This window comes from Streptomyces sp. NPDC107538 (assembly GCF_055657445.1).
In genome coordinates this window covers 115,344-344,748 of record NZ_JBVKAY010000003.1, presented here as the reverse complement: position 1 = coordinate 344,748, position 229,405 = coordinate 115,344, and the positions used below count along the sequence as shown (strand labels likewise).

Annotated in this window: 198 protein-coding genes, 3 tRNA genes and 3 pseudogenes (2 of these 204 only partly in view); 96 read left to right on the top strand and 108 right to left on the bottom strand. The window is 70.2% G+C overall.

The window, feature by feature from the left end:
• Positions 1-459, bottom strand: the 5' portion of a protein-coding gene (locus ACZ7MG_RS12020) for an NADPH-dependent F420 reductase (protein WP_471382253.1). It extends 303 nt beyond the left edge of the window; only the first 459 of its 762 coding nucleotides appear in the window; it begins with the start codon at positions 457-459; its stop codon lies beyond the left edge, outside the window.
• A 202-nt stretch (positions 460-661) separates the two neighbouring features.
• Between ACZ7MG_RS12020 and ACZ7MG_RS12015 the strand changes: the two genes are divergently transcribed.
• Entirely contained in the window at positions 662-1,216 is a 555-nt protein-coding gene (locus tag ACZ7MG_RS12015; RefSeq protein ID WP_471382952.1) for a TetR family transcriptional regulator, read from the top strand.
• A 61-nt stretch (positions 1,217-1,277) separates the two neighbouring features.
• On the opposite strand, the gene ACZ7MG_RS12010 is transcribed toward ACZ7MG_RS12015, so the two are convergent.
• On the bottom strand, positions 1,278-1,898 hold the full coding sequence (locus ACZ7MG_RS12010) for a hypothetical protein (RefSeq protein ID WP_471382256.1): 621 nt from the start codon (positions 1,896-1,898) through the stop codon (positions 1,278-1,280).
• A 244-nt stretch (positions 1,899-2,142) separates the two neighbouring features.
• On the opposite strand from ACZ7MG_RS12010, the gene ACZ7MG_RS12005 reads away from it, so the two are divergent.
• The 5 genes and pseudogenes from ACZ7MG_RS12005 (at position 2,143) to ACZ7MG_RS11985 (ending at position 6,361) form a co-directional block, all read left to right on the top strand.
• A complete protein-coding gene (locus ACZ7MG_RS12005; protein WP_471382259.1) occupies positions 2,143-3,357 on the top strand; it encodes an IS110 family RNA-guided transposase in 1,215 nt (404 codons plus the stop codon).
• A 150-nt stretch (positions 3,358-3,507) separates the two neighbouring features.
• A complete protein-coding gene (locus ACZ7MG_RS12000) occupies positions 3,508-3,702 on the top strand; it encodes a hypothetical protein (protein WP_471382262.1) in 195 nt (64 codons plus the stop codon).
• Between the two features lie 25 nt (positions 3,703-3,727).
• Positions 3,728-4,049, top strand: a pseudogene (locus ACZ7MG_RS11995) (dihydrofolate reductase); the annotation flags it as partial.
• A 95-nt stretch (positions 4,050-4,144) separates the two neighbouring features.
• Complete coding sequence (locus ACZ7MG_RS11990; RefSeq protein WP_471382265.1) at positions 4,145-4,363, top strand: hypothetical protein; 219 nt, start codon at positions 4,145-4,147, stop codon at positions 4,361-4,363.
• A gap of 288 nt (positions 4,364-4,651) precedes the next feature.
• Positions 4,652-6,361 (top strand): HEAT repeat domain-containing protein, encoded by a 1,710-nt coding sequence (locus ACZ7MG_RS11985; RefSeq protein WP_471382268.1) that lies wholly within the window; start codon positions 4,652-4,654, stop codon positions 6,359-6,361.
• Positions 6,362-6,474: 113 nt separating this feature from the next.
• Here the strand turns inward: ACZ7MG_RS11985 and argG are convergent, their stop codons facing one another.
• Both argG and ACZ7MG_RS11975 read right to left on the bottom strand, forming a co-directional pair.
• Positions 6,475-7,926 (bottom strand): argininosuccinate synthase, encoded by a 1,452-nt coding sequence (gene argG, locus ACZ7MG_RS11980; RefSeq protein WP_471382270.1) that lies wholly within the window; start codon positions 7,924-7,926, stop codon positions 6,475-6,477.
• Between the two features lie 60 nt (positions 7,927-7,986).
• Entirely contained in the window at positions 7,987-8,424 is a 438-nt protein-coding gene (locus tag ACZ7MG_RS11975) for a VOC family protein (protein ID WP_471382272.1), read from the bottom strand.
• A 58-nt stretch (positions 8,425-8,482) separates the two neighbouring features.
• Between ACZ7MG_RS11975 and ACZ7MG_RS11970 the strand changes: the two genes are divergently transcribed.
• Entirely contained in the window at positions 8,483-8,968 is a 486-nt protein-coding gene (locus ACZ7MG_RS11970) for an HIT family protein (protein ID WP_471382274.1), read from the top strand.
• Between the two features lie 205 nt (positions 8,969-9,173).
• Here the strand turns inward: ACZ7MG_RS11970 and ACZ7MG_RS11965 are convergent, their stop codons facing one another.
• The 4 genes from ACZ7MG_RS11965 to ACZ7MG_RS11950 form a co-directional block, all read right to left on the bottom strand.
• Positions 9,174-9,770 carry an exonuclease domain-containing protein gene (locus ACZ7MG_RS11965; RefSeq protein WP_471382276.1) on the bottom strand — a complete coding sequence of 199 codons (597 nt, stop codon included), beginning with the start codon at positions 9,768-9,770 and terminating at the stop codon, positions 9,174-9,176.
• Between the two features lie 48 nt (positions 9,771-9,818).
• On the bottom strand, positions 9,819-11,135 hold the full coding sequence (locus tag ACZ7MG_RS11960; RefSeq protein ID WP_471382277.1) for a serine hydrolase domain-containing protein: 1,317 nt from the start codon (positions 11,133-11,135) through the stop codon (positions 9,819-9,821).
• A 197-nt stretch (positions 11,136-11,332) separates the two neighbouring features.
• Positions 11,333-12,367 carry a hypothetical protein gene (locus ACZ7MG_RS11955; protein ID WP_471382279.1) on the bottom strand — a complete coding sequence of 345 codons (1,035 nt, stop codon included), beginning with the start codon at positions 12,365-12,367 and terminating at the stop codon, positions 11,333-11,335.
• A 100-nt stretch (positions 12,368-12,467) separates the two neighbouring features.
• Entirely contained in the window at positions 12,468-13,352 is an 885-nt protein-coding gene (locus ACZ7MG_RS11950; protein WP_471382280.1) for a DMT family protein, read from the bottom strand.
• A 245-nt stretch (positions 13,353-13,597) separates the two neighbouring features.
• Between ACZ7MG_RS11950 and ACZ7MG_RS11945 the strand changes: the two genes are divergently transcribed.
• From ACZ7MG_RS11945 to ACZ7MG_RS11930, 4 genes are all read left to right on the top strand, one after another.
• Positions 13,598-17,563 carry a glycoside hydrolase family 2 TIM barrel-domain containing protein gene (locus tag ACZ7MG_RS11945; protein ID WP_471382281.1) on the top strand — a complete coding sequence of 1,322 codons (3,966 nt, stop codon included), beginning with the start codon at positions 13,598-13,600 and terminating at the stop codon, positions 17,561-17,563.
• A 536-nt stretch (positions 17,564-18,099) separates the two neighbouring features.
• Positions 18,100-19,719 (top strand): subtype B tannase, encoded by a 1,620-nt coding sequence (locus tag ACZ7MG_RS11940; protein ID WP_471382282.1) that lies wholly within the window; start codon positions 18,100-18,102, stop codon positions 19,717-19,719.
• A 277-nt stretch (positions 19,720-19,996) separates the two neighbouring features.
• Positions 19,997-21,997, top strand: coding sequence for an RICIN domain-containing protein (locus ACZ7MG_RS11935; protein WP_471382284.1), 2,001 nt, complete (start codon positions 19,997-19,999; stop codon positions 21,995-21,997).
• A gap of 5 nt (positions 21,998-22,002) precedes the next feature.
• The gene (locus tag ACZ7MG_RS11930) at positions 22,003-23,391 is read left to right on the top strand and encodes a glycoside hydrolase family 43 protein (protein ID WP_471382954.1); all 1,389 of its coding nucleotides are present in this window, start codon (positions 22,003-22,005) and stop codon (positions 23,389-23,391) included.
• A gap of 54 nt (positions 23,392-23,445) precedes the next feature.
• Here ACZ7MG_RS11930 and ACZ7MG_RS11925 read toward each other — a convergent pair whose 3' ends face one another.
• Complete coding sequence (locus tag ACZ7MG_RS11925) at positions 23,446-23,859, bottom strand: cupin domain-containing protein (protein ID WP_471382286.1); 414 nt, start codon at positions 23,857-23,859, stop codon at positions 23,446-23,448.
• Positions 23,860-24,024: 165 nt separating this feature from the next.
• Between ACZ7MG_RS11925 and ACZ7MG_RS11920 the strand changes: the two genes are divergently transcribed.
• Positions 24,025-24,636 carry a hypothetical protein gene (locus ACZ7MG_RS11920; RefSeq protein ID WP_471382288.1) on the top strand — a complete coding sequence of 204 codons (612 nt, stop codon included), beginning with the start codon at positions 24,025-24,027 and terminating at the stop codon, positions 24,634-24,636.
• Positions 24,637-24,947: 311 nt separating this feature from the next.
• On the opposite strand, the gene ACZ7MG_RS11915 is transcribed toward ACZ7MG_RS11920, so the two are convergent.
• Positions 24,948-25,319 carry a hypothetical protein gene (locus tag ACZ7MG_RS11915; RefSeq protein ID WP_471382956.1) on the bottom strand — a complete coding sequence of 124 codons (372 nt, stop codon included), beginning with the start codon at positions 25,317-25,319 and terminating at the stop codon, positions 24,948-24,950.
• Positions 25,320-25,434: 115 nt separating this feature from the next.
• Here ACZ7MG_RS11915 and ACZ7MG_RS11910 point away from each other — a divergent pair, with 115 nt between their 5' ends.
• Positions 25,435-25,917, top strand: coding sequence for a DUF6174 domain-containing protein (locus ACZ7MG_RS11910; protein ID WP_471382290.1), 483 nt, complete (start codon positions 25,435-25,437; stop codon positions 25,915-25,917).
• On the opposite strand, the gene ACZ7MG_RS11905 is transcribed toward ACZ7MG_RS11910, so the two are convergent.
• A complete protein-coding gene (locus ACZ7MG_RS11905) occupies positions 25,899-26,336 on the bottom strand; it encodes a hypothetical protein (RefSeq protein ID WP_471382291.1) in 438 nt (145 codons plus the stop codon). The two genes, ACZ7MG_RS11910 and ACZ7MG_RS11905, sit on opposite strands and share 19 nt — an antisense overlap.
• Before the next feature lie 32 nt (positions 26,337-26,368).
• Here ACZ7MG_RS11905 and ACZ7MG_RS11900 point away from each other — a divergent pair, with 32 nt between their 5' ends.
• A complete protein-coding gene (locus tag ACZ7MG_RS11900) occupies positions 26,369-26,881 on the top strand; it encodes a hypothetical protein (RefSeq protein ID WP_471383006.1) in 513 nt (170 codons plus the stop codon).
• Positions 26,882-26,949: 68 nt separating this feature from the next.
• On the opposite strand, the pseudogene ACZ7MG_RS11895 reads toward ACZ7MG_RS11900, so the two are convergent.
• Both ACZ7MG_RS11895 and ACZ7MG_RS11890 read right to left on the bottom strand, forming a co-directional pair.
• Positions 26,950-27,144, bottom strand: a pseudogene (locus ACZ7MG_RS11895) (Scr1 family TA system antitoxin-like transcriptional regulator); the annotation flags it as partial.
• A gap of 177 nt (positions 27,145-27,321) precedes the next feature.
• Positions 27,322-29,670, bottom strand: a complete 2,349-nt coding sequence (locus tag ACZ7MG_RS11890) for an ATP-binding protein (protein WP_471382292.1) — start codon at positions 29,668-29,670, stop codon at positions 27,322-27,324.
• Between the two features lie 1,111 nt (positions 29,671-30,781).
• Between ACZ7MG_RS11890 and ACZ7MG_RS11885 the strand changes: the two genes are divergently transcribed.
• Entirely contained in the window at positions 30,782-31,075 is a 294-nt protein-coding gene (locus ACZ7MG_RS11885) for a hypothetical protein (protein ID WP_471382294.1), read from the top strand.
• Positions 31,076-32,386: 1,311 nt separating this feature from the next.
• Here the strand turns inward: ACZ7MG_RS11885 and ACZ7MG_RS11880 are convergent.
• Both ACZ7MG_RS11880 and ACZ7MG_RS11875 read right to left on the bottom strand, forming a co-directional pair.
• Complete coding sequence (locus ACZ7MG_RS11880; RefSeq protein ID WP_471382296.1) at positions 32,387-32,857, bottom strand: NUDIX domain-containing protein; 471 nt, start codon at positions 32,855-32,857, stop codon at positions 32,387-32,389.
• A 2-nt stretch (positions 32,858-32,859) separates the two neighbouring features.
• On the bottom strand, positions 32,860-33,603 hold the full coding sequence (locus ACZ7MG_RS11875; protein WP_471382298.1) for an XRE family transcriptional regulator: 744 nt from the start codon (positions 33,601-33,603) through the stop codon (positions 32,860-32,862).
• A 117-nt stretch (positions 33,604-33,720) separates the two neighbouring features.
• On the opposite strand from ACZ7MG_RS11875, the gene ACZ7MG_RS11870 reads away from it, so the two are divergent.
• Positions 33,721-33,951 (top strand): hypothetical protein, encoded by a 231-nt coding sequence (locus ACZ7MG_RS11870; RefSeq protein ID WP_471382300.1) that lies wholly within the window; start codon positions 33,721-33,723, stop codon positions 33,949-33,951.
• Positions 33,952-34,058: 107 nt separating this feature from the next.
• Here the strand turns inward: ACZ7MG_RS11870 and ACZ7MG_RS11865 are convergent, their stop codons facing one another.
• Positions 34,059-34,364: a GntR family transcriptional regulator gene (locus ACZ7MG_RS11865; RefSeq protein WP_471382302.1), complete on the bottom strand. Its 306-nt coding sequence runs from the start codon at positions 34,362-34,364 to the stop codon at positions 34,059-34,061.
• A 167-nt stretch (positions 34,365-34,531) separates the two neighbouring features.
• Here ACZ7MG_RS11865 and ACZ7MG_RS11860 point away from each other — a divergent pair, with 167 nt between their 5' ends.
• Positions 34,532-34,849, top strand: a complete 318-nt coding sequence (locus ACZ7MG_RS11860; protein ID WP_471382304.1) for a hypothetical protein — start codon at positions 34,532-34,534, stop codon at positions 34,847-34,849.
• Positions 34,850-35,163: 314 nt separating this feature from the next.
• On the opposite strand, the gene ACZ7MG_RS11855 is transcribed toward ACZ7MG_RS11860, so the two are convergent.
• Positions 35,164-35,745, bottom strand: a complete 582-nt coding sequence (locus ACZ7MG_RS11855; protein WP_471382305.1) for a TetR/AcrR family transcriptional regulator — start codon at positions 35,743-35,745, stop codon at positions 35,164-35,166.
• 67 nt (positions 35,746-35,812) lie between these two features.
• On the opposite strand from ACZ7MG_RS11855, the gene ACZ7MG_RS11850 reads away from it, so the two are divergent.
• Positions 35,813-36,409: a dihydrofolate reductase family protein gene (locus tag ACZ7MG_RS11850; protein WP_471382307.1), complete on the top strand. Its 597-nt coding sequence runs from the start codon at positions 35,813-35,815 to the stop codon at positions 36,407-36,409.
• Positions 36,410-36,444: 35 nt separating this feature from the next.
• Positions 36,445-36,846 (top strand): hypothetical protein, encoded by a 402-nt coding sequence (locus ACZ7MG_RS11845; RefSeq protein ID WP_471382308.1) that lies wholly within the window; start codon positions 36,445-36,447, stop codon positions 36,844-36,846.
• Between the two features lie 83 nt (positions 36,847-36,929).
• Here ACZ7MG_RS11845 and ACZ7MG_RS11840 read toward each other — a convergent pair whose 3' ends face one another.
• On the bottom strand, positions 36,930-37,898 hold the full coding sequence (locus tag ACZ7MG_RS11840; protein ID WP_471382310.1) for a hypothetical protein: 969 nt from the start codon (positions 37,896-37,898) through the stop codon (positions 36,930-36,932).
• A 498-nt stretch (positions 37,899-38,396) separates the two neighbouring features.
• Here ACZ7MG_RS11840 and ACZ7MG_RS11835 point away from each other — a divergent pair, with 498 nt between their 5' ends.
• The 5 genes from ACZ7MG_RS11835 to ACZ7MG_RS11815 all read left to right on the top strand — a co-directional run bounded on the left by ACZ7MG_RS11835 (position 38,397) and on the right by ACZ7MG_RS11815 (position 47,396).
• Positions 38,397-39,395 (top strand): ATP-binding protein, encoded by a 999-nt coding sequence (locus tag ACZ7MG_RS11835; protein WP_471382312.1) that lies wholly within the window; start codon positions 38,397-38,399, stop codon positions 39,393-39,395.
• Between the two features lie 24 nt (positions 39,396-39,419).
• Entirely contained in the window at positions 39,420-39,812 is a 393-nt protein-coding gene (locus ACZ7MG_RS11830) for an SCO5389 family protein (RefSeq protein WP_471382314.1), read from the top strand.
• Between the two features lie 463 nt (positions 39,813-40,275).
• Complete coding sequence (locus ACZ7MG_RS11825; protein WP_471382315.1) at positions 40,276-43,512, top strand: SpoIIE family protein phosphatase; 3,237 nt, start codon at positions 40,276-40,278, stop codon at positions 43,510-43,512.
• A gap of 269 nt (positions 43,513-43,781) precedes the next feature.
• On the top strand, positions 43,782-46,547 hold the full coding sequence (locus ACZ7MG_RS11820; protein ID WP_471382317.1) for an SdrD B-like domain-containing protein: 2,766 nt from the start codon (positions 43,782-43,784) through the stop codon (positions 46,545-46,547).
• A 99-nt stretch (positions 46,548-46,646) separates the two neighbouring features.
• On the top strand, positions 46,647-47,396 hold the full coding sequence (locus ACZ7MG_RS11815) for a L,D-transpeptidase (RefSeq protein WP_471382319.1): 750 nt from the start codon (positions 46,647-46,649) through the stop codon (positions 47,394-47,396).
• 42 nt (positions 47,397-47,438) lie between these two features.
• On the opposite strand, the gene ACZ7MG_RS11810 is transcribed toward ACZ7MG_RS11815, so the two are convergent.
• The 4 genes from ACZ7MG_RS11810 to ACZ7MG_RS11795 all read right to left on the bottom strand — a co-directional run bounded on the left by ACZ7MG_RS11810 (position 47,439) and on the right by ACZ7MG_RS11795 (position 50,524).
• Complete coding sequence (locus tag ACZ7MG_RS11810) at positions 47,439-47,900, bottom strand: hypothetical protein (RefSeq protein ID WP_471382321.1); 462 nt, start codon at positions 47,898-47,900, stop codon at positions 47,439-47,441.
• A gap of 146 nt (positions 47,901-48,046) precedes the next feature.
• Complete coding sequence (locus tag ACZ7MG_RS11805; protein WP_471382322.1) at positions 48,047-49,036, bottom strand: hypothetical protein; 990 nt, start codon at positions 49,034-49,036, stop codon at positions 48,047-48,049.
• A gap of 143 nt (positions 49,037-49,179) precedes the next feature.
• Positions 49,180-50,031 carry a L,D-transpeptidase gene (locus tag ACZ7MG_RS11800; protein ID WP_471382324.1) on the bottom strand — a complete coding sequence of 284 codons (852 nt, stop codon included), beginning with the start codon at positions 50,029-50,031 and terminating at the stop codon, positions 49,180-49,182.
• A complete protein-coding gene (locus ACZ7MG_RS11795) occupies positions 50,021-50,524 on the bottom strand; it encodes a SigE family RNA polymerase sigma factor (protein ID WP_471382325.1) in 504 nt (167 codons plus the stop codon). Before ACZ7MG_RS11795 ends, ACZ7MG_RS11800 begins: the two co-directional genes overlap by 11 nt.
• Positions 50,525-50,660: 136 nt before the next feature.
• On the opposite strand from ACZ7MG_RS11795, the gene ACZ7MG_RS11790 reads away from it, so the two are divergent.
• The 4 genes from ACZ7MG_RS11790 to ACZ7MG_RS11775 all read left to right on the top strand — a co-directional run bounded on the left by ACZ7MG_RS11790 (position 50,661) and on the right by ACZ7MG_RS11775 (position 53,489).
• Complete coding sequence (locus tag ACZ7MG_RS11790) at positions 50,661-51,149, top strand: Ig-like domain-containing protein (RefSeq protein WP_471382327.1); 489 nt, start codon at positions 50,661-50,663, stop codon at positions 51,147-51,149.
• A gap of 110 nt (positions 51,150-51,259) precedes the next feature.
• Positions 51,260-51,841, top strand: a complete 582-nt coding sequence (locus tag ACZ7MG_RS11785) for a hypothetical protein (RefSeq protein ID WP_471382328.1) — start codon at positions 51,260-51,262, stop codon at positions 51,839-51,841.
• Positions 51,842-51,987: 146 nt separating this feature from the next.
• Positions 51,988-52,593 carry a SigE family RNA polymerase sigma factor gene (locus ACZ7MG_RS11780; RefSeq protein WP_471382330.1) on the top strand — a complete coding sequence of 202 codons (606 nt, stop codon included), beginning with the start codon at positions 51,988-51,990 and terminating at the stop codon, positions 52,591-52,593.
• Positions 52,590-53,489, top strand: coding sequence for a hypothetical protein (locus tag ACZ7MG_RS11775; protein ID WP_471382332.1), 900 nt, complete (start codon positions 52,590-52,592; stop codon positions 53,487-53,489). Before ACZ7MG_RS11780 ends, ACZ7MG_RS11775 begins: the two co-directional genes overlap by 4 nt.
• A gap of 4 nt (positions 53,490-53,493) precedes the next feature.
• On the opposite strand, the gene ACZ7MG_RS11770 is transcribed toward ACZ7MG_RS11775, so the two are convergent.
• The 5 genes from ACZ7MG_RS11770 to ACZ7MG_RS11750 form a co-directional block, all read right to left on the bottom strand.
• Positions 53,494-54,198 carry a TIGR03943 family putative permease subunit gene (locus ACZ7MG_RS11770; protein WP_471382958.1) on the bottom strand — a complete coding sequence of 235 codons (705 nt, stop codon included), beginning with the start codon at positions 54,196-54,198 and terminating at the stop codon, positions 53,494-53,496.
• Positions 54,195-55,151, bottom strand: coding sequence for a permease (locus tag ACZ7MG_RS11765; RefSeq protein WP_471382960.1), 957 nt, complete (start codon positions 55,149-55,151; stop codon positions 54,195-54,197). The genes ACZ7MG_RS11770 and ACZ7MG_RS11765 overlap by 4 nt, the downstream gene beginning before the upstream one ends.
• A 124-nt stretch (positions 55,152-55,275) precedes the next feature.
• A complete protein-coding gene (locus ACZ7MG_RS11760; protein WP_471382334.1) occupies positions 55,276-56,628 on the bottom strand; it encodes a tetratricopeptide repeat protein in 1,353 nt (450 codons plus the stop codon).
• 209 nt (positions 56,629-56,837) lie between these two features.
• On the bottom strand, positions 56,838-57,605 hold the full coding sequence (locus ACZ7MG_RS11755) for an alpha/beta fold hydrolase (RefSeq protein ID WP_471382335.1): 768 nt from the start codon (positions 57,603-57,605) through the stop codon (positions 56,838-56,840).
• 114 nt (positions 57,606-57,719) lie between these two features.
• Positions 57,720-61,601 (bottom strand): nSTAND1 domain-containing NTPase, encoded by a 3,882-nt coding sequence (locus ACZ7MG_RS11750; RefSeq protein ID WP_471946129.1) that lies wholly within the window; start codon positions 61,599-61,601, stop codon positions 57,720-57,722.
• A 241-nt stretch (positions 61,602-61,842) separates the two neighbouring features.
• On the opposite strand from ACZ7MG_RS11750, the gene ACZ7MG_RS11745 reads away from it, so the two are divergent.
• A complete protein-coding gene (locus tag ACZ7MG_RS11745) occupies positions 61,843-62,685 on the top strand; it encodes an NPP1 family protein (protein WP_471382338.1) in 843 nt (280 codons plus the stop codon).
• Between the two features lie 317 nt (positions 62,686-63,002).
• Here the strand turns inward: ACZ7MG_RS11745 and ACZ7MG_RS11740 are convergent, their stop codons facing one another.
• Positions 63,003-63,773, bottom strand: a complete 771-nt coding sequence (locus tag ACZ7MG_RS11740; RefSeq protein WP_471382340.1) for a mechanosensitive ion channel family protein — start codon at positions 63,771-63,773, stop codon at positions 63,003-63,005.
• Positions 63,774-64,184: 411 nt separating this feature from the next.
• Between ACZ7MG_RS11740 and ACZ7MG_RS11735 the strand changes: the two genes are divergently transcribed.
• The gene (locus ACZ7MG_RS11735; RefSeq protein WP_471382342.1) at positions 64,185-66,152 is read left to right on the top strand and encodes an Ig-like domain repeat protein; all 1,968 of its coding nucleotides are present in this window, start codon (positions 64,185-64,187) and stop codon (positions 66,150-66,152) included.
• A gap of 64 nt (positions 66,153-66,216) precedes the next feature.
• On the opposite strand, the gene ACZ7MG_RS11730 is transcribed toward ACZ7MG_RS11735, so the two are convergent.
• Complete coding sequence (locus ACZ7MG_RS11730; RefSeq protein ID WP_471382343.1) at positions 66,217-66,663, bottom strand: ATP-binding protein; 447 nt, start codon at positions 66,661-66,663, stop codon at positions 66,217-66,219.
• A 243-nt stretch (positions 66,664-66,906) separates the two neighbouring features.
• Between ACZ7MG_RS11730 and ACZ7MG_RS11725 the strand changes: the two genes are divergently transcribed.
• Positions 66,907-67,758 (top strand): helix-turn-helix domain-containing protein, encoded by an 852-nt coding sequence (locus ACZ7MG_RS11725; protein WP_471382345.1) that lies wholly within the window; start codon positions 66,907-66,909, stop codon positions 67,756-67,758.
• A 9-nt stretch (positions 67,759-67,767) separates the two neighbouring features.
• The gene (locus tag ACZ7MG_RS11720; RefSeq protein WP_471382346.1) at positions 67,768-67,965 is read left to right on the top strand and encodes a DUF397 domain-containing protein; all 198 of its coding nucleotides are present in this window, start codon (positions 67,768-67,770) and stop codon (positions 67,963-67,965) included.
• Here ACZ7MG_RS11720 and ACZ7MG_RS11715 read toward each other — a convergent pair.
• Positions 67,962-68,400 (bottom strand): annotated as a pseudogene (locus ACZ7MG_RS11715) (DUF6879 family protein). The gene ACZ7MG_RS11720 and the pseudogene ACZ7MG_RS11715 overlap by 4 nt on opposite strands.
• Before the next feature lie 230 nt (positions 68,401-68,630).
• On the opposite strand from ACZ7MG_RS11715, the gene ACZ7MG_RS11710 reads away from it, so the two are divergent.
• The 6 genes from ACZ7MG_RS11710 to ACZ7MG_RS11685 all read left to right on the top strand — a co-directional run bounded on the left by ACZ7MG_RS11710 (position 68,631) and on the right by ACZ7MG_RS11685 (position 73,335).
• Positions 68,631-68,840 carry a hypothetical protein gene (locus tag ACZ7MG_RS11710; RefSeq protein ID WP_471382348.1) on the top strand — a complete coding sequence of 70 codons (210 nt, stop codon included), beginning with the start codon at positions 68,631-68,633 and terminating at the stop codon, positions 68,838-68,840.
• Positions 68,824-69,345, top strand: a complete 522-nt coding sequence (locus ACZ7MG_RS11705) for a DUF6879 family protein (RefSeq protein ID WP_471382350.1) — start codon at positions 68,824-68,826, stop codon at positions 69,343-69,345. Before ACZ7MG_RS11710 ends, ACZ7MG_RS11705 begins: the two co-directional genes overlap by 17 nt.
• Complete coding sequence (locus ACZ7MG_RS11700; protein ID WP_471382352.1) at positions 69,342-70,178, top strand: helix-turn-helix domain-containing protein; 837 nt, start codon at positions 69,342-69,344, stop codon at positions 70,176-70,178. Before ACZ7MG_RS11705 ends, ACZ7MG_RS11700 begins: the two co-directional genes overlap by 4 nt.
• Before the next feature lie 549 nt (positions 70,179-70,727).
• Positions 70,728-70,886, top strand: coding sequence for a hypothetical protein (locus tag ACZ7MG_RS11695; protein WP_471382354.1), 159 nt, complete (start codon positions 70,728-70,730; stop codon positions 70,884-70,886).
• Between the two features lie 186 nt (positions 70,887-71,072).
• Complete coding sequence (locus ACZ7MG_RS11690; RefSeq protein ID WP_471382356.1) at positions 71,073-71,804, top strand: response regulator transcription factor; 732 nt, start codon at positions 71,073-71,075, stop codon at positions 71,802-71,804.
• Positions 71,805-71,907: 103 nt separating this feature from the next.
• Positions 71,908-73,335, top strand: coding sequence for a sensor histidine kinase (locus ACZ7MG_RS11685; protein ID WP_471382358.1), 1,428 nt, complete (start codon positions 71,908-71,910; stop codon positions 73,333-73,335).
• Between the two features lie 241 nt (positions 73,336-73,576).
• Here the strand turns inward: ACZ7MG_RS11685 and ACZ7MG_RS11680 are convergent, their stop codons facing one another.
• The gene (locus tag ACZ7MG_RS11680) at positions 73,577-74,947 is read right to left on the bottom strand and encodes a hypothetical protein (RefSeq protein WP_471382359.1); all 1,371 of its coding nucleotides are present in this window, start codon (positions 74,945-74,947) and stop codon (positions 73,577-73,579) included.
• A gap of 123 nt (positions 74,948-75,070) precedes the next feature.
• Positions 75,071-76,300, bottom strand: a complete 1,230-nt coding sequence (locus ACZ7MG_RS11675; RefSeq protein ID WP_471382361.1) for a PP2C family protein-serine/threonine phosphatase — start codon at positions 76,298-76,300, stop codon at positions 75,071-75,073.
• A 181-nt stretch (positions 76,301-76,481) separates the two neighbouring features.
• Here ACZ7MG_RS11675 and ACZ7MG_RS11670 point away from each other — a divergent pair, with 181 nt between their 5' ends.
• Together ACZ7MG_RS11670 and ACZ7MG_RS11665 are read left to right on the top strand one after the other, a co-directional pair.
• Positions 76,482-76,925 carry a hypothetical protein gene (locus tag ACZ7MG_RS11670; RefSeq protein ID WP_471382362.1) on the top strand — a complete coding sequence of 148 codons (444 nt, stop codon included), beginning with the start codon at positions 76,482-76,484 and terminating at the stop codon, positions 76,923-76,925.
• A 118-nt stretch (positions 76,926-77,043) separates the two neighbouring features.
• On the top strand, positions 77,044-77,973 hold the full coding sequence (locus ACZ7MG_RS11665) for a hypothetical protein (protein WP_471382364.1): 930 nt from the start codon (positions 77,044-77,046) through the stop codon (positions 77,971-77,973).
• Here the strand turns inward: ACZ7MG_RS11665 and ACZ7MG_RS11660 are convergent.
• Positions 77,888-79,327 carry an aminotransferase-like domain-containing protein gene (locus tag ACZ7MG_RS11660; protein ID WP_471382365.1) on the bottom strand — a complete coding sequence of 480 codons (1,440 nt, stop codon included), beginning with the start codon at positions 79,325-79,327 and terminating at the stop codon, positions 77,888-77,890. The genes ACZ7MG_RS11665 and ACZ7MG_RS11660 overlap by 86 nt on opposite strands.
• A gap of 136 nt (positions 79,328-79,463) precedes the next feature.
• Between ACZ7MG_RS11660 and ACZ7MG_RS11655 the strand changes: the two genes are divergently transcribed.
• The 5 genes from ACZ7MG_RS11655 (at position 79,464) to ACZ7MG_RS11635 (ending at position 84,727) form a co-directional block, all read left to right on the top strand.
• Complete coding sequence (locus tag ACZ7MG_RS11655; RefSeq protein ID WP_471382366.1) at positions 79,464-80,249, top strand: alpha/beta fold hydrolase; 786 nt, start codon at positions 79,464-79,466, stop codon at positions 80,247-80,249.
• Positions 80,250-80,433: 184 nt separating this feature from the next.
• Positions 80,434-80,883 carry a DUF7144 family membrane protein gene (locus tag ACZ7MG_RS11650; RefSeq protein WP_471382368.1) on the top strand — a complete coding sequence of 150 codons (450 nt, stop codon included), beginning with the start codon at positions 80,434-80,436 and terminating at the stop codon, positions 80,881-80,883.
• A gap of 358 nt (positions 80,884-81,241) precedes the next feature.
• On the top strand, positions 81,242-82,330 hold the full coding sequence (locus tag ACZ7MG_RS11645; protein WP_471382369.1) for an endonuclease/exonuclease/phosphatase family protein: 1,089 nt from the start codon (positions 81,242-81,244) through the stop codon (positions 82,328-82,330).
• A gap of 57 nt (positions 82,331-82,387) precedes the next feature.
• Positions 82,388-84,352: an FUSC family protein gene (locus ACZ7MG_RS11640; protein WP_471382370.1), complete on the top strand. Its 1,965-nt coding sequence runs from the start codon at positions 82,388-82,390 to the stop codon at positions 84,350-84,352.
• 159 nt (positions 84,353-84,511) lie between these two features.
• Positions 84,512-84,727, top strand: coding sequence for a hypothetical protein (locus ACZ7MG_RS11635; RefSeq protein WP_471382371.1), 216 nt, complete (start codon positions 84,512-84,514; stop codon positions 84,725-84,727).
• A gap of 94 nt (positions 84,728-84,821) precedes the next feature.
• On the opposite strand, the gene ACZ7MG_RS11630 is transcribed toward ACZ7MG_RS11635, so the two are convergent.
• Positions 84,822-86,912, bottom strand: a complete 2,091-nt coding sequence (locus ACZ7MG_RS11630; RefSeq protein ID WP_471382372.1) for a PhoX family protein — start codon at positions 86,910-86,912, stop codon at positions 84,822-84,824.
• 228 nt (positions 86,913-87,140) lie between these two features.
• On the bottom strand, positions 87,141-87,812 hold the full coding sequence (locus ACZ7MG_RS11625) for a hypothetical protein (RefSeq protein WP_471382374.1): 672 nt from the start codon (positions 87,810-87,812) through the stop codon (positions 87,141-87,143).
• On the opposite strand from ACZ7MG_RS11625, the gene ACZ7MG_RS11620 reads away from it, so the two are divergent.
• Positions 87,805-89,643 (top strand): VWA domain-containing protein, encoded by a 1,839-nt coding sequence (locus ACZ7MG_RS11620; protein WP_471382375.1) that lies wholly within the window; start codon positions 87,805-87,807, stop codon positions 89,641-89,643. The two genes, ACZ7MG_RS11625 and ACZ7MG_RS11620, sit on opposite strands and share 8 nt — an antisense overlap.
• A gap of 103 nt (positions 89,644-89,746) precedes the next feature.
• Positions 89,747-91,363, top strand: coding sequence for a methionine--tRNA ligase (gene metG / locus ACZ7MG_RS11615; RefSeq protein ID WP_471382377.1), 1,617 nt, complete (start codon positions 89,747-89,749; stop codon positions 91,361-91,363).
• Positions 91,364-91,399: 36 nt separating this feature from the next.
• On the opposite strand, the gene ACZ7MG_RS11610 is transcribed toward metG, so the two are convergent.
• Together ACZ7MG_RS11610 and ACZ7MG_RS11605 are read right to left on the bottom strand one after the other, a co-directional pair.
• The gene (locus tag ACZ7MG_RS11610) at positions 91,400-91,609 is read right to left on the bottom strand and encodes a DUF397 domain-containing protein (RefSeq protein WP_471382378.1); all 210 of its coding nucleotides are present in this window, start codon (positions 91,607-91,609) and stop codon (positions 91,400-91,402) included.
• A complete protein-coding gene (locus ACZ7MG_RS11605; protein ID WP_471382961.1) occupies positions 91,606-92,484 on the bottom strand; it encodes a helix-turn-helix domain-containing protein in 879 nt (292 codons plus the stop codon). The genes ACZ7MG_RS11610 and ACZ7MG_RS11605 overlap by 4 nt, the downstream gene beginning before the upstream one ends.
• Positions 92,485-92,942: 458 nt before the next feature.
• Here ACZ7MG_RS11605 and ACZ7MG_RS11600 point away from each other — a divergent pair, with 458 nt between their 5' ends.
• The 4 genes from ACZ7MG_RS11600 to ACZ7MG_RS11585 are packed head-to-tail and all read left to right on the top strand — an operon-like array spanning position 92,943 to position 95,831.
• Positions 92,943-93,887, top strand: a complete 945-nt coding sequence (locus ACZ7MG_RS11600; protein WP_471382380.1) for a helix-turn-helix domain-containing protein — start codon at positions 92,943-92,945, stop codon at positions 93,885-93,887.
• Positions 93,888-93,915: 28 nt separating this feature from the next.
• Positions 93,916-94,500, top strand: coding sequence for a DUF6932 family protein (locus ACZ7MG_RS11595; RefSeq protein WP_471382381.1), 585 nt, complete (start codon positions 93,916-93,918; stop codon positions 94,498-94,500).
• Complete coding sequence (locus ACZ7MG_RS11590) at positions 94,497-95,429, top strand: hypothetical protein (RefSeq protein ID WP_471382383.1); 933 nt, start codon at positions 94,497-94,499, stop codon at positions 95,427-95,429. The genes ACZ7MG_RS11595 and ACZ7MG_RS11590 overlap by 4 nt, the downstream gene beginning before the upstream one ends.
• Before the next feature lie 36 nt (positions 95,430-95,465).
• Positions 95,466-95,831, top strand: a complete 366-nt coding sequence (locus tag ACZ7MG_RS11585; protein WP_471382385.1) for a PH domain-containing protein — start codon at positions 95,466-95,468, stop codon at positions 95,829-95,831.
• A gap of 18 nt (positions 95,832-95,849) precedes the next feature.
• On the opposite strand, the gene ACZ7MG_RS11580 is transcribed toward ACZ7MG_RS11585, so the two are convergent.
• From ACZ7MG_RS11580 to ACZ7MG_RS11560, 5 genes are all read right to left on the bottom strand, one after another.
• Positions 95,850-96,275: a universal stress protein gene (locus ACZ7MG_RS11580; RefSeq protein WP_471382386.1), complete on the bottom strand. Its 426-nt coding sequence runs from the start codon at positions 96,273-96,275 to the stop codon at positions 95,850-95,852.
• 5 nt (positions 96,276-96,280) lie between these two features.
• Positions 96,281-97,801 carry an APC family permease gene (locus ACZ7MG_RS11575; protein ID WP_471382387.1) on the bottom strand — a complete coding sequence of 507 codons (1,521 nt, stop codon included), beginning with the start codon at positions 97,799-97,801 and terminating at the stop codon, positions 96,281-96,283.
• Between the two features lie 71 nt (positions 97,802-97,872).
• Positions 97,873-99,108, bottom strand: a complete 1,236-nt coding sequence (locus ACZ7MG_RS11570; protein WP_471382388.1) for a saccharopine dehydrogenase family protein — start codon at positions 99,106-99,108, stop codon at positions 97,873-97,875.
• A gap of 242 nt (positions 99,109-99,350) precedes the next feature.
• On the bottom strand, positions 99,351-100,703 hold the full coding sequence (locus ACZ7MG_RS11565) for a pectate lyase family protein (protein WP_471382389.1): 1,353 nt from the start codon (positions 100,701-100,703) through the stop codon (positions 99,351-99,353).
• A 150-nt stretch (positions 100,704-100,853) separates the two neighbouring features.
• A complete protein-coding gene (locus ACZ7MG_RS11560) occupies positions 100,854-101,207 on the bottom strand; it encodes a cupin domain-containing protein (RefSeq protein WP_471382390.1) in 354 nt (117 codons plus the stop codon).
• A gap of 495 nt (positions 101,208-101,702) precedes the next feature.
• Between ACZ7MG_RS11560 and ACZ7MG_RS11555 the strand changes: the two genes are divergently transcribed.
• Positions 101,703-102,614 (top strand): CAP domain-containing protein, encoded by a 912-nt coding sequence (locus ACZ7MG_RS11555; RefSeq protein WP_471382392.1) that lies wholly within the window; start codon positions 101,703-101,705, stop codon positions 102,612-102,614.
• Positions 102,615-102,790: 176 nt separating this feature from the next.
• Positions 102,791-102,964, top strand: coding sequence for a hypothetical protein (locus tag ACZ7MG_RS11550; RefSeq protein WP_471382394.1), 174 nt, complete (start codon positions 102,791-102,793; stop codon positions 102,962-102,964).
• Between the two features lie 30 nt (positions 102,965-102,994).
• On the opposite strand, the gene ACZ7MG_RS11545 is transcribed toward ACZ7MG_RS11550, so the two are convergent.
• From ACZ7MG_RS11545 to ACZ7MG_RS11535, 3 genes are read right to left on the bottom strand one after another with little or no spacing between them, the layout of a single operon-like run.
• Positions 102,995-104,902, bottom strand: a complete 1,908-nt coding sequence (locus ACZ7MG_RS11545) for a carbohydrate-binding domain-containing protein (RefSeq protein WP_471382396.1) — start codon at positions 104,900-104,902, stop codon at positions 102,995-102,997.
• Positions 104,899-105,699 carry a VTC domain-containing protein gene (locus tag ACZ7MG_RS11540; protein ID WP_471382397.1) on the bottom strand — a complete coding sequence of 267 codons (801 nt, stop codon included), beginning with the start codon at positions 105,697-105,699 and terminating at the stop codon, positions 104,899-104,901. The genes ACZ7MG_RS11545 and ACZ7MG_RS11540 overlap by 4 nt, the downstream gene beginning before the upstream one ends.
• Entirely contained in the window at positions 105,696-106,313 is a 618-nt protein-coding gene (locus ACZ7MG_RS11535; RefSeq protein ID WP_471382399.1) for a DUF4956 domain-containing protein, read from the bottom strand. Before ACZ7MG_RS11535 ends, ACZ7MG_RS11540 begins: the two co-directional genes overlap by 4 nt.
• Before the next feature lie 349 nt (positions 106,314-106,662).
• On the opposite strand from ACZ7MG_RS11535, the gene ACZ7MG_RS11530 reads away from it, so the two are divergent.
• Genes ACZ7MG_RS11530 through ACZ7MG_RS11520 form a run of 3 tightly spaced genes read left to right on the top strand, consistent with a single transcriptional unit; the run spans position 106,663 to position 108,221 of the window.
• Positions 106,663-107,271, top strand: coding sequence for a pathogenesis-related family 1 protein (locus ACZ7MG_RS11530; RefSeq protein ID WP_471382400.1), 609 nt, complete (start codon positions 106,663-106,665; stop codon positions 107,269-107,271).
• Between the two features lie 33 nt (positions 107,272-107,304).
• Positions 107,305-108,036 carry a hypothetical protein gene (locus ACZ7MG_RS11525; RefSeq protein ID WP_471382401.1) on the top strand — a complete coding sequence of 244 codons (732 nt, stop codon included), beginning with the start codon at positions 107,305-107,307 and terminating at the stop codon, positions 108,034-108,036.
• Positions 108,033-108,221, top strand: a complete 189-nt coding sequence (locus ACZ7MG_RS11520) for a hypothetical protein (RefSeq protein ID WP_471382403.1) — start codon at positions 108,033-108,035, stop codon at positions 108,219-108,221. The genes ACZ7MG_RS11525 and ACZ7MG_RS11520 overlap by 4 nt, the downstream gene beginning before the upstream one ends.
• A gap of 9 nt (positions 108,222-108,230) precedes the next feature.
• Here the strand turns inward: ACZ7MG_RS11520 and ACZ7MG_RS11515 are convergent, their stop codons facing one another.
• A complete protein-coding gene (locus ACZ7MG_RS11515) occupies positions 108,231-108,914 on the bottom strand; it encodes a GOLPH3/VPS74 family protein (protein WP_471382404.1) in 684 nt (227 codons plus the stop codon).
• A 99-nt stretch (positions 108,915-109,013) separates the two neighbouring features.
• On the opposite strand from ACZ7MG_RS11515, the gene ACZ7MG_RS11510 reads away from it, so the two are divergent.
• Entirely contained in the window at positions 109,014-109,622 is a 609-nt protein-coding gene (locus ACZ7MG_RS11510; protein ID WP_471382406.1) for an O-methyltransferase, read from the top strand.
• Positions 109,623-110,359: 737 nt separating this feature from the next.
• Here the strand turns inward: ACZ7MG_RS11510 and ACZ7MG_RS11505 are convergent.
• From ACZ7MG_RS11505 to aspS, 3 genes are all read right to left on the bottom strand, one after another.
• Complete coding sequence (locus ACZ7MG_RS11505) at positions 110,360-111,346, bottom strand: intradiol ring-cleavage dioxygenase (protein ID WP_471382408.1); 987 nt, start codon at positions 111,344-111,346, stop codon at positions 110,360-110,362.
• Between the two features lie 152 nt (positions 111,347-111,498).
• Entirely contained in the window at positions 111,499-112,464 is a 966-nt protein-coding gene (locus ACZ7MG_RS11500) for an intradiol ring-cleavage dioxygenase (RefSeq protein ID WP_471382409.1), read from the bottom strand.
• A 134-nt stretch (positions 112,465-112,598) separates the two neighbouring features.
• Entirely contained in the window at positions 112,599-114,362 is a 1,764-nt protein-coding gene (gene aspS, locus ACZ7MG_RS11495) for an aspartate--tRNA ligase (RefSeq protein ID WP_471382411.1), read from the bottom strand.
• 365 nt (positions 114,363-114,727) lie between these two features.
• Here aspS and ACZ7MG_RS11490 point away from each other — a divergent pair, with 365 nt between their 5' ends.
• Positions 114,728-117,880: a SpoIIE family protein phosphatase gene (locus tag ACZ7MG_RS11490; RefSeq protein WP_471382413.1), complete on the top strand. Its 3,153-nt coding sequence runs from the start codon at positions 114,728-114,730 to the stop codon at positions 117,878-117,880.
• Between the two features lie 111 nt (positions 117,881-117,991).
• Here ACZ7MG_RS11490 and ACZ7MG_RS11485 read toward each other — a convergent pair whose 3' ends face one another.
• The 3 genes from ACZ7MG_RS11485 to ACZ7MG_RS11475 form a co-directional block, all read right to left on the bottom strand.
• The gene (locus tag ACZ7MG_RS11485) at positions 117,992-119,047 is read right to left on the bottom strand and encodes an AI-2E family transporter (RefSeq protein ID WP_471382415.1); all 1,056 of its coding nucleotides are present in this window, start codon (positions 119,045-119,047) and stop codon (positions 117,992-117,994) included.
• Positions 119,048-119,224: 177 nt separating this feature from the next.
• Positions 119,225-120,196 carry a pirin family protein gene (locus ACZ7MG_RS11480; RefSeq protein WP_471382417.1) on the bottom strand — a complete coding sequence of 324 codons (972 nt, stop codon included), beginning with the start codon at positions 120,194-120,196 and terminating at the stop codon, positions 119,225-119,227.
• A gap of 313 nt (positions 120,197-120,509) precedes the next feature.
• Positions 120,510-121,004, bottom strand: coding sequence for an SseB family protein (locus ACZ7MG_RS11475; protein WP_471382419.1), 495 nt, complete (start codon positions 121,002-121,004; stop codon positions 120,510-120,512).
• Positions 121,005-121,165: 161 nt separating this feature from the next.
• Here ACZ7MG_RS11475 and ACZ7MG_RS11470 point away from each other — a divergent pair, with 161 nt between their 5' ends.
• The 3 genes from ACZ7MG_RS11470 to ACZ7MG_RS11460 all read left to right on the top strand — a co-directional run bounded on the left by ACZ7MG_RS11470 (position 121,166) and on the right by ACZ7MG_RS11460 (position 124,806).
• Positions 121,166-122,992, top strand: a complete 1,827-nt coding sequence (locus ACZ7MG_RS11470) for an acyl-CoA dehydrogenase (protein WP_471382420.1) — start codon at positions 121,166-121,168, stop codon at positions 122,990-122,992.
• Positions 122,993-123,148: 156 nt separating this feature from the next.
• Positions 123,149-124,447 carry a M18 family aminopeptidase gene (locus ACZ7MG_RS11465; protein ID WP_471382422.1) on the top strand — a complete coding sequence of 433 codons (1,299 nt, stop codon included), beginning with the start codon at positions 123,149-123,151 and terminating at the stop codon, positions 124,445-124,447.
• Positions 124,448-124,569: 122 nt separating this feature from the next.
• Positions 124,570-124,806, top strand: a complete 237-nt coding sequence (locus ACZ7MG_RS11460; protein ID WP_471382424.1) for a hypothetical protein — start codon at positions 124,570-124,572, stop codon at positions 124,804-124,806.
• On the opposite strand, the gene ACZ7MG_RS11455 is transcribed toward ACZ7MG_RS11460, so the two are convergent.
• Together ACZ7MG_RS11455 and ACZ7MG_RS11450 are read right to left on the bottom strand one after the other, a co-directional pair.
• Positions 124,803-126,647, bottom strand: coding sequence for a thioredoxin-like domain-containing protein (locus ACZ7MG_RS11455; protein ID WP_471382425.1), 1,845 nt, complete (start codon positions 126,645-126,647; stop codon positions 124,803-124,805). The genes ACZ7MG_RS11460 and ACZ7MG_RS11455 overlap by 4 nt on opposite strands.
• 82 nt (positions 126,648-126,729) lie before the next feature.
• Positions 126,730-127,125, bottom strand: coding sequence for a cupin domain-containing protein (locus ACZ7MG_RS11450; RefSeq protein WP_471382427.1), 396 nt, complete (start codon positions 127,123-127,125; stop codon positions 126,730-126,732).
• Positions 127,126-127,287: 162 nt separating this feature from the next.
• On the opposite strand from ACZ7MG_RS11450, the gene ACZ7MG_RS11445 reads away from it, so the two are divergent.
• Both ACZ7MG_RS11445 and ACZ7MG_RS11440 read left to right on the top strand, forming a co-directional pair.
• A complete protein-coding gene (locus ACZ7MG_RS11445) occupies positions 127,288-128,247 on the top strand; it encodes a helix-turn-helix domain-containing protein (protein ID WP_471382429.1) in 960 nt (319 codons plus the stop codon).
• Positions 128,244-128,738, top strand: a complete 495-nt coding sequence (locus tag ACZ7MG_RS11440; protein ID WP_471382430.1) for an LURP-one-related/scramblase family protein — start codon at positions 128,244-128,246, stop codon at positions 128,736-128,738. The genes ACZ7MG_RS11445 and ACZ7MG_RS11440 overlap by 4 nt, the downstream gene beginning before the upstream one ends.
• Before the next feature lie 77 nt (positions 128,739-128,815).
• On the opposite strand, the gene ACZ7MG_RS11435 is transcribed toward ACZ7MG_RS11440, so the two are convergent.
• The gene (locus ACZ7MG_RS11435; RefSeq protein WP_471382431.1) at positions 128,816-129,610 is read right to left on the bottom strand and encodes a carbon-nitrogen family hydrolase; all 795 of its coding nucleotides are present in this window, start codon (positions 129,608-129,610) and stop codon (positions 128,816-128,818) included.
• Positions 129,611-129,842: 232 nt separating this feature from the next.
• Between ACZ7MG_RS11435 and ACZ7MG_RS11430 the strand changes: the two genes are divergently transcribed.
• The gene (locus tag ACZ7MG_RS11430; protein WP_471382433.1) at positions 129,843-130,667 is read left to right on the top strand and encodes a maleylpyruvate isomerase family mycothiol-dependent enzyme; all 825 of its coding nucleotides are present in this window, start codon (positions 129,843-129,845) and stop codon (positions 130,665-130,667) included.
• Positions 130,668-130,745: 78 nt separating this feature from the next.
• Here ACZ7MG_RS11430 and ACZ7MG_RS11425 read toward each other — a convergent pair whose 3' ends face one another.
• Both ACZ7MG_RS11425 and ACZ7MG_RS11420 read right to left on the bottom strand, forming a co-directional pair.
• Positions 130,746-132,074: an MFS transporter gene (locus ACZ7MG_RS11425; protein WP_471382434.1), complete on the bottom strand. Its 1,329-nt coding sequence runs from the start codon at positions 132,072-132,074 to the stop codon at positions 130,746-130,748.
• A complete protein-coding gene (locus tag ACZ7MG_RS11420) occupies positions 132,071-132,769 on the bottom strand; it encodes a GntR family transcriptional regulator (protein ID WP_471382436.1) in 699 nt (232 codons plus the stop codon). Before ACZ7MG_RS11420 ends, ACZ7MG_RS11425 begins: the two co-directional genes overlap by 4 nt.
• Positions 132,770-133,079: 310 nt before the next feature.
• Here ACZ7MG_RS11420 and ACZ7MG_RS11415 point away from each other — a divergent pair, with 310 nt between their 5' ends.
• Together ACZ7MG_RS11415 and ACZ7MG_RS11410 are read left to right on the top strand one after the other, a co-directional pair.
• Positions 133,080-133,928 (top strand): D-alanyl-D-alanine carboxypeptidase family protein, encoded by an 849-nt coding sequence (locus tag ACZ7MG_RS11415; protein ID WP_471382438.1) that lies wholly within the window; start codon positions 133,080-133,082, stop codon positions 133,926-133,928.
• A gap of 183 nt (positions 133,929-134,111) precedes the next feature.
• On the top strand, positions 134,112-135,098 hold the full coding sequence (locus ACZ7MG_RS11410) for a BRO-N domain-containing protein (protein WP_471382440.1): 987 nt from the start codon (positions 134,112-134,114) through the stop codon (positions 135,096-135,098).
• Positions 135,099-135,187: 89 nt separating this feature from the next.
• Here the strand turns inward: ACZ7MG_RS11410 and ACZ7MG_RS11405 are convergent, their stop codons facing one another.
• From ACZ7MG_RS11405 to pdhA (ACZ7MG_RS11395), 3 genes are read right to left on the bottom strand one after another with little or no spacing between them, the layout of a single operon-like run.
• Complete coding sequence (locus tag ACZ7MG_RS11405; RefSeq protein WP_471382442.1) at positions 135,188-136,675, bottom strand: dihydrolipoamide acetyltransferase family protein; 1,488 nt, start codon at positions 136,673-136,675, stop codon at positions 135,188-135,190.
• A gap of 11 nt (positions 136,676-136,686) precedes the next feature.
• Positions 136,687-137,703 carry an alpha-ketoacid dehydrogenase subunit beta gene (locus ACZ7MG_RS11400; protein ID WP_471382444.1) on the bottom strand — a complete coding sequence of 339 codons (1,017 nt, stop codon included), beginning with the start codon at positions 137,701-137,703 and terminating at the stop codon, positions 136,687-136,689.
• On the bottom strand, positions 137,700-138,923 hold the full coding sequence (pdhA, locus tag ACZ7MG_RS11395; protein ID WP_471382446.1) for a pyruvate dehydrogenase (acetyl-transferring) E1 component subunit alpha: 1,224 nt from the start codon (positions 138,921-138,923) through the stop codon (positions 137,700-137,702). The genes ACZ7MG_RS11400 and pdhA (ACZ7MG_RS11395) overlap by 4 nt, the downstream gene beginning before the upstream one ends.
• Before the next feature lie 526 nt (positions 138,924-139,449).
• Here pdhA (ACZ7MG_RS11395) and ACZ7MG_RS11390 point away from each other — a divergent pair.
• A complete protein-coding gene (locus ACZ7MG_RS11390) occupies positions 139,450-140,580 on the top strand; it encodes a phosphotransferase (protein WP_471946128.1) in 1,131 nt (376 codons plus the stop codon).
• A gap of 89 nt (positions 140,581-140,669) precedes the next feature.
• Here ACZ7MG_RS11390 and ACZ7MG_RS11385 read toward each other — a convergent pair whose 3' ends face one another.
• Positions 140,670-142,241 carry a protein kinase domain-containing protein gene (locus ACZ7MG_RS11385; protein WP_471382449.1) on the bottom strand — a complete coding sequence of 524 codons (1,572 nt, stop codon included), beginning with the start codon at positions 142,239-142,241 and terminating at the stop codon, positions 140,670-140,672.
• Positions 142,242-142,631: 390 nt separating this feature from the next.
• On the opposite strand from ACZ7MG_RS11385, the gene ACZ7MG_RS11380 reads away from it, so the two are divergent.
• The gene (locus ACZ7MG_RS11380; protein ID WP_471382451.1) at positions 142,632-144,287 is read left to right on the top strand and encodes a protein kinase domain-containing protein; all 1,656 of its coding nucleotides are present in this window, start codon (positions 142,632-142,634) and stop codon (positions 144,285-144,287) included.
• Positions 144,288-144,441: 154 nt separating this feature from the next.
• Here ACZ7MG_RS11380 and ACZ7MG_RS11375 read toward each other — a convergent pair whose 3' ends face one another.
• Complete coding sequence (locus ACZ7MG_RS11375; RefSeq protein ID WP_471382452.1) at positions 144,442-144,984, bottom strand: bacterial proteasome activator family protein; 543 nt, start codon at positions 144,982-144,984, stop codon at positions 144,442-144,444.
• 194 nt (positions 144,985-145,178) lie between these two features.
• Between ACZ7MG_RS11375 and ACZ7MG_RS11370 the strand changes: the two genes are divergently transcribed.
• Positions 145,179-145,613: a hypothetical protein gene (locus ACZ7MG_RS11370; protein ID WP_471382453.1), complete on the top strand. Its 435-nt coding sequence runs from the start codon at positions 145,179-145,181 to the stop codon at positions 145,611-145,613.
• Positions 145,614-145,702: 89 nt separating this feature from the next.
• Here ACZ7MG_RS11370 and ACZ7MG_RS11365 read toward each other — a convergent pair whose 3' ends face one another.
• Entirely contained in the window at positions 145,703-146,683 is a 981-nt protein-coding gene (locus ACZ7MG_RS11365) for an NAD(P)H-quinone oxidoreductase (protein WP_471382455.1), read from the bottom strand.
• A gap of 356 nt (positions 146,684-147,039) precedes the next feature.
• Between ACZ7MG_RS11365 and ACZ7MG_RS11360 the strand changes: the two genes are divergently transcribed.
• Positions 147,040-148,071 carry an ATP-binding cassette domain-containing protein gene (locus ACZ7MG_RS11360; RefSeq protein ID WP_471382457.1) on the top strand — a complete coding sequence of 344 codons (1,032 nt, stop codon included), beginning with the start codon at positions 147,040-147,042 and terminating at the stop codon, positions 148,069-148,071.
• Positions 148,068-148,916 carry an ABC transporter permease gene (locus tag ACZ7MG_RS11355; protein WP_471382458.1) on the top strand — a complete coding sequence of 283 codons (849 nt, stop codon included), beginning with the start codon at positions 148,068-148,070 and terminating at the stop codon, positions 148,914-148,916. Before ACZ7MG_RS11360 ends, ACZ7MG_RS11355 begins: the two co-directional genes overlap by 4 nt.
• A gap of 83 nt (positions 148,917-148,999) precedes the next feature.
• On the opposite strand, the gene ACZ7MG_RS11350 is transcribed toward ACZ7MG_RS11355, so the two are convergent.
• From ACZ7MG_RS11350 to pdhA (ACZ7MG_RS11325), 6 genes are all read right to left on the bottom strand, one after another.
• The gene (locus tag ACZ7MG_RS11350; RefSeq protein ID WP_471382460.1) at positions 149,000-150,091 is read right to left on the bottom strand and encodes a potassium channel family protein; all 1,092 of its coding nucleotides are present in this window, start codon (positions 150,089-150,091) and stop codon (positions 149,000-149,002) included.
• A gap of 112 nt (positions 150,092-150,203) precedes the next feature.
• Positions 150,204-151,583 (bottom strand): molybdopterin molybdotransferase MoeA, encoded by a 1,380-nt coding sequence (locus ACZ7MG_RS11345; protein ID WP_471382461.1) that lies wholly within the window; start codon positions 151,581-151,583, stop codon positions 150,204-150,206.
• Positions 151,580-152,551 carry an NTP transferase domain-containing protein gene (locus ACZ7MG_RS11340; RefSeq protein WP_471382463.1) on the bottom strand — a complete coding sequence of 324 codons (972 nt, stop codon included), beginning with the start codon at positions 152,549-152,551 and terminating at the stop codon, positions 151,580-151,582. The genes ACZ7MG_RS11345 and ACZ7MG_RS11340 overlap by 4 nt, the downstream gene beginning before the upstream one ends.
• Positions 152,552-152,632: 81 nt before the next feature.
• Positions 152,633-154,033 (bottom strand): dihydrolipoamide acetyltransferase family protein, encoded by a 1,401-nt coding sequence (locus ACZ7MG_RS11335; protein WP_471382465.1) that lies wholly within the window; start codon positions 154,031-154,033, stop codon positions 152,633-152,635.
• Complete coding sequence (locus tag ACZ7MG_RS11330) at positions 154,033-155,037, bottom strand: alpha-ketoacid dehydrogenase subunit beta (RefSeq protein ID WP_471382466.1); 1,005 nt, start codon at positions 155,035-155,037, stop codon at positions 154,033-154,035. The genes ACZ7MG_RS11335 and ACZ7MG_RS11330 overlap by 1 nt, the downstream gene beginning before the upstream one ends.
• Positions 155,034-156,170, bottom strand: a complete 1,137-nt coding sequence (gene pdhA / locus ACZ7MG_RS11325) for a pyruvate dehydrogenase (acetyl-transferring) E1 component subunit alpha (protein ID WP_471382467.1) — start codon at positions 156,168-156,170, stop codon at positions 155,034-155,036. Before pdhA (ACZ7MG_RS11325) ends, ACZ7MG_RS11330 begins: the two co-directional genes overlap by 4 nt.
• A gap of 189 nt (positions 156,171-156,359) precedes the next feature.
• On the opposite strand from pdhA (ACZ7MG_RS11325), the gene ACZ7MG_RS11320 reads away from it, so the two are divergent.
• Complete coding sequence (locus ACZ7MG_RS11320) at positions 156,360-156,845, top strand: Lrp/AsnC family transcriptional regulator (protein WP_013002201.1); 486 nt, start codon at positions 156,360-156,362, stop codon at positions 156,843-156,845.
• 65 nt (positions 156,846-156,910) lie between these two features.
• Here ACZ7MG_RS11320 and ACZ7MG_RS11315 read toward each other — a convergent pair whose 3' ends face one another.
• Positions 156,911-157,501 carry a TetR/AcrR family transcriptional regulator gene (locus ACZ7MG_RS11315; protein WP_471382468.1) on the bottom strand — a complete coding sequence of 197 codons (591 nt, stop codon included), beginning with the start codon at positions 157,499-157,501 and terminating at the stop codon, positions 156,911-156,913.
• The gene (locus ACZ7MG_RS11310; RefSeq protein WP_471382470.1) at positions 157,498-159,015 is read right to left on the bottom strand and encodes a 3-hydroxyacyl-CoA dehydrogenase; all 1,518 of its coding nucleotides are present in this window, start codon (positions 159,013-159,015) and stop codon (positions 157,498-157,500) included. The genes ACZ7MG_RS11315 and ACZ7MG_RS11310 overlap by 4 nt, the downstream gene beginning before the upstream one ends.
• A gap of 201 nt (positions 159,016-159,216) precedes the next feature.
• On the opposite strand from ACZ7MG_RS11310, the gene paaN reads away from it, so the two are divergent.
• Positions 159,217-160,923 (top strand): phenylacetic acid degradation protein PaaN, encoded by a 1,707-nt coding sequence (gene paaN / locus ACZ7MG_RS11305; RefSeq protein ID WP_471382472.1) that lies wholly within the window; start codon positions 159,217-159,219, stop codon positions 160,921-160,923.
• A gap of 21 nt (positions 160,924-160,944) precedes the next feature.
• Here paaN and ACZ7MG_RS11300 read toward each other — a convergent pair whose 3' ends face one another.
• The 3 genes from ACZ7MG_RS11300 to ACZ7MG_RS11290 form a co-directional block, all read right to left on the bottom strand.
• Positions 160,945-161,745 (bottom strand): TrmH family RNA methyltransferase, encoded by an 801-nt coding sequence (locus tag ACZ7MG_RS11300; protein ID WP_471382473.1) that lies wholly within the window; start codon positions 161,743-161,745, stop codon positions 160,945-160,947.
• The gene (locus ACZ7MG_RS11295; protein WP_471382963.1) at positions 161,742-163,046 is read right to left on the bottom strand and encodes an HTTM domain-containing protein; all 1,305 of its coding nucleotides are present in this window, start codon (positions 163,044-163,046) and stop codon (positions 161,742-161,744) included. The genes ACZ7MG_RS11300 and ACZ7MG_RS11295 overlap by 4 nt, the downstream gene beginning before the upstream one ends.
• 101 nt (positions 163,047-163,147) lie before the next feature.
• Positions 163,148-164,128, bottom strand: a complete 981-nt coding sequence (locus ACZ7MG_RS11290) for a DUF5819 family protein (RefSeq protein WP_471382474.1) — start codon at positions 164,126-164,128, stop codon at positions 163,148-163,150.
• A 261-nt stretch (positions 164,129-164,389) separates the two neighbouring features.
• Here ACZ7MG_RS11290 and ACZ7MG_RS11285 point away from each other — a divergent pair, with 261 nt between their 5' ends.
• Entirely contained in the window at positions 164,390-165,586 is a 1,197-nt protein-coding gene (locus ACZ7MG_RS11285; protein WP_471382476.1) for an acyl-CoA dehydrogenase family protein, read from the top strand.
• Positions 165,587-165,627: 41 nt separating this feature from the next.
• On the opposite strand, the gene ACZ7MG_RS11280 is transcribed toward ACZ7MG_RS11285, so the two are convergent.
• From ACZ7MG_RS11280 to ACZ7MG_RS11265, 4 genes are all read right to left on the bottom strand, one after another.
• A complete protein-coding gene (locus ACZ7MG_RS11280; protein WP_471382965.1) occupies positions 165,628-165,957 on the bottom strand; it encodes a rhodanese-like domain-containing protein in 330 nt (109 codons plus the stop codon).
• A gap of 117 nt (positions 165,958-166,074) precedes the next feature.
• Positions 166,075-167,142 carry a J domain-containing protein gene (locus ACZ7MG_RS11275; protein ID WP_471382478.1) on the bottom strand — a complete coding sequence of 356 codons (1,068 nt, stop codon included), beginning with the start codon at positions 167,140-167,142 and terminating at the stop codon, positions 166,075-166,077.
• Between the two features lie 234 nt (positions 167,143-167,376).
• Positions 167,377-168,858 (bottom strand): DUF2252 domain-containing protein, encoded by a 1,482-nt coding sequence (locus tag ACZ7MG_RS11270; protein WP_471382480.1) that lies wholly within the window; start codon positions 168,856-168,858, stop codon positions 167,377-167,379.
• Between the two features lie 310 nt (positions 168,859-169,168).
• On the bottom strand, positions 169,169-169,543 hold the full coding sequence (locus tag ACZ7MG_RS11265; protein ID WP_471382481.1) for a winged helix-turn-helix transcriptional regulator: 375 nt from the start codon (positions 169,541-169,543) through the stop codon (positions 169,169-169,171).
• A gap of 102 nt (positions 169,544-169,645) precedes the next feature.
• Between ACZ7MG_RS11265 and ACZ7MG_RS11260 the strand changes: the two genes are divergently transcribed.
• Positions 169,646-170,302, top strand: a complete 657-nt coding sequence (locus tag ACZ7MG_RS11260; protein ID WP_471382482.1) for an FMN-dependent NADH-azoreductase — start codon at positions 169,646-169,648, stop codon at positions 170,300-170,302.
• Positions 170,303-170,380: 78 nt separating this feature from the next.
• Here the strand turns inward: ACZ7MG_RS11260 and ACZ7MG_RS11255 are convergent, their stop codons facing one another.
• The gene (locus ACZ7MG_RS11255; RefSeq protein WP_471382484.1) at positions 170,381-173,191 is read right to left on the bottom strand and encodes a beta-L-arabinofuranosidase domain-containing protein; all 2,811 of its coding nucleotides are present in this window, start codon (positions 173,189-173,191) and stop codon (positions 170,381-170,383) included.
• A 445-nt stretch (positions 173,192-173,636) separates the two neighbouring features.
• Positions 173,637-173,720 (bottom strand) — tRNA-Leu (locus ACZ7MG_RS11250).
• A gap of 485 nt (positions 173,721-174,205) precedes the next feature.
• On the opposite strand from ACZ7MG_RS11250, the gene ACZ7MG_RS11245 reads away from it, so the two are divergent.
• From ACZ7MG_RS11245 to pknB, 6 genes are all read left to right on the top strand, one after another.
• Positions 174,206-175,051, top strand: coding sequence for an FhaA domain-containing protein (locus ACZ7MG_RS11245; protein WP_471382485.1), 846 nt, complete (start codon positions 174,206-174,208; stop codon positions 175,049-175,051).
• A 10-nt stretch (positions 175,052-175,061) separates the two neighbouring features.
• Positions 175,062-175,589: an FHA domain-containing protein FhaB/FipA gene (locus ACZ7MG_RS11240; protein ID WP_471382486.1), complete on the top strand. Its 528-nt coding sequence runs from the start codon at positions 175,062-175,064 to the stop codon at positions 175,587-175,589.
• Positions 175,590-175,717: 128 nt separating this feature from the next.
• Positions 175,718-177,253, top strand: a complete 1,536-nt coding sequence (locus tag ACZ7MG_RS11235) for a Stp1/IreP family PP2C-type Ser/Thr phosphatase (RefSeq protein ID WP_471382487.1) — start codon at positions 175,718-175,720, stop codon at positions 177,251-177,253.
• Between the two features lie 27 nt (positions 177,254-177,280).
• Positions 177,281-178,720 (top strand): FtsW/RodA/SpoVE family cell cycle protein, encoded by a 1,440-nt coding sequence (locus tag ACZ7MG_RS11230; RefSeq protein ID WP_471382488.1) that lies wholly within the window; start codon positions 177,281-177,283, stop codon positions 178,718-178,720.
• Positions 178,717-180,177 (top strand): peptidoglycan D,D-transpeptidase FtsI family protein, encoded by a 1,461-nt coding sequence (locus tag ACZ7MG_RS11225; RefSeq protein WP_471382489.1) that lies wholly within the window; start codon positions 178,717-178,719, stop codon positions 180,175-180,177. Before ACZ7MG_RS11230 ends, ACZ7MG_RS11225 begins: the two co-directional genes overlap by 4 nt.
• Before the next feature lie 170 nt (positions 180,178-180,347).
• Positions 180,348-182,348 carry a Stk1 family PASTA domain-containing Ser/Thr kinase gene (pknB, locus tag ACZ7MG_RS11220; protein ID WP_471382491.1) on the top strand — a complete coding sequence of 667 codons (2,001 nt, stop codon included), beginning with the start codon at positions 180,348-180,350 and terminating at the stop codon, positions 182,346-182,348.
• A gap of 129 nt (positions 182,349-182,477) precedes the next feature.
• Here pknB and ACZ7MG_RS11215 read toward each other — a convergent pair whose 3' ends face one another.
• The 6 genes from ACZ7MG_RS11215 to ACZ7MG_RS11190 are packed head-to-tail and all read right to left on the bottom strand — an operon-like array spanning position 182,478 to position 186,872.
• Positions 182,478-183,215: a class E sortase gene (locus ACZ7MG_RS11215; RefSeq protein WP_471382493.1), complete on the bottom strand. Its 738-nt coding sequence runs from the start codon at positions 183,213-183,215 to the stop codon at positions 182,478-182,480.
• Positions 183,216-183,240: 25 nt separating this feature from the next.
• Positions 183,241-184,500, bottom strand: coding sequence for a class E sortase (locus ACZ7MG_RS11210; RefSeq protein WP_471382494.1), 1,260 nt, complete (start codon positions 184,498-184,500; stop codon positions 183,241-183,243).
• Positions 184,497-185,147 carry an aminodeoxychorismate/anthranilate synthase component II gene (locus tag ACZ7MG_RS11205; RefSeq protein ID WP_471382496.1) on the bottom strand — a complete coding sequence of 217 codons (651 nt, stop codon included), beginning with the start codon at positions 185,145-185,147 and terminating at the stop codon, positions 184,497-184,499. The genes ACZ7MG_RS11210 and ACZ7MG_RS11205 overlap by 4 nt, the downstream gene beginning before the upstream one ends.
• Positions 185,144-185,305 (bottom strand): hypothetical protein, encoded by a 162-nt coding sequence (locus ACZ7MG_RS11200; protein WP_020113582.1) that lies wholly within the window; start codon positions 185,303-185,305, stop codon positions 185,144-185,146. Before ACZ7MG_RS11200 ends, ACZ7MG_RS11205 begins: the two co-directional genes overlap by 4 nt.
• Before the next feature lie 53 nt (positions 185,306-185,358).
• Positions 185,359-186,051 carry a class E sortase gene (locus ACZ7MG_RS11195; RefSeq protein WP_471382497.1) on the bottom strand — a complete coding sequence of 231 codons (693 nt, stop codon included), beginning with the start codon at positions 186,049-186,051 and terminating at the stop codon, positions 185,359-185,361.
• A 17-nt stretch (positions 186,052-186,068) separates the two neighbouring features.
• A complete protein-coding gene (locus ACZ7MG_RS11190; protein WP_471382499.1) occupies positions 186,069-186,872 on the bottom strand; it encodes a DUF881 domain-containing protein in 804 nt (267 codons plus the stop codon).
• 142 nt (positions 186,873-187,014) lie between these two features.
• Between ACZ7MG_RS11190 and crgA the strand changes: the two genes are divergently transcribed.
• A complete protein-coding gene (crgA, locus tag ACZ7MG_RS11185) occupies positions 187,015-187,269 on the top strand; it encodes a cell division protein CrgA (protein ID WP_045558527.1) in 255 nt (84 codons plus the stop codon).
• A 303-nt stretch (positions 187,270-187,572) separates the two neighbouring features.
• Here crgA and ACZ7MG_RS11180 read toward each other — a convergent pair whose 3' ends face one another.
• Entirely contained in the window at positions 187,573-188,463 is an 891-nt protein-coding gene (locus ACZ7MG_RS11180; RefSeq protein WP_471382501.1) for a rhomboid family intramembrane serine protease, read from the bottom strand.
• Between the two features lie 157 nt (positions 188,464-188,620).
• Positions 188,621-189,154, bottom strand: coding sequence for a peptidylprolyl isomerase (locus ACZ7MG_RS11175; RefSeq protein ID WP_471382502.1), 534 nt, complete (start codon positions 189,152-189,154; stop codon positions 188,621-188,623).
• Between the two features lie 360 nt (positions 189,155-189,514).
• On the opposite strand from ACZ7MG_RS11175, the gene ACZ7MG_RS11170 reads away from it, so the two are divergent.
• Positions 189,515-190,216, top strand: coding sequence for a DUF5324 family protein (locus ACZ7MG_RS11170; RefSeq protein ID WP_471382967.1), 702 nt, complete (start codon positions 189,515-189,517; stop codon positions 190,214-190,216).
• A gap of 451 nt (positions 190,217-190,667) precedes the next feature.
• Here the strand turns inward: ACZ7MG_RS11170 and ACZ7MG_RS11165 are convergent.
• Positions 190,668-190,740, bottom strand: a tRNA-Ala gene (locus ACZ7MG_RS11165).
• Positions 190,741-190,922: 182 nt separating this feature from the next.
• Between ACZ7MG_RS11165 and ACZ7MG_RS11160 the strand changes: the two genes are divergently transcribed.
• Together ACZ7MG_RS11160 and ACZ7MG_RS11155 are read left to right on the top strand one after the other, a co-directional pair.
• Positions 190,923-191,471 carry a helix-turn-helix domain-containing protein gene (locus tag ACZ7MG_RS11160; protein WP_033530590.1) on the top strand — a complete coding sequence of 183 codons (549 nt, stop codon included), beginning with the start codon at positions 190,923-190,925 and terminating at the stop codon, positions 191,469-191,471.
• 286 nt (positions 191,472-191,757) lie between these two features.
• Positions 191,758-193,740, top strand: a complete 1,983-nt coding sequence (locus tag ACZ7MG_RS11155) for a serine/threonine-protein kinase (RefSeq protein WP_471382504.1) — start codon at positions 191,758-191,760, stop codon at positions 193,738-193,740.
• 166 nt (positions 193,741-193,906) lie between these two features.
• Here ACZ7MG_RS11155 and ACZ7MG_RS11150 read toward each other — a convergent pair whose 3' ends face one another.
• Positions 193,907-195,454 carry a hypothetical protein gene (locus ACZ7MG_RS11150; protein WP_471382506.1) on the bottom strand — a complete coding sequence of 516 codons (1,548 nt, stop codon included), beginning with the start codon at positions 195,452-195,454 and terminating at the stop codon, positions 193,907-193,909.
• A gap of 405 nt (positions 195,455-195,859) precedes the next feature.
• Positions 195,860-195,988, bottom strand: a complete 129-nt coding sequence (locus tag ACZ7MG_RS11145) for a DLW-39 family protein (protein WP_003999697.1) — start codon at positions 195,986-195,988, stop codon at positions 195,860-195,862.
• A 418-nt stretch (positions 195,989-196,406) separates the two neighbouring features.
• Here ACZ7MG_RS11145 and ACZ7MG_RS11140 point away from each other — a divergent pair, with 418 nt between their 5' ends.
• The gene (locus ACZ7MG_RS11140; RefSeq protein WP_471382508.1) at positions 196,407-196,754 is read left to right on the top strand and encodes a DUF6344 domain-containing protein; all 348 of its coding nucleotides are present in this window, start codon (positions 196,407-196,409) and stop codon (positions 196,752-196,754) included.
• A gap of 201 nt (positions 196,755-196,955) precedes the next feature.
• Here ACZ7MG_RS11140 and ACZ7MG_RS11135 read toward each other — a convergent pair.
• The 9 genes from ACZ7MG_RS11135 to dnaA all read right to left on the bottom strand — a co-directional run bounded on the left by ACZ7MG_RS11135 (position 196,956) and on the right by dnaA (position 210,122).
• Positions 196,956-197,032, bottom strand: a tRNA-Ile gene (locus ACZ7MG_RS11135).
• Between the two features lie 188 nt (positions 197,033-197,220).
• On the bottom strand, positions 197,221-198,042 hold the full coding sequence (locus ACZ7MG_RS11130; protein ID WP_471382509.1) for a DUF3566 domain-containing protein: 822 nt from the start codon (positions 198,040-198,042) through the stop codon (positions 197,221-197,223).
• A gap of 18 nt (positions 198,043-198,060) precedes the next feature.
• Positions 198,061-200,670: a DNA gyrase subunit A gene (gene gyrA, locus ACZ7MG_RS11125; RefSeq protein ID WP_471382510.1), complete on the bottom strand. Its 2,610-nt coding sequence runs from the start codon at positions 200,668-200,670 to the stop codon at positions 198,061-198,063.
• A 42-nt stretch (positions 200,671-200,712) separates the two neighbouring features.
• Positions 200,713-202,776, bottom strand: coding sequence for a DNA topoisomerase (ATP-hydrolyzing) subunit B (gene gyrB / locus ACZ7MG_RS11120; RefSeq protein ID WP_471382512.1), 2,064 nt, complete (start codon positions 202,774-202,776; stop codon positions 200,713-200,715).
• Between the two features lie 395 nt (positions 202,777-203,171).
• On the bottom strand, positions 203,172-203,705 hold the full coding sequence (locus tag ACZ7MG_RS11115; RefSeq protein ID WP_471382514.1) for a DciA family protein: 534 nt from the start codon (positions 203,703-203,705) through the stop codon (positions 203,172-203,174).
• A complete protein-coding gene (gene recF, locus ACZ7MG_RS11110) occupies positions 203,702-204,826 on the bottom strand; it encodes a DNA replication/repair protein RecF (RefSeq protein WP_471382516.1) in 1,125 nt (374 codons plus the stop codon). Before recF ends, ACZ7MG_RS11115 begins: the two co-directional genes overlap by 4 nt.
• Positions 204,827-204,928: 102 nt before the next feature.
• Entirely contained in the window at positions 204,929-205,804 is an 876-nt protein-coding gene (gnd, locus tag ACZ7MG_RS11105; RefSeq protein WP_471382517.1) for a phosphogluconate dehydrogenase (NAD(+)-dependent, decarboxylating), read from the bottom strand.
• 209 nt (positions 205,805-206,013) lie between these two features.
• On the bottom strand, positions 206,014-207,144 hold the full coding sequence (dnaN, locus tag ACZ7MG_RS11100; protein ID WP_037689673.1) for a DNA polymerase III subunit beta: 1,131 nt from the start codon (positions 207,142-207,144) through the stop codon (positions 206,014-206,016).
• 947 nt (positions 207,145-208,091) lie between these two features.
• The gene (gene dnaA, locus ACZ7MG_RS11095) at positions 208,092-210,122 is read right to left on the bottom strand and encodes a chromosomal replication initiator protein DnaA (RefSeq protein ID WP_471382518.1); all 2,031 of its coding nucleotides are present in this window, start codon (positions 210,120-210,122) and stop codon (positions 208,092-208,094) included.
• A 417-nt stretch (positions 210,123-210,539) separates the two neighbouring features.
• Here dnaA and rpmH point away from each other — a divergent pair, with 417 nt between their 5' ends.
• The 9 genes from rpmH to ACZ7MG_RS11050 all read left to right on the top strand — a co-directional run bounded on the left by rpmH (position 210,540) and on the right by ACZ7MG_RS11050 (position 217,460).
• Positions 210,540-210,677, top strand: a complete 138-nt coding sequence (rpmH, locus tag ACZ7MG_RS11090; RefSeq protein WP_005482975.1) for a 50S ribosomal protein L34 — start codon at positions 210,540-210,542, stop codon at positions 210,675-210,677.
• A gap of 21 nt (positions 210,678-210,698) precedes the next feature.
• Complete coding sequence (rnpA, locus tag ACZ7MG_RS11085; RefSeq protein ID WP_078937372.1) at positions 210,699-211,070, top strand: ribonuclease P protein component; 372 nt, start codon at positions 210,699-210,701, stop codon at positions 211,068-211,070.
• A complete protein-coding gene (gene yidD, locus ACZ7MG_RS11080) occupies positions 211,067-211,420 on the top strand; it encodes a membrane protein insertion efficiency factor YidD (RefSeq protein ID WP_471382520.1) in 354 nt (117 codons plus the stop codon). The genes rnpA and yidD overlap by 4 nt, the downstream gene beginning before the upstream one ends.
• A gap of 3 nt (positions 211,421-211,423) precedes the next feature.
• A complete protein-coding gene (gene yidC, locus ACZ7MG_RS11075; protein ID WP_471382522.1) occupies positions 211,424-212,704 on the top strand; it encodes a membrane protein insertase YidC in 1,281 nt (426 codons plus the stop codon).
• Positions 212,705-212,719: 15 nt separating this feature from the next.
• Complete coding sequence (locus ACZ7MG_RS11070) at positions 212,720-213,232, top strand: Jag family protein (RefSeq protein ID WP_471382523.1); 513 nt, start codon at positions 212,720-212,722, stop codon at positions 213,230-213,232.
• Between the two features lie 115 nt (positions 213,233-213,347).
• Positions 213,348-214,064 (top strand): 16S rRNA (guanine(527)-N(7))-methyltransferase RsmG, encoded by a 717-nt coding sequence (gene rsmG / locus ACZ7MG_RS11065; RefSeq protein ID WP_471382524.1) that lies wholly within the window; start codon positions 213,348-213,350, stop codon positions 214,062-214,064.
• Between the two features lie 289 nt (positions 214,065-214,353).
• Entirely contained in the window at positions 214,354-215,427 is a 1,074-nt protein-coding gene (locus tag ACZ7MG_RS11060) for a ParA family protein (RefSeq protein ID WP_471382969.1), read from the top strand.
• On the top strand, positions 215,424-216,521 hold the full coding sequence (locus ACZ7MG_RS11055; protein ID WP_471382525.1) for a ParB/RepB/Spo0J family partition protein: 1,098 nt from the start codon (positions 215,424-215,426) through the stop codon (positions 216,519-216,521). The genes ACZ7MG_RS11060 and ACZ7MG_RS11055 overlap by 4 nt, the downstream gene beginning before the upstream one ends.
• A gap of 321 nt (positions 216,522-216,842) precedes the next feature.
• Entirely contained in the window at positions 216,843-217,460 is a 618-nt protein-coding gene (locus ACZ7MG_RS11050; RefSeq protein ID WP_471382526.1) for a GNAT family N-acetyltransferase, read from the top strand.
• 65 nt (positions 217,461-217,525) lie between these two features.
• Here the strand turns inward: ACZ7MG_RS11050 and trxA are convergent, their stop codons facing one another.
• The 7 genes from trxA to ACZ7MG_RS11015 form a co-directional block, all read right to left on the bottom strand.
• Positions 217,526-217,858: a thioredoxin gene (trxA, locus tag ACZ7MG_RS11045; protein WP_045558506.1), complete on the bottom strand. Its 333-nt coding sequence runs from the start codon at positions 217,856-217,858 to the stop codon at positions 217,526-217,528.
• A gap of 41 nt (positions 217,859-217,899) precedes the next feature.
• Complete coding sequence (gene trxB / locus ACZ7MG_RS11040; protein WP_471382528.1) at positions 217,900-218,871, bottom strand: thioredoxin-disulfide reductase; 972 nt, start codon at positions 218,869-218,871, stop codon at positions 217,900-217,902.
• A gap of 173 nt (positions 218,872-219,044) precedes the next feature.
• Complete coding sequence (locus tag ACZ7MG_RS11035; RefSeq protein WP_471382529.1) at positions 219,045-219,941, bottom strand: anti-sigma factor family protein; 897 nt, start codon at positions 219,939-219,941, stop codon at positions 219,045-219,047.
• Entirely contained in the window at positions 219,938-220,651 is a 714-nt protein-coding gene (gene sigM / locus ACZ7MG_RS11030; protein WP_471382530.1) for an RNA polymerase sigma factor SigM, read from the bottom strand. The genes ACZ7MG_RS11035 and sigM overlap by 4 nt, the downstream gene beginning before the upstream one ends.
• A gap of 24 nt (positions 220,652-220,675) precedes the next feature.
• The gene (locus ACZ7MG_RS11025; RefSeq protein ID WP_471382531.1) at positions 220,676-222,403 is read right to left on the bottom strand and encodes a protein kinase family protein; all 1,728 of its coding nucleotides are present in this window, start codon (positions 222,401-222,403) and stop codon (positions 220,676-220,678) included.
• 118 nt (positions 222,404-222,521) lie between these two features.
• A complete protein-coding gene (murJ, locus tag ACZ7MG_RS11020) occupies positions 222,522-224,756 on the bottom strand; it encodes a murein biosynthesis integral membrane protein MurJ (protein WP_471382532.1) in 2,235 nt (744 codons plus the stop codon).
• Positions 224,757-224,802: 46 nt separating this feature from the next.
• Positions 224,803-227,211, bottom strand: coding sequence for a DUF6049 family protein (locus tag ACZ7MG_RS11015; RefSeq protein WP_471382534.1), 2,409 nt, complete (start codon positions 227,209-227,211; stop codon positions 224,803-224,805).
• Between the two features lie 234 nt (positions 227,212-227,445).
• Here ACZ7MG_RS11015 and ACZ7MG_RS11010 point away from each other — a divergent pair, with 234 nt between their 5' ends.
• Positions 227,446-228,894, top strand: a complete 1,449-nt coding sequence (locus ACZ7MG_RS11010; RefSeq protein WP_471382535.1) for a CCA tRNA nucleotidyltransferase — start codon at positions 227,446-227,448, stop codon at positions 228,892-228,894.
• Positions 228,895-229,067: 173 nt separating this feature from the next.
• On the opposite strand, the gene ACZ7MG_RS11005 is transcribed toward ACZ7MG_RS11010, so the two are convergent.
• Positions 229,068-229,405 carry the final stretch of an MFS transporter gene (locus ACZ7MG_RS11005; RefSeq protein WP_471382536.1) on the bottom strand. The gene runs 952 nt beyond the window's last position, so only the last 338 of its 1,290 coding nucleotides appear in the window; the start codon falls outside the window, past its right edge; it ends in the stop codon at positions 229,068-229,070.

The following is a 229,405-nucleotide window of genomic DNA, read 5'->3' as shown; positions in this document are numbered from 1 at the left end:
AGCACTGCGGTCGGCGGCGCCGGCGGGCCGGGCGCTCGTGAGCAGCCGCCGGAAGTCGATGGTGTTGAACGCCTTGACCACGGACGAGTCGGCCAGATGCCGCTGCACCAGGGCGCTGGAGGTCGGCGGGGTCCCGTCCGGCCCGGCCTCGTGCAGTTCGGCGAGGCGGCCGTCGCGCTCCGGGTAGTAGTTCATGGTGTCGATCACGGTCCGACCGGCCAGATCGGCGGCGGAGAGCCGCGTGTGGGCGTGCAGCGGGATCGTGGCCACGACCAGGTCACCGGCGCGCGCGGCCTCGGCGGGGGTGGCGGCGCGGGCGCCGAGTTCGCCGGCCAGGTCGGCGAGGGTCTCGGGACCGCGCGAGTTGCTGAGGACGACGTCCAGACCGGCGGCGACGGCCAGCCTGGCCAGAGCCCCGCCGATCATGCCGCTGCCGATGAGTCCGAGGGTCTTGGTCATGGCGACACGTCTCCGGTCCACGGCGGGGTTGGATACCAAGGTCAAGGGTGAAACTGAGTGTCACGCTAGCCACTGAGGCGCACACCTGCAAGCGAGGGTCGTCCGGCGTTAACATCAGGGAGTGAGCGAAGTGAACGGAGCGGCACCCGAGCCCCGCTCGAACCCCGGCCCCGGGGGGACCTCGCGGGCGAACACCAGGGACATCGCCCGGGCCGCCGTACGGGCCGAACTGGCCCAGGTGGCCTTCGAGTTGTTCCTGCGCGACGGCTTCGACAAGGTGACGCTCGACGATCTGGCGACGGCGGCGGGAGTGTCCCGGAGCACGTTCCTGCGCTACTTCGGCACCAAGGAGGACGCCGTGCTGGGCGCCTTCGACGCGCACGGCACCTGGGTCGCCGACGCGCTGCGCGCCCGCCCCGCCGACGAGGACGACTGGACCGCGCTGCGGCGGGCGCTGGACACGGTCATCCGGCGGTACCACCAGGACCCGGCCGGTTCGCTGGCCACCGCCCAGCTGGTCCGGGACACGCCCGCGCTCTGCGCCCGTCAGCTGGAGAAACAGCACGGCTGGCGGCCCGCGCTGGCCCGGGCCCTCGCCGAACGCCACGGCTCCTCTGGGCCCCCGGCCCTCGCCGAGACCGTACGGGCCGCCGCCGCCCTCGACTGCCTCGGCATCGCCCTCGACCACTGGACCGCGTCGGACGGCGCCCTCGACCTGGTCGCCCTCCTGGACGAGGCGTTCGCGACGCTGGCGTGACGGGCGAAGCCTGCGGAGGCGGAGGCGTAGGCGTAGCCGTGATCGTGATCGTGATCGTCGGTCAGACGTAGACGACCGGGCAGCCGCGGCGGAGCGAGTGCTGTGCGGCGCGCAGGTAGAGGGCGACGTAGAAGGCCGTGTCGAGGTCGTCGGCCCATGGGCCCTGGCGGGTCGCCGCCAGTCGCTTCGCGGCTCCGTCCAGGAACCACATGGTCAGGTCGAGGTTGTCGCACATCTCCGGGGTCTCGGGCGGCAGTTCGACGGCCGCCGCGAGCCGCTCGGCGAGCGCCAGCACCTGGGGAGCGCCGGCGACCACGGTCGAGTCCGTGTAGCCGGTCTCGACATCCAGCTCGATGTCCTCGTCCAGCGGCAATGGCACCAGCACCGACCAGCCGCAGAGCCGCTCCGCTTCCTCGGACGTGAGGTGGGTGTCGCACAGCCGGACGAAGCCGTCCATCGGCGGGACCAGCTTCTCCTCGAAGGCCGGCCCGGAGCCCCGGACGAACTCCGTCTCCTCGGGCACCGAGTCGTAGGGCGGCAGCCCCCGCCGCCGCAGCTCCTCGTTCAACGCCGAGGCGACCCGCCCCCACCTCAGCTCGTCCTCGTCGTCCTCGTCGTCCTCCTCGCTCTCCTCCGCACCGAACCACTCCGCCGCGTCGACGCTCACCAGGTAGATGCCCATGCCCGGAACGTACCGCCCGCCACTGACATTGATAGTGGTAGCGGGTTCCGGTGGTCGTGGCTCTGCCACTGACTGACACCCTGCTGGGTTGTCTTCCGGGTGTACCGTCCGGCTGCCGGGGCCCGTTCTTCATGGCTCCGGCCAGGTGGAACATGACCTGATAGGAGCTTGGTCAGAAGCCCCCTCAATGTCCTGTCTGCCCCACCCGGCCGGTGCCGCCTCCGGCTAGGAAGGCATCTCCAGCATGACATCAGCGGGCACAGCGGACACGGTCGGCCAGTGGGTGTTCGGCGGGGTGGATTCCCATGCCGACACCCTTCATGTCGCGGTCGTCACGGGCAACGGCGGCCATCTCGCCGACGCCGAGTTCCCCACCACCACTGCCGGATACACAGCGGCCCTCGCGTTCCTGGGCGCCCACGGAGACGTGGCCGCCATCGGCGTCGAAGGCACCGCGTCCTACGGGACCGGGTTCACCCGCGCCGCCCGCGCCGACGGTCTGAGCGTGGTCGAGGTCAACCGCCCCGACCGCGCCGAGCGCCGCCGCAGCGGCAAGTCCGACCCCATCGACGCCTACGCCGCAGCCCGCGCCGCACTCTCCGGACGCGCCTCCAACGCGCCCAAGGACGAGAGCGTCACAGGCATACGCGCCCTTCACAACGCCGCCCGGTCCACCGTCAAAGCCCGCACCGCCGCCATGAACCAGATCGGGCACATCCTCATCGGCGCCCCCGATGCGATCCGCGCGCGCTACCGGACCCTTGACGGCAAGCAGCTGACCGACGCCCTGGCGCGCCTGCGTCCCACGGGAGACGCCGTCCACACCGCCGTCCTGACCGCCCTGAAGAGCCTCGCCCGACGCGTGAAGGCCCTGGCCGCCGAGCACGACGAACTCACCGCCGCACTCGACGACATCGTCGCCGGACACAATCCGGGCCTGCGAGCCGCCTACGGCGTCGGCCCCGACACCGCGGCCCAGCTGCTGATCACCGCCGGCGGCAACCGGGACCGCCTGCGCACCGAGGCGTCCTTCGCAGCTCTGTGCGGTGTCGCCCCCGTGCCTGCCTCCAGCGGCAAAACCACCCGTCATCGCCTCTCACGAGGCGGCGACCGGGCCGCGAACGCAGCCCTCTACCGGACAGCCCTGGTCCGCATGTCCAGCGACCGCCGCACCCGCGACTACGTGACCCGCCAAACCACAGCAGGCCGCACCAAGAAGGAGATCATCCGGCTCCTCAAACGGGCCATCGCCCGTGAAGTGTTCCGCTACCTCACCACCACCGTCGCGGTCCCGGACGTCGCGGACCTGCGACCGACACGGCAGGCCAAGAACATCACCCTCACCGCTGTCGCCCATCACTTCGGCGTCTGGCCCGCAGTCATCTCCTGCATCGAACGCGGCACCCGCCGCGACGACGACCTCACCAACGCCTACCGCGACTGGCTCACCACTGCTTGACAGCCAATAGGAGCATCATCGGGACCGGGGGTGTAGCGGGCTACACCCCCGGTCCGGGAGCGCACTCCCTCGTGGCACGGGCCGCCGGACGGGATCGTTGAAGCACGAGGTCAGGCGGATCTCGTGGCTCCTCCCTGGAAGGAAAATCCCATGAAGGCCCTGCTCGGCTCGAAGCCCGTCCTGTGGTTCCTGTTCCTGTTCAACCTCGTCGTCGCGGCGGCCGCCCCCTTCGTCGTCGACGGCGCGCAGGGCGTGGCGACCGCCGTGGGCATGGGCGTCGTCTCGCTCGGCGCGGGCGTCAGCCTGCTGCGCGGCCGGGGGCAGGGCGGGCGGCAGCCGGCCTGAGTGAAGGACACCTCCCGCGGAAGAGCACATCGTCGTCGCGTCGCACCGGCCGAGGCCGGACGGATGGCACCCGGAAGCGCCGTTCCCCTTCGTCGACGGGGTCGCCGAGGCGATCACGAAGGCCCAGGAACTCGCCGGGGACCGCAACGTGGGGGTGGCGGCGGGCGACGTCCGCGGCCAGGCCTTCGCGCTCGGCCTGATCGACGAGGTGGCGATGGACGCCGCTCCCGTCGTATTCGGCTCCGGCAAGCGGTACTTACGGCTCGACCGGCGCCCGGCGCCTCCTGGAGGGCCCCCACACGGTGAGGTGGGGCGACCGGGTTCTCCGCCTCCGGTACCGGGTCCGTCACGGGAGTGTCTGGATGAGGAACGACCGGATGAGCCCAGCTCTTGCCTGGATAGGGTCGGTCTCTGTCCGTCTTGGCCCGCCGGAGAGCGAGAAATGACCGTGCTGGTACTCCTCTTGTCCGTCCTCATCCTCTTCGCGCTCGGCGGCTGCGTCTGTATCTACTGGACGGCCCGAGGCGACGCCCCCACCTGGGCGCGCGGCGTGGCCCGCACGACGGAGGTGGCGAGCAAGGTGCTGCCCCGCGCGAACGTCTCGTCCAACAACCGGAACACCGGGGACAACGACTTAACGACCGGCTGTACCGAACCGTGAGGTGGGGGCAGCGTCAGCTCGCGTGCCGCGCCGCCGAGTGCCGGCAGCCGCCCCGGCCACACTTCGCCGCGTCGCCCACGCACTCCGCGCAGCCGCACGTCCGGCGCATGGCGGCGGCTTCATGGCGTCCGCTCGGCTCCTGCACACGGTGCCGTCCGGGGCGTGCTCCTCCTCCGGACAGGACGCCTCCCATTCCTCCGACCGGCTGCACGGACCTGCCACCGGGAAGCCGCACAACTCCCGGGCCGCCCGAGGAGTCCTTCTCCAAGAGAGGCGAAGGGGGAGCGCATGGGCGGGGTCCGGGGTGTTCGGGGTGGTGGGGCGCGCGGGGCAGCGCACCAGATCGCCTATTTCATGCGGGAGTTGGCGTCGGGGGAGGCGGGGCGGCGGGCCGCCTCCGTCAAGGGGCTGGGGCGGGTGGGGAGTTGGGCCGCCGGCCACGGTGATGTCGTGGCCGGGGTGGGTCCGGCCGTCGTCGGGACGGCCGGGGACCCCGATGCCTCGGTGCGGGCCGCCGCGGCGGACGCGCTGGGCCGGCTGGGGCCGCTCGGCGGGGACGAGACCGGCCCGGTGGTCGTCGGGCTGATGGGGGACGCCGACGCACGCGTACGACGCCGGGCCTCCCTCGCCGCCGAACGGCTGGCGCTGACCGGGCCGGCCGTCACGGAGGCGTTCCGGCGGCTGCTGGAGGACCCCGACCGGCATCTTCGGCTCAACGGGCTGCTCGGCCTGGACAGCCGGGGCGGGACGGCCGAACCGGCCGTGCTCGTACGGCTGTTGGGCGACGCCGAACCGTATGTGTGGGGGCCCGCGCGGACCGCCCTCTACCGCTCCCTGGACGAGCGGCCCGTCCTGGACGAGCTGATCCGGACCGCCCGGCACGGTCACGGGCGCTCCCGCGCGCGAGCGCTGGAGATGCTGCCCGCACGGCACACCCACACCCTGCGCGACACGTTCCTCGACGGTCTGCGCGACGAGTGCCCCGAGGTACGGCAGGTGATGACCCGGCTCGTCGCCGGCGATCCGCGGCACGGCCCGGCCGACGCGCTGCTGTCGTCGCTGGGGCTGTCCGGCGCGGTCGACGGTCTCTTCTCCGCGCTGCGCCGGGCAGGCGCGCCCGAGTCGCTCCTGCCGCTGCTCCGGCCCTCGGCGACGGCCGACGCACTCCTCGCCGCGCTGGAGGCCGAGACCGACGCCGACACCGCCGCCCTGCTGCTGCGCACCCTCGGCGACCGGGGAGACGTACGGGCCGTGCCCGCCGCCGTACGGTGGCTGGACCATCCGAACGCGGGCGCCAGTGCCGTACTGGCGCTGGCCGGTATCGGTACGTCGACGGCGGTCCGGTGGATCGCGTCCACGGCCTCCGCCGCCCCCGGGCCCGACCTGGGCCCCGGCCTCGGCCACCCCTACACCCGGGCGACCGCCGCCACCGCCCTCGGCGAACTCGCGCCCCCCGACGCCACGGAGACCCTGCTGCCACTGCTGACCGACCCCAACGCGGAGGTACGGGCCGGGGCCCTGAGAGGACTGGGGCACCTGGGCCACCACGGACTGCCGGGCCCGCGCCGGCACACGGTCGCCGAGGCCCTGCTCGCCCAGCTGACGGCCGACGAACCGAACCTCTGGCACACCGGCAACGCGCTCGCCGCGTTCCCCGAGACCCTCCCCGCCGTACGACGGCTGATCGACCACCCGTCCGAGGAGGTCAGGGCGACCGTCCTCCGTCTCCTGGACGAGGACGACGAGAACGACCTCGCCGTCCTCCTCGCCCACCTCGACGACCCCTCCGACCTCGTCCGCCACGAGGCCCTGCGGGGCATCGGCCGCTACGTCGACGGATACGGCGAGCTACCCGAGGCACCGACCCCCGCCCCCTCCACGCCTTCCGACGCCACGCTGCTCGACGTGATCACCGCGCTCGCGGAACCCCCGTCGCCCCGGCAGATCCGCTACACGGCACGCCTCATCCTCGACCAGCTGAAGGGAACGACAGGCTGAAGGGAACGGCGGGCTGAAGGAGCCCAGACGCGAAGAGGCCGACCCGACGATGTCACCGTCGAGCCGGCCTCTCCCCATGTCTCTGCCCGCATGCGTCCCTGTCCGCCGGGCGGTCAGTCCGTGCCGAACTCCATCGCCGCGCGGTCCAGCAGCTCGTCGTCGTCGGAGCCGGTGGTCGCGCCGCGGGAGGCGATGGCCTCGGCGCCGCCCTCCGGGAGCTGCCCGATGAGACCGGTCGCGGCGGCCTGGGCCGCGCCGATCGCGGGGCTGCCGGTGCCGAGGAGACCGAGCACCGAGTACTGCTCCAGCTTGGCGCGGGAGTCGGCGATGTCGAGGTTGCGCATGGTCAGCTGGCCGATGCGGTCGACGGGGCCGAACGCGGCGTCCTCGGTGCGCTCCATGGAGAGCTTGTCCGGGTGGTAGCTGAAGTGCGGGCCGGTGGTGTCGAGGATCGAGTAGTCCTCGCCGCGCCGCAGCCGCAGGGTGACCTCGCCGGTGACCGCGGAGCCGACCCAGCGCTGCAGGGACTCCCGGATCATCAGGGCCTGCGGGTCCAGCCAGCGGCCCTCGTACATCAGCCGGCCGAGGCGACGGCCCTCGGAGTGGTACTGCGCGAGGGTGTCCTCGTTGTGGATGGCGTTGACGAGACGCTCGTACGCGGCGTGGAGGAGGGCCATGCCGGGGGCCTCGTAGATGCCGCGGCTCTTGGCCTCGATGATGCGGTTCTCGATCTGGTCGGACATGCCGAGACCGTGCCGGCCGCCGATCGCGTTGGCCTCCATGACGAGGTCGACGGCGGAGGCGAACTCCTTGCCGTTGATCGTCACCGGGCGGCCCTGGTCGAAGCCGATCGTGACGTCCTCGGTGGCGATCTCGACCGCCGGGTCCCAGAACCGGACACCCATGATCGGCTCGACGGTCTCCAGACCGGTGTCCAGGTGCTCCAGCGTCTTGGCCTCGTGGGTGGCACCCCAGATGTTGGCGTCGGTGGAGTACGCCTTCTCCGTGGAGTCCCGGTACGGCAGCTGGTGCGCGACCAGCCACTCGGACATCTCCTTGCGGCCGCCCAGCTCGGTGACGAAGTCGGCGTCCAGCCACGGCTTGTAGATGCGCAGGTGCGGGTTGGCGAGCAGGCCGTAGCGGTAGAACCGCTCGATGTCGTTGCCCTTGAAGGTCGAGCCGTCGCCCCAGATCTGGACGTCGTCCTCCAGCATCGCCCGGACCAGCAGCGTGCCGGTGACGGCACGGCCGAGGGGGGTGGTGTTGAAGTACGCCCGCCCGCCGGAGCGGATGTGGAACGCGCCGCAGGTCAGCGCGGCGAGGCCCTCCTCGACCAGCGCGGCCCGGCAGTCGACCAGGCGCGCGATCTCGGCACCGTAGGTCTTCGCGCGGCCGGGCACCGAGGCGATGTCGGGCTCGTCGTACTGGCCGATGTCAGCCGTGTAGGTGCACGGGACAGCACCCTTGTCGCGCATCCACGCGACGGCGACCGAGGTGTCGAGCCCGCCCGAGAAGGCGATGCCGACGCGCTCGCCGGCCGGAAGAGAGGTGAGGACCTTGGACATGGAAATATTATGCATGCCAATGCATGATCATGCAAAGTCCCCTCGGTCGCGTCTGCGTGGTCAGGCGTCGCCGAGTTCCGTGCCGAGTTCTGTGAACAGGGTCAGCTGGAGGTCGCCGGGGGCTTCGAGGCGGGCGTTGAGCGAGTTCCAGGGCGTGCGGGTCGGCTCGGCGATCACCTCGGCGCCGGCCGCGGCCAGCTTCGCCGTGGTCGCGGCCGAGTCGTCCACCTCGAAGGCGACCCGGAGGTGCCCGGCCACGCGGCGGCCGACCTCCACCTCGTCGATGAACTCCGCGTGGGTCGGATCGGTGATCTCCAGCGTCGCCCGCCCCGCCTCCAGGATCGACACCCGCCCACCCTCGGACGAGAACGCCGCCCGCTCGGGAAGGCCCAGCACATCCCGGTAGAAGTGCAGCGCGGCGTCGTAGTCGGCGGCCGTGACGACCAGCCGGAGCTCACGGACGGCGGGTACGGGTGCGGGTGCGGGTGCTTCGGACACAACTGCTCCTGGATGACTGGGTGTTGGACGGCGAAACAGCGATTGTAAAGTCACGCCCATGAGCGAGGAGTGGCGCGAGTCGTGGCGCGACGACCGGATCGGCAGCGCGCTGCGGGGGACGAACCCGACCGTACTGCGCAGGCTCACGGCCGGGTTCGCGGTGATCGGGGACACGCAGTTCCTGCCCGGGTACTGCGTCCTGCTGGTGGACGACCCGGCGGTGGGCCGGCTGTCGGAGCTGCCGGGAGCCCGGCGGGCGGCGTTCCTCGCGGACATGGACCGGCTGGGCGAGGCCGTCGAGCGAGCCTGCGGGCGGCTGGACCCGGCGTTCCGGCGGGTGAACCTGGAGATCCTCGGCAACACGGACCCGTTTCTGCACGCACACGTCTGGCCGAGATACGCATGGGAACCGGCGGACCTGGTCGGCAGGCCGGTGTGGCTGTATTCCCGGGACCGGTGGAGCGATGGCCGGCACGCGCTCGGCCCGCACCACGACACCTTGCGCGAGGCGATCGCCGGGGAGCTGGACCGCCTCGCGGGGTGAGCGGGTGGAGCAGTAGTCCGGGTGCGGGCCCGGTGGGGGCTGGTCGCGCAGTTCCCCGCGCCCCTGAAGGGCCTGCGGCCCCTGCGGGCCGAAAAGCACGGGGCGCAGCCCCTGCTTTTCAGGGGCGCGGGGAACTGCGCGAGAAGCCCCACCGGACCCGCACCCGACAGACCGCCCCGCCCGCCACCCCTCCCGCGCCCACCCCTCAGACCACCCCCCGCGGCAAGGTAACCCCCGCCCCCGCCAGGCACCGCAGCGCCGCCGCGATGGAGTGGCAGTCGAAGAGGGCGGAGTGTTCGTCGCCCGGGGCGGGCCGGGGCAGGCCCAGGGTCTGCCAGAGGCGGCCCGAGTTGACGGCCACCGTGGCCGGGGCGACGGCGTTGAGCCACGGGCGGATGTTCACGAACCCCGGGGTGAGCGCGTTGTGCTTGATCTCCTCGCCCCGGGCCCGCGCCCAGCCGATGTTCTCGCCGAGGACGAGCATGTCGTTGCCGTAGGAGAGGACGGACCGCCCCTGACAGAACGCGAGGAACTCGCTCAGGGCCCGGGCCGGCGGCAGCCCGTCCCGGTCCACGGCCCGCTGCCCGATCCCGGTGAGGCGGGTGAAGAACGGCGAGAGCACCGGATTCACCACCGGCCGCACCAGCGCCTCGTACTCCTCGACGACCGCGTACTCCTCACTCACCCGCAACGCGCCGATCTGCACGATCTCCCGCAACTGGCCGGGTGCCGACCAGTCCCCTTCCATGGCCCCCGGCCAGGTCGTGAACTCCAGGTCGAAGATGACGAAGGTGGTGGCCAAGAGGCTGCGCTCCTGCGGTGCGAGGCGGCCGAAGCCGCCGGCGGACGCTTACGGGAACGTCCTACCCAGCAGACCGTCCGGCAGGACCCGCCCGGCGTCCGCCGCCGCGATCCCGGACTTCAGCTCCGCCCCGGCGGCCTCCGGAACACCCTCCGGGCACAGCCCCTCGGCGAGATGGACGTTGAGCGCCTCGTCGATCGGGCTCGGCTCCAGCGCCGTACCGTCCTCGTTCAGCCGCTGGTACTTCATCAGGTTCCAGCCCATGGAGAACTGGCGCTTCCCGTCCGCCCTGGTGAGGCTGATCGTGCCGGCGCCGAAGACCCCGCCGTCGTGGCCCCAGAACCGCCCGCAGCCGGGCAGTTCGAGGGTGTAGATGCCGAGGCCGTAGTCGATGGTGGCGGCCGGGTCGCCCCCCAGCGACACCGGGACCGTGCGCCGCATCTCGGCGAGGGACGCCCGGTTCACGAGGCCGCCGGTGAGCAGCTCGCGGTAGAAGCGGTTCAGGTCGTCGGTGGTGGAGACGATCGCGCCCGCGGTGTAGGCCCAGGACATGTCGTAGACGCTGTAGTCGCGGGGCGGATCGATCAGCCCGTAGAACGACTCGTACATCTTGGGGTGCGGGCCCTTGATGTACGGGGTGCGCGGGAACGAGGTGTCGTCCAGCCCGGCGCGGTCGATGACATGGCGGGTGATGTACGTGGACGCCTTCTGACCGGTGACCTTCTCCAGGATCAGCCCGGCGACGACGTAGTTGGTGTTGGAGTACGAGCCGGGCTGCGCGCCGGGGCTGCCGGTGGCGTCGGCGGCGAGGCCCAGCCGGACCAGCTCCCGGGGCGCGATCGAGCGGAAGCGGTGGTCGTCGAGGCTGGCGGTGGAGCCCTGCGCGAGGGAGGGGAAGGCGCCGACGACGTAGTCCCCGATGTGGCTGGTGTGGTTGAGGAGCATGCGTACGGTGATGGCGTCGCCGCGCTCCCGGCCGGCGCCCGTACCGCCGTCGAACAGCTCGGGGACGTACCGCGTGACCGGGGCGTCGAGGCTGATCCGGCCCCGCTCCACCTGCTGCATGACCGCCACCGCCGTGAACGTCTTGCTGATGCTCCCCACGCGGTGCCGCATGTCCGGGGTGACCTTCCGCCCGGTGTCCACGTCGGCCAGTCCGGCCGCGCCGGTCCAGCGCTCCCGGCCGTCGCGCACGGAGGAGTACGCGCCGTACATCCCCGCCTCGTGCAGCGCGCCGAGCGTGGCGCGCAGTTCCGCCCGGTCCAGGCCGGCCGGTGGGGCCGGGGCGGCCCCGGCGCCGGGCGCCGCCGTGACGAGCAGAAGTGTGGTGCCCAGAGCGGTGCCGACGAGATGCTTGATACGCACGGCTGGTTCCCCCTCGATCCTGATGTTCCCGATGGCCCCGGACGGTCAACTCCCGGGCCTTGTCAGGCGATTGTCACGAACGACGGGTGCGCCCTACATCCTTCCCGCGGACGATCACCATCACAGCGGGGCCATGACATCTGTCACGGCCCCGCGCACGGTGGTGACGGGTGGGGGAGTGTGGTGCGGAGTGGGTGTCAGAGACCGTAGCGGTACTTCATGTGCCGCCAGAAGTCCCGGAACATCCACTTGTCGAACTCGGTGATCTGCGCCGCGCTGCCCGCCTTCATCAGGAAGCAGCACTGGCCGGTCGGGGACCAGTCGTAGAAGTCGTCCAGGCCGAAGGTGTGGCCGACCTCGTGCAGGTAGATGTGAATGTTCTCCTGGCCCAGGGCGCCGGTGAAGTAGGAGCGGCCCATCCGCTGCCCCCAGTCGCCGCCGGCGCCGCCGCCGAAGCCCTCGGTGAGCCAGAGGGACTGGTCGTAGTGGCGGGCGGCGCCCCCGGGACAGCGGGAGTAGTTGCCGTCCTGGTGGAAGAAGCGCCCGCAGTCGGGGTTGCACTGCGGGGCTCCGGCGCCGTCGAGCATGTTGGTGTAGATGTCGACGGAGTTGTCGCTCCACTGGAGGGTGGAGCGGTTCTTGACCGCCCAGCCGACGATGTTGACGGGGACATTGGTGTACGGCCAGGCGTCGGTGCCCGTGCCGTTGTCGAGCATGGCGGCCATCCACTTGCCGAACTGCTTCTTCAGCGCGGCGTGGATCTGGTCGCGCAGGGCGGTGCTGACCGGCTGGTCCGACTCCCAGCGGACGCAGTAGTTGACGCTTCCGCGGTTGGCCATGATCTGGTCCCAGCCGTAGTTGCGGAAGCCGTAGAGGTTGCCGTAGGTGGACTCGACGTGGTTCCAGACCTCGTTGAGGGGCTGGACCAGGTTCGCGGGCGGGTTCCAGGCGGTCGGCGCGGCGGCCACGGACTCGGCCCCGGTCAGCGATTTCGCCTCAGTCAGCGATTTCGCCTCGGTCAGCGATGTCGCCTCGGTCAGCGATTTCGCCTCGGCCACCGCCCTGGCCACCGTCGCGGCGTCGGCCCGCGCCTGGGCGGCCCGGTCGTTCGCCGCCTGGGCGACGGACGGGGTGCTCAGACCGGGGGCGAGCAGTACGGCCAGGACGGCACCGAGGACGGTGAGCAGTCTCGCGATGCGGATGCGCTGGTTGCGGGTGCGCTTGTTGTGCATGGTGAACTCCCTTTGTGGGGGCGGGATTTCACGTGCTCTCACTTCACCTCTCCGTCGCCGCCGACCCCACCGAAGGTTGCCTCGACGGACCAACGGCCTCCTACTCGGCCTCCCCGAACCGCGCCAGCGCCACCCCACCCCCCACGCACCCCACGAACCCCACCACCGCCAGCCACCCGTACCCGTCCCGCGTCGAGTCGCCCAGCCAGGCCACGCCGAAGACGCCCGGCCAGACGGTCTCGCAGATCACCATCGCCGCCGTGGCCGCCGTCACCGAGCCGGACTGGAGGGCCTGGACGAGCAGGAGATAGCCGCCGAGACCGGAGACCACGACGGCGTACGCGGCCGGCTGGGCCGGGATGCCGAGCACGGTCACGCCCTCCGGCAGCAGCCGTACGGCGATCGCGGTGAGGCCGAAGCTCAGGCCCGCCGCCGCGCCCAGCACCACGGCCCGGCCCCGCCGCAACCGCCCGCCCACGACCCACCCGGCCGCCACCACCAGCACCGACGCGACCAGCACCGCCACCCGCAGCCCGAGGTCGCCGTGTCCGTCACCGGCGCGCCCGGCGGCCACCGCGAGCGTCGCGAGGCCCAGGCAGACGACGGCGACCGCGCTCCACTCGGCCCGCCGCAGCCGCAGCCCCAGGACGGCCGTACCGACCACCGCCGTGACCGCCAGCGACGAGGCCACCGCCGCCTCCACCAGGAACAGCGGCACCAGCCGCAGCGCCACCACCTGGGCGCCGAACCCGAGCGTGTCCAGTCCCGCCCCGGCGAGGAACGGCCAGCCGCGCAGCACCTCCACCACGGTCCGCCCCCGGCCGCGCGCGTCCCCGGCGGCCACGGCGCTCTCGGCTCCCCCGGCTCCCTCGGCTCCCTCGGCTCCCTCGGCGGCAGCCGTCCGCCGCGCGCCCAGCGCCTGCAGCACGGTCGCCGTCCCCATGCACACCGCCGCGCACAACGCCCACGCCACACCCGCCACCATGGGGTGCACCGTAGGGTGCCCGCCGGGCGGGATCACGCTCCGACCCACACGACCGCACAAAGTCCGACAGAGTTATTGATCCGGTTCTGTTCGAAGTCCTAGGGTGAGCCCGGATTTCAAGAGCCCGGATTTCAACAACATCGGACAACAACCGGACAGCAACCGGACAGCAACCGGACACCATCCGACGCTCCTCAGTGCCTGCACCCCCTGTCGTCCCTGTCATCGCGAGGAAGGCCCCGGCAATGCAGCACCCGCACCCGCACCCGCACCCGCACCCGCACCCGCACCCGCACCCGCCGCATGCGTACCCCGTAAGCCGCCGCCGTCTGCTGGAGGGCGGCGCCGCCCTCCTCGGCACCCTGGCCCTCACCGGCGGCGACGCCTTCGCGGCCCCCCGAAGCGAGACGGCCGCCGACGCCGGCCCCGAGTGGTCCGGCAACATGGCGCTCTTCCAGGTCGGCGCGGAGCCCCCGCACACCACCCTCATGCCGTACGCGGACGTCAGACAGGCCCTCACCGCCGACCGCACCCGCTCCCCGTACCGGCTGAGCCTCGACGGCAAGTGGAAGTTCGCTTACGTGGACCGGCCGGGCGACCGGGACGAGGACTTCTACAGGACGGACGTCGACGACAGCGACTGGGACACCATCCCGGTGCCGTCCAACTGGCAGCTGCACGGCTACGACTTCCCCATCTACATCAACATCACCTACCCGTGGTGGGGCCCCAACGGCCTCGGCGAGGAGGCCCAGCCGCCGACCGCGCCGACCCGCTACAACCCCGTCGGCCAGTACCGGCGCACCTTCCACCTCCCGAAGGACTGGACGGCCGGCGACCGCCGTACCTTCCTGCACTTCGAAGGCGTCAAGTCGGCCCACTACGTGTGGATCAACGGCACCCTCGTCGGCTACCACGAGGACTCGTACGACCCGGCCGAGTACGACATCACGGAGCACCTCAAGCCGGGCAGGAACCAGATCGCCGTCGAGGTCTACCGCTACTCGGACGGCGACTGGCTGGAGGACCAGGACATGATCCGGCTGAGCGGCATCTTCCGCTCGGTCTACCTCTACTCCACGCCCGCCGTGCACCTGCGCGACTTCAAGCTGGACACCCCGCTCGGCGACGACTACACGACCGCCGAGCTGTCGGTCACCGCGAGCGTGCGGGCGTACGCCGCCGGGCACGAGGGGTCGTACTCCGTCGAGACACAGCTCTACGACGCCAAGGGCCACGCCGTCTGGTCACGCCCCCTCGTCCAGTCCGTCGCCGTCGCCGCCTCCTCGACGGGCGAGGACGTGACCGTCCAGGCCGCCAAGTCCGTGCCCTCGCCCGAACTCTGGTCGGCCGAACACCCCACCCTCTACACGGCCGTGCTCCTGCTGCGCGACCCGCGCGGCAAGGTCGTCGAAACCCTCTCCCACCGCGTCGGCCTGCGCGAATTCGCCCTGCGGGACGGGCTGATGCGGATCAACGGGCAGCCGGTCTCCCTCCGCGGCACCAACCGGCACGAGATGCACCCCGACCGGGGCATGGCGCTCACCCGCGCCGACCTGGTCGAGGACATGGGGATCATCAAGCGCCTCAACATGAACTCCGTCCGCACCTCGCACTACCCCAACAACCCGCTCTGGTACGAACTGGCGGACGAGTACGGCCTCTACCTCGTCGACGAGACGAACCTCGAAACCCACGGCATCCGTGACCGCTACCCCGGGAACGCCCCCGACTGGACGAAGGCCTGTGTGGCCCGCGCCCAGGCCATGGTCCACCGCGACAAGAACCACGCCTCCGTCGTCCTGTGGTCCCTCGGCAACGAGGCCGGCGGCGGCTCCACCTTCGTCGCCATGCGCGACTGGATCGAGTCGTACGACCCGACCCGCGTCATCCAGTACGAGGGCGACGACCGGCCGACGATCAGCCAGATCCGCTCGGAGATGTACGACAGCCCGCAGCGGGTCGAGCAGCGGGCGAAGGACACCGCCGACACCCGGCCGTACGTGATGATCGAGTACTCGCACTCGATGGGGAACTCGACCGGCAACTTCAAGAAGTACTGGGACCTCATACGCCGCTATCCCGTCCTCCAGGGCGGCTGGATCTGGGACTTCGTCGACCAGTCGCTGACCTGGCCGGTGCCGAAGCTGAGGGTGTTCACGGACGGCGGCCCGAGCGGGCTGAAGGGCCAGCTCCTCACCGCCGCAGGAACGTTCAGCCGCGACAAGGGCCTCTCCGGCGCCACCGGCTTCACCCGCGACCCGGCGCTCGACCTCACCGGCTCGCTGACCCTGGAGGCCTGGGTCACCCCGCACGTCACCGGCGGCCACCAGCCACTCGTCGCCAAGGGCGACACGCAGTACGCGCTGAAGCAGACCGACCGGAGCGTCGAGTTCTTCATCTACGGCGGCGGCCAGTGGGTCAGCGTCAGCTGGGGCGTCCCGGCAGACGGCTGGACCGGCCGCGAACACCATGTCGCCGGTGTCTTCGACGCGGCGGCCGGCTCCCTCACCCTCTACGTCGACGGCGAGGTGAAGGCGACCCGCACGACCACCCGGCGCCCGTCCGTCAACACCGCGCCCCTCTCCCTCGGTACCGACACGGACAACCCGACGCGGGAGTTCAGCGGCACGATCCGGCGGGCCGGCGTGTACGCGCGCGCCCTGAGCGGGGCGGAGCTGGCCTCCGGGGGGCGCGGGCCCGGCGACGAGGGTGTGCGGTTCTGGTTCGACGCGGCGACGGTGGAGGTGGGGGAGAGGAAGCGGCAGGGCTTCGCGAAGGAACGTTCGTTTTTCGCGTACGGCGGTGACTGGGGCGACAACCCCAACGACGGCGCCTTCGTCGCGGACGGCATCGTCAAGGCCGACCGAGGCCACACCGGCAAGGCGGCCGAGGTCAAGCGCATCTACCAGGCGGTCCACGCGAAGCCGGCCACCGGGAACACCCTGACCTCCACGACGGTCACCCTCACCAACGAAAACCTCTTCACCAACCTCCGTGAATTCGACGGCAGTTGGACCCTGGTGGCGGACGGCAAGAAGATCCAGCAGGGCCGCCTCACCCGCGCCCAACTGGACGTCGGCCCCCTCTCCACCAAGGACATCACCGTCCCCTTCCGCCTCCCCTCCTCCCCCGCGCCCGGCACCGAGTACTTCCTCGAACTCTCCTTCACCACCAAGGACTCCACCCCCTGGGCGAAGTCCGGCTTCGAGGTGGCCCGGGAGCAGCTGCCGGTCGAGGCGGGCAGCCCGGCGGTGGGCCCCGTCCCCCTGGCGGACGTCCCGGAGCTGAAGTACGAGGAGAGCGACGACGCCGTCACGGTCACCGGCAAGGGCTACCCGGGCCGCTTCTCCGTGACCGTCGACAAGGCGAGCGGCACGATCACCTCGTACAAGGCGGGCGGCACCCGGCTGATCGACTCCGGCCCGGTGCCCAACTTCTGGCGGGCCCCCACCGACAACGACCACGGCAACGGACAGCACACCCGCAACCAGACCTGGCGGGACGCCGGTGCGAACCGCAAGGTCACGGGTGTGACCGTGCGGGCCCTCGGGGACCGTGCCGTGGAGGTCAAGGTCAGCGGCACGCTCCCGACGACCACCGAGTCCACCTACACGACCACCTACACGGTGTTCGGCAACGCCGAGATCAAGGTCGACAACACCCTGCACCCAGGTGCCTCCTCCCTTCCGTACATCCCGGAGGTGGGCACCCTGTTCCTGCTCAACCGCCGTCTGGAGCGCCTTCACTACTACGGACGCGGCCCCGAGGAGAACCACTGGGACCGCAACAACGGCACCGACGTGGGTCTCTACTCCGGTGACATCGCCGACCAGTGGTCCGGCTACATCCGCCCCCAGGAGAACGGCAACAAGACCGACGTCCGCTGGGCCGCCGTCACCGACCGCGACGGGGAGGGCCTGCTGGTCTCGGGCGACGGCCTGATCGAGATCAACGCCTCGTACTTCACCCCGGAGGACCTGTCGACGGGCCTCCGCCACGACTACCACCTCACCCCCCGCGACACCCCCGTGCTGCGCGTCAACCACCGCCAGATGGGCGTCGGCGGCGACAACAGCTGGGGCGCCCACACCCACGACGAGTACAAACTCTTCGCCAACCGCGACTACACATACACGTACCGCCTGCGCCCCCTGACGGACGTGGCCGACGCGACGGCGGCATCGCGCCGCCCGACGGCGACGGAGTAGCCGCACCCTGGAGGCCACGCCCGATCAGTGGTCTCGAAGCGTTGAGCAGGGCGTTCGGGGAGGCCGCACGGTGCTGCCTCCCCGAACGGGCGCCGGTCGAACGACGGTTGCGGTCCGCCGGACGTCAGCCGGGCGAGGACGGCCGACGCCATGCACGGACCCACAGGATGCTCGACGGGCCCGTCGTCCTCGAACCTCGTGTTCACCCCGTCCGCCCAGGAGAATCCCAGACGTCGGCGTCATCCAGATAGGGCAGCCGGAACTCCGCCGACCCGGTCACTTTCGCCTGCGACGGACTACCCGGTGCCGTGACGACGGCCTCACAGGCCGCCCTGCGGGTCGAGAAGCGGGTCGAGCTGAGTGAGCCCCCTACGTTGTGCGTCTCCTGTGACCACCTATGCGTCAACGATGAATCAAACAGAATTGTTGACGATTTTGCGAGCACCGCCGTACGTTCGCAAGCAGAAACGGGCAGACGACGCGAGCGAGGGAGTGGCACCGTGAAGCACAGGGCGGTCAGGCGCAGGAACGTGATCATGGGGCTCGGTGCCACCGCGGGAGTCGCGGCGGTCGGCGGCTTCGCCCTCAGCGCGCAGGCCTCCGGCAGCGGCTCCGCGAAGTCCTCGGGGTCCTCGAAGTCCGCTTCCGGCGCCCTCGCCTTCGACAAGGACGCCTACACCGAGCTGACGACGACGATCACGACCGACGACGGCGACGTGGAGGTGACGTACCACTTCTACAAGGCGATCACCTACGTCACGAAGCCGGTCGACGAGACGTACCAGTCGCTGAACGTGAGCGTGCCGGTCGAGATCGACGGGAAGACCGTCGACGCCACGAACGCGCCGATTCTCTTCGCGAATTCGGTCGGCGGCTACATGCCGTCGTCCGTGGCCGAGGCCACCGGCGTGGGCGGCGGCGGCATGACCGGGATGCCCGGCGGCGGGACCGGCGGCAGTACCGGCGGCGCCTCCCCGAGCGCCTCCGCCTCCGCCTCCGCCTCCGAAGGAACGGGCACCGGCGAGGTCGAGTCCGGCGGCAACGGCCAGCTCGACCAGCGCGGCCAGTCCGTCAGCAACGCGCAGCTCGCCCTGGCCGCCGGGTACGTCGTGGTCGAGCCGGGCGCGCGCGGCCGTACGCTCGTCGACGCGGACGGGACGTACTACGGCGTCGCGCCCGCCGCCATCGTGGACCTCAAGGCGGCCGTGCGGTACGTACGGTTCAACAAGGGCCGCATCCCCGGGAACACCGACCGCATCGTGTCGTCCGGCACGAGCGCCGGCGGCGCCCTGTCCGCGCTGCTCGGCGCCTCCGGCGACAGCCCGCTGTACGACCCGTACCTGAAGGAGATCGGCGCGGCCGACGCCTCCGACGCGATCTTCGCCAGCGGCGACTGGTGCCCGATCACCGATCTGGAGCACGCGGACATGGCGTACGAGTGGAACTGGGGCGCCAACAAGCTCAGTTCGGGCTCGCTCGTCGACCGTACGGTGTCCAAGGAGCTGACAGCGGCCTTCGCCGACTACCTGGCCTCGCTGAAGCTGAGGGCCAAGGGGCTGGGCGCGCTGACCGTACGCAACCTCGACGAGTACCTGGTGAAGACCTTCCTGGAGCCGTCCGCCACCAAGTACCTCGCCGCGCTCTCGGACGCGGACCGGACGGCGTACCTCGCGAGCAACACCTTCCTCACCTGGTCCGGCGGGAAGGCGACCCTGACCTGGGCGGACTTCCTCACCCACGTGGGCGCCCGCAAGAAGGACGCGCCCGCCTTCGACGCGTTCGACCTGTCCGCCGGTGAGAACAACCTGTTCGGCAAGGGCACCACCGAGGCCCGCCACTTCACCCTCTACAGCCTCCGCCACGAGGGCAGCGCGAGCGCGCGCCTCGACAGCGATCTGCCCGAGACGCTGAAGCTGATGAACCCGATGCCGTTCCTCGCCAAGGCCAACCCCGGGCGGGCCAGGCACTGGTGGATCCGCGTCGGCACCAAGGACAGCGACACCTCGCTCACCGTCGTCGGCAACCTCGCCGCGAAGCTGGAGAACCTCGGCGACGACGTCAACGCCTTCATGTACTGGGACGGCGGCCACGGTGCCAATGAGGACGCGGCCGATTTCATCCGGTGGATCGCGAAGGTGACCGGTCACAAGCGCTGACCTGGCCGTTCCCCTCGACTCGGCGCGTCTGTGTTCCCGTCATAAAACCTGACCGCCGTAGCGCGACGCCGAGCCCCACGCGGGCTCGGCGTCGTCGCTGTGTGACCGGTTCAAAAACCACCTCTGTCACACCCGTTGACTTCCGTCCCTCCCGGCTCTACTTTCGGCCAGCCGATACGTTCGGCGAGCCGATCCTTGTTCGAGATATCGACACCGGTCTTCAGATCTCCGGATCCCCGGATTCCCGGATCCCCCAGATATCCATCGTAGGAGCCGCATGTACCCCCCTCCCCGCGCCAACTCCCGCACTCTCAGGAGTCGTTGCAGATCCGCCGCCGTACGCGCCCTCGCCCTCGCGACGACCGCGACGGCCGCGCTGCTGTTCGCCCAGCCGACCACCGGGCCGGCCGCACCCGCCACCGAGATCGACGCCGCGCCGGTGGCCGTGACGGACCGTCAAATACTCGTCCCCGAGGCCCCGATGGGCTGGGCCTCCTGGAACGCGTTCGCCGCGAAGGTCGACTACAACGTCATCAAGAAGCAGGTGGACGCGTTCGTCGCGGCCGGGCTGCCCGAGGCCGGCTACGAGTACATCAACATCGACGAGGGCTGGTGGCAGGGCACCCGCGACAGCGCGGGCAACATCACCATCGACGAGGCCGAGTGGCCCGGCGGCATGAAGGCCATCGCCGACTACATCCACAGCAAGGGCCTGAAGGCGGGCATCTACACCGACGCCGGCAAGGACGGCTGCGGCTACTACTTCCCCACCGGCCGCCCCGCCGCGCCCGGCAGTGGCAGTGAGGGCCACTACGTCCAGGACATGACCCAGTTCTCGAAGTGGGGCTTCGACTTCGTGAAGGTCGACTGGTGCGGCGGCGACGCCGAGGGCCTCGACCCGAAGACGACCTACCAGGCGGTCAGCGACGCCGTGGCCACCGCGAGCGCCACCACCGGCCGCCCCCTCGCCCTCTCCCTGTGCAACTGGGGCTACTCCAACCCCTGGAACTGGGCACCGGGCATGGGCCCGATGTGGCGGACGAACACGGACATCTTCTACCACGGCCAGACCTTCACGTACGGCAACGTACTGACGGCCCACGACCGGAACCTGCACCCCACGGCCCAGCACACCGGCTACGTCAACGACCCCGACATGCTGATGGTCGGCATGGGTCTCACCGCCGCCCAGGACCGCACCCACATGAACCTGTGGGCGATCTCCGGCGCCCCGCTGCTCGCCGGCAACGACCTCACCACCATGACCACGGACACGGCGAACATCCTCAAGAACCCCGAGGTCATCGCCGTCGACCAGGACCCGCGCGGCCTCCAGGGCGTCAAGGTCGCCGAGGACGCCACCGGCCTCCAGGTGTACGGCAAGGTCCTCTCCGGCAGCGGCAACCGCGCGGTCGTCCTGCTCAACCGCAGCTCCACCACGCAGAACATGACGGTCCGCTGGTCCGACCTCGGCCTGACGAACGCGGCGGCGACGGTCCGGGACCTCTGGACCCGCACGAACGTCGGTACACCCGGCACGAGTTACACCACCAGCGTCCCGGCGGGCACCTCGGTCATGCTCACCGTCAAGGGCGGCACCGAGCAGACGGCGAGCACCTACAACGGCACCGCGAGCTTCTCCGGCGTCGTCGCCGGCAGCACCGGCCTGAAGACGGTCGACGTCTCCTACACCAACAACACCTCCACGGCCCGCGTCGGCACCCTCACCGTCAACGGCCAGACCTCGACGAAGGTCTCCTTCCCGCCGACCGGCTCCTCCCCCGGCAACATCTCCGTGGCCGTGTCCCTGACCAAGGGCAGCGCCAACACGATCGCGTTCACCGGCGCCCCCACCCTCGAAGGCATCGTCGTACGCCCCCTCCCCGGCACCAACGGCACACTGATCACCGGCACGGGCTCCGGCCGCTGCGCCGACATCAACGACAACACCATCACCAACGGCACCGACGCCCAGCTGTGGGACTGCTCCGGCGGCCAGAACCAGTCCTGGACGGCCACCGCCCGCAAGGAACTCGTCGTCTACGGCAACAAGTGCCTGGACGCCTGGGACCGCGGCACCTCCAACGGCACCCGCGTCGTCATCTGGGACTGCCACGGCGGCACCAACCAGCAGTGGAACGTGAACAGCGACGGCACGATCGTCAACGTCAACTCCGGTCTCTGCCTGGACGCTTACGGCGCCGCCACCGCCAACGGCACCAAGCTCGTCCTGTGGTCCTGCAACGGCCAGAACAACCAGAAGTGGAGCCTGACGTGAGCGACATGACCAGCAGACCCGGCCTCTCCCGCCGCATGTTCCTCGGCACGGCCGCGACCGTACCGCTGGCCGCGACCGGCGTGCTCACCCTGGGCGCCGGCACCGCCCACGCCGCCGACTCGGCGTACGCGATGGTCTACTTCACCGAGTCGAACACCATGCTGGAGGCGAACTACGGCCTCCACCTGGCCATCAGCCAGGACGGCCTCAACTGGACCCCGCTGAACCAGAACGCCCCCCTGGTCACCCCGACCCAGGGCGCCGGCGGCCTCCGCGACCCGTTCCTGATGCGCAAGCAGGACGGCACGTTCGTCGTCCTGGCGACGGACCTCAAGGGCACCGACTGGACGTACAACAGCACGTACATCCACGTCTGGGACTCCACCGACCTGCGGACCTTCACCGGCTACCGGCGGCTGAAGCTGCACGACATGACCAGCACCCACAGCTGGGCGCCGGAGGCCTACTGGGACGCCTCGCGCGGCCAGTACGGCATCCTCTACTCCTCGGTGAACAGCAGCGGCCACAACGTCATCATGGTCAGCTACACCACCGACTTCGTGACGTCGTCCAACCCCCAGGTCTTCTTCGACCCCGGCTACGACATCATCGACGGCAACCTCACCATCGGCGTCAACGGGTTCAACTACCTCTACTACAAGGTCAACCAGACCCTGGTGGGCGCCCGCTCGACGACCCTCAACCCCGGCAGCTTCACCCCGTTCAGCACGGCGGCGTCGCACGGAGGCACGGAGGCGCCGACGGTGGTGAAGTCCCTGACGTCCAGCTCCTGGTACCTCTGGGGAGACACCTACACCCCGAACGGCGTCTTCTACGTCTGGCAGTCCAGCGACCTGGCCGCCGGCACCTGGACCGCCCTCGACCAGAAGCTCTACACCCAGCCGCTCAACTCCAAGCACTGCGGCATCCACCCGATCACGTCGACCGAGTACAGCAACCTGCTGGCCAAGTGGGGCGCGCCGGCCTGGAACCGCCTCAAGTCGTACAACTACCCGGCCCGTTACGTCCGCCACAGCGGTTACGTCGGCCGGATCGACGAGTACCCCTTCGACCCGTACCCCGACTCCCAGTGGAAGCTGGTCCCGGGCCTCGCGGACTCCTCGGCGGTGTCCTTCCAGTCGGTGAACTACCCGACCCGCTACCTCCGCCACTACAACTACGCGCTCCGCCTGGACGAGAACGACGGCACGTCGACGTACGCCGCCGACGCCACGTTCACCCGGGTCGCCGGTCTCGCCGACTCCACGTGGTCGTCCTTCCGCTCGTACAACAACCCGACCCGCTACATCCGCCACAGCGGGTTCGCGCTGCGGATCGACCCGATCTCGACGGCGACGGAGCGGGCGGACGCGACGTTCCGGGTGGGGTACTGAGGCTCGCTACTAAGGTCGGGGCCCCGTTGCTCGGGGCCCCGACCCATGCCCATGTCATGCCTGCGGAACGGCCCGCAGGTGGCGCCGCTCGGCGATCTCCTCCGCGCTGAGCACGGTCAGCAGCGGGGTACCGGGCGGCGCGAACATGGTCACCACCAGCTCCGACCGCGCGTCCGCGAGATTGTTGGCGCCCTGGTAGTGGACGACGTCACCCCCGGGCTCGAACACGGCGTCCCCGGCCTTGAGCACCCGCGGCAGCTGCCCCTCCAGCTCGAACAGGATCTCGCCCTCGGTCACGTACCCGAAGAGCGGCCCGGGGTGCCGGTGGGGCGGCGCGCCCGGGTCCCCCGGCGGCAGCGTGACCCGAACACACCTGGCCTCGGAGTCGGCGGGAATCAGCGCGGAGGCCTCCGGCAGGGTCGTGATCACCTCGATGCCGGGCGGCAGGTGTGCGTGCTGAGCGTTCATGTGTTTCTCCCACTTGTCCGAACAGGAACTGTCCGCAGGGAAGACAGAGCGGTCGCCCCTTCTGTGACAGCCGAACCTTTCGGCGCCCTCCCACGTCTCAGTACCGATCGCACGGCGAACGGGAACAGACGTGCCGAGACGACCGGAGGAGAACCGGAGGAGCGCATGAAGAGCCGAACGCGAGCCAGGGCCGGTACGGCATCGGCGGCGGTGGGAGCCCTGCTCACACTCGTCGGCGTGCAGGGATCGGCGGCGGACGCCCAGACCGTGGAGGCCGTCTCGACCCCGTCGAGGACCTGCCACGGCACCCAGCCGCAGGGCAGCCTCGCCGGAACCGCCCGGGACGGCTTCCCGGAGGAGACCCCACTCGACCGCACCCTCGCCTACGCGGACAGCCTGGCCACCGGCCGTTACGCCACCATCTACACGGGCATGGTCCTGGACGACGAGACGGCCACCCTCGACGTCTACCGCATCCCCTCCGCCCCCTTCGACAAGACCGTCTGCGAGTCCGCCGAGAAGGGCGTGACCGTACGCCTCCACGACCGCGACATCAACGAGAAGGACCTCAACACCCTCCTCGACCTCATCAGCGAGGACATGCACCGCTGGGACGGCACCTTCGACATGCGCGAGGCCGGCCTGGACGGCACCGGCTTCCTCCACATCGGCGTCGACGACCCCGCCACCGCCGAACCCATCCTCCGCGAGGCCCTGGGCGCCCGAAACGCGAAGTACCTCCGCGTCGAGTACGCACCCCAGGCCCACTTGCTCTGAGCCTGGATGCAACACCCCTGAAGATCCGCTATAGTTGATCACGAGCCGCTCACCGGAGAATCAAACCCCCGGAAGCCCTCAATGCGTTGGTGGTCCAAGGAAAGACGCCCCGCTTCCTGCGGGGAAATGCAGGTGCAAGGCCTGCCCGGCGCTCCAACAAACACGAGCCCCGCTTCGCGTCACGCGAAGCGGGGCTCGTGCGTTGCCTGAGACGCACTCGATTCATTCGAACAGATTCGAACAAGATGGTATCGCCAGAGATACTATCTCCAGCGATACCACCTCTGGCGATACCATCCGCCGGGCCAGGCCTAGACCGTGTGCCGCTGCCGAGCCAGCAGCAGAGCACCTCCGGCCACCACCGCTCCTGCGGCCAGGAAGCCGCCGTTGGAACGCCATGACAGCACGGACCACCGTGACTGGGCGGAGAACAGGGACCCCGTACTCAGCCAGGACCCGGTCGAGATCAGGGACAGGGACGAGCCGATCGATCCCACCGACAGGGCACTCCCGATCGACCCAATCGACAGGGCGGACCCCACGGACCCGATGGACAGCACCGAACCGACCGACCCGATCGACAACACGGAGTCCTGCGACCACAACGACAGCGCCGAACCGGAGGAATCGGAGGAACCGCAGGAAGAGGCACGACGCACGGACAGTAAGGACGGCTTCGTCATCGCCTTCGTCTTCGTCATGAGGCCATCCTGCCCACAATCCCCCGTGCCGTGCTCCCCGAACGTTCCCGGCCCGCCCGGCGTCTCAGGGAGACCATCCCGGAAGGGGGCCACCACCATGCCGACAACCGCGACCGTACGACTCCGTCACCGTCACCGCGCTCTGGGCGCCGCCGCAACCACGATCACCGGGACGTTGATGTGGGCGCTCGCCGGATGCGGGGAGGAGTCGGCGGCAACGGCCACGAACCCGTCCCCCGCCTGGCAAGAACCCTCCGCCTACACCTACGCCCTCAACTCAAGCGAAGGTGAGCGCTCCCTGATCGGCACCTTCGAGGTGACGGTCCGGGACGGAAAGGTCGTGAAGGCAACCGGGCTCGACGAGAGCGGACGCCGGGCGGTGGAGCGGGGCTCGACCGAAGTCCCCACGATCGCGGAGCTGTTGAAGCAGGCGGAGTCGGCCCAGAAGGAGGGCGCGGATGTGGTGGATGTCGAGTACGCGAACGACGGCCGCCCGACCCACATCTCCATCGACTGGGAGCAGAACGCGATCGACGACGAGGAGGCGTACGCCCTCAGCGACTACGAGGAACTCGGCTGACTCAGATCCCGGATCGTCCCGCCCACCTTGACCTTCAGCTTCTTCAGCACGTCCGGCTTGGCGGAGACGGCCCAGCGCGGCCCGACCAGATACTTGCCGCCATACATGGAGGCGGACTCCAGCCAGACTTCCTTCAACTCGTCCTTGGGGAAGGTCGTGATGAGGTAATCCCCGTCCCCGGTCTGACACACCCCCTCGCGCAACTCCTCCGCCTCGGTCCGAATCTTCACCTCGCACCCGGTGAGTTCGGCGATCACCTCGACCTTGGCCGGCGCGACGACAGCGGAGACGGGGCTGGACTCATCACTCGCCTTGCCCGATGCCTTGGCGTCCTCACCGCCCCCACTGCACGCCGCCATCAGGGGCAGGACAGCCAGGCTCACGACCAGCGCGACGCCACGCGACAGCTTCCTCACCATGCCCTGATCTCCGTCCGCGTTCTCCGTACCGAGTGCACTCGACAAGAGATACGCACAACGACGGCGGAACACTCAATCCGGACGCCACGGCAACACCTGCCCGCCGTCTGCTGCGAAATACCCAGCCGGGCGGCAACCTCCGCCACCGCCGCACCCGTCGGCACCGCAAACACAGCCCGGTATCTCTGCTCGACAACCGACAACTCCATCAGCGCCAATCACGGCCGCTGTCAACCATCAGCTGGGACATCTGTCCGTCGCAGCTGTGGTTGACAGCGGTCAGCGGTGGGTTCTGTGCAAATGCGGCGTTGACCTGTCACGATCAAGCCGTGGTCAACCTGTCGAAGATCGCAGATCGCCTGGACTTCATCATGGACCTGATGGGTCCGGTGATCGGCGTCCTAATGCTGGCAGTGGGCATCCAGACCTACCGCGACGGTGGATCTGTGGGTTGGCCCCTGGCGGGAGCGGCGCTACTCGTGATCAATCTCTTGGTGGCTTGGCGCCGACTCTCCGGGCGCAGGCGCCCGGATGCCTCGCCGTAGCGACGCTACCCGGCCGCCCTGCTCGCTCAAGCATGACCCACAGCCACCCGACGCCCCCGAGGCAGACCCGTGCTCAGGCTCTCCACGGCCAGGAGCCGGTCGAGCTGGGCGAGCATGAGCGCCGGGGTCCCCGGCCAGGTCCGCAACACGGCTTCCGTCAACACGAACGCCGACTCCCGCCCCGGCTCGTACAACACGCTCTGCCGCTCGACACGGGCAGCAACAGCCTTACCAACAGCCTCAGGTGCCGAGTTCGGCGCACTTTCTCTACTGGTTCAAGGCGGCTCGCTCCGCTCCCCGCGCGCGCGACCCGGCCCCCGGCCGGGCCTGCACTCCAGTCTCCGCCCCGCTCCAGCCCGGCCGGCGCCCGTGCCGCGCGCACAGCAATCAGCCGCTTGCCGTTAGAAACGGGGTACATCGTGGCTGGGGCGGTCGACCCTCTAATTAGGATCAGGCACTGCGAATGACAACACGGAAATCAGCCGCTTAACGGTAAGGAGATCACCTTCCGCTTGACATTGGGAAAATACGACGGACGCCTTCTCTAGACTATCAATCGCCTCCACAGGGCGCTCATGAATTCCGTAAAGCCTGCCGAGATTAGCATAGGCGTAGCCAGCGTCAATCATAGAACCAAAGGCGGATAGGACATCCAAGGACTCGCGAAAGTCAGCAGCGGCTCGTTCAAAGTCTCCAAGATCCGTATAGAGCAGGCCGCGCTGGTTGAGTGCCCGAGCCGTACCGACGGCATCATCGACAGATTCATGGATAGCCAGAGAATCGTTGATTGCATCGAGAGCTTCGCCCAAATCACCGTTGGCTCGAAGAGCGTTTGACAGATTAATCAGAGTATGTCCCGCTACGCCTAGCAAATTGAGCTCTCTCAAAAGCCCGGAAGCCCTCTTTTGAGCTGCCACAGCCTCGCCAAAGCGCCCCATTTCCAGGAGTGTACTGCCCATATGCGAAAGGGCGCGAGCTTCACTCTCGGTTGCGTCGAATTCCCTGAAAAGACGAACAGATTCCCGGTGCAACTGAATTGCTTCCTCTGCATTTCCCAACTCGCGAAGTGCACTAGCGGAATTATCCGAAGCTCTGGCAAAACCTAGACTGTCTCGCCGCTCAGCAAATAGCGCCGCCGCCTCCGAGTGAGCATCCAAGGCGCCCTGAAAATCGCGGCCCTGGAAAAGCGCATTGCCCATATTGTCAAGGTACCGGGCCAGCCTATCCCTGTCTCCCATTTCTCGCGCGATACTCACAGCCTCACGATGATATGAGATAGCGGAGGGAATCTGATGAAGTTCTCGACACGCCATTCCAAGGCTATTTAGGGCATTAGCCTCAAAATCTAAATTTCCGATACCTCTGAGGATGGTGAGTGACGCCTCCATGGCGTCTTTCCAATCATTAAACAAACGTCGAATATCCAAGTACCTTGCAAGCCTATGCGGAATCTCGGCAGCGTACCAAAATAGTCCAGGCTGATTGGCGCTCACGCGCACGGTGGCAATCAAGTTTCGATACTCTGAGTCAAACCACTCAAGAGCATCTTCACGAGATGCGAATAAGCCTCCGCCTCCTTTCACTGCGCCTCCAAGTACGCCGGTGGCCTCTCGTGAACATTTCAGGTAAAAATCGAAAAGGCGCAAAACGGCGTCCTCTTGTCCTGGAATTTCTTCCCCCTCTTCGAGGGCATAGAGCCTGACAAGATCGTGTAGCCGCCAGCGGCCCCAAGTAGGCCCCTGCACAACCAAGTGGGCCCGACTAAGGCCCAGTAGAATCTCCTCCACCTCACGCTCTGATGTGTCTGTCAAACGGGCGGCTGCCGCCGTTGATATATCAACGCCCGGGCTAAAAGAAATGAACCCGAGTGCTCGCTTTTCGGGTTCGGTCAGGAGCGCATACGACAAGTCGAAGGCGGCTCGGACGGCCTTTTCTTCTCGATGCAAAGCGTCTATTCGACTGTGGGCGCTCTTTAAAGAGTCCACGAGAGAGATGATTGGACGCATGGGAGAGTCTGCGAGTATGGCCGCGCATATTTGCAAGGCAAGCGGCAAATATCCGCATAGCCGCGACAACTCGTGCGCGCTCTGTATCTCCCGATCAATCCTCGTGTCCTCTACGCCCCGCGCGACCCCCAATGCATTCCGCAGCAAATCGACAGAGGAGTCAGAGTCGAGCTCTTGCAGTTCGTGTATGCGAGCGCCGATATTTAGCGTGTGGCGGGATGTAACAAGGGTTACATTGACACTATCTGAAGGAAGCAAGGGGCTAACCTGATCAACGGAGGAAGCATTGTCAATCAAGACGAGTATAGGACATGCTGCTTCAGCGTAGGCCGCCAGAATTGACCGGTAGAGTCTAATTCTGTTCTGGAGATCTCCTGGAATAACTTCTTCAGGTACACCTATAGCCTGCAGGAGGCTAACCAGTGCTTGCTCCTGGGAAAGGCGACGCTGTTCGTCATATCCAAACAGGTCTATGAATAGAACACCGCCAGGAAAGCAGCCTCTGCGTAGAACCTGATATGCGACTTGGCTAATAAGCTCTGTCTTGCCGACACCTCCCAATCCAGACACTAGATGAACCACGCTTCTTGTAGCGCATTCACTAGCGGGTTCAATCTCGCCCAATAGGGCATCGACATGCTCGTCCCTGCCAGTAAATACAGGGGATCTACCAGGCAGGCCAGCAAGAGCTGGCTGAATCGCCCTGGGCAATTGTAGAGTGATGTCTCGACCTTGAATCACCGCATGGAAAAATAGCCCATCACGGATTTCATTAGAGGTCATGCCGGAATCCCCTGTACCCACTCCTTGACGACCCGTTACCGCCCGCTAGTTTTGACTTGGCCCATTGAAGTTGATTCCAGAGAAATCGCGCCCCTGCAAGACCGGGCCATTCTGGGATCCGCCGCTGATGGTGTTGTTTGTTTCTCCGTCGCCCGTGCGCAAGGCTTGGGCTTGTTGATGCCATTGCAGCAAGCCAGCACGGAAAGACTCGTCGCGTTCAGCTCGTCGTGTCAGGGCTTCGCTGAGGGTTTGCGCCCGGTCCAAATCATTTGGCGATTCCGTAAAGAGGGCGAGCTCAGATTCTCCATGATTTGAGGATATGGCGTCCGGTTGAGCTGTCGCGTCTCCGGGCCTGCTCCGCACTAGCCCGGTCAATCCTGCCCAAAGTTGCCTCCCTGCCTCTCCTGCGGCCCCAGTCGCGATTGCTACGAGGAGCCCCGCCGAGATCGGATCCATGTGCTTCCTCCTGTCGAAGACGGAAATGTCATGGTCCCAGAACACCCAGCTCGATGGAGCGAAACCCTCAGAACGGTGTGGTGCACATGGTTACAGTAGGTAGCAACAGGCCGGGGCACAGGGGGACCAGAACCCGCACCACAAGCGCACCAGATCGAGCGGGGAACCACGGTAGAGGCATTAGCGCCACATGAGTCCGCAACACCACCGTTCGCCCAGGTCAGCCCCCGAACCAGCCGCAAATGCCCACAGCTTCCCAAGCTGAGGGCTCAGACACCGTCGTTACGGGACGGCCGTCTCCGCTTGCTCTGGTCGACGGCAGCGGCAGCGTGGCGGAGGCCGGTGGGGGTACGGCGAGGCACACGCGCGCCTGGTCGGCCGACGCGCCCGCCGTCGTGGCTGACTGTCGTCGGCTCAGCTTCGTGCCAACTGTCGTGCCAGATGCAGCGGTCAGCCACGGTCAACGAGGGTGTCTGAAGGTCGAGTTGCTGGCCATCTCGCCAGGCATCGAAGCCCCAGGTCACCGGCCTTAGGTGCGCCACGGGCGAGCCCGTTTCTGTCCTGGCCGGCAGCGGGCGAATGGCAAGGCAGAGACCCTTGCGGCAGCATGGAAAGAGGACGCCTCTTCAGCTCAGGACGATGTCAGGAGCTACGCATGACCACAAACGACCGAGTCCAGCACAAGGATGACGCCGCATTCTTCGACGAGGTGAAGGCGGTCTCGGAACGGTACCCAGAAGCCAAACTCAGGTATGCCATCGCGAACCTGGCGCTTGAGAACGAGATGGGGATCGATTACGACCGGCAGGTCGGGGTCTCCCGCATCGAGGATGGTCGGATCATCAAACGTTTCGTGGACCGTGACGACCCGATTCTGGCGAGAATGCGGCTCTGCACCTTGCGTGACATACACGGCAAGTGCCTCGACTGGATAGAAGCCCCGGAATGATGGGGTAGTTCGCTGCCTCCGCGTGCACGACCACCGCCGAGAGCGGCGAGCCACACCGGCAGACGCCGGGTTCTGTGGAACCCGCCCGGCCGTGAGCCTTGCCACGGTGCTGGACTATTCGTGGACTGAGCTGGCTCGGTCCACCGTGCGCAGCGAGGTCACCCCAACGACCCGACCTGTCAGTACACCGGAAGATCAATGGAGTGCTGGTGAGCCAGGCGCTCCTGCGCAGGGGGAGCGTTGTTGTCGTATGGTCAGCGGTCTGTGAGTACTTGCACTACAACGGTGACTACTGAGGTCAGCAATCCCAAGACCGCCACTGCAACCTGCCTTCGGCGCTCGGATTGATCTGCGCCTGCAGCATGACGCTGCTGAAAGTCGCCGTTGCTTAGAGATGCCACAGCAACAATGGTCGGATCGGCGCCATCAACGAGAGCCGTGTACGTGACTGTTTGGCGTCTGTGCAACGTCCCGGGAGTAAGGATGAGCTTTGTTCCGCTGGCTGTTGCAGGGACGACGCGTTGCGACGAAGGGGAGGATGACTGAGCGAGCACGTCGACGAACGTGGCACTGGATGTGAACTCGATGGGCTGGCCGCCAAAGTGGGGAGCTTCAAGATCGCGGTTGCCAGCGTTCGTCAGCTTCAGTTCTAGTACGTGCGGACGACTCAGGGTAGTTCCACCGTGACTGACCGCTAGCGCACCGTGGCCAACGCCGTGCAGAAGAGGCTTCACTTCGGCCTCCCACCGCACCCTACGCCTAGGCACTGCAGTTCGCCATGCGAGCCAGCCTACGTAAAGCGTGGCCAGCACTCCCAGAGCGGCCGCAACAGAGCCCAGTGCAGTCCAGAAGGTCTCACTCGGTGCAGCGGTGGTCATCATGAATCGCGTTTATAGCAGGAGCAGCGCCGCGTATGCAGTCATCTGGCAGTGCAACTCGGCTGGTGATGGGGGTCATTGCTCAACGGCTTCTCCCCCCTGGAGTGAGCCGACCAGACCAGGTGGTGACTGCCATCCTGGTCGGCGGCCGAGTACTGCATGCTGGAAGGGCCGCCCGTCGTCTCAGTCTCCGTCTCATTCAGCGCGGTTCACGGCCGTTCACCCCGGACCCACAGCCGCCCAGGCGCCGACGGGCAGCCCTTGATGAACGCAGGTGAACGCCCCGGCACCCAATCCAACACCCCACCACCACAGTTGGAAAGCCTGCTTTGAGGGAACTCTGCCTTCCTCAGGCTGATCGGTGATGGTCGTGATCAACGCCTATGCGTACCGTCGTCGCGATCAGGGGCACCGTCACAGCCGCCTGGAGAGGTCAGCCGAGGTAGGGGTGATCACGGTGCTCCAGGAAGTGGCGGATTCGGAGGCGCTGTGTGTGGTGCATCGGTAGTTGAGCGATCTCTTCCGGCTGGACGAAGGCCAGCTCCGTGGACTCGTCCGAGATCGTCAGGCGGCCGCCGATCACACCGGCGGTGAAGCAGATGTTGAACTGTCTGCGGACCTCGCCGTCCGAGTAGGCGATCACGTGGCGCGGGTCGGTGTACGTGCCTACGAGTCCGGTGATTTCTACGTCCAGACCCGTTTCTTCCTTGACCTCGCGGATGGCTGTTCCGGGGAGTGAGTCGGTCATCTCCATGCCGCCGCCAGGGAGTGCCCAGAGGTCGTTGTCCCGTCGGCGCTGGAGGAGGATGCGTCCTTCGTCGTCGGTGACCACCGCGGATGCGGCGACGACCAAGCTGTTGGGCTTGGGGGCGTCTGGATCGTCGTAGTACTCGGTCCGTGCCATGGTCACCCTTCTCGGACCGGTGTCGCGGTCGCCCACACCGCGGCGAAGCTGTCAGCGTACGTGTCGAACATGCCGCCTGCCTCAGTTCGGCGTAGGTGCCAGACAGGGGCAGCGTAGGCGTTCACGCCCCAGACGTGGGCGTTGACCAGTGCATGATCATCGGCTCGGTAGATGGAGTTGTAGAGCGTGGTGGCGTGAGTCCGTACCTCGATGCCAGGTACCCCGGCCAGGGGGCGGTAGTGCATGAGGGCGAGTCGGCAGCGGGACTCGATGCCGTGACCGAACTTCTCTTCCGTGCCGCGCTGTTGGACATTCGCGCTGTCTGGGTCACCGATCGCGATACGGACCGCGCAACCGTCGGCAGCTCGCTCTCGCAGCAGGTCGTTGAGTCGCGGGTACGCCTCGTGCAAGAAGACGGCGGCGTACACCAGCACGTCGATCTGCTCGCGAGCCTGGGTCAACATGTCCACGAAGGTGGAGACGGGGATGTCCGCCCGCTGGTCGTAGAGAGCCACGAGTTCCGGGCTGATGGCGCGGGCGGGGCGGGCCTGCCGGAGCGCGGGCCATAGCGCGTGCACGTCCTCTCCCAGCGTTTCCGCTGCCAGCATGGCCGTGGCACGACGCGGGGTACGGCCCAGGTTGACCCATCGTTCGACGGACTTGGGATCGACTTCGGCCTTGTCCGCGAGGGCGCTGTACGTCCAACCGCCGGCCGCCATAGCAGCACGTAGCCTCTCGTTCGGCATCCCAATCTCCCCTACCCGCGAGGACGGCACTAGGGACGTTCTACCCGACGCGGGACGTCCCGAAGTGGGGTTTGGCGGTGGTTCCCACGTCCTGATGAGCGGCGGGATGCTCAGTGCATGGCGAGCAACCAGCAGGCCAGACCGGGCATCGGTGAACTGGCCAAGGACAGTGCCAGGGACCGCATCGGCATCGTCATGGGTGAGGTCGGCGGCCGGGTGCAGATACGGCCGGTCGGTGGGGGCACGGAGTGGGATGCCCTGCCGAAGAACGTGACGGCACCGAGTGCGCGGGAGGAACTGAGCGCACGCCTCGCCATCAAGAACGGCAACAGCCGGTATGGGCTGTGATTCGCGCCATCTGCCGATGCGAGGCACTCGGCTGAGGCACGAGACCAAGTCCCGCCAAGTTTCCTCGTAAACGGTCGAACATCAGGCGTACCGCTCCCGGAGAACGCTCACTCGTCGACGCTGTCGTCGCCTTCCGCAGACGGCGGCGTGGGCGGCTGTTCGACGACGAAGGAGCCCTTCCCGCGCACGGTCACCACGAGGCCGCGTTCGCGGAGTTCCTGGGTGGCGCGGCGGGCGGTGAGGCGGGCGACGCCGTATTCGTCGGCGAGGTGGTTCTCGGAGGGGATGGGTCGATCGGGGGCGAGTTCTCCCGACGCGATCTTGCGCTCGACGATGTCGGCCAGCTGGACGTAGAGCGGTCGCGCGCTCATGGGGTCCAGGGGCTTCTGCTCAGACTCCTCTGTATCGCTCATATGTCCAACGTAGAGAGTCGCTGCCGTACCCATTCGGGTGGATCCCTCTCCACTTGTATACAGAGGGCTGCATCCCTGCGTACCTTCGAGTCGGAGAAAGTGAGAGCCCCGGCGAGGTGGTCGAGACCTCCCGGAGCGTGGCCGACGCTGCCCAAGGAGCGCTGACAATGCATGACTTTATCGGCCGTATCACGGCACGGGTGCGGCTTCTGTTCATTCCCGGTACCGGGAGACGGCGAGCCGGTTGTGATCGTCTCGTCGTCGTACCGGAGTCGACCGAGTGGGCCGCACCGCCCTCGCCCCCTCTCCCCGCGCACCGATCCCCGTACGGGCTCGACGAGCGCTTCGACGGCGCCCAAACCGTCGCCGTACGCCCCTACCTCGCCGCCCACGAACAGCGGATGCGGCGGCGGGAGTTGGCCATGGCGGGGATGGGCCTGGACATGCCTGGGCCGTGTTGGATTCATGGGGTGGAGGTCGCGTAATGGCGGAGGAGGTGCGGTTGTTGCCCTGGGTCGGGGACGGAGGGAAAGCCTGCTACCTGGTCTCCGACAGTGCGGGTGGGCCCGTTTCGCGGCTGGCCGATGACACTGAGGTCATCCAGTTGGAGATGGGGAAGGAGTTGCTCTCCCATGCCCGCGAGATGTTGGCGGACGGACCCTCGGGCGGTGAAATCCGGTTTCTCGCGGCGCGGTTGAGCGAGGCCCTCGGGGACGCGCTTCGGGTGGCCGAGAGTCGGGGCCAGCGGTTGCGGACGCGGTCCGGATGGGGGCGTGGCGACACGTAGCCGCAAGGTCGTCTAGTCCGCCACCGTCACGATGCGTTCCACCGCGGCCGTCACCAGTTGTTCGCGCTCCGCCTCCGTGAAGACGTCCGGGAGGGTGAGCTGTTCGACGATGAGCCAGTTCAGGGTGAGCATGAGCAGTTTGACGGCCGTGGCGTCGCCGGGGAGGCCGGAGGCCTCGTGATAGGCGACGTTGGCGGCCACGTCGGCCCGGACGCGTTCCGTGAGGACCTTGCGCAGTTCGGGGCGCCGGGTGGCTTCGAGGCGGAGTTCCAGCAGGGCGAGGTAGCCGGTGCGGAAGGAGGCGACGCGGCCGACTAGTTCGCGCATCAGTTCGGCGTAGGTCTCCCGGTCGCGGTCGGCCGCCCGATGGCGGGCGATCGTGGCCTCGTCGGGCTGGAGTCGCTCGTAGACCCGGGCGCCGGCCTGGGTGAAGAGGTCGTCGCGGCTGGCGAAGTAGTTGGACGCCGTGCCGGCGGGAACGGCCGCCTCGGCGTCCACGGCCCGGAACGTCAGGCCGCGTGCGCCTTCTCGGGCCAGCACCTCGATCGCCGCGTCGACCAGGGCCGCACGCCGCTGGTCGTTCCGTCTCACCATTGACACCACTCCAGGCGTAGTACTACGTTCAAACCACTTCAGCTAGAGTACTACGTGGGGGAGCACCATGCGAAAGCTCGTGTACTACGTCGGCGTCTCGCTCGACGGCCGTATCGCCGGTCCCGGCGGCGAGTTCGACTTCTTTCCGCAGGGCGACGAGCAGCAGGCCGCCGCCTACGCGACCTGGACGAACGCGCTGTACCCGGAGACCGTCCCGACCGCCTACCGCACGGCCGTCGGTGTCGCCGACGCGCCCAACCGGCGTTTCGACACCGTCGTCATGGGCCTCGGTACCTATCGGCCCGCCCTCGACAACGGGATCACCAGCCCGTACACGCACCTGCGCCAGTACGTGGTGTCCAGCACGCTCAAGCCGGACACCGACCCGGCCGTCACCGTCGTGCCGGGCGACCCGCTCGCCCTCGTCCGCGAGCTCAAGAGCGAGGCGAGCGCCAACGGCCTGGACATCTGGCTCTGCGGGGGCGGCCGGCTCGCGGGCGCCCTGCTGCCCGAGATCGACGAGCTGCTGATCAAGACCTATCCGGTCGTCGCCGGTACCGGAATCCCGGTGGTCGACGGCGCCTTCGACCCCACCGTCTTCGACGTCGCCGAACGCACCGCCTTCCCCAACGGGGTCACCCTCACCCGCCTCACCCGCCGCTGAGTCGTCACCTCGCATCCGCCGGGCAGACTGCGGGCATGCAGCTCCCCGCACCGGCCGTCGCCGTCACCGCGCTGATCGAAGTCGTACGGATCTCCGGGCTGCCGGGGAGGAGGGGCGGCCCGTATCCCGGCGAGGTGGTCGGCCACTGGGCGGGGGACGAGGTCGAGGGCGTACTGGCGCTGGTCCAGAACCTGCCCGGGAGTGTGCGGCATCGGTGTGGGTTCTCGCCCGGGTGGGGGATCCGGGCGTACGGCGATGACCTCGGCCTCGTGTTGTTCGAGGCGGCGTTCTGCTTTTCCTGCGACGAGGTGCGGATGCAGGGGGAGGCGGTGCCGGCTGGGCTGGCCACGCAGTTCTTCGACGCGGGGGGCGAGGAGGGTCAGGCCCTCCTCGGCCGGTTTCGCGAAGCCGGCGGTGGCCCCGGCGACGGGCGCTGACACCTCACCGGGGCGCACTACTGCGGCGCCCGGACCTCGGGAGAGGTCGGGCGCCGCAGAGGTTCACGCGCTTTCGCGCCGCGTCACGACGCCGCGCGGCCCGCGCCCTTGCGGCGGGTGACGGCGAAGATGACGCCGCCCGCGGCGACGAGGCCCGCCGCGCCGAGGGCGATCGGGATGGCGTTGCCGCCGCCGGTCTCGGCGAGGTCGCCGGGCTCACCGCCGTTGGGGGAAGGGGCGACCGGGGTGGAGTCGGAGGGGGACGGGGAGGGGGAGGAGTCGGTCTTCGGGGTGTCGCCGGCCGGCGGGGTGGCGTCCGCCGGGGGGTTCTCGTCGGCGGGCGGCTGCTCGTCCGCCGGGGGGTTCTCCTCGGCCGGCGGCTGGTCGTCGGCCGGGGGCTGCTCTTCCGCCGGGGGGTTCTCCTCGGCCGGCGGCTGCTCCTCGGACGTGCAGTCCTTCGTGCCGCCGTTCCAGGCCGCGATCAGCTTGTCCTTGATGACAGGGCGGTCGGGGCCCTTGGGGACGTCGCCGTGCTCGAAGCCGTCGTTCGCGTCGAGCTTGCCGTCGAACTTCACGGCGCCCCGGTAGAGGTCGATCTGCGCGTAGCAGCCCGCGTCCGGGACGGAGATGTCGAGGGAGTCCGTCGCGCCCTTCTTGACCGTGACCGTGTCGAAGTCGACGAAGACCTGCTCGCCGGAGGTGCCGAAGGTCGGTCCGTGGGCGAGGTAGGACGCGAGGGAGACCGTGCAGGTCGTGGCGTCGGCGGCGGCGCGGACCTTGATGTGGACCTTGCCGTCGTCGGTGGGCTTGAGGTTCTGGTCGTCGAGCTTGACCCAGTCGGCGAACTTCACGCCGTCCAGCGAGAACTCGCAGCGGTCGGTCTCGGTGGGCGTGCCCGCGCCCTGGCCGGGGGCGTAGCTCTTCTTGCCCCAGCCGTCGCCGCCGGGTGTGTCGTGGGCGAAGGCCGGACCGGAGACCGCCGCGCTCAGCGCGAGGGCGGCGATGCCCGTCCCCACCAGGCGGCCGACGATGACACGTCTCGCTATGGACATGCAGATCCCATTCTCGAACTCGGAACGTCGCAACGTACGAGAACCCCGGGCGCGGCGGCAGCACGGCAGCGCGAAGCCGCCGGAGGCCGCGCCGGGGGTGTGAGTGGTCGAAGAAAACACCGGGCTCAGGGGTCACTTGAGCCACAGGGTGTGCACATCGTTTACCAAGGGGTAGGGGCTGTCAACCTCGGGAAACGCCGGTCGGATCCAGGCCCTCGACGGTCCCTCGGGCCCCTCCCCTCCATGCGCGCGCCACACCTGCGGCACATATGGGGCACAAAGGGAATCAGTGACTCCGGACGTCCATGAGGGCCTCATGGGCACCCCAAGGCCAGGGCGTCGGACCGCAAAGGGTTCGCCAACTCGCCCTGGCGGCAAGGTGAGTTGATATGGGACGGATTTGACAATCACATCCCCCGCTCCCGACTCTACGTTCATGACATCCATTTTCATTATCGGCGTCAAGGGTGCCGCCGAGAGCGAGCGGGGTGACGGTCCGTGCGTGTGGCGTTCGTAGGCAAGGGCGGCAGCGGCAAGACGACGCTCTCGGCCCTCTTCGCCCGGCATCTCGCCCGCTCGGGCGCGCCGCTCGTGGCGATCGACGGGGACATCAACCAGCATCTGGCGCACGCGCTCGGCCTGGACGAGGACGAGACCTTCGATGCGCCGCCGCTGAGTGCGCGTACCGGTGAGATCAAGGACCTTCTCCGGGGGACCAATCCGCGGATCGTCTCGCGGGCGGCCATGGTCAAGACGACTCCGCCGGGGCGGGGTTCTCGGCTGCTGCGGCTCCTCGGCGACGACGAGATCCACGGGCGGCACGTCCGGCGGGTCGACGGGGTGCCGCTCATGGTCACCGGCGCCTTCGACGAGAGCGATCTCGGGGTGGCCTGCTACCACTCCAAGCTCGGCGCGGTGGAGCTGTATCTCAACCATCTCGTCGACGGGCCCGGTGAGTACGTCGTCGTCGACATGACCGCCGGCGCGGACGCCTTCGCCTCCGGGCTGTTCACCCGGTTCGACATGACCTTCCTGGTGGTCGAGCCGACGCGGAAGAGCGTGTCGGTGTACCGGCAGTACCAGGAGCACGCGGCCGAGTTCGGGGTCCCGGTCGCCGTCGTCGGCAACAAGGTCACCGGCGAGGACGACCTGCTCTTCCTCAAGGAGCACGTCGGGGACGACCTGTTGGCGTACTGCGTGCAGTCGTCGTACGTCCGCGCGCAGGAACAGGGGCGTGAGCGCGGGGAGTTGGAGGGGCACAATCTGCATGCGCTGGCGCAGCTGAAGGACGCGGTCGACGCCCGTACGAAGGACTGGGGCGCCTTCCAGCGCCATGCCGTCGAGTTCCATCTCCGCAACGCCGCCGCCTGGGCCAACGACGCCACCGGGCACGATCTGGCCGCCCAGGTGGATCCCGGGTTCCGGCACGGTCCGGAGGCGCTCGCCGCCGAGACCACCAGCGCCCCCTCGTCCATCCCCTCCATAGTCTCCTTCTGATCAGCACAGGAACAGGACCCAGCCATGTCGCTCGACGTCTCTCCGCAGTTGCTCGCCGATGCCGAGAAGGGTGAGGTGCGGGAGGAGGAGTTCGTGGAAACGGTGCGTACGTCGCTGCCGTACGCGTACGGCCTGATCGCCTCCCTGGTGGGTCAACTGCGCGCGGGCACCCGCGAGTTCGCCGACAACCAGACCCCGCCGCCGTCGGAGCGGGAGCGCGGGCAGCTGCTGCGGGCGCTGTCCAGCGACGCGATCCGGGGGAGTCTGGAGCGGCACTTCGGGGTGGCGCTCGCCTTCCAGAACTGCCACCGGGTGGCGGTCTTCCCGGTGGAGGCGCGCGGCGGTGAGACGTATGCCCGGTTCACGTCGCTGCGGTCGCAGATCCTCAACCAGTCGCCGGAGTTCCGGGACTGCTGAGGCCCCCGCCGCCCCCGTCCCCGTCCCTGTCCCCGTCCCCGCCCTCGTCTGCGCCTGCGCCTCTGCCGCCGACCCGTCCGTTTCGGCCATCGGCCGCCCCCTCCGCACCCCTCCCGCGGAGGGGGGCGGTCGATGGGACACGCCGGAGCTTGGGGGGCGTACGGGGGCGCATTACCGGCGTACGGCTGCATGGGTGGGCGGGGGTGGGGGCGTCCGTGTGTGCGGCTTCGGGCTGTTCGTGCGGGCGGCTTCGTCCCGATCCGGACCGATCGCGCCCGATCGGGTCCGGCGCCCGCGGGCTCGTGTGCGGCGCGGTCGGGTGGCTGGTGGGGGCCGGGTGCGTGCCGGTCCGTGCGCCACGGCGTGCGGCCGTGTGATGTGCGCCGTCACTAGTGGGGCTGCCTGCGATCACACAAGGTGAATAATGGGGTCTGAGGGCGTCTCAGCGACAGAGAGGGTCGCCGTGGGGACCGACAGGGACAGTGCCGTTTCCCGTCAGCGCTTCGACGTGGCCGACGCCGCGCCGTTGCTGATCGACGCGGACGGGTTCGTGACGAGTTGGACCCGGGACGCCGAGCGGCTCTTCGGGTATCCGGCGGCCGAGATCCTGGGCCGCAGCGTCCGTACGCTCCTGGTCGACGAGGACGGCGAGCGCATCGGCCGCCTGGCCGAAACCCACCGCGCCCTCGGCGGCTGGTCCGGCCTCCTCACCGCCCGCCACCGCGACGGCCACCGCCTGCGCGTCATGGTCCGCGTCGTCCCCATGCGAGAGACACCGACGCCTCCGGCCGGAACGGGGTCGGTACCCGCGGCCGAGTCGGCTCCCTCGACCGGGGCGACCCCTTGGGGCGAGACCGCCGGGTCGGCTCGTTCGACGCCGCCGACGCCCACGGCCGGACCGGGGCCCACGACGGGGCCGACGCCCACGGCCGGATCGGCGCCCTCGGCGGGTTCAGGCCCTTCGGCCGGGTCGGCGCCCATGACCGGAGTGGGCGGCCCCGCCGGTTCCGCCGGATCCACCCGCGCGGCTCCCCCGGCCGTTCCCGGCGACACCACGACGCCGTCGGCCGGTGCCGTCTGGCCCGCGCCGCGCCCGGGGTACCCCGACGTGCCTGGGGACGCCACACCACCCTCGTCGGCCCCGGACCCGGCTGCGGCCCGGGAGGCCGTGACCCGGTCGGGCGCCGGGGACATCGGGAGCCCGCCTCGGAGGGGGGCGCCGCAGCCCAAGCCCGCGCCGCCACGGACGGCGTCCGCGCAGTCGGCGGCGCTGGGGACTGCGGCCCCACAATCCCCGGCACCCCACTCCTCGCCGCCCCAGCCCGCGGACCCGGCGGCCCAGGCACCCCGTCGGACGCCGGCGGACCCGACCGGGCGGGCCCCGGCCCGGGAGCGTGGTTCCTGGCCTGCTGCCCAACACCCCGGCCGCCCGTCGGTCCGGCAGGCCACCCCCACCCCCGACTCCCCGCCCTCGTCCTCGCCCCAATCCCCGTCCGCGCGCCTACCCTTCTCCGCCCACCCGCGCCCCTCTGCCCCGGCCCACGCCGCTCCCTCCCCGGCCCAACCTCTGCCCCTCTCCCCCCACACCCCCACCACCCACTGGATCGCGCTCGTCTCCGATGCCACCGAGGCGCCCGGGTGGGACATGAGTCGGAATGTGTTGGAGCGGATGACGACGTGGTCGCCGGTGGGGATCGCGATAGTGGATACGGAGCTGCGGTTCGTGTGGTCGAACGCGGCGTTGGAGCGGTTCGGGGGTGGGCAGGCGTACGAGCGGGTGGGGCTGCGGCTGGCGGAGGTGCAGCCGGGGCTGGACGCCGAGCGCATCGAGGCGCAGATGCGGCGGGTCCTGGAGACGGGCGTCCCCGTGCTGGACTACGAGCACGTGGGCCGGGTCCGGTCCGCGCCGTACCGCGAGACCGCGCACGCGATGTCGTTCACCCGGCTTGAGGACGACCTCGGGCGCCCCATCGGCGTCTACTACACCGTGATCGACGTGTCGGAGCGGCACCGCGCCCGCACCCGCCTCGCCCTGCTGGACCGGGCCGGTGAGCAGATCGGCCGCACCCTCGACGTACGGCGGACCGCGCAGGAGCTGGCGGACGTCGTCGTACCGGCGCTCGCCGACTTCGTGACCGTGGACCTGCTGGACTCCGTCCTGCGCGGTGCCGAACCGGGCCCCCTCGACGACGGTTCCGTGCCGCTGCGGCGGATCGCGCAGCAGTCCGTGCACGCCGGGGTGCCCGAGGCGGTCCTGGAGGTCGGCGCGCTCGCCGCGTACGCCGCCGGATCGCCCCCGGTACGGGCCCTGGTCGACGGCCGGTCGTGGTCGGAGCCACGGCTCGACCCGCTGTCGGCGGAGTGGGCCGCGGCGATCCCGGGCGGCGGCCGGGCCGTGCCCGTGGAGGCACTCGGACTGCACAGTGTGATGATCGTGCCGGTGCGGGCGCGGGGGATCACGCTCGGCATCACCACGTTCTTCCGGCGCGACCGTCTCGACCCCTTCGACGCGGTCGACCTCGGTCTCGCCGAGGAGTTGGTGAGCCGGGCCGCCGTCTGCGTCGACAACGCGCGCCGGTACACGCGCGAGCGCGACGCCGCCCTCGTCCTGCAGCGCAGCCTCCTGCCGCGCCGGCTGCCCGAGCAGGACGCGGCCGAGGTCGCCGTCCGCTACCGGCCCGCCGACGAACTGACCGGCCTCGGCGGCGACTGGTACGACGTCATCCCGCTCTCCGGCGCCCGCGTCGCCCTCGTCGTCGGCGAGGTCGCGGGCCACGGCATCGACGGCGCCGCCGCGATGGGGCGGCTGCGGACGGCCGTACGGACGCTCGCCGACCTCGATCTGCCGCCGGACGAACTGCTCGCCCACCTCGACGACATGGTCGCCAAGTCGGCGCGGCAGGAGGGCGCCGAGCCGGGCGGGGGCAGCGGCCAGACGGTCGGGGCGCGCTGTCTCTACGTCGTCCACGACCCGGTGTCGGGCAGGTGCGCCATGGCCGCGGCCGGGCCGTTCGCCCCGGCCCTGGTCGCCCCGGACGGCACGGTCAGCTTCCCCGAGCTGCCCGGGGGGCCCGCGCTCGGCGTCGACCAACAGCCCTTCGAGGCACTGGAGTTGGACCTCGCCGAGGGCACGGTCGTCGCCCTGCACACGGACGGGCTGCTCGCCGGGGCCTCCCGGGACGCGCTGTGCCGTGCCCTCGCCCGGCCCGAGCCCTCCCTCGAACGGCACGCCCAGCGCGTCCTCGACTCCCTCGCCCCGGCCCGCCCCACCGACGACGTCGCCCTCCTCCTGGCCCGCACCCGGCGGCTGCCCGCGCACCGGGTCGCGTCCTGGGAGCTGCCGGCCGACCCGGCGCTGGTGGCGGAGGCCCGCAAGACCACCGCGCGGCAGCTCGGGCTGTGGGGGCTGGACGAGCTGGCGTTCACCACCGAGCTGGTCGTCAGCGAGCTGGTCACCAACGCGATCCGGCACGCCGCCGGGCCCATCCGGCTGCGGCTCGTCCTCGAACGCACCCTCATCTGCGAGGTGTTCGACGGCGGCGCCACCGCGCCCCACCTCCGCCACCCCCGCACCACCGACGAGGGCGGCCGCGGCCTCTTCCTCATCTCCCAGTTCACCCAACGCTGGGGCACCCGCTTCCTCCCCGAGGGCAAGGTGATCTGGGCGGAACAGTCACTGGACGAGCAGTCGCCGACGTGACCCTCGGCCCGGCCCACCCCCGATCACCGCCGGCCTACCCCCGATCGCCGCGGTACGCCATGCGGGGACGCCCTCCTTGGCCCGACCGGATGAACTCGCCGTCACCGGCCGTCCTCTCCCACTCCCCCACCTCCCCCGAATCTCCACATTTCCGGCATCACGCCACCCTCTCCGGCCCTCCCATGCCCCGTTCAGCCTGATTACTGACGGTTGCCACTTCATATGAATGCAGGGGTCGGCTTCGGACATCAGGAGAAGAGGGACGTGGCGTGAAGCGAAGAACTCCGGGGGGTGTGGGTCTGGCCCTGGCCGTCTCGGCGGCGTTGGTGGTCGGGCTGGCCGGCGAGGCGGTCCCCGCCGCCCCCGGCGCCAGGAGCACGGTGGACGGCAAGGCACCCGGTGACGGCAACGTGACCGTACGCGTCGTCAACGAGGTGGACGCCGACGGGACGTACGACCACGGTCTGGAGAAGGGCTGGCAGGATGTGCGGGTCACGCTCACCGACGACCGCGGGGCCGTGGTGACCCGGACGACCAACGCGTACGGCATCGCCTGGTTCCAGCCGTCGGCCACCCCGCTGCGCGGCGGCAAGTACCGCGTCCAGGTCCACAACCCCGACCCCCGCACCCTGCAGCCCGCGCTCGCGGGTCTCGGCGACGGCCCCTCCGTCATGCGCAGCGGCGTCGGCTTCGTGGACGTCGCCGGGGGCCGGAGCACCACGTACACCACCGGTTTCTGGGAGCCCGGGGTCTACTGCCAGGAGAACCCCGACCTGGTGACCTGCAATCTCACCAAGGGCGACGCACCCGACACCCACAAGGGCCTGGTGCGGTTCTCGGGGAACTTCTCCGCCACCCACCCCGGCGGCACGGTCGAGCAACTGACCAACAACACGCAGCAGGGGGCCGTGTTCGGCATCGGCAACGACCGGACCGGCAACACGTACATGGGCACCCTGGTCAAGCGGCACGCGGCGTACGGCCCCGCGGGCGCGACCAACACCATCTACCGCCGCAACAGCGCCTCCGGGGTCACCACCTTCGTCACCCTGCCGGGACTGCTGACCGAGCACGACGAAGCCGACGACTGGCTCCGCGACAACCCGGTCTACAGCCGGGTCGGCCGGGAGGGCATCGGCGACGTCGACGTCTCCGGTGACGGCCGGACCCTCTACGCGGTCAGCCTCAACGACTCCCGGCTGTACGCCGTACCGATCCAGGGCAACGGCGACGGGGTCTACCCGGGCCGCTACCGGTCGCACGTCATCCCCAGGCCCGAGGAGTGCGCGGGCCACTGGCACCCGTACGGCATCGGGGTGCGCGGCGGGCGCGTGCTCGTCGGCGGGGTGTGCGGCGCGGAGAACACGGTCACCAGGAAGGTGCCGTGGGGCGACCCGTCGCAGGTCACCTCGCATGTCTACGAGTTCGCCAAGGGGTCGTTCCGCCCGCTGTTCCACACGGCGATGAACTACCCGCGCGGCTGCGCCTACCGGACCGACGCGGCCCACACCGGGTCACACAACGGGTCACACAACGGATCGCAGACGGGGCCGGGCACCGGGTCCCACACGGCCCCCGCGCCGCACACGAGCACGGTCCCCGCACCGCGTACAGGCCCCGCCGCGGGCACCCGCGGCTGCGCCAAGCCCTCCGCCGTCGGCCGGCCGCTGAGCGCGATGTGGGAGGCGTGGAACCAGCGGGTCCCCGAGCCCGGCCCGCTGTCGTTCGTCTCCGCGCCGCAGCCGATCCTGTCCAACATCGAGATCGCCGACAACGGCGACCTGATCCTCGGCTTCCGCGACCGCTTCGCCGACATGCAGGGCACGGCGACGTACCCCTTCAACGCCCGCAAGCACACCCTGGTCAGGGCCATCGCCGCCGGTGACGTGCTGCGGGTGTGCACCTCGAAGACGACGTACACGCTGGAGAACAACGCCCGCTGCGACGCGCTCTACGGCGCGCTGCCGAACAACGACGAGGGCCCGGGCCACGGCGAGTTCTACGCCGACTCGACCAGGCTCGCGAGCGCCCACGAGGACCAGGTCACCCAGGGCGGTACAGCCCTCCTGCCGTACCGGAACAAGCTGTGGAGCACGGTCTACGACCCGTTCGACGAGCACCCCTGGGAGCAGGGCGTACGCCGCTGGAACGCCGACAAGGGCCGTACGGAGGGCAACCTCACGATCCAGCGGACCTGGAGCGACAAGGCCGCGGGCCGCGCCCTGCTCTTCGGCAAGGGCAACGGCCTCGCCGACCTGGAGCTGGTCTGCGACCGGGCGCCCGTCCAGATCGGCAACCGCGTCTGGTACGACATCAACGGCAACGGAGTCCAGGACCCGTCCGAACCGCCGGTCAAGGGCGTGAAGGTCACGCTCGACACGACGTCGTCCCTGTCGGACCGCGGTCTGACCACGTCCACCGACGCCAACGGTGAGTACTACCTCGGCAGCGCCCAGGGCCTGAAGCCGAACACCACCTACCGGGTCTCCTTCGACTACAGCGGGGTCGACACCAACGCGCTGCCGGGCCGGCCGAGCCGCGCCTCCCTCAAGTGGACGGTGAAGAACGCCGGTTCGAACCGCGCGATCGACTCCGACGTCGACGGGTACGGCCGGACCACGGTCCGGGTCGGCGACCCCGGCCATGTGAACCACACGGTCGACGCCGGCCTCACCAAGTCGGTACGGCTGACGCTCGTGAAGCAGGACAAGAAGAGCGGCAAGCCGCTGGCGGGCGCGGTGTTCGAGCTGTGGCAGGACACCAACGGGGTGCGCGGACTGCAGCGGTACGGCCTGAACAAGGACCGCTTCGTCAACGACTGCGCCACCTCCCACACCGGCCGCTGCTCCTTCGGCTCGCTCCTGCCCGGCACGTACCACCTGGTGGAGACCGATGTCCCCGAGGGCTATCTCAAGCCGAAGCAGCCGGTCACCGGCCCGTACGTCCTCACCCCGAGGAACGCCTCGGCCGGCGGCGGACTGACCGTCAAGCTCTTCAACGTGCGCGGCGAGCCGTGCAAGGGCAAGAAGTGCTGACGCCGGTTCCCGTTCGGCCCAGCACGAGGTCTCCGGGGCGCGTGGGATGCCGTATCTCTGGGAGGGGGTACGGCGAGTGAGCGAGTCCCGGAGGCCGCGTTGACGAGACGAAGGACACGGAAGACCCGGATACGTACGGGTGTGGTCGCGGTGCTGTCGTCCGCCCTGGTGGGCTGGACGGCGGCACCCGCCGCAGCGTCGGGACCAGCCGACGTGTCGGCGTCCGCGCCGGTGTGCGCCTCCCGTACCGGCCCCTATCAGTGGGACCTGGAGCGCCATCTCAAGCTCCTCCCCGTGGACGGCCGGCAGTCCACCGCCGACTGTGTGGCGATCCGCGCGTTCCAGCAGCGCACCGGCGTGAAGCCGGCCGACGGGTACGCGGGCCTCCCCACCTACCGCACGATGCTGGTGGTGCAGGCCCGCGCCAACCCGAACGCCGCCGGGAAGTGCCCGGTACGGACGTACCAGGTGACCTGCGTCGACCTCGACCGACAGCTGGTGTGGGTGCAGCAGGGGAGCCGGATCATCTACGCGCCGGTGCCCGCGCGCACCGGCAGGGACGGCCAGGAGACCCGTACCGGCTGGCACAAGGTCTACTGGAAGAACCGCGACCACTTCTCCGACCTGTACGACAACGCCCCCATGCCGTTCGCCCAGTTCTTCAACGACGGCCAGGCCTTCCACGGCGTCCTCGACGACCTCTTCCGCGGCGGCTCCCACGGCTGCGTGAACCTCCGCTACGCCGACGCGGAACGCCTGTGGCGCGTCATGCACGAGGACGACTCGGTGTACGTGTGGGGCGTGAAGCCGGGGACGGGGCGGTCGATGCGGCCGGCGGTGGGTCCGTAGGAGGAAACCGGTACCCGGAGCCCGGAGCTTGGAATTTCGGCCTCAGGCCGCGCGGGGGCCGCCGCTGAGGCGGCCCGAGGGGGCCGTGGGGACGAGGCGGTCGTAGCGCCAGGCGCACAGGCCCAGGGCCATCAGGAACTGCAGGTCGAGCAGGCCCACGGTCATCATCACGAAGGCCCAGTCCACCGACTCGGCGGGACCGGACCCGCTCGCCACCATGGTCGCCACCAGGCACAGCAGATACAGCACCGTGTACACCGACACGTCGATGGTCGCGGTGCGCCAGCGCGACAGGGCCGGGAGCGCCTTCCGCACCACCGTCAGCACGAGGACGGCCACCGGTGGGAAGAGCAGTCCCCCTCCGCTGATCATGTCCAGGCCCACGTCACCGGCCGAGGCCTCCCCGCCGAGCGTGCCGACGCTCAGCACGGCCACGCCCCACAGCCATGAGGGAAGGGTGACCGTCACCGCGTACTCGACCGCCCTGCGCCAAGGCGTGATCATCTGCGCTCCTCGCATCCCCGTGAGTCACCGGCGGTCAACCGATGACCACAGCAGTCTCCCAGCCGCCTTCGGGAGCGCGATCGGCAGCCTCCGCAGGGGAGTTGTGGGAGGCGTGGGGGCGTGGGGGGCGTCGTGCGGGAGTGTCGTCACGCCGCCGAGGGGACGAGGGTGCCGGCGGGGCCACGGGCCTCGGAGGAGTCGCCGCCGTCGGAAGACGTCTCGTCGGGGGACGCCTCGTCGGGGGACCGGCCGTCCGGGGCCCGCTCTCCCTCGGCGGCCCCCTCCTCCGACGGCTTCTTGCTCTCGCCCTTCTCCGGCTCGCCCTTCTTCGGCTTCGGCTTCGGCTTCTTCTTGTCCTTCTTCTCCTGTTGTTCCTTCTTCAGGAGGTCCTTCAGGCGTTGGGTGCCGGCTTGGGCGGCGTCGCGGGTGGCGGTGTCGTCGATGCCGTAGAGGCCGCCGTGGGTGAGGAGGGCGGCCGTGTCGCCGACGCGCACGGTGGCGAGGTCGAGGGTGAGGGCGCTGTCCTCGTCCTCCACGGCACCGCTGACGATCAGCCGCAGGCCCTGCCGGGCATCGCCCAGGTCACGGGGGAGTTCGACGGGGACGACCTCGGCGCCGTACTCCCGCCCTTGGACCCCGGTGATGGTGAACTCACCGCAGCTGTCGACGAGTTGGCGGAGCCGGCCGAGGCGGGCGTCGACGTCGGCGCGGTCGTACTCGCCGACCTGGTAGCGCAGTTGGGCGCCGTACTCGTAGTCGTCGAAGCCGGTGACGGCCGTGCCGCCCTTGGGTTTGCCGAGGACGTCCTCGGCGTACACCGCGTCGAGGAGCTGCTGGCACTCGGGGCGGTCGGTGCGGCCCTTGAGGAGGCCGTCCCGCCAGGTCGCCGCGCCCTGGGTGCCGGTCCAGGCGTCGCCGAGATCGTCCTGGCGGAGCAGCGCGCTGCGGGCACGGGCGTCGGTGAGAGTGGGCGTCGGCCGGGCGGAGGGCGAGGCGGTGGCCGGGTCGTCGACGACGGCGGCCTCGGGGAAGCCGCGCGGATGCCCCGGGTCGTTCGCGACGCAGGCCGTCGCCCCCGCGAGCAACCCGAGGGCCAGGGCCCGGGCGAGAACACGGTACGGACGACGACGGCGCATGGCGGAGCCTTCCGGGAGCACGACGATTCCGCTCCTACGCCAGCACCGCTCGGGCCCGCCCACCAGCGCACGAGGGCGTACGGGTGAGCGACTCCCTCGTACGGCTCACTCGTACGGCGGCCTCGTACGGCCCTCTGCGTCGGCTACCCGGTGGTCGGGGAGGGGGTCGGGGCGAAGACCGTGGCGGGCGTGGACGGGGCCGTGCCCCGGATCTCCACGAGGGCGCCCGTCGACAGCCGCTGGTAGAGCCACTGCGCGTCGGTGGTGCGCAGGCCGATCCAGCCGGAGGTGGTGTCGTAGACGCCGGGGGCCTTCTCGTCCTGGGTGAGGGCCGCGATCCAGATCGCGTCGCCGACCGGGCTCCGGGGCGGGCTGGGTTCAGGGGTCGCCTGCTGGTCCGCGCCGGGGTCGGTGGGGGTGACGGTGCCGGTGTCGGGGTCGGGGTCCGGGTCGGCCCTTTCCGCCGCCTCTGTCCCGCCGGCCCCGCCGGTCCCGTCGGTCGCCTCGATCGCGCCCGGCCTCCCCGTCGCGTCGGCCGGGGCCAGTTCCAGGACCCACGCCAGCTTGGCCTCGTACGCGTCGCCGAGGCCGGCGGCCGTGGCGGGGACGACCTTGACGCTGCGCTTGGCGGTGACGGTCATCAGGCCGGTCGGGGTCGGCGTCCGGACCGTGCCGGTGGAGACGGGCAGGTCGCGGCCGGCGACGGTGAGGACGCGGCGGGAGAGGTCCACCGTGGCGTCGGGCACCGCCCGCGTGGCGCTCGGCTCGCCGCTCGACGCCGTCGCCGGGCGCTGTTCGCTGCCGTGGGAGGCGACGTTCAGGGTGAGGACGGCGGCCAGACCCGCCGCCGCGCAGCCGCCCGCGACGGCGGCGGTCGTACGGCGGCGACGCCGACGGCGGACGGCGGTGGCCCGGACCTCGGCGCCGGAGCCGGGCGGCGGGGTCTCGGCGGACTCGGCCAACTCGCGCAGCCGGAGGGTCAGTTCATCGGACACGGCCGTCCTCCTTCGCACCCTCGCCGGGGGCCAGTTCGCGCGCCAGCGCCGCCCGGCCACGGGACAGCCGGGCCTTGACCGTGCCCACGGGGGCGCCGGTCTCGGAGGCTACCTGTTCCACACTCAAGTCGCACAGATGGTGCAGAACCACCGCCATCCGCTGGGCCTCCGGAATCCTGCGCAACGCCTCGACCAGCACCGCCCGTTCGGGATCGGGGCCCGGGACGTGTTCCGGGGGCGGGTTGCGGCGCACCAGCTCCAGCCAGCGGCGCGCCCGGCGCCACCGGCTCACCGCGAGCCGTATCGCCACGGTCCGGATCCATGCCTCGGGCGCGCCCTCCGCGAGGAAGTGCCGCCGCCGGTCCCAGGCCCGGACGAAGGCCTCCTGCACGACGTCCTGCGCCTCGCCGTGGTCCCCGGTGAAGGCGTAGAGCTGGCCGGTCAGCCGGGGGAACGCGGTGGCGTAGAACGCGTCGAACTCTTCCTCGGTCATGCCCCCGCCGTTGTCCGAAGTCCCGTGTATCGCCGTGCATCGCCGTGCAACCCGGTCGCCCCCGTCGTGCGTACAGGTCCCGTACGTACGCCGCTCATCGAAACACATCACGGAAACGGACCGCTGGGGGGAGACCATGACCACGAGCGCCAGGGACAAGGACAGGGGCATCGGGGGCAGGCTGGTGCGGGCGCTCGCCGCGGTGGCCGTGTGCGCGGTCGCGGTCACCGTCGCGGGCTGTTCGGCCGGCGGGGAGGGCGTACGGGTCGAGGGGCCGAGCGGGATTCCGGCGGACCAGGCCCGCGTGGACGCCGAGAGCGCCACCGGGACCCTCGACGGGGCCCGCGTGAACATCACCGAGGGGCAGGCCGTGGACGTCGGCAGGCCGATATCCGTCACCTTCGACCAGCCAGTCCCCAAGGCCGAACGGGCGCAAACGGAAAGGCAGTTGAAGGTTGCGGCGGACCCGGGCAACGGCGGCTCCTGGAGCTGGGTGCGGGACCGGAACCTCGCCGACGGGCAGCGCGTCGACTTCCGGCCCCGCGCCCGCTGGAAGCCCGGGACGAAGGTCACCGTGTGGGTCGGCGCCGGCCTCACCCGGCACTTCACGGTCGGCGGACGGTGACTCGTAGACACAGGTGAATTCAGAAAGTCGTACGCCTGTGTCATCCGTCCCGTGGGTCCCGTGCGTTTGCAGGGGTGTCAGACCAACACACCTATGGGGGTTGCCCGTTCATGACCAGGACACGGATGCAGCAATACGTCGCCGTCGCAGCGCTGACCACGCTGCTGGCGGGGGCGCCGACGATGTCGTACGCCGTCTCGCAGGGGAAGACGGCGCACGGCACCGGCGCGGCGGTGACGGCGGCCGTGGCCGCCAAGAAGGCGCCGACCGCGCGGATCGTCGCGCCGGGGGAGCACGTCGTCGCCGCGCCCGGCTTCGAACTGTGGCTGACGGCCGAGGGCAAGCACTGGACCGACCCGGACATGCCCGACGACCCGCAGTTCCGCAGCGTCGTCGACGGCAACATCGACCCGAGCACGCCCGGGGCGACGCTCCAGGGCAGCGGCTTCGAGGGGCGCTACTACCTCTCCGGCCTCTACTACGGCGGCAAGGGCACGGCCTCCCGCGTGGAGGTCGCGACCAGCGAGGGCAAGGTCCACGGCAAGCTGATCGAGCTGGCCGGGAAGCCGGGCTGGGGCGTCTGGTACGCCGTCGCGGACCTGCCCTCGGACGGCGGCGCGGAGGACTTCCTCCGCAAGGTCACCGTCCACGACACCAAGGGCCGCGTCTACGCCCAGCTGCCGCTGATCTGACCTGACCTGACCTGGTCTGAGCTGAGCTGATCTGACCTGACGGCAGCACGTACCGCAGCTCGAAGTGACCGTGCGGGCGGGGGACTTGACCAACCCTCCGTCCGCACGGCACGCTCCCCCACTCCCGACTTCGAGGACCGTCGTCCGTGCCGCACGAGAACCCCGGACCGCCCGAGGGCGGCGACTTCGCCGCGTACGCCACGGCGGCCTGGCCGCGCCTGGTGCGTACCGCGCACATGCTGACCGGCGACTTCCACGAGGCCGAGGATCTCGTGCAGACCACGCTGGCGAAGGTGTACGCCCGCTGGCGGCGCATCCCGCGCGACGACGTCGACTTCTACGTACGGCGTTCGCTGGTCAACAACAACATCAGCCGCGTACGGAAGAGACGCGTGGCCCATCTGCTGACCCCGTTCCTGCCGGAACGGGTGCACGAGCGGCACGCCGGGCACGCCGATTCCATCGCCCAACGGGCCGCCGTCACCCAGGCGTTGGCCGAACTGTCGGCCCGTCAGCGATCCGTGCTGGTGCTCCGCTTCTGGGAGGACCTCAGTGAGAGCGAGATCGCCCAGCTGCTCGGCTGCTCGCTCGGCACGGTGAAGACCCATGTGCGGCGCGGTCTGCAGGCCCTGCGCGCCCACCCGTCGTTCGCCGCTCCCCACCCGGACGGCGCACGGGATTCGCACACCGCCGCCTCCCCTCCCCCGTTCACCCAGGCGCCCCCCTCGCCCGTCCCCGGAGCCCGCCCATGAACCACCCGACCCCCGGGACCGGGACCGGGACCGAGACAGAATCAGAGACGGGCGTGGGCATGGACGACGCGGCCGACGTGCATGACGCGGCCGATGCAGCCAATGCTGCCGATGCGCACGGCGCCGGGACCGGGCAGTTGCTGCGGGAGGTGTTCGCGGAGGTCGCGTACGAGTTCACGCCGCCGCCGGTACCGCTGGAGGCGATCGAGCGGGACGGCCGCAGACGCCGTCGGCGGCGCCGGGCCGCCGCGCTGAGCACGGGCTGCGGGCTGCTGCTGATCCCGCTCGTGGTGCTGGCCCTGCGCCCCGACGATCCCTCCTCCACCGTCCAGCCGATGGCCCCGCCGCACGCGAGCGCCGACCGTTCGCCCTCGCCCACCCCGACACCCACCCCGACGCCCACCGGGCCCCCGCGGGCCACCGCGCCGGCCGCCGGGCAGGTGCGGGTCGTCGCACTCGACGAGCGGGTGACCACCGAGCAGGGGACGCAACTGTGGCTGACCGAGGACGGCAAGCACTGGCGGGATCCGGACCCGGAGACGGGGGCGTTCGGCCCGGACGAGTTCCGCAGCGTGGTCGACGGCAACCTCGACACCAGCGAACCCGGCATCAGCATGCAGGGCTCGGGCACCGCCACCAGCGGCTACACGGTCCACGGCCTCTTCTACGGCGTCCGGACCGCGGCCGCCGGTGTCAGGCTCACCGCCTACGACGGCACGGTCATCGACGGGACGGTACTGCGCCTGAAGGGCAACACCAGCTGGGGTGTCTACTCCGGCCATGTGAAGGTCCCCGAGGAACTCGCGCGCTCCCTCGACTTCGAGGACCCCGTGCACAAGGTCGAGATCTACGACACCGGCGGCGACGTGATCGCGGAGATGGACTTCGGCCCCTGAGCAGTCAGCGCTTCTCGTACGGGTTGTCCGGCTCGGCCACCCGTTTCACCGACTCGGCGTCCAGGACGGGGGGCCAGGCCTGCTCCGAGCCGAGGCTTCCCTCGGGGTGCCAGGTGCCGGTGACGGTGACCCAGGTGTCGGTGGTGGGGGCGTCGGCGTCCCGGATCTCGACCTTGTACGGGCTGGCGTCGGCGGCACAGCAGGAGACCAGGAGGCGGGTGAGGTACCAGGTGCCGCCGTCCCCGTGCGTGACGAAGCCGGTCATCCGGACCGTACGGCCCTTCAGGGACCGCTTGCTGTCGTAGATCGCCCGGGACGAGAACGCACCGAGGGTCAGCTCGACCGGCTCCCCCTCCGGCAGTGCGGGGAACGTCCCGACCCCCCGCGCCGCGTACTCGGCGGCCTCCCGGTCCGCGCTGTACGAGCCGAGCGCCGGGGGCGGGAAGAGGAGCAGCACGAGCGCGGGCACGGCGAGCAACCAGGCGACACGGGGGCCGTGTTCATGTGCGTGGCCATGGTCCTGGTCGGTCGCGCGCAGGGTTCTCGCCCCGGCCGTGAGGCCCAGCGCCACCAGCAGGACCCCGGAGACGATCAGGAACGGCCTCAGCCCCGGCTGTACGTACCGCAGATACAGCTCGGTGAAGAGGGAGACGCGGAGGATCGCCGCGCCGGAGAGCAGGAGGAGGGCGGCCTGGCCGTAGCGCTTCACAGCAGCCACCACCCGACCAGCGCGCTGCTCGCCACGGCCACCACCCAGGTCACGGCGGAGAAGCGGACCGCGAACGCGCGGCCGAAGGTCCCCGCCTGGAGTGCGATGAGTTTCAGGTCGACCATCGGGCCGACCACCATGAACGCCAGCCGCGCGGTCGGGGAGAAGCCGCTGAGCGACGCGGCGACGAACGCGTCCGCCTCGCTGCACACGCACAGCACGACGGCGAGGGCGGCGAGCAGGAGGACGGACAACCAGACGGAGCCGGTGAAGACCTCCAGGAGGGACCTCGGCACGACGATGTTGAAGGTGGCGGCCGCCGCCGCGCCGACGACGAGGAAGCCGCCCGCGTGCAGGAAGTCGTGCTGGAGCCCGGCGGTGAAGGCGCCCAGGCGGGAGCCGCCCGTGGCCCTCTCGCCCCGCTGCGGAAGCCGCAGCCACTCGTCCCTCCCGAACCGCGCCCACAGCCAGCCCATCACCACGGCCGTGGCGAGGGAGGCGACCAGGCGGCCGAGGACCATCAGGGGCTGGCCGGGGAAGGCGACGGAGGTGGCGACGAGGACGACCGGGTTGATCGCGGGGGCGGAGAGGAGGAAGGCGAGGGCGGCGGCGGGCGCGACACCGCGCCGCATCAGGGATCCGGCCACCGGGACGGACGCGCACTCGCAGCCGGGCAGTACGGCTCCGGCGGCGCCCGCGACGGGGACGGCGAGCGCGGGGTTGCGGGGGAGCAGCCGGCTGAAGACCCGCTCGGGGACGAACGCGCCGATCGCCGCCGAGACGAGGGTGCCGAGCAGGAGGAAGGGCACTCCCTGCACGACGACCGCCGTGAACACGGTCCACCAGGCGGCCATCGCGGGCGTCGCGAGGTCGAGCGCGAGCACCGGGCCGAGAACGGAGGCGACGGTCGCGATGGCGAGGAGCGCGAGGCCGCCGGGGACGGCGTAGAGCAGGACGCGCGCGAAGAGCCGTACGACGGCGAGGGCGCTCCTCGGCTGCCCCGCCTTCCGGTGCTGCTCCTCCGCGGTCTCCACATGAGGAAGTTATGGAGCGGGGCTGTGTGCCGGCCCGGAATTCTCAGAGAGGGGGCTGTGCGGGGGCCGGGCCGAGGGTGGTGGTGCCGGGGGCGGTGCGGTGGCCGAGACCGGTGCGGTAGGCGTCGAGGGCGGCCTCGACGCGGCCGGAGCGGCGGTACAGGTCGCCCAGCAGACGGCACAGGTCGGCAAGGTCACCGGCGGCGCCCGCGCGTTCCAGCAGGCTCAGCGCGCGGACGTAGTGCTCCTCGGCGGCGTCCGCGTTCCGCGCGTCCTCGGCGATGATGCCGAGGAGGCGGTGCGCGGCGGCGGAGTGCAGGGCGCCGCGTTCGGAGCTGAGGTCGCTGAGGACCTCGCGGAGCAGTTCGGCGGCCTCCTCGGACTTGCCGCGGCGGTGCAGGACGTCGGCGAGTTCGACGGCGACCTGGCTGGTGTAGAGCGCGGCGCGCTTGGCGGAGAGCATGCGGCGGGCCTCACGCAGCTCCTCTTCGGCGCGGGCGTAGTCGCCGTTCTGGGCGTGCAGATAGCCGCGCATCCAGTGGCAGTTGGCCAGTTCGGTGCGGATCTGGAGCTGCCGGTACAGCTCGGAGGCCTTGGCGAGGGAGGCGTCGGCCTCGGCGATCCGGCCCTCGGCGATCATCGTGCGGGCGACCGAGCGGTGCATGCGGGCGACGAGGGCGGGGTCGCCGGACTGCGGGGCGAGGGCGAGGGCCAGTTCGGCGGCCTGGGCGGCGCGGGCGTGGGCGCCCATGTCCATGTAGGGGGCGATGACGCCGGTGTAGAGGAGGAGTAACGCGTCGGGGTCGTGCAGGCCGTTGCGGTTCAGCTCGTCGAGGGTGGACTCGTAGAGGTAGCAGGAGTAGCGGAGTTCACCGGCGAGGTAGTGGGCGGTGGCCCGGCCGCGCAGGGCGGGGACGCGGGCCGGGAGCGGGGCGTCGCCGAGCCGCTGTTCGGCCTGCTCGAACCGGAGCTGGGCGGTCTCCAGGTCGCCGGTCTCCAGGGCGCATTCGCCGAGGCCGAGCAGGGCGTCGGCTTGTTCGGGGACGAGCCCGTACTCCTCCGCCTCCGCGAGGACGGCCGTGAACCCCTCGGCGGCGGCCTCGGTGGCGCCGCCGGCGAGGGTGCGCTGGGCGCCGGTCAGCCGCAGCCGCAGCTCGGTGGCGAAGCCGGCGGGGCGGCCGGTGGCCAGCTCCTCGTAGCCGACGCCGAGCCGTTCGGCGATGTGCCGCAGCGCGGGTTCGGAGGCGCGGACGCGGCCGGCCTCCAGGGTCGAGATGTACGCCGGGGTGTACGCCGGTTCCGCCAACTGACGCTGTGTGAGGCCCCGTTCCGTCCGCAGTTGCTGCACTCTGCGCCCGATGACCTCGGGATCGTCACGCTCGGCCGTACCTGCCATGACGTAAGCATGCCAGTAACCCCGGTTACACCGGCCGCTTTACCCCAACTCCCCATCGTCCTCTTGCCGTTGGCAGACCAAAGCCTTACGTCGAGCGACATCAGAACTCGGCGGTGTCCGGCTCGCCTTCTTCCCCCGGTCACGAGCGGCCGTGCTGCCGGAGGTGACTTCCGCGACGGGCGTGCCGATCCATGGCTTCGGTCAACGGGTCAGTCGGCGAGCGCCGCCGCCGTCGCGCGTACGAAGCCCTCCGGGTTGTCGAGCATGACGTTGTGGCCGCAGTCGGGGACGGGGACGACGGACACCCCGGCGGCGCTGAGGGCGGCGGTGCCGGGAAAGGGGCCGTCGGCCGACGGGTGGAGGTAGGTGCGGGGGATGTCGAGGTCGAGGAGGAGTTCGCGCATGGTGGGGCGGGTGCCGTGGGCGAGTCGGGTGGCGCTGCGGTGCAGGGCCTCGGGGCCGACCAGCCGCATGGTCGACCACCACTGCTCCCCGGCCAGCGCGGCGAACTCCTCCCGGCCGCCCGCGAGGAACTCCTCCTCGGAGTACGCCGCGATGCCGTTGCTCCCGACGACACCGTGCGTGGGCGTCAGCGGATCGAGGTTGGAGTCGATCATCACCAGCCTCCGCACCAGCCCCGGGTGGCGCGACGCCAGCACGATCCCCACCGAGCCGCCCATGCTGTGCGCGACCAGTTCGGCGCCGGTGACGCCCGCCGCCGTCAGGGCACGGGCGAGCGCGTCCGCGTGGGACTCCAGGCTGTAGTCGAAGTCGGTGGGCCGGTCGCTGATGCCGTGCCCGAGCAGGTCGACGAGCAGCGAGCGGCGCCCCGCGAGCAGGGGGTGCGCCGCCACCTCCGTGAAGTACGCGGCCGACGTGGCGCCGAGCCCGTGCACATACACCCGGCTGGGCTCCTCCCCCGGCAGCTCGACCCACCGGATCCGGTCCCCGGCGTCCGTCACGACGGCATCCCGCATGTGCCTGCCTCCCCCTGGCTCCGTAGCTCCGTGATTCCGTAGCTCCGTAATTCCGTAGCTCTCATTCTCGCCCGGCCCCGTCCTGCATCTCGCCGAGGCCGGACGCCCTTCAGGTCAGTCGCACACCCTCCGGTACGGCGCGTCCGGTACGTACGTGTCCCACTCGGCCCTGGTCAGGTTCTCGTTCCCGGCGCGGGCGCAGACGTGGGCGAGGGTGCGGCTGGGGACGATGGTGTGGCGGTGGAGGGGGACGTGGGCGCCGGCGGCGTAGAGCGTGGCGCTGTCGGGGCTGAAGGCGAGGGAGGCGATGCGTTCGCCGGGGGAGGGGAGCGGGCCGCCGAGGGGCTGTTGGGTGAGGGTGTCCCAGAGCTGGATGGTGCCGGCGTCGCCGCCGACGGCCAGGGTCTGGCCGTCGGGGCTGAGGGCCAGGGCGCTGACCGCCTCCGCGGTGCCGCCGAGCGGGGCCGGGAAGACGTTGCGCAGGACACCGGCCCGGCGGCTCAGTTCCCCGTCCCACAGGGCGACCCGGCCGGTGCGGTCGCCCGCGGCCAGACGGCTCCCGTCGGGGCTGAACGCCAGCGCGCTGATGTGGTCGCCCTGGACCAGGTCCAGCGCGAAGCTGTGCCCGGTGACGCGACGGGCCACGCGGTTGTCGCCGACGACCAGTTCGGCGCGGGGACTGTGCGCGAGGCGGGAGCTGGCCAGGTTCGGTCCGGTGAGGGAGGCCGTCCGGCGGCGGGTCACGGTGTTCCACCGCTCGTTGCTCTGTTCACCGGCGGCCGGGGTCCGGGTGGTGAGGAGGGTGCTGCCGTCGGGGTTCAGGGCCAGGGCCGTCACCGCCGTGCCGGACTGGGTCCGCCCCAGGTCCAGCGCGCTCTGCTCCCGGTCCCGGTCCAGGTTCCAGACGGTGAACCGCTGCGGTGCGGACTGTCTGCCGGGTGCGGTGACCCCGTAGACGAAGCGGCTGCCGTCGGGGCTGAACGCCATCTGCGGGGCGACGTCCTCCGGGGCGAGCGGCGGGGGCGGCGGCGCCTTGTCGTGCGGGCCGTGGGCGTGGGGGGCGCCGGGGCCGGCGGAGGCGGGGACCGCGGCGGGCCGGGGCGGCGGGGGCAGGGCGCGGACGAGGCGACCGTCGCCGGTGGCCCGCAGTTCGAAGGAGAAGCCGGTGCCGGTGGTGGTGCCGGTGGTGGTGTCTGTGCCGGTGGTGGTGCCTGTGCCGGTGCGTTCGGCGGTGGCGTAGAACCGGCCGTCGGGGCTGATCAGTACGCCGGCCACGGGGCGGTCGCGCCAGGCGGCGGTGACGGTGGCCGTCAGGTCGAGGGTGTGGGCGGTGCTGCCCTCCGTGTAGCGCAGCACGGGGGCGCCGGGGTCCCAGGCGGGACGGCCGTGCAGATTCTGGTTGTTGAGGGGGTGGCGCAGGACGGGGGCGGCCGGGGCGGACAGCCGCCACACCCTGATCTCGTCGGCGGAGCCGAACGTCGCGAGGAACCGCCCGTCCGCGCTGAACGACGCGCCCAGCACACCCGGGTCGCGCACCTCGGCGACCCGGTCACCGGTACGGACGTCCCACACCCGCGCCCGGCCCCCGCCGACGAGGGCGAACCGTCCGTCGGCGCCGAACTCCAGCGCCGAGTCGGTACGGCAGACCCCTTGGGCCCGCTCCCACGTCCCGTGCACCACCCGCCCCCCGGCGACCTCCCGGACCTGCGGCGCCTCCCCAGCCGGACACACCGCGACCAGCCGGTCGTCCCCGCTCACCGCCACGTTCGCCCTCGTGACCCCCCGCGCCTCGAACAGCACCGCGCCGCCCGCGACCGCCCGCACCCGTACGACGTCGACAGCCGAACCCGCACCCCCATCCTCACCCGGCTCCGCCAGTACGAAGCTGTGGCCGCTCGCCCCGAAAGCGATCCCGTCCTGCCCCGCCACCCGCAGGGAACCGCCGGTCCAGCGGGCGGCGCGCAGGTCCCACAGGCGTACGCCCCCCTCCTCCGTCTCGATGGCCAGGACGCGGGCGTCGGGGCCGGCGGCCAGGACCTCGCCCTCGGGGAGGACGCCGGAGGCGGTGGTGCGGCGGGTGCCGAGGTTCCAGGTCTGCCAGGTGCGGTCGTCGACGCTGAGCAGGACGCGGCCGGAGTCGGCGAGGAACCGCCGGGAGCGGAAGCCGGACGCGGGGTCGGAGAAGGCGTCCACCTCCGGCTGGGCGAGGGAGCCGAGGAGGGCGCGGCGGGTCTCCGGGAGCGGGGCCATGCGCCAGGCGGCGACCCCGAGGAGGAGCGCGGAGCGGGGGTCGGTGGTGCGCAGTCCGTCCGCGACTGCGGCCACCCGGCGCGCGGTGTTCTGCGTCCGCTGGAGCAGGTTGTCGTCGTGCTGCCGCCAGGCCGCGAGCCCCGCGACGAGCGCCACCGCGAGGACCGCCGAGAGCGCGCCCACCAGGGTCCGGGCGCGCCGCGTGGAGCGGACGGCCGTCCGGCGCTCCGCCGCGCGGGCGTCGAAGGCGGCGGTGAGGAAGGCCCGTTCCCCCTCGGTGAGCCCGGGGTCGCGGACATGGTCGGGGAACACCTCCTCCGTACGGGCCAGCCGGGTGCCCCGGTAGAGGGTGCCGGGGTCGCGGTCGTGCTCCCGCCACGCGCGGGCGGCCTCGGTGAGCTGCCGGAGGTGCCGCAGCCGTTCGCGGTCCCGGTCGATCCAGCGGTGCAGCCGGGGCCAGCAGCCGATCAGCGACTCGTGGGCGAGCCGTACGCCCTCCTCGTCGACGGTCAGCAGCCGGGCGCGGGCGAGCCGTTCCAGCACCGCGGGGATGTCGGGGTGGGCGCACTCCAGGAGTTCGTCCCGGGTGAGCGGGCGCCCGGTGTCGACGGTGCCCCGGCCCGGTTCCACCAGCCGCAGCAGCAGCTGCCGGGCGGCGACGGCCTGGGGCGCGGACAGCTGCCCGTACACCGCCTCGGCGCTCGCCGCGATCGCGCCGTCGATGCCGCCGGCCGCCTCGTACGCGGCGGTCGTCAGCATGCGGCCCTTGCGGCGGCGCCAGGTCTCCAGCAGGGCGTGCGACAGCATGGGCAGGGCGCCGGGCCGGTCGAGGACCTCCTCGACGACGGTCGCGGCGAGCGAGCGTTCGACCAGGAGTCCGGCCGCCTGCGCGGGCCGTACCACCGCCTCGCGCAGTTCGTCCGCGGTCATCGGGCCGACCGTGAGGCATGCGTCGCGCAGCGCGTCGGCGAGGCCCGGGTGTTCGGCGCAGCCGGCGTGGAAGTCGGCGCGGACGGCGATGAGGACGCGCAGCCGGGAGTCCGGGTCGCGGGCGGTCAGCAGCAGGTCGAGGAAGCGGGCCCGTTCCGTCTCGTCCCGGCAGAGGGTGAACACCTCCTCGAACTGGTCCACCACGACCCAGCTCTCCGGCTCGTCCTCGCCCACGGTCAGCAGATGCCCGTACGTCTCCGCCGGCCGGACGCCCGGGGTGAACACCCGCAGCACCGCCTCGCACCCCCGGCCGGCGATCTCCTCGCGGACCCGGGGGAGGAACCCGGCCCGCAGCAGCGAGGACTTGCCGCTGCCGGAGGAGCCGAACACGGCCGCGAAGGGGTGCGCGACGACCAGGCCGCACAGTTCCTCCACCAGCCGGTCGCGGCCGAAGAACAGCGCCTGGTCGCCGGGTTCGAAGCGGGCGAGGCCCCGGTACGGCGCCGGGGCGTCCCCACCGTCGTCCACGGCCGCCGCGCCGGCCGCCGCCTCGGCCTCCTTCCAGCGCGCCTCCCACTCACCGGGGTCGCCGCCGCAGGCCCGTACGTATCCGAGGACGACGGCGAGGGAGGGCAGCCGTTCGCCGGCCGCCGCCTGGGAGAGCGTCGTCGCGGAGAAACCGGCGGCGCCCTCCGCCATCGCCCGGTAGGACGGGCCGCCGGCGGCGCGGCGCAGCTCGCGCAGGTCGTGGGCGAGCCGCTGCACGGGTCCGGCCGCCGGATCCAGTGGTCTTTCGGGACGTCCCAATGCGTTCACCCCTCTTCCCGCTCCAGGCGGCGCCAACATACGCATCCCGTTGAACCCGCGTCACCCCTGTCCAGGCGAAATGTGGTGTTGCCGACAGCGCCGTAGCCCCCTGCGCATCAACTCGGAACCGGCACCGGAATTGATTGCCGGGGTGAAAACAGGTGCCGATCAATGTCCTGGTTGTCAGCCTCCCTGTGCGCAGAGCCGAATCACCGGCGCCCCCACCTCACACACGAGTGGAGAACCGCTGATGTCCAATCCACCCAAGAAGTCGACCCGGCAGTCACTGAGGTCACGCCTCGGACGGCTCGGCAGAGCCGTGCTCGTCGGGTCGACCGCCGCGGCACTGACCGTCGCTCTGAGCGGCAGCGCCCACGCCGCCGTGCTGACACCGCTGAACGAGGGCGCGACCTCGTTCCAGAAGACGTTCCAACCACTCTTCGACTACGACACCAACGGTTGCTTTCCCGCAGCGGCGATCGACAAGACCGGCAGGCTGAACGGCGGCCTCGACGACAGCGGATCGATCACCGGCGAGTGCCGCTCGGGACATCTCGGCAAGGCCAACACCTACTCGCGGGCGAGATGCAACAACGGCTGGTGCGGCATCATCTACACGCTGTACTTCGAGAAGGACATGAGCTGCGACGGCTGCACCCCGACCTCGCACCGCCATGACTGGGAGGCGGCGGTCATCTGGGTGCGGCAGGGTGCCGCGACACCGTCGTACGCGTCCGTCTCCGCCCACGGCGAGTACACGACCTTGCCGTGGAGCGGCCTCGAGAAGAGCGGCGTCCGCCTCAAGGTCGTGTACCACAAGGGCAGCAACCTGTGGGACACCCACTCCTTCCGCTTCGCCAAGACGGGTGAGACCGCGGAGGCCTGGAGCGACGGCGGCTGGGACCACCCGGGGCTGATCAGCTGGGACGTCTACCCGGGCGGCGACAACCGCTGGACGCCGACCCTCCAGAGCCGTATGGAAAGCGCCACCTGGGGCGACGCCAACTTCCCCCTGAAGGGGAGCCGCTACGCCACCGAACTGGGCCGTGCCAAGCCCGAAGGGATCCCCTTCAACCCGGAGGTCGCGGGCTGATCCCGCGCACGCACGGAGCCCCGCGTCCCTCAAAGGCATCCCCTGAAAGGGCGCGGGGCTCCGCGCGAGCCGGCACGAGCCGCCCGCGCTCACGGGCCACCCCGCGGCACGGTGAACCTCGTCAACCGGCGGTCACCGGGCGGCGGGCGCCGAAGCCGCGATCACCGACCGGCGAAACGCCGGGCGGCAGAGCGGCGGGCGGCAGAGCGCCGGAGCGGCGGGCGCCGAAGCCGCGATCACCGACCGGCGAAACGCCAGGCGCCGGAGCGCCGGGCGCCGGAGCCGGGGTCACCGACCGGCGGAGTGCCGGGCGGCGGTCACACGTCCGCGGTCGACCGGCTCGCCGGCACGCTCTCGCGCTCCGCCCGGTACGCGGCCACGCTGCCGCGTGCGTGCACGGTCTCCCGCTCCACCGTCGTCAGCATCCGCTCCCACCGCTGCCGCATCGGGCCGATCAGGCCCCCGCCGACTCCGACGACGAGAATCCCGGCGACCGTGCCGAGCGCGGCGTAGAGCACCGGCCGGGTGACGTCCTGGGCGATCCCGGCCTGGCCGAGCGCCGCGATGACGCCGAGGCCGACGACGCAGGCCCAGACGGCGGTCGCGAGGGTCCGGCCGTAGGAGAGGGAGGCGAGCGCGCCCCCGACGACCCCGCGCACCGCGCCCCCGACGGCCATCGCCACGACCACCAGCACCACGGCGACGACCGCGCGCGGCAGCCAGGCCACGATGTCGTTGAGCAGCGCGCTGACCGGGTTGGCGCCGAAGACCCCGAGCGCGAACTGGAGGGTCATCAGCATCAGCGCGTAGTACACGATTCCGCGGAGGATGCCGGTCAGGTCGTACGAGGAGTCCTGGAGCAGGCGTGACGTTCCGGCACGTTCCGACAGGCGTTCGGAGCCGAGCCTGCGCAGCAGGCGGTCGAGGACGCGGGCGACCAGTTTCGCGACGAGCCAGCCGACGACCAGGACGACGAGGAAGGCGGCGAGTTTCGGCGCGAACTGCGCGACCTTGGACCAGGCGTCGTTCAGGCCCTGGGTGAAGTCGACGGACACGTCGACGGACATGGCGGCGGACAGGCTGACCATGGGTGGGTTCTTCCCTTCACGGGTACGTCGGGTCCGTCCGCTCGGTACGTCCGCTCGGTACGTTCCCTCCCCTTGTGGATAGCAGTGGGCCGACCGGGTGACGGCGCAGCTCAGGGCCGTTCGGGTGACCGCGCGCGAGGTGCGCGGACGGCGCGTGCGCCCGCGTGAAGGTCCGTCCCGTAAACCCGTTGAGTTCTCCACCACCCCCTGTGACCCTCTTGTCAGAGCCATGACTTAGTCTTCGCACACGCTTCACGCGCTCCACACGCTCCACATGTTTCGCGTGCTTCACACGCGTCGAAGGTGTCCCACGCGCGCCACAGGCCGAACACACCGGCCCCGCGCGACGGCACACCGGGACGCGCGAGGCCGCGCCCACTTCTTTCGTCCCGGGGGTTCGAAACCGTGCGTATGCGCACTCTTCCGGCTGCCACAGCCCTGGCGGTCCTCTTCAGCTCGGCCGCGCTCACGGTCGGCACGGCCGCGCCAGCGGCGGCCGACACCACCAAGATCCTGCCGGTCGCGTCGAGCGCCGACCTCGTGGTGGACGGCGTCCACCGGCGGGTCTTCATCAGCGACCCGAGCAACGGCAAGATCGTCGTCACCGACTACTACGGCATCGTCCAGAAGCAGCTGACGAACCTGCCGGGCGTCGTGGGCCTGAAGCTGTCGGCCGACTCCGGCACGCTGTACGCGGCCGTACGGGACGCCGACGCGATCGTGGCCGTCGACACGGCGACGTACGCCGAGACCGCCCGCTACCCGGTGGGCGACAACCCCCTGAGCGTCGCGCCGGTCGGCGACAAGGTCTGGTTCGGCTACGGCGACTCGGCCGACGGCAACCTCGGCTCGCTGGACCTCTCCGGCGAGGAGCCCGTGGTCACCCTCGACCAGGACACCACCCACCTCTGGTACAACGCGCCGATCCTGGACGTCGCCCCCGGCTCCACCACCCTGGTGGCGGGTGACCCCGGCGGCGGCAAGCTGGCCGTGTACGACGTCTCCTCGGGCACCGCGACCCGTACGGCGGCCGTGGGCACGGACGGCGGCAACGTGCGCGACCTCGCGGTCACCCCGGACGGGCAGCGGGTCGTCGTCGCCAGCGGCTACCCGTACCACCACCAGGTGTTCAAGACCTCCGACCTGACAGCGGACGGCACCTACGCCAGCGACTCCTACCCGAACTCGGTCGCCATCGCGCCGGACGGCACGGTCGCGGCGGGCATCGACGGCATCTACGAACCGGACGTCTACATCTACAAGCCGGGCGGCACCACCTCGGTCCGGGAGTACGACTTCCCCAACACCGGCGGCAGCAGCGGCGGCGACGAGCTGCCCGCCTCGGGCCTGGCCTGGGCACCGGACGCCGGACGCCTCTTCGCGGTGACGTACAACGACGAGGGCGTGTACTCGCTGCGGGTGCTGGAGGCTCCGACCAGGGCCGTCACCCAGATCACCGTGAACGCCCCGGCCACGGCCACCCGCGCCAAGAAGCTCACGGTCAAGGGCAAGGTCACCTCGAAGGCGGCGCTCCCGGCCGGGGTGAAGCTGACGGTCACCCGCACCGACCTGGAGTCCACCTCCGGCAAGGCCCTCGCCCCGGTGACCGTGGCGGCCGACGGCAGCTACTCCTTCTCCGACACCCCGACGGTCGGCGGCAAGGTCAAGTACACGGTGCGCTACGCGGGCGACGCCGACCACGCGGCCGGCTCCGCCTCCGACACCGTGGAGGTCTCCCGCGCCACGCCGACGCTGTCGCTGGACAAGAACCGCAAGACCTACGCGTACGGCGCGGACGTGAAGTTCACCGCGCACCTCGGCAAGACGTACAAGAACCGCAAGGTCGAGATCTGGGCCGACCCGTACGGCGCCGACAAGCCGAACAAGCTGGTGAAGTCGGGGACGGTGAACTCCCAGGGCAACCTGTCGGTCACCGTCGACCTCAGGCGCGACACCAAGCTCTCGGCGAAGTTCGCGGGCGACGCGCGCTACAAGGCGAAGACGGTCACCAACACCGTCTACACCAAGGTCGCCATCTCGTCGTCGATCTCGGGCCACTACAAGACAAAAACGGTCTGGGGCCAGAAGTACCACTACGTCCGCAAGTCCAAGGACCCCGTCCTGAAGACCTCGATGACGTACTACGAGGGCCGCAAGCACCGCCTGAAGCTGGAGTACCACTACAACGGCACCTGGTACGACGCGGGTTCCGAGTACTTCCCCCTCGGCACCTCCGGCAAGTCGAACGTCACCCTCACCGGCACCCCGACCACGGACATCCGCTTCCGCTTCCGCTCCGAGTACCACGACACGACCTCCGGCGACAACGTCAACACCACGACGTACGGCCCCTGGAAGTACTTCATCTTCACCAAGTAGAGCGAGGACAACGCTCCCTGGGCCGTGGCCCGTGACGCCGATCGTTGATCACTGATTCACTGGATCAACGGCCGTCGCGGGCCACGGTGCTGTCCGGCCGGTCCACGACCGCGAGCAACACCCACACGACCTTGCCGGTCCCGTCCCGCGGCACCACGCCCCAGTCGTCCGCCAACGCGTCGACCAGGAACAGCCCCCGCCCGCACACGTCGTCGTCCCCGGCCCGCCTCAACTCCGGCTCACCGCCGCCTGAGTCGGCCACCTCAAGCCGCAGCCCCTCCCCACTCAGCTCGAACCGCACCCCGATGTCCCCGCCATCACCCCCGTACGCCGTCTCCGCCCGAACCGCGTTCGTGAGCAGCTCGGAGGTCAGCAGCGCGGCGGTCGGGGCGAGTTCGGCGAGGTCATGGGGTCCGAGAACGGCCCGGAGGGCGGCACGGGCGACACCGGGTGAGCGGGGGTCTCCGGGAAGGCGGAGGGTGCAGGTCCAGGGCGGGGATACGGTGGTCACGGAAGTCTCCGGTCACTGAGGGGAGTTGGGTGGTGGCGTTGCGGTGTCGTCGTCGCCGGGAACGGGATGCGTACGGATGCCCAGTGGCCGTCGCCGCTCCGTCGAGCGGGGCGCTTCTGGGCGGGGCGCCTGGGTCAGTAAGCTAGCGGCTCGCCACGTAATACATTTCCCATTTTGGCAATCGCATGAGATATACCCTCGTGTGGGTTACCCAACGCGCTGCTTTCCAAGGAGAGTTGGCTCATGGCTCCCAAGGCCGCCACGACCGCCCGCCGTATCCGCCTGGGCACTGAGCTGCGCAGACTTCGGGAACGGGCGGGAATGTCCGTCACCGAAGGTGCCCGTCAACTCGGCGTCAGCCAGGCGCAGCTCAGCAACATCGAGGCCGCCCGGTTCGGCGTGAGCGTGGATCGTCTGCACGCCATGGCTCGCATCTACCGATGCTCCGATGCGGAGCACGTCAACGGCCTTGTCGAGCTGGCCACCGAGCGAAAGGGCGGCTGGTGGGAGACGTTCCGTGAAGTACTCCCCGCACGCTTGCTGGACCTTGCGGAGATCGAGCACCACGCCGTCCGGCTCCAGGCAGCGAACACCGCGCACATCCCGGGCCTGCTTCAACTCGGCGATCACGCGCGCGCCATCTACGAACAGGGAGTGCCCAAGTTCAGCCGGCGCGACATCGAACTCCGGGTGAGCCACCGGCTTCAGCGCCAAGGGCTTCTGGAGCGGGACACCCCCGTGCCGTACCAGGCGATCATCCACGAGGCCGCCCTGCGCGTACCCGTGGGCGGTCCGTCCGTGGCGAAGCGGCAACTGAAGCACCTGCTGACCCAGAGCGAACGGGACAGCGTCACCATCCAGGTGATCCCCTTCGCCGTTGGCGCCCACCCGGGCTCAGGCCAGACATTTCTCTACATCCACAGCTCCGTCCCACGGCTGGGCACCATCTCCCTGGACCAGTCACACGGCCCGGTCCTGGTCGACGCCGAAGCCGAACTGGACACCTACCGAAGCCTCCTGCACCGCATGGAGTCCGTAGCGCTCACCCAGGAGAAGACCCGGGACTTCATCCACAACCTGTCCACCGAACTCTGAAGGAGCCCCATGACTGCCCACGGCTGGCAGCGATCGTCCTACTGCTCCCAGGGCGAATCCTGCGTCCACATATCCGCCAACACCGAAACGATCCACATCACCGAAAGCGCCGACCCCACCCAAGCCGTACTCACCGCCGGCCCCGCCGCCTTCGGTGCCCTTCTCCACACGCTGAGGGGACAGCGCGCCGCTGCCACCCGGACTTAGTTGATCCTGTACTCCTCGTGCGGCACCGCCCCCGCCCACACCGCTTCGAAGGCGTCGGCGCACAGCTTCGCCGCGGCCGGATCCTCGCTGATCTCGCCGCCGCCCGAGGCACCGTCGCCGGTGAAGTGGTTCCAGCGGATGAGCCTGTCGTCGATCAGCCAGAAGTCGTTGCCGGGCACCGCGATGTCGGAGGCGCGCCGACGCGGCAGCCATCGCACCAGCTCGCCCGCCTCCAGGTTGACGACGGTACCCGGGTGTTCGAACCGGACGTAGTCACTGACCGGTTGGGTCGTTGTCCCGCTCGCCGGTGCTCTTCCAACGGGCGAAGTCATCGGCTTCGTTGTCGACTTCGTACGAGTCACGCATCTGCAGGTGGACGGCGGAGCGCCGAGCGCCGTTCAGCAGTTCGTCGAAGCTGGGCACCTGCTGCGACATCGGGGGCTCCTCGGGCGCGGGTGTGGGTGTGGGCCACCCTTGAATGACCGGCTCGTTGCTACCTCGTCGACCCAGACCGCGGGCTCCCGCCCGTTTGGGTATTCGGGTCGATGCCGGGACCGTTTATGCCGGCACGGGAATATTCCTGAGTCGGCGTGGACGAGGAGCGGTCCTGTCCGTAGCGTCCTCCTGCAGGGGCCCCTGACCAGGGGCCACGAGAGGGGAGCGCTATGGCGCGCGAGGAACTGCAACGGCTCACGGGCACGCCCGGTGGGCCCGACTGTGATGACGACGACTGTCCGAACGTCTACCGCACGGCAAGCGGCTCCTTCGTGGTCCAAGGGCCCGTGTCAGCAGCCTTCCAGCCGCCGGAGGGCGAGTCTCTGGTCGAGATCCCGGAGGCGGTGCTCAAGGAGGCCCTGCGTGCTCTTGGATGGTGACGCGTGGCGAACGTTGTTCGACACATATGAGCGTGACGCGTGGCGATTCGAGGCCCAACCCACGTACACGATGCCAAAGGAATCGGAGAACGTCGCCCGCTTCCTTCGGGGAGAGCCGAAGCCGCTGGAGCACAATGCACGGTGGCATGAACGGGTGCACGGGTATGTGGCGTCCGGACGCACTGTCGGGCGGGTTCGAGTTGTACGACAGCCGCTAACGCCATATCAGCGTTACCAGTTCGCCTGGGGAATTCCCGGTAACCTCAAGGCAGGAGAGGAAATCCGCATCCTGGATGCCACCCAGGATGACTACGGTCTGCCCCTCTCCGAAACTGACTGGTGGATGTTCGATACGACACGCATCGTGCATCTGAACTTCCGGCCGGACGGGACGCAGATCAACCGAGAGTTGTTCACGGGTGACGTATCCCCATACCTGGAGTGGCAGCACATTGCCATAGCCAACTCCGTACCGTTTGCCGAGTACGTGAGAAAGTTCGCGTGACGTTTGAGCCCGGGCAGCTGGGCCAGTCCAGGACTGATCTAGCGGAAAGGCTCCGAGAGTTGCGCAAGCGAGCCGGTCTCACAGGTGACCGGCTCGCTCGGCGTTGCAACATGTCCCAGAGCCAGATCAGCAAGTTCGAGACCGGTAGGAAAACACCGAAGCTCGTGGATGTCGAGCGAATCCTTCGCGCACTCGAAGCTGATCCCGAAACCGTGGCCGAGATCACGACTCTCGCACGCATCGCGAACACCGAATGGCAGGACAAGCGCTCTTCATGGCGTCGCGGAATGGAGAAACGTCAGGCCGAACTCGCCGCACTGGAGTCCGAAGCCACCACGCTGAGGTATTTCCTGCCCGCCATGATCACCGGCCTGTTGGCCACACCCGAATACATTCGGGCCAGCATGAGCCATACTCCAGGTGACCCAACGAAGACGGTGGCGCGCAAATTGGAACGCCAGGATGTACTCCACGACTCGTCGAAGAGTTTCACATTTCTCCTTACGGAGCAGGCGGCAAGGTGGGCGATCATTCCCCCTCGGGCCATGGCTGTACAGCTCGACCACCTCGTCTCACTTTCCCTCCTCTCAAATATCCGTGTCGGCGTCATCCCTCTGGGCGCCGATTTGCCGCGGGGCCCGATGAACACCTTCACGGTTTACGACAGTCGCCTGGCCACAGTGGAGAACTTTACCGGCCGTATGGTCTTTCGGGACTCCCGAGATGTTTCCGAACACCTCTCCGTGTTCTCGCTGTTCGAGCTGTGCGCCCGCTTCGACGACGAGGCCAGATCACTTCTTCAGCAGTGGGCCAAAGCCTGCCGACTCCTTTAGTTCAGAACGGGAATAAACGCGGCCACACCCTACGGATGGGGGACTATTCAAGGAGCGAATCCGGGGAGGATTTATGGCAGCCACGCAGAAGCCTCAGAACTACGGATTGACCGAACTGCCGCCGGAGCCAAGAGCGGTAGCGGGCTGCGAAACGTGTCTCGGCATGTGTGTACGGCGCGACAATGCCCGCTCCAGGCAGGATTACAGCGCGGTGTCCGACTGCAATGTGCTTCTGCGTCGGCATCACGCAGACGCGCACGGCGCATGAGTGAGGGAGAGGAAGGCGGGGCGGAGGAGCCCGGGCTCTTCTCCGACCGGCCGCTCATGACCATGCGGGTGTCCCAGGACTCCGGGCGGACCTGGAGACCGGAGCGGGCTGTGTTCAGCACGGATCATCTGGCGCCCCTTGTCACCGCGGAATGGCCCCCGTGCCGGTGCCCGCGTTGCGTCAAGTCCCGTAAGCCCGATCGCCGCTGAGGCGTTCGCCTCCCACCCCATGAGCTCCCGCCCGGACCGGGTGGCGGCGCGGTCGGCCATGGCCGCGATCAGTTGAGAGCAGAAGCAGCGGCCCGGCTCGGCGGGCAACTGGCCGCGTACGCACCCCGGTTCGCGGCTGGTCACGACCGCGACTCCGCCCGTCCGGCGGCACTCGTCGCCTCCGCCGCCGTACGCCTGGCATCCGGAACGGACCTGGCGTTCGGCTTCTGACCTGCTCCCCGAACAACTCCCTGCCCCACCTGGGATGCCCCACCAGGGACGCCCCACAGGAATGAGTCGTTCCGAATGAAGCGGAATCCGCTCTCCCTTACCTGCCGGTATGTGTGACGATATGGCCCTGTTCGAAACGTGAGGCCTCGATTCCGATTCGAGGTCACGGTCGCAAAGGAACAGGACATGACCACGCCTGTGCCCTCCGCTCCCTCAACCACCCCACCAGCGTCTTCGGCCGGACGGTTGCTCGTCGTGGACGACGAGGAGGGGATCCGCTCCATGCTGACGATGGCGCTGGAGTTCCTCGGCTACCAGGTGACCGCCGCCGCCACCGGCCGTCAGGCCCTCCAGGCCGTCACCCGGTACGGCCCCGATCTGATCCTCCTCGACGTCAACCTCCCCGACCTCAGTGGCTTCGAGGTCTGCCGGACCCTGCGCGAGAGGGGCAACGCCGTCCCCGTCCTCTTCCTCACCGGGCTCGGCGGCGTCGACGACCGGGTGCGCGGGCTCGACATGGGCGGCGACGACTTCGTCACCAAGCCGTTCGAGCTGAAGGAGGTCGCCGCCCGCGTCCGCGCCCTGCTGCGCCGGGCCGGCGGCGGCCGGCCCGCGCCCGACCGCGACCGCCTGCGCGCCGGCGCGGTCCAACTGGACGCCGACGCCCACCAGGTGTGGGCCGCCGGACGCCCCGTCGAACTCACCACCACCGAGTTCGCCCTGCTGCGCTACCTCATGGAGAACCCGGGCCGGGTGCTGTCCCGGGGCCAGATCCAGGAACGCGTCTGGAACCACCGCGACGAGGGATCCGGGGTGGTCGACACCTACATCTACTACCTGCGCCGCAAACTGGGGGAGCCCGGCCAGTCGTTGATACGGACGGTCCGGGGCGTGGGCTACCAGCTCTGCGCGAACTGAGCGCGAGGCAGGGGGAGTTGGCGTCACGCGGCAGAATGGGCGGGCGGGCGAAGGAAGAGACGGGGCGAAGGAAGAGACGGGGCCGAGTGGACGGGCTGGACGGATGAGCGGGTTCACCGCGCTGGGCGAGACCATCAGGGCGGCCGGACTGCTCGCGCCGAGTGACACGTGCACCCGCCCCCACCCCGGGCGCCCCGCGCACCCCGTGGCCCCCGTGGCCCCCGTCGAGCAGCCGATCCACCCCCACCGCACCGGTCGACGCACCGTCGGCTTCTGGCTGATCGCCACCCTCGCCACGCTGGGCGCGGTCGCCGCCCTCTCCGCGCACACCCTGGCCCAGCACCTGGCCGCCCGCACCGACCAGGAGATCGCCGCGCTCAGCGCCATCGGCGGCCTCGGTGCCACGACGACCGGTGCCACGACGACCGGTGCCACACCACCGGCACCGGGGCCCGCCCTCGCCGGCACCCCGCTCCCCGACGACCACTTCCTGATCCTCGTCCTCGACGCCCGGGGCGAGGTCGTGGCGCGCCACCCGGCCGCAGACCGCCACCCGGGCGCCGACCGCCTCCCACCCTTCCCGGCGCTCACACCCGCCCGGCTGAAGGCGTACGCGGAGCGGGCCGACCCGGTGGCGTTCGGGGAGAGTTACCGGGCGAAGGTGGTGCGCACGCCGGGGGCGGGCCGGGGTCAGGAGGGCGGCTATGTCGTCACGGCCCGGTCCACCGCCGACGACCGGCTGGCGGTCCAGCGCCTCCTGCAGTTCGAGACGGCCGCCGCGCTCCCCCTGCTCGCCGGCGTCCTGGTCGGCGCCCGCCGCCTCGGCCGCCGCGAGGTCAGGGAACGACGGGACTCCGAGCGGCGGCTGCGCGAGTTCATGGCCGCCGCCGGGCACGAACTGCGCAACCCGCTGACCACGATCTCCGGTTACGCCGAACTCGCCCGGGTCGGCGACCCCGCGTACGAGCCCATGCGGCAGGAGGCGCTCGGCCGGATCGCCACCGAGGTCGGCCGGATGAGCACCCTCATCGACGAACTCGTGCTGCTGACCCGACTCGATCTCGGCCAGCCCCTCCAGCTCACCTGTGTGGACCTGGCCCAACTGTGCCGCGACGCGGCCTCCGCCGCCCGCGACTGCCACCCCGGGCACCCCGTACGGCTGCTGCTCGCCCCCGGCGACCACACGGTCACCGGCGACCCGCTGCGGCTGCACCAGCTGGTCGCCAACCTGCTGACCAACGTCCGCGCGCACACCCCACCGGGGACGACGACCACACTCGGGCTCGGTACGGAGGACGGCTACCGGGTCGTCGAGGTCCTGGACGACGGCCCCGGCATCCCGGACGAACTCCGCGCCCGGCTCTTCGACCCCTTCGTACGCGGTGAGGAGACACGGGCCGCCGGCAGCGGGCTCGGGCTCAGCATCGTCACGGCGATCGCGACGGCCCACGGCGGCACGGTCACCCTGGAGGCGTCCCATCCGTCCCACCGGGGCGCCTGGTTCAGGGTGCGGATCCCGGCGTCGTCCTGACACACGCGGGTGTGTACGCGGGGTGGACTTTGCCAACGGCTGGGGAGTTTCTGATCATTCTCTGATCGAACTCCGATCGGTTCCGGAACCGTGCCCGCTTAAGTGATCCACGTGTGGTGTCCACCGTGTGTACACACGGTGGCCTCGCACAACTCCCCCTCCGAGGTCGGCCCGGTATGCGCCCAGATCGACGGCTCATCGATCTACGACGAACGGAACGACGGCTCATCGACCGGCTCGGCTAACCGGGCACGTGCTGGGCCGACCTCAACTCCGATGAACCTCCCCCGAGTTCGGCCAGACGCTGCCGGGCGTGCTCCAGGGCACCGGCCCGCCGCCCCGGGACCCGGCCGCGCAACTCCACGAACTCGACGCCGAGTTCCCGTGCGCGCGCCGCGTCCGTGACCAGCCCCCACTGATGGTGCGCCCGGTCGACGGCCGCCTCGACCGCCGGGTCCCGCTCCGGCCGCCCCGCCGCGAGCCGCGCCCGGGCGACCCCCATCCACACCGCACAACTCCCCGCCGCGTCCCCCGCGAACATCGCCAGATCGGCGCGCACCTCCCGCCAGTGCAACACCTCCTCCGACCCGTCCCCGAACTCCCGCAACGCCCCCGCCTCCCACCGAGCCGCCAACTCCGCAGCCTCCCCATGCCGCCCCGCCTCGACGGCGAGGGTGATCGCCCCGTGGGGGTCGGTGGGGGGCGAGGGAACGGCCGACCCCGCCACCACAGCCGAGCCGGACGGACCGGGCACGGCAGGCAGGGCAGGTTCGGTGGATGGGCCCGGCGTGGCGGGCGTGGTGGCCCCGCTCATCTCAGCCCGTCCGGCGTCTGAGGACGAGCCCGCAGGGCGATGGCGGGGGTCTGGGGGCGCAGCCCCCAGGGGACGGGAATGGGTAGGGGCGGCGGGGGCGAAACCACCCACGGAACCCCCAGGCACCTGAACCGCACCCGGCACGGAACGCGCCCCGGAGCCCGTCGCGTCGTACGCCAGAATCAGATCCCCGTGGAACCCGAACCCCGCCCGCGCCAGCACCTGCTCATGCAGCGCCGCCGCCCCCGGCCGCTGCCCACTCCGCAGTATCGTCGCCAAGGCCTTCATATACCCCGGCACACCCACCCCCCGCCGTATCCCCGCCACCGGCCCCGCGACCCGCCCGTACACACTCACCCCGGGCCCACCCCCGAGCGGCTGCCCCGCCAACCGCCCCCACACCTCCGCGTCGGCATGCAGATCGACGAACAGGGTCGTACTCCCCGGCGCCCGCAACCGCAGCTCCTCCACGATCCAGTGCCACGGAAAGGCCGTGTACCGCACGGTCGCCGGCGTCGTACGCGCCAACGCCAGATGCACCAGCCGCTGCTTACGGTCGAGTTGGAGCTGCCCCGCGAGATACACGGTCAGCGGGCCGGGCGCGGTCGCCGCCGCCCGCAGCCGGGTCAGCACGGCCTGCGGCTCCAGTGGATCGGCCAGCTCGACGACGTTCGCCGTACCCGTGCCGGACAGCACCTCGGGCGTGACGGCCGCCAGTACGGGAAGCACGGAGGCCGCGTCCACCAGGCACCCCTTGCCCATGGGCGAGGCCGCGAGCAGCAGCACTGTTCCGGGCATCGTTCCCTCCCCTCGCTTCCCGTCGGCTCCCGCCGACCCCCCGTCGATCACGTACGCCAGCCAGCACGGTAACCGCTGCGCGTGCAAAGGGGGAAAGGAGCACGGGAGCAGGGGGCCGGGCGCTCAGTCCGGCGCGCCCGGCCCCCGCCGGATCGGCTCCCTCGCCCGCCGTACCGCGAAGATCGTCGTGTCGTCGTCGAGGCCGCCGCCGGTGTGGGCGAGGACGCCGTCGCGGACGAGCCGGACCAGCGACTCGGGGTCGAGGGCGGGCGGCCCGGCGGCGAGGGCGCGGGTCAGATACGCGCGGAGCGGGAAGAAGGCGCCCCGCCCGTCCCGCGCCTCCGTCACCCCGTCCGTGACCAGCAGCAACGTCTCGTCGGCGGCGAGCCGGACCCGGGCCGTCACGGGCGCCCGGGGCACCAACTCGCCGAGTCCCAGCGGAAGTCCCTCCCGCATCGGCAGGGGCCGTACGCCACCGGGCCGGACCAGCAGCGGAGGCTCGTGGCCGAAGTTGACGACGTCCACGGTGACCGCGTCGAGCCCGGTGAGGTCCGGGCCCCAGTCGGTCCGGGCGCTGCGCAGGTCGGGGAAGTCGAGCAGCACGGCGGTCGCGAAGCGCTCGGCGTCGTCGCGGCCGACGTGCGCGCAGTACCGCACATGCCGCACCATCCGGGTCTCCAGCCGCTCGGCCACGGTGACGGGGTCGGACTCGTAGTAGGCGGCCTCGCGGAACGTGCCGAGCAGCACGGACGCCGCCTCCACCGCCGCGAGCCCCTTGCCCTGGACGTCGCCGATGACGACGCGGGTGCCGTGCGGGCTGGGCTGGATGTCGTAGAAGTCGCCGCCGACCCGGGCCTGGCTGTCGGCGGCGAGGTAGATCTCCGCGTGGTCGAGGCCGCCGACGTCCGGCGGCAGCTGGCGCAGCAGGATACGGCGGGTGGTGTCGACGACGGCCCGCATGTGCAGCATCCGCTCCTGCCCGCGCAGCCGGACCGCGCAGGCCAGCACGGAGAGGATGCCGCCGAGGGCGACGAGGATGAAGTCGGGGAGGCCGGTGCGTTCCTGGTGGGTCCAGGAGTTGTCGCCCGCGACGTACGTGATCATCGCGAGCCCCGCGAACACCGCCGTCGTCCGCACGCCGCAGACGGCGGCGGCCGTGCCCGGTACGAGCACCAGCCAGGAGAGGACCCGGAAGTCGCCGCCGGTGAACCAGTCGAGGACCGGTACGGCGAGCAGCACCACCAGCGGCGGCAGCCAGGCGATGTTCCGCCCGCGGACCCGCAGCAGCAGCTGCTGCCGCTCGGCGGGGTCCGGCTCCCGGCGCCCGCGCGGCACCGGCATCCGCATCCGCATGCCCCACAGCGAAACACGCCCCCGGCCCCGCCGCATCCCGGCCCCCCTCTGTCACAACCTCCGCGTCCCGACTTGCCCGCGGCCCTCCCCAGGTGTGCTCTGGTAGACGGGGCGGAGAGTCACGGGGGACGGCGGGGGAACCGTGGGGGAACCGCGGGGGAGGGAAGAGAGGAGTGCTCCGATGGCTCAAGCGGCACCCACTCCGGGCCGGCCGGTCCCGCACAGGGCCACGCCCGATGTCTTCAGCGAGCGCACGCACGCGCTCGCGAACCTGCTCGTGCCGGTGACCCTCGGCCTGGTCTACGGCTACTGGGCGGCGGCCATGAACCGCGACGCCGGCCCCATCACCGGCTGGAACCTGCTCTTCGGCTTCGTGACGGCGTTCGTGTTCGCGGCGGTCCACATCGCCGTGCTGACGTTCGCGCCGCGCCTGCGCCGGGAGTTCCACGCCCTCCTCTGGGCCGTCTTCGCGGGCTGCGCCTTCGGCTTCCTCTACAGCCAGGCCTCCCAGCACACCGTCCTGCGCTCCACGGTCATGTCCCTCGCCATCGCGGCCCCGGTCTTCGCCGTGAACTTCTACCGCTACTACACCCACGAGGACGCGACGGGCCACCGCCTGGCCTGACCCTCCCCGTGAGCCGTGGCCGCCGGTGGGCCCCGTACGGCTTGTCCTGCGGGGCCATTCGCAGTCACGCGGGGCGCGAGCGCTCGCGCGGTGGGGGGCGGGGGTCTTGCCTGGAGGGGTGCCCCACCGTGCCCGCGGCGCCCTGTCGGCCGTGCTGACCGTCCTCGCCTGCCTGCTCGCCCCGCTGGGCGCGCTGGCCGCGTGGGCGACGTACGAGATCGCGGACCGGACCCGGTACGAGGCGGTCATGGCACCCCTGGCCGCCGACCCCGCCGTACGGGAGGCGCTCGCGAACGCGGTCGCCACCGGGATTCTGCGCGAGGTCCGGGTGGGCCCGCGCCTACGACGGCCGGTCCGTGACTTCACCCATGACGCGGCGCGCTCCTTCACCCGGACCGAGGCGTTCCGCACGGCCTGGCACACGGCGAACCGCGCGGCGCACGACGCGGTACTGAAGGCGGTGCGCGAGGAGGGCGCGTACGGCGGCGGGGCGGGGGGCGGCGAGGCGCGCGCCGTGACGATCGACCTCGCGCCGGTCGGCGAGCGCGTCAAACGTCAACTCGTCCGCGACCACGTGCCGTTCGCCCATCGCATCCCGGTCGCGCACACCGAGGTCGAGGTGTTGTCGGCCGCGGAACTGGTTCAGCTCAGGAAGGGATATCGCGTGCTCGAAATCGCCGCGTTCTGGCTCCCGGTCGGCGCGCTCGCCCTGGCCGCCGGTGGCATTCTCGTCGCGACGCAACGCCGCCGGGCCGTCTGCGCGACGGGCCTCGGCACGGCGCTCGGCGGCGCGCTGCTGGGTGTCGCGGTGGCCCTCGGCCGCCATCTCACCCTCGCGGACCTGCCCCCGGACGTCTCCCCGGCGGCCGTCGGCGCCGTCTACGACGCCCTCACCGCCACGCTCCGCACGGTGACCTGGGGCCTGCTGATCCTCGGCACGACCGTCGCCACCACGGCCTGGCTCACGGGCCGGCTCGCGCGACTTCGCCGAGCACCCGCAACGCCCCCACCAGCACCGGCAGAGAAACCGACCCAAGCCCAAGCCTGACGCAGTCGGCAGCGGCCACCCGCTCCCCCTCGCTCCGCGACCGCGGGCCGTCCTGTCGCCGGGGCACCGGGGGCCCCGGCGGCAGGACGGCCCGAGCGAGGCCGAGAGCGGGCACGCTGAACGCCACCCCCGGGGTCACCGCCACCCCCCGCTCCGCCGCGGCCGCGCAGAACGTGTCCGCGCGCCACCCCTCCGGCAACTCCCACCACGCGTAGTACGCCCGCGCGTCCCCCCGTACCGAGAACCCCGCGAGATGCTCGGCCACCAGCCGCTGCCGCACCCCCGCGTCCGCCCGTTTCGCCGCGACCAGCCGCCCGACCGTCCCGTCCCCGATCCACCGCACCCCCGCCTCCAGCGCGAACCGCCCCGCCGCCCAGCCCCCCGACCGCACCGCGTCCGCCACGCCCTCGGCCCGCCCCTCCGGCACCACCAGGAACCCGACCGTCAGCCCGGGAGCCACCCGCTTGGACAGCCCGTCCACGACGAACACCCGCTCCGGCGCGTACGCGGCCAACGGCGGCACCCCCGCCTGCGCCGACTCCCCGTCGGCCAGGAACGACCAGATCCGGTCCTCGATCACCGGCAGGTCCAACTCCCGTACCACCCGCGCGAGTTCGGCCCGCCGTCCGGCCCCCGTCGTCACGGACGTCGGATTGTGCAGGGTCGGCTGCGCATACACCGCCGACAGCGGCGCCGCCCGGTGCGCGGCGGCCACGGCCTCCGGCCGCACCCCCTCCCCGTCCGTGGCCAGCGGCACCAGCGTCACACCCAGCCGCCCGGCGATCTCCTTGACCAGCGGATACGTGAGCGACTCCACCCCGACCCGGCCCCCCGGCCGGACGAGGTGAGCGAGGGCCGCGGCGATGGCCTGACGGGCGTTCCCGGTGAAGAGAAACCGCTCCGGGTCCGGCCGCCAGCCGGCCGTGGCGAGCAGTCCGGCCGCCGCCTCCCGCGCGGCGGCCGTCCCGGTGGCCGGTGCCGTACGCAACGCGTCGGCCAGCACATCCGGCCGCAGCAGCGGCGCGATCCCGGCGGCCACCAGCTCCGACTGACCGGGCACGGAAGGGTAGTTGAGCTCCAGGTTCACGGGCGCGGACCCGGCCGGCTCGGCGAGCGCCCGCCCCGCCGATCCGGCCGGTCCCGCGGGCGCCGCCCGTACGAACGTCCCGCGCCCGACCTCGCCCACCACCAGCCCGCGCCGCACCAGCTCCGTGTACACCCGCCCGGCGGTCGATCCGGCGATCCCCCGCCGCCGCGCGAACACCCGCTGCGGCGGCAGCCGGTCACCGGGCTTCAGCCGCCCGACGGCGATGTCGTCCGCGATGCGATCGGCGATCCGCCGGTAGTCGGCCACGACCCTTCCCCCTCCACCCACCGTCCCCGCCCTCGTTCCCGTCCCCGTCTTCTGCCCCTGCCCCGGCGCCCACGACATTGCACCGAGGGCAAAGATCTTATTGCACCGAGGAGTTGAGGAACCCTAGGGTCGTTCCATGACCACCACCTTCCTCGCATATGAGGACAAAGGGGGCCCGGACTCTTCCCCCGCGCTCCCCCTCGTCCTCATCCACGGCCACCCCTTCGACCGCACGATGTGGCACCCGCAGATCACCGAGTTCGCCGCGACCCGCCGGGTCATCGCCCCGGACCTGCGCGGCTACGGCCGCTCCCCGGTCGTCCCGGGCATCACCCCGCTGTCGACGTTCGCCGAGGACATCGCGGCGCTGCTCGACGGCCTCGGGGTGGCCGAGTTCGTCCTCGGGGGCCTCTCCATGGGCGGCCAGATCGCGATGGAGTGCGTAAGCCGGTACCCGCACCGCGTCCGCGGCCTCCTCCTCGCCGACACGTTCCCGGCCGCCGAGACCGAGGAGGGCAGACGCACCCGGAACGCCATGGCCGACCGGCTGCTGCGCGAGGGCATGACGGGGTACGCCGACGAGGTGCTGTTCAAGATGGTCGCGCCGTACGCGGACGCGGAGGTCGCGGCGCATGTGCGCGGCATGATGACGGCCACCGACCCCGAGGGCGCCGCGGCGGCCCTGCGCGGCCGGGCCGAGCGCCCCGACTACCGCGAGCTGCTCACCCGTGTCACCGTCCCGGCGCTGGTCGTCGTCGGCGCCGACGACGAGTACACCCCCGTCTCCGACGCCGAGGCGATGCACGCCGCGCTCCCCGACTCCACCCTCCACATCGTCGAGGGCGCCGCGCACCTCCCGAACCTGGAGCGCCCGGACGACTTCAACAAGGTCCTGACGGCCTTCCTGGCCCGCGTGGACTGAGCCGCCCACGGAGGACGGGGCCGGGGCCGGGGCCGGGGCCGGGCCCTCTTCCCCCCACCCACCAAACTATCCCACTTACCCCCATTTTCACCCATTCGGCCTACAGCACATGCGCCCCTCCTCCTCCCGCGTGACCATGCGGGTGAGCGGTCCACCCGCTGTCCATCCGTCGGAGGAGGCCCTCATGGCCCAGCACAGCACGGCACCACGTACGAACCCCACGTCGCAGGAGACCCGGACACACCACGGCGAGACCCGCTCGGAGTGGGCCCTCGGCGGGATGGTCTTCGCCGGTGTCCTGATGATGGTCATCGGCGTCATGGGCATCCTCAACGGCATCGCCGGGATCGCCACGGACGACGTGTACACGAACATCGGCAACTACGTCTTCGAGTTCAGCCTCACCGCGTGGGGCTGGATCCACCTGGCGTTCGGGGTCGCCGTCCTCGCCACCGGCTGGGGCGTCATCCAGGGCCGTGAGTGGGCTCGCGCGGCCGGTATCGCCCTGACCTCCCTCTTCGCCATCGAGTACTTCATGTTCCTCCCGTACGCCCCCGTCTGGTCCGTCGTCTGCATCGCCATCGCGGTCTTCGTGATCTGGTCCCTGGCGACGTCCCCGGACCCGACGCCGTAGCCCGAACGCGGGCCGCCTGAGAACTCGGGGGTACGGGTCGCTTTGGCGGGTGCGGGTCCGTGGGACTTCTCGCGCAGTTCCCCGCGCCCCTGAAAAGCAGGGGCCACGCCCCCTGCTTTTCAGCCCCGCAGCCCCGCCGTCCTTCCAGGCCCCAGCCCCGCCGTCTTTCCAGCCCCGCAGCCCGCCGCCCTTCCAGCCCCGGGGGCCGACGTCTTTCCAGGCCCGGAGGGCCTGGTCTTTTAGGGGCGCGGGGAACTGCGCGAGAAGCCCCACCGGACCCGCACCCGACCACGCAACCTTCCCCCCACCCCACCCGTCCTTACTAGGACCCACCAACAAAAACCGAAGGGCACCGGCCGTGGAGAGCGCGACCATCGAACGGCCGGACCCCCTGCCCGAACCACCCCCAACACCCCGCCGAAAGTCGCACCGCGGCAAGACCTTCCTCGCCACCCTGCTCCTCCTCGGCACCACCCTCGTCGTCACCTCCCGCGCGGCCGACATCGACGCCTTCACCCCGGTCCCCCAACTCCTCGCGTTCCTGCCATGGCTGCTCGCCCCCACCGCCCTCGCACTGCTGCTCGCCCTGCTGGCCCGCTGGTGGATCGGCCTGACCTGGGGCGTCGTCGTGCTCGGCGCCCTGGCCTGGTACATCGAGCCGTACGGGAAGGCGAGCGAGCCGACCGGGGAGGTGGTGGCGAAGGTACGGGTGATGACGTCGAACGTGCAGTTCGGGCAGGGCACGGACGCCCTGGTCAAGGTCCTGCTCCGGGACCGCCCCGACATCGTCTTCGTCGAGGAGTGCGAGGTCACCTGCTCGGCCACCCTCCGCGACACCGTCGGCGACCTGAGCGCGAAGGCCCCGGCCAATGAGAGCGAGAAGGACGGGAAGGGTGACAAGGGCGGGAAAGGCGGGACGTCCCCGGTCTACCCGTACCGGCAGTCCGTCGAGGGCTACGGCTCCACCGGCTCCGTCATCCTCAGCCGCTACCCCCTGAAGGCCGCCGACCCGATCCCCGGCTCCATGGGCATGCCCGGCGCGATCGCCGACGTCGAGGGCACCCCCGTACGGCTCCAGCTGGCGCACCCCATGCCGCCGCTGCCGGGGCAGCTGGACACCTGGCGGCGGGAGCTGGACGCGCTGCGGGCGTACGCGGCGAAGGACACGCGGACGGCGACCATCCTGGCCGGGGACTTCAACGCCTCCCAGGACCACGCGGCCTTCCGCGCGATCCTCGACACGGGCCTGAGCGACGCCGCCCGGCTGGCCGGACAGGACCGGCGGCCGACGTGGCCGTCCCGGACGGTCCCGAGGTTCGGCGCCCAGATCGACCACGTCCTGGTCTCCGACAAGGACTTCTCCGCCCGCGAGGTCCGCTTCCGGGCACTGTCCGGCACCGACCACAACGCCGTCACCGTGGATCTCGCCCTGCACCGGCGCGGATGAACCGGGGGGCCACCGACGCCCCCGGGAGTCTCGATCACCCGTGCCCATAATGGGCGCATGGCCCGCCCGTTCCCCAGCCGTCTCGCGCCGCCCGACTGGCTGGTGCGGAACCTCCAGCCGCAGCCGGCCCCGGTCAACCGGCCGGCCGTCGCGCGCGCGGCGATCGCGCTGACCCTGCCGCTCGTCCTCGGGCTCGCCGCCGGGCGGCCCGAGTACGGCGCGCTCGCCTCCATGGGGGCCCTGTCGGGCGTCATCAGCGACACGGCGGACGCGTACCGGATGCGGCTGCTGAAGATCGCGATCCCGCAGCTGTTCGCCGCCGCGGGCATCACCCTCGGCTCGCTGGTGTACGGGCAGGGCTGGGTCACCGTCGCCGCGCTCACCGGGGTCGCGCTCGTCTCCGGGATGATCTCGTCGATCGGCGCCGTGGCCTCCGTGTCGGGGCTGCTCCTGCTGCTCAACTCGGTGATCGGCGCGGGCCTGCCCCTGCCGGGCCAGTGGTGGCTGGCCCCGCTGCTGATGACCGGCGGCGGCTTCCTCGTCCTCGCCCTGGCCCTCCTCGCCTGGCCGCTGCGCGCGGGCGTCCCGGAACGGACCGCCGTCGCCGACACCTACCGCAAGGTCGCCGACCTCCTCGCGACGATGACGGCGGACGTCCCGGACGGCGCCGCGGACGCGTACGGCCCCGCCCGCCACCTCGTCACCCAGTCCCTCAACCAGTCCTACGACCTGGTCCTCGCCCGCCGCGCCCGCCACCACGGCCGCAGCCCCGAACTGGTGCGGCTGCTGGCCCAGTTGAACGCGATCACCCCGCTCGTGGAGGCCGCCCCGGCGGTACGGCTCTCCGGCCGTCCGCTGCCGGCCGAGATCCCGGTGGCCGTACGGCATCTCGCCGAGGCCGTCGAGACGGGGTACTCGGGGCCGCTCGGGCTGCGCTTGCCGGAGCCTGAAAGCGCGATCGGCAAGGCGGTCGACCAGGCGCTGCGGCACGCCGCCGACGTCGCCACCGAGAAGTCGCCGGACGCGCTGAAGAAGGCCGGCGACCGGGCGGGCCGCCCCGCCCCGCTGGGCGTGCGCGCCGCCCGCGTCGCGCGCAACGTCGCCCTCTCCGGCACCTCCTGGCGCTACGGCCTGCGCCTCGCCCTGTGCATCGGCATCGCCCAGGCCCTGGTGTCGCTGGTGCCGGTGCCGCGCTCGTACTGGGTGGCGCTGACCATCACGTTCGTACTGAAGCCGGACTTCGGGTCGGTGTTCTCCCGGGCGCTGCTGCGGGCGCTCGGCACGGTCGTGGGGCTGGTGGTCGCCGCCGGGATCCTCGCCGAGGTGCCGCGCGGCTGGTGGGACGTGCCGGTGATGCTGCTGCTCGCACCGCTCATCCCGGTGCTCACGCCCCGCGGCTACGGCTACCAGACGGCCGCCATCACCCCGGTGATCCTGCTGCTCTCCGACACCCTCAACCACCAGGGCACCGAACTGCTCCTCCCCCGCCTCGTCGACTCCCTCATGGGCTGCGCCATCGCGCTCGTCGCGGGCTATCTGCTCTGGCCGGAGAGCTGGCACGCCCGGGTCGGCGCCCGGCTCGCCGACGCCGTCGCCGACACGGCCTCGTACGTGGAACGCGCATTCGGGAAGACCCCGGCCGACCCCGCCGAGCGCACGCGCATGCGCCGCCGCCTCTACCGCGACCTGTCCGCCGTCCGTACGGAGTTCCAGCGGGCCCTGACCGAACCGCCGCCGGTGGGCCGACGGGCCGCCGCCTGGTGGCCGCTGGTGGTGGCGGTCGAGCGGATCGTCGACGCGACGACGGCCGCGCGGGTCCGGGTCAAACAGGGCGCCGAACCGCCGTCCACCGGCGAGGTCGATCAACTCACCTTGCAGCTGAGGGAGTTGGCGGAGGGGCTACGGAGGACGGAGACCCTCTACGAGGTCCGCACCGACCTCAGCGGACCGCCGGGGAGCGTGCTGGAGCCGCTGCGCCAGGAAGTGGCGGCGGCGCGGACGATCACGTCACCGTCCCGCTGAGGCCAAGTGCTCGCCCCCTCTCCGGGTCAACGCGGCGCAGAGCGCTGAATCGTTACGTCATCCCCGCACGGGTGACGGAGGGCGAATTCGCAGCCGAAAAGCCGACATGATCAATCCAGTTCAACCGCCCTACCTATAAGACCAATAAGGGGATTTTTCATGCGTCGCACCGCGACCGTCCTGCTCGGAACCCTCGCCCTGGCCGGTGCCATGGCACCGGCCGCCCACGCCATCCCGGACCCGGTTGCCACGATCACCTGTGTCGCCGAGACCCCGGCCGCCGTGGCGGAACTCGCCGACCCCGCCGCGCTCCTCGACCCGGCCGCCCTGCTGGACCCGACCGCCGCCCCGGGCGTCAGCTGCCTGGCCCCCTGAGCCGCGCGCCGGCGCGAAAACGTGCGGGCCGCCCTCTCCGACAGGAGGGCGGCCCGCATTCTCGTTTCGGAACGGAAGGTCAGACGCCGATCACTCAGACGCCGATGTCGCGGCCGTCCGCGCGCCACACCGCGACGACCGCCGGGCGGACGTACTTGCCCGGTCCGTCGGGCCAGGCGCTCTTCGGGTTCTCGACGGTGGCGCCGTCCAGCTCGCCCGGGTGCTGCACGGCGACCAGGACCCGGCGGTCCTGGATGATCGGGCCGCAGGTCTCGGCACCGCTCGGCACGGTGAGGAACTGCTTCAGCTCACCGCGCCGCTCACCGCGGGTCGCGACACCGAACAGACCGTCGTGCGAGCCGAGCTGGGCACCGTCGGTGGAGATCCACAGGTTGCCGTACGAGTCGAAGGCGACGTTGTCCGGGCAGGAGATCGGGGAGACGTCGTCCTTGGGGAAGCCGGCGAAGTAGGTCGCGGGGTCGTTCGGGTCGCCCGCGACGAGGAAGAGCAGCCAGCCGAACCTGGTGCTCTCGGGCCGGTTGCGGTGCTCGGTCAGCTCCAGCACCTGGCCGTGCTTGTTGGCGTTGCGCGGGTTGGCCTCGTCCGCCTTGGCGTTGGAGCCGACACCGCGGTTGGTGTTGTTGGTGAGGGCGACGTAGACCTTGCCGGTGACCGGGTTGGGCTCGATGTCCTCGGGGCGGTCCATCTTCGTCGCGCCGACCTTGTCACCGGCGAGCCGCGTGAAGACGAAGACCTCCTCGGCCGTCATCCCGTCCACGTGCGAGACGGCGCCCTTGGCGGTGGCGGTGGCCAGCGGAATCCACTCGCCGGAGCCATCGAACTCGCCATCGGCCGGCAGCTTGCTCGTGCCGTCGATCTCGATGGCCGGGGAGTCGCCGGTGAGCTTGGCGACGTAGAGCGTGCCCTCGTCGAGGAGCGAGAGGTTGTGCTCGCGGACCGCGCGGCCCGACCCCTTCTTCATCCGCTTGCTGCTGATGAACTTGTAGAAGTAGTCGAAGCGCTCGTCGTCACCGGAGTAGACGACCGGACGCCCGTCCGAGGTCAGCCGGATGGTCGCGGCCTCGTGCTTGAACCGCCCGAGCGCGGTGTGCTTGCGCGGCGTGGACGTCGGGTCGTACGGGTCGAACTCCACCACATACCCGAAGCGGTGCACCTCGTTGGGCTCCTGGGCGACGTCGAACCGCTTGTCGAAACGCTCCCACTTGCGCTCGGTGGCGCCGGTGCCGATGCCGTACCGCTTGTCGGTGGCACGGCTGCTGTTGGCGAAGTACTGGTTGAAGTTCTCCTCGCCGTGCAGCGTGGTGCCCCAGGGGGTGGTGCCACCGGAGCAGTTGTTGAGCGTGCCGAGGACCTTGCGGCCGGTCGGGTCGGCGGAGGTCTTCAGGAGGTCGGAGCCGGCGGCGGGGCCGGTCACCCGGAACTCGGTGGTGGCGGTGACCCGGCGGTTGAGGTGGTGGCGGGGCACGGCGGTGAGCTTGCCGGTGCGCTTGTCCTCCTCCACGACCACGGCGGCGAGGCCGTGCGCGGCCCAGGCGACCTCGACCTGGTCGCGGGTCGGGTTGGCGGCGTCGTAGCCGCGGAACATCAGGATCTCGTCGGTGTACTCGTGGTTCGCGACGAGCAGCTGGCGTCCGCGCTCACCCGGGAGCGGGAGCAGGGCGAGGAAGTCGCAGTTGTACCCGAACTGGCCGGCCTGGGCCTTGGCCGTCTGGTTCTCCGGGTCGAAGGCGGGGGCGCCGCGCAGGATCGGCTCGCCCCAGCGGATGACGACGTTCTGCTTGTACCCGTCGGGGACGGTCACGGCGTCGGCGGTGTTGGGCTCGACGGCGGTGAACCGCAGACCGCGGGGGCCCTTGGGCCGGAACTTCGCCTTGGCGTCCGCGGCGGCCTTCGCGGCCTTCTCGGCGTCCGTCGGGGTGGCCGCGGCGGCGGACGGGGCGGTGCCGAGCGATACGGCCGTACCGGCGGCGCCGGCCACGGAGACGACGGCGGCGGCTCTCATCACCGAGCGGCGGCTGAGCGCGCTCGCGATGACGTCGCCGACGTATTCGTTGGTGCTGGTGTTCGGTACCTCGTGGAAGCAGGCGTCACCACAGCGGAACCGACAGGTCAGGGCGGAACGGCCGCCGGGATGCGAGCCGATCATGGGCAGCAGCTTGCGCACAGCGCGCTCCTCGATGCTCTTATGTGCATTTTTGGTGTGAGCGCGACGCTAGGGGGGTGTGTGTTCGAGAACGGGGACGGAAGGTGAACAGGGGGTGAACCTGCGGCAGTTGAGGCGGTGTTGACAGCGCGGGATGGCGGGGATAGTGAAAGGCCCCCGCCCCACCCCAAGATCGCCACGCCCGGCCGCTAACCTTACGTGTCCGTCCTGGCCAGGGATTGACGGGCTTCAACTCACCCGAAGGGTTGCGCACATGGGCATTCTCTCCATCCTGCGGAATGCGTTCAGCCGCTCACGCAAGGGGCGCGACACGGTTCCTTCGCAGGAGGCGGAGCGGGTTTCCTCGACGGAGGACGCCTCCGCTTCCCAGGGGGAGGTGTCCTCCACCGAGCCCAGGGTCCCGGCCCCGTCCCCCGAGCCCGCCCCCACCTCGGCCTCCGTCTCCGTCGCCGACGAACTCGTCTCGGCGGCCTTCGACAACGTGACGGTCCCGAAGCCGCGGGACGGCGAGGGGTCGGCTTCGCCTTCGGAGTCGGGGTCGGCGTCGGCTTCGCCTTCGGGGTCGGGGTCGGGGTCGGCTTCGCCTTCGGGGTCGGGGTCGGGGTCGGCTTCGCCTTCGGAGTCGGGGTCGGGGTCGGGGTCGGCTTCGACGCCGGGTGCGGGTACGGATTCGGCGCCCGCGTCGGCGACGGTTTCGGCTGAGGCTTCGGCGGCGGCTTCGGCTGAGGCCGAGCCTGAGGAGCCGACTGCGGCTGAGGCCGAGCCCGCGGCCGAGGCGGGTGCCCCGGCTGGGGAGGCCGAGCGCGAGGGGTCGGCTGCGGCCGAGGTGAAGGCCGCAGCGCCGGTCGCCGAGCCCGAGCCCGAGGTGAGTGCTGCCGCCGAGGCGGAGCCGGTGGCCAAGGCCGAGACGGAAGCTGCGGCTCAGCCTGTGGCGCCGGAGGCCGAGGCGGAGGCGACCGCGGACGCCGAGACCGTGGTACCGGCCGCCGAGGCGGAGCCGGAGGCCGAGCCCGAGACGGAAGCTGCGGCTCAGCGTGTGGCGCCGGAGGCCGAGGCGAAGCCCAAGGCCGTCGCGGAAGCCGAGACGGAGGCGACCGCCAAGGCCGAGGTCGAGGCCCCCAGCGACGACACGCGGCAGCCCACTGCCGTGGCCGAGCCGGAGCCGGTCGTCGAGGCCGAGACGGAGCCCGCGCCCGCCCCGAAGCCCGAGGCCGAGCCCGAGCCGAAGGCGAAGCCGGAAGCGGTGACGGCACCCGAGCCCACCGCTGCCGACGCCCAGGAATCCACCACCGAGCCCGTGGTCGAGGCGACGCCCGCACCGGAAGCAGCGCCGGAAGGCGATGCCACCCCGGAGCCCGAGGCAGCTCCCGAGCCGACGGCTGTCACCGAGCCCGAGACCACCCCGGAGCCGACGGCTGTCACCGAGCCCGAGACCACCCCGGAGCCGGAAGCCGCAGCGGCTGCGGAATCCGCGCCGGAGGCCCAGACCGCCCCCGAGGCCAAGCCGGAAGCCACGGACGAGACCGCAGCCACCCCCGCACCGGAAGCCGAAGCGGCACCGGAACCCGAGGCCACCCCCGAACCCGAGGCCACCCCCGCGCCGGAAGCCGCAGCGGCTCCGGAATCCGAAGCCGCCCCCGAGCCCGAGGCCGCCCCGGAACCCAAGGTTGCCGTCGCCACGGAACCCGCCGACGCTCCCGCACCCGAGGCCGCCCCCGAGCCCGAGGCTGCCACCGCCGCCCCGGAACCCGCAGCTGCCACCGCCGCCCCGGAGCCCGCCGACGGACCCGAGCCGGAAGCCGCCCCGGAAACGGCCGTAGCCCCCGAAGAGGAATCCACCCCCGAACCGTCCGAGGCATCTGACCCGGAGCCGGCCCCCGAGCCGGTGGCCGCCCCCGAGCCCACGGCAGTGCCCGTGCCCGCGGCCGCAGCCGCAGCCGCAGCCGCGACCGCCCCCGAAGACGCCCCCACCCCCGAACCCGCGGTCGCCGACGGTGGAGGCGCCCCGCAGGTGGCACCCGAGGACGACGACGCAAGCCGCACGGGTGGTGCGGGTGGGAAAACAAATGGAGGCGAAGGCGAAGCCGAGGCGGACGTACCCGCAACCCTCCGCACCGCGTACCACGCAGCACAGGACGCCCTCGCGAAGCACAACCTCACCGACACCCGCGCCAAGGTCTACCTCGTCCTGGACCGCTCCGCGTCGATGCGGGCGTACTACAAGGACGGCTCCGCCCAGGCCCTCGGCGAGCAGACCCTCGCCCTCGCCGCCCACCTGGACCCCGACACACCCCCCACCGTCCCCGTCGTCTTCTTCTCCACGGAACTGGACGGCACCGGCGAGCTGACCCTCGACGCGTTCGACAACAAGGTCGACGACCTGCACGCCGGCCTCGGCCGCATGGGCCGTACCAGCTACCACGTGGCCGTGGAAGAGGTCCTCACCCAGCACCGCAAGGCACCCGACGGCACCCCCGCCCTCGTCGTCTTCCAGACCGACGGCGCCCCGGACGCCAAGACCCCCGCCAACCAGGCCCTCGCGGACGCCGCCAAGAACCACCCGTCCGTCCACTTCGCCTTCGTCGCGTTCGGCGACCCGGAGAACAAGGCCTTCGACTACCTCCGCAAGCTCAAGACGCCCAACACCTCCCACTTCCTCGCAGGCGAGACCCCCCGCGAGCTGACGGACGCCGAGGTCTACGAGGGCATCCTGGCCGGCTGGCGCCCGTAGCCACCGCACCACCACCCACGGACGGGCCCCGGCGGACACCGGGGCCCGTCCGCGTCCCGAAACGCGTGTGAGTCGATCTCCCCAGGCCCAGTAGGATTTCGGCATGGCGGCCACTGGAACCGAGAAGCAGGGTGGCAAGGCGTTCTACGTCTCCACCCCCATCTATTACGTCAACGACGCTCCTCACCTGGGCCACGCCTATACGACCGTCGCAGGCGACGTGCTCTCCCGCTGGCACCGTCAGCGCGGCGAGAAGGTGTGGTACCTCACCGGCACGGACGAGCACGGTCAGAAGATCATGCGCACCGCCGACGCCAACGGAGTGACTCCGCAGGAGTGGTGCGACAAGCTCGTCGAGGAGGCGTGGAAGCCCCTCTGGGAGCACCTGGAGATCGCGAACGACGACTTCATCCGCACCACGCAGCAGCGGCACACCGACCGCGTCCAGGAGTTCGTGCAGGACCTGTACGACAAGGGCGAGATCTACAAGGGCGGCTACGAGGGCCCGTACTGCGTCGGCTGCGAGGAGTACAAGCTCCCCGGCGAGCTGCTCGACGGCGAGGGCGATTTCGCCGGCCAGAAGCTCTGCCCGATCCACAAGAAGCCGGTGGAGATCCTCAGCGAGGAGAACTACTTCTTCAAGCTGAGCGAGTACGGCGACAAGCTCCTCGCCCACTACGAGGCGAACCCCGGCTTCATCCAGCCAGAGTCCGCGCGCAACGAGGTCGTGAACTTCGTCCGCCAGGGCCTGCAGGACCTGTCGGTCTCCCGCTCGACCTTCGACTGGGGCATCCCGATCCCGTGGGACCAGAAGCACGTGATCTACGTGTGGGTCGACGCGCTGCTCAACTACGCCACGGCGGTCGGCTACAACGAAAACCTGGAGAAGTTCGAGGCCACCTTCCCCGCGGACGTCCACCTCGTCGGCAAGGACATCCTCCGCTTCCACGCGGTGATCTGGCCGGCGATGCTGATGGCGCAGGGCCTCCCCCTGCCCGGGAAGATCGCGGCGAACGGCTGGCTGATGGTCGGCGGCGAGAAGATGTCGAAGTCGAACCTGACCGGCATCAAGCCGCAGGACCTGACCTCGCACTTCGGTGTCGACGCCTACCGCTGGTACTTCCTGCGCGCGATCGCCTTCGGCCAGGACGGCTCGTTTTCCTGGGAGGACTTCTCCGCCCGCTACACGAGCGAGCTGGCGAACGACTACGGCAACCTCGCCTCCCGCGTCGCGGCCATGGTCGGCAAGTACTTCGGCGGCACCCTGCCGGAGGCCACGGCCGACGGCGAGGCCGAGAAGGCGCTGCACGAGGGCCTGGCCAAGGCGGTCGCCGAGGCCGACCGGAAGATCGGCGACGAGCTGGACTTCCAGGGCGGCATCCTCGCCGTCTTCGACTTCGTCAAGCAGGTCAACGGCTACATCACGGAGCAGGAGCCGTGGAAGGTCGCCAAGGACACGACCGACGAGGGCAAGGCCCGCCTCGCCACGATCCTCTACACGGCCGCCGAGTCCCTGCGCGCCGTCGCCGTCCTCCTCAACCCGATCATGCCGGACACCTCCGCCCAGCTCTGGGACTCCCTGGGCGCGGAGCCCACCCTCGGAACCCTCGCGGACCAGAAGGTCCAGAAGGCGGGCGAGTGGGGCATCCTCCCGCCCGGCTCGACGATCACGAAGGGCGCGATCCTCTTCCCGCGCCTGGAGGAGAAGCCGAAGGCGTAACGCGGCGGAAGCCCGGGAACGCCTGTCGTTCCCGGGTCAGCTCCCCGAGGCGTACCGCACAAAAGCCACCCACACGCCGGGCGTCAGGGCGAGCCGGGGGCCTCCGGCGTTCTTGGAGTCCCGGACGTGAACCACTTCGGGGACGAGAGCGACCTCGACGCAGGAGTCACCTTCACTGCCACTGCTGTAGCTGCTCTTGAACCACGCCAGGTCGGGGGCGTCCCCAGCCGTGGTGTTGCGGATCATGTCTCCCCCAGCAATTGCTCAATGAAGGCGGTTGACTCACGGGGCGTGAAGGCCTGAGCCCGGATGATGCCATAGCGCAGTTCAAGGATACGGAGCTGCCTCGGGTCGGTCACCGGACGGCCGTTGGCCACTACCGGCGAGCGCCCCACAGCCGAGCCGTCGGCGAACTTCAGCACGTCGATCCCACCATCCACTCCGGCGTGCTCCTCACGATCCATGGGCATCACCTGAAGTTCCACGCTCCGCATCTGCCCGATCTCCAGCAGGTGCTCAAGCTGGCCACGCACCGTCGCCTTCCCTCCGAGCGGTCGTCGGAGCGTCCACTCCTCCAGGACGAAGCTGAGTTCAGGCGCCGGTTCCTTCCCGAACACCGACTTGCGAGCCACGCGCGCGGCGACGAACTGCTCCACCTCGTCCTCGGTGTATGCCGGGCGCCGCATCAGGAGCAGCCCGCGTGCGTAGTCGGGCGTCTGCAACAGCCCGTGAATGTTCAGCGGATCGTAGAGCTGAAGCTCAACCGCCTGTGCCTCCAACTTGGCCAGTTCCCGCACCTTCTTCGGGTACCGGACCTTGGCCACGTCCTCCTTCATCGCCGAGATCAGCCCACCCGCCCCCAACACCTCATCCGCCTGGTCCAGATACTCGGGCCGGGGAATCCGCTTACCCCCCTCGATCTTGTAGACAAGGTCCTCCCCGTACCCCACCGCCTCCCCGAACTCCGCGGCCCGCATCCCCACGGCCTCCCGCCGCAGCTTCAACTGCCGCCCCACGGTGGCGATCACCGCCACACCCCAGTCGTCGTCCGGGTCCACCTCCCAACCCGGCTCGTCCGCCTCGGTCTTGAGCCGCCCCTCGTCACCGTCAACCCGCCGCATCCCCGCACCCTCCGTCGTGCCGCTGTGCCGCAACGCCCCTACCCGTACGCCCGCCGCCGACAGCCCGGACACCACCGGACAGACTCCGGACAGTCACCTCACGGATCGCCACAGTCACCCTTCACGGTAGGCGCACACGGATGCGCACGACGACGCCCCGCCCGCCCCACCGCAGGTGACACCGCAACCCAGCGCTCCGGGCTTCGGTGCCCTCGGCGCTCTTTCCCAAGGACCACGGGAGAGAAAGAACCCCACCAAGCCCCACCCCTCCCGCCCGCGGCGCAAACTCACTCCCGCGAGTGAACATCGGCAACTCGGCTGGATTCGGGAGGGGTTGTCTGGCTTACGCTCAGCGCGGCACACACCACAGACAACTGACACCAGACATGCGACGGCCCCCGCCGGGACGGCAATCCCAAGGGCGAGGGCCTGACCACCGAGGAAGTAGGAGCTTCCCGATGGATACCCAAGACCCTAGCGCGCCCCCGCGCGCCCAGGCCCGTACAGCGGGCAAAAACCACCCCGGCCGCGGAGTCGTCCACGACAACGCCCGCCACACCACCCGCTTCACGGTGATCGGCAACCACCTCGCCCAGCACCCGGAGCTGTCGCTGCTGGCGATCGGGCTGGCCACGCACATCCAGTCGCTTCCCGCGGGCGCGCGGATCGACATCAAATCCCTCGCCGACCGCTTCCCCGAGAGCCCGGCCCGCATCGCCGCCGGCCTGCGCGAACTCGAAGCCCACGGCTACCTCCGCCGCACCCGCGAACGCGCCCCCGGCGGCCGGATCGTCACCCGCACGGTCTCCTGCAACAAGCCCGGCCACCACGACACGGCCCACGACACGGCCCACGACGCGACCCACGGCTCGACGACGGCCGAGACGCCACGGAAGCCCGCCCGCCGCGCCGCACCCGACGAACGCCCGCCCCGCAAGCGCCTGCCCGCCGTCCCCCAGCCCGCCTACAGCTCCCCCACCCTGCTCCGCACGGCCACCGACCTCCTCGCCGGTCTCCGCCGCCACGACCCCCGCCTCCTCCTCTCCGAGACCGACGCGGAGCACCTCGCACCGGGCGTCGTCGCCTGGCTGGTACGCGACATCGCCCCCACCGCCGTACGCCACGCCCTGACCGCGGACCTCCCCGACGAACCCCTGTACCGCCCCGCGGCCCTCCTGGCCCACCGCCTGACCGCGCAACTCCCACCCCTGCCACCGTTCCACGCCCCGCCGTCACCACCAGCAGTCCTGTACCCGGTCCGAAACTGCCGCGCCTGCGACCGCGGCTACCGCGGCCCCGATCCCCTCCGTTGCGACGAGTGCTCGACCAGCGGCAGGGCGGACCCAGTGACAGGCCGACTCCCCGAAACCACCAACACCCCCGAAGCCGATCCGACAGGATGAATCCCCCTTTCACCTGACAGGACCTCATGTGCCGCCTTCCTTCGCCGCTAACGGATTCCTTCCGCTGGGCCGGTACTCCGTCTCCTTCGACGAGGCGGAGGAAATGCTGGTCAGCGCCCCGGAGTTCGAGGATTCCCAGACCCGCACAGAGCTGTGGGACGGCCTCCACAACTATCTCGATCCCTTCCTCACCCTGGAGGACACCTACGCGGGTGCCCTCGCCGGCCTTCCGCTCATCCACAGGCTGTGGCTCGGTGGCAGCTTCGTGAGCACCAAGCTCGATCCCGGGAATATCGACGCCACGCTCCTGATCGACACGCGTGCCGAGCGTGCCGTACGCGGTAAGCGGGGAGCGAAGTGGCTGACCACCGCTTTTCAGAGCCGCGCCAGGATGAGGGAGAAGTACGGCGTCTCACCGCTCCGCATCGGGTACCAACCCGTGGCGCATATCTTCGAGCCGGAACGCTTCACCCCCGAGGAACGGACATACTTCACGCAGCGGGGTGTGTGGGACGACTGGTGGCAGCGCTGCCGACTGCCTGACCAGAACGACCGCTCACCATCCGAAGAGAGTGCCGCCCCGGCACGCGGCTATCTGGAGGTGCGACTGTGACCGGCGACAGCTGGCGCGAGCGCAGGCGCGCGCTCCTGCGGGACGACCCCGCCGAGGCCGAGCGTGCCGAACGGCTCCTCGACGCGCTGGGCACCGACGACCGGGACGACGAGGAGATCGAGGCGGAACACCGGGCGAGCCGTCTGGCCGCAGCACGCGAATACGCGCCCGACGCTCGGCTGGACGAGGAACTCCAGCTCCGGCTGACCGGACCGGAGACCGACGGTGGTGCGCTCCGCTTCCAGTGGGGCGACGCACTGCTCGAACCCGTGGAGCACATGGTCTCCGTCGCGGCGGGTACACCTGTGCAACTGGAACTCACCGGGATCTCCACCGGCAGCACCATCGTGCACGCCCGGCCCGTCCCCACCCGCACCGAGTCCCCGGATCCCGATGCCATGGATGCTCCCCCGACATCCGCCGCCTCAACGGGGCTCGGCACCCTCACCGCACTGCTTGACGCCCTGGAGGCCGAGCACGACATCCGCGAATGGGCGCGGCTCTTCGACTCAGTCGAGGCGGTATCACGCGCGCTGAGCCGATACGAGCTGGACCTGGGCGTGACCTGGTACGACGCCGAAGGACGGATGCGCCGCGCCCGGCTGACGGAGCGGGGCAGGCTCTATGTGAAGCGACTCCGGGAGACCAAGGACCGCGACCAGGAGATCACCATCTCCGGCCGTATCACGGAGCTGCGTGAAAGCGGCATCGTGAAGGTCAAGACAGGTACGGCCAAGAACGCGCCCGCCTTCGAGGTCCGCTTCGAGGCACCGGAGGAACTGCTGCGTATGCGCCCCGGCCTCGGAGACAACGTCCACTTCCGGGTCCGCTTCCGGCAGCAGTTGGACTCCATGGGCATCGCTCGGTCCACGGAGTACACCTACCTGGGACCGGCTGCCGAACAGACCTCGCTGCCGCTTGGGCTATAGGCAACCCCGTGCGCCCGGCCGCGCGTCTCCCCAGGCATGGCACTGTTCGGAAACGCGCATACCGTCAGTCCTGGCAAGGCGCAGCAGGACTATGGACGGCTGTTGGGGCACGGGGAGCAGGTTCAGGCGGCGTTCCTGTTGATACGGGACACGATGCTGTTCACCGACCGGCGGCTCATCCTGATCGACAAGCAGGGGCTGACCGGCAAGAAGGTGGAGTACCACTCGGTCCCGTACCGCAGCATCACGCACTTCTCCGTCGAGACAGCCGGGCACTTCGACCTCGACGCCGAGCTGAAGATCTGGCTGTCGGGCACGCATGAACCGATCGAGAAGACGTTCACCAAGGGTGTCGACATCTACGAGGTGCAGGCGATCCTCACGCAGTTCGTGGCCCGATGACGCGAACGACCGCTGCCCTCACGCCTCCTCGTCCTCGTCCGGCACGCAGAGGACCGGGATGCGGGAGAGGTGGAGGAGCTTGTGCGGGGTCGAGCCGAGGAGGGCGCCGCGCATCGGGCTCTCGCCCCACGTGCCGACCACGATGAGCCGCCCGTCGTGGCGCGCGGCGGCGTCCAGCAGGGCCTTCGCCGGCTTCTCGTCGACCAGGTCGACGAGGGTCGGTACGCCCGCCGCGTCCGCCGCCGCCACCGCGTGGTCGAGTGCGACCCGTCCGGCCTGGTGGAGGGCCTCGCGATGGGTCCGGTACTCCTCGCCCACGCCGCCGGGGGCCGCCGCGCCGTAGACCAGGACGAGGGGTTCGCCGTACACGGCCGCCACCTCGATCGCGACCCGTAGCGCACGCATCGCGCCCGGCGACTCGTCGTATCCGAGAACGATCGCCATGTCTCTCAGGACTCCTTGCCGCGGACGCCGTGGACGAGGTCGGGGTCGGGCACGCTCGGGCGTTCCGACCAGAACGCGGGGGTCATCAGGCGCAGTACGACCATGATGACCACCCCCGTGAGCGCGATGCCGATACCGATGACCAGCGGCGGTCCGAGGCCGAACCAGGAGACGCCGCTGTAGGAGTTGGCGGGGTCGGACATGTCGGAGACCGACTCCACCAGCAGCCAGGCCAGCAGCCCCGCGCCGATCAGCGGGCCGAGGCCGATGAGCAGGAAGTGGTGGACGCTCTCGGTGAGATGGCGGCGGTAGTAGACCGCGCAGGCGAGGCCGGTCAGCGCGTAGTAGAAGGCGATCAGCAGGGACAGCGCGGTGAGCGAGTCGAAGAGCGCGTTCTCGCTGATGAGGTTGACGACGACGTACCAGGCGATGGCGATGCCCGCGACCCACCAGGTGCTGACGTCGGGGGTGCGGAACCGTGGGCTGATGTGCGCGAAGTGCCGGGGCAGCGCGTGCCGGCGGGCCATGGACAGCGCGGTGCGGGACGCCGGGATGATCGTCGTCTGGGTGGAGGCCAGCGCGGACGTGGAGACGGCCAGCAGGACGACCCAGTCCCAGCCGCCCATCACCTCACCGGCGAGCAGCGCGAAGATGTACTCCTCGTCGTCGGCGTTCTCGGTGAGGTATGCGGTGCCGGCGTAGGCGACGACCGCGTAGCCGACCGACACGTACGTCACCAGCAGGATGACCGTGGACCACAGGCCCGCCTTGCCGGGGGCGGTCGCCGAGTCCTCGACCTCCTCGGTGAGGTTGACCGCCGATTCCCAGCCCCAGTAGATGAACACACCCAGCAGAAGCGCGCTGGTCAGGGAGGCGCCGCCGGGGCCGAAGGGGTCCAGCCAGCTGATCGACGGGTCGATGGAGTCGAGGGTGCCGGTGTCGGCGTAGACGCGGTAGAGCGCGACGACCGCGAAGGCGAGCAGACAGACGACCTGGGCGAGGATGAGGACGTTCTGCACCCTGGCCGACAGTTCGGTGCCGATGACGCAGACCGCCGTCATCACGAGGATGAGCAGCACGGTGAGCAACTGGCGTACGGCGTCGTTGTCGACCCAGCTGTCCAGGCCGAAGGCGAGGAGGGCGAAGCTCACGGCGACGTCCGCGAGCGAGCCGACGACGAGGACGCCGGTCATCGCGATGGCCCAGCCGCCGAGCCAGCCGACCCACGGGCCCATCGCGCGGGTGACCCACGAGAAGGTGGTGCCGCAGTCCTGGTCGACCTTGTTGAGGTAGTAGAACGCGGACGCGATCAGCAGCATCGGCACGAAGGACGCCACCATCACGCCGGGCGCGTAGATGCCGACGAGCGCGACGACCGGGCCGATGACCGCCGCCAACGAGTAGGCGGGGGAGGTGGAGTTGAGCCCGATGACGAGCGCGTCGACGAACCCGATCGCGTTCGGCTTCAGCCCTTCCCCATCGGGTGGGCGGGGGTCGGCGGTGTCATCGGCGGTCGGGTCGGCCATGGTCCCTCGCTCCGGTGGTGGGTGAATCCAGACAACAGAGGGCTCAAAAGGGAGCCAAGGGACTTTCTACGCTATTCAGCTCCGCTTGTGAGGTCCTCGCGCATGCCCCACGGCGAGCCGTACTCCGTCAGCAGATCGAGGAAGGGGCGGGGAGGCAGTGCCTCGGGGCCGAGGACACCGGTGCCGTGCCACGCTCCGGAGGCGATGAGTTCGAGGGCGACGACGGGGTTGACGGCGGTCTGCCAGACGACGGCCTGGGAGCCGTACTCCCGCATCGACCACTGGTTGTCGACCACGTGGTACAGGTACACCTCGCGCGGTCGCCCGTCCTTGACGCCCTTGACCCAGGTGCCCGCGCAGGTCCGGCCGTGCATACGGTCCCCGAGGCCGGCCGGGTCGGGCAGACAGGCGGCGACGACGTCCCGCGGGGCGACCGCGACCCCGCCGACGCTCACCGGGGCCGTACGGTCGAGCCCCAGCTTGTGCAGGGTCTTGAGCACGCCGATGAACTCGTCGCCCAGGCCGTACTTGAAGGTGACCCGCTTGGCCTTCAACCACCGGGGGACCAGCAGCACTTCCTCGTGTTCGACGTTGACGCACTCCACCGGCCCGATGCCCTCGGGGAAGTCGAAGACCTCCGGCTCGCTGAACGGCGGTGTGGTGAACCAGCCCCGGCCCTCCTCGTAGACGACCGGCGGGTTGAGGCACTCCTCGATGGTGGTCCAGATGCTGAAGGAGGGGGCGAAGTCGTAGCCGTCGACGACCAGATCGGCGCCGTCGCGGATGCCGATCTCCTCGATGCCGTCCTCGTCGAAGAGTTCGTCGGCGGCGTAACGGGCGAAGACGTCCGAAAGCCCCGGCTCCACACCCATGCCGACCAGCGCGAGCCGGCCCGCCCTCTCCCACTCGGCGGCCCGTTCGAACTGCGCGTCGCCCAGCTTGACCCCGCACTCCTCGTAGGGGCGGGTCGGGTGCGGCCGGGACAGGGACATCGCCATGTCCAGGTAGTGGGCGCCGTGGGCGAGCGCCGCGTCGAACAGCGGCAGCACGAACCGGGGATCGGTGGCGTTGAGCAGCACATCGCAGCGGTGCGCGGCCAGTGCGGCCCGTACGGCGTCGGCGTCCGAGGCGTCGAGCCGGACCGCCGTGAACCGCTCCCCGCCGTCCGGACCGAGGGCCGCTACCGCCGCCTCCGCCCGCGTCACGTCGTAGTCGGCGACCACCATGTGTTCGAAGAACGCCCGCCGGGCCGCGATCCTGACGACCGCGCCGCCCACGCCTCCCGCCCCGACCATGAGAACTCGCACAGCGCAGCACCCCTTCGTCCGGTTCGCCCGGTCGGACCGTCCGGTCGATCCGTCCGGTTCGGCCCGCCGTCCACAGAGGACACATCCCCGTCGATGTGGCGGGCCGGACGATATCAGCCGAAACCGGTTCGCGGAGCCGGTGGATCCCGCCCGCGCACCCCCGTGGCGCGGGCGGGGTGACGCCGTCCGGCCGTCGGAGAAGGACAGCCGGGCGGCGTCACGTACTCGGAGGGGGCGGGCGGCTAGGAGAGGGTGCCCGCGCCCGTCGAGCCGGTCAGGTCGGTGAGGAGGCCGGTGACCGTGGTCTGGAGGCCGGCGGTGAGGGCCGGGGTCCAGTTGACGGTCGTCTTCAGCTTCTTCGAGTTCGCGGCGTTGTACGCGGCGACGACGTCCGTGGCCTTGCCGTTGACGAGGTTGCCGGTGCCGGCGACCGAGCCGGTGCCGTCGCCGCTGAGCAGCTTGGCGACCTTCGCGTCGGCGGGGATCTTCCAGACGTTGCGCTCGGCGACGACCTGGGCCTTGGCGCGGGAGTCGAGGCTGTACTTCGGGGCGTAGCCGTTGGCCGTCGTCGTGTCGTAGACGTTGTTGTAGAGGTGGATCTGGCCGATGCGGGCCAGCGGCGCCCGCTGCACGATGCCCTTCCACAGGTTGTGGTGGATCGTCACGCGCAGCTTGCCGGTGGAGTCGGTGTCGCTGGAGCCGATCAGCATCGTCTTGTCGTGATTGAGGAACTGGTTGCGCTCGACGGTCACCAGGTCCGAGCCGTTGGTGATGTCCAACGCCCCGTCGTGGACCTGGTACTTGCGGCCGAAGTGCGTCGCCTCGGTCTTGTCGAAGGTCGGCGCGTCGGTGAACGTGTTGTGGTCCGCCCAGACGTTGGTCGCGCCGCGCAGCGTGACGGAGTCGTAGTTGGAGTTCCACTCACCTGACGAGCCGTCGGTGGGGTCCCACTGCGGGAAGCAGTCCTGGGTGTCCGCGAAGGTCAGGTTGCGGACGATGACGTTCTTGACGTTCTGCACCTGGAGGCTGCCGCCGAGGATGCCCGCCTTGGTGCCGGGGACGCCCACGATGGTGGTGTTGGCCGGGACGCGGAAGACGATGTTCTTCTTCTGCTTGTCCTGGGCCGCCTTGCGGGCGGTCTCCTGGGTGCCCTTCGGCGCCTTCTTGCCGTACGTCGACGGGTCGAAGGCCTTGAGGTAGGCGGAGAGCGAGTAGCCGGTGCCGGAGGCGTAGTCCGCGCAGGTCAGCTTCTTGCCGGAGTCGTTGGTGTTGGCCTCGATCGTGCCCTTGACCTTGATGATCCGGGGCGTGGTGTCGGTGACGGAGCCCAGCGCCTTCACGAGCTGCGCCCGGGTCGACACCGTGAAGGTGTGCGCCGCGTCGGCCTTCGTACCGCCGGTCGTACCGGAACCGGACGCCGCCCAGCCGTCCTTGGCGGGCAGCACCTGGTGGTACAGGTCCACCGGGGCGGCACTGGCGTTCATCACGAGGACGCCGGCGCCGACGGCGGCGGCCACGGCCGCGGCGGAGACCACGAGGGTCCGGCGCTTGCGGAGGGACCGGCGGTGGGACGGGCGCGGGGAGGCAGAGGCCACGGATGAGTCCTTACGTAACGTACGTGGTTCGGGAGAACACGTGGTTCGGGAGAACACGTGGTTCGTGTGGAGCCCCCGTGAAGGGAGTTCCGACTCATGTGTGGTCGCGGGTCCGGGATAGGTTGCCGCCGAACTGAACTTCTTCGGTTGTCACTTGATGTGGTCCAGGACCTCCTGGAACTCCTTCGTCGGGGAGAACTCGACGAGTTCGACGTCCTCCAGGGCCTCCGGGGAGTGACCGGGGCTCCAGTAGTAGGCGTCACCCTTCTCGTAGAAGTCCTCGCCGTCCCTGGTGCGCATCCGCAGCCGGCCACTGAGGACGAGCCCCCAGTGGGGGCACTGGCACAGGTCGTCGGGAAGGCCCTTGAGGGCGGGGGCCATGTCCAGGCCCTTGGGGAGCTTGAGGAAGGCGACGCTCATACCGCCGCCCATCTCCTGGATGCGCACCTCAAGGCCGTCGCCCTCGATCTCGACGGGGGCTTGCGTCCGCGTGACTGCCGTCATGATTCCTCCACGACCGGATCACTGCGGGGTCAGTGCGATCTCCGCTTCTCCATCCAGTCTGCGCCCCTCACGCACACACCTCGAATCGGGGTGACATGCGTCACGACCGAATTGCACACGATGGAACCGATCGATCCGTTTCAGCAAAACGACAAATGCCGCTCCTCGCTCACCGATCCGGCATTTGCCGCGCAGACGGCGAATCCAACAGGGCCTCCGGACCGGCGCATCCCGCTCCGACGGCGTCGGGAGGGCCGCTTTCTGCCTGGTCCCAGGGCGGGTTCGGCGCTCGGGAGCACACGGCGACCCGCCGGACGCGTACGCGCCGAACCCCTCGGGAGGCCTCGTCGACGCGGTCCGGGGGCAGCACACGTGTTCGTTGCCCGGTGCGGCGAGGGGTCCCCATAATGACCGGGCTCGCCAGGGCCGCGGCCGAGCAGGGGGTCATTCAGGCCGAAGTCGTACCGAAGCCGGACCACTCAGGTGAGGCCACACATGTCACGCAGCAACAGTCACCGCCGCAAGACGAAACGCTCGGAGGCGACCGGCACGGGGGCGACCCGCACGGGAGCGACCCGCACGGAGGCGGGGCGCTCGGAGGCGGGGCGTCCGCGCACGAGGCGCCGGAAGGCGGCCGTCGCCGCCGCCGTCGTGCTGGTGGTGGGCGCCGTGGGCATACCCACGGCCGCGCTGGCCGGTGGTGGCGGGCTGGGCGGCCTGAGCAGCGTGGCGTCGTCCTGGTGGGGAGGCGAGAAGTCGGACACGGCCGCCCCGGAGCCCGCGCGCACCCCCACCCCGTCCGCGACGGAAGCCTCCGAGAGCGCCTCCCCCACGCCCTCGCGCAAGAAGCGCCCGTCGCGCTCCGCGAGCCCGAGCGCGTCGCCCTCGAAGTCCGCGAGCCCGGCCGCAAAGTCCACGCCCGACAAGGCGGACGCCCCCGCCAGGACGACCTCGCCTCCGGCCGCCCCGAAGTCCACCACGGCCGCGAAGGCCGACAGCACGCCCCGGGCCACCGCCGACGACTCGGACTCCGGACCCACGGCCCGGGTGCTGACCCTGGTCAACGCCGAGCGGCAGAAGGCGGGTTGCTCGCCGGTCACCGTGGACAGCAAGCTCACCAAGGCCGCGCAGGACCACAGCCAGGACATGGCCGACCACCAGAACATGTCCCACACCGGCTCCGACGGCTCCTCCATGACCGACCGCCTCGCCCGCGTCGGCTACAGGTTCAGCACGGCCGGCGAGAACGTCGCCGCCGGCTACGGCACCGCCGACAGCGTCATGGACGGCTGGATGAACAGCCCCGGCCACAAGGCGAACATCCTCAACTGCGGCTTCAAGGAGATCGGCATCGGCCTGGCGGGCCCCGGCAACTACTGGACCCAGAACTTCGGCACGGAGGCGTAGCTTCTGGGTGCCGATGAACGCGGTCGCCAGAGGGCTGCCACCCCTGCGGTGTGAACGTTTCTTCCTCGCTCGAAAGGGTGATCGCGCCCAAGTAGCCTCATAACGGCGCGAGATGGCCCGTAGGTTCCACCCATGGTCACTTAGGAGAGGCCAAGGGACTCCTGCGCGTCCTGGAGGTGCGCGGCATTGCCGTCACCGACGACATCCGCGAACGCATCACCACCTGCACCGACCTCGACCGGCTCGACACATGGCTGACCCGGTCCGTCACGGTCGAGCGCGCGGAGGAGCTCTTCGCGGAGGACCCGGAGGAGTCGGAGGGCCCGGAGGACTCAGGCGTCGGCGCCTGAGTCCTGGCGCGGGTGGCAGCGCGGCTGTTCTCAGCCCCGGTCCCCACCCCCACCCCCCGGCCCGCCCCCGAAGCCGCCGCCCTCCGGGGCCTCGCCCGCTGTGGTCGTGGTGAGCTTCTTCGCGGAGCCGAGCTTGCCGGAGGCGGCGAGGCCGCCGGTGTCGGAACCGGAGGTGGTGCCGCCGGAGTAGATCGTGTACTCCTCGCCGGACTTCACCTCCGCGCCCGAGTAGACGACGTTCTGGATGGTCTTCGAGGTGACGTACGACGCCACGACCTCGCCGTCCGCGTCGACGACGTGCAGGATCGTGCCCGCCTCGACCGACGCGTCCAGGGTCGCCGACAACCACCCCTGCTCCGACTCCTCGTCCGGGGCGACGACCATGCCCGCGCTGCCGGAGGCGAGGAGCGTGCCGCCGCTGACGGTGAAGCTGCCGTTGACGTCGAGCGCCCCGTTGCCGCCCATCTCGGGCCCGTTGACGACGATCGTGCCGCCGGTGATCTCGGCCGTGCCGTTGGAGTCGAAGCCGTCGCCCTGGGAGTTGAGGACCAGCGTGCCGCCGGTGACCTTGGCGGAGTAGTCGCCGACCCCCATGCCACCGCCGCCACCCCCACCGCCACCGCCGGGACCCCGCCCCTGCGCGTCCTCCTCGGACTCCTCCGAAGTCGCCTCGCTGCCGGACGCGTTGACCCCGTCGTCGTTGGACGTGACGTTCGACGTACCGCCCCTGACCAGGATGTCCTTGCCCTCCAAGCCCTCGTTGGAGCCGGTGATCTCCAGGGTGCCCTTGCTGATGACGAGGTCGCCCTCGGCGTGGATGCCGTCGTCACCGGCCGCGAGGGTGACGTCGGCGCCGTTGAGGTGGACGGCCGCGTCGCCGTGCAGCGCGTCGGCGGAGGCGTTCACCTCGACCGTGCCGCCCTCCAGCACGGTGATCACGCCCGACTTGAGACCGTGAGCGGAGGTGTCGTCGGCGGCCTCGGACTTCACCGTCAGCTTCCCGCCGGTGACGACGAGGTCGGTGGCCGCGTCCACGGCGTCCCCGGCGGCCGTGACGGAGAGCGTGCCGCCCGAGACGGCGACGTACCCCGCGTCCTCCTCGTCCGCGTTGTCGGACTTCAGCCCGTCGCCCTTCGCCGTCACGGTGACCGTGCCGCCCGTCACCACCAGGTAGTCCTTGCCGCGGATGCCGTCGTCGGCGGCCTCGACGGTGAGGGTCCCGCCCTCGACGACCAGCCCGTCCTTCCCGGCGATCGCGTCGTTGCCGTTCCCCTTCACCGTCAGCGAGCCGCTGCCGCCGATCGTCAGATCGCCCGCGCTGTACAGCGCGGCGTTCGCCTCCGCGTCCTCGGCGTAGGAGTCCGTGTCGCTCAGCGTGTTCTCGCTGCCGTCCGCGAGGACCACCACCAGCCGCTCGGCCTCGGTCGCGGCGATCGCCGACCCGGACGAGCTGGAGATGTCGACCCCGTCGAGGACCAGCTTCACGGTCGCCTCGGGGGCGGTGATCACGATCTGCCCGTCGTCGAGGGTCCCGCTGAGGACGTAGGTCCCGCCGGCGGTGATGGTGACGGTGGACCCGTCGACGTCCACCCCCTTGCCGTCCGCCGAGGCCGAGTCGCCCTTCAGCTCGATGGCCACGGCCTCCGACGCCTCGTACTTCAGGTCGCCGTTTTCGGCGTGCGTCTCCTCGTTGTCGGCGAGGACCGCCGCCGCGTCCCGCGTCCCGTCCACGGCCGCCGCCGCGCTCGCGCTCGACGAGGAGTCGGACGACGCCGACTCCGAGTCGCTCCCGGAGGAGCACCCGGCCAGCGCGGCGGTCGCGAGGACGACGGAGGCGAGGGCCGCGGCGGCCTTCGTACGGAAGGCCACGGCGGCCTGCGTACGGAAGCCACGGGCCCGGCCCCTCCACCCCTTGCCGGAATTCCTACGGATGTTCATGCGGGGCTCCCGTTCAGTGCCGGTGCGGTGGGGAAGTGGCGCCGCAGAACGGGCAGCCAGCGGTTGGCGGGCAGGTCGGGCCGCAGCGCGGCGAGCCCGGTGCCGTACTTGGAGACCGGGCAGGGCCGGTGCCGGAGCGACCACAGCAGCCGGTCGGCGCCGCAGCCCGCTCGCCCGGCCTTGGTCTCGACGATGGTCCGCTCGGGGGTACGCAGTGCCGTGCCGTCCGGCAGCGCCCAGGTCAGGTCCGTGTCGACGGTGACCCGGCTGCCGCTGCCCGGCAGGAAGAGGGTGGTGCGCAGATAGCGGGTGGTGAGCGCGGGCACCAGCCGGAAGTCATGGGCGTCGATGCCCGCCTCGCGCAGGACCCCGTCGGCGTACGCGCGCGCCTCGGGGCCCAGCCGGTCCGGCTCCCCGTCGTACGGGACGCGCTGCTTGACGGTCGTACCGCGCGGGCCTCGGGTCTTGACCTCCAGGAAGTGCTGCCCGGAGGCCAGATACGTCCGGATCCGCAGCTTGAAGCGCCGCCGACGGCGCCGGGCCGCGCCGAGATAGCCGTCCATGTCCGGGGTGTCGAAGTACACGGACCGGTACGCGAACTGCCGCTCGCCGTCGACCTCCAGCACCCGCACGTCCTCATCCATGTCCATCCCACCGACCACCAGGGGCAGATCGGTGAGCGGCAGCATGTACTTGCGGTCCAGGCGGGTCAGCAGCTCGGCCCGGTCGACGAGTTCGTCGAGGCCGATGGGGCGCAGCGCCCCGACCACGGGGGCGACGGAGTCCAGCGCCGTCACGCCCGGACCCCGCGCTCGTGCTCGACGCGGTGCCCGGCGGTCTCCTGCGGCGCGCGCGTGCCCGCGCCGGAGCCGGTGACGACATACCGGACGTCGACCAAGGTCATATCATTCACCAGGTCCACGCTCTGCACGGACAGGTTCACCACCCGGCCGCCGAGCAGCACTTCGAGGTGGGCGCGCAGGGCGTCCTCGTCGGTGTAGGCGGCGTCGAGGCGCAGGCTGCGCTGCCGGTAGCGGCCGAAGAGCCTCGGGTGGTCGCCGACGTACATCGTGGCGACGATCAGTGCCATGAGGAGGGTCGACAGCAGGTTGACCTCCTCCGGCAGCCCGGCCAGCAGACCGAGGGCGAGCGCGGAGAAGTAGTACGCGATCTCGTGCTGGGCGATCTCGTTGGACCGCAGCCGGATGATCGACAACACGCCGAACAGGCCCATCCCGAGTCCGATGCCGACCGAGGAGGAGCTGAGCGTCATCGCGACCGCGAGGACACCGACGTTGACGCCGAGGAAGGCGGCGATGAGATCCCGGCGGTGGTGGCGCGGGAAGTAGACCGCGAAGGTCAGCACGGAGATGGCGGCCAGATCGGCGACCACGAGAAGGGTCTGGTCCATGTCAGAAGACAATCGGGGGTGAACCTTTGAACTTGCTTTGCCTCCCCTTAACTGAACTTGAGAAGTGCTGAACACCAACGCCAGGTGAACCACGGTCACCGGCGTCCACCCCGACCGGACAGACCGTCTCGGCGGGCGGCCATCGGCGCGTCGTGGTGGAGTGACCGTGAGGGCGCACCCCCGCGGAGCGCCCGGCGCGAAACCTGGAACCGCTCCGATTCCCCCGATGGGGTGGCAGCTGCTTCCGCCACCCCCGGCCCGCACCCTCGCTGCCCTACAAGTAGCAGCGCCGGTAAGGAAGTTGGAGCAGAAGGAGGCACGAGTGGTGCGACGGGACAGGGCGCGAACGATGGCCGCGGCGACCGCGGCGGCGACGTTGGCGCTCGCTCCGGGGGCGGCACAGGCGGCCGGTCCCCGGCCCATGGTCGTGGATACGGTCACGGCGACGGCGACGGCAACCGGGATGGCGCCCGGAACGGCAACAGCAACCGGAACGGCGGCCGGGGTGCCCGGCGCCGGGCCGGTGACGCAGAGTCTGCGGAGGCCGGAGATCAGCGGTTTTCTGACGGTCGTCAACAAGGCGCGGGCCGACGTCGGTGTCCCCCCGCTGGTCTGGGACGAGTCCATCGCCTCGCACGCCCGGTCCTGGGCGCGGGTGCGGGTCGCCGACTGTGAACTCGTCCACTCGAACAGCCGGTACGGCGAGAACCTGGCCAAGGGGTCGAACCCTCGCTACTCCCTCGCGGACGCGGCCCGCCTCTGGCTCGACGAGAAGTCCGACTACGACCGCCCCTCCAACGCCTGTGTGAACGGCCGGGAGTGCCTGCACTACACCCAGTTGGTCTGGCGCTCCTCGACCCGCGTCGGCGCGGCGAAGGCCAGATGCGGGGACGGCTGGACGTACGTCGTGGCCAACTTCGACCCGCCGGGGAACTGGCTGGGCCGACGGCCGTACTGACCGGTGACCCGCCGGGGCCTGGATAATCCGTCCATGAGCGACCTCCCGGACCAGCTCCGCCGGCTCCTCCCCGACCAGCTCCGTCACCTCCTCGCCGACGTACTGACCGTCGGCGCCCCGTACGGCCTCGCCCTCACCGGCGACCACGCGGCGCAGGCGCACGGACTGGTCGAGGCGAGGCCGCCCGGCCGGGACCTGGAGGTGGCGACGGAGCACGCGGCCCCGATGGAGACGATCGCCGCCACGGTCCGGGCCGGTCTGACGGAACGCGGCTGGCTGGTGCGCCCGGTGGAGACCGCCCCGCTCTCCGCCCGTCTCCTCGTCACCGACCCCACCACGGCCGAGGAACGCGTCCTCGACCTCCTGAAGGAGACCCTCTGGCACCCGCCGGTGGACACCCCGCTCGGCCCCACGCTCCCCCTGGAGGACGTGGTGGGCACCAAGGTCCGGGCGGTGGCCGACCGGGGCGCGGCCCGCGATCTGATCGCCGTGCACGCGGCCGGCGCCCACTGGACGGTGGCCGAGCTGGAGGAACTGGCCCGCCGTCACACCGCCGCCACGTCCGGCACCTTCGACCTGACCGACCTCCAGTCCCGGCTGGAGGGCACGGAGTGGCTCGACGACCGGGAATTCGTTCGCCACGGCCTGGACGCCGAGGCCATCCTTGAACTCCGCCGATGGGCCCAGACCTGGGCCGACGACATCGCCGAACGCCTCCTGGAAGAGGAGGCCCTGGCAGCACCGCCGGAGGAGGACACCGAGTGAGCAGACGACGGTACGTCGCCCGGGGCGTCCCCGGCGGCTACCGCATCTACGACCACCGCCGCCAGGGCTGGTGGGGCGACCTCTACGAACTCTGCCCGGACGACCTCCTGACCGAACTGAACGGCAAGAAGGACCCACAACGACTGGGCGCCCTCCTGAAGCGGTACCGGTCGCTCAGGCGCTAGGCACCGTCTTCAGGTCACCGCGGTGATGACGACCACCGTCGTCGCCATCGACGCCGCCGCCGTCACGGCCACCGCCGTGGCCGCCGCGGTCTCGGCCATGCGGCGCAGGGCGGGTTCGGCCCAGTGGTGCCCGGCGATCTCGGCCGTCCGCCGCTTGACCGGGGAGTCGTCCGCGTCGGCGTCCGGGAAGGCGAGGGTGTGCAGGTCGCCGTGGTGGAGGAGGGAGATCAGGGCGGCGGTGCGGGGGTCGGGTTCGGCGCCCTGCAGCACCACCTCCGCCAGACGCCCGCGCAGCGCGGACTCCACCGTGCCGTCGGCCTCCGGATAGCGGGTCGTCCGGAAGACCAGCAGAACCCGGCGCTTCTCCTCCCGGATCAGACCCTTGTCCAGCACACCCCGCAGAGCGGCCTCGTACTCCCGAGTGCAGTGCGCGTGGATCCACGCGCCGACGTCCTCGGGAAGCCCCGCGTCACCAGCGCCGCCCGTGCCGTCCGCGTCGTCCGTGCCGCCGGACAGGCATCGCTCCAGCAGGGTCGCCGCCGCGATCGCGTACGGCGTCCGCATCGGGAGCCGGGCCTCACCCGTGGCGTCGTCGAGGGAGAGCAGCAGGATCTCCTCGCCGAGGGTCGTGGGGGCGGGGACGGGATGGGGGGCGGGGTCGGGGGAGGGCGTGGGGGCGGCCGACGTGGTCATGATCAGTACGACGTGTGGGGGAAGCCGTCAGTTCCGACGCCACCCGGCGGCCCCGGAAATCGGGTTGAGGCTCCCGCCCGGCCCTCCCAGAATCCCCTCATGGACGACTTCCCCAGGCTCAGCCAACTCCCCACCCTCCTCACCGAGTTGCAGGAGGCGGCCCGTGCAGCCGGGTTCACCATGTCCTGCGAACCCCGCACCGGCAGCCTGCTCGCCACCCTCGCCGCCACCCGCCCCGGCGGCCGGATCCTCGAACTCGGCACCGGCGTCGGCGAGGGCACCGCCTGGCTCCTCAGCGGCATGGACGCGACGGCGGCACTGGTCACCGTCGAGCTGGACGACTCCGTACAGGCCGTCGCCCGCAAGCAGTTCGGCGACGACGAGCGGGTCACCTTCGCCACCGGGGACGGCGGAGCCTGGCTGGAGGGATACGACGGCGCCCCCTTCGACCTGGTCTTCGCGGACACCTGGCCCGGCAAGTTCAACCATCTCGACGCCGCCCTGGACCTGGTGGCACCCGGCGGCGCGTATGTCGTCGACGACCTGATGCCCGTGCCGGGCTGGCCGGAGGGTCACGAGGCGGCGGTGACCGACCTGCTCGCCGTTCTGGAGGGGCGCTCGGACTTCCGGACGACCCGGCTGGCCTGGTCGAGCGGCCTGCTGATCGCCGTACGGACCGGCGGCACCACCACCGGCACCTCGATCTGACCACCCGTACCCGGGCCCGGACCCGTACCCGGGCCCGGACCCGGACCCGCCGGGCCCGCGCCACCACCCGGCCCCCCGCCCCGCTCCGGCCCCGGCTCCAGACCCAGGGCCGTACGGGCCGCCCGCACATGGTGCAGCCCCTCGACCGCGGTCCGCGTGACCTGGGCGTACTCGTCGGGTGTGCGGGCCCGGGTGAGCTGGGCGCGGGCGGCGCGGAGGTGTTCGGTGGCGTCGGTCAGGGACTCGGCCGCGCTGCCGCCGGCCCCGGCCTGCGCCCGTACGTCGATCCCGGCCAGACTGCCGCCCAGCCGCACCACCCAGCGGTTGGCGTCGGCCTCCGCGTCCAGGTCGGACGACGGACCGGGGTCGTCCACGGACCGCCGCTGCGCGACGACCGCGACCACGGCCCCGACGATCAGCAGCACTGCCACCAGCACGGCCAGCTTCATGGCCTCCTCCAGCATTCCGACGTTCCGTCCTCGTACACGCCCTACGCGTCGTACGCGTCGTACGCGCCATACGGGTCGTACGACTCGTACAACCCGTACGACCCGTACGGGTTCCTCACCCTGTACGTCCCATCACACCCCCTCCCGCTGTGATCGTCCGACGAGAAACCTGTGCGTCCCCTGATGACTTCCCCAGCGGGTACCCGGCCCGGGACGGGCGCACGCAGGAGGCCCGGAACCCTGGGGGAGGGATTCCGGGCCTCGTCTCGGACCGCGTACGGCCGTCCGTCAGCTCGCCGAGGCCGACGTGCTCGGCTGAGCCGCGTCGTCCGTACCGGTGTTCGTGGCGTCCGGGTCGACGCCGACGGTGAGGGAGCCGACGACGCCCTTGGCGATGTCGTTCTTCTTGTACTTCAGCTTGAGCAGCCCGCCCTGGGCGCCGCTCTGGTCGTAGATCGTGTCCTCGTCGAGGGTGGTGCGCTCGGTCGTGGAGGTCGAGTACGGCTCGACCTCGGCGGACGCGAGGACGGACTCCTCGTCGAAGAAGAACTGACCGGTGTGGCAGGTGGTGCCGCCCTCGTAACCGGCGTCCGTCCACTCCCCGTCGACGTGCACCTTCACATGGATGTGGACGCAGCGGCCCTGGTACCAGCCGGGGAAGATCGTCTTGAAGGTGACGAAGCCCTGCTTGTCGGTCTTCCAGGTGCCGCGCAGATAGCGGGTGTCGCTGGTCGGCTCCTCGTGCCCGCCGCCACCGCCGCCACCGGCCGGGGGTTCACCGGTCGGGGTGCCGGACGGCACGTCGGTGGGGGTGCCCGAGGGGGCGTCGGTGGGGGGAGTGCCGCCACCGCCCTGGGAGAAGCTCTCGTAGCCCGAGTAGAGGCCGAGCGCGTCGCAGTGCCAGACGTCGACGGCGGCGTCGCGGACCGGCTTGCAGGTCTCGTTGTCGATCACCTTGAGGCGCAGGGTGAGGGGGATGCCCTCCTTGTCCTCGGTGATGTCCTGGCGGAGCTTGTCCGCGTCGATGTAGTACGGGCCCTCGGTGGTCTCCGAGGTCAGCTTGTAGCAGTCCTCGCCGGCGCTCGTGGAGGCGAGAGGCTTCGCGCCGCCCTTCTTGTTCGTACCCGCGCTCGCGGTCGCGACGACCGCTCCGCCCACGCCCACCGCGGCCACGGCGCCCGCGCCCGCCACGACGACCTTGCGGCGCGTCAGATCCCGCTTGTGCTTCGGCCCCTGGGGCCTCTCGTGCTCGTTTCCGGTCTGGTTTCCCGTCATGAGCGGGAAATTAGGGAGCCAGACTGTCAAAGCCGTAGGAAAGCACTGTGGTTTGACCCGCATTCCCGTGGAGATTCCCAAGCGGAGGGAAAAAGGGTCCGAAATCGCCGTCCATTTCGGACCCCTTTTCGGCAAACTCTGGTTAGCCTGACCTAACTTGTGCTCTCACTCGTGCTCGACGCCGAGGGGCTCGGCTGCGGCGGTGTCCCCGTCCCGTCGTTGGTCGCCTCCGGGTCCACGCCGACCGTGAGCGCGGCCCGGACGCCCTTGGCGATGTGCCGCCTGTCGTAGCGGAGCTTCAGCAGACCGCCCTGCGTGCCGCTGCCGTCGTAGATCGTGTCCTCGTCGAGCGTCGTCCGCTCGTCGGTGTTGGAGACGTACGGCTCCACGACCGCGGAGGCGAGCACGGACTCCTCGTCGAAGAAGAACTGGCCGGTGTGGCAGGTGGTGCCGCCCTCGTAACCGGCGTCGGTCCACTCCCCGTTGACGTGCACCTTGGTGTGGATGTGGACGCAGCGGCCCCGGTACCAGCCCGGGAAGACGGTCCTGAAGGTGACGAAGCCCCGCCGGTCGGTGCGCCAGGTGCCGCGCAGATAGCGGGTGTCGTCCGTCGGCTCCTGGTGGCCGCCGCCCGGGGGCGGGCCGGAGGGGTCACCGCTCGGGGGCTCGCCCGTCGGGGGTTCGCCTGTGGGGGCGGGGCCGCCACCACCGTTGCCCATGTCCTCGTAGCCGGAGTACACGCCGACCGCGTCGCAGTGCCAGATGTCCACGGCCGCGTTGCGGATCGGCCGGCAGGTCTCGTTGTCGATCACCTTGAGACGGAGCAGGAGGGGGATGCCCTCGCGGTCCTCGGTGACGTCCCGGCGGAGCTTGTCCGCGTCGATGTAGTACGGGCCCTCGGTGGTCTCGGAGGTCAGCAGATAGCACTCCTCCGGGGCGGGGGCGGGGCCACCGGGTTCTCTCCCCTGTTCCCCCGCGAAGGCGTTCGCCGCCATCGCACCGCCCAGACCCACCGCCGCGACGGTGCCCGCACCGGCCACGACGACCTTCCGACGCGTCACATCCCGCTGATCCCGCTGCTCCCGCTGCTTCTCTTGATCCTGTTCATTGGCTGTCATGCGCCGGGAAGTTAGATAGGAAGCCTGTCAACGAGCTGAGAAAAGGTCCTCTTTTCCCCGCACACACGAAAGGGACCTGAAATCGACGGACGATTTCAGGTCCCTCACCGGGAAGGCGCGTATAAAGGCTTGCCTTACTTCGGCTGCGGCTTCCGCACCGACAGGTGCAGCTCGCGCAGCCGCGCCTCCTCCAGCTCCGTCGGCGCGCCCATCATCAGGTCCTGGGCGTTGCCGTTGAGCGGGAAGGCGATGGTCTCGCGGATGTTGGGCTCGTCGGCGAGCAGCATGACGATGCGGTCGACGCCGGGGGCGATACCGCCGTGCGGCGGGGCGCCGAAGCGGAACGCGCGCAGCATGCCCGCGAACTGCTCCTCGACGGTGTCCCGCTCGTAGCCCGCGATCTCGAAGGCCTTCAGCATGATCTCGGGCTCGTGGTTCCGGATCGCGCCGGAGGACAGCTCGACGCCGTTGCAGACGATGTCGTACTGCCAGCCGAGGATGTCCAGCGGGTCCTGGGTCTCCAGGGCCTCCAGACCGCCCTGCGGCATGGAGAACGGGTTGTGCGAGAAGTCGATCTTGCCGGTCTCCTCGTCCTTCTCGTACATCGGGAAGTCGACGATCCAGCAGAAGCGGAAGACGCCCTCCTCGAAGTGCCCGGCACGCTTGGCGGCCTCGACCCGCACCGCGCCCATGATCTTCGAGACCTCTTCGAACTCGCCCGCGCCGAAGAAGACCGCGTGACCGGCGGCCAGCGACAGCCGCTTGGTCAGCTCGGCGACGTTCTCCTCGGTGAGGAACTTGGCGATCGGGCCGGACAGCGAACCGTCCTCGGCGACCCGCACCCAGGCCAGGCCCTTCGCGCCCTGCTCGATCGCGTACTCGCCGAGCTGGTCGAAGAACTTGCGGGGCTGGGCCGAGACGTCCGGCACGGCGAGCGCGCGGACGTGCTTGCCGGCGAACGCCTTGAACTCCGAGCCCTCGAAGACATCGGTGATGTCCACCAGCTCCAGCTGGGCGCGCAGGTCCGGCTTGTCGGAGCCGTACTTGAGCATCGCCTCGCGGAACGGGATGCGCGGGAAGGGCGAGGTGACGTGCCGTCCGTTGCCGAACTCCTCGAACAGCTCGGTCATGAGCTTCTCGATGGGCTGGAAGACGTCCTCCTGCTCGACGAAGGACATCTCCACGTCGAGCTGGTAGAACTCGCCCGGCGAACGGTCCGCGCGCGCGTCCTCGTCACGGAAGCAGGGCGCGATCTGGAAGTACCGGTCGAAGCCCGAGATCATCAGCAGCTGCTTGAACTGCTGCGGGGCCTGGGGGAGCGCGTAGAACTTGCCCGGGTTGAGGCGCGAGGGCACGACGAAGTCGCGGGCGCCCTCGGGGGAGGTCGCGGACAGGATCGGGGTCGCCATCTCGTTGAACCCGAGCGCCGTCATCTTGTGACGGATGGCGCTGATCACGGCCGTACGCAGCATGATGTTGCGGTGCATGCGCTCACGGCGCAGGTCGAGGAAGCGGTACTCCAGGCGCCGCTCCTCGTTGACCCCGTCCTCGGTGTTGATGGTGAAGGGGAGCGGGGCGGCCGCGCCGAGCAGCTCGACCTCGCCGACCTCGACCTCGATCTCGCCGGAGGGCAGGTCAGGGTTGATGTTCTCGGTGCCGCGCGAGACGACCTTGCCGTCGACGCGGACGGTCGACTCCTTGGAGATCTTGTCCAGCGCCTCGTAGGCCGGGGTGCCCGGACGGGCCACCAGCTGCGTGATGCCGTAGTGATCGCGGAGATCGATGAAGAGGATGCCGCCCAGGTCGCGCCGATTGTGCAGCCAGCCGCTCAGCCGGACGTCGGTGCCGACGTCAGAGGCGCGGAGCTCGCCGCAGGTGTGGGACCTGTACCGATGCATCGTCGTTCATCCAGCCTTCGCTGATCGGGGATGTGGGAGGGGATCCCGGGGGGATCCGGGTGGGATCCGGTGGGATCTGGCCGATGTTTCACGTGAAACAACGCCAAGGGTACCGGGCACCCCGAGATCACCACCCCACCATTTCCCACTGGCGGACCGGCCCTCTCCCCAGCGACGGACGCAACCCTGACCGGATACGCACGGTCATAGCCATGGGCAGGACCGTAAGCGGTTACTGTCGCTAGCGTCGATTGTCGTCACCTCCGTAGCCACCGGTCGTGGGCGCTTGTCATGGCTTCCGGCCCGCTCGGGGCCCGTCTCGGCTTCGGTGGCACGGTCCGATCAGCTGTTCATAGAGTGGGTCAATGCGCACTGGTGAGCCCCCGCCCACTGTGGGGCACGTCCTGTCCGCCCTCGCGACGGGACTGTGGACCTGGGACAGCGCTGCCGGAACCGTCACCCTGGACGCCGAAGCCGCCCGGCTCATGGGGCTGCCCGCGGAGCCGACGACGCTCACCCAGGCCGGGGCGCGGTCCCGGCTGCACCCCGTCGACTGGAACGAGATCGTCTCGGTCGTGCAGCTCGCCGTCGCCGAGGACACCCTGGCCGAGGTACGGATCCGGGTCATGGACGACCGGGGCCGGGTGCTCCGCACGATCCGCAGCCGTTCCAAGCCCACCTTCGACCCGATCCGCAAGTCCTTCGAGCTGATCGGCACCATCCAGGAGGTCACCGAGCCCTCACCGGCGACCGCCGCCCGCGCCCCGTCCGTCACCGGCGACTGGCGGCGCTCCCGCGAGGCGTTCCTGCTGGACGCGGGCCGGGCGCTGGCCGAGGCACGCTCCACGGCGGAGGTGCTGCGGGTCGCGGCGGGCCTGGCGATGCCGGGCTTCTCGCCGGACGGCCTCGCGGTCTTCGGTGTGGAGGCCGACCGCCTCACCGTCATCGGGCACCACGGCCACAACCAGGGCGCCGAGGGCCCCTTCACCCATATGCCGCTGGAGACGGACTACCCGGCCGCCGAGGTGGTCCGCACCGGCCGGGCCGTCTACCTCTCCTCCCCCGAGGACTACAAGGCGCGCTACCCCACGGCCTGGCCGCTCGCGGAACAGTTCAACCGCCAGTCCTGGGCGTTCCTGCCGCTGACCGTCGCCGGCCGCACGATGGGCGCGTGGATGGCGGGCTTCACCCACACCGTCACCTTCACCCCCGACGAGCGCTCGGTGCTGACCACCGTGGCCCGCATGCTCGCCCAGGCCCTCTCCCGCGCGGGCGCCGCCGAGACCGAACGCGAGCTGACGGACGGCCTCCAGCGCACGATGCTGCCCACGCTGGGTCCCGAGATACCGGGCATGAGCGTCGCCGCCCGCTATGTCCCCACCGGGGGCGGACTCCAGGTCGGCGGCGACTGGTACGACATGATCGCCCTGCCGAGCGGGCGGTTCGCCCTGGTCATCGGCGACGTCCAGGGCCACGACGTGCGCGCCGCCGGCCTCATGGGCCAGCTCCGCATCGCCCTGCGCGCGTACGCCTCCGAGGGGCACCCCCCGGACGCGGTCCTCTCCCGCGCCTCCCGCTTCCTGCACGGCATCACGGACTCCGCCTCCGACACCTACACCGACCTGCGCTTCGCGACCTGCCTCTACGTCGAGGTCGACCCGGTGTCCGGCGTGCTCGACATCGCCCGCGCCGGGCATCCCGACCCGGTGATCCGCATGGCCGACGGCACGGTCCTCGTCCGCCCCACCCCGGGCGGCCTCCCCCTCGGCATCGACCCCGACGCCGACTACCCCACCACCCGCCTGGTCCTCGAACCCGGCGAAACCATGCTCCTCTGCACCGACGGCCTCATCGAAACCGGCGGCCACGACCTCGACACGGGCTGGCGCCGCATCCGCACCATCCTGGAATCCTTCGACACGCCCCCTGCCGGCGACGCCACCACGGGGGCGGGTCCGGATGCCACGGGCATGAGCGGAGAGGGGGAGCACGCTCCCGGGGTGAGGGTCGGTGCGGCGGGCGCCGGGGAGCTGGGGCTTGGTGCGGCGACTGTCGGACCGGGTGCCGGTGGCCCGGGTGCGGGTGAGCCGGGTGTTGATGAACCCGGTGTCGGTGGGCGGGCTGCCGACGGGCGAAGCGCCGAAGGACTGAACACCGACGGGCGGGATGCCGAAGAGCCGGAAGCCGACGCACGAAACGCCGAGCGCCGAAACGCCGACGAGCCGCCTGCCGACGGACTCACCGCCGGTGGGTCGAGGATCGCGGGCCCGTCCGCCGACGGGCGCTCTTCCGGTGGCCCGGCCGTCGAGGCTCGGAGGCCGGGTCGGCGGGAAGCGGGCAGTGACGAAGCCCGCGCCCCCGAGCCGGGGCACGTTGAAACGAGTCGCCCGGAGACGGGTGCGTCCACGGCGGGCGGCCCGCAGCGTGGTGATGTCCGGCAGCGCGATGAGGTCCCGCGGAGCCACCCGGAACCCGATGCCCGCACACCGGGCACCCCGAAGTCAGGGGACCGCCCGCCGAACCACCTGAACTCCAGCGGCCCCACGGCGAGCCACCCGCACCCCAGCGGTCCTACGCCGAGCCGCCCGGACCACAGCGCCCCCACGCCGACCCCCCCGAACCCCAGCCCCGTCACCACCAGCCGCCCCAGCCTCGGCGAGGGCGCGCCGAACCACCCGCACCCCCACGGCCCCACACCGGACCACCCGCACCCCAGCCCCGTCACCACCAGCCCCGCCGACCATGGCGAGGGTGCGCCCGGCCAGCCGGACCCCGGCCATGCCGCACCCCATCACCCCGGCCCCGACGACCCCGCGCCCAGCCACCCGACCCCCGGCGGCATCGCGCACGGCAGCGTCGCGCCCGGCACCCCCCGGCCGACCCCCCTCCCTCCACCCCGCCCGCAGCCCACCGGTCTCGCGCCAGGGCGGCTGGAGGCGTTGGCGGATGCGCTGGTCCAAGGGGTGCACGGTCCCTCGTCGCATCACACGCCCGGCCCGCTCGCCGACCGGCGGGAGGACGACATAGCGATGCTGCTGCTGTCCCGGGAGAGCGAGGGCGGCGGCCGCGGCGACACCACGGCCGTACGGCCGCCCGTACGCCGCACCGCCCTGACCATCGCCCAGGCGGAACCCGAACGCATCTCCGGCGCCCGCCAGCAGATCCGCGAACTCCTCCACGACTGGAACTGCGACGACCAGATCGACTCCGCCATCCTCCTCGTCTCCGAGATGCTCACCAACGTCCTCGTCCACACGGACGCCGACGCGCTCCTCGTCGCCGAGATGACCGGCGGCACCGGCAAACGCCGGATGCGCGTGGAGGTCACCGACGCCAGCGACGCCCTCCCCCACAAACGCCACCCCGGCGAACTCGCCTCCTCCGGCCGCGGCCTCGTCCTCATGGACATGCTCGCGGACGCCTGGGGCGTGGACCCCCGCGGCGACGGCAAGAGCATCTGGTTCGAACTGCACGAAACGGCCCCACCGGACGGCTCGAACGGACACCTACCGAGCTGACCACGCCGCACAAGGGGCACGGAAAGCACACGGCCCGCCCCCAACCCCCAGCCCTCAGCCCTCAGCCCTCAGCCACCAGCCACCAGCCACCAGCCACCAGCGACGGAACCCCTACTCAACCGCCCCACCCCCGACCGGCTCACCCCCATACCGCCCCCGCACCTCATGCACCACCCCGAACGCCGCCGCCGTCAGCGGCACCGCCAGCAACATGCCGAGCACCCCCGCCACCGACGCCCCCGCCGTGATCGCGAGCATCACCACCGCCGGATGCATCTGCACGGTCCGGCTCTGGATGACCGGCGTCAGCACATGCCCCTCCAGCACCTGCACGGCGAGCACCACCCCCAGCACCCACAACGCGATCACGACCCCCCGGTCCGCGAGCGCCACCAGCACGGCCACCGCCCCGGAGAGGAACGCCCCGAGATAGGGGATGTACGCCCCCACGAACACCAGCGCGCCCAGCCCCACCGCCCCCGGCACGTCCAGCACCAGCAGCCCCACCGTGATGCAGACCGCGTCGATGAGCGCGATCAGCGTCGTCCCCCGCATGAACCCCTCGACCCCCTCGTAGGCCCGCCGCGCGATCGCCTCGACCGTGTCCGCGCCGCCGCGCGGCGACAGCGCCCGGATCACGTCCACGGCCCGATGGGAGTCCCGCAGAAAGAAGAAGACGAGGAACAGCGCGAGGACGGCCATGGCGAGGGCCTCCCCGACCACACTCACCCCACTGATGACGTTGGACGCCGCCGTCCCCCCGAACTTGGTGAGCAACTCCTTCGCGTTGGCGGCCAGATCGTCGAGCGAGGTCCCCGCCGCCCCGAAGCGCGAGGTCAGATCCCCGGCCGCGTCCCGCAGCGAGGCGATGATCTGGTCCCCGGTCTCGATGAGCGCCGCGACCACGATGTACACGGCCCCGCCGACCACCCCGACCACGGCCACACAGGTGAGCCCCGCCGCCACCGACCGATGCACCCGCGCCTTCACCAGCCTCCGGTGCAACGGCCCGAGCAACGCGGTCCCGAGCAGCGCGAGCAGCACCGGCGTCACCGCCGTCCGGAACTCCACGCACAGCCGGACCCCGACGTACCCGACCCCGGCCACGAGCAGCACGACGGCACACCACGCGGCCACACGCCGCACGGATTCCGGAAGCACCTGCACGCCCCCAGCGGACCACGCCCCGCACACCCCTGCCACGGGAGGACACCCCGCCCGGGTGACCCGACCTCGAACGGCGGTACGACGCCATCGCCAGCCTTCGCACGGCGTCGAGCGGTGAGTGCAAGAAAAGGCCCCCTCCACCTGTGGACGGGGCCGTTTCCGAGCTCGCTCCTGGGCCTACAACCCTTCGGCGGTCATTCCGTGAACCGCCGGGATCGTCCCCAGCCGCCCCTTCTGGAAGTCCTCGAACGCCTGCTGCAATTCGTCGCGGGTGTTCATGACGAACGGGCCGTAGTGGGCCATGGGCTCACGGATCGGCTGTCCGCCGAGGAGCACGATCTCCAGGTCGGGCGCGTGGGAGTCCTGCTGCTCGTCCGCGCGGAAGGTGATCGAGGAGCCCGCGCCGAAGACGGCCGTCTGACCGAGGTGGATCGGACGCCGGTCCACACCGACGCTGCCGCGCCCGGCGAGGACGTACGCGAGGGCGTTGAAGTCCTCGCGCCACGGCAGGGTGATCTCCGCACCCGGCGCGACCGTCGCGTGGAGCAGGGTGATCGGGGTGTGGGTGACACCGGGCCCCTGGTGGCCGTCCAGCTCACCGGCGATGACGCGGAGCAGCGCGCCGCCGTCCGGGGTGGTGAGCAGCTGGACCTGGCCGCCGCGGATGTCCTGGTACTTGGGGGCCATCATCTTGTCGCGGGCCGGGAGGTTCACCCACAGCTGGATGCCGTGGAAGAGACCGCCGGACATGACGAGGGACTCCGGCGGCGCCTCGATGTGGAGCAGGCCCGAACCGGCCGTCATCCACTGGGTGTCACCGTTGGTGATGGTGCCGCCGCCACCGTGGCTGTCCTGGTGGTCGAAGATCCCGTCGATGATGTAGGTGACGGTCTCGAAGCCCCGGTGGGGGTGCCAGGGGGTGCCCTTCGGCTCTCCCGGCGCGTAGTCCACCTCGCCCATCTGGTCCATCATGATGAACGGGTCGAGGTGGCGGTAGTTGATCCCGGCGAAGGCACGGCGGACCGGGAAACCCTCGCCCTCGAAACCACTGGGCGCGGTCGTCACGGTGAGCACCGGACGGGCCACCGCGTCGGTCGGTGCGGCGACACGGGGCAGGGTCAGCGGGTTCTCGACGGTCACTGCGGGCATGTCGGTACCTCCTTGTGCGCTCAGTTTAGTTGATTATTGAACTTTCTGCCAGGCCTAACAGCGCGCCCCCGCATCCCATTCCCTCGCGCCCCCCGGACAGCAGAACGCCGTCGGCCTCAGAGACCAACGGCGAGGTGACGACCCAGGTCACCGGCGAACAGTAGAGGACCCACAGGACCGGAAGAAACGATTCAGCGAGGCCCCAGCCCCGTCAGGGGCGCGGGGAACTGCGCGAACAACCCCCACACCCCCGCACCCCGCGACGAACCGCACCCCACCACCCCGCACCCGGAATCCGGCGCAACCAGCGGAGCTATCCGTACATCCGCCGCATGGCGAACTCCACCATCTGCTCCACCGCCTTCGCGTCGAACACCATCCGGTGCTCCCCCTCCATGTCGAGGACGAACCCGTACCCGGTCGGCAGCAGATCGATCACCTCCGCACCGGTGATCACGAAGTACTTGGACTCCTTGCCGGCGTACCGGCGGAGCTCCTTGAGCGAGGTGAACATCGGGATCACCGGCTGCTGCGTGTTGTGCAGCGCCAGGAACCCGGGGTTGTCGCCGCGCGGGCAGTACACCTTGGACGTCGCGAAGACCTGCTGGAAGTCCTCCGCGGCCAGCTGCCCGGTGGTGAAGGCCCGCACCGCGTCCGCGAGGGAGGGCGGGGACGGCTCCGGGTACAGCGGTGCCTGCTGCCCGTAACCGCCCCCCATCTGGCCGCCGGGCATCTGCCCGGGCATCTGCTGCTGCGGCGGCGGGGCGTACTGCTGCTGAGCGCCGGCGCTCTGGTCGTAGCCGTACATGCGGCAAAGCGTAACGAGTCACAGATGGACCGCTCGGGGTTGCTTCTTATTACTGATGGGTAGCATCATCGACAGGCAAGCTACTAGTTGGTACGTGAACCAGCGCGAGGATCGATCCAGTGCCTCGCCGATCTCTCTATCTCTCTTACGGAGCCGTCGCCATGGGGCACTACAAGTCGAATCTCCGCGACATCGAGTTCAACCTCTTCGAGGTGCTCGGGCGCGACAAGCTGTACGGCACCGGCCCGTTCGCGGAGATGGACACGGACACCGCCAAGAGCATCCTGGAGGAGCTGGCCCGTCTCGCGGAGAACGAGCTGGCCGAGTCCTTCGTCGATGCCGACCGCAACCCCCCGGTCTTCGACCCCGAGACGAACACCGCCCCGGTACCGGCCTCCTTCAAGAAGAGCTACAAGGCCTTCATGGACTCGGAGTACTGGCGCCTCGGCGTACCCGAGGAGATCGGCGGTACGACCGCCCCGCGCTCCCTGATCTGGGCGTACGCGGAGCTGCTGCTCGGCTCGAACCCGGCCGTGTGGATGTACTCCTCCGGCCCGGCGTTCGCCGGGATCCTCTACGACGAGGGCAACGACGTACAGAAGAAGATCGCCCAGATCGCGGTGGACAAGACCTGGGGCTCCACCATGGTGCTCACCGAGCCGGACGCGGGCTCGGACGTCGGCGCCGGCCGCACGAAGGCGATCCAGCAGGAGGACGGCTCCTGGCACATCGAGGGCGTGAAGCGCTTCATCACCTCCGGTGAGCACGACATGGAGGAGAACATCCTCCACTACGTCCTCGCCCGCCCCGAGGGCCACGGCCCCGGCACCAAGGGCCTGTCCCTCTTCCTCGTCCCGAAGTACCTCTTCGACTTCGAGACCGGCGAGCTGGGCGAGCGCAACGGCGCCTACGCCACCAACGTCGAGCACAAGATGGGCCTCAAGGCCTCCAACACCTGCGAGATGACCTTCGGCGACCGTCACCCGGCCAAGGGCTGGCTGATCGGCGACAAGCACGACGGCATCCGCCAGATGTTCCGCATCATCGAGTTCGCCCGCATGATGGTCGGCACGAAGGCGATCTCCACGCTGTCGACCGGCTACCTCAACGCGCTGGAGTACGCCAAGGAGCGCGTCCAGGGCACCGACCTGGCGAACTTCATGGACAAGACCGCGCCCAAGGTCACCATCACCCACCACCCCGACGTCCGCCGCTCGCTGATGACGCAGAAGGCGTACGCGGAGGGCATGCGCGCCCTGGTCCTCTACACGGCCTCCATCCAGGACGAGATCCAGGTCAAGGAGGCGGCGGGCGAGGACAGCTCCGCCCTGGAGGCCCTGAACGACCTGCTCCTGCCCATCGTCAAGGGCTACGGCTCCGAGAAGGGCTACGAGCAGCTCGCCCAGTCCCTGCAGACCTTCGGCGGCTCCGGGTTCCTCCAGGAGTACCCGATCGAGCAGTACATCCGCGACGCCAAGATCGACACCCTGTACGAGGGCACCACCGCGATCCAGGGCCAGGACTTCTTCTTCCGGAAGATCGTCCGCAACCAGGGCGCCGCGCTGAACACCCTCGCCGAGGAGATCAAGAAGTTCCTCGCCCTCGGTGAGGGCGGCGAGCAGTTGGACGGTGCCCGTGAGCACCTCGCCAAGGCCGCCGTCGAGCTGGAGGCCATCGTCGGCCTCCTCCTCACCGACCTGGCCGCCACCGAGCAGGACGTCAAGAACATCTACAAGGTGGGCCTCAACACCACCCGCCTGCTCCTCGCCTCCGGTGACGTGGTCGTCGGCTACCTGCTCCTCAAGGGCGCCGCCGTGGCCGCCGAGAAGCTGGAGACGGCCTCCGCCAAGGACAAGCCCTTCTACACCGGCAAGATCGCGGCGGCGAAGTTCTTCGCGGCCAACGTCCTCCCGAGCGTCACCCTCGCCCGCAAGGTCTCCGAGGGCGTCGACCTGGACCTGATGGAGCTGGACGAGGCGGCGTTCTAGACACCGCTCCGAACGCCCCTCTCCCGGCCGCGCCCCGGTCGTGGCGCCGGACGGACCCTGCCCGTCCGTCCGGCGTCCTCTCCTCCGCACGCTTACCACGAGGGCCCGCTCCCATCCCCCGGGAGTGGGCCCTCGTACGTCGTTAAGGTGAACCCCATGCGCACACCCCCACGCTTCGACCGCGGCCACACCGACGACCTCATGACCTTCCTGGCGAGCAGCCCGACCCCGTACCACGCGGTGGCGAGCGCCGCGGAGAAGCTGGAGAAGGCAGGCTTCCGGCAGGTCTCGGAGACCGACGCGTGGGACGGATCGCTGGGCGGGAAGTACGTGCTGCGCGGCGGCGCGATCATCGCCTGGTACGTGCCGGAGGGCGCCCACCCCCACACCCCCTTCCGTATCGTCGGTGCCCACACCGACTCCCCCAATCTGCGGGTCAAACCCCGCCCCGACAGCGGCGCCCACGGCTGGCGCCAGGTCGCCGTCGAGATCTACGGCGGCCCGCTGCTGAACTCCTGGCTCGACCGCGACCTCGGTATCGCCGGCCGGCTCTCCCTGCGCGACGGCACCAGCCGCCTCGTCAACATCGACAGACCCCTCCTGCGCGTCCCCCAACTCGCCATCCACCTCGACCGCAACGTCACCTCCGACGGCCTCAAACTCGACAAGCAGCGTCACCTCCAGCCCGTCTGGGGCCTCGGCGACGACGTCCGCGACGGTGACCTGATCGCCTTCCTGGAGGAGGAGTCGGGCCTCCCCAAGGGCGAGGTCACCGGCTGGGACCTGATGACCCACTCCGTCGAACCGCCCTCGTACCTGGGCCGCGACAACGAACTGCTCGCCGGCCCCCGCATGGACAACCTCCTCTCCGTGCACGCCGGTACGGCCGCACTCGCCTCCGTCGCCACCTCCGGTGACGACCTCCCGTACATCCCCGTCCTCGCCGCCTTCGACCACGAGGAGAACGGCTCCCAGTCCGACACCGGCGCGGACGGCCCGCTGCTCGGCGGCGTGCTGGAGCGCTCGGTCCTCGCCCGCGGCGGCTCCTACGAGGACCGGGCCCGTGCCTTCGCCGGCTCGGTCTGTCTCTCCTCCGACACCGGGCACGCCGTCCACCCCAACTACGCGGAGCGCCACGACCCGACGCACCACCCCCGCGCGGACGCGGGCCCGCTCCTCAAGGTCAACGTCAACAACCGCTACGCCACGGACGGTTCGGGCCGTGCCGTCTTCGCCGCCGCCTGCGAGAAGGCCGGCGTGCCCTACCAGACCTTCGTCTCCAACAACTCGATGCCCTGCGGCACCACCATCGGCCCCATCACCGCCGCCCGGCACGGCATCCGCACCGTCGACATCGGCGTCGCCATCCTCTCGATGCACAGCGTCCGCGAGCTGTGCGGCGCCAAGGACCCCTACCTCCTGGCGAACTCCCTGGTGGCCTTCCTGGAGGGCTGATCCTCGGGCCCGGCCCGCAACGGCTGTTACGGACCGGCCTGTCCGGGTACCCGGTGTCGACCGGTAGGACCGAACGACCGGAACGACCGGCCGACCCAACCGGACACTGGGAGGGAACACTCATGGGCCTGGGCGGGTGCATCATTCTGATCGCGGTGGGGGCCATCCTCACGTTCGCCACCGACTGGGACATGCAGGGCGTCAACCTCGACCTGGTCGGCGTCATCTTCATGATCGTCGGACTCATCGGCGTCGCGACCTTCAGCAGCATCGCCAAGCGGAAGCGGGTCGTGGTGCCCCCCACGTCCCCCGTCATCGACGAGGACCACCACCAGCGGGGCGGGTACCAGGGGTACTAGACCCTGCTGCCCTCGTCCATCCCCGCCAGCACCAGCGGCAGCCGGTCCGTGCCGTCCCGTGTGAGCCGGACCGGCACGCCCCAGTCCTGCTGGTGGACATGGCAGGCCGGGTACTCCACGGCGGGGTCGTCGTCGCAGGAGGCGGCCATCGCCGAGACGTGGAGGACGCCCTCGGATATGGACGGGTTCAGTTCGAGGGTGCGGGACAGATCCGTGTCCGCTCCCTCGCCCTCCAGCAACAGCTCGGGCGGGGTGGACGAGACGAGCAGCCGCGTCGACGGGCCGTACCGCTCGTCGAGCTTCTGCCCCGCCGGGGCCTGGAAGACGACGTCCAACCGCACGCTCCCGGGGGCGACTTCGGTGGCCGCCCGCCGGGTGCGGTGCGCGACGGCCTCGATCTTCACCGTCTCCTCCGGCAGCCGCAGCCGGGTCAACCGGTGCCGGGCGGACTCCACGACCACCAGGTCGTCCCCGACGAGCACCGCGTCGCTGGGCTCTCTCAGGTCCGTCGCCAGCGTGGTGACCTCGTCCGTCGCCGGGTCGTAGCGGCGCAGCGCGTGGTTGTAGGTGTCGCTCACCGCCACCGAGCCGTCGGGCAGGACGGTGACGCCCAACGGGTGCTGGAGCAGCGCCTGTTCGGCCGGGCCGTCACGGTGCCCGAAGTCGAAGAGTCCCGTGCCGACCGCCGTGTGGACCGTCCCGTCGAGGTCCACCCAGCGCAGCGCGGACGTCTCGGAGTCGGCGAGCCAGAGCCGGTCGGCGGTGGCGGCCAGCCCCGACGGCTGGGCGAACCAGGCCTCGCCGCCCGGTCCGTCCACCAGCCCCTCGTTCGTCGTCCCGGCGGCCACGGCGACCGTGCAGTCCACCGGGTCGTACGTCCACAGCTGGTGGACGCCGGCCATCGCGATCCACACCTTGCCGCCGAACACCGCCACGTCCCACGGTGAGGACAGATCGACCTCCCAGGCGGGGCCGGAGGTCGGCGAGCCCTGCCACCACTGGCGGCCTGTGCCCGCGAGCGTCGTGACATGCCCGGTGTCCGGGTCGAGCCGGCGCAGGGTGTGGTTCACGGTGTCGGCGACGACCACGGCACCGCCGTCCAACAGCGCCAGCCCCTGCGGCTCGCTGAAGCGGGCGTGCTCCGCGCTGCCGTCCACGAGCCCGCGCTCGCCGGAGCCGTAGTGCCGGACGACGGTCTCGCCGTCCGGCGCCAACCGGACCAGCCGGTGCCGGGTGGTGTCGCTGACCAGGAAGTCGCCGTCCGGCAGGAGTAGTGCCTTGCCGGGGAAGCGCAGCACCGTCGGCTCGGGCTCCGGCGCCACATACGGCCCGTCGCCGCGCCGCAACGTGCCCTTGGCCCCGTGCTCGGCCTCCAGCTCCGCGACCAGCCGCTCGATGGCGTGCGCATGCCCCTCGCCCGCGTGCTGGGCGACCACGTACCCCTCCGGGTCGACCACCACGAGCGTCGGCCAGGCCCGTACCGCGTACTGCTTCCAGGTGGCGAGCTCCGGATCGTCCAGCACCGGATGCTCCACGCCGTACCGCTCGACGGCGTCCACCACCGCCCCGTGCTCCGCCTCGTGCGCGAACTTCGGCGAGTGCACCCCGATGACCACCACGGTGTCCCGGTGCTTCTCCTCCAGCTCCCGCAGCTCGTCCAGGACATGCAGACAGTTGATGCAGCAGAACGTCCAAAAATCCAGCACCACTATCTTTCCCCGCAGGTCAGCGAGGCTGTACTGCTTCCCGCCCGTGTTCAGCCAGCCGCCCTTCCCGATCAGCTCGGGGGCGCGGACGCGGACACGGCGGGGTGCCGGGTGCTCGGTCGTGGAATCGCTCATGGATCAAGCCTGCCACGTATCGACGACCCACTCGCAAGCCTGTGGAAAACCTCGCCCACAGCCCTGTGGATAACTCTCTCGTTCAGTTCAGCGCATGTCCGATGGTCTCGTCCACGTGGTCCGGAACCTCGTCGTGGCGGTCACCGACCGTGCTGGTACCCGTGGGCTCGATGACCAGGATCGCGGCGCGGGCCGGGGCGTACGGCCGGTGTTCCACACCTCGTGGGACGGTGAAGACGGAGCCCCGCGGCAGGACGACCGTGCGTTCGCCGGCCGCCTCGCGCAGACCGATGTGCAACTCGCCCTCGACGACCAGGAAGAACTCGTCGGTGCTGTCGTGAACGTGCCAGAGATGCTCACCCTCGACCTTGGCCACGCGGACGTCGTAGTCGTTGACGGTGGTGACGATGCGGGGGCTCCAGAGCGCGTCGAAGGAAGCGAGCGCCTCGGCCAGGGAAACGGGTGCTTTGGATTCCATGCCCTCATCGTCGGCCTGTGCGCTGCACCGTACGAGTGCTAGGAATCGCACATGCCGCAAGAATCCTCGCAGCACCACCGAAGTCCGAGCCCGAGCCCGAGCCCGAGCCCTGACCCGCCCCCGACCTCGCCCCCATCCCCTCACCCTCCCCACCGCGTCGCGGTGATCGTCGACGAGGCGACCAACCCCTTCGAGGTGGGCGTCGCGACCGAGCTGTTCGGGCTGCCGCGGCCCGAGCTGGAGCTGCCCGCGCCGCTGTACGAGGTGACGTTGTGCACGCCCGGGCCGGAGGTCCGGATGAACCACGGGTTCTTCACCCTGACCGGGGTGGCGGGGCTCGACGCCGTCGACGACGCGGACACCCTGGTCGTACCGGGCCGCCCGGACAACGTCGTACCGCGCGGTGCCGCCGTGCTCGACGCGATCCGGCGTGCCCACGCGCGCGGGGCGCGGGTCGTGAGCTTCTGCACCGGCACCTTCGCGCTGGCGGAGGCCGGGTTGCTCGACGGGCGCCGGGCCACCACGCACTGGCGCTGGGCCGAGGCGTTCCGGGAACTGCATCCGAAGGTCCGGCTGGAACCGGACGTGCTCTACGTCGACGAGGGGGACCTGCTGAGTTCCGCCGGCAGCGCGGCCTCGCTCGACCTGGGGCTGCACCTCTGGCGCCGGGACCACGGCGCGGAGATCGCCAACGCGGTGAGCCGGCGGCTGGTGTTCGCCGCCCATCGCGACGGCGGGCAGCGGCAGTTCGTGGAACGGCCCGTTCCGCACGTACCCGACGAGTCCCTCGGCCCCGTGCTGGCCTGGGCGCAGGCGCGGCTCGACACCCCGCTCACGGTCGCCGACCTCGCCACCCGCGCGGCCGTGTCACCGGCCACCCTGCACCGCCGCTTCCGCGCCCAGCTCGGCACGACACCGCTGGCCTGGCTCATCGGCGAGCGCGTGACCCTGGCCCGGCGGCTCATCGAGCGCGGCGAGCACCGTCTCGACGTGGTCGCCGAGCGCAGCGGTCTCGGGACCGCCGCGAATCTGCGCGCCCGGCTGCGCCGGGAGACCGGTCTGAGCCCTTCGGCCTACAGGCGACGTTTCGGAACGGGTCCGGGGGAACGCCTGAAGGCATGAGATTCCTCGTACGCGACCGGCTCCTCGGCATCGGTGACGACTACTGGATCGAGGACGAGCACGGCAGGAAGGCCTTCCTCGTCGACGGCAAGGCCATGCGGCTGCGGGACACCTTCGAGCTGAAGGACACCCGGGGACAGGTACTGATCGACATCCGTCGCAAGATGTTCGCCCTGCGCGACACGATGGTCGTCGAACGGGGTGGCGAGCCCGTGGCCACGGTCCGCCGCAAACGCCTGTCCCTGCTGCGCAACCACTACCGGGTCGCCCTGGCGGACGGCACCGAACTCGATGTCAGCGGCAAGATCCTCGACCGTGAGTTCGTCATCGAGTACGACGGCGAGCTCCTCGCGCACATCTCCCGCCGATGGCTGCGCGTCCGCGAGACCTACGGCCTCGACGTCGTACGCGACGACGCGGACCCGGCGCTGCTGATCGCCGTCACGGTGTGCGTGATCAACCTGTCGGAGCGGGAGAGGGAGGACGACTGACGGTCCCGGCGCGGACCACCGGCCCAGCCAAGCCAAGCCCAGCCCCGACCCCGGCCCGGCCCGGCCCGGCCCGGAGATCAACGACGCGGTGGCTCCACTCCCAGCCGCCTGTCCTTCAGCGCCGGGAACTGTTCGCGGGTGGTCGCGACCTTCGTGGGGTCGAACTCGACCGTGAGGACCTCCTCGTCGGGGCCGGCCTCCGCCAGCACCTCGCCCCAGGGGTCGACCACGATCGAGTGACCGGCCTGGGGAACTCCCGCGTGCGTACCGGCCGTTCCGCAGGCGAGGACGTAGGCCTGGTTCTCGACGGCACGGGCCCGCGCCAGCAGGGTCCAGTGCGACCGCCGCCGCTCGGGCCACCCCGCCGACAGCACGAACGTCTCGGCGCCCGCGTCCACGAGCCCGCGGAACAGCTCGGGGAAGCGGAGGTCGTAGCAGGTGGCGATGCCGATGGTGGTGTCGGGCAGCCCGAGGGTGACCAGTTCCGAGCCGGCGCCCATCAGCACGGCCTCGCCCTTGTCGAAGCCGAAGCGGTGGATCTTGCGGTAGGAGGCGGCGAGGTCGCCGGACGGTGAGAAGACGAGGGAGGTGTTGTAGAGAGTTCCGTCAGGCGCACGCTCGGGAATCGAGCCCGCGTGCAGCCAGACCCCCGCGTCGCTCGCCGCCTTGGCCATCGCCTCGTACGTCGGCCCCTCCAGCGGCTCGGCCGCGGTGGCGAAAGATTCGAACGCGAATGCGCCGGTGGGCCACAGCTCCGGCAGGACGACGAGATCGGCGCCGGACTGCTCCCGCACCAGCGCCGCCACGCGCCGCCTGCGCGAATCGACCGATTCGTCCTCGTCTACGCCGATCTGGATGAGCGAGGCGCGCACACTACCACCGTCCTGGCATTCGAGCCGTCCACACCGGCCTACGATCGTCACACGAAAGCACTGCCGGGGTGCCTCACAGCAGCGTAACTTAACGTTCCACAGCACCCACTGACAGCCGCCGACGACCTACTCATCGCCGTCAACGCCGACGCCCCCACCGAAATCCGCCACCCACATACCGATACGCACCGACCGTACTGACAGGTACCGACCGCCCGAGGGGTCCCGTTCCGTGAGTCTGCATCCCACTCTTCAGCCCTACGCCGACGCCTGGACCCACTCCGTGGACGCGATATCCGAGCTGGTGTCGCCGCTCGTGGAGGGCGAGTGGAACCGGCGGACGCCATGCCCGGGCTGGTCGGTGCGCGACGTGGTCTCCCATGTCATCGGCCTGGACTGCGAGATGCTCGGCGACCCGCGGCCGATCCACACCCTCCCGCGCGACCTGTACCACGTACGGACCGAGCACCAGCGGTACATGGAGATGCAGGTCGACGCCCGCCGTCACCACACCGCGCCGGAGATGACCTCCGAGCTGGAGTACACGATCATCCGGCGCAACCGTCAGCTGCGGAACGAGTCGCGGGACCCCGGGCACAAGATCCGTGGGCCGCTCGGCACCGAGCTGACCCTCGAACAGGCCATGCGGAACCGCGCGTTCGACGTCTGGGTCCACGAGCAGGACCTGCGCGCCGCGCTGGGCGTGCCGGGGAACCTGGACTCGCCGGGCGCGCTCGTCGTCCGTGACGAGCTGCTGTCCGTGCTGCCGAAGGTGGTCGCCGAGGACGCGCAGGCGCCGCGCAGTTCGGCCGTCGTCTTCGATGTGCACGGGCCGGTGGAGTTCATCCGTACCGTCCGCGTCGACATCCAGGGCCGCGGCACCCTGGAGACCTCCCCCGCGCTCGGCCCCGCCGCCACGCTCACGCTGGACTGGGAGACCTACGTCCGTCTGGCCTGCGGCCGCGTCACCGCCGACCTCGTCGCCGACCGCATCAAGGCCGAGGGCGACCCCCACCTGATCGCGGCGATCCTGCGGGCGTTCGCGGTGACCGTGTAGCCGCCGGTCGCCGAGCCGCCGAGTCGCCGAGTCGCCGAGTCAGTCGCCAGGGCATCGGGTTCCCGCGCGGCCCCGCGCTCACGCCGGTACGTGCACGGTCTCCACCCGGCTGGCCACCAGCCGTTCCCGTTCACGGCGGGCCGCGCGGCCGCGGAGGCGGAAGATCTGGCTCAGGCCGAGCGCCTGGAGGACGAAGACGGCGGAGAAGGCGACGGCGTAGTCGTCACCGGTCAGGTCCAGGAGGACGCCGACCGCGAAGAGGGTGGTCATGGAGGCGACGAAACCACCCATGTTGGTGATTCCGGAGGCGGTGCCCTGACGCTCCGGCGGGTTCGCCGGGCGGGCGAAGTCGAAGCCGAGCATCGACGCCGGACCGCAGGCGCCGAGGACCGCGCAGAGGACGATCAGGAGCCACATCGGCGCGTGCTCACCGGAGGACAGGACCGGGTACAGGATCGTGGTCGCCCACACCGCCGCCGTCGCGAGGACCGTGCCGAGCGCCAGCGGCAGCCGCGCGGCATGGTGCCGGGCCACGATCTGGCCGTACACCAGTCCGACGACCATGTTGGACAGGACGACGAGGGTGAGCAGTTCGCCGGCGGTGCCCCGGCTGAGGCCCTGCGCCTGGACCAGGAACGGCAGCCCCCACAGCAGCAGGAACACCATCGCCGGGAACTGCGTGGTGAAGTGCACCCACATCCCGAGCCGGGTGCCGGGCTCCCGCCAGGACGCCGCGATCTGCCGCCGGACGTAGGCCGCCCCGCGGTGCGGGAAGGGCTCCGGCTCATGCCCGTCGGGGTGGTCCTTCAGGAACAGCAGGGTCAGAACGAGGACCACGAGACCGGCGACCGAGCTGCCCGCGAACGCCGCCGTCCAGCCCACCCCGTGCAGCAGCCGGGCCAGCAGCAGCGTCGAGACCAGGTTGCCCGCCATGCCGGCCAGGCCCGCCATCTGCGCGATCAGCGGCCCGCGCCGGGCCGGGAACCAGCGGCTGCCCAGCCGCAGCACGCTGATGAAGGTCATCGCGTCGCCGCAGCCCAGCAGCGCCCGCGACGCCAGCGCCGTGCCGTACGACGGCGACAGCGCGAAGCCGATCTGGCCGGCCGTGAACAGCAGGATGCCCAGGGTCAGCACCTTCTTGGTGCCGAGCCGGTCGACCAGCAGGCCGACGGGTATCTGCATGCCCGCGTAGACCAGCAGCTGGAGTATCGAGAAGGTCGACAGCGCGGAGGCGCCCACATGGAAGCGGTCGGCGGCGTCGAGGCCGGCCACGCCCAGCGACGTACGGAAGATGACGGCGACGAAGTAGACGGAGACGCCCACACCCCAGATGGCGAGGGCGCGCCGGCCGCCGGGCGGGTCCCCGGGCAGGGACCCGGCGGACGAGGAAATGGCGGGGCGGCTCAACGGACCTCCCCCCGCGCCAGGTTGGAGAACCAGTTGACGTGCCGGTGCACGATCGCCACGGCCGCCTCCGCGTCGCCGTCGCGCAGCGCCCGGAGGATCTGCTCGTGCTCGGTGAGCGTCTTGGTGATGCGGTCGGGGTGGGCGTGCATCACGGCCACGCCCATCCGCAGCTGCCGGTCGCGGAGTTGGTCGTAGAGGCGGGAGAGGATCTCGTTGCCCGCGCTGCGGACGATCTCGGCGTGGAAACAGCGGTCGGTGACCGCGGCACCCGCCAGGTCCCCGGCGGCCGCCTGCGCCTTCTGCTGTTCGAGCAGCTCCTCCAGCCGTGCGATCAACCGCGGTGAGGCCGGGACCGTCTTGCGGACCGCGTGCTCCTCGACCAGCTGCCGGGTCTCGACGACGTCCGCGATCTCCTGCGCGGAGACGGGCAGCACCAGGGCGCCCTTCTTCGGGTAGAGCTTGATCAGCCCCTCGACCTCCAGCCGCAGCAGCGCTTCCCGCACCGGCGTCCGGGACACCCCGACGGCCTCGGCCAGCTCGCCCTCGGTGAGCAGCGTGCCGCCCTCGTAGTGCCGCTCCAGGACGCCCCGTTTGACGTGGGCGTAGACACGGTCGGCGGCGGGGGGCTGCTTCACGGCGGGGACGGAGGCGGAGCGGGAGGTAGAGGGGGAGGCGGCAGCCGGGGCGGAAGGCATGGCCACAGCATAGATACAACACGTACGCATTGCCGTCGTCGTCCACGATCCGGGACGGCACGCCCACTCCGAAACCGGCCCCGAACCCACCTTGAACCCGCCAGAAGACTGTGAGATGGACGTGAATTGACCCCCGCCCCACCCGACGCACAACCTTTTGTGCTACTCACTTGTCAACGAGAAGCGGCCCTGCTTGCCCGCAAACCGGAGCCCAAGTGGCCGCGCTCCACAGACATTTGACGCAATCGGGGTATTTGACTTGATTACCGCCATAAAGGGCGCGCGTGTCCGCAGAGCCGCTGCAGTCGTCGTGACCACCGGTGCGATGATCGCGACCGGAGTCGTCACCTCCGCTCCCGCGCAGGCCGCGCCCGCGAAGCCCACGATCACCGCCAAGGGCGGGTTCGTGATGAACGCCGCCAACGGCAAGACGCTCTTCACCAAGGCCGCCGACACCAAGAGGCTCACCGCCTCCACCACGAAGGCCATGACCGCCAAGGTCGTGCTGTCGCAGTCGAATCTGAACCTCGACGCCAAGGTCACGATCAAGAAGGAGTACAGCGACTACATCGTCAAGAACGGCGCCTCGTCGGCCAACCTGATCGTCGGCGACAAGGTCACCGTCCGTCAGCTGCTGTACGGGATGATGCTGAAGTCGGGCTGCGAGGCCGCGATGGCGCTTGCCGACAAGTTCGGTACCGGCTCGACGGTGGCGGCCCGTACCAAGAACTTCATCGCCAAGATGAACTCCACGGCCAAGAGCCTCGGCATGACGAACACGAAGTTCGACTCGTTCGACGGCATCAGCAAGGGCGCGAACGCCTCGACCCCGCGCGACCTCAGCAAGCTCGCGCGGAACGTCATGAAGAACTCGACGTTCAAGAAGATCGTGGCGACGAAGTCGTACACGGCGAAGACCATCACCAAGACCGGCAGCACCCGCACCATGGCGACGTGGAACAACACGAACGCCCTGCTCGGCTGGAAGGGCACGATCGGCGTCAAGACGGGTTCCGGCACCGAGGCCAAGTACTGCCTCATCTTCGCCGCCACCCGCAACGGCAAGACGATCGTGGGCACGGTCCTCACGTCCACCAACGAGACCACCCGCATGGCGGACGTGAAGAAGCTGATGGACTACGGCTTCGCCACGCTCTAGCCACGAACGGCTTCACCCCTCCGAGAAGGGCCGACCGCACTCCAGCGGTCGGCCCTTCTCGTACGACCGGTCGGCGCTTTCGCAAGGCAAATCGGCGAACGTCCCTCGCAATAGTGAATGTCACACAGTCGGCTGGCATATTCGATTTCCACCACCGTACGTTCCGCAGCGGAGGTGGTTCACATGATCGAACCCAGCAAGCATCAGCCCGACCCCCGCATGCGGAAGGAGGACGCCCTCGACGTCGGTGACTTCGTCTACGCGGCTACCGGAGCCCGGGTACGCCGACTGACCCTGCCGGACGGGACCCACTGGTTCCCGGCGGTGGATGTGTGCAAGCAGTTGGGCTACACCACTCCTCGAAAGGCTCTTCTCGACCACGTCCCGGAAGAGCATCGAGAGATTCTCGAGACACTGACTGGAAGTCACGGTCTCAGCGTTCCCGCAGGTAGGGAGTGGCGCCGAGACCTGAATCTGATCGACCTCCAGGGTCTGATCCTTCTCGTCAGCGCCTGTACCAAGCCGGAGTGCGCGCCCTTCAAACGCTGGGTCGCCGAAGTGATCGAGACCGTTCAGCGCGAGGGCTCCTACACCTTGGAGGAGGCCGAGGTGCAGCCCGCCGATCCGGCGGCCCCCATCGCGTACGCCATGCCCGAGCAGGTCGCGGAAGCCATCGTCCGGCTGGAGGAGCGCAACCTCCAGGCGGACGAACAACTCGCGGTGGCACAGCAGAAATCGATTGACCTGCAACACAAGTCGATCGCCCTGCAGGAGCAAATGGTGGAGCTCCACAGCGCCACCCTCATCGCCCAGCAGGCCATCGCCCAGGCCATGGAACGCATCGCCGACCGGCTCGACGCCCTCGCCCTCGCCCGACCGGCGCCGGACACCGCCGCGTTCTCGAAGCACCCCACCACGGAGACCGTCCTGGCCGACTGGCGCGAGCGGTTGTCCGTGACGACGGATGTGTGGACGGTGGCAGTCGTGATCGCCCCGGTCCTCGTCGAGGAGGGCGAGTTGCGGCAGCCGCTGGACGCCATCGCGGCCCGTACGGGACTGTCGGTGCACCGCGTCAACGAATGCCTCCGGCTGCTGCGCAAGCACGCCTGTATCCATCCCGTGGGCGCGGCGGAGGACGGGGCGCCGGTGTATGTGCTCGGCCGACGCTGACGGCATCTGAGCAAGGCTGACGCGGGAGGGGCCGGTCGCAAGACGAATTTGCGACCGGCCCCTGCCATGAGCCTACCCAGTCGAGGGCCTCATCCCCAGGTGATCAGCCTCTTCGGCTGTTCCAGGATCGCCGCCACGTCCGCCAGCACCTTGGAGCCCAGCTCGCCGTCGACCAGCCGGTGGTCGAAGGAGAGCGCCAGGGTGGTGACCTGACGGGGCTTCACCTTGCCCTTGTGGACCCACGGCTGCGGCTTGATCGAGCCGACCGCGAGGATCGCCGACTCGCCCGGGTTCAGGATGGGCGTGCCGGTGTCGATGCCGAAGACACCGACGTTGGTGATGGTGACCGTGCCGCCCTGCATGGCGGCGGGGGAGGTCCGGCCCTCCTTCGCGGTCGAGACCAGCTCGCCCAGCGACTCCGCGAGCTGGGGCAGCGTCTTGGCGTGGGCGTCCTTGATGTTCGGGACGATCAGTCCGCGCGGGGTGGCCGCCGCGATCCCCAGGTTCACATAGTGCTTGACCACGATCTCCTGGGCCGCCTCGTCCCAGGAGGCGTTGATGTCCGGGTTGCGGCGGATCGCGACCAGCAGGGCCTTGGCGATCAGCAGGAGCGGGTTGACCCGCAGGCCCGCCAGCTCCTTGTCCTGCTTCAGCTCCTCGACCAGCTTCATCGTGCGGGTCACGTCGACCGTCACGAACTCCGTGACGTGCGGCGCGGTGAAGGCCGAGCCGACCATCGCCGCCGCCGTCGCCTTCCGCACGCCCTTGACCGGGACGCGAGTCTCCCGCGCGCCGTCGTACGACGCCACCGGCGCCGGGGCGACGGCGGGCGCGGCGGTGGGCGCGGGCGCCGCCACGACGGGCTCGGGGGCGGTCTGCGGGGCCACCGCCGCGTGGACGTCCTCGCGGGTGATGACGCCGTCCGGGCCGGACGGGGTGATCGTCGTCAGGTCCACCCCGAGGTCCTTGGCCAGCTTGCGGACCGGCGGCTTGGCCAGCGGACGCTGCCCGCCGGGGGCGTGCCCGTGCCCGTTCAGCTCGCCCTGGAGACCCTGGGCGCCCTGGACACCCTGGATCGCCGTCGCCGCGTACAGCGTGCCCTCGGCCGGCGCCGACGCTGCCGGGACCCCCTTGCGGGGGCGGCGCTTCGTGGACGACTCGGCCACGCCGTAGCCCACGAGGACCGGCTTGCGGCCCTCCGGCTTCCTGGCCGGCGGTGCGGCGGCCGGGGCGGGCTTCGCGGCGGGCGCGGTGGAAGTCCCGGTTTCCACGGCCGAGGCCGAGTCCGTGTCCGGGGCCGGGCCCGGTGCCGCCCCGCCCGCCACGTCCACCGCGATGATCGACGTACCGACGTCGACCGTGGTGCCCTCGGGGAAGTGCAGCGCGCGGACGACGCCGTCGTACGGGATGGGCAGTTCGACGGCGGCCTTGGCCGTCTCGACCTCGCAGACGACCTGGCCGTCGGTGACGGTGTCACCGGGCTGGACGTACCACTTGAGGATCTCGGCCTCGGTGAGTCCCTCGCCCACGTCGGGCATCTTGAACTCGCGCGGAGACGTGTCTGTCATCGTCGTCACGGACCTCTCCCTCAGAACGCCAGCGAGCGGTCGACGGCGTCGAGCACCCGGTCCAGATTCGGCAGGTACTCCTCCTCCAGACGGGCCGGCGGATACGGGGCGTGGTATCCGCCGACGCGCAGGACCGGGGCCTCCAGGTGGTAGAAGCACCGCTCGGTGATGCGGGCGGCGATCTCCGCGCCCGAGCCGAAGAACACCGGGGCCTCGTGGACCACGATCAGCCGGCGCGTGCGCTCCACGGACGCCTGGATCGAGTCGAAGTCCAGCGGGGACACCGAGCGCAGGTCCAGGACCTCCAGGGCGCGGCCCTCCTCGGCGGCCGCGTCGGCGACCTCCTGGCAGAGCTTCACCATCGGGCCGTACGCGGCGAGCGTCAGATCGGTGCCCTCACGGACGACACGGGCCTTGTGCAGCGGGCCGGGGATGGCCTCGGCGTTGACCTCGGCCTTGTCCCAGTAGCGCCGCTTGGGCTCGAAGAAGATCACCGGGTCGTCGCTCTGGATCGCCTGCTGCATCATCCAGTAGGCGTCCGACGCGTTCGACGGCGAGACCACCTTCAGGCCCGCCACGTGCGCGAAGAGCGCCTCCGGGGACTCGGAGTGGTGCTCGACCGCGCCGATGCCGCCGCCGTAGGGGATGCGGACGACGACGGGGAGCTTGACCTTGCCCAGCGAGCGCGCGTGCATCTTGGCGAGCTGGGTGACGATCTGGTCGTACGCGGGGAAGACGAAGCCGTCGAACTGGATCTCGACCACCGGACGGTAGCCCCGCAGGGCGAGACCGATGGCGGTGCCGACGATGCCGGACTCGGCGAGCGGGGTGTCGATCACCCGGTCCTCGCCGAAGTCCTTCTGCAGGCCGTCCGTCACCCGGAACACACCGCCGAGCTTGCCGACGTCCTCGCCCATGACGAGGACCTTGGGGTCGGCTTCGAGGGCCCTGCGCAGCGATTCGTTGATCGCCTTGGCGATCGCCATGCTCTTCACGCCCGGCTGCCCGGCCGTCTGCGCGGCTGTCTGTGTGGTCATCGCTCCTCGCCCTCCTCTTCGTCCACATCGGCGAACGACGCCTGGTACGCGGCGAACTGGGCGCGCTCCTCGTCCACGAGCGCGTGTCCGTCCGCGTACGCGTTCTCGAAGATGGCGAAGTGGTCCGGGTCGGGCATGGCACGCACCACTTCGCGCACTCGCCTTCCCAACGCCTCGCTCTCCGCTTCGAGTTCCGCGAAGAATCCCTCGTTCGTGTCCGTTTCGGACTGCAGGAAAGCGCGCAGGCGCGCGATCGGGTCCTTGGCCTCCCAGGCCACCCGCTCGTCGTCGTGGCGGTAGCGCGTGGGGTCGTCGGAGGTGGTGTGGGCGCCCATGCGGTAGGTGTACGCCTCGACCAGCGTGGGGCCCTCGCCCCGGCGGGCCCGTTCCAGCGCCCACTTGGTGACCGCGAGGCAGGCCAGTACGTCGTTGCCGTCGACGCGGACGCCCGGGAAGCCGAAGCCCTGGGCGCGCTGGTACAGCGGGACGCGGGTCTGCTTCTCGGTGGGCTCCGAGATGGCCCACTGGTTGTTCTGGCAGAAGAACACGACCGGCGCGTTGTAGACCGCGGAGAAGGTGAAGGCCTCCGCGACGTCGCCTTGGCTGGAGGCGCCGTCGCCGAAGTAGGCGATGACCGCCGAGTCGGCGCCGTCCTTGGCGATGCCCATGGCGTAGCCGGTGGCGTGCAGCGTCTGGGAGCCGATGACGATCGTGTAGAGGTGGAAGTTGTTGCTGTTCGGGTCCCAGCCGCCGTTGTTCACGCCGCGGAACATGCCGAGCAGATTGGTCGGGTCGACGCCGCGGCACCAGGCGACGCCGTGCTCGCGGTAGGTCGGGAAGACGTAGTCGTCGGCGCGGGTGGCCCGTCCGGAGCCGATCTGGGCGGCCTCCTGGCCGAGCAGCGAGGCCCACAGGCCCAGCTCGCCCTGGCGCTGCAGGGAGGTGGCCTCGGCGTCGAAGCGGCGGGTCAGCACCATGTCGCGGTACAGGCCACGCAGCTCGTCGGCGGTGATGTCGGCGACGAACGGGTCGTACTCGGCGTTCTTGACGCGCTTGCCCTCGGGCGTCAGCAGCTGAACGAGTTCGGGCGATGCGTCGGTCGGCTTCTTCGCAGCGGCGCGCCTGGTGCCGGTGGTGCCGGCCGCCTTGCTGCCGGTGGTGCCGGTCTTGCCTGCGGCGCTGCGTCGCGGCTTGCGCGCGGCAGTGCTCTCCACGGTCACGTGTGCTCCTCCGTCGGTCCGGCCCCCGGGATTGCCGAGGACCAGTGCGGCTCGCCTGATCCCGGTGCCCGTGCACGGGGTGGGTGCCCTTGGCCGGGAACAGACGTGACAGGTGCCCCGGCGAGCGCCCTGCACGAAGCACGTTACCCAGTGCTCCACATTCCTGTGAAACCCCTACTGACCTGCGATTTTCCTTGGATTTCCAAGTAATTCGGTACTAGGGGGTCCAAGTAAGTCGGGTCCGTCGGGAACAGCTGCTGGTCACAGCACTGGCTACAGCCTGGCAGGGGGCCGGAACACCGGCACGTTATCCCGGTCACCCCGGCCACGGGAAGAGTTCGCCGGAGGCAGGCCCTGAGATCGGTGGGTGAAGTTGCTCCATCCGTGAAGTCGAGGAACTGCCGCTCTCCGGTCCGCATGCCTGCGCGTCGAGCCGCAGTTCGGATCTGCGCACTCTGCGATCGGTAACGACTGTGTGTGACAAGCGCGAGGTCAGCGGCGTGGCGCGTGCCCTAACATCTGGCGCGTGCCGCGCTCATCTGTACCACCCTCCGTGCTTCACGCGCCCCCTCTGGGCCCCCTGCTGGAGCGGTACGCCGCCGGATCCGCCCTGACCTGCGAACCCGTCGACGAGGGGCTCCTCAACCGCGGCTTCCGGCTCTCCACCACCCGCGGCCGGTACTTCCTCAAGCACCACTTCGACCCCGAGACCGCGGATCCGGCCGCGATCGTGCGCCAGCACCGGGCCACCCAGCGCCTCGCCGACCTGGGCGTTCCTGTGGCCCCACCGCTGGCCGCGCGCGACGGGCGCACGGTCGCGGTCGTCGGCGGCCACGCCTACGCCCTGCACCCGTGGATCGACGGCCGGCACCGGCACGGCGGTCAACTGACCACCGGGCAGTGCGCCCGCCTCGGAGCGCTCCTGGGCGTCGTCCACGCGTCCCTGGAGCAGGTGATGCCGGCCGTGCCGGTACGGAGGCGGCTGATTCCCGCCCAGCGGCAGGCTCAGGACAGGGCCCCCGCCCCGCCGCGGCCCCCTTGCCGTAGGGACACCCCGGGGGCCGTGGCGGACTCCGGGATCGAGAGCGCGGATCCGGCCGCCACCTTCGCCCTCGTCGACGAACTGCTCGACCGGGTAGGGCGCCACCGGCCGGCCGACGCCTTCGACGCGCTCGCCCGGCATCGGCTGCTGGAGCGGCGCGAGCTGCTGGAGCGGCACGTGGGACGGCGACCGCCCCGGGGCGGTTCGGTGGGGTGGGTGCACGGGGACTTCCACCCCTTCAACGTCCTGTACCGGGACGACGTCCCCGATGTGCCCGCCGCGATCCTCGACTGGGACCGGCTCGGTGTGCAGCCGCGCGCGGAGGAGGCGGTCCGGGCCGCGGTGATCTTCTTTGTCCGTCCGGTCGGCACCCTGGACCTGGCCCGAGTGCGGTCCTACGCGCGCGCGTACCGCCGTTCCGCGGGCGCCGACCCGGCCGAACTCGCGGCCGCCGTTCACCGGGTGTGGTGGGAGCGGCTCAACGACTTCTGGATGCTGCGCTGGCACTACGAGCGCGGCGACACCCGCGCCGATCCGCAGTTCCCGGCCGCCTCAGCGCTGGTGGTGTGGTGGACACGGGAGTACGACGCGGTGCGCGAGGCGTTCGTGGGGTGACCGTGTGTAAGGGGTGAACGCCCAGGAGGGCGGTCCTTACCGGACCGCCCTCCTGCGCTCACGAGATCACTCGCCCGACGCTCGCGCAGTCACTCCTCGTCGTCGCCGATGCCGCCGGGCAGACCGGCGGTGTCCCCGCCGCTGCTGTCGTCGCTCGGATCCGCCGTCGGCTCCTCCGTCGTCGGCTCGTCGGTCGTCGGCTCCTCCGTCGTGGGCTCCTCCGTCGTCGGCTCGTCCGTCGGCTCGTTCGTGGGTGACTGGCTGAACGACGGTGACTGGGGGTACGACGGCGTGTAGTCGGGGTCGCTGCCCGAGCCCGTGCTCTCCTCCGTCTGCTCCTCGGTCGGCTCGTCGCTGGGCGACTCGCTGGTGTCCTTGTCCTTGCTGGACGTCGAGGCGGACGGGGACTTGGTGGTGTCGGTGCCGCCGCCGGTGCCGGTGTCGTTGTTGTTCAGCGCCAGCGCGACGCCCGCCGCGATGGCGATCACCGCGAGGACGGCGAGGATCCACAGCTTGCCGCGGCCGCTGCCCCGGTTGCCGTTCCCCTCGAAACCGCCGTCGTCCCGGCCCCCGCCGCCGTACCCGGGCAGGATCGGCTGGGGGATCTGCGAGGTGCCCGACTCGCCGGGATGCGGCATGACGGTGGTTCCGGACATACCGCCCGGCGGGGTGTTCCGGCCCTCGTGCACGGTGACGGGCCCGGTGTTCCAGGTGCCGGTGTGGCCGCCCTGGTCGTACAGCATCTGCAGGCCGTACTGGACGAGGCCGCGCATCTCCTCTGCTGTCTGGAAACGGTCGTCCGGCTCCTTGGCGAGGGAGCGCATGACGAGGCCGTCCAGCTCCGGCGGCGCCGCGCCCTCCGAGACGTCGGACGGCGGCACCGGGATGTCCTGGACGTGCTGGTAGACCACCGACAGCGGGGTCTCGCCGATGAACGGCGGCCGCAGCGCGAGCAGTTCGTAGAGCAGGCAGCCGGTGGCGTAGAGGTCGGAGCGGTGGTCGACGGCCTTGCCGAGCGCCTGCTCCGGGGAGAGGTACTGGGGCGTGCCCATGACCATGCCGGTCTGCGTCATCGTGGTCGACGCCCCGTGCAGGGCGCGCGCGATGCCGAAGTCCATCACCTTCACGGCCCCGTTGTGGGTGATGATGACGTTCGCCGGCTTGATGTCGCGGTGCACGATGCCGTGCTGGTGGGAGTAGGCGAGCGCCTCCAGCACCCCGGACACGATGATCAGGGCCTGCTCGGGGCCGGGCGCCTCCGCGTTGATCAGCAGATCACGGATGGTGCGGCCCTCGACCAGCTCCATGACGATGTACGGCACGGGAGTGCCGTTCACCATGTCCTCACCGGAGTCGTAGACCGCCACGATCGAGTGGTGGTTGAGGCCGGCCACGGCCTGGGCCTCACGAGTGAAGCGGGCCTTGGAGATGGGGTCCTCGGCCAGGTCGGAGCGGAGCAGTTTGACCGCGACCGTCCGGCCGAGACGTACGTCCTCGGCCGCGAACACCTCGGCCATGCCGCCCCGGCCCAGTCTGTGGGTCATCCGGTACCGACCGTCACCGACAAGCCCGCCGTTGCCCCACAACTCCGGCGCGTCCGACATGCCGCCGCCAGTCGCCTCGGGGTCGGACGGGCCCTGAGAGCGCTGCTGCTGTGCCATCAGTCCTCGCCGTCGTTTCTGCCCGCGGTCCGCGCGGTACTTGTTACGGTCTCCGTCGGCCACGCTACAGCCTTCACGCAAGTGGCCGGTCCGGGTTGGATGCGCGACGGGTTCACGACGGATTCAAGGTGGATTCAAAGGTTGATCGGCCATGAAACCCGCAGCGCGCGCACTCGTGCAAGTTCTGTGTACCGGGCGTACGCCCCCTGTAACGCTTCCGCGACGCTTCTTTCGCGTACGGTCACGGATCGGGCACCGCGCTTGACGTGTCAGTGCCCTCGGGCAGACTTGGCCGGGAATAGCACAAAGGATCACCAGCATCATCAGGGATCACCGATCGCGGGAGCCACGCCAGCTGCTTTCGCGCGCGCCGATGGGGGACGCAGGAAGATGAGCCAGGACGCCGCACAGGGCCGGTACGCGGGGCGGTCGCTAGCCGGTGGCCGGTATCAACTGCGGGACCTGCTCGGCGAGGGCGGTATGGCCTCCGTCCACCTCGCGTACGACTCGGTGCTCGACCGCCAGGTCGCGATCAAGACACTCCACACCGAGCTGGGCCGCGAACAGGCCTTCCGTGAGCGCTTCCGCCGCGAGGCGCAGGCCGTGGCGAAGCTCACCCACACCAACATCGTCTCGGTCTTCGACACCGGCGAGGACGAGATGGACGGCATGACGACGCCGTACATCGTCATGGAGTACATCGAGGGCAAGCCGCTCGGCTCGGTGCTCGACGCGGACGTCGCCCAGATCGGCGCGATGCCCGCCGACAAGGCGCTGAAGATCACCGCGGATGTGCTGGCGGCGCTGGAGATCAGCCACGAGATGGGCCTGGTCCACCGGGACATCAAGCCGGGCAACGTGATGATGACCAAGCGCAACGTCGTCAAGGTCATGGACTTCGGCATCGCCCGCGCCATGCAGTCGGGCGTCACCTCGATGACCCAGACCGGCATGGTCGTCGGCACCCCGCAGTACCTGTCGCCCGAGCAGGCCCTCGGCCGCGGTGTGGACGCGCGCTCCGACCTGTACTCGGTCGGCATCATGCTGTTCCAGCTGACCACCGGGCGGCTGCCGTTCGAGGCGGACTCGCCCCTGGCCATCGCCTACGCGCATGTCCAGGAGGAGCCGGTCGCTCCCTCCTCGATCAACCGTTCCCTGCCGCCGGCCGTGGACGCGATCATCGCCCGGGCGCTGAAGAAGAACCCGAACGAGCGGTTCCCGAGCGCGGAGGCGATGCGGGACGAGTGCCTGCGGGTCGCCGCGTCGCTCCAGCCCGTCGCGCCGAGCATCGTGCCGGGCGCGCAGACGTCCAGCGGCGCCGGTGTCTCCTCCGCGGTCTTCCCGCCGATCGACCAGACCGGCGCACCGCAGTCGGGCAGCGTCCAGACGCCGTACCAGCCGCCCGCCACGGGCGGATACGGCCCGCCGACGCCCGCGCCCTCCCCGACGCCCGCCCCGTCCTACGGCTACCCGCAGCAGGGCGGCTACCAGACGCCGCCGCAGACCGCCGCGTACGCGCCGCAGCAGGGGGCGGCCACGCCGCCGCCGTACACCATCTCGCCGCAGCAGTCCTCGCTCTCGGCGGGGCGTTCCGGGGGTGGGAAGAGCAACAAGGGCGTGATCGTGGGGGCGCTCGTCGTGTCGGTCCTCGCGATCGGCGGTCTGATCACGGCGATCACCTTGAACAGCGGCAGCGACGCCGAGGGCGGCGACAACAACGCGAGCGCGTCGCCCTCGCCGACCGTGGTCGAGGGACACAAGGGCCCGGACACGTCGAAGGTCATCGACTCGACCGAGTGCACGGAGCCCACGGAGTCCTACAACGACCCCGACAAGATCATGCTGCCGGACTTCACCTTCAAGAACATCGACTCGGTGAAGAAGTGCTTCCAGGCGGCGGGCTGGGAGTACGACGTCCAGAAGGTCGACGAGAACACGTACGGCGAGGGCACGGTCATGGAGCAGTACCCCTCGGCCGACGACGACGTCGACCCCAAGGACATGCCGTCGATCATCCTCAAGGTCTCGACGGGCAACCCGGCCTGACGCGTCTCTCCTTGTCATAGGAGTCATTAGGAGTCACAGGAGTCATAAGTAGGGCCCGGCACTGCGTGTGCCGGGCCCTTCTGCATGGGTGGGTGGGGGGTGAGCGGGTCAGGGGGCGCCGAAGGCCGCCGTGTGCCGCCGGGCCGGTCGGGGGCTAGAGGTACGGGCCGCCCGAGCGCCCGAGGGTGCGCGGGTCGTCGTCGCCCTCCTGGCCGCCGACGCCGGGCGGCAGCGCGCGGCGCATCTGCTCCAACTGGGCCCGGGCGGCCATCTGCTGGGCGAACAGCGTCGTCTGGATCCCGTGGAAGAGGCCTTCGAGCCAGCCGACCAACTGGGCCTGCGCGATCCGCAGTTCCGCGTCGCTCGGGATCACCTCGTCGGTGAAGGGCAGGGAGAGCCGCTCCAACTCCTCGACCAGTTCGGGCGCCAGGCCGTCCTCCAGTTCCTTGACCGAGCTGGCGTGGATCTCCTTCAGCCGGGCCCTGCTGGCCTCGTCGAGGGGGGCGACCCGCACCTCTTCGAGGAGCTGCTTGATCATGCTGCCGATGCGCATGACCTTGGCCGGCTGCTCCACCATCTCCGTCACCGGGACCTCGCGGGAGTCCTCGTCTCCTCCGCCGCCCACCGCCATTCCGTCCTGGCCCACGACCAGGATCTGGGGCTGTTCGGGCGACCGTTCGTTCCTCGGCATCTCCATGCCGCCATTCTCTCGCACGCGTACACCTCACCACCCTGGTGCCCCCCACGGAGGGTGATCCACCGTTTACGTACCCACCGTTCGCGCTCCGACCGGCGGTTCACGACCGGCGGGGGCGTTACGGCGGGTGGCGGTGCAGGCGGGGCCGTACGAGTCGAGATGCCGCCGCGCCGGTGGCGTGTGAGTCTTGGGGCGTGGCTTCTCGGCTTCGTTCGGTGCGCGCGGCGGGACCGGTTCTCGCCGCGGGGCTGCTCACGGTCCTGGTGGGGACCGTGCCGGCCGGGTACGCGGCCGAGCCCGACCCCGCGACCTCCTGGGCCGGCAGCCGCGCGGGCGAGGGTCGGGAGCGGCCGGGACGGCAGGACGCCGGGCCCACGGAACCGGAGGACGACGCCTACCCGCCCCCGGGAGAGCCCAGTCGGCCCGCACCGGACGGCCCGGACGCCACCGTCGTCCCCGAGCCGTCCCAGAACGCCGCCCTGCCCGTCCCGGTGCCGGTCCCGCCCGGCACCGGCACCGCGCCCGCCGAGGAGCCCGTGCTGCGGGTCATGGCCCTCGGCAGCGGCCTCATCCTGATGGGCCTCGGCCTCGGCCTGGCCTTCGTGGGGCTGCGGATCCGACGCTACTGAGCCGGTACCCGGCACCGACCAGGTCCGAGTCCGCACCGACCAGGTCCGAGTCCGCGCCGAGCAGCCGACCCGTACGGCGTTCCGGCGCCTCAGGGCACCACCAGCAGCACCTTGCCGATGTGGCTGCTCTCCTCCAGTACCCGGTGGGCCGTGGCCGCGTCGCTCATCGGGATCTCGCGGTCGACGACCGGCCGTACATGACCGCCGTCGATCAGGGGCCACACATGCTCGCGTACGGCGGCCACGATGGCCCTCTTCTCCTCCATCGGACGCGCGCGCAGCGAGGTCGCGCTGATCGCGGCCCGCTTGGCGAGCAGGGCGCCGATGTTCAGCTCGCCCTTGATGCCGCCTTGCATCCCGATGATCGCGAGACGGCCGTTGACGGCGAGGACCCGGACGTTGCGGTCGAGATACTTGGCGCCCATGTTGTCGAGGACGACGTCCGCGCCCCTGCCGTCCGTGGCGGCCCGGACCTCCTCGACGAAGTCCTGCTCGCGGTAGTCGATGAGGATGTCCGCGCCCAGGGCGGCGCACTGGGCGAGCTTCTCCTTCGTGCCCGCCGTGACGGCGACCCGCGCGCCGACCGCCTTGGCGAGCTGGATGGCCATCGTGCCGATACCGCTGGAGCCGCCGTGCACGAGGAGGGTCTCACCGGGACGCAGGTGGGCGATCATGAAGACGTTCGACCAGACCGTGCAGGTCACCTCCGGGAGCGCGGCGGCCCGGTGGAGGTCGAGGCCGGCGGGCACCGGCAGCAGCTGACCGGCCGGGACGACGACCTTCTCCGCGTAACCGCCGCCCGAGAGCAGCGCGCACACCTCGTCGCCGACGCGCCACCCGGCCACACCGGGCCCGATCTCCGCGATCCGGCCGGAGCACTCCAGGCCGGGATAGCGGGAGGCGCCGGGCGGTGGGTCGTAGAAGCCCTGGCGCTGCAGCAGATCGGCACGGTTCACCGCGCTCGCCGCCACCTCGATGAGCACGTCGCCCTCGCCGGGCACCGGATCGGGGACCTCGTCCCACACCAGGGCCTCGGGTCCACCGGGTTCGGGAATCGTGATCGCATACATGAGGGGGACGCTACTCCTCGGCATCCACGGGGACTCCGGCCCGGACGGACCTGCGTCCCCGGCCCTGCGTCCCCGGTCCTGATCCCTCGGGCCCCTGGTCCCGATTCCCTTGCGCCTTTGGTCCCGATTCCCTTGCGCCCTTGGTCCTGATTGAGGTGCAATCGATCCCCGTCGAAGAGACCGTGGAGACCCTGCGGCCGCACGGTCTCTCCACGTCCCGCTTCGCCTCGAAGTCGAAGCGGATCCGACTTCCCGCTCGGCGACCGATGAGTTTCGGCGGTCCCGGTGGTCTCCCCCTGCGTAGCCCCGGACACAGGCCCGGGACACGGGCTCCGTACGCGGAAGGAATCCCAGACATGAGTGCACAGACGTCCGGCCTCGCGATCGAGACCGCGGGTCTGGTGAAGACCTTCGGCGAGACCAGGGCCGTCGACGGCGTCGACCTGGCCGTACCGGCCGGCACGGTCTACGGCGTCCTCGGCCCGAACGGCGCCGGCAAGACGACCACGGTGAAGATGCTCGCCACCCTGCTGCGCCCCGACGGCGGTCAGGCGCACGTCTTCGGCCACGACATCGTGCGGGAGGCCGACGAGGTACGCGGCCGGGTGAGCCTCACCGGGCAGTACGCCTCCGTGGACGAGGACCTCACCGGCACCGAGAACCTGGTACTGCTCGCCCGGCTCCTCGGCCACGACAAACGGACGGCCCGGCAGCGCGCCGAACAACTGCTGGAGGCCTTCGGACTCAGCGACGCCGCCGGAAAACAGGTCAAGCACTACTCGGGCGGCATGCGGCGCCGTATCGACATCGCCGCGTCCATCCTGAACACACCCGACCTGCTGTTCCTGGACGAGCCGACGACCGGCCTCGACCCCCGCAGCCGCAACCAGGTGTGGGACATCGTGCGCGCGGTGGTCGCCCAGGGCACGACGGTGCTGCTGACCACGCAGTATCTGGACGAGGCGGACCAGCTGGCGTCCCGGATCGCGGTCATCGACCAGGGCAAGGTGATCGCGGAGGGCACGAAGGGCGAGCTGAAGGCGTCCGTCGGCGCCGGTTCCGTCCATCTGCGGCTGCGCGACGCGGCCCAGCGACCGCAGGCCGAGGAGGTGCTGCGGCTCGCGCTCGACGCCGAGGTGCAGCGCGAGCCGGATCCGGTGGCGCTCACGGCCCGCGTGGGCGCGGGATCCGCCAACGGGCAGGGGGCCGCCGAGGCCGCCGCCCGAGCCCTCGCCGAGCTGGCCCGCACCGGGATCACCGTCGACAACTTCTCGCTGGGGCAGCCCAGCCTGGACGAGGTCTTCCTCGCCCTCACCGGACACGACACCAAGGCATCGGGCGCCAAGGCCGACGACGCCCCCGAGACGAAGGACGAGGCGGCGGCATGAGCACCGCGACCACCACCGAGAACAAGGAACTCGCCCCCGTCAGCGCCGAGTCGCTCGCCGCGCTGCTGATCGCCAAGGAACGACCGCCGCGGCCCAGCGCCCTGTCGGCGTCGCTGACCTTCGGCTGGCGGGCCATGCTCAAGATCAAGCATGTGCCGGAGCAGCTCTTCGACGTCACCGCCTTCCCGATCATGATGGTGCTGATGTACACGTACCTCTTCGGCGGTGCGCTGGCCGGTTCACCGGAGGAGTACATCCAGTTCCTGCTGCCGGGCATCCTGGTGATGTCGGTCGTGATGATCACCATGTACACCGGGGTCTCGGTCAACACGGACATCGAGAAGGGTGTCTTCGACCGGTTCCGCTCGCTGCCGATCTGGCGGCCCTCGACGATGGTCGGCTATCTGCTGGGCGACGCCCTGCGGTACGCGATCGCGTCCGTGGTGATGCTCACCGTCGGCATGATCCTCGGCTACCGCCCGGACGGCGGCGTGGTGGGCGTGGTCGCCGGGGTCGCGCTGCTCATCGTCTTCTCGTTCGCGTTCTCGTGGATCTGGACGATGTTCGGCCTGATGCTGCGCACCGAGAAGTCCGTGATGGGCGTCAGCATGATGGTGATCTTCCCGCTGACCTTCCTGTCCAACGTCTTCGTCGACCCGAGCACCATGCCGGGCTGGCTCCAGGCCTTCGTGAACAACAGCCCGGTCACCCATCTGGCCTCGGCGGTCCGCGAGTTGATGGCGGGCGAGTGGCCGGCGGCGGAGATCGCCTGGACGCTGGGCTGGTCCGCCCTGTTCGTGCTGGTCTTCGGACCGATCACGATGCGGCTGTACAACCGCAAGTAGGCGATCGCACGAGAGGGTGGCTCCGGGGTACGGAACCCCGGGGCCACCCTCTCGCCGTTACAGCGGATGCGTGGTCGTTTCCCCTACGGCAGGTGCTTGGTCTCGGAAACGATCTTCGTGCTCGGGGTGGCCCGGACGATGGTGATGAGCCGGTCCGTCAGCTGGAGTTCCCCGATGGACGGGTCGTCGTAGCCGAGCACCCGGTGTCCGCGCAGCACGCTGACCACCAGGTCGTCCGTCTCCCGCACACCGCGCCCCACCTCGGCCTTTATGACCGGCCGTTCGGCGATGTCGAGCCCGCTGCCCTGCTGGATGAGGTCCTCCATCACCATGCCGGCCGCCGGGCTGAGCACGGAGAGCCCGAGGAGCCGTCCGGCCGCGCTGGCGCTCGTGATGACGACGTCCGCCCCGGACTGCTTCAGCAGCGGCGCGTTCTCCTCTTCCCTGACGGCGGCCACGATCTTCGCCTGGCGGTTGAGCTGGCGCGCGGTCAGTGTCACCAGGACGGCGGTGTCGTCCCGCGCGGTCGAGATGATGATCTGCCGCGCCTTCTGCAGTTCCGCCCGCAGCAGCACATCACTGCGGGTCGCATCCCCGATGACCCCCGTGTACCCCTCGGCCGTCGCCGCCTCGATGGCCTTCGAGCTGGGGTCCACGACGACGACCTGCTCCTTCTTCAGGCCCGTCGCACAGACAGTCTGGACCGCCGACCTCCCCTTCGTCCCCCAGCCGACCACAACGGTGTGCTCCCTCAAGGCCGCCCTCCAGCGGTTGTGTCGCCATTCCTCACGTGTGCGCTCCGTGAGAACCTCCAGCGTGGTTCCGACCAAGATGATCAGGAACAGCACACGCAGCGGCGTGATCACGAAGATGTTGGTGAACCGGGCAGCATCGCTGACCGGGGTGATGTCGCCGTAGCCGGTGGTCGAGAGGGTGACCGTCGCGTAGTAGAACGCGTCCAACAGGTCCACGGAACCGTCGGAGTTGTCGTTGTACCCGTCGCTGTCGGCGTAGACGATGAACGCGGTCGCGAACAGCACGAACATGGCCATCGCCAGCCGTTTGCCGACCTGGCGGATCGGCCGCTCCACCTCCTGTTTCGGCAGCTTCACCTGGTGGGTCACATGACGCTCGTCCGCGTTGCGGGCGATCGCGTCCTGGCCCGGCAGTTTCACGTGAAACACTCCCCGTTTCGGCGTACATCCCCTGGCTGCACTCCGCCCCCCTCCACCCGCTGTTTCACGTGAAACATCGCCGGCCGCACACCCAGTCGGCCATCTGGATGTTTCACGTGAAACACACCTGAATCCCCGCGGTCGCCCAGGGCAGGTCGAGCAGTTCCAGCTCCTGCCCAGGACGCGCACCACCGGGCGGTACGACGGCCAGGGCATCGGCCGTGGCGATGCCGCGGAGCATAGCGGGACCGTTGTAGTGCAACGGCACGGCGTCGTCCCCGCGCAGAGCCACGGGAACGAGCCGGGTGTCGTACGGGTGCCCGTGCACCCCTTCCCGCAGAGGCATCGCGTACGGCTCCGGAGCGGCCCGCCCGGCGAGGGTCCGCAGAAGGGGCTCGGCGAGGGTGAACAGCCCGGACACCGCGGCCAGGGGGTTACCGGGCAGCCCGACGAGGTGCTGGTCCTGTCTGATGCGGGCCAGCAGCATGGGGTGGCCCGGACGCACCTTCACCCCGTCGACGAGGAGTTCGGCCCCGACGCGGCGCAGGATGGGGTGCACGTGATCCACGGGCCCCGCAGCCGTGCCCCCCGTGGTCACGAGGAGATCGGCGGTGGACTTCTTCACGGCCCGGTACAGGGCGTCCGCGTCGTCCCCGATACGGCGTACGGCGGTGACCTCGGCGCCTAGTGCCCGGAGCCAGGACGGCAGCATCGGGCCGAGGGCGTCCCGGATCAGGCCCTCGCGCGGGAGCCCCTCGGTGAGCAGTTCGTCGCCCAGGACGAGCAGTTCGACACGCGGGCGGGGGAGCACGCTCACCGTGTCGTACCCGGCCGCCGCGGCGAGCCCGAGCGCGGCCGGGGTGATCTGCGTGCCGAGCGGGAGCAGGTGGTCGCCGACGCGGCACTCCTGGCCCCGTGGGCGGATGTCCTGCCCGTGGGCCAGGTCGCGGGTCGGGTGCAGCCGTCCCTTGTCGTCGGTGCGGCCGTGTTCGCTGCGCAGGACGGCGGTCGTGTCGAGCGGGACGCGGGCACCGGTGGCGATCCGGACCGCCTCCCCGTCCGTGAGCCGCTCGGCGTCGGCGTGCCCGGCCAGCACACCGTCCTCCCGTACGTCCCAGGGGCCGGGGCCGGCGACCGCCCAGCCGTCCATCGCGGAGGTGTCGAAGGAGGGGAGGTCGGTGAGGGCGGCGAGGGGGGCGGCGAGGACGAGGCCGAGGGCCTTGTCGACGGTGACCGACACGGGGGCCCGGCGGCCGGCGGAGCGGGCGGTCCGTTCGGCGACGGCCCGTGCCTCGGGCCAGGAGGTGGCCCTGTGGCGGGTGTCGTCCTTGGCCCCGTGCGCGGTGTCGTCCTTGGCGCCGTGCGCGTCGGTCCGAGCCGCCGTGGGGGTCTCGTGGGAGGAGCGGGGTTCGCCCGGGCCCCGGGCGGGCCTGTCGTTGGCCACGGCCAGCGCCTCCTCCACGTCGAACTCCTCGGCCTCCTGGGCGGTCATCCGGTGGCCGGGCCGGTGTCCTGGCCGGGACCGGGACCGGCGTCGGGCCCCTGGTTCGGCTCGGCGTCCGGCTCGGCGCCGGGGGTGTTCTCGTCGGCCCAGCGAAGGGCCAGGGCGGACGCCTTGCGGGCCGCCTCGGTGACCGCCTCCGGGCCGCCACCGGCCTTGGCGGCGGCGTAGCCGACGAGGAACGTGGTCAGCGGAGCGGCGGGCCGGGCCACGCTGTGGGCGGCGTCACGGGCGAGGTCGAGCAGCTCGGTGATGTCGACGTCGAGGTCGATCCCCAGCTCGTCCTTGACTGCGGAAATCCATTCATCCAACACGTGGCCATGCTCCCTGATCCGTGCGCGGGCGGCGGCGATGTCGTCCCAGGTGTCGCAGTCGAAGGACGCGACGGGGTCGGTGATGCGGGTGAGGCGCAGGGCGGCGGTCAGCCGTCGCAGGGGGAGCCCGGTGAGTCCGTCGTGCCCGGCGGCGAGCCGCGCCAGCTCACAGCGCAGGGCCTCGGCGCGGTAGGCGGCCACGAGGGGCTGGTCACGGCCGTCGGGGTCGGTGATCAGGACGCCGTCGGCGGGGCTCGCGCCGGCTGTGGGGCTCGCGCCGTCCGCGAGGGCGTCGAGCAGCCGCCGTACCGTCTCCTCGTCCAGGAACGGCAGGTCGGCGGAGAGGACGAGGACGTACGGCGCGGTGGTGTGCCGGAGCCCGGCGCCGAGCGCGGCCAGGGGGCCGCCGCCCGGCGGGTCCTCGCGGGCCCACAGCACGGGCCGCGCGGTGGGCCGGGGGTCGGCGACGACAACGGTCGTCCGGGCCCCGGCGCAGGCGGTCAGCACCCGGTCGAGCAGGGCCCGTCCGCCCACGCGCACGGCGGGTTTGTCGGCGCCGCCGAGCCGCCGGGCGGCACCTCCGGCGAGCACGACGGCGTCGAACGCCTCGGTACCGGGGCCGCCCGGGGGCTCGTACGCGGTCACCCTCCGAGTATGCGTGCCCCGGCGATCACAGGGAACGCGGGGAGGCGCCGCAATCACGGCCCGGTCGGGCGGAGCCGGTGATCAGAGCGTGCGCAGGAGCACCGCCGGCTGTTCGACGCAGTCCGCCACGTACCGCAGGAAGCCGCCCGCGGTGCCGCCGTCGCAGACCCGGTGGTCGAAGGTGAGCGAGAGCTGCACGACCTGCCGTACCGCCAGCTCGCCCCGGTGCACCCAGGGCTTGGGGACGATGCGGCCGACGCCGAGCATGGCGGCCTCGGGGTGGTTGATGATCGGCGTGGAACCGTCGACGCCGAACACGCCGTAGTTGTTCAGCGTGAAGGTCCCGCCGGTCAGCTGGCCGGGTGTCAGGGTCCCGGTCCGGGCCGCCTCGGTGAGCCGGGCGAACTCCGCGCCGAGCGACTCCGCGTTCCTGGTGTGCGCGTCCCGGACGACGGGCACGACCAGTCCCCGTTCCGTCTGCGCGGCGAACCCGAGGTGGACATGGTCGAGCCGCACGATCTCGCGGGCCTCCATGTCGACCGTCGCGTTCAGCTCCGGGAAACGGGCCAGGGCGGCGGTGCAGATCCGGGCGAGCAGCGCGAGGACGGAGATCTTCGGGCCGTTCGCCGCGTTCATGGCCGTACGGGCGTTCATCAGCTCCGTCGCGTCGGCGTCCACCCAGCAGGTCGCGTCGGGGATCTCGCGCCGGCTGCGGGAGAGCTTGTCGGCGACGGCACCCCGGACGCCACGCAGAGGGACGCGGGTGCCGGTGCCGGCCGCCACGGATGCGGGGGCGGGCTGGGCGGCGGGCACCGCGACGGGCCGTACCGCCGGTGCCTCCTGTGCCGCCGACGGCGCCCGGTCCGAGGGTGCGGCGGACCGCAGCGCGTGCTCCACGTCCGCCCGCAGGATCAGCCCCTGAGGGCCGGATCCCGTCAGTTCCCGCAGGTCGAGGCCGTTCTCGCGGGCGAGGCGGCGGACGAGCGGGGAGATGACCGGCACGGGCCCGTCCGCACGGACCGGACCCGCCGCCGTGGCCGACCTCGCGGGGACAGCCACCAGAACAGCCTCGGGAACGGACACCGGTACGACGGACCGCGCGGGCTCCCCCGGCCGCACCCTCCTGCGGCGCGCCGGCGGCGCTCCCGTGCCGTATCCGACCAGCACATTGCCGGAGCCCTCGTCCTTCTCGGCTCCGACCGCGCCCGCGCGCCCGGCGGAACCGTCGTCGACCGGCGCCCCCACGGCCACCGTCAACAGCGGTGCCCCCACGGGCAGTTCCGTGCCCTCCTCGCCGAAGCGGGCGGTGACCACACCGCCGTAGGGGCAGGGGACCTCGACCATGGCCTTGGCCGTCTCGACCTCGACGACCGGCTGGTCGATCGCGACGACGTCCCCGACCTGGACGAGCCAGCGGACGATCTCGGCCTCGGTCAGCCCCTCACCGAGGTCGGGCAGCTTGAACTCCAGCACCTGGGCCATCAGTTCTCCGCCTCCCACTGCAGACGCCCCACGGCGTCCAGGATCCGGTCGACGCCGGGCAGGTGGTGCCGCTCCAGCATCGGCGGGGGATACGGGATGTCGAACCCGGCGACGCGCAGCACGGGCGCCTCCAGGTGGTGGAAGCAGCGCTCGGTCACCCGGGCCGCGATCTCGCCGCCCGGGCCGCCGTAGGAGCCGGACTCGTGCACGACGACCGCGCGGCCGGTCCGGCGTACCGACGCGGCGACGGTCTCGTCGTCGAAGGGCACCAGGGAGCGCAGGTCGACGACTTCGAGGTCCCAGCCCTCGGCCGTGGCCGCCTCGGCGGCCTCCAGACAGACGGGCACGGACGGACCGTAGGTGATGAGGGTGGCGCTGCGGCCCGTGCGGCGCACGACCGCGCGGCCTATCGGCTCGACGGACTGCGGTTCCTCGGGGTTCCAGGTGTCCTTCGACCAGTACAGGCGCTTGGGCTCCAGGAAGACGACCGGGTCGTCGGAGGCGATGGCGGCGCGCAGCAGTCCATAGGCGTCGGCGACGGTGGCGGGGGTGACGACATGGAGACCGGGCGTCGCCATGTAGTACGCCTCGGAGGAGTCGCTGTGGTGCTCGACGCCGCCGATGCCGCCGCCGTACGGGACGCGGATGGTGATCGGCAGCGGCATCGCCCCGCGCGTGCGGTTGCGCATCCGGGCGACATGGCTGATGAGCTGCTCGAACGCCGGGTAGGCGAACGCGTCGAACTGCATCTCGACGACCGGCCGCAGGCCGTACATGGCCATGCCGACGGCCGTGCCGAGGATGCCCGCCTCGGCGAGCGGGGTGTCGGTGACCCGGTCCTCGCCGAACTCCTTCGCGAGCCCGTCGGTGACCCGGAAGACCCCGCCGAGAGCGCCGACGTCCTCACCCATGACGTGCACGGTGGTGTCGGCGGTCATGGCGTCGCGCAGAGCGCGGGTGAGCGCCTGCGCCATGGTGGCGGGCTTGAGCGCGACGGTGGTCATCGGTGCGCCCCTTCTTGCTCCGCCGCCAGCTCGGCCCGCAGCAGGGCCTCCTGCTCGCGCAGTTGCGGGGTGGGTTCGGCGTAGACGTGGGCGAAGAGGTCCATGGGGTCGAGCACCGGGTCCTGGTTCATGCGCTCGCGCAGGTCGGCCGCCATCTGCTCGGCGGCGTCGCGGGCGGCCCGGACGCCGTCCTCGTCGAGGAGGCCGCGCTCGGTCAGCTCGTGCTCCAGGAGCGCGATCGGGTCGTGCGCGCGCCAGGTCTCGACCTCGGCGTCGCCCCGGTAGCGGGTCGCGTCGTCGGCGTTGGTGTGGGCGTCGATGCGGTACGTCACCGCCTCGACGAGCGTGGGACCGCCGCCCGCGCGCGCGTGGGCCACGGCTTCGGCGAGCACCTGGTGCACGGCCGCCGCGTCGTTGCCGTCGACCAGGCGGCCCGGCATCCCGTAGCCGACGGCCTTGTGGGCCAGCGACGGGGCGGCGGTCTGCTTGGCGAGCGGGACGGAGATCGCGAAGCCGTTGTTCTGGACGAGGAAGACGACCGGGGCCTGCCAGACGGCGGCGAAGTTGAGCGCCTCGTGGAAGTCGCCCTCGCTGGTGCCGCCGTCGCCGACCAGGGCGAGCGCCACCACGTCGTCGCCCTTGAGGCGTGCGGCGTGCGCGAGGCCCACGGCGTGCGGGAGCTGGGTGGCGAGCGGGGTGCACAGGGGGGCCACGCGGTGCTCGTGGGGGTCGTAGCCGGTGTGCCAGTCGCCGCGCAGCAGCGTGAGCGCCTGCACGGGGTCGAGGCCGCGCGCGACGGCGGCGAGCGTGTCGCGGTAGCTCGGGAAGAGCCAGTCACGCTCTTCGAGGACGAGCGCGGCGGCGACCTCGCAGGCCTCCTGGCCGGTGCTGGAGGGGTAGACGGCGAGCCTGCCCTGCTTGGTCAGGGCCGTGGCCTGCGTGTTGTAGCGACGGCCGCGCACCAGCTCGGCGTAGAGCCGGCGCAGCAGCGCGGGGTCGGCGTCGGCCGCCGCGTCCGTGCCGAGCACGCGGTACGGCAGGGCGTCGGGCAGCAGCGGCGCGGGGTCCGTGCGGGGCTGCCAGGCGGGCGGCGGTGTCGGGCGGTACGCGCCCCGCTGCTCCATGACCGTCATACGGCACCTCCTCGTGGGAGTGGCTCAGGGACACGGCACGGCTGTGACGCGTCTCACCTACCGATTGTTCGGTCGTTGACGCATTTTGGCTACAGGCACCCTCAGGCTGTGGACAAACGGTTCTGCACAGCCTGCAATGAACGCAGTACGTCCATGGTAGGGAGGCGGGGGCACATGGCACCTGAACAAATGGCCGAGCCACCGGAGCACGGGCCGGCCCTGCCGCCCCCTCGACCGCTGGACGCCATAGATCAGGACATCCTGCGCATGCTGCAGGCGGACGGCCGCGCCTCGATACGGTCCGTCGCCGAACGCGTCCACGTCTCCCGCGCCAACGCCTACGCCCGTATCAACCGTCTCATCGAGGACGGCGTGATCCGTGGCTTCGGGGCGCGCGTGAACCACGAGCGCGCCGGTAAGGGCACCTCGGCCTACATCACCCTCAAGATCGTGCAGAACTCCTGGCGCACGGTCCGCGACCAGCTGCGCCAGCTGTCCGGGGCCGCCCACATCGCGCTGGTGGGCGGCGACTACGACGTCCTGCTCCTGGTGCACACCTCGGACAACAGAGCCCTGCGCGAGGTCGTCCTCACCAAGCTCCAGGCCATCCCTGAGGTGCTCAGCACCCGGACACTGCTGGTGTTCGAGGAGGAGGACGTGGAACCGGAGGGGTGAGCCGCCCTGGGCGCGCGCCTCCCTCCGAGGGCGCTCAGGCCTGGGCGCGCTCCCTCCAAGGACGCTCAGCCCTGGGCGCGCAGCCCCGAGAAGACCAGGTGCGTCACCGCTTCGGACACTTCCCGCTCGCCCATGCCGCGCCCGTCCGGCCGGTACCACTCCACGATCGAGTTGATCATCCCGAAGACGAGCCGGGTCGCGAGCCGCACCTCCACGTCGCCGCGGACGTCCCCGTCGGCGGCGGCGGCCTTCAGCAGCTCGGCGACCCGGTGGTCGAAGTCGCGGCGCCGCTCCAGCGCCCAGCGCTCGGTGTCGGTGTTGCCGCGCACCCGCAGCAGCAGGGTCACATAGGGGAGTTCGTTCATGAGCACCTCGACCATGCGCCCCACCACGTGCTCCAGGCGCTCCACCGCGCGTCCCACGCGCGCGGGTTCCTCGTCGAGGATCCCGAAGAGCCCGTCCAGCGCCCGGCTGACGGCCCGGCGCAGCAGCTCCTCCTTGCCCGTGACGTGGTGGTATATCGACGACTTGGAGATACCGGCCGCCTTGGAGAGGTGCTCCATGGAGGTGCCGTCGTAGCCGCGGTCGTTGAAGACCCGGACCGCGACCGACAGCAGCGTCTCCGGGGTGTACGTGTCGCGCTTGGCGGTGGTCATGAGGAGGTGCCCTCCCGCTTGTCGGAGGCGTAGGCGTGGCGGTAGAGCGCCAGCGAGGGCGCGTAGCGCCCGGAGGGGTCGCGCAGGTGCAGATCGTCCAGGAGGGCGTACGCCCAGTTCCGGCCGAGTCTGCGGCTCCATTCGAAGGGCCCCAGCGGGTAGTTGACACCCAGGCGCATCGCCGTGTCGATGTCCTCCTTGGTGGCCACGCCCTTGGCGACGGCGTCGTGCGCGAGGTCGATGATCCGCGCCACCGTGCGGGCGACGATCATGCCGGGGGCGTCCCCGATGACGCTGACGTCCTTGCCGAGCGCCTGGAAGAGCCCGATGGCCTCGGCGAGGGTCTGCGGCGAGGTGTCCTGGGAGGCGGACAGCGCGATCCGGGTGGCCCTGCCGTAGTCGAGCGAGAGGTCGAAGTAGACGACGTCCCGGAACTCCACGGACGTCTGCCCGTCGGCGAGGGCCAGTTGGCCACCGCTCGGCAGGACGAGCCGGGTGCCGTGGTCCTCCTCGTCCTCGCGGACGGAGATGCCCGCCTCCCGGATCAGCGTCAGCAGTTCGGCCGCGGGGCCGAGGTCGCCCTCGACGACGACGTACGCGGGCGCCGGGACCGGATCGGCGGTGTGCGGCTCGGCGGGCTCGGCGTCGTCCGCGTAGTCGTACCAGCCCTGCCCCGTCTTGCGGCCGAGCCGGCCGGACTCGACGAGCCGCCGCTGGGCCAGCGAGGGCGTGAAGCGCACGTCCTGGAAGAAGGCCTGCCACACGGAGTGGGTGACCGATTCGTTGACGTCCTGCCCGATGAGGTCGGTCAGCTCGAAGGCGCCCATCCGGAAGCCGCCGCACTCGCGCAGGATCGCGTCGATGGTGACGGGCTCGGCGGCCTGCCCCTCGTACACCGCGAAGGCCTCGGCGTAGAACGGCCGTGCGATGCGGTTGACGATGAACCCGGGGGTGTCGGCGCAGGCGACCGGCGTCTTGCCCCAGGCGCCGGCCGTCTCGTACGCGCGCGTGGCCGAGGTGACGTCGGTGGCGAACCCGGAGACGACCTCGACGAGGGGCAGCAGCGGCGCGGGGTTGAAGAAGTGCAGGCCCACGAGCCGGCCCGGGTTGCGCAGGGCGCCGCCGATGGCCGTGACGGACAGCGAGGAGGTGTTGGTGGCGAGCAGGCAGTCCTCGCCGACCACCTCCTCCAGCGCGCGGAACAGCTCCTGTTTGACGTCCAGCCGCTCCAGGACCGCCTCGACGACCAGACCGCAGTCCGCGAGGTCGGTGAGGCGCTCGGCGGGGTGCAGCCGGGCGCGCGCGGCGTCCCGGTCGGCGCCGGTCATCCGGTCCTTGGCGACGAGCCGGTCGAGCCGGGCACCGATGGCCTCGGCGGCCTCCCGCGCACGACCCGCGACGGAGTCGAACAGTCGTACGGGGTGGCCCGCGACCAGCGCGACCTGGGCGATGCCCTGACCCATGGTGCCGGTGCCGACGACGGCCACGGGGCTGCTGAGGTCGAGTCCTGTCATGTGCGCGATCCTCCCGCACGGGGTTGTCCACAGATGCGGCGGACCCCCTTGTCCCGACCGATCGTTCGGTTACTCTAACTCTGTCCGCCCGCCCGTCGCCCACCACCACCCTGCACGAGGCGCTTCGCGCCACCCCCCAAATTCAATCCTGCCCAGGTCAGAGCTCGAAGAAGAGCCCCTGACGTGAGGAGTTGGTCAAGCATGGCCGCCGAACCGTCCGCGCACGCCCTGATCGCCAAGCACCGGCCCACCCTCGACCAGGCACTGGAAGCGATCCGCACACGCGCGTACTGGTCGCCCCACCCCGAGCACCCCAAGGCGTACGGCGAGGACGGCAGCCTGGGCATGCCCGAGGGCAAGTCCGCCTTCGACGCCCTCCTCGGCACCCGCCTCGACCTCGGTCAGCCCGGCACCGACGACTGGGTCGGCGGCGAGGTCTCCCCGTACGGCATCGAGCTGGGCGTCACCTACCCGCACGCGGACGTCGACACGCTGCTGCCGGCCATGAAGGCCGGGCAGCGCGCGTGGCGCGACGCGGGCGCCGAGGCGCGCGCGGCGGTGTGTCTGGAGATCCTCAAGCGGATCAGCGACCGCACCCACGAGTTCGCCCACGCCGTCATGCACACCAGCGGCCAGGCCTTCATGATGGCGTTCCAGGCGGGCGGCCCGCACGCCCAGGACCGCGGCCTGGAGGCGGTGGCGTACGCGTACGCGGAGCAGGTCCGCACGCCCGACGAGGCTCAGTGGAGCAAGCCCCAGGGCAAGCGCGACCCGCTCGCGCTCACCAAGCGCTTCAAGCCGGTCCCGCGCGGCATCGCCCTGATCATCGGCTGCAACACCTTCCCCACGTGGAACGGCTACCCGGGCCTGTTCGCCTCCCTCGCCACCGGCAACGCGGTCCTGGTGAAGCCCCACCCGCGCGCGGTGCTGCCGCTCGCCCTCACCGTCCAGGTCGCCCGCGAGGTCCTCACCGAGGCCGGCTTCGACCCCAACCTGGTCGCGCTGGCCGCCGAACGCCCCGGCGAGGGCATCGCCAAGGACCTGGCCACCCGCCCCGAGATCCGCATCATCGACTACACCGGCTCGACGTCCTTCGGCGACTGGCTGGAGGCCAACGCCCGCCAGGCGGAGGTCTACACGGAGAAGGCCGGCGTCAACACGGTGCTCGTCGACTCCACCGACGACTACAAGGGCATGCTCTCCAACCTGGCCTTCTCCCTGTCCCTGTACAGCGGCCAGATGTGCACCACCCCGCAGAACCTCCTCGTCCCCCGCGACGGCATCACCACCGACGAGGGCCCCAGGTCCTACGACGAGGTCGTCGCCGACCTCGCCAGGTCGGTCGGCGGTCTGCTGGGCGACGACGCCCGCGCGAACGCGCTGCTCGGCGCGATCGTCAACCCCGACGTCAAGGCCCGCCTCGACGCCGCCGCCTCGCTCGGCGAGGTCGCGATCCCCTCGCGGGAGATCACCCACCCCGAGTTCCCGGACGCGGTCGTCCGCACGCCGGTGATCGTGAAGCTCGACGGCGCGCGGAAGTTCTGGGAGCGGACCGAGGACGAGGCCGCCTATATGAGCGAGTGCTTCGGGCCGGTGTCGTTCGCCGTCGCCGTCGACTCGACCACCGACGGGCTGGAGCTGCTGCGCCGCACCATCGCCGACAAGGGCGCGATGACCGTCGGCGCGTACACGACCTCCGGCGAGGTGGCCGAGGCCGTGGAGGAGGTCTGCCTGGAGGAGTGCGCGCAGCTGTCGCTGAACCTCACGGGCGGGGTGTATGTGAACCAGACGGCGGCGTTCTCGGACTTCCACGGTTCGGGCGGCAACCCCGCGGCCAACGCGGCGCTGTGCGACGGGGCGTTCGTCGCCAATCGCTTCCGGGTGGTCGAGGTACGCCGCGAGGCGTAGCGGGCCAATAGGGCCTGGGCCTCAGTGGGAATCCAGGCTCCAGTGGTACAGCGTCATCGCCACGCTGGTCGCCAGGTTGTAGCTGGAGACCTGGGGGTGCATCGGGAGGGACAGCAAGTGGTCGGCCCGGGCGCGAAGTTCGGGGGAGAGACCGCTGCGTTCGGAGCCGAAGGCGAGGACGGCGTCGTCCGGGAGCTTCAGCCCCCGGATGTCGTCGCCCTCGGGGTCGAGCGCGAAGAGCGGTCCCGGGGGCAGGTCGGCGACGTCCAGGTGTTCGACGGCGGTCGCGAAGTGCAGGCCCGCCCCGCCGCGTACGACCGTGGGGTGCCAGGGGTCCAGGGTGCCCGTGGTGACCACCCCGGTCGCGCCGAAACCGGCGGCCAGCCGGATCACGGCCCCCGCGTTGCCCAGGTTGCGCGGGTTGTCGAGGACGACGACCGGGGCGGTGCGCGGGACGCGGGTGAGCAGCGCCAGCCGGTCCGCGCGCGAGGGGCGCACGGCCAGCGCCGCGACGGCGGTGGGATGCGGGCGCGGCACGAGAGTCCGGTACGTCTCCTCCGGGACCTCGCGCAGAAGGCCCGCGAGCCGGTCCCGTACGTCCGGGGCCAGTTCGTCGGCGAGGGCGAGCGCCGCCGCGCGGTCGGCGGTGACCGCCACCGGCACCTCGGCGTCGAAACGCACGGCGTGCTTGAGGGCGTGGAAACCGTCCAGCAGGACGGCGGTCTCGGCGAGACGGCGCCAGGCCCGCAGGGGGACGTCCGCCGGCCCGCCCTCTGGTCCGCTCACCAGATCGTTCACCGGAACCTTCACCGGATCGTTCATGCGGTGAAGCCTACGTGGGCCTGCTCGGCCGTCCCCGCCTCCTTCTTCTCCGCCCCCGCCCCGGTCTCCTTCGTCTCCGTCTCCGTCTCCTGCGGGAGCGGTGGCCGCTGCGGGTCACGCGGCCCCGGGACCGTACGGGCCCGCCCCGGCAGCACACGACGTACGACGCGGTCACGCGCGCGTGCCACCAGACCGCCCACGCGCTTCAGGAAGGGCGTCGGCAGGAAGACGGCGTCGGCGGCGATCATCGCGAGCGAGAAGAACGGCAGTCCCAGCACGACGGCGATCACCGCGTGTTCGGTCATCATGACCGCCAGCAGGACGTTCTTGACCCGCCGGTTGAAGAGCGTGAACGGGAAGGCGACCTGCACGATCACCGTCCCGTACGTCACCAGCATCACCATCGTGCCGCTGGACGTCATCAGGTCGGAGAGCGCGGCCCAGGGCGAGAAGTAGTCCAGGTGGAGCGGGTAGTAGGCGGCCGTGCCGTCCTGCCAGCGCCCGCCCTGGACCTTGTACCAGCCGGCCGCCGCGTAGATCAGACACGCCTCGGCCATGATCACGAGCAGGACGGCGTTGTGCGTGAGATTGCCGACGATGTCGAGCAGCACGCGCGGCTTGGGGTCCGACTCGATGCGGCCGACGGCCCAGAAGAGGCCGTGCACCGCCCACAGCCCCCAGAAGAACGTCAGCCAGCCGCCCAGCAGACCGCCGGGGATCAGCCCGCCGAACGTCGCCACCAGCAGCGCGAACCCGAGCACGCACCACAGGGCCGGGCCGCCCCGGTCCTCCGGTGCCCTGCCGTCACGCTCCAGGCGCTCGCGCGTGCGCCGTGCGCGCCGTGCGTCCAGCGACCAGACCTGGGCGCACCGGACGAAGACGAGGTAGATCGCCATGAGGTGCAGGACGTTGTCGCCGCCGTCCCCCATGAAGACACTGCGGTTCTGCAGCGAGAGAACGCCCACCATGAAGAGCACGCTCATCGCGCGGGTGCGCCAGCCGAGCAGCAGCAGGAGGGTGGACAGGACGGCCACGGCGTAGACGATCTCGAACCACACCATGCTGTCGGACCACATCAGCACCGTGAAGGCGTCGTTGGTCCCGATCAGCTGCTGGGCCAGCTCCCAGCTCCACGGCCCGTCGGGTCCGTACAGCTCACGCCGGTGCGGGAACTCGCGCAGCAGGAACAGCAGCCAGGTCGCGGAGAAGCCGATACGGATGATCGCGCTCTGGTACGGGCCCAGCGCGCGGTCCGAGACACGGGTGATCCCGTTCCCTATCGCGGCGGTGAGACGCCCCAGCGGGCTCACCGGCCGGACCGGAGCCACCGGACCGTCGGTCGGATACTCAGGACGCACAGGACGCTCGGGATTGCCGGGACGCCCGGTCGGGCTCATGGAGCTCATTCGGCGCTCGCCTCCGTACGGCCGGTGACGCCCCGGTCGGCGCCGGCCGCGTTGGCGGCGGCGTCCGTACGGTCGTTGTCGCTCACCGACCACCAGGGCAGCTCACGGACGACGGGCTTGTCGGACACCTTTTCCTCGCTCCACTCGGGCGACGGCACATTGGTGGTACGGGACCGGAGCTGGATCCGCTCGATCACCCCGCCGGGGCCGGCGGCCTGCTCACGGTCGAGGCGCATCACCACGATGCGGCGCACATAGTGCTGGGAGAGGTTGCCCCGCGAGGACGTGGCGCGGTGCTCGCCGTCGTGCGTGGCGACATAGAAGTCCCAGGCCCGGCGCAGCTCGTTCTGCTGGGTGTGGCTCGGGATCGGATTGCCGTCGATCGCGGCGCCGTCCAGCGCGGACAGGTCGTACCAACCGGTCTCGCGCCGCTCACCGTCCGCCGTACGGACCTCGGCGCGCGCCTGCACCGCGATGTTCTGCTGCAACGGGTTCGGCGCGAACAGCTTCCAGTTCTGCTCGAACTCCGGGTACACCCATTCGTCCACCGCCCGCCCATGCTGCTTCGTGAGCGTGTTCGAGGGCGCGATATGGAGGAACACCAGCCCGAGATGCGCGCAGGTCCCCACCGCCACGACCGCGAGCACCAGCGCCACGGCTATCTGGTACGGCAGGGTGAGCGCGGCGATACCGGAGGCCGAGCGCGTCGCCTCGGCCGTGCGTTCGGGTTGCGGGGGAGGTGGCGGCTCGGACAGCCGCTCGTCCGGCGGTGGCTCCGACGCCGACGCTGTCTCCGACGCCGGCTCTGAGGCCGGAGCGGGGTCCGAGGCCGGAGCGGGAACCGGAACCGGTTCCGGGTCTGCCTCCGTGGCCTGCCGGGGAATGCGCGCCTTCGCGGTCGCATCGCTCGCGGAGGCGGAGCCCTCGGGCTCGTCCGGCCCCCGCCGGGCGCCAGAGCCCTCGTCGTTCGCGTCCATTCCGCCCCGCTCCCCGATTCCCACTACCCGGTCCGCTTTCCCCACCGGAACTTACTCAGCCGCGTTCCCCCGGCACAGCCCCGATGGCCACAACAGTCACATCGTCACACCGCTCACACGGCACCGATGAGGTTATCCACAGCGGGGGACACCTTACGGCGCGGTGCGATCGGCCTCCGCGGCCCCGCCACACCATTCCCTTCTTCTAGAACCTGTTCTATCTTGACGCCCCGTCATCGGCGACACGGAAGGGGCGGGACCGTGGACTTCACCTTCACCGAGGAGCAGCAGGCGGCGGCCGAGGCGGCGAGGGCGGTGTTCGCCGGCGTCGCGCCGGACGCGGTACCCAGCCCGTCGCTCGCGCCGGGGGCCGTGGCCGACGACTTCGACCGGGCCCTGTGGACGAAACTCGCCGACGCCGACCTGCTGGGCCTGCTGCTGGACCCCGCGTACGGGGGGTCGGGCCTCGACCCGATCGCGCTGTGCCTGGTACTGCGCGAGTCGGCGAAAGTGCTGGCCAGGGGACCATTGCTGGAGACCAGCGCCGCCGCGGTGGCCGTGCAGGAGCACGGGAGCGAGGAGCTGAAGGCGGATCTGCTCGCGCGCGTCGGCCGGGGCGAGACCGTCCTGACCGTCGCCGCGCACGGCCGCACCGGCCACGACCCGGCCGAACTCGCCGTGACCGCGCGCCGGGACGCAGACGGCGCCTGGGTCCTGGACGGCGTACAGACGGCCGTGCCCTGGGCACACAACGCGGATTTCGTCGTCGTCCCCGCGACGGTGGCCCCCCTCTCGGTCCCCCCCGGCGCCTCCGCCACAGGAGCCGAGCAGGACACGACCGCCGCCGACGGCCGGGCCGTATTCGCCCTCGTCCCCCGCGTCCACGACGGGGTCACGCTCGCCGAGCAGATCTCCACCGCCGGTGAACGGCTGGCGGAACTACGGCTGGATTCGGTCCGGATCGCCGCCCGGGACGTCATCGACGCGGAAGGCGCGTGGGAGCGCCTCCGGGATCTGCTGGCCACCGGGACCTGTGCGCTGGCGCTCGGGCTGGGCGAGGGCGTCCTCCGTATGACCAGCGAATACGCCGGCAAGCGGGAACAGTTCGGTTTCCCGATCGCCTCGTTCCAGGCCGTCGCCGTCCAGGCCGCCGACCGCTTCATCGACCTGCGCGCGATGGAGGCGACGCTGTGGCAGGCCGCCTGGCGGATCACCTCCGGAGCGGGAGGCGCGCTGCCCGTCACCGGGGACGTCTCCGTGGCCAAGATCTGGGCCTCGGAGGGGGTACGACGGGTCGTGCAGACCGCGCAGCATCTGCACGGGGGCTTCGGCGCCGACGTCGACTACCCCCTGCACCGCTATCACGCCTGGGCCAAGCACCTCGAACTGTCCCTCGGCCCCGCGGCGGCCCACGAGGAAGCGCTCGGCGACCTCCTCGCGACACACCCCCTGGGCTGAGCGCCGGACACACGACACATCGCGGGCATGCCCTGGCGAGCCTAGAGAACGAACCCCGATCCGCCCTTGTCGTCCACCACCGGGCGGCCGGTGGCCGCCCAGACCTGCATGCCGCCGTCCACGTTCACGGCGTCGATGCCCTGCTGGACGAGATACATGGTGACCTGCGCCGAACGCCCGCCCGACCGGCAGATCACATGGACCCTGCCGTCCTGCGGCGCCGCCTCGGTCAGCTCGCCGTAGCGCGCCACGAAATCGCTGATGGGGATGTGCAGCGCCCCTTCCGCATGACCCGCCTGCCACTCGTCGTCCTCGCGGACGTCCAGCAGGAAGTCGTCGTCCTTGAGGTCCCCGACCTCGACCGTGGGCACACCAGATCCGAAATGCATGCGTACGACGCTACCCGACCGGACAGCCCACGTGCCGAGCCCTCCGCACCCCGACCGGGAAGCGGCAGGCCCCGGGCTTCCCTGCCGAGGCCTCCCGGGCTATCCGTCCTGGCCGAGCAGTCCCGCCAGCTCGGCTTCCCGCTGTTCGACCTCGGCCAGCAGCTGGTCGGCGATCTCGTCGAGGAGGCGGTCGGGGTCGTCCGGGGCGAGCCGGAGCATCGAGCCGATGGCGCCCTCCTCCAGCTCCCGGGCGACGGCGGCGAGCAATTCCTTGCGCTGGGCCAGCCATTCCAGGCGGGCGTACAGCTCCTCGGCGAGACTCGGCCTGCGCTCCTCCGGCACGGGCCCGGCCGCCCACTCCTCGGACAGCTCCCGCAGCACCACCTCGTCGCCACGGGCGTACGCGGCGTTCACACGGGCTATGAACTCGTCCCGCCGCGCCCGCTCCTTGTCGTCCTGCGCCAGGTCGGGGTGGGCCTTGCGGACCAGCTCGCGGTAGAGCCTGCGGGCCTCGTCGCTCGGGCGCACCCGCTCGGGGGACCGCACGGGCCGGTCGGTGAGCATGGCCGCGGCCTCGGGGAACAGGCCGTCCGAGTCCATCCAGCCGTGGAACAGCTCCTCCACGCCCGGCATGGGCATGACCCGGGCCCGCGCCTCCTGAGCCTTGCGCACATCCTCGGGGTCACCGGTGCGCGCGGCCTTCGCCTCGGCGATCTGGGCGTCCAGCTCGTCGAGCCGCGCGTACACCGGGCCGAGCTTCTGGTGGTGCAGCCGGGAGAAGTTCTCCACCTCGACCCGGAACGTCTCGACGGCGATCTCGTACTCGATCAACGCCTGCTCGGCCGCCCGCACAGCCCGCTCCAGCCGCTCCTCGGGCCGCCCCGCAGCGGCACCCTCGGCAGACGAAACCCCCTCGGTCGAGAAGTCACCCCCGGCGCCGGCCTCACCCCCAGGGAAGGCCTCACCCTCAGCGGAAGCCCCTCCCCCCGCCGATGGTGCACCCCCGACCGATGGTGCACCCCCGGCCGACGGTGAGCCCTCGGTGGACGCCGCGCCGTCAGCGGGCGCCGCGCCTCCGACAGGCTCCGCACCCTCATCGGGCTCCACGGCCTCGGCGGGCTCGGCGGGGCGCTCGGACGGTGTCTGCTCGGCTTCCGGGGTCGTCACCCGACCCAGCCTAGGCCACGGCTCCGGGCCCCATCGAAAGCCTCTGGCACACCGGGACGGGGGCGGGAGCCCCCCGCCGTACCAGTCGGCCCGGCCCACGCGGCCGGCGCCCCGGCCGACGCATCGGGAAACTGCCTCTCACCACAGCCCGGCCGCCCGCCGCCACCCCGCCCGGCCGCCCTCGCCGACCTGCCGGAGCCGCTCCGGAACACCCGGGCACCTTGCCGGCCTCCCTCAGACCCCCACCTCCGCCGCGATCCGCCCCGACCGCACCGCCGCGACCAGATCCGCGTGGTCCGCCTCCGTACGGTCCGCGTAGGTCACGGCGAACGTGGCCGTCGCCTCGTCGAGTTCGTCGTTCTTGCCGCAGTAGCCGGACAACAGCCGGGGGTCGGCGCTGTGGGCGTGGGCGCGGGCGAGGAGGGCGCCGGTCATACGGCCGTAGTCGTCGATCTGGTCGGCGGCCAGGGCCGCGGGATCCACGCTGCCTTTGCGGTTGCGGAACTGGCGTACCTGAAACGGAAGTCCGTCCACCGTGGTCCAGCCCAGCAGTATGTCGCTGACGACCTGCATCCGCTTCTGGCCGAGGACCACCCGGCGTCCCTCGTGGTCCACCTCCGGCACCTCGAAGCCGGCGGTCGCGAGATGCGGCTCCAGCGCCGAGGGACGGGCCTCCTTGACCTGGAGGACGAGCGCCTCACCGCGGTGGTCCAGGAGCAGGACGACGTAGGAGCGGGCGCCGACACTGCCGGTGCCGACCACGCGGAACGCCACATCGTGCACGGCGTACCGGGCCAGCAGCGGGTGGCGGTCCTCCGAGAGCGTGGTCAGGTACTGCGTCAGGGAGCCGGCCACGGCGGCCGCCTCCGCGTCCTCCACGCGGCGCAGCACCGGTGGGGCGTCCACGAAGTGGCGTCCGCCGCCCTCCACCTGCCGGGTCGACCTGGCCGCGAACCGGCCGCTCGTGTTGGCGCGGGCCTTCTCCGAGACCCGCTCCAGCGTGCCCAGCAGGTCGTGGGCGTCGGTGTAGGAGACCAGTTCCTCGTCCGCGATGGCGTTCCACGCGTCGAGCGCCGAGAGCTTGGCGAGCAGTCGCATCGTGCGCCGGTAGGCGCCCGTCGCGTCGTACGCCGCCTTGCGGCAGATGTCCTCGTCGGCGCCCGCCTCGCGGCCGGCGAGCACCAGCGAGGCGGCGAGGCGCTTGAGGTCCCACTCCCAGGGGCCGTGCACGGTCTCGTCGAAGTCGTTGAGGTCGATGACGAGTTCACCGCGGGCGTCCCCGTACAGACCGAAGTTGGCCGCGTGGGCGTCGCCGCAGATCTGGGTGCCGATGCCGGTCATGGGCGTACGGGCGAGGTCGTGGGCCATGAGGCCCGCCGAGCCGCGCAGGAACGCGAAGGGGGTGGCCGCCATCCTGCCGACCCGTATCGGGGTGAGGCCGGCGATCCGGCCGCGGTTGGACTCCTCCACCGCGGACACCGCGTCCGGCCGGTCGGTGGTGAGCGTCAGGTCGGCGTGCGCGCTGCGGGGCACCCGCGTGCGCAGCGCCTTGCCCTCCTCCTTGGGCGACCCCACCGAGGGCCACCGGGCGAAGCCCCGCACCGCCGGCACCCGGGTCCCGGCCGGCCGCGCCCCCGCCGCCCTCGCCCCGGTGTCTCCGAACTCCGCCGATTCCGCCTCGGCCCCCGGCTCCGCCGTCGTCCCGGCCTCGGTCACAGCGACCGCCTCCCCCGCACCCGTCCTCGCACGAACATCAACTCGTGACGACGGTACAGCCGACGGCCGAAACACGTCAGACCCTGTGGACAACTCCGCGCCCCGCCGCTCGACGCCTGTGGAAAACCGGCCCACCGGCCGCCCGGCCCCCATCTCGTCAAGCCGGGCCGTGCGCCGCCCGGTTGGCGCGCGCGGCAACGCACCAGCCGGTGCGCCCAGGCCCGCCCACCGGGCCCAGAACAGTCCTCGCCCACCAGGCCCAAAACGGTTCTCGCCCACCAGGCCCGAACGGTTCTCGCCCGCCGCGCCGCTACCCCGTCGCCCCCGCGCACGGCCGGCTCTGCGGCAGATGGGCCTCGGCCCAGTCCTTGAGCTCCCGCAGCGCCGGTTCCAGCGCGGCACCGGCCTCGGTCAGCCGGTAGACGACGCGCAGCGGCGGCCCGTCGTGGACCTCCCGCAGCACCAGACCGGCCGCGCCCAGTTCGGTGAGCCGGTCGGAGAGCATGCGCTCGCTGATGCCGGGGATCGCTTTGCGCAGATCGACGAAGTGTGCGGGATGCGGCATCAGCACGGCCACGATCAGCCCGGTCCAGCGCTTGCCGAGCAGGGTGAACACACGGGTGATGCCGTCGTCGACCTGCCGGCACGGCCCGGCGCCATGGATGTCCTGCTGCTGCTCCGCCATGGGGCAAGGGTACTGGGCCCGAGTACGGGGATGAAAAAAAGTAAGTGACTGTGTTATCTCTAGTAGAGTACGAAAACGAAGCCACTTCTTCAGGAGTTCCCCATGGCTACCCTTCTGCACCTGGACTCGTCCGTGTTCCCCGCCGGCGCCTCGTCGTCGCGCGCGGTGACGGAGACCTTCCGCAAAGCCTGGGAGGAGCAGCATCCGGACGGCACGGTCGTCTACCGCGACCTGCACGCCGATCCCGTGCCGCACATCGGCGCCGACGCGCACACCGCCGGCTTCGCCGACCCGGCCACGCACACCCCGGAGCAGGCAGCGGCCTTCGCCGAGCGGGAGAAGCTCATCCTGGAGCTGGAGCAGGCGGACGCGATCCTGATCGGCGCGCCCATGTACAACTTCTCGATCCCCTCGACCCTCAAGGCATGGCTGGACAACGTGGTCCTCATCGGCCGCACCGCCATGAACCCGGAGTCGAGGACGAAGGGCACCCCGGTCACCGTCGTCGCCAGCCGCGGCGGCTCCTACGCCCCGGGCACCCCGCGCGAGCCGCTGGAGTACGTGCAGAACTACCTGACGGCGGTCCTCTCCGAAACCCTGGGCCTGGAGGTCGACTTCATCGTCCCGGAGCTCACGATGGCCCCGCACAACCCGGCGATGAGCGAGCTGATCCCGCTCGCGGAGGCCTCCCGCGCCAAGGCCCTCGACGACGCGGCCGTCAAGGCCAAGAGCCTCGCCGAACGCCTCGCCGCCGCGTGAGCGCCGCGTAGGCGCCCCGGGAAACACGAAGGGCGGCCGCGCCCCGGGGGAACCCAGGGGAGCGGCCGCCCTCGCCCGTCAGGCCGCGTACGTCGCGTTCTGCGCGGTCGTCACCACCTTCTGCCCGTCGGCCTGCCCCAACAGCCCGGCCGACACCCAGGAGGAGACGGTCGACTGCACCCGCGCCACCAGCGCGGCCTTGTCGGCGAACGGCGCCCCGGCCCAGATCTCGTCCAGCAGGGTCGTGCCGTCGCTCTTCGCCGGGTTGGCGACGCCCGAGTCCGTGCCGCCGAGCACGACCTTCGGTTCGGAGCGCCTGATGTAGGCGTGGGTCGGGTTCTCGCTCCCTTCGTGGAAGGGGACGAACTCGGTGCCGTCCAGCGTGTAGTGCAGCGGTTTTCCGCTCACCGGGGCGAGGGACGGCAGCAGGTCGCCGGAGAGCCCCGCATTGCGGTACAGCCCGAACGACAGATAACTCGTGGCGCTGTTCCGGCCGACCAGGTTGACCGGCCCGTAGAACAGTGTCTGGAGCGACGGGTCGTCGAGGGCCTTCTCCACCCGCAGCCGGAACGGGATCGTCACCCGTACGACGTCACCCGCGCGCCAGGTCCGGGAGGGGATCGTGAAGTAGCTGCCCGCGGCCGGAGTGCCGCTCACCGCGGTGCCGTTGACGGTCACCCGGAAGCCGGAGCCCACCCAGGACGGCACCCGCAACCGCATCTCGAAGGCCGCGCTGCCACCCCCGACGGTGATCGTGGAACCCTGCTCCCGGGGGTAGTCGGTGCTCTGGGCGACCGTCACCCCCTTCGCGGACCAGTTCAGCGTGGCGGCGCTGTACAGGTTGACGTACAGCGCGCTGCCGTCCGCCTTGGTGAAGTACACCGAGTCCTGGTACTTGGTGGCGCTCTCCATGCCGGTGCCCTCGCAGCAGGTGGTGCCCTGCTTGGGGGTGTAGTCGCGCACATGACCGGGCTTCAGGCCGATGAAGTACGTGACCAGCGGCTTCTCCGCGTCGGCCTTGTCCTGCTTGGAGCCGAGGACCTGGTTGAGCAGGGCTCGCTCGTAGTAGTCCATGTACTTCGGGTCCTGCTCGTGGAAGAACAGGGTCCGGCTCAGTTTGAGCAGGTTGTAGGCGCAGCAGGTCTCGGCGTTGGTGTCGCTGATCGTCCCCGAGATGACCCCGCGCGCCTTCCAGAACTCGGCCGTGCTGGTGCCGCCGATCCCGTACATGCGCTGCGGGATCACCATCCCCCAGAAGTTCTTCGCGGCGGTCAGATAGCGCGTCTCACCCGTCGCGTCGTACAGCCGTACGTAACCGGTGAAGATCGGGATGTGCTGGTTGGCGTGCAGGCCGTCGAGGATGTCGGTGCCGGCGGCGCAGGCGTCGATGAGACGGTCGAGGTCGAACAGCTTGGCCAGGGCGAGGTGATCGGCCTTGCCGGTGATCGTGTACAGGTCGACGATGGTCTCGACGATGCCGCCGAACTCACCACTGGAGAAGATCCCCCACATCCGCTGGAGGGTGGCGTCGGGCAGCTTGGACAGCCGCGAGTACATCCAGTCGCACATGCCCGACGCGAGATCCAGCGCCCGGGAGTCGTCCGTGGCGAGGTGGGCGTCCAGCAGACCCTTGAGGATCTTGTGCGCCGTGTAGTAGGGCGCCCACACCTTCGTGTAGTCGCCGCTCGTCATCGACTCCAGGGCGATGAACTGGGTCTCCGGATAGGCGGCGAGGAACCCCTGATGGCTGGGGCCGCCCCAGGTGCGGCGCAGCGTGGCGGTCAACCCGCGCCCGGAGGAGTCGGCGAAGGTCCCGCCGGTGGTGGCGGAGAAGTAGTACGAGGCGAGGTCACCGAGCCCCGCGGCGGACTTCTTGGCCTCGTTGCTCTGGAACGAGGTGATCTCGGCCGCGGTCAGGGCGCGGGAGTAGACGTTGAACTCGTCGAAGGCGCCCGCGTAGACCGGGTCTGCCGAGAAGTTCGAGCGGCCGAGCCAGTTGTTCGTCAGGGTGCCGAGGACGGACGGGTTGAGCGACATCGAGGTGTTCTGGGCGACGGCGGTGCCGTTGACGTACAGGGTGCCCGTGGTGCCGGAGAGGGTGACCGCGAGGTGGCTCCACTGGTTCAGCGGCAGCGCGGCGGTGCCGTTGAGCCCCTGCTCGCCGCCGGGGCCGTTGGTGGTGATGGCGAAGCGCGGCACACCACTGGCGTTGCGGGTGACCAGGTACATGTACCGGGTGGTGTTGTTGCCGAAGTCGTAGACACGCTGCCAGTTGGCGTCATGCGTGGGCTTGACCCAGATCGACAGGGTGATCGCCGCGGCACCGCCCAGCACGGCCGCCGGAAGATCGACGTACTGGTAGGAACCCCGGACGTTCTCGTGCGCGCCGCCCCATCTGCCGGTGACGGTGAGCATGCGCGGGTCGGTGCGCAGCGCCGCGCGCACCTCGGTCAGCGCGCCGACCATGGTGGAGATCTTGTCGGCGTAGACCTGCTGTCCGGTACTCGCGTACGCCTGGGACAGCATGCTCAGGAAGTGCCCGGTGTAGTGCCCGCGAAGGTTGCCGTTGGCCTCGCCGTCGAGTCCCTCCCAGCCGCCGGGGGCGACCGCGCCGCCCGTGGAGAGCCCGGCGTTGGCGCGGAACACCTGCAGCAGCCGGTTGACGTCGTAGCCGCGGCCGTGGTCGAGCATCAGTTGCCGTTTGTCGGCGAACAGACCCTGGCCGAGCGTCACGTCCTTGAGCTCGAAGGGCCGCACCGACCAGGTGGACGGTGTCGGAACGGTGGCCGCCGACGCGCGGCCGCCGCCCGCCGAGAAGGAGACTCCCGGTACGGCCGCCGCGAGTATCGCGGACTGGAGGAGGAAGCGTCGGGAGAGGGGCGGTGCCATGTGCGCCTCGTCTCTGGCAGGTGTGAGGGGGCGGGGCAAAGCGAGAAGCATCATGTTCGAAATTGCGAACATTGTGCGAATTCCCGACCAGAAGATAGGTATGAGGCAGACGGGCGTCAACGGTACTGACGGGTTTGGCGAGGCCGACACCCCGAGTTACGCGATCGCATGCACTCACTCGGCACCGTTTCACGTGAAACATCGCGCGTATCCCGATCTACGGCGATTCACGGTGCTGACCCCGACGCCGCCCCGACCGCGCACGCGGAGCGCGACACGCCCCCGCGCCGCCCCACGCCACCGGAAGCCGAAAGCCCTTGCCGAATCCCCTGAGAGACTCCTCACACTTCAGAGCCCTGCTACAACCCCGCTCGGCGCCTCCGAGCGGTTCGCGAGCGAACAAAAAAAGCGGTCCCATCGTGATCACGATGGGACCGCTTCGCTGTGCGCGAGGGGGGAGTTGAACCCCCACGCCCTTGCGGGCACTGGAACCTGAATCCAGCGCGTCTGCCTATTCCGCCACCCGCGCATTGGGTGTGTCCTCAGGCCCCGTACCTTGCGGTGTCGGCGCCTTCCGACATCGAGAAGATTAGCACGCTGACGAGGGTGGCTTCACATCCCTTATCCGCGGTCGGCCATGGCCCACGGCGACGTGACCCGGCCGACCAGCGGGGACCGAACACATGGCCCCCGTGCGTACGTATCAACGAGTACTGGTTCGCGTATCAACCTCGTACCGGTCCCGGCCATCTCCACTGGAGAGGGACGGGGTGCACAGTCCGGTGCGGGACACTGGTCTCGCGCCGCCTCTACGATCCTTGGCAGAGTTCGGACGGGGTAGTTCGAAGAGGAGCTCCGGCGGGAATCCGGGAGGGGACTTCAGTGGGCGTCGACGCCGGGTGACACCGGTGAACGGGCCGACAGGGGGAACCAGCCGATTTCCCGGCGCGTGGATACGATCAGTAAGCAGTACCGATGCGGTACGCAGAGCGGTGACGACGGAGGAGGTGCCCCATGGGAGTCCTGAAGAAGTTCGAGCAACGTCTCGAAGGTCTGGTCAACGGCACCTTCGCCAAGGTGTTCAAGTCCGAGGTCCAGCCCGTGGAGATCGCGGGAGCACTCCAGCGGGAGTGCGACAACAACGCGACCATCTGGAACCGCGACCGGACGGTCGTCCCCAATGACTTCATCGTGGAGCTGAGCACCCCCGACTTCGAGCGGCTCAGCCCCTACTCCGGCCAGCTCGGCGACGAGCTCGCCGGGATGGTGCGCGACTACGCCAAGCAGCAGCGCTATACCTTCATGGGCCCCATCAAGGTCCATCTGGAGAAGGCCGACGACCTCGACACCGGTCTGTACCGGGTGCGCAGTCGTACGCTCGCCGGCTCCACGGACCAGCAGGCCCCTTCGGGTGCCCCGGCGAGCCCCGCCGCCGGCCGCCCCGGCGGCTACGGCTACCCGCCCACCGCGGCACCCTCGGGTGCCCCGCCCATGCCGGCCACGCCGCCGCCCGGGGGTGGCCGCCCCGGCGCCGCCCCGTTCGGCCAACGGCCGCCCGCCGCTCCGGCGGCCGGCGGGCGCATGCGCTACTGGATCGAGATCAACGGCACCCGCCACCAGATCTCCCGCCCGACGCTGGTGCTGGGCCGCAGCACCGAAGCCGACGTGCGGATCGACGACCCCGGCGTCTCCCGCCGGCACTGCGAGATCCGGACCGGAACGCCCTCGACGATCCAGGATCTCGGATCCACCAACGGCATCGTGGTGGACGGGCAGCACACCACCCGCGCTACGCTCCGCGACGGCTCGCGGATCGTCGTGGGCAGCAGCACCATCATTTACCGGCAAGCCGAAGGGTGAAGCGGGGGCAATGTCAGAGCTGACCCTCACGGTCATGCGGCTGGGTTTCCTGGCCGTACTGTGGCTGTTCGTGATCGTGGCCGTGCAGGTCATCCGCAGCGACCTGTTCGGTACGCGCGTCACCCAGCGGGGGTCGCGCCGGGAGAGCGCGCGGCCACAACAGGCCGCCCGCCAGGCCGCGCCCCCGCAGCAGCGCGGCCAGCAGCCCGCGGCCGCCACCGGCGGCGGCCGACGCGGGCGCAACGCCCCGACCAAGCTGGTCGTCAGCGAGGGCACGCTGACAGGTACGACCGTGGCCCTGCAGGGCCAGACCATCACGCTGGGCCGGGCGCACGACTCCACGATCGTGCTGGACGACGACTACGCCTCCAGCCGGCACGCACGGATCTATCCGGACCGCGACGGCCAGTGGATCGTCGAGGACCTGGGGTCCACCAACGGCACGTATCTCGACCGGAACCGACTGACGACTCCCACGCCGATTCCGCTGGGCGCGCCGATCCGCATCGGCAAGACCGTCATCGAGCTGCGGAAGTAGTGCTACATCATGAATAGGCGCGAGCGGAGCGAGCACGCAGTGGTGGCCCCCACCAGGGGTCCCGGCGCGCTCCCGACCGGAGGGTGGGCACCGTGCGGATGTACCCGGAGCCGACGGGCGAGGTGCGCATGAGTCTGTCACTGCGCTTCGCCGCCGGATCGCACAAAGGCATGATCCGCGAGGGCAACGAGGACTCGGGCTACGCCGGTCCCCGGCTCCTCGCGATCGCCGACGGCATGGGCGGCCAGGCGGCCGGCGAGGTCGCCTCCTCCGAGGTGATCTCCACCCTCGTCACGCTCGACGACGACATCCCCGGCTCCGACATCCTCACCTCGCTCGGCACCGCTGTGCAGCGCGCCAACGACCAGCTGCGCTCGATGGTCGAGGAGGACCCCCAGCTGGAGGGCATGGGCACCACGCTCACCGCCCTGCTGTGGACCGGCCAGCGACTCGGCCTCGTGCACGTCGGCGACTCCCGCGCGTACCTCCTCAGGGACGGCGTCCTCACCCAGATCACCCAGGACCACACCTGGGTGCAGCGTCTGGTCGACGAGGGCCGCATCACCGAGGAGGAGGCCACCACCCACCCGCAGCGCTCCCTGCTGATGCGCGCGCTGGGCAGCGGCGACCACGTCGAACCCGACCTCTCCATCCGTGAGGTCCGCGTCGGCGACCGGTATCTGATCTGCTCCGACGGACTGTCCGGCGTCGTGTCCCACCAGACGATGGAGGACACCCTCGCCAGCTACCAGGGCCCGCAGGAGACCGTGCAGGAGCTGATCCAGCTCGCGCTGCGCGGCGGCGGCCCGGACAACATCACGGTCATCATCGCCGACGTCCTCGACCTCGACACCGGGGACACCCTCGCCGGGCAGCTCTCCGACACCCCGGTCGTGGTCGGCGCGGTCGCCGAGAACCAGCTCCATCTGCAGGACAACGGCATCATGCAGACCCCGGCCGGCCGCGCCTCCGGCCTCGGCCGCCAGGGTCAGGGGCAGGGACAGGGCGGCGGCGAGTTCGGCCCGCCCGGCTCCGGCGACACCACCGGGTACATGCCGGCGGCGGGCAGCGTCGGCGACTACTCCGACGACGACTTCGTCAAGCCGCGCAAGAAGCGCAGGTGGCTGAAGAGATCCTTCTTCGGCATCCTCGCCCTCGCCGTCGTCGGCGGGGGCCTGTACAGCGGTTACCGCTGGACGCAGACGCAGTACTACGTCGGCTCCAACGACGACCATGTGGCGCTGTACCGCGGCATCAGCCAGGACCTGGCCTGGATCTCGCTCTCGAAGGTCGAGAAGGACCACCCCGAGATCGAACTCAAGTACCTCCCGCCGTACCAGCAGAAGCTGGTCGAGGCCACGATCGCCGAGGGCGGTCTGGGCGACGCCGAGAAGAAGATCCAGGAGCTCTCCACCCAGGCGTCGGCGTGCAAGAAGAACGCCGAACGCCGCGAGGCGGCGGACAACAACGCCAAGACCGGCGAGGGCGAGGCCGGCGGAGTCACAGGAACCACGAAGACCTCCCTCACGTCCAAGGCCACACAGTCCCCGTCCCCGACGCCGACCCCGTCGACGTCCTCGACCCAGACCGCACCCACACCGTCGACCGGCCCCAGCCTCTCGGAGGAGGAGCAGGAACTGGTCTCACGGTGCGGTGAGCAGTAGGCAAGCCGCGAGGGGCCCACGCACACGATGAGCAGTACTACCAACCCGTCGACGCAGCACACGTCCACGATCGGCGCGATCGGCACCCCCAGCCGACGCAACACCGAGCTGGCCCTGCTGGCCTTCGCGGTCGCCATCCCGGTGTTCGCCTACGCCAACGCCGGCCTCGCCCTGAAGGACGAGGTGCCGGCCGGGCTGGCCACCTACGGCATCGGTCTCGGCGTACTGGCCGCCATCGGCCACCTCGTCGTCCGCAAGTTCGCACCGTACGCGGACCCGCTGATGCTGCCCCTGGCCACGCTGCTGAACGGGCTGGGGCTGGTGGCGATCTGGCGACTGGACCAGTCGAAACTGCTCCAGCAGATCGGGCAGGCCGGTGGCAAGGCGACCAATCAGCTGGTCTACACGGCGATGGGCATCGCGCTCCTCATCGCCGTACTGATCTTCCTCAAGGACCACCGCACCCTCCAGCGCTACACCTACATCTCGATGGCCGGCGCGCTGGTCCTGCTGCTGCTCCCCCTGGTGCCGGGCCTCGGCGCGGAACTCACCTACGGCGCCAAGATCTGGATCCAGGTCGGCAGCTTCACCATCCAGCCCGGCGAGTTCGCCAAGATCGTGCTGGCGATCTTCTTCGCCGGCTACCTGATGGTGAAGCGCGACGCGCTCGCACTGGCCAGCCGCCGCTTCATGGGCCTGTACCTGCCGCGCGGCCGGGACCTCGGCCCGATCATCGTGGTCTGGGCGATCTCGATCCTCATCCTGGTCTTCGAGACCGACCTCGGTACCTCGCTGCTGTTCTTCGGCATGTTCGTGATCATGCTGTATGTCGCGACCGAGCGGACCAGCTGGATCGTCTTCGGTCTGCTGATGTCCGCGGCCGGCGCGGTCGGCGTGGCCTCGTTCGAGATCCACGTGCAACAGCGTGTGCAGGCCTGGCTGGACCCCATGGGCGAGTGGGAGCTCTCCAAGACCGTGGTCGGCCACTCCGCGCAGTCCATGGAGGCGCTGTGGGCCTTCGGCTCCGGCGGCACCCTCGGCACCGGCTGGGGCCAGGGCCACTCCGAGCTCATCCGCTTCGCCGCGAACTCCGACTTCATCCTCGCCACCTTCGGCGAGGAACTGGGGCTGACCGGCGTGATGGCGATCCTGCTGATCTACGGTCTGATCGTGGAGCGCGGCATCCGCACCGCCCTCGCCGCCCGCGACCCGTTCGGCAAGCTGCTCGCCGTCGGTCTGTCCGGCGCGTTCGCCCTCCAGGTCTTCGTCGTAGCCGGCGGTGTGATGGGCCTCATTCCCCTGACCGGTATGACGATGCCGTTCTTGGCCTACGGCGGTTCCTCGGTCATCGCCAACTGGGCACTCATCGGCATTCTGCTCAGAATCAGCGACACCGCGCGCCGGCCCGCGCCCGCACCCGCACCGAACCCCGACGCCGAGATGACCCAGGTGGTCCGCCCGTCATGAACAAGCCCCTGCGCCGCATCGCGATCTTCTGCGGGCTCCTGGTCCTCGCCCTGCTCGTCCGCAACAACTGGCTCCAGTACGTCCAGGCGGATTCCCTCGCCACCGACAAGGACAACCGTCGCGTCTCCATCGAGCGCTATGCCACGCCTCGCGGGGACATCATCGTCGACGGCAAGGCCATCACCGGGTCCGTCGCTTCCGAGGGGCTCGACTACAAGTACAAGCGCACCTGGAAGGACGGCGAGATGTGGGCGCCGGTCACCGGGTACTCCTCCCAGATCATCGGCGCCACCCAGTTGGAGAGCCTTGAGGACGGCATCCTCACCGGCAACGACGACCGGCTCTTCTTCCGGAACACGCTGGACATGCTCACCGGCAAGAAGAAGGAGGGCGGCAGCGTCGTCACCACCCTCAACGCCGCCGCGCAGAAGGCCGCCTTCAAGGGCCTCGGCAACAAGAAGGGCGCCGTCGCCGCGCTCGACCCGAAGACCGGCGCGATCCTCGCCCTCGCCTCCACGCCGTCCTACGACCCGTCGACGTTCGCCGGCATCAGCACCAAGGACAGCGAGACCTTCTCGAAGCTGGAGAAGGACGCCGACAAGCCGATGCTGAACCGCGCGCTGCGCGAGACGTACCCGCCGGGGTCCACGTTCAAGGTGGTCACGGCCGCCGCCGCGCTGGAGAACGGCGCGGTCTCGGACATCGACGACAAGACGAACTCCCCGGACCCGTACCAGCTGCCCGACACGACGACCGATCTCACCAACGAGCACGGTGTGTGCAAGAACGCCACGCTCCGGTACGCGCTCGAGCAGTCCTGCAACACGGTCTTCGGCAAGCTCTCCGACACCGTCGGCAACGAGAAGATGCGTGAGCAGGCCGCGAAGTTCGGCTTCGACGAGGACAAGCTCGACGTACCGGTACGCGCGGCCGAGAGTGTCTACCCCGAGGACAACCGCCCGCAGAACGCGATGGCCGGCATCGGGCAGGCCTCCAACCGCGCCACCCCGCTGCAGATGGCCATGGTCGCCTCGGCCGTCGCCAACGACGGCGAGCTGATGAAGCCGTACATGGTCGACCAGCTGCGCGCCTCCAACCTCGACGTCATCGAGACGCACGACCCCGAGTCGATGTCCCAGGCGGTCTCACCGGAGACCGCCCAGAAGCTCCAGGACATGATGGAGACCGTCGTCAAGACGGGCACCGGCACCAGGGCGCAGATCGAGGGCGCCACCGTCGGCGGCAAGACCGGCACCGCGCAGCACGGCGTGGACAACAAGGAGAAGCCGTACGCCTGGTTCATCTCGTACGCCAAGCTCAGCGACGGCAGCTCGCCGGTCGCCGTGGCCGTCGTCGTCGAGGACAGCGATGCCGAGCGTGGCGACATCTCCGGTGGTGGTCTCGCCGCCCCGATCGCGAAGAGCGTGATGCAGGCAGTGATCAACAGCAAGAAGTGACCCCGCTCACGTCGCCTTCACATCGGTGCACGTTGCGATACCGGTCCTGTATCGGGTGACGCGGTTGGCCAGGTCACAGAAGGCGAGCCGGGTACCGTATGCCCGGAGCACAGCCGCCGGACCACACATCGGTGCGGTCGGGATCCGACGGAGAGGGCTGGTAGGAAGCTATGGAAGAGCCGCGTCGCCTCGGCGGCCGGTACGAGCTGGGCCAGGTGCTCGGCCGTGGTGGCATGGCGGAGGTCTACCTCGCGATGGACACCCGCCTCGGCCGCACCGTGGCGGTGAAGACGCTGCGAGCGGACCTCGCGCGCGACCCCACCTTCCAGGCCCGGTTCCGCCGGGAGGCCCAGTCTGCCGCCTCGCTCAACCACCCCGCGATCGTTGCGGTCTACGACACGGGCGAGGACTACATCGACGGGGTCTCGATCCCGTACATCGTCATGGAGTACGTCGAGGGCTCCACGCTCCGTGAGCTTCTCCACAGCGGCCGCAAGCTGCTGCCGGAGCGGGCCATGGAGATGACCATCGGCATCCTCCAGGGACTGGAGTACGCCCACCGCAACCAGATCGTCCACCGCGACATCAAGCCGGCCAACGTCATGCTGACGCGCAACGGCCAGGTCAAGGTCATGGACTTCGGCATCGCCCGTGCCATGGGCGACTCCGGTATGACGATGACACAGACGTCCGCGGTCATCGGCACCGCCCAGTACCTCTCGCCGGAGCAGGCCAAGGGCGAGCAGGTGGACGCCCGTTCCGACCTGTACTCGACGGGCTGTCTGCTCTACGAGCTGCTGACCGTCCGCCCGCCGTTCATCGGTGACTCCCCCGTGGCGGTCGCCTACCAGCACGTGCGGGAGGAGCCGCAGCCCCCGAGCGTCTTCGACCCGGAGATCACTCCGGAGATGGACGCCATCGTCCTGCGCGCCCTGGTCAAGGACCCCGACTACCGCTACCAGTCCGCCGACGAGATGCGCGCCGACATCGAGGCCTGCCTCGACGGCCAGCCCGTCGCGGCCACGGCGGCCATGGGCTCAGTCGGCTACGGCGGCTACCCGGACGACCAGCCGACCACCGCCCTGCGCGCCGACGCCGGCGCCACGACCATGCTCCCGCCGGTCGGCCCGGACGACGGCTACGGCGGTTACGACGACCGCCAAGGCCGCCGGCGCCAGCAGAAGAAGAACAACACCTCGACGATCCTCCTGGTCGTCGCGGGTGTGCTGGTACTGATCGGCGCGGTCCTCATCGGCCAGTGGATGTTCTCGGGCAACGACACGAGCAACGACACCCTCAAGACGCCGAACTTCGTGGGCCAGAGCGAGGCGGAAGCGAAACAGGCGGCCACGAACGTCGATCTGAAGGTACAGATTTCCCAGAAGCCCTGCGAGAACCAGAAGAAGGGCAACATCTGCGAGCAGAATCCGCAGGTGGGCATCGAGGTGAAGAAGGGCGACACCATCGACTTGGTGGTGTCCACGGGCGCGCCGAAGGTTGCAGTTCCGAGCGTCATCGGTGACCAGATCGAGGACGCGAAGGAGAAGCTGGAAGGCAAGGACTACGAGTTCGTCGTCGAGACCGAGACGAAGGAGTCTCCGGAGGAAGCTGGCACGGTTCTCGACCAGAACCCCACGACCGGCAAGGAAGTGGAGAAGGGCTCCACTATCACCCTCACGGTCGCCAAGGCCGAGGAGAAGGCCACCGTGCCGACCGTCACCGGCCGGAGCTGTGACGACGCCAAGTCCCAGATGGAGGCCAACAACCTCGTCGGCACCTGCACCGAGGTCGAGACCGACGACGACAACCTCGTCGGCAAGGTCATCGCCACCAACCCCGAGGCAGGCTCCGAGCTGAACAAGGGCGACACGGTCACCATCCAGATCGGCAAGAAGGCCGAAGAGGAGCAGCCGGCGGTCGAGGTCCCGAACGTCGTGGGACGGACCGTGGGCCAGGCCAAGCAGATCCTGCAGGCGTCCGGCTTCACCAACATCCAGTTCGCCAACGGCAGCGACCAGAGCGACACCGCGCTCGTCACGGACCAGGACCCGGACGGCGGCAATCCCGCCGACCCGGCCCAGACGACGATCACTCTCGCCTCGGTCGGCTTCGGCGGTAACAACGGCAACAACAACAATGGCGGGAACGACGGCGGCGGCTTCTTCGACTAGCCCCACCGGTACGAAGGAGCCCGGCACCCCCTTTGGAGGGGGTGCCGGGCTCCTTCGTCATTCCGATGTTTCACGTGAAACAGGGTGTTTCACGTGAAACATCCCCAAGAGCGGAAACCGACTAGGCGGCTACCGCAGCTCCTTCGGCAGCGTGCGCTCCGCGTTCACCCGCTCCACGCGCTCCAGCTCGCCCCACACGATGTACCGGTACCGGGAGGTGTAGACGGGCGTGCAGGTGGTGAGGGTGATGTACTTGCCGGCCTTCTTCCTGCCGGACTCCTTGGGGATGTTCGACAGGACCTTGACGTTGTACTTCGAGGTCTCGGTGAGGGTGTCGTAGACCTTGTAGACGTACCAGTTGTCGCGGGTCTCGAAGACGATCGAGTCGCCCTTCCCCAGCTTGTCGATGTTGTGGAACTTGGCGCCGTGGCCGTCGCGGTGGGCGGCGAGGGTGAAGTTGCCGTCCTTGTCGGAGCTGGGCAGGGTCGCCTTGACCGGGTCGGTGTAGTAGCCGGCGACGCCACCGTTGAGGATCTTGGTGGAGGTGCCCTTCTTCACCAGGACCTCGCCGTTCTTCATGGCGGGGACGTGCAGGAAGCCGATGCCGTCCTTGGTGTCCAGGGCACCCGGCCCGCCGTCGGACGCCCAGGTGTCGCGGACCTTGTTCGCTTCCTTGTCCGCCTCGCGGTCGGCGAGGACGTTCGTCCACCACAGCGAGTAGACGACGAACAGTCCGAGCACCAGGCCCGCGGTGATGAGGAGTTCACCGAAGACACTGACCGCCATGGCCAGCCGGCTCATGCGGCGGCGCGGCACGGCTTCGGGCGCGCTCGTCTTCTCTTCGGTGTCGTCGGTGGTCACTGCCACAGTTCTTCCGCCCTTGGTCGAGCCCCTACTGGACGAGCGCGTCGGGCTTCCCCTCGCTGCGCGGCCGTTCCTCCACCATCTTGCCCCACACGATCATGCGGTACTTGCTCGTGAACTCCGGCGTGCACGTGGTCAGCGTGATGTAGCGGCCGGGTGCGGTGAAGCCCGACCCCGGGGGCACGGCATTGAGCACGCTGACGTTCGACGGCGGCGTCACCGGCAGGATCGAGGCCATGTCGTAGACGTAGTACTTGTCCTGCGTCTCCACGACGATCGGGTCGCCAGGCTTGAGTCGGTTGATGTAGCGGAACGGTTCACCATGGGTGTTCCGGTGGCCGGCGATACCGAAGTTGCCCGTCTTGTCCTCGGGCATGGCCGTCTTGATGCTGTTCTCGTCGTAGTGCCCGACCATGCCGCGGTCCAGGACCTTCGACTTGCTGATGCCCTCGGCGATCGGCACGACGACGTCCAGCTTGGGAATGTGCAGGATGGCGAAGCCCTGGCCCGGCTCGAAGGCGCCCGGCGCGCGCTTGCCGCTCTTCCACTCCTCCTGCAGGCTCGTCGCCTCCCGGCCCGCCTGCTGGTGGGCCCGGATGTTCGACCACCAGAGCTGGTACGTGACGAACAGCAGCATCACCACACCGGTGGTGATGAAGACCTCGCCGATGAGCCGGCTCGCGATCACTCCCGCGCTGGGCTTCTGCGCCCGCGCCGCCCGCCGCGCCTCGATCCGGGAGCGGGGCGAGGCCGCCCCGTCCGCCCCTAAGGCCTCCTGGGGCCCCTGAGCGGCTCCGGAGCCCGCGTGGGCCCCCGGGGAGCCCCCATGCCTCCCGTGCCGTCTCGCGGCCTTACGGCGGGCCGCACGGCCTCCGGGAGCGGGGGGCGCGGGTATCGCCTCGGCCACGGCGGCCAGCCGGCGCGCCTCCTCCACCCGGAGCGCCACGGTCTCCTCGTCGATCGGAGGATGCTCCTGGGCGGTGTCCGACGGGAGGCCCACCGGGGCGGCCGACGCGGCATAGGCCTCGTACGAACCGTCGTACTGGGCCTGGGGACGCGGCTCGTAGGTCTCGAACGACTGCCTCCCGTACGGCTGCTGCTGGTCGTACCAGTCGCCCTGGGAGTACTGCGGGGCCTGGGCCTGCTGCGCGGCCCACTGCTGAGGTTCGGCGGCGTCGCCGTACGGCGCCCCGGGCTCGAAGGCCTCCGCCTCGAACGACTCGGCGCCCCCGTACGCGGCCTCGCCGCCGTAGGGGGCACTCTCGCGCTCGGGGCGCAGGGCCGTCACGCCGTGGCCCTGCCCACCACGGGGGCGAGCCCCGTCGACCTGGACACGGCCCCTTGGTCGCCGCACTCCGCCAGCCAGTTGGCGAGCATGCGGTGACCGTGCTCGGTGAGCACCGACTCGGGGTGGAACTGCACGCCCTCGACGGGCAGTTCACGATGCCGGAGGCCCATGATGATCCCGTCGTGGGTGCGCGCCGTGACCTCCAGCTCGGCCGGCACGGTCGCCGGTTCGGCGGCCAGGGAGTGGTAGCGGGTCGCGGTGAAGGGCGTGGGCAGGCCCGCGAAGACACCCTTGCCCTCGTGCTCCACCAGCGATGTCTTGCCGTGCAGCAGTTCGGGAGCACGGTCCACGACACCGCCGTACGCCACCTGCATGGACTGCATGCCGAGGCAGACGCCGAAGACGGGGACGCCGGTGGCGGCGCAGTGGCGGACCATGTCGACGCAGACGCCGGCCTCCTCGGGGGTGCCCGGCCCGGGGGACAGGAGCACGCCGTCGAAGCCGTCCTGGGCGTGGGCGGTCGCCACCTCGTCGTTGCGCAGCACCTCGCACTCGGCGCCCAGCTGGTACAGGTACTGGACCAGGTTGAAGACGAAGCTGTCGTAGTTGTCGACGACGAGGACCCGGGCGGGTCGGGCGGCACTCACTGGTCGTTCACCGTCACATCGTTGAAGGGGAGCAGGGGCTCCGCCCAGGGAAAGACGTATTGGAAGAGGACATAGACGACGGCCAGGGTCAGCACCAGGGAAATCAGCGCCTTCAGCCACGCGTTGCCCGGCAGATGCCGCCAGATCCAGCCGTACATGCCGTCCCTTCCTTCACACCACGGCACCGGACTCACGCCGTACCGCCACCAGACTAACGGCGTAGTGCCTCCGGTTTCCCTGACTCCACAGGCTGTGTGGAATCCAGATGGCCCCAGACGATGAGCCGATGGCTGTGTCCCCACTCCGGGTCGCACGTCGTCAGCGTCAGATAGCGCCCCGCGCGCGTGTACCCCGATTTCTTCGGCACGGGGTCGATGACCTGGACGTCCGTGGGCAATGTCCGATAGGGCCCCTGGTCGATGACGTACGTGAACCAGTCCTCGCCGTCGGTCAGGACGACCGCGTCGCCGGGGCGCAGCTTGGGAAAATCTTTGAAGGGATCGCCGTACGTGCGGCGGTGGCCGGCGACCGCGAAGTTTCCCTTCTGTCCCAGCTGCGCGGTGTTCGCGTAGTGGCCGAGGCCTTTCTTCAGAGTGTCCGTCTTCGTGCCTTCGAGGACGGGCTTGTTCCACGTGAAACCAAGACGCGGGATGTACATGAGGGCGAAGGCCTTGCCCTCCCGGTACGGGGCGGGCGGCTGCGGAGCCGACGAGGCGCCCGGGCCGGACGTGGGCCTCACCGGCTGCCTCGCCCACTGGTCCTGGAGCAGATCGACCTGGTGATCCATCTCGGTGTCGGCCTTCACACCGGTCCAGAACAGCACGTACACGACGAAGAGCACGATCAGGGTGCCGACGGTGATGCAGAGTTCGCTGACGGTCCTCACGATCAGGCGCACCGACACGGGCCCCCCGGCTGCCGTTACTCCACGGGCTTCGCGTACTTCAGATCCACTGTGCCCGAGTAGCCGGGAAGAGTCACCGGCCCGTCCTCGGTCACTTTCCAGCCGAGCCCGTAGACGTTGACGTAGACCATGTAGTTCTGGATCGCCTCGCTCGCGGCGAGCGCCTTCTGCAGCTTCTCCGGGTCACCGACCGCCTGGATCTTGTACGGGGGCGAGTAGACGCGGCCCTGGAGGATCAGGGTGTTGCCGACACAGCGGACGGCGCTGGTGGAGATCAGCCGCTGGTCCATGACCTTGATGCCCTCGGCGCCGCCCAGCCACAGGGCGTTCACCACGGCCTGCAGGTCCTGCTGGTGGATGACCAGGTAGTCGGGCTGCGGCTCGGGGTAGCCGGGGAGCTTGGCGGTGGCGTCCGGCGGGGCGTCGTTGAGGGTGACCGTGAGGGCCTCGCCCTTGAGCTTCTGGGTGCCGGCGTTCTTCTCCAGCGCCGTCAGCTTCGCGTCCTCGGCCTTGGTGCTGCCGTCGTCCCGCTCGGCGAGGGCCTCGACGTCGTCGCGGAGGACCGCGTTGGACTCGTCGAGCTGCCCGTTCTTGTGGCTGCGCTCCTGGATCAGGTCGGAGAGCTTCAGCAGCGAGGCGTCCGTACGGATGTTGGTGCCCTTGGCCGTGTCGAAGCTGGTGAAGAAGATCAGCCCGGCGAGGGCGAAGACCCCGACGGTGAGCACACGCACGGGACGGAACCCGCCTCGGGAGGAGGGGTCGGCCCCGGCTTCCGGGGAGGTGCCGGAACCAGCCTCGGGGGAGTCGGCTGAATTGCTCAACGTACCCTTATCTCCTTAGGCGCCACGGAAGCACTACGCTAACGGACGCCCGGGGGAGCATTCAGTGTCCCCTTGTACGCTGCCCCGGAGCCCGCCACAGTTCCCTGCGCGGCCACGCAGCGCATCGACAGGAGAGACCCTCGTGCCGAAGTCACGTATCCGCAAGAAGGCCGACTACACGCCGCCGCCGTCCAAGCAGGCCACGAACATCAAGCTGAACAGCCGCGGCTGGGTGGCTCCGGTCATGCTGGCCATGTTCCTCATCGGGCTGGCCTGGATCGTCGTCTTCTATGTGACCGACGGTTCACTGCCGATCGACTCGCTCGGCAACTGGAACATCGTGGTCGGCTTCGGCTTCATCGCCGCGGGATTCGGCGTCTCGACCCAGTGGAAGTAGCGGTCTCCGACTGCTGGACGTAGCTCTCCCCAGAGCTATCCACGGAGTTATCCACAGGTGTTTTCCACAGTGGGGAAAAAGAACGACGATCTGTGGATAACTCACTGGGCGTTGACGCCGGTACGACAGACCTACCGGCATCCGCAAGCGTGTTCGCCCCCTGCCTGACCTGCTGAAACGCAGGTGAGCGACAGGGGGCACACCTGTTCCCGCACCCTATGCACAAGATCCGCCACGGTCTGTGGACAACAGTGCTGTAACGGTGCCGGCGGAGCGCCGGACCGGTGACGGTCCGACATCACCTCAGGTCAGCTGGGCGGTCCTGAGCAACGTCAGGACGACCACGGCGGCCAGTACCACGGCGCACACGCCGTACTGGATCAGCGCCCTCCGCTCACGCGGCGCGTGCACCATCGCATAGCCGATCAGGACACCGCCGACGAGGCCGCCGACGTGGGCCTCCCAGGCGATGCCGGACCAGCCGAAGGTGATCACCAGGTTGATGACCAACAGGATGATGACCGGCCGCATGTCGTACTTCAGCCGACGCATGAGGACGGCCGTCGCGCCGAAAAGACCGAAGATCGCACCGGATGCGCCGAGCGATGCCTGATTGGGCTCGGCGAGGAGATAGGTCAGCGCGCTGCCCGCGAGCCCCGAGACGAAGTAGAGCGTCAGATAGCGGGCGCGGCCAAGGGCGGCTTCCAGCGGGCCGCCGATCCACCACAGGCTGAGCATGTTGAACGCGATGTGCATCACGCTGCCGTGCAGGAACATCGACGTCACCAACCGGTACCACTGTCCCTCGGCGACGCCCTGGAGGGACGAGCCCAGCTCCGGGACCCAGGCCCGTCCGATGAGGTCGAACCGGTCGGTGAAGGCGTCACCCGCGGACATCTGCACCAGGTAGAGCAACAGGTTCGCGGCGACCAGGATCTTGGTGAGGAGCCGGGGGTCGGCGGTGACCGTGCCGCCGGCGAGGGTGCGCGGGGCGGAGGCGGAGGGCGCGTGGCCCGTGCCGGAGCCGCCGCGGACGCATTCGGGGCACTGGAAGCCGACGGAGGCGCTCACCATGCACTCGGGGCAGATGGGGCGCTCGCAACGGGTGCAGCGGATCCCCGTCTCGCGGTCCGGGTGCCGATAGCAGGTGGGCAGGGACCGCGCGTCCTGCGAGCCGCTCGGCACCTGGTCCATCGGGTCCCCTTCGTCTCCTGTGTGGAACGCATCGCCCCGCCCATCCTTACGGATGAGCGGGGCGATTGGTTCCCTTCGGACCTTGTGGAACCTTTCGGATCCGGTCCGCGGGGTGAACCCTGCGTGGCTCGGCCCGGTGAAAGCCGACGGGCTGGGCTCAGCCCTGGCGGGTCTCGACGACGACCGACTCGATGACGACGTCGTTGACCGGACGGTCGGTGCGCGGGTTGGTCTGGGCACCGGCGATGGCGTCCACGATCTTCTGGCTGGCCGAGTCGACGACCTCACCGAAGATGGTGTGCTTGCGGGTCAGCCACGCCGTCGGGGAGACGGTGATGAAGAACTGCGACCCGTTGGTGCCCGGCCCCGCGTTGGCCATGGCCAGCAGGTAGGGCTTGTCGAAGGCGAGGTCCGGGTGGAACTCGTCCGCGAACTGGTAGCCGGGACCACCGGTGCCGTTGCCCAGCGGGTCACCGCCCTGGATCATGAATCCACTGATCACCCGGTGGAAGACCGTGCCGTCGTAGAGCTTGTCCGTGGACTTCTGGCCGGTGGCCGGGTTGGTCCACTCACGCTCGCCCTGGGCGAGCTCGACGAAGTTACGGACCGTCTTGGGCGCGTGGTTCGGCAGCAGCCGCACCTCGATGTCGCCATGGTTGGTCTTCAGGGTGGCGTACAGCTGCTCTGCCACGATCTGCCTTCCGTTGTCCTTTGTGACTCCCCCGATCCTCGCACGGACGACGCCGTCCGTCCCCCGACGCCCACGCTCTTGTGCGGCGAGGGCGCGGAAAACCGGTCGAGTACCCCCGGTACCGGCGCGCTTCGCGCCGATCCGTGGCATTGTCGGCACTGTCGTGGACAAGTTCCCGTTGTCCCTTATTCATCCTCTATTGCACATGACCGGTTCAGAGCGGCTCTTGCTCGATGATCAGCCGGAGTCGGTGCCCATGACCCGGATGCCCGCCCGCACATGCCCCGGAGCGCTCCGAGAGGCATGATCCCCAAAAGGGTGGAAAGTCGAATGACGTACGCCACCGAGGAGGAGGATCCCGTGACCCGCATCGACAGCGTGCGCGCCGCGACCGGCTCGGCGAAGGACAGCGTGCTGCACGCCGCGGAAGTGGTGGCGCCCTACGCCGACACGGCCAAGGACAAGGCCTCGCACTACGCGCAAGAGGCACGCGTACGACTCGCGCCGAAGGTGTCGCTGGCCGCGGAGCAGGCACGCGTCCAGTACGGCGCCCATGTCGTCCCGCGCCTGGAGCAGGCCCGCACGCATGTGCCCCCGAAGGTCGACCACGCGGCCCATGAAGCCGCCGTCCGCACCCGCAAGGCGGCTCGCCAGGCCGCCGACTACTCCCGTCCACGTATCGAACAGGCCGTGGCCGCCGCCGGCCCCGTCCGTGAGGAGGCCGCCGCCCGCAGTGTCGCGGCGCTGGCCGCACTGCGCGGACAGGTCTCGCCCCAGCAGATCCAGCGGCTGGTCCGCAGGCAGCAGCGCCGCGCGAGGCTCGGTCGCGCCGTCAAGGGCATGGCCGTGGTGGGCCTTCTGGCGGGCGGCGCCTTCGCCGCCTGGAAGTGGTGGGACAAGCAGGCCAACCCCGACTGGCTGGTCGAGCCCCCCGCCGCCACCGAGGTCTCCGACCCTGGTCGTCTGTCCTCGGTCGACGGCAGCGGCCAGTCCGCCCTCGACCCCGAGGTCCAGGCCAAGCAGGCCGAGGACGAGGCCGCCGACCGCGACAACCGCCGCTGACCACCGGTCTCTTCTTTCGAGACCGCCGCCATCCAGGGCGCCTTGTCTCCGGGCTCGGTCTTGCCCGGGAGCGCGTTCGGCGGGACATCTTTCAACAGCCCGGTGGGGCAGAAGACTTGGAGGTCTTCTGCCCCACCGGGCTGTTTCACGTGAAACAGCGTGACCTTCCGGGCTACGGGCAGACGGCATCCGGAATGTATTGGTCCGATTGCAAAGGGTGACGCGCACATTCCGCCGGCTGCCCTTGTGACCCAGAGCACCGGTTTCGCATCTGCGCACGCCGACACGTGCCACCGGCCGTCGCCCCGTTCCAGCGGCCCTCTTGCCCTGAAGTGCACAGATAGCGATCGCGACGGGCCCCGCCCGAAGCCCTACCGGCGCCTGCAGCTCCGGAGGCAATAAAAAAGACCGGGCCGGATGTCCTACGACATCCGGCCCGGTCAATCCGCTGTGGAGCCTAGGGGAGTCGAACCCCTGACATCTGCCATGCAAAGACAGCGCTCTACCAACTGAGCTAAGGCCCCGGAAGGGAAGCACCCACCCGGAACAACCGACCACCGGGAGGCTTCGCAGACCAGAGTACCGGGTCACCCCCGGGATCTCGCAAAAAGATTGGGGGTCCCCGTGAACGACCACTCTCCGTAAGATGCTCGTCGTGGTTCGCTACAGCGAACCACGGTATTTGGGGAAGCGATGGGGAGACGCAATGGACGCCGCACAGCAGGAAGCGACCGCAAGAGCCCGGGAGCTGCAGCGGAACTGGTACGGAGAGCCGTTGGGGGCGCTCTTCCGTAGGCTCATCGAGGACCTGGGGCTCAACCAGGCCCGTCTCGCGGGGGTGCTGGGCCTGTCCGCACCGATGCTGTCGCAGCTGATGAGCGGTCAGCGTGCCAAGATCGGCAACCCGGCGGTGGTGCAGCGGGTGCAGCTGCTGCAGGACCTGGCGGGCCAGGTCGCGGACGGCAGCGTGAGCGCCGCCGAGGCGACCGAGCGCATGGACGAGATCAAGAAGTCACAGGGGGGATCGGTGCTCAGCAACACCACGCAGTCGACGACGAGTTCGGGGGCACCCACGGTCAAGCGGGTCGTCCGCGAGATCCAGTCGCTGCTCCGCTCGGTGGCGGCCGCGGGCGACATCATCGAGGCGGCGGACACCCTCGCCCCGACCCACCCGGAACTGGCAGAGTTCCTCCGGGTGTACGGCGCGGGCCGGACCTCGGACGCGGTGGCGCACTACCAGTCCCACCAGAACTGAGCCCAAGGCCCGGTCCCCGAAAGGGGGTTCGGCGGCCGGGCCCAGCCAGAACGGGGGAACGAGGGGTCTGTAGGCCCCTCGTGAGCCACGCAGACGTGGACGTAGGCTCCAGGCAGAGAAGCCAGGAAGCAACCACCGGAAAACAGCGGCAGGGGGACGGAAGCGGGAAGCAAGCTCTGCAGGAAGCCGGGCACGTGCGAGCCGGCTTCGCGGAGGGCGGCGCGAGCGTCGCGCCCTCCGCCGACGGGCAGCCAGGGGGGAGCCGAAGGGGGAACGACGCACAGCCATGGGTGAGGTCTTCGCCGGCCGGTACGAACTGGTCGACCCGATCGGGCGCGGGGGAGTCGGCGCGGTCTGGCGCACCTGGGACCACCGCCGCCGCCGTTATGTGGCCGCCAAGGTCCTGCAACAGCGTGACGCGCACGCCCTGCTGCGCTTCGTCCGCGAACAGGCCGTGCGGATCGACCATCCCCATGTGCTCGCCCCCGCCAGTTGGGCCGCCGACGACGACAAGGTCCTGTTCACCATGGACCTGGTGGCCGGAGGCTCCCTGGTCAACCTCGTCAACGACTATGGTCCCCTTCCTCCCGCCTATGTCTGCGGTCTGCTCGACCAATTGCTGTCCGGCCTCGCCGCCGTGCACGCCGAGGGTGTCATCCACCGGGACATCAAGCCCGCGAACGTCCTGCTGGAGGCCACCGGCACTGCCCGGCCCCGCCTGCGTCTGTCCGACTTCGGTATCGCCATGCGCCTGGGCGAACCCCGCCTGACCGAGACCAACTACGTGGTCGGCACGCCGGGTTACTTCGCTCCCGAGCAGATGCTGGGCGCCGACCCCGACTTCCCGGCCGACCTCTTCGCGGTGGGCCTCGTCGCCCTGTACCTCCTGGAAGGCGCCAAACCCGACGCCAAGGCCCTCATCGAGCACTTCGCCGCGCACGGCACACCGAACGCCCCACGAGGCATCCCCGAGCCGCTGTGGCAGGTCATCGCCACGCTCCTCCAGCCCGACCCCCACTCCCGCTTCCGCACCGCGACAGGCGCCCGCAAGGCCCTCGCCGCGGCCACCGAACTCCTTCCCGAGCCGGGGCCCGACGACGAGGTGGTGGAGGTCTTCGACCAACTCGGCCCCCTCCCCAAGGGGTTCGCCGCCGAAGGGCCCCTGCAGAGGGCATCGGGTCTGGACAAGACGGGCACGAGCCCCTCCGGCACGTCCTCGCCGACCACCGGCTCGGCAGCAGAGGCTCCTTCCAACTCACCGGGCCAGCAGCCGCCTTCCACACCACCGGTTCCCGCCGCTCCGTGGACGCCGGTGTCCCCTGCATCCGCGCCACCGTCCTCCCCCTTCCCCTCCCCCTCCCTATCCCCGTCTCCGCACGCGCCTTCGTCCTCGTCGTCGACCCCGCAGCCGTACACAGGGGGCGGCTCCCCCTCCGGCGCAGAGGCGACGCCACCACCGCCGCACAATCCGCCGGCCTACAGCCCGCCACCTCAGGACCCGCCGTCGAAGCCCGGCATCGCAGGCGGCGCCGCGCTGCCCTCATCGCCCACCGACTCCGTGGCCCCTCCCTCTCATACGGGCTCCGTATCGCCACCGCCCATGCCCACCACCGCCCCACCACAGACCGGCACCACCAGCTCTGGCACAGTCCCAAGCACGGGTACCGGCACCGGCACCAGTACCGGGCAGTGGCCCCAGGCCTCCGACGCCTCGCCCTCGGCCTCCTCGACGGCTTCGGCATCTTCGGCGGCTTCGACGATCAGCGGCCGCATATCCCCCGAATCTCCCCCCGAGGCCGTACCACCGCGGCCCGACCGGGACCCCGTACCGCCTCGGCCGTCCACGATGTCGGACACCGGCAGCTTCCATCTGCCGCCGCCCCAGGTACTCGCCGCCCACGCACCACCGCGACAGGCTGAGCAGCACACCCCCGGTCCTGGCCACCCACACCACCAACCCGAGCAGCAGGCCACTCCCCCCGCCGCGACGCCCCTCCAAGGCGCCCCGGCGCAGCACCACGAACCCGCGCATGTGCCCTCCCCCCAAGCGCACCCACCGCTGGGCCTCTCCCCGGCCCCGACCACGGCGGTGCAGCAGCACGCTTACGCCTCTACTGGTTCATACACCGCTCGGCCCGCTCAGGTTCCACGTCGATCGAGGGCCCTGCCCCGACGCCGTCCGGGCCCGCCTACCAAGGTGGTCGTCCCGGTCCTGCTGGTCGCGCTGGCCTGCTTCGCTGTGGGCTTCTGGGCGCTGGGCCAGCTCTGATCCTGCTCGGCGGGACCTCCGATGCCCCTGCGCCCGCTCCTGGGCCGTCCATGCCTGCGTCGGCCGGGCCCTTCTGCCCCTCCGCCCACCCGTCGGCGCCCAGTCATCACAACCCGCCCGAGCCCGTCCCAGCCTCACCGCACCACGCCCCAGCGTCCCCCGGCCCCTACCGCCCGCGGGACGCCCCATGACGCCCTCGCGGAGCCGTGCCCGCCTTCGGCCGCTCCGCCTCCACGCCGGCCGAAGCCCGGCTGCGCGCCACGAGCGTCCACACCAGGAGCCCGAGGACCAGCAGACTTCCCGTACCGATGCCGCCCGCCGCGACGGCCGTCATGGCGAGACGCCGGTCCCCTGAGCCGGACGAATCCCCTGAGCCGGACGAAACCCCGGAGTCCTCCCCGCCAGAATTCCCCGCGTCCTCTCCGCCGCCACTGCCCGCGCCGTCCAGCGTGTCCCCCGTGGCCCCGCTCTCCGCGACCTCCTGGTCCTCCGCGGTGACTTCGAAGACCCCACGCGGCTCGGAGGTGCCCAGATACCCCGGCCCGGCTCCGGCCTCGCCCTCCAGCCGCACCCGCAGGGTCAGCCCGACAGGCTCCTCGCCGTACCGTTCGGCGACCGACGTACCAAGATGCAGCACCAGGTAGTACCAGCCGGCGAACCGCATCCCGCTCACTTCGTCGTCGAGGGAGAAACGGTTCTCGTACGCGACGGGCGGGAGCGGGTCCAGGGGAGCGGACCGCTGTTCGCCCCCGTAGTTGGTGGTCCTGTCGTCCACGAAGCCGCGTGCGGGGTTGTAGAGCGACATGACGAACGCGTTCCCCACGTACCCGTCGCCGCCGCTCGTGCTGCCCAGCTCGGCGGTGGCATGCAGTTGCTGTCCCCAGCCGACGGGCACCTTGTAGAAGAGGGTCTCCCCGGCTCGTATCCCGGCCTTGTCCTGCCAGACGCCCTGCGCGACGGGGCTCGCCGTGGCGAAGCCGCTGCCGCCGCGCCGAGCCTCGGGGTCGCCGGAGAGGCTCTCGGGCGATGCGGAGTTCCAGCTCTCGGGCGCGGTCGTCGCCCCGCCCTTCGGGACAGCGGGTTCCGACACGACGCCGAGTTCCAGCCCCCACTCCTGCGCCGAGCCGTCCGCCGAGGGCGAGCCCGACACCGCGCCGGACGCCGTGCCCGTCCCCGTGCCGGTTCCCGTGCTCGTCCCCGTCCCCGTGCCGGTCCCCGCGGCCGAGCCGACCCGTTCGACGACGACGTAATACGGCCCGGCCCCTTGGCACATGTACTCGTCGCTGCCGATCTCACGCGAGGCCCAGGCAGTGATGGGGTGCGCGCTGCGGGTCGGGCCGAAGCGGGCGGTCTCGTAGGAGCAGCGATGTGCGTCGGCGTCCTGCAGGGACACCCTGACGCCGTCCGAGGACGCGACCGTCGCCCCTGCTCCGGGCACGGCCGTCGCCGAGACGTACGCGTCGGCTGCGGCGCCGAGATCGACACGGTAGTAGAGCTTGCCGCCCGGCTTGATGGAGCTCCGGTAGGTCTTGCCCGCCGCCAGCCGCACGGCTCCCGTGCTGCTCGTGGCGCCCTCGACCTCCCGGGCGCCCTCGGCGTAGGAGTACGGAGCCGGCTCGTCGGCCGCCACGGCGACCGCGGCTGGCGCCACCGTCGCGCACAGGGCCGCTCCCACGGCTGTCGCGGTTCGCCACCAGACCGTGCGCCGCCCCATCAAGCGCCACCCCTCGTCGTAGACCCGAAGCCGCGGCTCCGAGGCCGAAGCCCGAAAGCCCGGAAGAAACCCGGACAGTCGATGCCCGGAAACGCGCCCAGCAGTCCGCGTCCAGCGGTCGCGATCTCTCGGCAGCGTCCGAGATGCCACGGCCCTGAACGCGCCCATCCTGCCGGGCCGTGGACGCCGATGCCCGGGTTCCAGGGGAGGAGCGGCCGAAAACGACCTCTACGGAGACCGTTGCTCCGCCGCCGCGTGCGCATCATTCACCAAAGCGAATCCAGATGTGGAGAAATGCGCAGATATGCCCTGAACAACCTGAACAAGAGGAGGGGGCGGGCCCCTGCGACACAAAACCCCGGCCGCGATCGCGGCCGGGGTCTGCTCTGAGACTGATGTCGATGTTCACGAACCCGTGGGCACGGAGTCAGTCGCCTCCGTCCACAGATCCTGCTCGGCGCGATCCGCCTGGATCTGGCGGTACACGAGGAGCCCGCCGATGGCGGCCAGTGCGACCAGGAGAAGCTTCTTCACCGCGCGACCTCGTCTTTCCTTGACGTAGGGGACCTCTGGCGCCCGACTATACACACCGACCGATACCGATCGGTGACCTACGTCGGCCGCTCAACTCCCGCCGGGAAGGCCGCAGTAGAACCGGACGCCACTGTTCCGATCGCAGGCTCATCACACAGGTCCCTCACATCTCGCACACCTCGACGAGCCCCGCGAGTGCCACTCCGACCCCCGCCCGGCCCCACCTGGCCCAGCCGTGCCCTCCTATGGCTTCTGCGGCCCCCTGCGGGGCCTTCTGGAACCCTCCGACCCCCATGCGCCCATCCGTGTGGTGTTCATCTGAAGATCCACGCGCCGTGGGCGTCGGTCCACGATTTCGGAGCCCACATACACATCATGAGGAAAGTACGCAAATCGCCCAACCCGAAAGTGAGGGGCCATGGCCCAGAACAAGGTCATGAAGCTGTGGACCGCCATCGTCACCGCCTTCCTCGCGCTGTGCACGGCGCTCGGACTCGTCACGACCACGGCATCGGCCGCGGTACCGCGGACCGAGACCACCCGCAACTGCGCGGCCCCCACGACGGCTCACGCGGCGTCTTTGCCGGCCCGGCCCCACGACCGGGCCCTGCCCCCCACGATGAAGCAACGCATCCGCGCCGAGGCCCATGGCTCCTCGCCCTCCTGCCGTCACCGCACGGCCCTGGACACGGCGATGTCGCGGATCGACGTCCTGGAGCCCTCTCTGCCGCAAGCCGAGCGACCCGTCGCACCTCTCCAGCGCTGATACGGGCCAGGCAGCAACCCGCAACCCGCACAGCCAGCGGCGATCTTGCGTACACGCCCTGCGGAACAGCGGCACAGAACGACGAGAGCCCCCGGCCCGAAACGGCCGGGGGCTCTCGCATGCGTACTCGGATGCATCCCTCTCGGCCATCGCCATGAACGACGAAGACCCCCAACCACTACGGGTTGAGGGTCTTCATGCTGGTGGGGCTAACAGGATTTGAACCTGTGGCCTCATCCTTATCAGGGATGCGCTCTAACCAACTGAGCTATAGCCCCGCCGCGCTCTGCGGTGTGTGTCCCGCGCGCTGACTCCTGAAGATTAGCGCACGACGTGGGGAGTCCCAAAATCGATACCCGGAGGGGGTCCGTGACGCGGTGGGCACGACATCGGGGACGGCGTTCGACGCCGTCCCCGTGGTCCGTCCCCGTGGTCGTCCCCGGTATTTCCTACGCGGTCGCCGTGCTCACTCGTCCTCGGCGAGCGTCAGCTCGATACCGCCGACGAAGCCCGCGGACAGGTTGTAGATGAAGGCGCCGAGCGTGGCGAGAGCGGTCGCGAGAACGACGTCGATGACCGCGATGACCGTGGTGAAGATCAGCACATTGGGCAGCGACAGGAACGCCTGCAGATCGAATCCGTTGGACTCGTTCGAGCCGGTGGCCTCGGAGATGGTGGCGCCGACCGTGGAGAAGACGCCCATCGCGTTCATGACCATCCACAGCACCGCGGCCGCGACGACCGTGCAGATGCCGAGCGCGATGGAGAGCAGGAAGCTGACCTTCATCACGGACCACGGGTCGGCCTTGGCCACCCTCAGCCGTGCCTTGCGCGTGCGAGGCGTCGTGCGGGCTCCCGTACGCGGCTTGCGGGACGAAGCCTCCGGAGCCGCCGGGTAGGCCTGCGGCGGGTGGTACGGGCCGGACTGCTGCTGCGCCTGTCGCTCACCGGGCAGCGCGGAGCCGCCGGCCTGGGGCGTGGCCTGAGCCGGGGGCTGAGGCTGCGCCGGGGCCTGACGGCCGGGTCCGCCCGGAGCCGCGGCCGGACTGCCCGCCGCGGGCTGCTTGGCCTGCGGACCACGGGTGTCCGTCACGGTTCCCCCCTGCGATCCAGGCTTCTCGGACGAAGGCGCGGCCGAATCGGTCGCACTCGGCTTGATCGCCTTCAGTTGGGTCGTGTGCGTGTCCGCCGCACGCGCGGCGGAGCCACGGCCGCCGCCGTCCGCCTCCGACCCGGTCGAAGTGCCGGCCGAAGTACCGGACGATCCGGCGCCCGTGGCTCCGCTCACGCTGACTCACTCCTCGTGCTACTCGGACGAGGGCGCCTCACCCTCGTCCGTACCGGTCGTCGCGGCAGCCTCGGCGGTCTCGTCCACGGCTACGTCGCCGTCGACCTCCTCCGCCTCCCGCCCCGCCTCGGCGTTACGAGCGATGCCGACGACGGCATCGCGCTTGCCCAGGTTGATCAGTTGGACGCCCATGGTGTCACGGCCGGTTTCCCTGATCTCGTTGACTCGCGTACGAATCACACCGCCCGACAACGTGATGGCGAGGATCTCGTCGGTCTCCTCGACCACCAGCGCGCCGACGAGCGAACCGCGGTCCTCGACGATCTTGGCGGCCTTGATACCGAGGCCGCCGCGACCCTGGACGCGGTACTCGTCGACGCCGGTCCGCTTCGCGTACCCGCCGTCTGTGGCAGTGAACACGAACGTACCGGGTCGAACAACATTCATCGAGAGCAGCTCGTCGCCCTCGCGGAAACTCATGCCCTTGACACCCGAGGTGGCACGGCCCATGGGCCGCAGTGCCTCGTCCGTCGCGGTGAAGCGGATCGACTGTGCCTTCTTGCTGATCAGAAGGATGTCATCCTCTGCCGATACGAGTTCGGCTCCGATCAGTTCGTCATCGGAACCGTCCTCCTTCTCACGGAGGTTGATCGCGATGACGCCGCCGGAACGGGGCGAATCGTAATCCTTCAGAGGCGTCTTCTTCACAAGACCGCCCTTGGTGGCGAGCACCAGATAGGGCGTCGCCTCGTAGTCGCGGATGGCGAGGATCTCGGCGATCGCCTCGTCCGGCTGGAAGGCCAGCAGGTTGGCGACGTGCTGTCCACGCGCGTCACGTCCGGCGTCCGGCAGTTCATATGCCTTGGCCCGGTACACACGGCCCTTGTTGGTGAAGAACAGCAGCCAGTGGTGGGTCGTGGACACGAAGAAGTGGTCGACGATGTCGTCTTCCTTGAGCTTCGTGCCGCGTACGCCCTTGCCGCCCCGCTTCTGCGCGCGGTAGTCGACCGTCTTGGTCCGCTTGACGTAGCCGCCGCGGGAGACGGTGACGACGATGTCCTCCTCGGCGATGAGGTCCTCGATGGACATGTCACCGTCGTAGGGCACCAGCATCGTCTTGCGGTCGTCGCCGAACTTCTCGACGATCGCGGCGAGTTCCGCGCTGACGATGCCGCGCTGGCGGACCGGGGAGGCGAGAATCTCGTTGTACTCGCGGATCTTGGCCTGAAGTTCGTCGTGCTCCTGGATGATCTTCTGGCGCTCCAGGGCGGCGAGGCGCCGCAGCTGCATCTCGAGGATGGCGTTGGCCTGGATCTCGTCGATCTCCAGGAGGTCCATCAGGCCCGTACGCGCGATGTCGACGGTGTCGCTGCGCCGGATCAGCGCGATGACCTCGTCGATGGCGTCCAGGGCCTTCAGCAGGCCGCGCAGGATGTGCGCCCGCTCCTCGGCCTTGCGCAGCCGGAACTTCGTCCGGCGGACGATGACCTCGATCTGGTGCGTCACCCAGTGGCGGATGAACGCGTCCAGGGAGAGCGTGCGCGGCACGCCGTCGACCAGGGCCAGCATGTTGGCGCCGAAGTTGGTCTGCAGGTCGGTGTGCTTGTACAGGTTGTTCAGCACGACCTTGGCGACCGCGTCGCGCTTCAGGACGATGACCAGGCGCTGGCCCGTACGGGACGAGGTCTCGTCGCGGACGTCGGCGATGCCGCCGATCTTGCCGTCCTTGACGAGGTCGGCGATCTTCTGCGCGAGGTTGTCCGGGTTGGTCTGGTAAGGCAGTTCCGTGACCACCAGGCACTGGCGGTTCTGGATCTCCTCGACCTCGACGACCGCGCGCATCGTGATGGAGCCACGGCCCGTGCGGTAGGCCTCCTCGATGCCCTTGCGGCCGACCACCAGGGCGCCGGTCGGGAAGTCGGGGCCCTTGATGCGCTCGATCAGCGCGTCCAGGAGGTCCTCGTGGGAGGCCTCGGGGTTCTCCAGGTACCACTGGGCGCCGGCGGCGACCTCGCGGAGGTTGTGCGGCGGGATGTTGGTGGCCATGCCGACCGCGATGCCCGCCGAGCCGTTGATCAGCAGGTTCGGGAAGCGGGCCGGCAGGACGGTCGGCTCCTGGGAGCGGCCGTCGTAGTTGTCCGTGAAGTCGACGGTGTCCTCGTCGATGTCACGGACCATCTCCATCGACAGCGGCGCCATCTTGCACTCGGTGTAGCGCATGGCCGCCGCCGGGTCGTTGCCCGGAGAGCCGAAGTTGCCGTTGGAGTCCACCAGCGGCATCCGCATCGACCACGGCTGCGCGAGGCGGACCAGCGCGTCGTAGATCGAGGAGTCGCCGTGCGGGTGGTAGTTGCCCATGACGTCGCCGACGACGCGGGCGCACTTGTAGAAGCCCTTCTCGGGCCGGTAGCCGCCGTCGTACATGGCGTACAGGACACGGCGGTGGACGGGCTTGAGGCCGTCTCGTACGTCGGGCAGCGCGCGGGACACGATGACAGACATCGCGTAGTCCAGGTACGAGCGCTGCATCTCCGTCTCGAGCCCGACGGGCTCGATGCGCACGGTCGTCTCGCCGTCTTCGTCAGGCGTCACGGGGCCAGAAGAAAGATTGGGGGTCTCGTCGGCCATTGCTGGTGGGAATCCTTCCTGGTGCGGTCAGCTGAGACCGACTCAGATGTCGAGGAAACGAACGTCCTTGGCGTTGCGCTGGATGAACTGGCGCCGGGCCTCGACGTCCTCGCCCATGAGGACCGAGAACAGTTCGTCGGCCTGGGCCGCGTCGTCCAGCGTGACCTGGCCGAGGACCCGGTGGTCGACGTCCATGGTCGTGATGCGCAGTTCCTCGGCGTTCATCTCGCCGAGACCCTTGAAGCGCTGGATCGAGTCCTCCCTGACGCGCTTGCCGTTCTGCCGGCCCAGCTCGATCAGGGCGTCACGCTCACGGTCCGAGTAGGCGTACTCGAAGTCCTCCCGGCCCCACTTGATCTTGTAGAGCGGGGGACGCGACAGGAACACGTGTCCGGCCTCGACCAGCGGGCGCATGAAGCGGAACAGGAAGGTCAGCAGCAGGGTGTTGATGTGCTGGCCGTCGACGTCGGCGTCCGCCATCAGGATGATCTTGTGATAGCGGAGCTTGGAGATGTCGAAGTCCTCGTGCACACCCGTGCCGAAGGCGGAGATCAGCGCCTGGATCTCCTGGTTCTGCAGGATCTTGTCGATCCGCGCCTTCTCGACGTTGAGGATCTTGCCGCGGATCGGGAGGATCGCCTGGTACTGCGGGTTGCGGCCGGACTTGGCCGAACCACCGGCGGAGTCGCCCTCGACGATGAAGATCTCGCACTTGGTGGGATCGTTCGACTGGCAGTCGCTCAGCTTGCCCGGCAGGGAAGCCGTCTCCAGGAGGCCCTTGCGACGGGTCAGGTCACGCGCCTTGCGGGCCGCCACGCGCGCGGTGGCCGCCTGGATGGACTTGCGGATGATGTCCGCGGCCTCGACCGGGTTGCGGTCCAGCCAGTCCGTCAGGTGCTCGTGCACGACCTTCTGCACGAAGGTCTTCGCCTCCGTGTTGCCCAGCTTGGTCTTGGTCTGGCCCTCGAACTGCGGCTCGCTCAGCTTGATCGAGATGATCGCCGTCAGACCCTCGCGGATGTCGTCGCCCGTGAGGTTGTCGTCCTTCTCCCTCAGCAGCTTCTTGTCGCGCGCGTAGCGGTTGATCAGACCGGTCATCGCGGCCCGGAAGCCCTCTTCGTGCGTTCCGCCCTCGTGCGTGTGGATGATGTTGGCGAAGGAGTAGACGCCCTCGCTGTAACCGCTGTTCCACTGCATCGCGACCTCGACGGACAGGAGCTTGTCCTTGTCCTCCGCCTCGAAGTCGATGACGGACGGGTGCACCACGTCCCCCTTGCGGGAGTTGAGGTGCTTCACGAAGTCGACGATGCCGCCCTCGTAGTGGTACGAGACGGTCTTGACCTCGTGCTTCTCGTCCTCGCCGGCCTCGTCCGCCCCGGCGGTGGCCTTCGCGGACTCGCGCTCGTCAGTGAGTTTGATCGTCAAACCCTTGTTGAGGAACGCCATCTCCTGGAAGCGCCGCGAGAGCGTCTCGAAGGAGTAGTACGTGGTCTCGAAGATGTCCGGGTCGGCCCAGAAGGTCACCGAGGTGCCGTGCTCGTCCGTGGCCTCGTGCTGGACGAGCGGAGCGGTCGGTACGCCCAGCTTGTAGTCCTGCGTCCAGCGATGGCCGTCGGTCTTGATCTCTACGGAGACCTTGGTCGACAGGGCGTTCACGACGGAGACACCCACGCCGTGCAGACCACCGGAGACCGCGTAGCCGCCGCCGCCGAACTTTCCGCCCGCGTGCAGGACCGTCAGCACGACCTCGACGGCGGGCTTGCCCTCGGAGGGGACGATGCCGACCGGGATGCCACGGCCGTTGTCGACGACCCTTACGCCGCCGTCGGCGAGGATCGTCACGTCGATGGTGTCCGCGTGCCCGGCCAGGGCCTCGTCCACGGAGTTGTCGACGACCTCCTGCACGAGGTGGTGCAGGCCACGCTCACCGGTCGAGCCGATGTACATGCCGGGCCGCTTGCGGACCGCGTCCAGCCCTTCGAGGACGGTGATGGCGCTGGCGTCGTACGAGGCTGTGACCTCGCCGTTGGCGCCGGCGTCGGTGGACGGGATGTTCTCGTTGGGGTTGCCGGAATCGGCCACGAAGCGCCCTTTCTGGCACAGCACAAGCCAGGCTCCCGGCGGGTTTGCCGGAGCGGCTGCGGCATGTTGCGGTGGAAGCCTTTGTCTGCGTTGAACAGTGTTTCCGAAGCGGTCCCCACGGATGGGGCGGGATTAGCTTCCAGTCTACCGGTAGCGCCGACAGTGATGGGGGTTTGCCGGTACCTGAGTCCGCATGTGCCGCCCTGAACCGGTCTCTCCCGACTCCCCATATGCGGAGCGGGGCTCCAAGAGGCTCACAGCGGCACTCAGCGCTTCCGGGTGTCAACCCTTTGCTACTCCCGGGTCAGGTCGATGTTCGCAACCGCACGCGACCGTGCGCGCCGGAGCACACGACTCTTCGCCGGCCCGCGAAGAACCGTCGTTCAGGGAATCCAGGGCGCGCGGAAATGTGACTACGGTCACCCGTAGGTATCGCCGGGACCGGTGCTTCCGGGAGCGCGGAGGGGCCCGTAGCGGCGGGCGGAGCCGCCGGGGCCGTGGACCTTCAGCAGCCGTACGGTGCCGTGCCCGAGATCCTCGTTGAGCCGGGCGACCAGCTGCGGGGCCAGCAGCCGCACGTTCGTCGCCCAGGCCGTCGAGTCGCACCGCACATGCAGGACCCGCTCGTCCTCGTCGTACCGCTCCGGTACGCACCTTCGGGCCAGGTCGTCGCCGACGATCTGCGGCCAGCGGCCCATCACCCCGCCGACGGCGGCAGGCGTCTCCCAGCCCCGCTCGGTGATCAGACGGTTGATCGCGGGGCCGAGCGGCATCGGGTCGCGGCCGTCGGCACGCGCGCCGGAGCGCAGCCCGCCGCCCCGCCGGGCCTGCTTCTGCTGCTGGGTGGCTTCGCCACGCGCGCGTGCGGCCTCCTTCGCGGCGCGCAGCGCCACGCGCGCGAGGTCCACGCCGGAGGGCTCGGGAGGCTTCGGGGCTCCCTCGGTTCCGCTCATACGCGCTCCACCGTCCCGTCGGACACGGAGTACCGCGTCCCTGTCAGTACGTCCGGTACGTCGTCGTCGACCGCGGCGGTCACCAGGACCTGCTCGCCCGGCGCGACCAGCTCCGCCAGGCGCTCCCGCCGGCGGGAGTCCAGCTCGGCGAAGACGTCGTCGAGGACCAGCACCGGTTCGTTTCCCTCGGTCCGCAGCAGGTCGTACGAGGCGAGCCGCAGGGCGAGGGCGTACGACCAGGACTCGCCGTGGGAGGCGTAGCCCTTGGCGGGCAGCTGACCGAGTTTGAGAACCAGATCGTCCCGGTGCGGCCCCACCAAGGTGACGCCCCGCTCGATCTCCTGCTTGCGGCTCTCGGCGAGGGCGGCCATCAGCTGCTCGTACAGCTCCTCGCGCGTGTGGGCGACGATGCCGGGCGAGGAAGGTTTGTATTCCAGACTCACGGGCCCGCCGCCGGGTGCCAGCTGCTCGTAGGCCTTGTCGGCGAGCGGCTGGATGGTGGCGACCAGGTCCAGGCGCTGCGCGAGCAGTTCGGCGCCCACGCGCGCGAGATGTTGGTCCCACACGTCGAGCGTGGACAGGTCCATGGTGCGGCCGCCGTGTCGGCGGGCCAGCGCGGCCGTCTTCAGGAGCGTGTTGCGCTGCTTGAGGACCCGCTCGTAGTCGGAGCGCACGCCCGCCATGCGCGGGGCGCGCGCGGTGATCAGCTCGTCGAGGAAGCGCCGTCGCTCACCGGGATCGCCCTTGACCAGCGCGAGGTCCTCGGGCGCGAACAGCACCGTCCGGACGATGCCGAGCACATCACGTGGTCTGACCTGCGACGACCTGTTGATGCGCGCCCGGTTCGCCTTGCCGGGGTTCAGCTCCAGCTCGACCAGTTGCTGCCGCTCGCCCTGCCGCACCTGTGCCCGGATCACCGCGCGGTCGGCGCCCATGCGGACCAGGGGCGCGTCCGACGACACCCGGTGGCTGCCGAGGGTGGCGAGATAGCCGACCGCCTCGACCAGGTTCGTCTTGCCCTGCCCGTTGGGGCCGACGAACGCGGTGACGCCCGGGTCGAGCGGGACCTCGACCCGGGCGTAGGAGCGGAAGTCGGCGAGCGACAGGTGCGTGACGTGCATGGTCGGGTGCCGACCTCCCCCAGGGTTGTGGACCACCGTGCGGTCCTGTGGACGACTTCTCGTCGACCGTAGTGTGTGCGTGGTCGTCTTCTGTGGTGTGGGTTACTTCTTCTCGACCGCGTGCCCGCCGAACTGGTTCCGCAGCGCCGCGATCATCTTCATCTGCGGAGAGTCCTCCTGCCGCGACGCGAACCGCGCGAAGAGCGAGGCGGTGATCGCGGGCAGCGGTACCGCGTGGTCGATGGCGGCCTCCACGGTCCACCGGCCCTCGCCTGAGTCCTGGGCGAAACCCTTCAGCGCGTCCAGGTGCTCGTCCGCGTCGAGGGCGTTCACCGCGAGGTCGAGCAGCCAGGAGCGGATGACCGTGCCGTCCTGCCAGGAACGGAAGACCTCGCGGACATCCGTCACCGAGTCGGCCTTCTCCAACAGCTCCCAGCCCTCGGCGTACGCCTGCATCATGGCGTACTCGATGCCGTTGTGGACCATCTTCGCGAAGTGCCCGGCGCCGACCTTGCCGGCGTGCACCGCGCCGAGGTCGCCCTCGGGCTTCAGCGCGTCGAAGACCGGCCGTACCTTGGCGACGTTCTCCGCGTCGCCGCCGTACATCAGCGCATAGCCGTTCTCCAGGCCCCAGACGCCGCCGGAGACACCGCAGTCGACGAAGCCGATGCCCTTCGCCGCCAGCTCCTCGGCGTGCTTCTCGTCGTCCGTCCAGCGGGAGTTGCCGCCGTCCACGACGACGTCACCGGGCTCCAGCAGTTCGGCCAGCTCGTCGACGGTCGACTGGGTGGCGGCACCGGCCGGAACCATCACCCACACGACCCGCGGGCCCTTGAGCTTGCCCACAAGCTCTTCGAGGCTGTGGACATCGGCGAGTTCCGGGTTCCGGTCGTATCCGACGACGGTGTGGCCCGCGCGGCGTATCCGCTCGCGCATGTTGCCGCCCATCTTGCCGAGGCCGACGAGACCGAGCTCCATCAGTTGTTCCTTAGGTTGTGACGTGGCATGAGGGCACCTGACCTGCGTACCCACGCACGAGCCTAAACCCGGACGCTCACGCACACCTGTGGGCATACCCGCTCATAAGTACGCCCCGACCTGCGGCTTCGCGCCGGGCCCGGTGATCCACCGGGCTCGGCGGCGCTGTGGACGACCTCCGGCGGCTGGGCCCCGCGGCGTCCGGCCGGTCAGCCGCTGAGCCGCACCGGCATGATCAGGTACTTGTAGGCCTCGTCCGCCTCGGCGTCGACGGCCGGCTTGCCGCTGAGCAGCGCGGGCTTGGTGGACGTCGTGAACGACAGCTGCGCGACCGGGGAGTCGATCGCGCTCAGGCCGTCCAGCAGGAACGTCGGGTTGAAGGCGATCGAGATGTCGTCGCCCTCCAGCTGGGCGTCGACCCTCTCCACAGCCTGTGCGTCGTCGCTGGAACCGGCCTCCAGGATCAGCACGCCCTGCTCGAAGCTCAGCCGCACCGGGGTGTTCCGCTCGGCGACCAGGGCCACACGCTTGACGGCCTCCACGAAGGGGGCGGTCTCGATGACGGCCACGCTGTTGAACTCCGTCGGGAACAGCGTGCGGTACTTCGGGAGGTCGCCCTCCAGCAGCCGCGTGGTCGTACGACGGCCCGCGCCCTCGAAACCGATCAGGCCCTCGCCGGAACCCGAGCCGGAGAGCGCCAGGATGACGCTGTCGCCGCTCGTGAGCGCCTTGGCGGTGTCCAGGAGCGTCTTGGCGGGCACCAGGGCCACGGCGGACGCCTCGGGGTTCTCCGGCTTCCACAGGAACTCGCGGACCGCGAAGCGGTAGCGGTCGGTGGAGGCCAGCGTGACCGTGTCGCCCTCGATCTCGATGCGCACACCGGTGAGCACGGGCAGCGTGTCGTCGCGCCCTGCGGCGATGGCGACCTGGGCGGCGGCCGAGGCGAAGACCTCACCGGGGACGGTGCCCGTGGCGTTCGGCATCTGCGGCAGCGACGGGTACTCCTCCACAGGCAGGGTGTGGAGGGTGAAGCGCGAGGAGCCGCAGACCACGGTCGCCCGTACACCGTCTGTGGAGATCTCCACCGGGCGGTTGGGAAGCGCGCGGCAGATGTCGGCGAGGAGCCGGCCGGAGACGAGCACCGTGCCCTCCTCGTCGACCTCCGCCTCCACCGACACCCGTGCAGAGACCTCGTAGTCGAAGCTGGAGAGGCTCAGCTGGCCTTCCTCGGCCTTCAGAAGGAGGCCGGCGAGGACAGGCGCCGGCGGACGGGCCGGGAGGCTGCGCGCCGCCCAGGCCACGGCCTCCGCGAGTACGTCGCGTTCCACCCGGATCTTCACTGTTGCCGCCTCCTGCTGTTGCCGGCGCTTCTCGCCCTGCCTGGCTTCGTCGTCTGTCTCGGTGTCGCTGGTCCCTGTGAGGGGAAGGACGCCGGGGAACAGTCTGACGCACACCACTGACACTCGGAGCCTCTCGGGGTCAAGTCGTGACGAGGCGCGGTCAGGCAGCCCAGAGCGAGTTGTGCACAGGACCCACTTCGAAACGGATTCCCAGCTCTCTCTAGTTGGGAGTAGTAGTAGGGCCTGTGGAAACCGTGGATAACCCCGTTTTCGCAGCTCAGGCGGCAAATTTTGTCCACCGGGCCTGTGGGCGGAGGCGGTGGACAACCGGGGGTCTCTGTGGAGAACGGAAAGTTCTGCACACACCGTGCACAGCCCCGGGGCACTTCTCCCCAACGGCGTCCCCAGGTTTACCCGCCTTTCCCACAGCCCAACCAGGCAACGTCGTGTGACGCCTTTCACTCGACACGGTGAGAAGGCGCGTTGGCTTGCCGAACAGTGGACAGGCATGTGGAGAAGCCGACGGTCACTGGGGACAACCGGCCTCAGCCTGTGGGGTGTCGGTGGACAACTCCGTCCACAGTCTGTGGATCACCGTTTTGTCCACAGCCTGTGGAGATCTTTTGTCCACGGATCCACAGGGGGATGACCTGGATCGATGATCTCTCGGCAGTCTGCCCTGTGGACACGATCTGCATAACTTCCCGGTCCCCAGGGTGTGGACGGGAAAAAGTCCCCGAATCTGTGGAGGGAGGCCGTAACGCGCCAGGTATTCGAACACCTGATGACGGCGCGACTACGGGCGAAGCCTCCGCGAGCGACCGGCGAAGCCTCTCCGGACGACGGACGAGGCCTCTCCGGACGACGGACGAGGCCGTCCGGGAACGCCGAAGGCGCCCTCGGGAACTCGTCCCGGGGCGCCTTCGGCGATGTACGACGGCCCTGTGTCAGCCGTTCTTGATGCGGTTCGTCAGCTCCGTCACCTGGTTGTAGATGGAGCGCCGCTCGGCCATCAGCGCGCGGATCTTGCGGTCGGCGTGCATCACGGTGGTGTGGTCACGGTTGCCGAACTGCGCACCGATCTTGGGCAGCGACAGATCGGTCAGCTCACGGCACAGGTACATGGCGATCTGCCGGGCGGTCACCAGGGCGCGGCCGCGCGAGGTGCCGCACAGGTCCTCGACCGTGAGCCCGAAGTAGTCCGCCGTGGCGCCCATGATCGCGGTGGCGGTGATCTCCGGCGACGCGTTCTCGCCGCCCGGGATCAGGTCCTTGAGCACGATCTCGGTCAGCCCGAGGTCCACCGGCTGGCGGTTGAGCGACGCGAACGCCGTCACCCGGATCAGCGCCCCCTCCAGCTCGCGGATGTTGCGCGAGATGCGGGATGCGATGAACTCCAGTACCTCCGGCGGGGCGTTGAGCTGCTCCTGCACCGCCTTCTTGCGGAGGATCGCGATACGCGTCTCCAGCTCGGGCGGCTGGACGTCGGTGATCAGCCCCCACTCGAAACGGTTCCGCAGCCGGTCCTCCAGGGTCACCAGCTGCTTCGGCGGCCGGTCGCTGGAGAGCACGATCTGCTTGTTCGCGTTGTGGAGCGTATTGAAGGTGTGGAAGAACTCCTCCTGCGTCGACTCCTTGTCCGCCAGGAACTGGATGTCGTCCACGAGCAGGATGTCCATCTCGCGGTACCGCTTGCGGAAGCTGTCGCCCTTGCCGTCGCGGATGGAGTTGATGAACTCGTTGGTGAACTCCTCCGAGCTCACGTACCGCACCCGCGTGCCCGGGTAGAGGCTGCGCGCGTAGTGCCCGATCGCGTGCAGCAGGTGCGTCTTGCCGAGTCCCGACTCCCCATAGATGAAGAGGGGGTTGTACGCCTTCGCCGGCGCCTCGGCGACGGCCACCGCGGCCGCGTGCGCGAAACGGTTCGAGGCGCCGATGACGAAGGTGTCGAAGAGGTACTTCGGGTTCAGGCGGGCCGTCGGCTCACCGGGACCGGGCGCCGGCGCGGGCTGCGCCGCCAGCGGGCCCGGCGCGCTGCTCGCCGGGCCGCCCCGGTGCACGTGCCCCGAGCCCGGCGGCGGCTCGGGGAGCTCACGCCGGTCCGGCCGCGCGTAGTCGGAGTCGGCACCCGGCCGGTCGTAGTCGCCGCGGGGCTGGTCGTAGTCGGCGCGCGGGGAGTCGTACTCGGAGCGCTGCTGGTCGTACGGCGGCCGGTCCATCGGCTGCGCGCGGTAGTCCGACGACGGCGAGGCGTACGGATCCCGCTCGGGGAAGCCGAGCCGCTGCTGCTGCCAGCCGTAGTCGTCCTGCGACGGTCGCGGCCAGGCGCCCGGCTCCGGCCGCTGGTACTCGGACGGATAGGCGGGGCGCGCGGTCGGTAGCTGGTCGGAGCGGCCGGGGGGCAGCTGCTCGGAGCGCGGGGGCGGCAACTGGTCGCCGGGCCCGCCGCCCATCGGCTCGCCACGTCCCGGACCCCGGTCGTCGGCCCGGTGACGGCCGTACCCGTCGTAGGGGCCGCGGGACTGGCCGTCGTATCCGTTCTGGTTCTCGTACGTGTTCTGGTTCTCGTACCCGCCACGCCCGTCGCGCCCCGGGCCGTCGTACGTGTCCCTGCCGTCGTAGCCGTCGCGCTTCTGGGCCGGGACAGAGGGAAGCTCGGGCTCGTCGAAGCGGTGCTGGACCGGCGGGGGCGGGGGCTCGCCGACGGAACTGTCGACGGTGATCGCGATACGGATCGGGCGCCCGCACTCCCGGCTGAGGGTCTCGCTGACGATCGGCGCGAGCCGGCCCTCGAGCACGCCTTTGGCGAACTCGTTGGGAACGGCGAGAAGAGCCGTGTCCGCGACCAGGGCCAGGGGCTGACAGCGCTTGATCCAGCGCTCGTCCTTCACCTCCACGCCCTGACCGTGGCCCTCACCGAGGAGTTTCTCCAGTACTCGTGGCCACACTGCGGCAAGATCGGCAGGTACGTCAGCCACAGGGCACGCTCTCTCACAGGTCCCACGAACGTGTGGTTCTGGGACAGGTCGGTTTGAAACTCGGGTGGGGCACGCGGGACGAGGTGCTGGTGGGTGGGTCGGGGCCCAGCAGCCAAAGGAAAGGGAACGAAACGGAGTTCCGTCACGGTAGTCACGGCGACGGGTGCGGTTCAAGTTGTTGTCCCCAGCCTGTGGATAGTGTCTCCCCGCGACCTCTGGTTTGACCGGATGGCGTAGCCGCGCGTACCGTAACCAGGTCGAGTTGTCGATGGCTGCTGCCGCCTGCCTCCGATGGGCACAGATCGCGTCAGGTGATCGGACAGCGGTGCACTCGGGCGTTTATACGAGCTACTCGTGGGCGCACGGTGACAGCCAGGACGGCACCCGCAAACACCGATTTCTTTCTGGAGCCCCCGAGTGAGCAAGCGCACCTTCCAGCCGAACAACCGTCGTCGCGCGAAGACCCACGGCTTCCGCCTGCGGATGCGTACCCGTGCCGGTCGCGCGATTCTCGCGAACCGCCGCAGCAAGGGTCGCGCCAGCCTTTCCGCCTGATCCTGATCAGGTCATGACGTCGTGCTGCCTACCGAGCATCGGCTGAGGCGGCGCGAGGACTTCGCGACCGCGGTACGCCGAGGACGCCGGGCCGGACGCCCGCTCCTCGTCGTTCACCTACGTAGCGGTGCCACGGACCCGCACGCGCCTGGGGAGAGCGCTCCCCCGACGCGTGCGGGTTTCGTCGTGAGCAAGGCCGTCGGTGGTTCGGTCGTACGCAACAAGGTGAAGCGCAGGCTTCGCCATCTGATGCGCGATCGAGTCGCCCTGTTTCCCCCCGGTAGCCTGGTAGTCGTACGAGCGCTGCCCGGAGCGGGTGACGCCGACCACGTACAACTGGCCCAAGACCTGGATGCCGCCATAGCGCGGCTGCTGGGAGGGGGCGCACGATGAAGTACCCGCTGCTGGCGCTGATCAAGCTGTACCAGTGGACGATCAGTCCGCTGCTCGGGCCGGTGTGCAAGTACTACCCGTCGTGCTCCCACTACGGCTACACGGCCATCGACCGGCACGGTGCGATCAAGGGAACGGCACTGACCGCCTGGCGCATCCTGCGCTGCAATCCGTGGTCGCTGGGTGGTGTGGACCATGTCCCGCCGCGCAAGCGTCCACGGTGGCACGAGATGGTGCGTGGCACGTGGCGCGCACGCAAGGGCGGGACCTCCGCCGCCGAACCGGCCACCGAGGGCCACGTTCCCTCGAGCCCGGCCGCCGAGAGCCCGTCCCATGCCCAAGGAGCATGATTAGTGGACACGATTGCCAGCCTCTTCAGCTTCATCACGACACCTGTCTCCTGGGTCATCGTCCAGTTCCACACGGTGTACGGCGCCGTCTTCGGCCCTGACACCGGGTGGGCCTGGGGCCTGTCCATCGTGTCCCTGGTGATCCTGATCCGTATCTGTCTGATCCCGCTCTTCGTGAAGCAGATCAAGGCGACCCGGGCCATGCAGACGCTGCAGCCCGAGATGAAGAAGATCCAGGAGCGCTACAAGAACGACAAGCAGCGCCAGTCCGAAGAGATGATGAAGCTGTACAAGGAGACGGGCACCAACCCGCTCTCCTCGTGCCTTCCCATCCTGGCGCAGTCCCCGTTCTTCTTCGCCCTGTACCACGTGCTCAACAGCATCGCGAACAACGACACCATCGGTGTCATCAACCAGAGCCTGCTGGAGAGCGCGCAGAAGGCGCACATCGTCGGAGCCCCGCTGGCGGCGAAGTTCACCGACAGCTCCGCCGACGTCGTCGCGCTCGACGCCTCGCTGACCACGGTCCGCATCGTCACCGCGGTCATGATCGTCCTGATGTCCGCGTCGCAGTTCTACACGCAGCGTCAGCTGATGACGAAGAACGTCGACACCACGGTGAAGACGCCGTTCATGCAGCAGCAGAAGATGTTGATGTACATCTTCCCGGTCATGTTCGCCGTCTTCGGCATCAACTTCCCGGTCGGTGTCCTCGTCTACTGGTTGACCACCAACGTGTGGACCATGGGCCAGCAGATGTACGTCATCCACAACAACCCGACCCCGGGTTCCAAGGCCCAGGCCGCCTACCTGGAGCGCCTCTTCAAGCACGTCACTCGGCACGGCAAGACCCGCAACCGCCGCGAGCGCGCCATCGTCAAGGCGATCGTCGCCAAGGGCCGTGACCGCAACGAGTTCGAGCGGAAGTTCATCACCGGCCTGGGCAAGGAGGGCCTCGCGGCTCAGGGTGACGGCACCGTGGTCAAGAGCGAGGCCTCGGCCGTCGCCACGGCCGAGGACGGTACGCCCACGCCTGGCACCCCGAAGCGTCAGCAGCCCAAGCGCCAGAGCAAGGCCCAGCGTCAGGCCGGCGCTGCCAAGACCTCCGACGACGAGCCGAAGACCGAGCCCATGTCGCTGACCAAGTCCGACCAGCCGGAGGACGCCAAGCCGGCGGCCGCTGCCCAGAAGGGCGCGCCCAAGCCCGGCACCGGTGGCCGGAGCAAGGCCCAGTCCGGTCAGCGCAAGGGCCAGCAGCGCCCCAAGTCCCCGTCCAAGAAGTAAGAAGGAGCCCATCCCGTGACGGAAGGCACCACCTCCACCGCCTCCGAGGGTGGCGACACCCTCACCCGCCTGGAGCAGGAGGGTGAGATCGCGGCGGACTACCTGGAAGGTCTGCTGGACATCGCCGATCTCGACGGCGACATCGACATGGACGTCGAGGCCGACCGTGCCTCTGTCTCGATCATCAGCGACTCCGGCAGCCGTGATCTGACCAAGCTCGTCGGCCGCGAGGGCGAGGTCCTTGAGGCACTCCAGGAGCTCACACGCCTGGCCGTGCACCGCGAGACCGGCGACCGCAGCCGGCTGATGCTGGACATCGCGGGCTACCGGGCCAGGAAGCGCGCCGAGCTCTCCGAGCTGGGCGCCAAGGCGGCGGCCGAGGCCAAGAGCACCGGCGAGCCCGTGAAGCTGCAGGCGATGACGCCCTTCGAGCGCAAGGTCGTGCACGACGCGGTCAAGTCCGCCGGTCTGCGCAGCGAGTCGGAGGGCGAGGAGCCGCAGCGCTTCGTCGTCGTGCTGCCTGCCTGATTCGGTACGTACGTTTCTCCGGCCCCGTCTGTCCGCAGGCGGGGCCGAACTTTGTCAGCCTGTTGTTCTGGTGTCAGCGCCCAGTGCGCTCTTGCGGTACGGAAGGACGGTCCCCGTGACGGAGGCAGCGGAGCTCCCCCCTGCGCCCGAGCAGGCGCGCGACGTATTCGGTGATCGCTACGCGGATGCGGTCCGGTACGCCGAGCTCCTGGCTGAGGCGGGAGTACAGCGAGGGCTCATCGGCCCGAGGGAGGTACCCCGCCTGTGGGAGAGGCACCTGTTGAACTGCGCGGTGCTCTCCGAGGTCGTGCCCGAGGGCGTGACGGTGTGCGATGTCGGGTCCGGTGCCGGACTGCCCGGAATTCCGCTGGCCCTCGTCCGGGAGGATCTGAAGATCACGCTGCTGGAGCCACTGCTGCGGCGCACGAACTTCCTGACCGAGGTCGTCGAACTTCTGGGCCTCGACCATGTGACCGTCGTCCGTGGCCGAGCCGAAGAGGTCCTCGGAACGCTGCAGCCGGTCCATGTGGTGACGGCGCGGGCCGTGGCCCCTCTGGACCGACTGGCCGCGTGGGGCATTCCGCTGCTGCGTCCGTACGGGGAGATGCTGGCGCTCAAGGGCGACACCGCGGAGGAGGAGCTGAAGAGCGCTGCGACGGCTCTGAGCAAGCTCGGCGCGGTCGAGACCTCCATCCACCATGTCGGTGAGGGCGTGGTCGATCCCCTGTCCACGGTGGTCCGTGTGGAGGTCGGGGAGAGCCCCGGTGGCGTGCGCTTCGCGGCGAAACGGGCGAAGGCGGCCCGGACAGGGCGAGCGCGTCGACGCCGTTAGGCAGGGGATCAGGACGTTCGCTGATCCGTCCTGACGACGAGTCGTACTCCACACAAGCTTCCAAACCTACGCATCTCGGAGTGTCGCGCCAGCGCGGCCAGTGCCGCTGGGCATCGTGTTTCACGTGAAACGTCGCTCACTGCTGCACGGCATCATCAGTCGTGGCCGCGCTGCGGCCGAACCGCGCGACCGGAAGCCTCTCGGGTCACTCGGAGAGGTAACGGAGTTGTCCACAGAGGTGGAATTCTCCACAGAACGCCAGGCCTCACTGGTTCACGACCCCGAAGACATGGGAGGCTCTGTTCATTGCGAGCCTGAAGTCGAGGAGAGTGAATCCTTGCGGTCCGACGCCAACATCGCGGGACCGATGACCGATCCGGTCCCCGGTCCCCGTACCGAGTCGATGGGGGAGGATGTTTCACGTGAAACACCGCCTCCGATGGACGACACTCCCATCGGTCGTGCTGCCCAACTGGCGGTAGAGGCACTGGGGCGTGCCGGTGAAGGCCTGCCTCGGCCTGAGCAGACCCGAGTCATGGTGGTCGCCAACCAGAAGGGTGGCGTCGGCAAGACCACGACGACGGTCAATCTCGCCGCTTCGCTGGCACTGCATGGCGCCCGCGTCCTGGTGGTTGATCTCGATCCCCAGGGCAACGCCTCCACCGCTCTCGGGATCGACCATCACGCCGATGTGCCGTCCATCTACGATGTGCTGATCGACAGCAAGCCATTGGCGGAAGTCGTCCAGCCCGTCCCCGATGTGGAAGGTCTCTTCTGCGCACCCGCCACGATCGATCTCGCCGGTGCGGAGATCGAGCTGGTGTCCCTGGTGGCGCGCGAGAGCCGACTCCAGCGAGCGATTCAGGCGTACGAGCAGCCCTTGGACTACGTCCTCATCGACTGCCCGCCCTCACTCGGCCTGCTGACGGTGAACGCTCTGGTCGCCGGCCAGGAAGTTCTCATTCCGATCCAGTGCGAGTACTACGCGTTGGAGGGCCTCGGCCAACTGCTCCGCAATGTCGACCTGGTACGGGGGCACCTCAACCCCGTGCTCCATGTGTCGACCATCCTGCTCACCATGTACGACGGACGGACGCGCCTGGCGTCCCAGGTCGCCGACGAGGTGCGCACCCACTTCGGCGAGGAGGTGCTGCGGACGAGCATTCCTCGCTCGGTCCGTATCTCCGAGGCGCCGAGCTACGGGCAGACGGTGCTGACCTACGATCCAGGATCGAGCGGCGCTCTCTCCTACCTTGAGGCGGCACGAGAAATCGCGCTGAAGGGCGTGGGCGTGGGGTACGACCCGACGCATGCCCATATCGGTGCTCAGAACAATCCGAGTGTGGTGGAGGGGATCCAGTGAGTGATCGACGGAGGGGGTTGGGCCGTGGTCTTGCCGCACTGATCCCAGCAGCCGCGACGGGAGAGAAGGAGGCTCCGGCAGCGGCAGCACCCGCTTCCACGCCACCGCCAGCGGCGTCTGTCTTCATGCCTGAGCGCGGGGTGCCCTCCTCGCAGGTGGCCACGCTCCCGCATGTTTCACGTGAAACAGAGGAGTCGCCGTCGAGCGGAACGGTGGAGCTGCCCGCAGCACCCATCGGTGCCTATTTCGCGGAGCTGCCCCTCGACTCCATCACCCCGAACCCGCGCCAGCCGCGCGAGGTGTTCGACGAGGACCTGCTCCAGGAACTCGTCACCTCCATCAAGGAGGTCGGCCTTCTCCAGCCCATCGTCGTACGGCAGGTGGGCCCGGGCCGCTATGAACTCATCATGGGTGAGCGGCGCTGGCGAGCCTGTCATGAGGCCGAGCTGGAGGCGATCCCGGCGATTGTCCGGGCCACCGACGACGAGAAGCTTCTCCTGGACGCGCTCCTGGAGAACCTGCACCGTGCCCAGCTGAACCCGCTGGAAGAGGCGTTCGCCTACGACCAGTTGCTCAAGGACTTCAACTGCACGCATGACCAGTTGGCGGACCGTATCGGTCGGTCCCGCCCGCAGGTCTCCAACACCTTGCGTCTGCTGAAGCTCTCGGCGGCGGTTCAGCGTCGTGTGGCCGCGGGCGTGCTCTCCGCCGGGCATGCTCGGGCGCTGCTCTCCGTCGAGGACTCGGAGGAGCAGGACAAGCTGGCTCACCGCATCGTGGCCGAGGGGCTCTCGGTGCGCGCCGTCGAAGAGATCGTCACCCTCATGGGGTCGCATCCGAAGGCCTCCTCGCGGTCCAAGGGCCCACGGGCCGGCTCCGTGCCCTCCCCGGCGCTGGGTGAGCTGGCGACTCGGCTCTCGGACCGCTTCGAGACACGAGTGAAGATCGACCTGGGGCAGAAGAAGGGCAAGATCACCGTGGAGTTCGCGTCCACGGAGGACCTTGAGCGGATTCTGAGCACGCTCGCCCCGGGCGAGAAACTTGCCCTCCAGAAGAGCCTTCTGGACGACGCCTCGGAGGAGACGGAGGTCTGAGCGGCCGAATGGCAGGACGGCATTCGGCCCGTCGACCGACTGAGCGGGCTGTGTCCGATGTATACCGGACACAGCCCGCTCTTTGCTTTGAGGCGGTATCTAGGCAATCGCATCGTGGATACGATGCGTTCGGGTATGGCGCATCGACCTGGCGGATCTTTTGGAGGGCGGGGCCATGCGAAGCGTGAGCCGTTCCGGACTGGTGACCGCAGGCCTGGGACTGGGGGCGGTCGGCGGGTTCGTCGGCAGTCTGCTCAGGGAGCGGAGCGCTCTGACAGCCGCTCGCGACGCTGCGGGCGAAGGAAGCGAGGAACAGCCTTCATGGGGCGTCGGCTCGTACCGCTCACGCTGGACAACCTTCAGGACCTTCCCAAGCGCTGTCGCTCGTGTGTCTTCTGGGAGTTGGACCCAGTCAGCGGCGAGGCCGCGGTAAAGGCGGGCACCCCCGCGCTGGAGAAGGAGGCATGGATCTCTGCCGTCCTGCTGGACTGGGGGTCCTGCGGTCGAGTCGTCTACGTGGACGACGTGCCGGTGGGGTTCGTGCTGTACGCGCCTCCGGCCTATGTGCCCCGTGCCACGGCGTTCCCGACCAGTCCGGTGTCGCCCGACGCGGTCCAGTTGATGACGGCCTTCATCCGCCAGGGCTACCAGGGCCAGGGGCTCGGCCGCGTGATGGTGCAGACGGTGGCCAAGGATCTGCTGCGGCGCGGCTTCAAGGCGATCGAGGCCTTCGGAGACGCCCGCTGGAAGGAGCCGGCGTGCGTCCTCCCGGCCGACCATCTGACAGCGGTGGGCTTCAAGACGGTCCGCCCTCACCCCACCCATCCCCGGCTTCGGCTGGAACTGCGGACGACGCTTTCCTGGAAGGAGGACGTCGAGCTGGCGTTGGACCGGCTGCTGGGAGCCGTTCAGAAGGAGCCGGCGCTGCGACCGCTCTGATGGGACCCGCTTAGACGAAGGGGCCGACCCGCCTGGGTCGGCCCCTTCGTGTTTCACGTGAAACATCACTCGGCGATGAAGTCCTCGAGGTCACGCACGATCGCCGCCTTGGGCTTGGCGCCGACGATGGTCTTGGCGACCTCGCCACCCTGGTAGACGTTCAGTGTCGGGATGGACATGACGCCGTACTTGGCTGCCGTGGCCGGGTTCTCGTCGATGTTGAGCTTGACGATCTCGATCTTGTCGCCGTACTCCTGGGCGATCGCTTCGAGAGACGGCGCGATCTGGCGGCACGGACCGCACCAGGCGGCCCAGAAGTCCACCAGGACGGGCTTGTCGTTCTTGAGGACGTCCTGCTCGAAGGAGTCGTCGGTCACGTTCTTCAGGGTGCCGGCCACTGAGGGCTCCTAACTGGTTGGTGCGGTGGGGCGGACGGGGGTCAGACGGTGGTCTTCTCGGGCTCGGCGGCCTGGTCGCCGTCGGCGAGGGCGGCGAGGTAGCGCTCGGCGTCAAGGGCGGCGGAACAGCCGGTGCCGGCCGCGGTGATCGCCTGGCGGTACGTGTGGTCGACGACGTCACCGGCGCCGAAGACACCGGTCAGGTTCGTCCGGGTCGACGGGGAGGTCACCTTCAGGTAGCCCTCGTCGTCCAGGTCGAGCTGTCCCTTGAAGAGTTCCGTACGCGGGTCGTGGCCGATCGCGATGAAGAGACCCGTCACCGGCAGCTCGGAGGTCTCACCCGTCTTGAGGTTGCGCAGCTTCAGCCCGGCGAGCTTCTGGTCACCCTGGATCTCGGCGACCTCGCTGTCCCACACGAAGGAGATCTTCGGGTCGGCGAACGCACGCTCCTGCATCGCCTTGGAGGCACGCAGCGTGTCCCGGCGGTGGACGATGGTCACGGACTTGGCGAACCGCGAGAGGAAGGTGGCTTCCTCCATCGCCGTGTCACCGCCGCCGATCACGGCGATGTCCTGGTCCTTGAAGAAGAACCCGTCGCAGGTGGCACACCAGGAGACCCCGCGGCCGGAGAGCGCGTCCTCGTTGGGCAGTCCGAGCTTGCGGTGCTGGGAGCCCGTGGTGACGATGACGGCCTTGGCACGGTGCACCGTGCCCGCGGTGTCCGTGACGGTCTTGATCTCACCGCTCAGGTCGACGGCGACGATGTCGTCCGGAATCAGCTCGGCGCCGAAGCGCTCGGACTGGGCCCGCATGTTGTCCATGAGGTCGGGGCCCATGATGCCGTCCCGGAAGCCCGGGAAGTTCTCCACCTCGGTGGTGTTCATCAGCGCGCCGCCTGCGGTGACGGCGCCCTCGAACACCAGCGGCTTCAGCGACGCGCGCGCGGTGTAGAGCGCCGCCGTGTAGCCGGCGGGCCCGGAGCCGATGATGATCACGTTTCGGACGTCGCTCACGGCTTGATTCCTCGTCTCTGGAGACTGCTGCGTACTGCCGGCGGGAGCTGCTCTCGGAACTCTCACCCCACCCAACGGATCCTAAGGGGCGCGCATTCCCGGTGTGTCCGGGCACACGGAGACGAGACACCGCACAGGGATGCCAGAAGACGGCATGACGCGAGAGACGGTCTTCAGGGACGGGCGTAGGAATGCTGCGCCAGGATGTCGCCGGCGGGTTCCGAGGCCTTGGCCAAGCAGGTGGCATCGACGACGTAGGCGGTCACGCGGGAGTCGTCGGAGCGGTCGGGCAGCAGCACGAGATAGGCGTCGGATCCCTGGTAGGTACCCGGCTCGGCAGCGATCGCGCCCGTGGCGTCACCGATGCCTTTCGCGATGCAGTCGGGTACCTCGGTCTTGAAGAGCGTGTTCGTGCCCTTGTCCCTGGTTCCCTGCGTCCCGAACGAGTCTTTGCTGGGCGTGCTCTTGGTCTCCGTATCGCCCAGGAGGTCGTTGACCCGCTTCTCCAGCTTGACGCCGGAGAAGGTGTCGGAGGCCGTCGGAGCCGTGCTCGGGGGAGCGTCGTTGTCGCCGATCGACTGGACGAGGACTCCACCGAAGCCCAGGGCCGCGATCACGAAGACGGCACCGATGGCCGTCCTGCGACGGCTGCGCCGCTTCTGACTCGTGCGGCCCGGGCCGGTGGACGCGCGTGGATGACCGGCAGGGCGATCCACTTCGGGCGATGTTTCACGTGAAACATGCGCGCCGTTCTCGTCGGCGGCCGGGCGGGCGTCGGCGGCGGACTCCTCGGTGCGCCCGCTGTCGGGTGCCGTGGCGCTCAGGAGAGCCTCGGCGGCCAGAGCGGCGTCGATCCTTCTCGCCACGTCGTCGGGCATACGGGGCGGGCCCGGCAGGGTGCCGAGCAGGCCGCGGATCTCCTCCAGCGAGGCGTACACGTCGGCGCAGAGGGGGCACTCGTCCAGGTGCTGCCGGACATCCGAGGTACGGGACGGAGGGAGCAGACCCTCGCTGAGGTCGGAGATCTCGGTGACTTCCGGGTGCCCGGCCGTGTCGGTCGTGGATGTCACGCTCGCCCACCTCCGCCCTTCACAGCAGCTGAATCGCTTGGCCCTGCCTCATGTGGTCCCGCTGCGGGTGGGACGGATGTCCCCTGCGCCCGGTTCCTTCCGCGCCCCGACTTTCTGCCGCTGTCACCCTCGCTATCCGCTCGGAGATGGGTCAGAAGCGGCAGAAGTCTGGCTCTGCCACGGGCACAGCGGCTCTTCACCGTGCCGGTCGGCACGTCGAGAATCCGCGCGGCCTCCGCCACCGGGTAGCCCTGCATGTCCACCAGCACTAGCGCCGCTCGCTGATCCTGCGGCAGGGTGCCGAGCGCCTCCAGCAGCTGGCGGTGCAGATCGTTGCGCTCGGCCGGAGCGGAGGCCGACTCGTGCGGCTCCAGGAGCTGCTCCAGGCGCTCGGTGTCGTCGACGGGCGACGTCTTGCGCGAGGCCGTCTTACGGGCACGGTCCAGGCAGGCGTTCACCGTGATGCGGTGCAGCCAGGTCGTGACAGCCGATTGGCCACGGAAGGTGTGGGCGGCCCGATAGGCGGACACCAGCGCGTCCTGGACGGCGTCGGCGGCCTCCTCACGGTCCCCCAGCGTCCGCAGCGCCACCGCCCACAGCCGGTCCCGGTGCCGCCGGACCAGCTCACCGAAGGCGTCGGGGTCACCCTCGACATGTTGGGCCAGGAGATCCTGATCGCTTACCCCGCTGTGATCAGCGCTGTGCGCCATCGGACCCCCTCCCTCGGTGAGCTCTCAGCCCGTGAACTTCACGTCGGTGATCGCCTGCTTGTAGCCGGCGCCACTGAACTGGTCACCATTCGCGTAGGGCACATCGGTGAGCCAGACGAGAACGTACCGGGTCTTCACCGACTTCTTGGCGGAGATCTTCAGTTCGGTACCACTCGTCTCGTTCGCGGCGATCTTCGTCATGGAGCTGAGGGGAGCGGACGAAGACAGGGAGTCGGCCGCGTACAGGGTGGCCGTCGTGTGGTCGCCGGAGTAGTACAGCCCTATCGAGGCCGCCGACACCTCCTTGGCCGAGCCCAGGTCGTAGACGATGCCGACGCCCTGCTTGAACGGCGCCAGCGTGGGGCCGTCGTTGTAGGAGTAGGTCCGCCAGTACGTCGACGAGCTGTTGTCGTACGTCAGCTTCGCGTCGTTCGCGTGCTGGGGCTTCCCGTCCGGGTAGTACTCCGCGGCGCCCTCGATGCCGAGCGTCGTCACGGGCTTGGCCTTGTCGGTGCCCTTGTCGTTGCCGTCCACGGTCTGGCTCGTGTCCGGCTCGCCGGACTGGCCGCTGCGGTTCATGAGCGCGTCGGCCAGTTGCCAGCTGCCGAGACCGAGCGCGGCGATCAGCAGGGCCGAGACGGCCCACTTGAGGGCCTTTCCGGTCCGGCTCTGCAGCGGAGGCGGCGGGGTCTGCAGCGGCTGGGTGACGCCGGCGTGGGGTGCCTGACGGCCGTACGTCCCCTGCTGGTACGTCGTCCGCTGGTAGTCGGGCGGCGCGGTGAACGCGGGCTCCGGCGGGCGGATACGCGGCATCTCGCCGACCGCCTTCACCAGTTCCTCGGGCGTCGTGCACGGAGACTCGTGACGGGAGGCGGTGGCACCGTCGTTGACGAGCGCGCGCATGGAGAGCTCCGACAGCCCCCGGTGGACTCCCGCGCGGACCTGGTCGGGCGCGATGAGCCCGACGCCCTTGGGCAGCCCGGAGAGGCCGTGCGCGTCGTTCTCGTAGGGCCAGCGCTGGGTGAGCGCCGAGTACAGCAGCGCGCCGATCGCCTCTGTGTCCGTGCGCTGCGGGGTGTCCGAGCTGATGCCGCGCAGCGCGGCGTTCACCGCGAGACCGCGGATGCGCCACTGCCCGGAGGCCGAACGCAGCACGGCGCTCGGGTTGAGCCGCAGATGGGAGAGGCCCTCGCGGTGTGCGGCGGCCATGGCGTGGGAGATCTGCGAGACCAGTTGGTAGGCGTCGTGCGGTTCCAGTGGACCGGAGGCCAGCAGAGCGGTCAGTTCCGTGGCGTCGGGCAGCCATTCGTGCACCACGTACACGAGGTCGTTCTCCTCGACCGCGTCCAGTACCTGGACGAAGCGGGGGTCACCCAGCAACGCCGAGGAGCGGGCCGCCGCCAGTACGGAACGAGCGCGCGTGTGATCGGCGGGCAGCACATGCACCCCCACCGCGCGACGAAGTTTCTCGTCCACGGCACGCCAACTGCTGAAACCGTCCAGACGGGTGACGCACTCTTCGAGGCGATAACGCCTGGCGAGTTTGTGACCGCTGTGCAATTCGGGCGGTGTCGTCTGCGAAGGGCTCTCGGAACCGCCGCTCCCCTGTACCTCTTCGCTCGCCGAGCTTTCCGTGTCCCGCTCCCGGTTCTGGGCCTCCCCGTCGGCCGTGGACTGGTCCGCTTGTGCGGTCAGCGGCTCGTCGCCGCTGTTGTCTGCCACGTCGACGGCAGCCGTGCTCCGTTCCGCCACCGTCGTTCCTGCCTCCCCATCCGTTGAGCGCTCTGAGACGCCAAAGCCAATTGTGCCCACAGTCCGCCGCTATGAGCGACACGCGGCGGCGGACGATGGTTGTGCGCGTACCCCAGCCTCAGCGCCCCAGCCGCCCGCGGACCATACCGACCATCGAGTTGAGCTCTTCGATGCGCATGCGTCGCGCGGCTACGTAGAAGACACCGAGCAGAACGATTCCTCCCCCGACCAGTGCGAGCATCGAGCCGCCGACTCCCTGTCCCAGGGTCCGGCTGATGCCGTAGCAGGCCGCGCCACTGAGCAGCGCCGCGGGCAGCGAGGCGATGGACAGCCGCGCGTACGTCCGCATGACCTTGGACCCGTCCAGGTCCCCGCCCAGCCGCTTCTTGAGCCGACGCCAGGCGACGCCGACACCGATCATGTACGCCAGACCGTACGAGGCCGCCATACCGACCACGGCCCAGCGGGCCGGGATCACGAAGAAGCACACCGCGGAGGCGCTCGCGTTGACGGCGGCCACGATGACCGTGTTGTAGAACGGGGTCCGGGTGTCCTCGTAGGCGTAGAAGGCGCGGAGGACGACGTACTGCACGGAGTACGGGATCAGGCCGAGGCCGAACGCCATCAGCATGAAGCCCATGTTCGTGGCCGCGCCGGTGCCGGAGGAACCGAAGATCAGCGTGCACATCGGGATGCCGAGGGCGACGAAGCCGAAGGCGATCGGCACGATGGCGACCGCCGTGGTGCGCAGGCCCTGTGAGATGTCGTCACGAACGGCACCCGTGTCGTCCTCGGCCGCCGAGCGCGAGATACGCGGCAGGAGGGCGGCCATGAGCGAGACGGTGATGATGGCCTGGGGCAGGCCCCAGATGAGCTGGGCGTTGGCGTAGGCGCTGAAACCGGTGCCGGCGATCTTCGTCTCGGTGACCGCCGCGGTCGCCAGCTGGGTGACGACGAGGGCCCCCGCCTGGTTGGCGAGCACGAAGAGAATCGTCCACTTGGCGAGCATCGCCGCCTTGCCGAGACCGTGGCCCTTCCAGTCGAAGCGCAGCCGCATCCGGAACCCGGTCTCCCGCAGATACGGGATCATCGCCAGCGCCTGCACCACGAGACCCAGCAGGATGCCGATACCCAGCAGCCGCTCACCCTCCGGCGGGATGTTCTCGACCGTCATCCCGGAGTCGGCAGCGCTGCCGTAGACCCACAGGAACGCTCCGAGCGTGACGATGATGACGATGTTGTTGAGGACCGGGGTCCACATCATCGCGCCGAAGCGGCCACGGGCATTGAGAATCTGGCCCATCACCACGTGGATGCCCATGAAGAAGATCGAGGGCAGGAAGTAGCGGGTGAAGGTGACAGCGACGTCGTTGGCCGCGGCGTCTTCGGCGAGGGGAGTCGACAGCGCGCGGACGAGCAGCGGCGCGGCGAACATGGCGAGCGCGGTGAGGAGGCCCAGGATCACCATGACCAGGGTCAGCAACCTGTTGGCGTACGCCTCTCCGCCGTCGTCATCGTCCTTCATGGCACGGACCAACTGCGGTACGAACACCGAGTTGAGACCACCGCCGACGGTCAGGATGTAGATCATCGTCGGCAGCTGGTAGGCGACCTGGAAGGACTCACCGAGCAGGGCGAGGCCGAGCGCCGAGACGATCATCGCCGAGCGGATGAAGCCGGTGAGGCGCGACACCATGGTGCCCGCCGCCATCACGGCGCTCGACTTCAGCAGGCCCGAGGCCTTCCCACCCTTCTTCGCCGCGGGCGCGGGCGGAGGCGGGGACACGGGAGCCGGTGAGGGGGCGGGTGCCTCGTACGACGGGCGGCCCGGACCGGGCGAGGGGGCAGGGGCCGGCCCGGGTACGGAGGGCTGCCCCACAGGGTTGCCGCCCTGCTGCTGGTCGCGGAAGAGATGGGCGAACGCGTCCGGCTCGTGGCGCTCCTCGCCGGCCTGGGTCACCAGGTCGTCCACGCCCACGAACTGGGTCGTACGGGCGTCGTCGCCGTACGGCAGGTGCCGTGTCGGCCCGTCCGGCTCGGGCGCCGGAGTCTGGGCCCACACCCGCGGGTCGGGGGCGTACTGCGGCGTCGACGGCTGCGCGTAGAGCGGCTGCTGGGGCTGGTAGGTGCCCGGAGCCGGCGGCGGGTGCGCGGCGCGGTCGTAGAGCGCCTCGGCCACCGGGTCCTGGGCGGCGAGATCCCGTGCGCGGTAGGGGTCCTGGTCGTAGGCGTCCTGGAGGTACATGTCCGCGGGAGGCTGCGGCGGCACCTGGCCCGGCCCGGGCAACGGGCCGTCGGGATACCCCGAGTCGGCCGCGCCCTGGCCGCGGTCACCGTCGTACGGCGCGTTCATGCTTACCCCACCTCATCGTCCCCGGCCAACCGGCCACGACAGTCGCTCAACGGTCCACTCTCTCACCCGTGCCGGACGGGTCGGCGCTTTCCGGAGCGGTGTCCGGTGCCGGGTCACTCGGGTGCTCCGGCTCGTCTTTCCCGGTCTCAGCCGGGGACTCCTCCTCGGCAGTGTGTACGACCGCGGCCCCTTCGGCGTTCGCGCCCTCGTCCTCCGGGAGGCTTTCCGACAGGTCGTCGTCCGTCGAGGTCCCCTCCGCCTGCAGTCGGGCGGCGGCGCGCTTGCGCTGTGTGTACATCCGGAATCCGGCCAGGACAAGGAGCAGGACGCCACCGGCGATGACCAGCATCACCGTCGGTGTGATCTCGGTGACGTTCACCGTGAACCTGACCTCGTCACCGTACTTCTCGCCGTCCGCCGTGTAGAGCTGGGCGACGACGTAGACCTTGCCGTTGGCCTCGGCGTTGGTGGTGAACTTCACCGACTCGCTGTGGCCGCCGGAGATGTCGACGGATTGTTCCTTGAAGGCCTTGTCGCCGATCTTCAGGCGCTTCGGAGCCAGCGACGTGAGGCGGAGCGTCAGGTCGTCGACACCCTGCACGAGGTTGTTCTGCACGGTCACGGGGATCGTCGCGCTGCGGCCCGAGAGCTTCGTCTCGGACTTCTTGATCAACCGGACCTGTTCGGTGAGCGAGTTGAGGTAGGTCTGCACACCGTTGCGGTAGACAGCCGCGTCCATGGAGCGGCCCCGCCAGGAGGTGGACATCTCGCGGTCCATGGTCCTGCCGAACGGCGTGACCACGCGCGACTGGTCCGAGAGGATCACCTTGAAACGGTCGAGATCCGTCTGCGTGGTCCGGATCTCCTCGAACGCCGACTTCGGCAGCGCCGGCTTCCGCAGCGACGAGGGGTACGCCGAGGCCGAAGGGATCTTGGTGTTGGCGCCCGGGTCGGGCTTCGCGGCGGCGGCAGCGGACAGTTCCTGCGGCTGCGACCAGTTCCCGCCCTGGAGCGCGGTGAGTGCCTGCGCCATCGTCTGAGCCTGGCTCGCCGACGGCATGCGCTGCGGGGCGATCACGATGCTGCGCTGCTTGTTGTTCTGCAGATCCGTCATCAGGCTCTGGGCGAGGAACCTCTGCACCGCCAGCGTGGAGCTCTCGGCCTTCGTCATGTCGCCCTGGAACGCCGTCGACAGCCGGGCGTCGGCGACCACCGCCGTCGTGCCGCCGCCGATGGGCCGGGCCGCGTTGGGCGTGTAGGACAGGCTGTCGCTCTCCCGCAGGCTGTCACTGCGGGCGATGACCTTGTCGGCTCCCGCTGAGATGGCGACATTGACGACGGACGGGTCGACGGCGCCGTTGACAGGCCAGGCGAAGTCCGTCTCCGGTACCACCCGGAGGATGTTCTGGACGGTGTCCGAGGCGACATCGGTGGCGTCCTTCAGTCGGCTGAGGGAGCCGCTGATCGTCTTGCCGTTGTGCGCCAGCGCCGCGAGATCGGGGTCCGCGAAGGGGAGAGCGATCACCTCCTCGCCCTGGACCGCGGTCTCCAGCTCCGCCAGCCACTCCTTGGCGACCGTCTGGTTCCGGCCCTCGACGGTGGTTCCCCCGCTGCGAACCTGGTAGCTCTCCGTCATCGCGACGACCGAGGCCAGCAGATCCGGATCGATCACCCAGGTGATGTCCAGGTCCTTGCCCAGCGTCAGCATCTGCTCCAGGCGTCCGCCCGCCGAAAGCTCCTTGGCCAGGTCGTCGTTCAGGAAGACCGGCGTCTGCTGCTCGCCGGGACCGGTCTCCGCCGTGAGATGGGTGGTGGAGATCAACGGCCAGAGGTACGTCGTCTTCGTCTTGGCGCCCGCCTCGTCGGGCTGCCACGGCAGGAACGTGCGCTGGATCCCGAGAACCTGGTCGTACGGGGCCGCGGCGGTCCTGCCCGAGAGTGAGACACCCAGCTGATAGACGCCGTCGGAGTCGAGGTCCAGTTCCTTGACGGGCACCGAGATGGTGAAGGGCTGGGCCACACCGGAGGCGAGCTTGGAGAACTTCTCCACGTACTTCCCGCCGACCTCGGACCCGTCGGCGTACTGGTCGAAGCCGGTGCGCTTGGCCCTGTCGTCGATCGCCGAGCGGCCTGTCACAGCCGCCGATGCCACGCGCAGGCCCACATGGGCGTCCGTGACCGTCTGCTTGCCCTTGTTCGTCACGGTGCCGGACACGGTCACCGTGTCGCCGTCGGTGGGCACGCTGGGGCTGAGTGAGTCCAGGGAGACCTCGACGGTGCTCGACCCCGTGGCCTCGGCCGGTGAGGCCTTCGCTGCCGCCTGCGCGGGCGGGGATGCCGGGATCTGGAAAAGGCCGGCCAGGAGGGGGGCCCCGGCGAGCAGCGCCCCGGTGCGCAGCAGCCACCGGCGGGCAGGTGAGGGACTCGTCCCCTGGAAGTCTGCCGCCTCGGCCACGCGCTCGCCCGTCCCTCGTCGTCGTCAGTGGTCGTCGGAATGTGCGTCCACGCATGGTAACGATGCGCGCTGAGGGGAAGTGCCGCGGTCCGCTCCACAAGATCGGGGACGAGGCCGGGCTGTCCCCGTATGTGCACGTATCAAGGGGGCCGGCGCAGGACCACCCGGGCGAAGCCCTTGTGCACGTTCAATGGAGGCGACCGCTGCCACCGGCGCCACGTACCCTTTTCTGTTGTGCCCAACGCCAACGAAGACATCAGTGCCCTGAGCCAGGTGCAGCGCCGCGCGGTGAGTGAACTGCTGCGGGTGTCCCCTGTCGCCGACGACCTCGCCCGCCGATTCCAGCAGGCCGGGTTCTCCCTCGCCCTGGTGGGCGGGTCGGTCAGGGACGCGCTGCTCGGGCGGCTCGGCAACGATCTGGACTTCACGACGGACGCCCGCCCCGAGGACGTGCTGAAGATCGTGCGTCCCTGGGCGGACGCCGTCTGGGAGGTCGGGATCGCCTTCGGCACGGTGGGGGCGCAGAAGGACGGCTACCAGATCGAGGTCACCACCTATCGCTCCGAGGCGTACGACCGGACCTCGCGCAAGCCCGAGGTGTCGTACGGCGACTCGATCGAGGAAGATCTCGTACGTCGCGACTTCACCGTGAACGCGATGGCGGTGGCCCTTCCCGCGAAGGAGTTCATCGACCCCCACGGTGGGCTCGAAGACCTCGCGGCGCAGGTACTGCGTACCCCCGGCACCCCGGAGGCGTCCTTCTCCGATGACCCGCTGCGCATGATGCGGGCCGCCCGTTTCGCCGCCCAGCTGGACTTCCGGGTGGCCCCCGAGGTCGTCTCGGCGATGACCGACATGGCCGGCCGTCTTGAGATCGTCTCGGCGGAGCGGGTGCGGGACGAGCTGAACAAGCTGATCCTGTCCGCCCACCCCCGCGAGGGTCTGAGTCTGCTGGTCGACACCGGCCTCGCCGAGCATGTCCTGCCCGAGCTGCCCGCGCTGCGGCTGGAACGGGACGAGCACCATCGGCACAAGGACGTCTACGACCACACACTCATCGTCCTGGAGCAGGCGATCGCGCTCGAGGACGACGGACCGGACCTCACGCTGCGGCTCGCCGCCCTGCTGCACGACATCGGCAAGCCCCGCACTCGACGGTTCGAGACGGACGGCCGGGTCTCCTTCCACCACCACGAGGTGGTGGGCGCCAAGATGACCAAGAAGCGCATGACGGCCCTCAAGTACTCCAACGAACTCGTGAAGGATGTCTCGCGTCTGGTCGAGCTCCACCTGCGGTTCCACGGGTACGGCACCGGTGAGTGGACGGACTCCGCCGTCCGCCGCTATGTGCGCGACGCCGGCCCGCTCCTGGACCGGCTGCACAAGCTGACCCGCTCCGACTGCACGACACGGAACAAGCGCAGGGCGAACGCCCTGTCCCGTGCGTACGACGGTCTGGAGGAGCGCATCGCCCAGCTGCAGGAGCAGGAGGAGCTGGACTCCATCCGCCCGGACCTCGACGGCAACGAGATCATGGAGATCCTGGGCGTCGGTCCAGGACCGGTCATCGGGCAGGCGTACAAGTTCCTGCTGGAGCTGCGGCTCGAGAACGGGCCGATGGAACACGACGAAGCGGTGACAGCACTCAAGGAATGGTGGGCTCAGACGTCGCAAGGTTCGTGACGACGGGCAGTCCGCAGCCTTGGGTCGGCGGCAACGCGGTGCGATGTTTCACGTGAAACATCGCACCGCGTTGCTGTGTTGCGGAGTCGACCAGGCGTGCGGGCACTGAGGAGGGGGCTGAGGGGGCGACGTTTCACGACCGATGTTTCACGTGAAACATCGGCGCTCCCGTATCAGTGCCGGCTCGTCAGCACGAACCGGGCCATGGCGGCAGCGATCACTCCATAGATCGCGGCCACGGTGATCACCAGGGTGGCCGAGCGGCCGTCCGGTGGGAGCATCAGGGCTGCCACGGCGGCGGCACCGACGAAGGCGATGTTGAACAGGACGTCGTAGAGGGAGAAAATCCGCCCCCGGTAGCCGTCCTTCACCGAGGACTGGACGATCGTGTCCGTGGAGATCTTCGCTCCCTGGGTGACCAGGCCCAGGACGAACGCGGCGATCAGTATCGGCGTCTCCGTGAAGGGCAGGCCGAGAGCCGGTTCCAGTACGGCGGCGGCCCCGGAGCAGA

Bases quoted from the DNA above. Each gene is read 5' to 3' on its own strand.
- ACZ7MG_RS11115 (WP_471382514.1), bottom strand. From the start codon at position 203,705: ATGAGCGGAACCGAGGGAGCCCCGAAGCCTCCCGAGCCCTCCGGCGTG.
- yidD (WP_471382520.1), top strand. From the start codon at position 211,067: ATGAAGTACCCGCTGCTGGCGCTGATCAAGCTGTACCAGTGGACGATC.
- ACZ7MG_RS12000 (WP_471382262.1), top strand. From the start codon at position 3,508: ATGAAGGCCCTGCTCGGCTCGAAGCCCGTCCTGTGGTTCCTGTTCCTG.
- ACZ7MG_RS11710 (WP_471382348.1), top strand. From the start codon at position 68,631: ATGGCGCGCGAGGAACTGCAACGGCTCACGGGCACGCCCGGTGGGCCC.
- ACZ7MG_RS11330 (WP_471382466.1), bottom strand. From the start codon at position 155,037: ATGACCACCGTCGCGCTCAAGCCCGCCACCATGGCGCAGGCGCTCACC.
- ACZ7MG_RS11455 (WP_471382425.1), bottom strand. From the start codon at position 126,647: ATGAGCGATTCCACGACCGAGCACCCGGCACCCCGCCGTGTCCGCGTC.
- paaN (WP_471382472.1), top strand. From the start codon at position 159,217: ATGGCCGCCGAACCGTCCGCGCACGCCCTGATCGCCAAGCACCGGCCC.
- ACZ7MG_RS11760 (WP_471382334.1), bottom strand. From the start codon at position 56,628: ATGGCAGGTACGGCCGAGCGTGACGATCCCGAGGTCATCGGGCGCAGA.
- ACZ7MG_RS11410 (WP_471382440.1), top strand. From the start codon at position 134,112: ATGATCGAACCCAGCAAGCATCAGCCCGACCCCCGCATGCGGAAGGAG.
- ACZ7MG_RS11225 (WP_471382489.1), top strand. From the start codon at position 178,717: ATGAACAAGCCCCTGCGCCGCATCGCGATCTTCTGCGGGCTCCTGGTC.
- ACZ7MG_RS11915 (WP_471382956.1), bottom strand. From the start codon at position 25,319: ATGACGAAGCCGTCCTTACTGTCCGTGCGTCGTGCCTCTTCCTGCGGT.
- ACZ7MG_RS11785 (WP_471382328.1), top strand. From the start codon at position 51,260: ATGACCAGGACACGGATGCAGCAATACGTCGCCGTCGCAGCGCTGACC.
- ACZ7MG_RS11180 (WP_471382501.1), bottom strand. From the start codon at position 188,463: ATGGACCAGGTGCCGAGCGGCTCGCAGGACGCGCGGTCCCTGCCCACC.
- argG (WP_471382270.1), bottom strand. From the start codon at position 7,926: ATGTCCAAGGTCCTCACCTCTCTTCCGGCCGGCGAGCGCGTCGGCATC.
- pknB (WP_471382491.1), top strand. From the start codon at position 180,348: ATGGAAGAGCCGCGTCGCCTCGGCGGCCGGTACGAGCTGGGCCAGGTG.
- ACZ7MG_RS11335 (WP_471382465.1), bottom strand. From the start codon at position 154,033: ATGGCCCAGGTGCTGGAGTTCAAGCTGCCCGACCTCGGTGAGGGGCTG.
- ACZ7MG_RS11830 (WP_471382314.1), top strand. From the start codon at position 39,420: ATGTCGCTCGACGTCTCTCCGCAGTTGCTCGCCGATGCCGAGAAGGGT.
- ACZ7MG_RS11600 (WP_471382380.1), top strand. From the start codon at position 92,943: ATGGATACCCAAGACCCTAGCGCGCCCCCGCGCGCCCAGGCCCGTACA.
- gnd (WP_471382517.1), bottom strand. From the start codon at position 205,804: ATGGAGCTCGGTCTCGTCGGCCTCGGCAAGATGGGCGGCAACATGCGC.
- ACZ7MG_RS11580 (WP_471382386.1), bottom strand. From the start codon at position 96,275: ATGGCGATCGTTCTCGGATACGACGAGTCGCCGGGCGCGATGCGTGCG.
- ACZ7MG_RS11490 (WP_471382413.1), top strand. From the start codon at position 114,728: ATGCGCACTGGTGAGCCCCCGCCCACTGTGGGGCACGTCCTGTCCGCC.
- ACZ7MG_RS11585 (WP_471382385.1), top strand. From the start codon at position 95,466: ATGGCACTGTTCGGAAACGCGCATACCGTCAGTCCTGGCAAGGCGCAG.
- ACZ7MG_RS11985 (WP_471382268.1), top strand. From the start codon at position 4,652: ATGGGCGGGGTCCGGGGTGTTCGGGGTGGTGGGGCGCGCGGGGCAGCG.
- ACZ7MG_RS11920 (WP_471382288.1), top strand. From the start codon at position 24,025: ATGAAGAGCCGAACGCGAGCCAGGGCCGGTACGGCATCGGCGGCGGTG.
- sigM (WP_471382530.1), bottom strand. From the start codon at position 220,651: ATGGCGCACAGCGCTGATCACAGCGGGGTAAGCGATCAGGATCTCCTG.
- ACZ7MG_RS11510 (WP_471382406.1), top strand. From the start codon at position 109,014: ATGGACGACTTCCCCAGGCTCAGCCAACTCCCCACCCTCCTCACCGAG.
- ACZ7MG_RS11385 (WP_471382449.1), bottom strand. From the start codon at position 142,241: ATGGCACAGCAGCAGCGCTCTCAGGGCCCGTCCGACCCCGAGGCGACT.
- ACZ7MG_RS12010 (WP_471382256.1), bottom strand. From the start codon at position 1,898: ATGGGCATCTACCTGGTGAGCGTCGACGCGGCGGAGTGGTTCGGTGCG.
- ACZ7MG_RS11805 (WP_471382322.1), bottom strand. From the start codon at position 49,036: ATGCGCCGTCGTCGTCCGTACCGTGTTCTCGCCCGGGCCCTGGCCCTC.
- ACZ7MG_RS11310 (WP_471382470.1), bottom strand. From the start codon at position 159,015: ATGACAGGACTCGACCTCAGCAGCCCCGTGGCCGTCGTCGGCACCGGC.
- ACZ7MG_RS11525 (WP_471382401.1), top strand. From the start codon at position 107,305: ATGAGCGACCTCCCGGACCAGCTCCGCCGGCTCCTCCCCGACCAGCTC.
- ACZ7MG_RS11755 (WP_471382335.1), bottom strand. From the start codon at position 57,605: ATGCGGGATGCCGTCGTGACGGACGCCGGGGACCGGATCCGGTGGGTC.
- ACZ7MG_RS11475 (WP_471382419.1), bottom strand. From the start codon at position 121,004: ATGTACGGCTACGACCAGAGCGCCGGCGCTCAGCAGCAGTACGCCCCG.
- ACZ7MG_RS11245 (WP_471382485.1), top strand. From the start codon at position 174,206: ATGGGAGTCCTGAAGAAGTTCGAGCAACGTCTCGAAGGTCTGGTCAAC.
- ACZ7MG_RS11905 (WP_471382291.1), bottom strand. From the start codon at position 26,336: ATGGTGAGGAAGCTGTCGCGTGGCGTCGCGCTGGTCGTGAGCCTGGCT.
- ACZ7MG_RS11360 (WP_471382457.1), top strand. From the start codon at position 147,040: ATGAGTGCACAGACGTCCGGCCTCGCGATCGAGACCGCGGGTCTGGTG.
- ACZ7MG_RS11420 (WP_471382436.1), bottom strand. From the start codon at position 132,769: ATGCCTTCCGCCCCGGCTGCCGCCTCCCCCTCTACCTCCCGCTCCGCC.
- ACZ7MG_RS11400 (WP_471382444.1), bottom strand. From the start codon at position 137,703: ATGACCACACAGACAGCCGCGCAGACGGCCGGGCAGCCGGGCGTGAAG.
- ACZ7MG_RS11845 (WP_471382308.1), top strand. From the start codon at position 36,445: ATGCAGCTCCCCGCACCGGCCGTCGCCGTCACCGCGCTGATCGAAGTC.
- ACZ7MG_RS11460 (WP_471382424.1), top strand. From the start codon at position 124,570: ATGGGCCTGGGCGGGTGCATCATTCTGATCGCGGTGGGGGCCATCCTC.
- ACZ7MG_RS11345 (WP_471382461.1), bottom strand. From the start codon at position 151,583: ATGACCGCCCAGGAGGCCGAGGAGTTCGACGTGGAGGAGGCGCTGGCC.
- ACZ7MG_RS11855 (WP_471382305.1), bottom strand. From the start codon at position 35,745: ATGGTGAGACGGAACGACCAGCGGCGTGCGGCCCTGGTCGACGCGGCG.
- ACZ7MG_RS11265 (WP_471382481.1), bottom strand. From the start codon at position 169,543: ATGGCGGAGCAGCAGCAGGACATCCATGGCGCCGGGCCGTGCCGGCAG.
- recF (WP_471382516.1), bottom strand. From the start codon at position 204,826: ATGCACGTCACGCACCTGTCGCTCGCCGACTTCCGCTCCTACGCCCGG.
- ACZ7MG_RS11290 (WP_471382474.1), bottom strand. From the start codon at position 164,128: ATGGACGCGAACGACGAGGGCTCTGGCGCCCGGCGGGGGCCGGACGAG.
- ACZ7MG_RS11500 (WP_471382409.1), bottom strand. From the start codon at position 112,464: ATGACAGCCAATGAACAGGATCAAGAGAAGCAGCGGGAGCAGCGGGAT.
- ACZ7MG_RS11300 (WP_471382473.1), bottom strand. From the start codon at position 161,745: ATGAACGATCCGGTGAAGGTTCCGGTGAACGATCTGGTGAGCGGACCA.
- ACZ7MG_RS11380 (WP_471382451.1), top strand. From the start codon at position 142,632: ATGAGCCAGGACGCCGCACAGGGCCGGTACGCGGGGCGGTCGCTAGCC.
- ACZ7MG_RS11050 (WP_471382526.1), top strand. From the start codon at position 216,843: ATGGGGCGTCGGCTCGTACCGCTCACGCTGGACAACCTTCAGGACCTT.
- ACZ7MG_RS11610 (WP_471382378.1), bottom strand. From the start codon at position 91,609: ATGATCCGCAACACCACGGCTGGGGACGCCCCCGACCTGGCGTGGTTC.
- ACZ7MG_RS11955 (WP_471382279.1), bottom strand. From the start codon at position 12,367: ATGCACAACAAGCGCACCCGCAACCAGCGCATCCGCATCGCGAGACTG.
- ACZ7MG_RS11910 (WP_471382290.1), top strand. From the start codon at position 25,435: ATGCCGACAACCGCGACCGTACGACTCCGTCACCGTCACCGCGCTCTG.
- ACZ7MG_RS11365 (WP_471382455.1), bottom strand. From the start codon at position 146,683: ATGTATGCGATCACGATTCCCGAACCCGGTGGACCCGAGGCCCTGGTG.
- ACZ7MG_RS11875 (WP_471382298.1), bottom strand. From the start codon at position 33,603: ATGCCGAACGAGAGGCTACGTGCTGCTATGGCGGCCGGCGGTTGGACG.
- ACZ7MG_RS11140 (WP_471382508.1), top strand. From the start codon at position 196,407: ATGGCCCAGAACAAGGTCATGAAGCTGTGGACCGCCATCGTCACCGCC.
- ACZ7MG_RS11860 (WP_471382304.1), top strand. From the start codon at position 34,532: ATGCATGACTTTATCGGCCGTATCACGGCACGGGTGCGGCTTCTGTTC.
- ACZ7MG_RS11255 (WP_471382484.1), bottom strand. From the start codon at position 173,191: ATGGCACCGCCCCTCTCCCGACGCTTCCTCCTCCAGTCCGCGATACTC.
- ACZ7MG_RS11480 (WP_471382417.1), bottom strand. From the start codon at position 120,196: ATGCCCGCAGTGACCGTCGAGAACCCGCTGACCCTGCCCCGTGTCGCC.
- ACZ7MG_RS11635 (WP_471382371.1), top strand. From the start codon at position 84,512: ATGCGTCGCACCGCGACCGTCCTGCTCGGAACCCTCGCCCTGGCCGGT.
- ACZ7MG_RS11870 (WP_471382300.1), top strand. From the start codon at position 33,721: ATGGCGAGCAACCAGCAGGCCAGACCGGGCATCGGTGAACTGGCCAAG.
- ACZ7MG_RS11535 (WP_471382399.1), bottom strand. From the start codon at position 106,313: ATGGACCAGACCCTTCTCGTGGTCGCCGATCTGGCCGCCATCTCCGTG.
- ACZ7MG_RS11155 (WP_471382504.1), top strand. From the start codon at position 191,758: ATGGGTGAGGTCTTCGCCGGCCGGTACGAACTGGTCGACCCGATCGGG.
- ACZ7MG_RS11970 (WP_471382274.1), top strand. From the start codon at position 8,483: ATGAGCGAGGAGTGGCGCGAGTCGTGGCGCGACGACCGGATCGGCAGC.
- ACZ7MG_RS11810 (WP_471382321.1), bottom strand. From the start codon at position 47,900: ATGATCACGCCTTGGCGCAGGGCGGTCGAGTACGCGGTGACGGTCACC.
- ACZ7MG_RS11655 (WP_471382366.1), top strand. From the start codon at position 79,464: ATGACCACCACCTTCCTCGCATATGAGGACAAAGGGGGCCCGGACTCT.
- ACZ7MG_RS11990 (WP_471382265.1), top strand. From the start codon at position 4,145: ATGACCGTGCTGGTACTCCTCTTGTCCGTCCTCATCCTCTTCGCGCTC.
- ACZ7MG_RS11885 (WP_471382294.1), top strand. From the start codon at position 30,782: ATGACCACAAACGACCGAGTCCAGCACAAGGATGACGCCGCATTCTTC.
- ACZ7MG_RS11560 (WP_471382390.1), bottom strand. From the start codon at position 101,207: ATGACGGCAGTCACGCGGACGCAAGCCCCCGTCGAGATCGAGGGCGAC.
- ACZ7MG_RS11945 (WP_471382281.1), top strand. From the start codon at position 13,598: ATGCAGCACCCGCACCCGCACCCGCACCCGCACCCGCACCCGCACCCG.
- ACZ7MG_RS11470 (WP_471382420.1), top strand. From the start codon at position 121,166: ATGGGGCACTACAAGTCGAATCTCCGCGACATCGAGTTCAACCTCTTC.
- ACZ7MG_RS11890 (WP_471382292.1), bottom strand. From the start codon at position 29,670: ATGACCTCTAATGAAATCCGTGATGGGCTATTTTTCCATGCGGTGATT.
- ACZ7MG_RS11680 (WP_471382359.1), bottom strand. From the start codon at position 74,947: ATGCCCGGAACAGTGCTGCTGCTCGCGGCCTCGCCCATGGGCAAGGGG.
- ACZ7MG_RS11320 (WP_013002201.1), top strand. From the start codon at position 156,360: ATGGCCGAGCCACCGGAGCACGGGCCGGCCCTGCCGCCCCCTCGACCG.
- ACZ7MG_RS11515 (WP_471382404.1), bottom strand. From the start codon at position 108,914: ATGACCACGTCGGCCGCCCCCACGCCCTCCCCCGACCCCGCCCCCCAT.
- ACZ7MG_RS11505 (WP_471382408.1), bottom strand. From the start codon at position 111,346: ATGACGGGAAACCAGACCGGAAACGAGCACGAGAGGCCCCAGGGGCCG.
- ACZ7MG_RS11555 (WP_471382392.1), top strand. From the start codon at position 101,703: ATGTCACGCAGCAACAGTCACCGCCGCAAGACGAAACGCTCGGAGGCG.
- ACZ7MG_RS11865 (WP_471382302.1), bottom strand. From the start codon at position 34,364: ATGAGCGATACAGAGGAGTCTGAGCAGAAGCCCCTGGACCCCATGAGC.
- ACZ7MG_RS11795 (WP_471382325.1), bottom strand. From the start codon at position 50,524: ATGACCGAGGAAGAGTTCGACGCGTTCTACGCCACCGCGTTCCCCCGG.
- ACZ7MG_RS12005 (WP_471382259.1), top strand. From the start codon at position 2,143: ATGACATCAGCGGGCACAGCGGACACGGTCGGCCAGTGGGTGTTCGGC.
- ACZ7MG_RS11375 (WP_471382452.1), bottom strand. From the start codon at position 144,984: ATGGAGATGCCGAGGAACGAACGGTCGCCCGAACAGCCCCAGATCCTG.
- ACZ7MG_RS11440 (WP_471382430.1), top strand. From the start codon at position 128,244: ATGAGATTCCTCGTACGCGACCGGCTCCTCGGCATCGGTGACGACTAC.
- metG (WP_471382377.1), top strand. From the start codon at position 89,747: ATGGCGGCCACTGGAACCGAGAAGCAGGGTGGCAAGGCGTTCTACGTC.
- ACZ7MG_RS11790 (WP_471382327.1), top strand. From the start codon at position 50,661: ATGACCACGAGCGCCAGGGACAAGGACAGGGGCATCGGGGGCAGGCTG.
- ACZ7MG_RS11720 (WP_471382346.1), top strand. From the start codon at position 67,768: ATGACTGCCCACGGCTGGCAGCGATCGTCCTACTGCTCCCAGGGCGAA.
- ACZ7MG_RS11950 (WP_471382280.1), bottom strand. From the start codon at position 13,352: ATGGTGGCGGGTGTGGCGTGGGCGTTGTGCGCGGCGGTGTGCATGGGG.
- ACZ7MG_RS11740 (WP_471382340.1), bottom strand. From the start codon at position 63,773: ATGGTCAGCCTGTCCGCCGCCATGTCCGTCGACGTGTCCGTCGACTTC.
- ACZ7MG_RS11775 (WP_471382332.1), top strand. From the start codon at position 52,590: ATGAACCACCCGACCCCCGGGACCGGGACCGGGACCGAGACAGAATCA.
- ACZ7MG_RS11640 (WP_471382370.1), top strand. From the start codon at position 82,388: ATGGCCCGCCCGTTCCCCAGCCGTCTCGCGCCGCCCGACTGGCTGGTG.
- ACZ7MG_RS11605 (WP_471382961.1), bottom strand. From the start codon at position 92,484: ATGCGGCGGGTTGACGGTGACGAGGGGCGGCTCAAGACCGAGGCGGAC.
- ACZ7MG_RS11675 (WP_471382361.1), bottom strand. From the start codon at position 76,300: ATGCGGATGCGGATGCCGGTGCCGCGCGGGCGCCGGGAGCCGGACCCC.
- ACZ7MG_RS11315 (WP_471382468.1), bottom strand. From the start codon at position 157,501: ATGACCACCGCCAAGCGCGACACGTACACCCCGGAGACGCTGCTGTCG.
- ACZ7MG_RS11940 (WP_471382282.1), top strand. From the start codon at position 18,100: ATGGGGCTCGGTGCCACCGCGGGAGTCGCGGCGGTCGGCGGCTTCGCC.
- ACZ7MG_RS11690 (WP_471382356.1), top strand. From the start codon at position 71,073: ATGACCACGCCTGTGCCCTCCGCTCCCTCAACCACCCCACCAGCGTCT.
- ACZ7MG_RS11930 (WP_471382954.1), top strand. From the start codon at position 22,003: ATGACCAGCAGACCCGGCCTCTCCCGCCGCATGTTCCTCGGCACGGCC.
- ACZ7MG_RS11935 (WP_471382284.1), top strand. From the start codon at position 19,997: ATGTACCCCCCTCCCCGCGCCAACTCCCGCACTCTCAGGAGTCGTTGC.
- ACZ7MG_RS11450 (WP_471382427.1), bottom strand. From the start codon at position 127,125: ATGGAATCCAAAGCACCCGTTTCCCTGGCCGAGGCGCTCGCTTCCTTC.
- ACZ7MG_RS11850 (WP_471382307.1), top strand. From the start codon at position 35,813: ATGCGAAAGCTCGTGTACTACGTCGGCGTCTCGCTCGACGGCCGTATC.
- ACZ7MG_RS11685 (WP_471382358.1), top strand. From the start codon at position 71,908: ATGAGCGGGTTCACCGCGCTGGGCGAGACCATCAGGGCGGCCGGACTG.
- ACZ7MG_RS11925 (WP_471382286.1), bottom strand. From the start codon at position 23,859: ATGAACGCTCAGCACGCACACCTGCCGCCCGGCATCGAGGTGATCACG.
- ACZ7MG_RS11240 (WP_471382486.1), top strand. From the start codon at position 175,062: ATGTCAGAGCTGACCCTCACGGTCATGCGGCTGGGTTTCCTGGCCGTA.
- aspS (WP_471382411.1), bottom strand. From the start codon at position 114,362: ATGCATCGGTACAGGTCCCACACCTGCGGCGAGCTCCGCGCCTCTGAC.
- ACZ7MG_RS11670 (WP_471382362.1), top strand. From the start codon at position 76,482: ATGGCTCAAGCGGCACCCACTCCGGGCCGGCCGGTCCCGCACAGGGCC.
- ACZ7MG_RS11725 (WP_471382345.1), top strand. From the start codon at position 66,907: ATGGCTCCCAAGGCCGCCACGACCGCCCGCCGTATCCGCCTGGGCACT.
- ACZ7MG_RS11545 (WP_471382396.1), bottom strand. From the start codon at position 104,902: ATGAACATCCGTAGGAATTCCGGCAAGGGGTGGAGGGGCCGGGCCCGT.
- ACZ7MG_RS11575 (WP_471382387.1), bottom strand. From the start codon at position 97,801: ATGGCCGACCCGACCGCCGATGACACCGCCGACCCCCGCCCACCCGAT.
- murJ (WP_471382532.1), bottom strand. From the start codon at position 224,756: ATGAACGCGCCGTACGACGGTGACCGCGGCCAGGGCGCGGCCGACTCG.
- ACZ7MG_RS11235 (WP_471382487.1), top strand. From the start codon at position 175,718: ATGAGTCTGTCACTGCGCTTCGCCGCCGGATCGCACAAAGGCATGATC.
- ACZ7MG_RS11465 (WP_471382422.1), top strand. From the start codon at position 123,149: ATGCGCACACCCCCACGCTTCGACCGCGGCCACACCGACGACCTCATG.
- ACZ7MG_RS11060 (WP_471382969.1), top strand. From the start codon at position 214,354: ATGGGAGGCTCTGTTCATTGCGAGCCTGAAGTCGAGGAGAGTGAATCC.
- ACZ7MG_RS11150 (WP_471382506.1), bottom strand. From the start codon at position 195,454: ATGGGGCGGCGCACGGTCTGGTGGCGAACCGCGACAGCCGTGGGAGCG.
- pdhA (WP_471382467.1), bottom strand. From the start codon at position 156,170: ATGACGGTCATGGAGCAGCGGGGCGCGTACCGCCCGACACCGCCGCCC.
- ACZ7MG_RS11355 (WP_471382458.1), top strand. From the start codon at position 148,068: ATGAGCACCGCGACCACCACCGAGAACAAGGAACTCGCCCCCGTCAGC.
- ACZ7MG_RS11230 (WP_471382488.1), top strand. From the start codon at position 177,281: ATGAGCAGTACTACCAACCCGTCGACGCAGCACACGTCCACGATCGGC.
- ACZ7MG_RS11260 (WP_471382482.1), top strand. From the start codon at position 169,646: ATGGCTACCCTTCTGCACCTGGACTCGTCCGTGTTCCCCGCCGGCGCC.
- ACZ7MG_RS11530 (WP_471382400.1), top strand. From the start codon at position 106,663: ATGGCCGCGGCGACCGCGGCGGCGACGTTGGCGCTCGCTCCGGGGGCG.
- ACZ7MG_RS11880 (WP_471382296.1), bottom strand. From the start codon at position 32,857: ATGGCACGGACCGAGTACTACGACGATCCAGACGCCCCCAAGCCCAAC.
- ACZ7MG_RS11200 (WP_020113582.1), bottom strand. From the start codon at position 185,305: ATGTACGGCTGGATCTGGCGGCATCTGCCGGGCAACGCGTGGCTGAAG.
- ACZ7MG_RS11840 (WP_471382310.1), bottom strand. From the start codon at position 37,898: ATGTCCATAGCGAGACGTGTCATCGTCGGCCGCCTGGTGGGGACGGGC.
- gyrA (WP_471382510.1), bottom strand. From the start codon at position 200,670: ATGGCCGACGAGACCCCCAATCTTTCTTCTGGCCCCGTGACGCCTGAC.
- ACZ7MG_RS11735 (WP_471382342.1), top strand. From the start codon at position 64,185: ATGCGCACTCTTCCGGCTGCCACAGCCCTGGCGGTCCTCTTCAGCTCG.
- ACZ7MG_RS11650 (WP_471382368.1), top strand. From the start codon at position 80,434: ATGGCCCAGCACAGCACGGCACCACGTACGAACCCCACGTCGCAGGAG.
- ACZ7MG_RS11160 (WP_033530590.1), top strand. From the start codon at position 190,923: ATGGACGCCGCACAGCAGGAAGCGACCGCAAGAGCCCGGGAGCTGCAG.
- ACZ7MG_RS11745 (WP_471382338.1), top strand. From the start codon at position 61,843: ATGTCCAATCCACCCAAGAAGTCGACCCGGCAGTCACTGAGGTCACGC.